This is a genomic window from Aquibaculum arenosum (genome assembly GCF_029222965.1).
In the GTDB taxonomy this organism is placed as follows: domain Bacteria; phylum Pseudomonadota; class Alphaproteobacteria; order Kiloniellales; family DSM-21159; genus Aquibaculum; species Aquibaculum arenosum.
Map to the genome: position 1 here is coordinate 395,903 of NZ_JARHUD010000001.1, position 228,804 is coordinate 624,706.

Below are 228,804 nucleotides of genomic sequence, written 5' to 3' on the forward strand. Positions count from 1 at the left end.
ACGGCTCAGGCGGCACCCCTTTTTGCTCTACTCTGCTCTGCAACCGTGTTTCGGGGGTGCGCCGTGAGTGCGCCAAAAGACGATCTCGCGGCGGTGAAGCAGGCCTTGCGCAAGGAAGCGCAGGCCGCACGCGCCGCTGCTGCGGCTGCCGCACCCCAGGATGCGGCCGAGCGCATGAGGGATTCTCTGCTGCAGAGGGTCACCACCTGGCCCGGTGCCGTGGTCTCGGCCTATTGGCCTATGGGAGATGAACTGGACCCCCTTCCGGCCGTGAAGGCGCTGGCGGCTCAGGGGCATCCCATTTGCCTGCCGGTGGTCATTGGCAACAACCAGCCGCTGGTGTTCCGCGCCTGGAAGCCGGGCAATCCTCTTGTGCCCGCGGCCTTTGGCACGCGCGAGCCGCCTGCGGAGTCGCCGGAAATGGAACCGGACCTGCTGCTGGTGCCGCTGCTTGCCTTTGATCGGCGCGGCTATCGTCTCGGCTACGGCGGTGGCTTCTACGATCGCACCCTGGTGGCAATGCGCGCACGCAAGGCGATCCAGGCGGTCGGCATTGGTTTTGCCGGCCAAGAGCTGCCGGAGGTGCCCCATGACGAACTGGATCAGAAGGTTGATCTGATCGTGACCGAAACCGGGGCCATCACGCCCGAATGACGCAGGCTTGCCGCGCGGGCAGGACAAGGATTTTTCATGCGACTGCTATTCTGCGGTGATCTCGTCGGCCGATCGGGTCGCGAGGTGGTGCTGCAGCATCTTCCTGAGCTGAGACGCTCCTTGAACCTCGATTTCATCGTGGTGAACGGTGAGAACGCCGCGGCGGGATTCGGCATCACCCGAAAGATCAGTGACGAGGTCTTTGCGGCCGGTGCCGATGTGATCAGCGGCGGCAATCACTCCTGGGATCAGCGCGAGGCGCTTACCTTCATCGACGCGGAACCGCGTTTGCTGCGCCCGCTCAACTATCCGCCGGGCACGCCAGGACGCGGCGCGGGCGTCTTCTCCGCCGGCGGTCGCAAGGTGCTGGTGATCAATGTGATGGGCCGGGTCTTCATGGACCCGCTCGACGACCCCTTCCGCGCCGTCGAGCAGGAGTTGTCCCGCCATCGGCTCGGGTCGACGGTGGACGCGATCATCGTTGACGTGCATGCCGAAGCCAGCAGCGAGAAGATGGCCATGGGGCATTTTCTTGATGGACGCGTCAGCCTCGTGGTCGGCACGCACACGCATATTCCCACGGCGGACGCGCAGCTGCTCCCCGGCGGGACGGCTTACCAGACCGACGCCGGCATGTGCGGCGACTACGATTCGGTCATTGGCATGGACAAGCGCGTGCCCCTGGAACGCTTCACCCGCAAGCTGCCCACCGAGCGGATGGCGGCGGCGCAGGGGCCGGGAACGCTCTGTGCGGTCTTTGTCGAGACCGACGACCGCACCGGCTTGGCACAACGCGTCGAGCCCCTGCGTCTCGGTGGCCGCCTGCACGAACAACGTCCGCAGTAGTCCCGGCAGAAGCTCGAAGCGCCCGGGGCCGCATCAGACCGCAGATCGCGTGGCGCTTTTCGCCGGCCGGTGAAACCTGATAGAAGGCATCATCGCTGCCTCGCCGCGCTGTGCGGCCGGGGATGAAACGCGAGCCTTCTTGCCGGACGCATCTGCTTCGGTCCTGCCCCAAGGGACCGGGCGCTGTGCGCCGCTGGGCTTTAATCGGGTAGCCGAACAATCGGGATCGAATGAACCATGGCGGGTCATAGCCAATTCAAGAACATCATGTATCGCAAAGGGGCGCAGGATAAAAAGCGCGCCCAGCAGTTTGCAAAGCTCGGCCGCGAGATCATCGTTGCGGCCAAGAGCGGCGGGGGAGACCCGGAGGGCAATCCCCGCCTGCGCGCAGCCATCCAGGCGGCTCGCGCCGCCAACATGCCGAAGGACAACGTGGAGCGCGCGATCAAGCGCGCCACCGGCGAAGGAGCCGACGTCAACTACGAGGAGATCCGCTATGAGGGCTATGGCCCTGGCGGTGTGGCGGTGATGGTCGAGGCGCTGACCGACAACCGCAACCGCACCGCGGCGGAGGTCCGCACGATCTTTTCCAAGAACGGCGGCTCGCTGGGCGAGACCAACTCGGTCTCCTTCCAGTTCGAGCGCGTGGGCGAGATCGTTCTGCCTGCCGAGGCGGGAGATGCGGACAGCCTCTTCGAGGCAGCGGCGGAAGCCGGGGCGCAAGACGTGCAATCAAGTGAAGAGGAGCACGTCATCACCTGCGCGGCGGACGACTTCTCGGACGTGCGCGATCGGATCAGTGAGCGTTTTGGCGATCCGCGGAGCGCCTCGCTCGTCTGGCGGCCGCTGAACACCACCCCGGTCAACGAGGAGCAGGCCCAGACTCTGTTCAAGCTGATCGATGCGCTCGACGACAACGACGACGTGCAGCAGGTCTCGGCCAACTACGACATTGCCGACGACGTGCTGGCGCGTCTGACTGCCTGAGGCCATTCCATGTCCGCGCCGCTCGCCGCCCGAAGAGCGCAAGCGAGTTGCGTCTGATGCGCGTGCTTGGGCTCGATCCCGGCCTGCGGCGGACCGGCTGGGGCATCATCGATCAGCAGGGCAGCCGCCTGAGCCATGTCGCCAACGGTACGCTGTTGAGCGACAACAGCCTCAGTCTTGCCGAACGCCTGATGCAGCTTGCCCGCGCCTTGGAAAAGGTCCTGGAAGAGCATCGGCCGGAAACGGCGGCGGTGGAAGAGACCCTTGCCAATCGCAATCCCTCCTCAACGCTCAAGCTCGGGATGGCTCGGGGCGTCGCGCTGCTGGTGCCGGCTTCGGCCGGTTTGCCTGTCAGCGAATATTTGCCGATGATCGTCAAGAAGTCGGTTGTAGGGACCGGTCATGCCGGCAAGGAGCAAGTACAAATGATGGTGGAACGTTTGCTGCCGGGCTGCGCGCTCGCCTCGGCCGATGCGGCGGATGCCCTGGCGGTGGCGATCTGCCACGCCCATCACATGGGCAGCCTGCGCAGTTGGGCGCCGGCGGCGGGCAGGGCGCGATGATCGGCAAGTTAAAGGGCTTGCTGGAAGAGGTCGACGAGGATCGCCTGCTCATTGATGTCGGTGGCGTCGGCTATCTTGTCTTTGCCTCCGCGCGCACGCTGGGGCGCCTGCCGGGGAAGGGCGAGGCCTTTGCGCTGCTGATCGACACGCATGTGCGCGAAGACCACATCCATCTCTACGGTTTTCTCGAGCGCGCCGAACGCGAATGGTTCCGCCTGCTGCTGACCGTGCAGGGGGTGGGCGCGCGCCATGCTCTGGCCATTCTGTCCGTGCTGGATCCCGCCGAACTCTCCACGGCCATCATGGCCCAGGACAAGGCAGCGGTGAGCCGGGCCAATGGTGTGGGGCCGAAGCTGGCGCAGCGCGTGGTGCATGAGTTGAAGGAGAAGGCAGGGCGCCTGGCTGTGATTTCCGAGTTCAGTCCGCCAGCGACAGGTGGCGGCGCCGGCCGGGCACCCGCGGCAAGCGGTGATGCGGTCGACGCCCTGGTGGCTCTGGGCTATCGCCGTAGCGAGGCCTTCACCGCTGTCGGCAAGGCAGCGGCTGAACTGGGTGAGGCGGCCGGTGTCGAGGCCCTCATCAAGTCCGGATTGCAGGAGCTGGCACGATGAGCCAGGCAGGTTCCGACGAGCGGGTGGTGGCGCCCGAGCTTTCCGCGGAGGATGCGGAGCAGGGCTTGCGGCCGCTCATCCTGGACGACTTCATCGGGCAAAGGCAGCTTCGCGCCAATCTGCGCGTCTTCGTTGAGGCGGCAAAGGCGCGCGACGAACACCTCGACCACGTGCTGTTCCATGGCCCGCCGGGGCTGGGCAAGACCACCCTGGCGCAGATCGTGGCGCGGGAACTGGGTGTCGGCTTTCGGGCGACCTCGGGTCCGGTCATCGCCCGGGCCGGCGACCTTGCAGCCATCTTGACCAACCTGCAGCCGCGCGACGTCCTCTTCATCGACGAGATTCATCGTTTGTCGCCGGCGGTGGAGGAAATCCTCTATCCCGCCATGGAGGATTTCCAACTCGACATCATCATCGGCGAGGGGCCGGCAGCGCGCTCGGTCAAGATCGACCTGCCGCCCTTCACGCTGGTGGCCGCAACCACACGCAGCGGCCTCATCACCCGTCCCCTGCGCGAGCGCTTCGGCATTCCCCAAAGGCTGCAGTTCTACGAGCCCGATGAACTGCAGGAGATCGTGAGTCGCGGGGCGCGGGTCCTGAAGTTCGACATGACTCCCGAAGGGGCCGCCGAGGTGGCGCGCCGCAGCCGGGGAACGCCACGCGTGGCCGCACGACTGCTGCGCCGGGTGCGTGATTTCGCCGCAGTGGACGGCAATGGCGTCGTCGATGCGGCGGTGGCCGATCGAGCCCTGCGCCGTCTGGAGGTTGACGAGCGCGGCCTCGACGCCATGGATCGGCGCTACCTCGCCTGCATTGCCGAGCACTACGGGGGCGGTCCGGTGGGGGCGGAGACCATCGCGGCTGCGCTCTCGGAACAGCGCGACGTGATCGAGGAGGTCATCGAGCCCTATCTGCTGCAGCAGGGCTTCATCCAGCGTACCCCGCGCGGGCGACTGCTCACCCGGACCGCCTACGCCCACATGGGCCTGGAAGCGCCGCGCACCGTCGTTGAGCAGCTCGAACTTCTCGGTGCCGGTGAAGGAGAGGGTGAAAGTGAATGACTTCTCAAGGACCCGCCAAGGGAAGCGTCGGGTACTTGCGTGGCTGTGTCCATGTAATGCCACTTCGTGTCTATTACGAAGACACAGACGCCCAAGGAATAGTCTACCATGCCAATTATCTGCGCTTTGTCGAACGGGCGCGCAGCGAGTTGGTAAGACTTTTGAGTATTGACCAGAGGCGGCTGAAGGACGAGGAAGGTCTCGGGTTTGCGGTGAGGCGAGTCAATCTGGATTATCGCTTGCCGGCCCGGTTTGACGACCTTTTGGAGGTACACACCTGTGTGACAGGGGCGCGTCCCGCCAGCATCGACGTGCATCAGCGTGTCCTGAGAGACGGCCATCTTCTCGTCGATATTCGTTTGCAGCTTGCAATGATTCGGTTGGCGACCAGGCGTCCGGTTCGGATGCCGGCTGAGGTCAGGCGCCATCTCCAAGAGTTTTGCCAACCCGAAAGGGGGAGTGAGCAGGAAAATGGAAACGGCTGCGGTTGATGCCGCTCAGCTGGCCGGCGATGCCGGCGGAATGACGATCTGGAGTCTGTTTCTCCAGGCAGATCTTGTAGTTAAGGCAGTGATGTTCATCCTGATCGGGGCTTCGATTTGGAGTTGGACCATCATCTTCGAGAAGTCGGCGCGCTTGCGTCGCCTGCGCCGTCATGCAGAGCAATTCGAGGAAGCCTTCTGGTCGGGTCAGCCCCTGGACGAGCTTTACGACGAAATTGGCGCTGAGCCGCAGGGCCCCTTTGAAGCGGTTTTTTCGGCGGCCATGCGCGAATGGCGCCGCTTCGCCCGGCGCGGCAGCACCATTGATGACGAATCGGTGCTCTCCTTGCGCGAACGTGCGGACCGGGTCATGGGCATCACCATCGGCCGCGAGATGGATCTCCTGGAAAAGCAGATGATCTTTCTGGCGTCCGTGGGGTCCTCCGCGCCCTTCATCGGCCTGTTCGGAACCGTCTGGGGTATCATGAACTCCTTCGCCTCGATCGCGGCCACGGCCAACACCTCCCTGGCGGTGGTGGCTCCCGGTATCGCGGAAGCGCTTTTCGCCACCGCCCTGGGGCTGGTCGCGGCGATCCCTGCGACCATCGGCTTCAACAAGCTGAACAACGACATCGGCCGCTACGGCCAGCGCTTGGAAGCCTTCGCAAACGAGTTCTCTGCCATTCTGTCCCGTCAGCTGGAAGAGGCGCGCTGAGCCATGTCCGGGCCCATCATGAGTCGGCGCGGCGAGCGTCACGGTGGCTTCCGGCGCCGGCGCTGGCAGCCCATGAGTGAGATCAATGTGACGCCCTTCGTGGACGTCATGCTCGTGCTGCTGATCGTATTCATGGTGACGGCACCGCTGCTCACTGTGGGGGTTCCGGTGGACCTGCCGAAGGTGTCCGCCCGCGCGGTGACGGACAGCGGCGAGCCGCTGGAACTGACCGTCAACGCCGAGGGCTCGGTTTATCTTCAGGAGACGCCGGTCGAGCTGGATGCCTTGGTGCCCCGTTTGATCGCCATTACCGAGAATGACTTCGAGGCGCGTGTGCATGTGCGCGGCGACCAGTCGGTTTCCTATGGGACAGTGATGCAGGTGATGGGGCGGCTGAACCAGGCCGGCTTCAGTCGTGTGGCCTTGATCGTCGACCGCCCCGAGACTCAGGCGCGCTGAGGAGCGGAATCGCACGCCCATGTCAGCCTATAACCCTTATCCGGGGGAAGAGCCGCGCGGCATGAAGCGCCCGCTGGTGGCGTCTGTGCTGTTGCATCTGGGGGTGTTGGCGATCCTGCTGGTGGGCATCCCGCAGTTCAGTCGCGACCGACAGATGTCCATGTCTGTCCCTGTGGAAATGCTGACTGAGGATGATTTGCTCGACGATGCTCTGACGCAGACCCCGATCGAGCCCGCAGACGAGGCCGAAGTGGAAGCCGCCTCGGAGTCGGACTCGCCTGAGGCCACTGCGGAGAGTGAGGCGGAGAGCATCGAGACGCAGCAGTCCGAAACCGCCGCCCCAAGTGAGGCCCCGGCGCCAACGCAGGAAGCCCCAGCGGAAACAGCGGCCACGGCTCAGCCGACGCCGCCGACGCCCTCTCGGGCGCCGGAAGTTGACACCGCAGCCAACATCGAGGCTGCGCCGGAAATAGCGGCAACCGCCGAGCTGGCCGAAGCGCCCCCGGCGGAGGCCAGTCCCCAGCCGCCGTCCCAGAGCACGGCGGCGCCGGAGCAAAGTGCGGCGCTGGTGCCCGATGCCCCAGAGACTCCGACCGCAGAACTCGCCGCGCCGAGCGAAGAAGCACAGACCTCGGAAGAGCCGGCCCTGACCGCCAGCGAGCCCGAGTCCACTGAGGCGCAGGAAACGGAGACTGCCGAGAGCGCGCCGGCGGAGACGACGGAAATGGCAGAGGCCGTGGATGCACCGCCGGTGCCGCGACCGCGGCCGGCAGAAGTGCCAAGCAGTCTGCAGCAGGCCGAGGCGCCGGATGAGGAGACTCCGGAGGAAACGCCCCAGGAAGAGTCGAGGCCAGTGGAGCCCTCTGTCACCGAAGCAGAATCGGAAAGCGAGGCCGATCCCCTGGCCTCCATCCTGCGCAACGTGGAGGACCTCGAGCCGCAGCGCGAACAGCAGGCCAGTGCACCCACACCGTCTCAGGAGAGTGCAGCACCGCGCAACAGCGCGGCGGTCCAGCGCCGCGCCGCGGAACTCGGCAACATGATCCGTGATCAGGTGGCGAGCTGCTGGCGCATTGACGGTGGCCGGCAGGAAGCGCGTGGTCTGCTCGTGCCCATCCGCGTCCGCCTGGCCTCGGATGGCAGTGTCATCGGCTCGCCGCGCGTCCAGGAGCCGGGACGCTATGCGAGCGACGGATACTATCGATCAGCAGCGGATGCGGCAGTGCGTGCCGTGCTTGCCTGCTCACCGTTCGACTTGCCGCCGCAGGACTACGACCTGTGGCGCGACCTCGTCCTCAACTTCGATCCCAGGGAGATGTTCGGAGGATGACCAGATTCTACAGCCTCTTCGCCGGTGTCCTGCTGCTGGTTCTGTTTGGCGGTTTTCCCGCCGACCAGCGGGCACAGGCCCAGCTAACCGTCGATATCACCCGCGGCTTTGTCGAGCCTTTGCCCGTCGCCGTGGTGAACTTCCACCCCTTGGATGGGGAGACCGCCGAAACCGGTCAGGACATCGCTGAGGTCATAACAGCGAATCTCGAGCGATCCGGCCTCTTCGAGGCGGTCGATCCCCGGGCCTTCATCCAGCAACCGGAATCGCTCCACGCCGGCCCGCGCTTTGCCGACTGGCGGCTGATCAACGCCGAAGCGCTGGTCAGTGGCAGTGTAGACCTGCAGGCCGACGGCCGGCTGCGGGTGGAGTTCCGACTGTGGGACGTGCTCGCGGAGCAACAGATGGTCGGTCTGGCCTACACGACCGCCCCGGCCAACTGGCGACGGATCGCTCACATCATCTCCGACGAGGTCTATGAGCGGTTGACGGGCGAGGAGGGCTATTTCGATACCCGGATCGTCTACGTGGCGGAAAGCGGTCCGCAGAACCGGCGGGTGAAGCGCCTGGCCATTATGGACCAGGACGGCGAGAATCATCGCTACCTCACCGATGGCAGCAACCTGGTTCTCACGCCGCGCTTCTCGCCGACCACCCAGGAGATTACCTTCATGTCTTACGAAGGCGATCGGCCGCGGGTCTATCTATTCAACCTCAACACCGGGCAACAGGAGGTGCTGGGGGAATTCCCGGGCATGACCTTCGCGCCCAACTTCTCGCCCGATGGCGACGAGGTGATCTTCTCCATGTCCTCGGGTGGCAACACTGACATCTATACCCTGGACCTGCGCACCCGCAGCACCGAGCGCCTGACCAACCATCCCTCCATCGACACCTCGCCCTCTTACGCCCCGGATGGACGACGCATCGTCTTCAACTCGGACCGCGGCGGGGGACAGCAGCTCTATGTGATGAATGCCAACGGCAGCAACGCCGAGAGGATTTCCTTCGGCAATGGCCGCTATGCCACGCCGGTCTGGTCGCCGCGGGGCGATCTCATTGCCTTCACGCGCATGCATCAGGGGAACTTCTACGTCGGCGTTATGCGTCCCGATGGTTCGGGCGAGCGCATGATCAGCCGTGGCTATCTGGTGGAAGGTCCGACCTGGGCACCCAATGGCCGGGTTCTGTCCTTCTTCCGGCAGGAGCCGGCGGACAGTGCCGGCCAAGTGCGTAGTCGGCTGGTGACGGTGGACGTCACCGGCTTCAATGAGCGGGAACTGCCGACGCCGATGGATGCATCGGATCCGGCCTGGTCGCCGCTCCAAACCCTGCCGGGAGCCCCTTGATCGTGGACTCCCGTCACTCTATTGTGCACCGCACACGTGCGAAATACGACAGGCCACGGATTGCCTGTGCGGCAGCGGTGACCGCGAACGTGTCAAGCGTCGGTGCGACGTTCACTTCAGTCTCGTCAGGCCGCGCGCCGAGAGACATACAGGGGACCCCGAAAATGCGATATAAGCTTCTGACGATTGCGGCCGCGGCGCTGCTTCTCGCCGCTTGCGAAACCACGCCTCGGGAGAGCGCCGACGCCAGTGCCGGTGCCAACGCCGGCGCTTCCGGGCAGTCGGGCGGACAATTCGGTTTGGCGGCACCGGGCACCCAGGAAGAGCTGCGCCAGACCATCGGCGATCGGGTCTTCTTCGACTATGACAGCTACTCCGTGCGTGGTGATCAGCGCCGGACGGTGGAGCAGGTCGCCCAGTGGATGAATGAGCACCAGAATGTCCAGCTCACAATCGAAGGCCATGCGGATGAGCGCGGCACTCGTGAGTACAACCTGGCGCTGGGTGATCGTCGTGCCAGCTCCGTGCGGGACGTGCTGGTGTCGCAAGGTGTTTCACAATCGCGTCTGAACACCATTTCCTATGGCAAGGAGCGCCCCGAAGTTACGGGGTCGAACGAATATGCCTGGGAACAGAACCGTCGCGCCGTCTTTTCCGTGCGCTGACAAAGTTCTTCGCGATGCGTTGTGCAACCGCCTGCCTCCCCTGGGAGCGCGGGCGGTTGTTTTTTCGGCGTAGCCGCGCCCTAATCGTGCCACGAAGCTGCGGCAAGCAGCCGCAAGCGCGCAATTTTCTACGACCCTGGAGGAGAGTCGCATGACCGCCTCTCGTCGATTGCAGTCCGTTCAGTCCAAAAGCCTGCGTGTCTCTCTGCTGGGAAGCCTGCTCGGCGCCGTGTTGGCGGGTACGGCGTTTGCGGAAGCTCCCGGCTTGCAGCGCGACCTTGTCGAGGTGCGTAGCGAACTGCAGGAACTGGGTGGCCATCTTCAACTGGCTCAGGCCAGCGGCTACAGCGGGGATCGCATTGATGCCTTCGAAAGGGTGGTCCGCGATCTGACCGGCCGCGTCGAAACGATGGAATATCGCCTGCGCCAGCTTTCGGATCGCATGGACCGGCTGGAATCGCGAAGCGAGCAGACGCCCGCACGACCCGATCCCTCCGCCGGCGCCTATTACCAGCCACCGGAATCCGAAACTGAAGGCGCCGGTCCCCGGGTACTGGGAACCGCCAGCGAGAGTTACGGTCAGCCGCCGCAGGATCAGGATAGCCCGGCCGCGCGACCGCTCGTACAGCCGCCGGCCGAAGCCGAACCCGATGAACGGCCGGGCGAGAGCGCCCAGGCAAGCCTGCCCAGCGGCAACGCGGCTGAGCAGTATGACGCCGCCTTCGGCCTGCTGCGCCAGGCGCGCTGGGACGAAGCTGAAACGGCGCTTGAGTCTTTCATCGAGAGCCATCCCGACCACCAGTTGGCCGGCAACGCCAAGTACTGGCTGGGCGAGACCCACTACGTGCGCGGTGACTATGTGTCCGCTGCCCGGGTCTTTGCTGAAGGCTTCCAGCAGTATCCAGATTCGGGCAAAGCTGCGGACAACCTGCTGAAACTTGGCATGTCGCTGGGAGCATTGGACCGCCGGGACGATGCCTGCGGCACGCTGGTAGAGTTGGAACGCCGCTACGCCAATGCGCCCGAGCAGATCCTGCAACGCTCCCGGGCCGAACGTGAGCGGCTGGGCTGCTGACGTCGCTGCACCCGAGCCGCTGAACGATGCGGCTTTTGCGGCCCTCATGGCGCCGTTGGAGCCCTTCGAGCCGGAACCGCTGATTGCCTGCGCCGTGTCCGGCGGCGCGGACAGCTTGGCCTTGCTGTACCTTGCCAGCCGCTGGGCGAAAGCGCGATCGGGCAGGGTGATCGCCTTGACGGTGGATCACGGCCTGCGTCCTGAAGCCGCGGCGGAGGCGCGTCAGGTTGCGGCCTATGCCGCGGCGCTGGGGGCAGGGCACCGCACGCTGCTGTGGCGCGACCCACCGCAAAGCGGCCCGGTCCAGGCGGCGGCCCGCAGGGCGCGGCTTACCCTAATGCAACAGGCCTGCCGCGAGGCCGGCTGCCTGCATCTGCTCCTGGCCCATCATCGCGACGACCAAATCGAGACGCTGCTACTGCGCCTGGCGAAGGGCAGCGATCTCGATGGCCTTGCCGGGATGGCGCCGCAGCGCCGCGGGGCAGGCTTGCGATTGCTTCGGCCGCTTCTGACGGTCGACAAGGAGAGCCTGAAGGCCACGCTGCGCGACGCCGGTCTCGCCTGGTGCGAAGATCCCAGCAACGATGACCTTCGCCACGAGCGCGTGCGGATGCGCCGCCTGGTTCCGGCCACGACCGTGGCGCCGGAGCGATGGCAAGCAGCGGCAGAGACCTTTGCCCGCTTGCGGGGGTGGGCGGACGCGCGTTGCGCCGCTTGGATGGGAGAGTATCTCGCCCTCCATCCCGGGGGCTGTGCCTCCTTGCCGGTCGAGGACTTCGAAGCGCTTCCACACCCGCTCGCCTTAAGAGTGCTGAGGCATGTTGTTCAGGCGGTCGGCGGTCGTCCCTATCCGCCGCGCAGCGCCGTCTTGCGCCGCGCTCTCGGGCGGTTGCGGGAACGCCCGAAAGGCTTGACCCTGGCCGGGTGCAGGCTAATTCGACGCCCCGCGCAGTGGCTTGTCGTTCGCGAGGCTGCAGGGGTGGAAAGCCTGAAACTGGCACCGGGTGAGACTTGCGTATGGGACCGGCGCTACCAGATCCAACTCGATCAAGCGGCGGGCGCAGGATGTGATCCGGAAGCCTTTTACCTGGGTGCCCTGGGCGCTGCAAATCGCAGCGGATTGCAGCCGCCAGCGGGTGAGGCCTGGTGCGAGGCCGTTCCCGGCGCGGCCCGCGCAGCGCTTCCGGCCCTACGATATCTTGAAGCTGTCGTGGCGGTGCCCCACTTGAACCTCTATCAGCCGGGTTTTTCGCCGGGCTTCTTGCGGATTTCCGCTTGCCCGCCGCAGGCGGCGGCCCGGTCGGACTTTACCTTATCCGGGCGGGTAGGCATTCTGCAGGCAGCAGGCTTCGGATGCTCGTAATCGGCGGCAGCCGCCGCGGCAGGTATTGAGGGAACGACCGTCTTGAACTTCAGCCGTAACGCAGCGCTCTGGATCATCATCATCCTGCTGCTCTTTGCCCTGTTCAACCTGTTCCAGGGTAGCGGGTCGCGTTCGCCGCAGACGACGCTGCCCTATTCTCAGTTCATGGACAATGTCGAGAACGGACAGGTTCAGGAAGTCACCATTCAGGGCGAGAACATTACCGGGCGCCTGAGCGACGGCCGGTCGTTCCAAACCTATGCGCCGGACGATCCCTCCCTGGTCGAGCGCTTGCGCGATTCCGGCACGCAGATCAATGCAGAGCCGCAGGAAAGCGTGAATCCGCTGCTCTCCATCCTGATTTCCTGGTTCCCGATGCTGCTGCTCATCGGCGTGTGGATCTTCTTCATGCGCCAGATGCAAGGCGGCGGCGGCAAGGCCATGGGCTTCGGCAAATCCAAGGCCAAGCTGCTGACCGAGAAGACCGGCCGCGTCACCTTCGAGGACGTCGCGGGCATCGAAGAGGCCAAGCAGGAGCTGGAGGAGATTGTCGAGTTCCTGCGCGACCCGCAGAAGTTCCAGCGCCTGGGCGGCAAGATCCCCAAGGGCTGTCTGCTGGTGGGGCCGCCGGGCACAGGTAAGACGCTGCTGGCCCGCTCCATCGCGGGTGAGGCCAATGTTCCCTTCTTCACCATTTCCGGCTCGGATTTCGTGGAGATGTTCGTCGGTGTCGGCGCCAGCCGCGTGCGCGATATGTTCGAGCAGGGTAAGAAGCATGCGCCTTGCATCATCTTCATTGACGAAATCGACGCAGTCGGCCGCCATCGTGGCGCCGGCCTGGGCGGCGGCAACGATGAACGCGAGCAGACGCTGAACCAGCTGCTGGTCGAGATGGACGGCTTTGAGGCGAACGAGGGGGTGATCCTCATCGCCGCGACCAACCGTCCGGACGTTCTCGATCCGGCGCTGCTGCGGCCCGGCCGCTTCGACCGGCAGGTCGTGGTGCCGAATCCCGACGTGAACGGACGCGAGCAGATCCTGCGCGTGCACATGCGCAAGGTGCCCTTGGGACCGGATGTTGACGCACGCGTGATCGCGCGCGGCACTCCGGGCTTCTCCGGCGCCGATCTGGCCAACCTGGTCAACGAGGCCGCGCTGAACGCCGCGCGCAACAGCAAGCGGGTGGTCACGCAACTCGACTTCGAGATGGCCAAGGACAAGGTCCTGATGGGTGCGGAGCGGCGCTCGATGGCCATGACCGACGAGGAAAAGGAGCTGACCGCCTACCACGAGGCCGGTCACGCCCTGGTCGGGATGTTCATCGAGGGCAACGATCCGCTGCACAAGGTCACCATCATCCCGCGCGGGCGGGCTCTGGGTGTGACCATGTCGCTGCCCGAGCGCGATCGCTACGGCTTCAAGAAGAAGGAAATCCACGGCAAGCTCGCCATGATGTTCGGCGGTCGTGTGGCGGAAGAGCTGATCTACGGTGACGAGAACGTTACCACCGGTGCCGGCAACGATATCCAGCAGGCTACCAACCTGGCCCGCCGCATGGTTACCGAGTGGGGCATGTCTGAGAAGCTCGGCCCGCTGCGCTATAACGAGAACCAGGATGAGGTTTTCCTGGGTCACTCGGTTGCGCGGCAGCAGAGCATTTCCGAAGCCACTGCGCGTATGATCGACGAAGAGGTGCGTCGCATCATCGACGAAGCCGAAGGTGTGGCACGCGAGGTGCTGACCGAGCACATGGAGGATCTGCATCGCCTGGCGAAGGGTTTGCTGGAGTACGAGACCCTGTCCTCTGATGAGGTGCAGCGCGTCCTGCGCGGTGAGACCATCGACAAGCAGGAGCGTGAGCCGCAGCCGAAGTCGAACAAGGGCAAGAAGTCCTCTGTGCCGACGAGTGGCAAACCCTCCAAGGAAGGCGGCGGCATCGGCCCGGAGCCGGAACCGGCAGGCTGACGAAGACGCGCCATCAAGCATTATCACCGCCCGCAGGCAGCTGCGGGCGGTTTTGAGTCGAGCCTGGCGCCGGTGGAGGCAGTGACGCGTCCGAATGGGTATGGGGCGGTCCCTTCGTCTCCGAACCTGCCGCGCGACTTTCCCCCGCCGGGCTGCAGGGCTAAAAGCAAAGCATGAGCGAAGAAGTTTATCTGCAACCCCTCACCCCCGCGCGTGAGATCCCCAATGGCGTTCGCCTGGCGGGTGGCCCCTTGCGCTTTGCCTCAGCGCTGCTGGCACACCGGGCTGCCGGGAGCGTCCAGCGCCGGGCCTGCGCGCTGGATGAAATCCCGCCGGATCGCTTGGCCCGCTTCAGTGCCGTACGGCCGCCTTTCGCGGGCGTGGCCATGGATCGGCCCAGCGTGATGGGCATCGTCAATGTCACCCCAGACTCCTTCTCCGATGGTGGCGACCGCTTTGATCAGGCGCGCGCGATAGCCGACGGACTGGCGATGTGGAAGGCGGGGGCAGCCTTTGTCGATGTGGGTGGAGAATCCACCCGTCCAGGCTCCGACCCGCCCACGCTAGACGAGGAACTGGCCCGCGTCATCCCGGTGGTGCGGGCCCTCGTGGATCAGGGCGTGCGTGTGTCCATCGACACGCGGCGGGCCAAGGTGATGGCGGAGGCTGCCGCTGCCGGCGCGGCGGTGATCAACGACACCTCGGCGCTGAGCAGTGACCCTCACGCTCTGCGCGTGGCGGCTGAGAGCGGCCTGCCGGTCATTCTCATGCACATGCTGGGGCAACCGCGCACCATGCAGCAGGCGCCGCACTATGATGACGTCGCGCTCGACATATACGACTATCTGGCATCGCGGGTGCAGGCCTGCTTGGATGCGGGAATTCCGCTGAGCCGTGTCTGCGTCGATCCGGGCATCGGCTTCGGCAAGACGGTGCAGCACAACCTGGAACTCGTCGCGCGCCTGGCTCTCTTCCACGGCCTGGGCTGTCCGGTTCTTCTGGGCGCGAGCCGCAAGTCTTTCATTGGCAAGGTTTCTCGCGGTGAAGCGCCCAAGGAAAGGCTGCCCGGCACTCTGGCCGTCACGCTGGCTGGACTCGACCGTGGCGCACAGATTCACCGGGTGCATGATGTCGCCGAAACGCTGCAAGCCGTGGCGCTTTGGCAAGCGGTGGGTGCGGTGACGGCAAACCATGATACGCTTGAAAGCCAAATTCTAACCGACAGTGAGGCAGGGGCATGACCCGCAAGTTCTTCGGCACCGACGGGGTTCGCGGCAGGGCGAACGAGGAACCGATCACGGCAGCCACGGCGCTCGCCCTGGCCATGGCCGCCGGCGCGCGCTTCCGCCATCCGGGCCGGCATGGCCTTGCGGTGATCGGCAAGGACACGCGGCTGTCCGGCTACATGCTGGAGCCGGCCATGACGGCGGGGTTTCTCTCCGTCGGCATGGACGTGGTGCTGCTCGGCCCGCTGCCGACCCCTGCGGTGGGCATGCTGACCCGCAGCATGCGCGCCGACCTCGGAGTCATGATCTCCGCCTCGCACAACCCCTTTGACGACAACGGCATCAAGCTCTTCGGGCCGGATGGCTTCAAGCTGTCCGACGAGGAGGAAACCGCCATCGAGGCGGCGATGAACACGGTGGCGGATCTGCGGGTTCCGGGAGAAAGCCTGGGTCGCGCCCGGCGCCTCGACGATGCCTATGGCCGCTATCTGGAGTTCATCAAGGGCAGCTTCCCGCGGAACCTGCAGCTCGACGGCCTTAAGATCGTGGTCGATTGTGCCCATGGTGCGGCCTACAAGGTGGCGCCCACGGTGCTGTTCGAATTGGGCGCTGAAGTGATTGCGCTGGGCGTGCAGCCCAACGGCTTCAACATCAACCAGGACTGTGGCGCCACGGCGACGGCCGCTCTGCAGGAGCGGGTGGTGGCAGAGGGTGCCGACCTCGGCATCGCCCTGGACGGTGATGCCGACCGGGTCATCCTGGTGGATGAGCGCGGCCAGCGCATCGACGGCGACCAGGTGATGGCGCTGATCGGCAGCTACTGGCACCGCGCCGAGCGCCTGCACGGCCCTGGCGTGGTGGCCACGGTCATGTCCAATCTCGGTCTCGAACGCCATCTGCAGGGCCTGGGGGTTGAGCTGCTGCGCACGCCAGTGGGTGACCGCTATGTTGTCGAGCGCATGCGCGCCGAGGGCTGCAATCTTGGCGGCGAGCAGTCCGGCCATTTGATCTTCTCCGACTACAGCACCACGGGCGACGGGCTGATCGCGGCGCTGCAGGTGCTTGCGGTTCTGGTGGGCAGCGGCCGACCGGCCAGCGAAGTGCTGGCCGTGTTCGAACCCTATCCCCAACTGCTGCGCAATGTGCGCTTTCGTGCCGGCACCCAGCCGCTGGAGCAGCCGGCAGTCGACGCTGCGATCCAGGCGGCAAAGTCGGCGCTCGGCGAGGGCGGGCGGCTCCTGATCCGCAAGTCGGGAACTGAACCGCTGGTCCGCGTGATGGGCGAGGGCAAGGATGCTGACCTCGTTCGCAAGGTGGTCGAGGAACTGGCCGGCTGCATCGAGGAAGCGGCCGCGGCACCGGCCTGAAGGCTGTTTCTTAGTGGGAGTGGGGTGAGCAGATGCAGGGACGAGTGCTGATCGTCGCCGGCTCGGATTCCGGCGGCGGTGCAGGGATTCAGGCCGATCTCAAGACGGTCACGGCGTTGGGTGGCTTCGGGATGACCGCAATCACGGCCTTGACCGCGCAGAACACGCTGGGCGTTTTCGGGGTCTTGCCGGTGGAGCCGGATTTCGTCGTTCAACAGATGGATGTGGTGCTGGACGACCTCGGCGCCGACGCCGTCAAGACCGGCATGCTGCATTCACCGGAGGTCATCGAGGCGGTTTCGGTTGCCCTGGAGCGGCGCCCCGGCCTGCCCCTGGTGGTCGATCCGGTGATGGTGGCGCAGTCGGGCGCCACGCTCTTGCAGGACGCCGCGGTCGCGGCGCTGAAGCAGCACCTTCTGCCGCAGGCAACGCTGTTGACCCCCAATCTTCCGGAAGCCGAGAAGCTGATCGGGCGCAGCATCGATGGCGCTGCCGGTATGGAAGCGGCGGCGCAGGAGATTCTGGCGATGGGTCCGGAGGCCGTGCTGCTCAAGGGCGGTCATTTGAGCGGCGATTGGCTGATCGACGTGCTGGTGACTGCCGGGGGTGTGGAGCGCTTCGAGGGGCCGCGGATCGACACTGAGCAGACGCACGGCACCGGTTGCACCCTGGCCTCCGCCATAGCCACCGGTCTTGCGCAGGGTCTGTCTCTCGCCGATGCCGTCCGCCGTGCGCGGGCTTATCTGCAGGAAGCGCTGCGGACCGCTCCCGGATTGGGGCGGGGACAGGGGCCGGTCAATCACGGCCATACGGTCGGCCATTTCGACGGATGATGCGCCCGTTACCGCGCCGTGTTGAACGTGGCGCTGGTGTAAACTTCGAAGGCGGTCGAGACACAAAGAACACGAAGGGTTTCACGAGGTTCACCAAGGGCGACTCAAGCCGCCGTTAACCCCTTTCATACAAAAATTCTTTGTGCACTTCATGCAATTCTTCGTGCACTTCGTGTCAACCAGTGCGCAGTGCGACGCCGGCACGGCCCGCAAACACGAAGGGGCCGCATCGCTGCGGCCCCTTCGCTGCTGGTTACCAGTGGAGCGATCAGGCCCCTGCCAGATTCTTGTTCACGAAGTCCCAATTGACCAGGTGATCCAGGAAGGCCTGCACAAAATCCGGACGACGGTTCTGGTAGTCGAGATAGTAGGCATGCTCCCACACATCGACGGTGAGCAGCGGGGTCTTGCCGTCCATCACCAGCGGGGTGTCGGCGTCGTCGGTGTTGACGATCTCCAGGCCGCCGGCGCCCTTGACCAGCCAGGTCCAGCCGCTGCCAAAGTTGCCGACCGCAGACGCCTTGAACTTGGCGGCGAAGTCGTCATAGGAGCCAAAAGCCTGGCTGATGGCGTCGGCCACGGCGCCGTTGGGCTGGCCGCCAGCGTTCGGGGCCATGGAGTTCCAGAAGAAGGTGTGGTTCCAGATCTGGGCCGACTGGTTGAAGAGGCCCTTGTTCCCGGCCTGCCGGGCCGCCGCGATCACGTCTTCGACCGACTTGCCTTCGAGGTCCGTGCCGGCGATCAGCTCGTTGGTCTTGCTGACGTAGGCCTGGTGATGCTTGCCATGGTGGAAGCTGAGTGTCTTCGCCGAGACGTGCGGCTCCAACGCGTCCTGGGCGTAGGGGAGCTGCGGAAGCTCGAATGCCATGAGGTCTCTCCTTCTTTTCTGTCGCAGATGCCGGCCTCATGCCGGAGTGCCTCTTTGGGAGGATCTGTTCGGGACTCACATAGGAAACTGAAAGCGAATGTGAACCGGCCGCCCGGATTTGCGCAAGCCCTTCCACGGGGCGAGCTTCTCCGAGGTCGGTTGAGAGAGCAAGCATGCCGGTCCCGGGCTGGTTCCCTTCGCGCCGACAGCGTATGCACCTCACAGCACAACTAGAAAGGCCAACCTGAAGATGAGTGCATCGCCCCAGCTCAAGACCGCTTCAAACGACGATCACAAGCTGCTGCGCGGGCGCCCCTTGGCGGAGCGGATTCGGGCCGAGGTCGCCACCTCGGTTGCCACACTGGCCGAGCAGGGGTGGCAGCCACGCCTGGTGTCGATCTGCGTGGGCGACGCTCAAGCTGCCGTGCTCTATGTGCGCAATCAGCGGCGGGTGGCCGAGAAGCTGGGGATCGCTTTCGAAGAGCGGGTCTATCCGGACTCCGTGACCCAGGCCGAGATGCTGGCGGTGATCCACGCGCTGAATGCAGATCCGCGGGTCAGCGGCGTGATCATCCAGCGCCCGGTGCCGGCGCACCTTTCGATCAAGCAACTGCAGTCGGCGGTCCATCCCCTGAAGGACGTGGAGGGTATGAACCCGGCGTCCATCGGCAACATCGTCTACAATGAGCTGACCCTTGGCCCCTGTACCTCCGTGGCCTCGGTGGAGCTGCTGAAGGCGACGGGGCTCGACTTGAAGGGGCTCGAGGTGGTGGTGATCGGGCACTCGGAGATCGTCGGCAAGCCCATCGCCTTTCTGCTGATGAACGAAGGGGCCACGGTCACGGTCTGTCATCACATGACCCGCCACCTGGCCATGCATTCACGCAAGGCAGACGCGGTCTTCGTCGCGGTGGGCAAGGCAGGCCTGGTGACCGGCAACATGATCAAGCCCGGCTGTGCGCTGATCGACATCGGTATCAACCAGGTCACCACTCCCGAGGGGGAAACCCGCGTGGTCGGCGATGCCGATTTCGAGAGCTGCTACGATGTGGCCGGATGGATTACCCCGGTGCCCGGCGGCGTGGGACCGGTCACCGTCTCCATCCTCATGCGCAACACCCTGACGGCACTGCAGCTGCAAAAGCGCCACTACGAATCGGCCTTTGCCAGCTCGGCGTGAGGCTCCAGCCAGCCGCCTGTGCTGACTGAAGCCCGCTAGCCTGTCGTTCTTGCCTCAGAAGTCGAAGCCGCCGCCGTCGTCGAAGCCACCGTCCCAACCACTGTCGAAACCGGCATCGCCGCCTGGGTCGGCACCGGGTTCCGGCTGGGCTTCGCCGGGCGCGGTATCGGCGGCCGCTGCTTCGCTTCCGCCGGTGACCATGGAGGCGAGGAAGGAGCCCAGCATCAGGCCGCCGGCAACGCCCATGGCCGTCTGCATGGCGCCGCCCAGAAAGCCGGGACGGTCACGGTAGTTGGCCAGGGGGCTGGCGCTGCGGTTCGCCCCACCCTGGCTGCGCTGGCCGGCAGCCTCGTTGTTGCCGCCGAACAGCCCGGCGAGGAAGCCGCCGCCGGCAGGCCGCTGGGACAATTCGTTCTCCAGGTCCTGGACGCGCTGCTGCGCCTGTTTCAGGGCTTCCTCCTGGAACACGATGGCCTGGGCCATGTAGTAGGGCGCGGCCGGCTGGCGTTCCAGGCGCTCCCGGATCAGGGCTTCGGCCTGTTCGTCGCGCGCGCCGCCCTGGCGTTCGGCCAGTTCCAGCTTGCCGAACAGCTCCTCGATGACCTGGCGTTCGGTTTGATCCATTCTCGTTTCCTTACTCTTCGATTGGTTCCAGGCGCAGCAGCGCGCCTTGCGATGCATCGGTCAAAAGGTAGGGATAGCCGTCGGGGCCCATCCGCACGTCGCGGATTCTTTGTCCCCAGTCACCCAGCAGCGTCTCCTCGCCGGTAATCTCGCTTCCATCCATGATGACACGCCGCAACTGCGGCAGTGCCAAGGCGCCAACGAAGATGTCGCCCTGCCAGGCCGGGAAATCCTCCCCTGTATAGAAGGCCATGCCGGACGGCGCGATGGAGGGCGTCCAGTGCAGCAGCGGCGGCTCCATGCCCGGCGCCTCCGGCCCCACGCCCATGGGCAGGCCCGAGTAGGCTGTGCCATGGGTGGTGATCGGCCAGCCGAAGTTCAGGCCGGCTTCCGGAAGGTTGATCTCATCCCCGCCACGCGGTCCGTGCTCGTGCAGCCAGACGCGGCCCGTGTCCGGATGGAGGGTCATGCCCTGGGCGTTGCGATGGCCGTAGGACCAGATCTCCGGTCGTGCGTCGGGTTCGTCGACGAAGGGATTGTCTGCAGGCACGCTTCCATCATCGTGCAGGCGCAGCAGCGTTCCGTTATGATTGGCGAGATTCTGAGCCTCATCGGCGCTGCCGCGCTCACCGACGGTCATCCAGAGATAGCCCTCGCGATCGAAGACGATTCGGCTGCCGAAGTGTCGTCCGCCCGATCCTTCTGTCTCCGCCGAGAAGAGGATGGTGGTCTCTTGCAATGCCTCGCCGTCGAATCGTGCCCTGGCGAGCTGTGTGGTGACGGATCGACCGTCCTGGCCGGCAAGCGTGAAGTAGACCCAGCCGTTCTCCTCAAAGTCCGGGTGGAGGGCGATGTCCAGGAGGCCGCCCTGACCCTGCACCACCACCTCCGGCACGCCGGGAACGGGGTCTGGGTCCAATCGGTGCTCCTGGTCGATCACCCGCAGGTGCCCGGGGCGCTCGGTGACGAGCATGCGTCCGTCCGGCAGGAAGGCGAATCCCCAGGGGTGGGCGAGCCCCTCCACGAGTGGGACCAGCCTGAATGCGTGGTCCCAGGAATCCTGCTCGGATGGCTGCGCGTCTGCCGGCGTGCTGCAGGCGGTCAGCGCCAGGCCGGCGGCGAGCAGGGAGGCGGCCACAAGCCCTCGGGACGATGAAAAGGAAAGCGAATCGGTCGCGGGCATCGGCCTGGTCTCCTCTGTTCGGCGCGTTCTTGAACATGCATTTAGGAACCGCTGACCCTCGTGCCAGTAAAACCGCGTGCTGAGTGCGTTTGCCCGCGCCGATGAGCACCCGGGCTTGTGGGAGACTGTTCAGCGCGGCATGATCCATAACCTTAATGCAGATCGAAATTCATCAGATTCGCTTGGCAATCCGATCAATTGCATGGATCTGCGTTTCAGGTTTGAATCCAGGCCGGATCAAGCAGATCCGGTTCGGGGGATCACTGCAAAGCCGCCCGGTACGAGGGGGTTTGGGAAAGGTAGCCGATGAAGATCGCCATCTTGAAGGAGCGGCGCCCGGACGAGCCGCGCGTTGCGGCGACGCCGGAAAGCGTCAAGAAGTTCAAGGGTCTCGGTATCGACGTCGCGATCGAGAGCGGGGCTGGGGAGGGGGCGTCCCTGCCTGACCAGGCCTACGCCGACCAGGGCGCCGAGATTGCCAGCGACGCTGCGGCTGCCGTCAGTGGCGCCGATCTTGTGCTCAAGGTCCGCCGGCCCTTGCCGGAGGAATTGCCAAATTTGCCGAAGTCGGCGCTGCTCGCTTGTATCCTCGACCCCTTCCGGGCAGGCGAGGAGTTGAACGCACTGGCGGAGGCCGGTGTCGGCGCCTTTGCCATGGACCTGATGCCGCGTATCACCCGCGCCCAGTCCATGGATGTGCTGTCCAGCCAGGCGAACCTGGCAGGCTATAAGGCGGTGATCGATGCGGCCGCGACCTATGGGCGCGCCTTTCCGATGATGATGACGCCTGCAGGACGCATCAATCCGGCGCAGGTGCTGATCATGGGCGCCGGCGTGGCCGGCCTGCAGGCCATCGCCACTGCCAAGCGCCTGGGGGCCGTGGTCCATGCCACCGATGTGCGCCCGGCGGCCAAGGAGCAGGTGCAGTCTCTTGGCGGCAAGTTCCTGGCCGTGGAGGACGAGGAGTTCAAGCAGGCGGAGACCGCCGGCGGCTATGCCAAGGAAATGAGCGCGGAGTACCTGAAGAAGCAGGCAGCGCTCTTGGCCGAATCGATCCCGAAGATGGACGTGGTCATCACCACGGCGTTGATACCCGGGCGCCCCGCGCCGCGGCTGGTGAGCGAGGAGATGCTGCGCTCCATGAAGCCCGGGTCGGTGGTCGTCGACCTGGCGGTGGAGAACGGCGGCAACGTCGCGCTGTCACAGCCGGGCGAGGTGATTGACGTTGGCGGCGTCAGGATCCTGGGCCACCGTAATGTGCCCGGCCGCCTCGCGGCCGATGCCTCCATGCTCTATGCCAACAACCTCTTCAATTTCGTCTCCCTGCTCTTCGACAAGGAGAGCAAGGCCCTGAAGGTCGATTGGGACGACGAGATCGTGAAGGGCACCCTGGTGACACGGGAGGGCGCAGTGGTCCATCCGGCGCTCACACCGGCGGAAAAGGGGGAGTGAGATGAGCGAGAAGCTGATCGACCAGGCCATCGACCTGGCCAACCAGGCCCGGGCGCTATCGGACGGCGCCGCGGACCTGGCACGCGAAGCGGCGCGGGTGGGGGCCGAGACCGGCGCACCACTGGCCGAAGCCGTGGGACCCTCGCCACTGGTAACCGGACTGACCGTCTTCGTGTTGGCGATCTTCGTGGGCTACCACGTGGTCTGGCGCGTCACCCCGGCGCTGCATTCGCCGCTGATGGGTGTGACCAACGCCATTTCCTCGGTGATCATCGTCGGCGCCCTGATCGCTGCCGGCACCGGCGGCTACGGCTTCAGTGAAATCATGGGTTTCATCGCCGTGACGCTGGCCAGCGTGAACATCTTCGGCGGCTTTCTGGTGACCCACCGGATGCTGTCGATGTTCAAGAAAAAGCAGAGATGAGGCGAGGGAAAGCACAATGAGTCACGATCTCGCCGCCCTGTTCTACCTCGTCGCCTCCATCTGCTTCATCCTGGCGCTGCGCGGACTGTCGCATCCGGAAACGAGCCGCGGAGGTCTGCGCTATGGCATGGCCGGCATGGCCATTGCCGTGTTGACCACGCTGTTCATCCTGCCGGAGGTCAACTTTGTTCTCATCCTCGCCGGCGTCATCGTCGGCGGGTCGATTGGGACCATGATCGCCCTGCGCATCCAGATGACGGCACTGCCGCAGCTGGTGGCGGCCTTCCACTCGCTGGTGGGGCTGGCCGCAGTGCTCGTGGCGGCTGCGGCCTTCTACAATCCGGCCGCCTATGGCATCGGGCTTCCGGGCGACATCAAGGCTGCCTCTTTGATCGAAATGTCGATCGGTGCCGCCATTGGCGCCATTACCTTCACCGGCTCGATCGTTGCCTTTGCCAAGCTTCAGGGCCTCGTCAGTGGCAAGCCGGTGGTCTTCCCGATGCAGCACTGGCTGAACCTGGCGCTGGGCATTCTCACTGTCGTGCTGATCGTCTGGATGGTGGCGGGGCAGTCGGCGACGGCCTTCTGGCTGCTGGTGCTGCTGACCCTGCTGCTGGGGGTATTGATCATCATCCCGATCGGCGGCGCCGACATGCCCGTCGTCATCTCCATGCTCAACTCCTACTCGGGCTGGGCTGCGGCAGGCATCGGCTTCACGCTGGGAAACAACCTTCTGATCATCACCGGCGCGCTGGTGGGATCGGCTGGTGCGATCCTCAGCTACATCATGTGCAAGGGCATGAACCGTTCCTTCTTCTCCGTGATCCTGGGTGGTTTCGGAGGAGAGAGTGCCGCTGCCGGGGGCGGTGGCGATGAGGACCGGACCTATCGTCAGGGGGCGGCCGAGGATGCAGCCTTCCTGATGCGCAATGCCGAGAAGGTGATCATCATCCCCGGCTATGGCATGGCCGTGGCCCAGGCCCAGCATGCGCTGCGTGAGATGGCCGATCTGCTCAAGAAGGAGGGTGTCGAGGTGAAGTACGCCATTCACCCCGTGGCCGGGCGGATGCCGGGACACATGAACGTGCTGCTCGCCGAGGCCAACGTGCCCTACGACGAGGTCTTCGAGATGGACGAGATCAACCGCGAATTCTCGGAAACCGATGTGGCCTTCGTCATCGGCGCCAACGATGTGACCAACCCTTCGGCCAAGACAGACCCGGCCTCGCCCATCTATGGCATGCCGGTGCTGGACGTGGAGAAGGCGCAGAACGTGCTCTTCGTGAAGCGCTCCATGGCCAGCGGCTATGCCGGCGTGGACAACCCGCTGTTCTATATGGATCAGACCATGATGCTCCTCGCCGACGCCAAGAAGATGTGCGAGGACATCGTCAAGTCGCTGGAGGCCTGATCGGCCTGCAGCCCCTGCCTGCCCCGGCGGAGTCATTGACGCCTTCGCCGGGGCCGCTTATCGCTTAGAGCAGATCGTCTCGAATCGGGTTCGAAGCGAAGCGGTTTGAGACGTGAATCTGCTCTACACCTTTTATTCAGAGCGGATTCACGCGTTTGTTCTGAACGCTGCGCGTTACAGATCAAACGCGATCCGCTCTAGTTCAAACGGCCCTCGGCCTGCGGGCCCTGGCGGCCTTTCTCAGTCAATCGCGAGGTCATCGATGCGCATCAGCTTTGCCGCTCCCGAACTTCCCACCGAAGGATCCCTGGCGGTACTCGTGCCGGAGAACGGCAAGCCGGCCGGTATGCTGGCGCAGCTCGACACCGCCATGGACGGCGCCTTGGCCCGTCTGCTGGAGGGCAGCCGCTTCAAGGGCAAGAAGGGGCAGCTCACCGAACTTCTGGCGCCGCGCGGCCTGGAGCTGGACCGGCTGGTGCTGGTGGGTGTGGGCAAGGCAGACAAGGCCTCCGCCCTGGAGTTCGAGGCCGCAGGCGGCACCTTGGCCGCTCATCTGAACGGCGCCGGGGTTAGTGACGCCATGCTGCTGGTGGATATTGCCGGCAGCGAGCTGTCGGCGGCGGCCCAGGCCTCGCATGCCGCCTACGGCGCACTGCTGCGCAACTACCGTTTCGACAAGTACCGCACCAAGGAGGAGAAGGAGAAGAAGCTGAGCCTCTCCGCCCTTGAGGTGCGCTGTGCCGAGCAGGAAGCGGCGACGCAGGCCTTTTCCTCGCTGGAACAGGTGGCTGGCGGCGTCTTCACCACGCGCAATCTGGTCTCCGAGCCGGCGAACGTGCTCTACCCCGAGAGTTTCGTCGAGCGGGCAAAGGAGCTGGAGGCGCTCGGCGTCAAGGTCGAGATCCTCGACGAGGCGGCGATGCAAGAGCGTGGCATGGGCGCGCTGCTCGGCGTCGGCCAGGGCTCGGAGCGCGAATCGCGCATCCTGCTGATGACCTGGAACGGCGCGGGCGAGGGAGGCGACAGCTATCCTGTGGCCTTCGTGGGCAAGGGCGTCTGCTTCGACACTGGCGGCATTTCGCTGAAGCCGGCCGCCGGCATGGAAGACATGAAGTGGGACATGGGCGGCGCCGGTGTGGTCGTCGGCCTGATGCACGCCCTGGCCGCTCGCAAGGCGAAGGTGAATGTCGTGGGCGCGTGCGGTCTGGTGGAAAACATGCCTGACGGCAAGGCCCAGCGCCCGGGCGACGTGGTGACCTCCATGTCCGGGCAGACCATCGAAATCATCAATACGGACGCCGAGGGACGCTTGGTCCTGGCCGACGTGCTGACCTACGTGCAGGAGCGCTACAAGCCGGAGACCATCATCGATCTCGCGACCCTGACCGGTGCGATCATGATCGCGCTCGGCAAGTCCACCGCAGGTCTCTTCAGCAATGATGACGCCCTTTCGGCCGCGCTCACCGAGGCGGGCAAGGCCGTGGGAGAGCCGGTCTGGCGCCTGCCCATGGGCGAAGAGTACGACCGGATGATCGACAGCGACATCGCCGACATGAAGAACACCGGTCAGCGCTGGGGCGGCTCGATCACCGCGGCCCAGTTCCTGCAGCGCTTTGTGAATGAGGGCGTCCATTGGGCCCATATCGACATCGCCGGCACCACCTGGTCCGATAAGGACAAGCCGACGGTGCCCAAGGGCGCCACGGCCTTCGGCGTGCGCCTGCTCGACCGCTATGTGGCCAACCGGCTGGAGAAGTAGCCGCGGGCTGCGGAGGGCAGCGTGACGGAGGTCCGCTTCTATCATTTGACGACGACCGGCCTGGACCGCGCGCTGCCGCAACTGTTGGAGAAGACGCTGGAGCGCGGCAAGCGCGCGGTGGTCATGGCCCGCTCGGAAGAGCGGGTGGAGTGGCTTTGCGGGCTGCTCTGGACCTACGACGACCGCGGCTTCCTGCCGCACGGCAGCGCGCGCGACGGTCACGCCGAGGCGCAGCCGGTCTGGATCACCGAGAAGGACGAGAACCCCAACGGCGCGGCCTATCTCTTCCTGACCGACGGTGCGACCTCAGCGCAGATCGACAACTACGAGCTCTGTGCCCTGCTGTTCGATGGCGGGGACCAAGAGGCGCTTACCGCTGCGCGGGCGCAGTGGAAGGAGCTGAAAGCCGCCGGACACACGCTCAGCTATTGGCAGCAGGACGCGCGCGGGCGCTGGAGCAAGCAGCAAGGCTAGTCAGCCGGTGCGCGGGCTCCGCCGCAGCATGGCTTCACGATAGACGATGTAGAGTCCGCTCAGCACCACCAGGGGCCAACCAAGCCAGATGTGCAGGCCCGGGGTCTCGCCCCAGATCAGCCAGCCGGTGAGCACCGCCCAGAGCATCGAGGTGTACTTAAAGGGCATGATCACGGCCACGGCACCGCGGCTGAAGGCGGCGGTCATGGCGATCTGCGCGCCGCCGCCCAGCAGGCCGACCATGATCAGCAGGCCCCAATCCCATCCCACCGGCATCACCCACTGGAAGGGCATGAACACACCCGAGAGCAGTGTGGTGCTGACGGTGAACCAGAAAATGATGGATGCGTTGGTTTCGGTGCGAGACAGGCTGCGCACGTAGATCATCGCCAGTGCGTTGAAGAGCGCGCCGAGCAGCGGCACCAGGGCGATCACCTGAAAGACCCCTGGGCCGGGCTGGATCATGATCACCACGCCCACGAAGCCGACCAGGCAAGCGAGCCAGCGCCGCATCCCCACCTTCTCGCCCAGCATGGGAACCGAGAGCAGGGTGATGAAGAGCGGCGCGGCAAAGCTGATCGCCACGGCATCGGCCAGCTTCATCTGGCTGTAGGCGTAGAACAGCAGCGACATGGCCGCCGTGCCGCAGAGGCAGCGCAGCAGATGCCCCCCGGGCCGGCGCACCCGCAGGGCGCTGCTCATCCCGCCCATGCGGTGGATGATGAAGGCCAGCGGGATGAAGGCGAAGAGGGAACGGAAGAAGACGATCTGCATCGTCGGGTAGTCATCGCCGAGCCATTTCACGAAGCCGTCCATCAGTGAAAAGAGGCTGACGGCGATCAGCATCATGGCGATGCCGTTAAGTGTGCGATCGCCGCGGCTCTGCTGTTCCGCTTGGACTGTTTGTGGGTCGGCAGCCGCCGCGCGCTGTGCTGGCGTGGCTTCTCCCCTATCGGACACTTGGCTCATGCGATTACTGTAGGTCCCCTGACTGCGGGGGAGGCTACACGCATCGGCCGATCATCTGGGCTGCGAATCCTGCAGGGGAGACCACAGCGATAGTCCGCTCAACTGCGGTGCGGCGGAGAACCCAGGTCGACGACGTAGAGGTTGCGGCAGCCCTCGAGGTCGTAGCGGTGATGACTTTCACGGGAAACCACGCCATCGATCAGCCAGACCAGATGCAGCTTGTCACCGCGCGCAGCATCCGCACCGCTGGCAGGTTCGCAATACTGCCACACCTCGATGTTGCCGTTGCTCTGGCGGGCGTGGGGCTGGCCGTAGACAGCCACAACCTTATCGCGCGGATCGCCGGTGACCTGTGGCGCTGGGGCGCTGTGCAGGCAGCCGGCTGCGACGAACAGCAGCCCGGCAAGCAAAGCGCCTCGTACGGCAATCGCTTGGAACGGAAAGGTCGGACGGTCCGAAGGCGTCACCTGGAATCTCCCAATCGTGCTCTGGCGAAGCGTGGTGAAGCAGCCCCAGTCTGTGGTGCTGGACAGCATGCGGGCTAGAGCGGATCCCGCATGGCAACGCCGGGAACGCTGCCGAGACTTCCCTGTACAGCGAACCTCCACCCCGCTTCAATAGCCGGATCGCCGCAGCTCGAGGGGAGGCACAGGTGAAGCAGGCCGTTTCTGCGGAAGGGGCGAAGAACGAGGCGGTGTTGAGCCCGCGCCGCCGACGCATTCTGGAACTGACGCGGCAGCGGGGTTTCGTCTCGATCGAGGGGCTGGCCGAGCACTTTGCGGTCACCCCCCAGACCATCCGCCGCGACATCAATGCGCTCTGCTCCCAGGACATGCTGCTGCGCTATCACGGCGGTGCAGGCCTGCCATCCAGCGTGGAGAACGAGCCTTATCCCGCCCGCCGGGTGAAACAGCTCGAAGAAAAGCGCCTGATCGCCGAACTGGTTACCGAGGCGGTGCCGGAGCGTGCCTCCCTGTTCCTCAACATCGGCACCACAACCGAAGCCGTTGCGCGCAGCCTGGTGCGACGCGACGGCCTGCGGGTGATCACCAACAATCTCAATGTCGCGGCCACAATGAGCGAGAATCCGGCCATCGAGGTCATCGTCGCCGGTGGCTTGGTGCGCAGCCGCGACCGCGGCATCGTGGGAGAGGCGACCATCGACCTGATCGGGCAGTTCAAGGTCGACATCGGCATCATCGGGATCAGCGGCATCGATCCCGATGGCTCCCTGCTGGATTTCGACTATCGGGAGGTGCGGGTGGCACAGGCCATCATCGCCAACTCCCGACAAGTCTATCTCGTGGCCGATCACAGCAAATTCGGCCGTAACGCGCTGGTGCGACTGGGGCATCTGGACCAGATCGACCGGCTTTTCACCGACCGCCCACCGTCAGCGAACATGCGCGAAAGCCTGCTGGCCGCCGGTGTGAAGGTGGTTTATCCACAGGAGAGGACTGAGGCAGCCTCGTGACACCCTGGTGCCCTGTGGAGCAGACCTGTGACCCACCTGTCCGGAGAAAGACACACGCACAAGCGGTGTCTTTGTGGCATAAGCTCCGCATGAGTGGGAAAATGATTGGTCGTCTGACCGGAGCGTTGCTCTGCCTTCTCGTGTCGCCCGTGTTTGCCCAGGAGTCCGCCGAACCCGAGGCGCCGCGTCAGCCGGTGCGTCCGGAAGACGGCACCTTCTCTCTGAAGCTTGAGAATGATCTGGTCAACGATACGGACCGCGACTACACGCACGGCACCCAATTCTCCTGGCTCTCGCCGGAGATTCAGGGTGAGCATTGGGCGCGCCGGCTGATCGAAACCGTACCGGGCCTGACTTACGGCGATCGCTTGCGCTACAGCCTGTCCGTCGGGCAGAGCATCTTCACCCCGCGGGACACGCAAACCAAACAGCGCCAGAAGGATGATCGGCCCTATGCGGGCTGGCTCTATGTGGGGCTGGCCGCTGTGGCCTACGATTCGCGCTATCAGCTCCTGCAGAGCCTGGCGCTCGATGTTGGAGTGGTCGGACCTCCGGCGATGGGGCGCCAGGTACAGAACTCAGTGCATCGCCTGATCTCGGCGCCGGAAGCTGAGGGCTGGCAGCACCAGTTGCGCAGCGAACCGGGCATCCAGCTCACCTACGAGCGCAAGTGGCGGCAGTTCCATCACCGGCCCTTCGGCGATCGCTTCGGTGTCGATCTGCTGCCGCATGTGGGGGTGGCTCTGGGCAATGTGGCCACCTATGCAGGCGCCGGTGCGTCCTTGCGCGTGGGTTTTGACCTGGAAGAGGACTTCGGGCCGCCGCGCATCCGGCCCAGCCTGCCGGGCAGCACCTTCTTCAAGGTCGGCGGGCTCAGCGGCTACGTTTTCCTCGGCCTCGAAGGCCGCGGGGTGGCGCGGGACATCTTCCTCGACGGGAACACCTTCGGCGGCGGCCACAGCGTCTCGCGCCGCTGGTTCGTGGGCGAGCTTCAAGCCGGCGCCGCCGTGAGCTACGAAAACTTCCGCCTCGCCTACACCCAGGTCTACCGCACGCCGCAGATCCGCAACCGCGACAAGGGCGATCGCTTCGGCGCCCTGACCCTCTCCTGGCGTATGCGCTTCTGATCCCGGCTTTCAGGCGCTGCGGCGGTCTTTGAGGTCGGGCAGGTAGGGGGCCAGGAAGGCGCCGGTGTGGCTTCCGCGGGTTTCGGCCACGGCTTCGGGCGTGCCTTGGGCGACGATCTGACCGCCGCCGTCGCCACCTTCTGGCCCCAGGTCCAGGATCCAGTCCGCCGTCTTGATGACCTCGAGATTGTGCTCGATCACAACCACTGTGTTGCCCTGATCCACCAGCGCGTGCAGCACTTCCAGCAGCTTCTTCACGTCCTCGTAGTGCAGCCCCGTCGTGGGCTCGTCCAGGATGTAGAGGGTGCGGCCCGTGGCGCGGCGGGAGAGCTCCTTGGCCAGCTTCACGCGCTGCGCCTCCCCGCCGGAGAGGGTCGTTGCCGCTTGGCCCACCTGGACGTAGCCGAGGCCGACGCGCTCCAGGGTCTCCATCTTGTTGCGGATGCTGGGGACGGCCTGGAAGAAGAGTGCCGCTTCCTCGACGGTCATGGCCAACACGTCGGCGATGGATTTGCCCTTGAAGGTGACTTCCAGGGTTTCCCGGTTATAGCGCTTGCCCTTGCAGACGTCGCACTCGACGTAGACGTCGGGCAGGAAGTGCATCTCGATCTTGATCACCCCGTCGCCCTGACAGGCCTCACAGCGTCCGCCCTTCACGTTGAAGGAGAAGCGGCCGGGCTTGTAGCCGCGCGCGCTGGCCTCCGGCAGACCGGCGAACCATTCCCGGATCGGGGTGAAAGCGCCGGTGTAGGTGGCGGGGTTGGAGCGCGGGGTGCGGCCAATGGGCGACTGGTCGATGTCGATTACCTTGTCCAGCAACTCCAGGCCCTGGATCGAGTCATGCGGCGCCGGCTGCACCCGGCCGCCGTTTAGCTGCCGCGCGATGGCCTTGTAGAGCGTGTCGATGGTCAGAGTGGACTTGCCGCTGCCGGAAACCCCGGTGACGCAGGTGAAGGTGCCGAGCGGAATGGTGGCGTCAATGCCCTTCAGGTTGTTGCCCCGGGCGTTGCGCAGGGTGAGCTTCTGCTGCTTCCGACCCTTGCGGCGCGTTGTGGGCACGGCGATCTGGCGCCGGCCGGTCAGGTATTGGCCGGTGATGGAGGTGGGGTTGGCCATCACCTCTTCCGGCGTGCCCTCGGCCACGATGCTGCCGCCATGCACCCCGGCGCCGGGGCCCATGTCCACCAGATGATCCGCGGCGCGGATGGCATCCTCGTCATGCTCGACCACGATCACCGTGTTGCCGATGTCGCGCAGCCGGCGCAGCGTGTCCAGCAGGCGGGCGTTGTCGCGCTGGTGCAGGCCGATTGAGGGCTCGTCGAGCACGTAGAGCACGCCAGTTAGACCCGAGCCGATCTGCGAGGCCAGGCGGATGCGCTGGCTTTCTCCGCCCGATAGCGTCGCTGAGGCCCGCGAGAGGGTGAGATAGGTCAGGCCCACGTCGTTCAGGAACCCAAGGCGCTCCCGGATCTCCTTGAGGATGCGCTGGGCGATGTCGCGCTGCTTGGCAGTGAATTTGGGTTCCAGACCCTGAAACCAGGCCAGGGCCTCGGCCACCGACTTCTCGACCACTTCGCCGATGTGCAGGGCGTCGATCTTGACCGCCAGCGCTTCGGGCTTAAGGCGGTGACCGCCGCAGGCCTCGCAGGGGCGGCTGGCGCGGTACTTCTCGATCTCCTCGCGCACCCAGTCGCTGTCGGTTTCCTTCCAGCGGCGCTCCAGGTTGGGGACGATGCCTTCGAAGGCCTTCTTGGTCTCGTAACGCCTGAGGCCGTCGTCGAAGGTCATGGTGACCGGCTTGCCCTTGGTGCCGAAGAGGATGGCGTCGCGTACCTCGTCGGGCAGCTCGCGCCAGGGCGTGGTCATCCTGACCTGGAAGTGCTTCGCCAGGGAGCGCAGCGTCTGAGCGTAGTAGGGCGAGGAGGAGCTTGCCCAGGGCGCGATGGCGCCACGCTCCAGAGTCAGACTGCTGTCCGGCACCACCAGATCGGGGGCGACGAAATAGGTCGCACCCAGTCCATCGCAGGCGGGGCAGGCGCCGAAGGGATTGTTGAAGGAGAAGAGGCGCGGCTCGATCTCGTCGATGGTGAAGCCCGAAACCGGGCAGGCAAAGCGCGCCGAGAAGGTCAGGCGCTCGCCGCTGTCGGCATCCTCAGTGAAGGCCAGGCCGTCCGCCAGCTCCAGCGCGGTCTCGAAGGACTCGGCCAGACGCTGTTCGAGATCGGGGCGGACGATGAGACGGTCCACCACCACTTCGATGTCGTGCTTGCGCTTCTTGTCCAGCGCCGGCGCCTCGTCGATGGCGTAGATCTCGCCGTCGATCTTGACCCGCTGGAAGCCCCGCTTCTGCAGCTCCAGCAGTTCCTTGCGATACTCCCCCTTACGGCCGCGCACGATGGGGGCGAGCAGGTAGAGACGCGTGCGCTCCGGCAGCGTCATGACACGGTCAACCATCTGGCTGACGGTCTGGCTCTCGATGGGCAGGCCGGTGGCCGGGGAATAGGGCACGCCGACCCGGGCGTACAGCAGGCGCAGGTAGTCGTAGATCTCGGTGACTGTGCCGACGGTCGAGCGCGGGTTCTTCGAGGTGGTCTTCTGTTCGATCGAGATCGCCGGGGAGAGGCCCTCAATGGAATCCACATCCGGCTTCTGCATCAGTTCCAGGAACTGCCGTGCGTAGGCCGAAAGCGATTCGACATAACGGCGCTGGCCCTCGGCGTAGATGGTATCAAAGGCGAGGGAGGACTTGCCGCTGCCGGAGAGACCGGTGATCACCACCAGCTTGTCGCGCGGCAGCACGACGTCGACGTTCTTGAGATTATGCTCGCGCGCACCGCGCACGTCGATCTTCGGACCGGTCATTTCCGAGGGCATGGGCAGTTCATCCGGGTCGGGGGAAGGCCGTTACTATGCCGCGCCTGGGCCCCTTTGGCGAGGATCATTTCGTGAACAAATTGGCCTGTGGTTTGGGCCATCGATGCCTAGTCGGCCGGAACAGGCTCAAGCCAGCCGTCCAGGTCCTCCAGGGCGCGCGTGGCCAGCGCGGGCTTGCGATCGCGCTTTTTCAGTTTGCGCTGGCCCGGCGGTGGCGCAATAGGCGGCAGCAGGCCGAAGTTGATGTTCATGGGCTGGAAGGTCTCGGCCTCGGCACCCCCGGTGATATGGGAGAGCAGGGCGCCCAGCGCCGTGGTAGGCGGCGGCGGATTTGCTCCCTCGCCCTTGCGTTCGGCCGCAGCGAAGCGTCCTGCCAACAGGCCCACGGCGGCACTTTCCACATAGCCCTCCACGCCGGTGACCTGGCCGGCGACCCGTAGGCGTGGCGCCGCCTTCATGCGGAGCTGCCCATCCAACAGCTTGGGCGAATTGATGAAGGTGTTGCGGTGCAGGCCGCCGAGCCGAGCGAACTCCGCGTTCTCCAGTCCCGGGATGCTGCGGAAGATGCGCAATTGTTCGCCGTACTTCAGCTTGGTCTGGAAGCCGACCATGTTGAACAGCGTGCCGAGAGCATTGTCCTGGCGGAGCTGGACCACGGCATGCGCTTCCCGCTCGCTGCGCGGGTCGGTCAGGCCGACCGGCTTCATAGGACCGTAGCGCAGGGTCTCGCGTCCGCGTTCGGCCATGACCTCGATGGGCAGGCAGCCCTCGAAGTAGGGCGTGTCCTTCTCCCACTCGCGGAACTCGGTTTTCTCGCCGTTCAGCAGGGCGTCGATGAAGGCCTCGTACTGCTCACGGTCCAGGGGGCAGTTGATGTAGTCCTTGCCTCCCCCCTTGTCGTAGCGGGACTGGAACCAGGCCACGTCGAAGTCGATGCTCTCCCGGTGCACGATGGGAGCGATGGCGTCGAAGAAGGCGAGATGGTCCTCGCCGCCGAGTGCGCCGATCGCCTCCGCCAGCGCTGGCGATGTGAGCGGCCCGGTAGCCAGAATGACGCTGTCCCAGTCCTCCGGTGGCAGACCCGCCACCTCCTCGCGCCGGATCTCCACCAGCGGGTGCTCGGCGAGGTTGGCCGTCACCGCCTCTGAGAAGCCGTCACGGTCCACCGCCAGCGCACCGCCTGCCGGCAGGCGGTGCTCATCGCCGCAGCGCATGATCAGGCTGTCGCAGCGGCGCATTTCCGCGTGCAGCAGGCCGACGGCGTTGTTCATGGCGTCGTCCGAGCGGAAGGAATTGGAGCAAACCAGCTCAGCCAGCCCCTCGGTCTTGTGCGCCGGCGTCTTGCGCTGCGGGCGCATTTCGTGCAGCACGACGGGTACGCCGCTGCGTGCGATCTGCCAGGCTGCTTCGCTGCCGGCCAGGCCGCCGCCGACGACATGGACTGGGGAAAGGCGGGTCTTATCCATGCTGCGAGAGATAGCGGTGCACTCGGGCCGCGACAATGGACCTCCAGTGAGAATGTTTTGCCGGATGCTCCGCATGAGCGCGTTTGGGCTCTTTGCCTGGCTTCTTGCCTTGCCGGTCTTGGCGCAGGATCTGCCCAATCTGGCGGCGCTGCAGGCGCGCGGCGGTGCGGTGTCCGGGCTGGTGGTCGATCTGGACGACGGGCGGATCGTCGCCGAGTTGTCACCCGATCGCCAGGTCACGCCGGCGTCAGTCACCAAGCTCGTCACCGGCGCCTTGGCGCTGGAGACCTGGGGCCCGGATCACAGCTTCACCACCCGGATTGCCGCGACAGCGACACCGCAGGACGGGCGCGTTGCCGGCGATCTGGTGCTGATCGGTGGGGCCGACCCGGCGCTGACCGAGGAAGGGCTTTGGCATCTGGCGCGGGACCTGGCGCAGCAGGGTATCCAGGAGGTCTCGGGCGACCTGATCATCGATGCCTCGCGCTTCGGCCATGTGGAGTGCAGCCTGCGCGATCGTTGCGAGGCCCTGGCGCAATCCCACCACTCTTATGCCGCACCGCTTTCCGCCGCCGCGGTCAATTTCGCCAGCGTGGCTGTGACCCTGCGCCCGGGGGCGGCCGCCGGGCAGGCCGCCCAGGTGCAGCCCGAGCCCTTCCAACTGCCCTCGCTCCAGGTGGTCGCAGACACCAGCACCCGGGCCGGTGGTGGCTTCGATCTGCAGGTGGTGCGCGACAGCCTCAGCGAAGGCGAGCGTCTGCAGGTGGCTGGCAGCGTTCCGGCGGGGCATCAACCGGTGGCGATCCGGCGCTCAGTGGCGCATCCGGAGCGCCACAGCGGCGAGGTCTTGCGCGGCTTCCTGCAGCGCGAAGGCGTGACGCTCCAAGGCGAACTCCGCTTCGCCTACACGCCGCAGCCCTATCAGCTCGTGCTGGCCCAGTATGAAGGGCGCCCCTTGGGCGAAACGCTCAAGAGCATGATGTACTACTCCACTAACTTCACCGCTGACGTCCTGGCCCTGGAGCTGTCGCGCAATGCCGGCCAGGGCGCGCCACTGAACCTCCCTCAGGCAGGCGCCTTTCTCAGCCGCTATCTGCACGAGAGCCTGAGCGGAAGCCGCTTCGGGCAGGGTGTAAGTCCGGTAGCCAACCTGCGCGACGGCAGCGGCCTGGATCCCGAGAACCGGGTGAGCGCGCGCGAGCTGGTGGCCCTGCTCGATCGTATCTACATGCGCCTCGATCTCTTCCAGCCCTTCCTCGGTGCGCTGAGCGTGCCACTGCATGCCCGGGGCACTTTATTGCGGGGGCAGGATCCCGAGTGGGCGACCAACGTGGCCGGTAAGACCGGCGGGCTGAGCGTGCCGGTGTCAGTGACCACCTTTGCCGGCTATCTGCGTTTTCCCGACGGAGGATGGGGCGCCTTCGCCTTCCTCGTCAACGGCGCGCCCGGCCAGCCGATTGCCCGGGCCGATGCCTTCGAGGCCATGCGCCGCGATTTTGCCGTGCTGCGGAGCAGGGGCAGCGAGTGAGGCCTGGCCACGGCCAGGAGCCTGCGCTTGGCGCGACTCGGGGCCGGGAGAAAGAGTGACCCCATGACCTTGAGCCGCTTCGTCCATCTGCGCGTCCATTCGGCCTACTCCCTGTCGGAAGGGGCCATTCGCATCAAGGAGCTGGTACAGCTCTGCAAAGATCGGAACATGCCTGCGGTGGCGGTGTCCGATAGCGGCAATCTTTTCGGCGCGCTGGAGTTCGCGCTGGCGGCCTCCGGGGGTGGGGTTCAGCCCATCATCGGCTGCGTGCTGGCCGTGAAGCGGGAGGTGCAGGAGCCTGCGACAACCCGCACGCCGACACCCGAGCGGGTGCTGATTCTGGTGCAGGACGAGGCCGGCTATCGCAATCTCCTGAAGCTGGTCAGCAAATCCTTCCTGGAAACGCCGGACGATCAGGAGCCGCATGTCACGCTGCTGGATCTGGAGCGCTGGTCGCAGGGTCTGCTTCTGCTCACCGGTGGGAGTGACGGGCCGCTCGCGCGGGCTTTGCTCTCGGGCAATGACGATCTGGCGGAAACGCTGCTGCAGCGCCTGAAGGTGGCCTTTCCGGGCCGCTGTTACATTGAGGTGCAGCGCCATGGACTTCCGGATGAGGAGGCCACGGAAGAGCGCCTGATCGAGCTCGCCTATGCACACGATCTGCCGCTGGTGGCGACCAACGATGCCTACTTCGCCAAGGCGGAACAGTATGAAGCCCACGATGCATTGCTCTGCATCGCCGGGAGCACCTACATCCTTGAAAGCGACCGGCGGCGCCTGACGCCCGAGCATCGCTTCAAGTCATCGGCCGAAATGGAGGCGCTCTTCGAGGACCTGCCGGAAGCCATCGACAACACGCAGGTCATCGCCCGGCGCTGCTCTTACTTCCCGACCTTCGTGAAGCCCATCCTGCCGCCCTTCGAGACGGAAGGCGGGCGCGGCGAGGTGGAAGAGCTGCGCGCTCAGGCTCGCGCCGGCCTGGAGCACCGCCTGGAAGCCCATGTCTATGAGCCTGAAGACGACGAAGCGGCGCGTGAAGCCAAGGCTGCACCCTATCGGCAGCGCCTGGATTACGAACTCGGCATCATCGAGGAGATGGGCTTCCCCGGCTACTTCCTGATCGTCGCGGACTTCATCAAGTGGGCGAAGGCGCAGGAGATCCCGGTGGGGCCGGGCCGCGGCTCGGGTGCCGGCTCGGTGGTCGCCTATGCCCTGACCATCACCGATCTGGACCCGCTGCGCTGGGGACTGCTGTTCGAGCGGTTCCTCAATCCCGAGCGCGTGTCCATGCCGGATTTCGACGTGGACTTCTGTCAGGACCGTCGCGACGAGGTCATTCGCTACGTCCAGGAGCGCTACGGGCGCGACAAGGTCGCGCAGATCATCACCTTCGGAAAGCTCCAGGCGCGCGCGGTGCTGCGCGACGTCGGCCGGGTGCTGCAGTTGCCCTATGGCCAGGTGGACCGCCTCTGCAAGCTGGTGCCCAACAACCCAGCCAACCCGGTGACGCTGCAGCAGGCCCTCGACGGTGAACCGCAGCTGCAGGCAGCGCGCGAAGAGGATGAGACCGTCGGCCGAATGATCGACATCGCGCTCGAGCTTGAAGGGCTCTACCGCCATGCCTCGACCCACGCGGCTGGCGTGGTGATCGGTGATCGACCGCTGGACGAACTGGTGCCGCTCTATCGTGACCCGCGTTCCGACATGCCGGTCACCCAGTTCAATATGAGGTATGTCGAGCAGGCGGGGCTGGTGAAGTTCGACTTCCTGGGCCTGAAGACCCTGACAGTCTTAGCCCGGGCGCGCGATCTCATTCGCGAGCACAGCCCCGACTTCGACCTGGTCAGTTTGCCGCTGGACGACACAGCCTCCTATACGCTCATGGCCCGCGGCGACACGGTCGGGGTGTTCCAGCTGGAATCCACCGGCATGCGCGATGCCCTGAAGCGGCTCAAGCCCGACCGCTTCGAAGACGTGATCGCCATGGTCGCGCTCTATCGGCCGGGGCCGATGGAGAACATCCCCGCCTACATCCGGCGCAAGAAGGGCGAGGAGGAGCCGGACTACCTCTACCCCAGCCTGGAGCCGATCCTGAAGGAGACCTTCGGGATCATGATCTACCAGGAACAGGTGATGCAGATCGCCCAGGAGCTGGCCGGCTACTCGCTGGGAGCGGCCGACCTGCTGCGCCGGGCCATGGGCAAGAAGATCAAGGCGGAGATGGACGCCCAGCGCGAGATCTTCGTGCAGGGCGCCACCGAGCGCGGCGTGCCCGAGGACAAGGCGCGCGCGATCTTCGAGCAGGTGAACAAGTTTGCCGGCTACGGCTTCAACAAGTCGCACGCAGCCGCCTATGCTCTGGTCGCCTATCAAACGGCCTATCTCAAGGCCAACTACCCGGTCGAGTTCATGGCGGCGATCATGACCTACGACATGGGCAACACCGATAAGCTCAATCTTTTCCGCCAGGAACTCGACCGCCTGCGCATCCGCCTGCTGCCGCCCGATGTGAACCACTCCTTTGCCGATTTCGCCGTGGAAGCGCTGCCAGAAGGCGGCAAGGCCATCCGCTATGCCCTGGGGGCGATCAAGAACGTCGGCGCCACGGCCATGAAGCAGCTTGTGGCCGAGCGGGAGGAGAAGGGGGCTTTTGCTTCTCTGGGCGATTTCGCCCGGCGGATCGATGCCCGCTCGATCAACAAGCGTGCCATCGAGAACCTGGTGTGCGCCGGCGCGATGGATTCCCTGGAGCCGAACCGGCAGCGCGCGCATCTGGCGGCCGAGAGCATAGTGCGCCATGCGGCCACCGCGGCCAATGAGCGCGACAGCGGCCAGTTCAGCCTGCTGGGCGGCGCGGCGCAGCCGGAGACGCTGAAGCTGCAGCCGGTCTCCGACTGGCCGGCCATCGACCGCCTGCAGAAGGAGTTCGATGCGCTGGGCTTCTATCTCTCGGCGCATCCGCTCGACAGCTACCGCAACCTCCTCCAGCGCCGGCGCGTGGTCAGCACTGCTGACCTGCCCAAGGCTGTGATCGGTGGGCAGAGCCGGCAAGTGCTGGCCGGCATCGTGGTGGCGAAGCAGGAGCGCACCTCCAAGAAGGGAAGCCGCTTCGCCTTCGTGCAGCTTTCGGACGCCACGGGCGTTTTCGAGGTCACTTGCTTCTCGGAAACGCTGGGGCGCTGCCGCGCTCTGCTGGAGGGAGGCAAGCCGCTGCTAGTCACGGTCAGTGTGGAGCGCCAGGGCGAGGAGGGCGATTTGCGCCTGACCGCCCATGAGTTCGAGGACCTGGATGAGGCGCTGGCCAAGACGGCAGCCGGCCTCAAGCTCTTCGTTCAGGAGCGCGAACCCCTGGTGCAGCTTCAGCAGGTATTGGAGAAGGAGCGTCGCGGGCGCAGCCGGGTGACCGTCGTGCTCGCCCTGGAGGAGGAGCGGGAAGTGGAGATCGACCTTCCCGGTGCCTATGCCCTCTCTCCGGCCTGCCGTCAGGCGATCAAGTCGCTGCCGGGTCTGGTGGTGGAGGATCTGTGAGCGAACTTGCGCTCACACGCTGCAACGCCTTGCAATCTCCAGCGCTCGCAGATATCACAACGCCGCACTGAAACCTCACGCGGATCAGCGCGGCCGTTTGCATGCGGTCGCTCCGGTGTCCGGTGCCCAGCAATGGGAGCCGGATCACTCACTCCGCGGCGGATAAACCGGAGAACGACAATATGGCACTTCCCGAATTCACCATGCGCCAGCTCATGGAAGCCGGCGCCCATTTCGGTCACACTACCCGGCGTTGGAACCCGAAGATGGCTCCTTTCATCTTTGGTGTCCGCAACAACATCCACATCATCGACCTGGAGCAGACTGTACCGCTGCTGCATCAGGCCCTGGTGTTCGCGCGCGAAGTCGCTGCGGGCAACGGACGCGTGCTCTTTGTCGGCACCAAGCGCCAGGCCAGCGACATCGTGGCTGCCGCTGCCGCTCGTTGCGGTCAGTACTACGTGAATGAGCGCTGGCTCGGCGGCATGCTGACCAACTGGAAGACCATCTCCCACTCCATTCGTCGCCTGAAGGAACTGGAGGAGCTGCTCTCCCAGGAGAACACCGGCCTGACGAAGAAGGAAACGCTCAATCGTACGCGCGAGCTGAACAAGCTCGAAGCGGCGCTGGGTGGCATCAAGGACATGGGTGGCCTGCCGGACGCGATCTTCATCATCGACACCAACAAGGAGCACCTGGCGGTCTTCGAGGCCAACAAGCTGGGCATCCCGGTGATGGCGGTCCTCGACTCCAACTCCAGCCCGAGCGGCGTGGCCTATCCGATCCCGGGCAACGACGATGCCGTGCGTGCCATTCAGCTCTACTGCGAACTCCTGGCCGATGCCGTGCTTGACGGCCTGCAGCAGGAGATGTCGTCCAAGGGCGTGGACATCGGTGCTGCCGAGGAAGCGCCGGTGGAAACCCTGAGCGAGCCGGCCCCCGAAGCGCCTGCCGAGGCCGCTGCGACTGAGGCGGCAGCGCCTGAGGCTGCTGCGACCGAGACGCCGGCTGCTCCTGCCGGCGAAGAAGCCCGCAGCGAGAGCTGATTTGGCTGAGCGGGCGAGCCGAAAGGCTCGCTCATGCCGCTCGTAAATCAAACGGCCTGTAAACCAAACGGAATGAGTTGACCCATGGCTGAGATCACCGCTGCACTGGTGAAAGAACTGCGCGACAAGACCGGCGCAGGCATGATGGATTGCAAGAAGGCATTGACCGAGAATGACGGCGATGTCGAAGCGGCCGTAGACTGGCTGCGTAAAAAGGGCCTGGCCGCCGCAGCGAAGAAGGCCGGGCGCACCGCCGCCGAGGGCCTGGTGGCTGTGGTCACCGAAGGAAACCGTGGCGCCGTTGTTGAGGTCAATGCGGAGACTGATTTCGTCGGCCGCAACGAGACCTTCCAGGAGTTTGTTGCCACCGTGGCGCGCCTGGCGCTGGAGCACGGCGACAACATCGAGACGCTCTCTGCCACTGCCTATCCGAACAGCGGCCGCAGCGTGGCCGAGGAACTGACCCAGCTGATCGCCACCATCGGCGAGAACATGTCGCTGCGTCGCGTCCAGGCCCTGTCGGTGGATAAGGGCGTTGTCGCGGGCTATGTGCACAACCAAACCGTCGAGGGTCTGGGCAAGATCGGCGTGCTGGTCGCGCTCGAGTCCGAAGGCGATGCCGGCAAGCTCAACGCATTTGGCCGCCAGATTGCCATGCATGTGGCTGCCGCCAACCCGGTGGCCGTTGATCGCGATGGCGTGGACGCCTCCCTGCTTGATCGCGAACGAGAGGTTCTCGCAGACCAGGCCCGGGCCAGCGGCAAGTCGGAAGAGATCATCGACAAGATGGTCGAGGGCCGCCTGCGCAAGTTCTACGAAGAGGTCTGCCTGCTGGAGCAGCTTTTCGTGATCGACGGCGAGAACAAGGTCTCAAAGGCTGTCGAGTTGACCGCCAAAGACATCGGCAGCCCAATCAAGCTGAAGGACTTCGCCCGCTTCCAGTTGGGCGAGGGAATAGAGAAGGAAGAAGGCGACTTCGCCTCAGAGGTCGCAGCCGCAGCCAAGAGCTGAGGGGTTTCACAGAGGCGGTTCCGGGTCACTCCGAACCGCCTCTTTCTCTGTGCGCTCCAGTGCCAGGAAGGGCAGGGTGATGGATAAGCCGAGGTACCGCCGGGTCCTGCTTAAGATTTCCGGCGAAGCCCTCATGGGAAGCCGCGATTACGGCCTCGATGCTGCTACCGTAGATCGGGTGGCGGCGGACGTTCGGTCCGTGCATGCCATGGGCATCGAGGTCTGTCTCGTGATCGGGGGTGGCAACATCTTTCGCGGATTGAGCGGCGCATCTCAGGGTATGGAGCGGGCAACCGCGGACCACATGGGCATGCTGGCAACAGTCATCAATTCTCTGGCGGTTCAGAACGCGCTGGAGAAGGCAGGCGTTCCTGTGCGGGTGCAGTCGGCCATTCCCATGTCATCCGTCTGCGAGCCCTATATCCGGCGCCGTGCGGTACGGCACATGGAAAAGGGGCGTGTGGTGATCTTCGGTGCCGGAACGGGCAACCCCTTCTTCACCACCGACACGGCCGCTGCCCTGCGTGCCTCGGAAATGCAGGTCGATGCACTGCTCAAGGGTACGAAGGTCGATGGCGTCTACGATGCCGACCCGGTCAAGGTGCCGGATGCCAAGCGCTACGATCGGCTTTCCTACATGGACGTGCTTTCGCACGATCTGGCAGTGATGGACCACGCCGCGATCTCGCTCGCTCGCGAGAATGGCATACCGATCCTGGTTTTCAGTATTGCTCAGCCGGGCACTTTCGCAGAAGTTGTGCAAGGTCACGGCCGCTTCACGATCGTAACGGACGAGGAATAGGACAATGCCCGACGCTTTGATCAAGGAACTGACGCGCCGGATGGATGGGGCGCTGGATGCCCTGAAGCGCGAGTTCGGGGGCCTGCGCACCGGCCGGGCGGCGACCAGTCTGTTGGAGCCGATCACGGTCGAGGCCTATGGCGCGCAGACACCGCTGCCTCAGGTGGGCACCATCGGCGTCCCGGAGTCACGGCTGCTGACCGTCCAGGTCTGGGACCGCAAGCTGGTTTCCGCGGTGGAAAAGGCCATTCGAGAGTCCGGTCTGGGCCTCAATCCCTCGAACGATGGCAATCTCATCCGCATTCCCATCCCGCCCCTGTCGGAGGAGCGGCGCCAAGAGCTGACCAAGGTTGCCGCAAAGTACGCTGAGCAGGCACGCGTCGCTGTGCGCAATGTGCGCCGCGACGGCATGGACCAGCTCAAGAAGATGGAGAAATCGAACGAGATCTCCGAGGACATTCAGCGCCGCAAGGGCGATGACATCCAGAAGCTGACGGACGAGCACATCAAGCTGGTCGACGAGGCGCTCGCCCAAAAGGAAGCGGAAATCATGCAGGTTTGAGGCGTTGGGGGCCGCAGGTCTGACGGGGAGAGGGGCAATGGTGCGTCACGTCGCAATCATCATGGACGGCAATGGCCGTTGGGCCGCCCGCCGTGGTTTGCCCCGCCGCGTGGGACACTGGCGCGGCGCCGAAGCTGCACGCCGTATCGTGCGTGCGGCCGTAGAACTCGAACTCCCCTACCTGACGCTCTTCGCCTTCTCCTCCGAGAACTGGAATCGACCGGTTTCAGAGGTGGTCGACCTTATGGGCCTGTTGCGCCGCTATCTCGGTGACGACTACTCGCAAGAGATGCAGCGGTTGGATGTGCGCGTGCGCATGATCGGCGACCGCTCGCGCCTGCCCGCCGATCTGGTGCGGATCGTCGAGCGGCTGGAGGACGCGAGCGCGGATCACAAGGGCCTGCAGTTGACGGTGGCGCTGTCCTACGGTGGACGGCAGGAGATCGTAGACAGCGCGCGCCGCCTGGCCCAGCGCGTGGCCGCAGGTGAACTCGATCCGACCGCAATCGACGAGGCCGCTGTTGCAGGAAGCCTGGAGACGGCGGACCTGCCCCATCCAGACCTATTGATCCGCACCGGCGGAGAGCAGCGCATCTCGAATTTCCTGCTCTGGCAGCTGGCCTACGCCGAACTCTATTTCAGCGACCGACTCTGGCCGGACTTCAGCCACGCGGACCTGGCTGAAGCACTTTCCGACTATCGCCAGCGGGATCGTCGTTTTGGCGCTCTCTCCTCGACGGCATAGCTTGCGACGTCCCTCCATCGACACGGCTCTCAGCCGAAGGATCGTCTCCGCTGCGGCTCTGGCGCCGCCGGTTTTGTTGGCGGTCTATCTGGGGCCGCCTTTCAGCGACTTGCTTCTCCTACTCCTGGCGGCGGGAATGGCCTGGGAGTGGAGCCGGGTTTGTGGCCGCAGCCGGCCATTTGGCCTGAGCGAAGCTGCGCTGACGCTGCTGGCGCCTGCGGTGCTCCTGGCGGCGATGTGCTCGGGCCTTGCGGCTGTCTTTGTCCTGCTCCTGCTCGCGCCCCTGCTCCTGCTGGCGACGCAGCGCCTTTCGCCCTATGGCGATGCCGAACTGTCCTGGCTGTTGCTCGGTCTGTTCTATGTCGTCGTGCCCCTGCTGGTGCTCCACGGGCTGCGCGGCGCCGATGCCCAGGGCCGTGACCTGGTTCTCTGGCTGCTGCTCGTGATCTGGGCTGCGGACAGTGGTGCCTATGCCTTTGGCAAGACCATCGGCGGTCCCCGACTGGCACCGCGCTGGAGCCCGAAGAAGACCTGGGCCGGGCTTGTTGGAGGCGTCGCCTGTGCCGGTGTGATTGGATCTCTTGCCGCTTCAGCCCTGACCGTGGCCTCACCCTGGGCTATGCTCTTCCTGGGAGCCCTGCTCGCGGCCGTCGGTCAAGGCGGTGACCTGCTTGAATCGGCCTTCAAGCGCCGTTTCGAGGTCAAGGATGCCAGTGGGCTGATTCCCGGGCATGGTGGATTGTTGGACCGGGTTGATGCCCTGCTGGCGGCAGCGGTGGCTTTGGCTCTGCTCATGTGGCTGGGAGTGGTGAGCCTATGACGGTGCGCCGTATCACCCTGTTGGGAGCGACAGGCTCCATCGGACGCAGCACCCTCGATCTGGTGGAGCGCAACCCGGAAGCCTTCGAGATTGAGGCCTTGACCGCCAACCGCTCGGTCACGGTGCTGGCGGAGCAGGCGCGGCGCTTTGGCGCGCGCTTGGCCGTGGTGGCGGATCCCGATTGCTACTCCGACCTCAAGGAAGCGCTGCAAGGCTCGGGGATCGAAGCTGCGGCCGGGGCTGATGCGGTCGCGGAAGCCGCGCGGCGGCCGAGTGACCTCGTGGTGGCCGCCATCGTCGGTTCAGCCGGCCTGCCACCCACTTTGGCGGCCGTGGAGCGCGGGGCGGCGGTGGTGCTGGCCAACAAGGAAGCGCTGGTCTGTGCCGGTCCGCTTATGGTGGCGGCCGTCGCTCGTCATGGTGCCACGCTGCTGCCTGCCGACTCGGAGCACAACGCGATCTTCCAGGTCTTCGAACAGGAAGAGCGTGCGGCGATCGAGCGTATCATCCTCACCGCATCGGGCGGTCCCTTCAGGACCTTCAGTCGCGAGGCGATGGCCGATGTGACGCCTGCGCAAGCCGTGGCCCATCCGAACTGGGATATGGGAGCCAAGATCTCGGTCGATTCGGCGACGATGATGAACAAGGGCCTGGAATTGATCGAGGCCCATTATCTCTTCGCTTTGCCTGAGCAGCAGATCGAGATTCTGGTGCATCCCCAGTCCGTCATCCACTCGCTGGTCGGCTATGCCGACGGCTCGGTTCTGGCGCAGCTTGGGGTGCCGGACATGCGCACGCCATTGGCCTATTGCCTGTCCTGGCCGCGGCGCATGTCGGCTCCGGTGGATCGCCTCGATCTGGCTGGCCTGGGGCAACTCACCTTCGAATCGCCCGATGAAGAGCGCTTTCCCCCCTTGCGCCTGGCCCGGGAAGCTCTGCGTACGGGCGGGGCCGCGCCGGCTGTGCTCAACGCCGCCAACGAAATGGCCGTTGCCGCCTTCCTGGAAGGCCGGCTCGGCTTTCTGGATATCGCTGCCGTCGCCGAATCGGTGCTGGCACAGCAAGTTCCCCGCGCGCCGGCCAGCGTGGCTGAGGTGCTGGAGGTGGACGCGCAGGCCCGCGTTGCTGCGGCGGAGACGATCCGCCAGCGCGCCTCTGCCTGAGTGGGGCGCCACCGGGTTCGCAGCCGCCCGGCCAAGGCGGTTCTCGGGCAAGGTGTTTGGCTGCGGCCCGCGGCTGATGTAAAAGGAAGGCCCCGGGCCCAGATCAACACAGGACCCTCCCGCGCTGCCGGATTGCCGGGCAGACCTCCTGTGTGATGCGATGGCCCCCCGGGCCTGTTGAGAAGAGACTATGGACCTGCTGAACCTTATCGGTGACTACCTGATCCCCTTTCTCGTCATTCTGACGATTCTCGTGTTCATTCACGAGATGGGGCACTACCTCGCGGCCCGGCGCTGCGGCGTGAAGATCGAAGCCTTTTCCATCGGATTCGGCCCGGAACTCTTTGGTTGGTACGACAAGCAGGGCACGCGCTGGAAGGTGAGCGCTGTTCCGCTGGGCGGCTACGTCAAGATGTTCGGCGATGCCGATGTCACCAGCCGGCCCGCGCCGAGCGCCTCGAAAGCGGAGGCGAACTCCGGCGGCCAAGCAGGCGAGGAAACCGGAGGTTGGGCCTCCGGCGTTGAACGACCGCTGACCGATGAAGAGCGGGCGGTCTCTTTTCACCACAAGACGCTCGGGCAGCGTACCTTCATCGTCGCGGCCGGTCCGGCGGCAAACTTCATTTTTGCTGCTGTTCTTCTCACCGGCTTCTTCGCTTTCATCGGCCAGCCGACGACGCCGCCGGTGATCGGTCAGGTCCTGGAGAACAGCGCCGCGGAGGTTGCTGACATCCGGTCAGGGGATCGGATTCTCGAGGTAAACGGCAACCGCATCGAACGATTCGAGCAGATTCAACGCGCGGTGCAGCTCAATCTCGACCAGCCGTTGGAGATCCTGGTCGAGCGCGATGGGCAGCAAGTGCCGCTGACCGCGACGCCCGAGATCGTCGATCAGGAAGACAACTTCGGGAACGTCCATCGCATGGCCCGCCTGGGAGTGGGAGCCAGCGGCACGGAGTATGTGCGCTACGGACCGGGCGAAGCGCTTTGGCGGGCAGGCGAAGAGACCGTCTCCCTAACCGCGGCCACATTGCGCGCGCTTGGACAGATCGTGACGGGCGTGCGCAGCACCGATGAGCTCGGTGGGCCGGTGCGGATCGCAGAGATGTCGGGCCATGTGGCAATGGCAGGCATTATTTCCGTCGCCTGGTTCATGGCGGTCTTGTCGATCAATCTTGGTTTGATCAATCTCTTCCCGGTTCCCATGCTGGACGGCGGCCATCTATTGTTCTACGCCGTGGAGGCGGTCAGGGGCCGGCCTCTGGGGGAACGGGCCCAGGAACTGGGTTTCCGCATCGGATTGGCGCTCGTGGTCATGCTCTTCGTGTTCGTGACCTGGAACGATCTGACGCGGTTGCAGTTCTTCAACTTTTTGGTGGGGTGGATTAGCTGATGCGGCACGGCAGGGGCGATGACACAACCCAGATTCTTTTGGCGGCGGGGGGAGTTTGACGGCGTGCGTGTAGTCCTCGGGTTCGTTGCCAAAGTCTCTCTCGCCCTCGCTTTCGCGCTTGCAGCACCGACTTTGATCGTTGGTGTGTCGCCAGCAGTGGCGCAGAATCAGCCCTTTGCGGAAGGCGAGATCATTCAGGAAATCCGGATCGACGGCACGCAACGCGTCGATCCCGCCACTGTGCTTAGCTACATGCAGGTGCAGCCTGGCGATCCCTTCGACCCCTTTGTGGTCGATGAATCGCTGAAATCCATTTTCGATACGGGCCTCTTCGCCGATGTCACACTGCGTCGGGAAGGCGATGTCCTGATCGTGGCGGTTGACGAGAACCCGATGATCAATCGCATCGCGTTTGAGGGCAATCGCCGGATCGAGAACGACACCCTGCAGTCCGAGATCGAACTTCGTCCGCGCGTGGTTTACACCCAGACGAGGGTCCAGAACGACGTGCAGCGCATGCTCGACCTCTATCAGCGCCGCGGTCGCTTTGCCGCTTCGGTCGAGCCCAAGCTGATCGAGCTTGACCAGAACCGCGTCGACCTCGTGTTCGAGATCGACGAAGGACCGGTCACAGAGATCGACTCCATCAACTTCGTCGGCAACGAGAATTTCTCCGCCGGATCTTTGCGAGAGGTGATCTCCACGCGCGAGAGCGCCTGGTACCGCTTCCTCAGCAGTTCTGATGTCTATGATCCGGATCGCCTGGCATTCGATCGCGAGCTCTTGCGGCGGCACTATCTCGAAGAGGGCTACGCTGATTTCCGGGTTGTCTCCTCGGTTGCGGAACTGAACCTGGATCGCTCCGCCTTCATCATCACCTTCACCGTGGAGGAGGGCGAGCGCTATCGCTTTGGCGAGATTGATCTCGTCAGCCAGCTTCGCGGCGTGGACGCGGAGGAACTGCGTCCACTGCTCCGCATGAGCGAAGGCGACTGGTATGACGCCATCGAGGTGGAGGACAGCGTCGACGATATTTCCGAATATCTGGCGGAGCGGGGCTATCCCTTCGTCGACGTCAATCCGCGGCCGCAGCGCGATCGCGAGGAGCGCACCATCGGCATCACCTTCGAAGTGAGTGAAGGCCCGCGAGTCTATGTCGAGCGCATCGACATCGAAGGCAACGTCCGCACCGTCGACAGCGTCATTCGTCGCGAGTTCCGCCTGGTGGAGGGTGATGCCTTCAATGCCGCGCGCTTGCGCCGGTCGCGAGAGCGCCTCGAGAACCTGACCTACTTCCAAACCATCGACATCGAACAGGAGGAGGGCAGCGCCCCCGACCGCACGATCGTCAACGTGGAGGTGGAGGAACAGTCCACCGGCGAACTCAGCTTCGGTGCCGGCTTTTCCACCAGCGCCGGCCCCCTGGGCCAGGTCGAACTGCGCGAGCGCAATCTCCTTGGCCGCGGCCAGGAAGCGCGTATCGCCTTCATGATGGCCGGTCGCGGTACGGAGTTCGATGTGGGCTTCACAGAACCGCGTTTCCTGGGCCGGGAGCTCTCCGCCGGCATCGATGCCTTCCACGTGACCACGGAGGTGGACGAAAGCGGCTTCGATCAGCGCAGCACCGGCGCCGGTACCCGCCTTGGCTACGATCTGACCGAGTACACCCGTCAGGTGTTGCGATACGAGCTCGAGCGACGTGAAATCAGAGATCCTGACAGCAACGCACCGCTGCAGATCCGCCGCGAGGAAGGTGTCTCCTATCGCTCGATGGTCGGCCAGACCATGACCTGGGATCGCCGGGACAGCATTCTCGATCCCCGCACCGGTTTCCTGGTCGAGTTCGACACCGACGTTGCTGGACTTGGCGGCGACGTGCGCTTTGCCCGTGCCAGCACCGAGGGGCGCTATTACTTGCCGCTGGGTGACGAGGACTACACGCTGGTCGTCGGTGGCAGTGGCGGTGTCATGCAGGGCATCAACCAGTCCACGCGCATCAGCGACCGCTTCATGCTCGGCGGCCAGTCATTTCGCGGCTTCGAGGAAAGTGGCATCGGCCCCCGTGAGGGCCGTTACGCCCTCGGTGGCCGCTATTTCGTGAAAGGTGTCACCGAGTTCCGCTTTCCTCTGGGGCTGCCCGAAGAGTTCGATGTCCGCGGCCGCCTCTTCGCTGATGTGGGCACGCTCTGGGGCGCTGACGGCAACACCAGAAACGCCGTTGGGAATAAGCCGTCGATCCGCGTCTCGGTTGGCCCCGGTGTGACCTGGAACTCTCCGCTCGGACTGATCAGCGTCGACTTGGGTTACGCGCTCCGCAAGGAGAGCCACGACCGCACCGAACTCTTGAACTTCAGCATTGGGACAACGTTCTGATCATGCCTTTCGCAACTCGTTCTTTCTTTGCTGCCTGTGCCGTCGTGTTCGGCTTGGCGGTCGCCATCGCATCGCCAGTGGCCGTGCAGGCGCAGCAACTCCCGACCCCGCAGATCCTCGTGATCGATGTCAACTACGTGATGGCCAATTCCACGGCCATGCAGTCGATCCAGTCCCAGATCGAACAGGATGAAGGCGGCCTGGAGCAGCAGATGCAGGAGCGCGAACGGCAGTTGCGCGAGGAGGACGAGGCCCTGTCGCGCCAGCGCAGCGTTCTGTCCAGCGAAGCCTTCGAGGAACGCCGCCAGCAGCTCGAGCAGCAGTTCGCCGACTATCAGCGCGAATTCTCTCAGCGCCTTGAGGGTATGGATGAGAGCTATGCCCAGGCCGTAGGCGAGGTCGAAATGCAGCTCGTGCGTATTGCCGATGAACTCGCCACCGAGCTCGGCGCCAATATGGTCGTGCCGAAGTCCACGCTGGTGCTTGTGCATGAGGACTTTGACAAGACTGAACAGGCCTTGCAGCGACTGAACGAGCGGCTTCCGTCGGTTTCCGTGAACCGCTGATTGGCGCAAGGGGCGTGCGGCGGACGACGTTTCCGCCGGTCCCAATCTGCCGACACGCTTCGGCGGTGCGTAGGTGAACAAGGATAACAAGGATTTTGTGTTTCCGGTCTTCTGGAGACGAGACGGAAATGGTGGGTCAGGGGAACTCGATGACCGAGAAGAATGAGGGTGCTGCAGCAGCTCAAGAAGGCGTAGGCAAACAGTTCGAAGCCTACGATATCCTCAAAATCATGGAGATGATTCCGCATCGCTACCCGATGCTGATGATCGATCGTGTGCGCGAAATGGAGCCCAATGTCAGCGCCGTGGGGATCAAGAATGTCTCCATCAACGAGGCCTTCTTTCAGGGACACTTCCCTCGCCAGCCTGTCATGCCCGGCGTGCTGATCGTGGAAGCTATGGCTCAGACGGCCGCTGTGCTGGTGGTGGAAACCTTGGGTGAGGGTGTCGCGGGCAAACTGGTCTACTTCATGTCCATCGACTCCTGTCGTTTCCGCCGTCCCGTGGTGCCGGGTGACCAGTTGGAAATCCGGGTCTTGAAGGAACGCAGCCGCGGCCCCTTCTGGAAGTTCAAGGGTGAGGTGTTGGTGGATGGACAGCTCGCCGCTGAATCGACCTTCAGCGCGATGATCCGCGAAGACACCTGAAACCGGCCGCCCCTGGGGGCGCCTGCCAGAAAGGAGAGACGATGAGCGAAGCGAGCACGACACCGGTCGCAGACACGTCCGGTTTCCGCATGTTGCATACCATGATTCGGGTGAAGGACCTGGATAAGTCCCTGGACTTCTATACGCGTCTGCTGGGCATGACTCAGTTGCGCAAGCAGGACTATCCCAGCGGTGAATTCACCCTGGCTTTCGTGGGCTACGGTGACGAAAGCAACAACACAGTGATCGAACTGACCCACAACTGGGGGCAGGAAGAGCCCTATACCCACGGGTCAGGCTTCGGGCACCTGGCCATCGGCGTGCCGGATATCTACGGCACCTGTGAGAAGCTAGAGGCCGAAGGCGTGAAGATTCCTCGCCCGCCCGGACCGATGAAGCACGGCGGCTCCGTGATTGCCTTCATCGAGGACCCCGACGGCTACAAGATCGAGTTGATCGAGCGGAGCTGAATCAGCCTGCCGTTCCGAATCGTCAACGCCCCGGGCTGCCGATCGCACCCCGGGGCGTTTTGCGTTTGGGATTTACCGTTGTGGTGTAGCGCCGGTGTTAGCGCTGTTCGATGGGCGGATAGTCGCGCAGCGTCGAGCCGTTGTAGAGCTGGCGCGGACGGCCAATGCGCTGGCCCGGATCCTCGATCATCTCGTTCCACTGCGCGATCCAGCCCACGGTGCGGGCCAGGGCGAAAAGCGCTGTGAACATCGAGGTCGGGAAACCCAGAGCCTTGAGCACGATGCCGGAATAGAAGTCGACGTTGGGAAAGAGCTTCTTTTCGTTGAAGTAGTCATCCTCCAGCGCGATCCGCTCCAGCTCCATGGCCAGTTCCAGCAGCGGCTCGTTGCGCAGACCCAGTTCGTCCAGCACCTCGTGGCAGGACTTCTGCATCACCTTCGCGCGTGGGTCGTAGTTCTTGTAGACCCGGTGGCCGAAGCCCATGAGACGGAAAGGATCGTCCTTGTCTTTGGCGCGCTCGATGAACTCGGGAATGCGATCCTTATGCCCGATCTCCTCCAGCATCCGCAGAACGGCCTCGTTGGCGCCGCCGTGCGCCGGGCCCCAGAGCGAGGAGATGCCGGCTGCAATGCAGGCGAAGGGGTTTGCACCGGAGGAGCCTGCCAGGCGCACCGTGGAGGTGGAGGCGTTCTGCTCATGGTCCGCATGCAGGATGAAGATTCGATCCATGGCCCGCGAGAGCACGGGATTGATCTTGTACTCCTCCGCCGGCACCGAGAAGGTCATGTGCAGGAAGTTCGAGGCGTAGTCGAGATCGTTGCGCGGATAAACGAAGGGCTGCCCCACCGAGTACTTGTAGGCCATGGCCGCGATGGTTGGCATCTTGGCGATCAAGCGATGCGAGGCGATCAGGCGCTGGTGCGGGTCGGTGATATCGGTGCTGTCGTGGTAGAAGGCTGAAAGCGCCCCGACCACGCCCACCATGACCGCCATGGGATGGCTGTCGCGCCGGAAGCCGCGGAAGAAGTAGTTCATCTGTTCGTGCAGCATCGTGTGATAGGTGATGTTGTGCACGAACTTGTCCTTCTCTTGCTGGTTCGGCAGTTCGCCGTGCAAGAGGAGATAGCAGACTTCCATGAAGTCCGACTTCTCGGCCAGATCCTCGATGCGGTAGCCGCGATGCATCAGGAGGCCTTCGTCACCGTCGATATAGGTGATTGCTGAATCGCAGGAGGCGGTCGAGGTGAAGCCCGGGTCGTAGGTGAACATGCCCGTTTCACCATAAAGCTTGCGGATGTCGATGACCCGAGGCCCGACCTTGCCATCCAGGATCGGGAACTCCCAGCTCTGCCCGGTGTCGTTATCGGTCAGGGTGGCGGTCTTGTTGCCCTGTGACTTTGCGTTACTCATTTACTTCCCTTCCCATAGTGCCTGCCTCGCGCGGTGCACCGCCCTGAGCGGGGGCTCGCCGGGGCGAGCCATGGGTGCAGCGCAGCATAAGGCCGAAATGCCGCTGCGATCAATCGGCTGTAGAGCCCGATTGTCTCGTTGCGGTGATTGCGTCGTCGATGCGGCCCAAAGCTTCTTCCCGCCCAAGCACGGCGGCGACTTCGAAGATACCAGGTGAGACGTTGGAGCCAGCCAAAGCCGCGCGCAACGGCTGCGCCACGGCACCCAGCTTGACCGCTTGGGCCTCTGCTTGTGCGCGCACGGCCTGCTCGATGGCGGCTTCCGACCAGTCCGGCAGCCCCGCGAGGTGGTCGCGCAGGGCGCTCAACAGTTCCGGTGCCCTCTCGGCGCCCAGCAGCTTTTCGGCCTTGGCGTTGTAGGTGAGCGGCCGCTGCGCGACGTAGAAGTGCGCCAGTTCGGCCAACTCGACAAGCGTGCGCGCCCGCGGCTTTAAGCCGGCCATGCCGGCGAGCAGGCGCTGCCGTTCGGTTTCGCCGACCTCTTCCTCAAAGCGCTCCACGATGAGATCGACCAGCCGCGCATCCTCGGCTTCGCGCAGATAGTGGGCGTTCAGATGCTCAAGTTTCTGGAAATCGAAACGCGATGCCGAGCGGCCGACGGCGGGCAGGTCAAACCAGGCGATTGCCTGCTCGGTGGAAATGATTTCCTCGTCGCCATGCCCCCAGCCGAGCCGCAGCAGATAGTTGCGCAGCGCTTCGGGCAGGTAGCCCATGTCGCGATAGGTTTCCACGCCCAGCGCTCCGTGACGCTTGGAAAGTTTGGCACCGTCGGGACCATGAATCAGCGGTATGTGCGCAAAGCGCGGCACCTCCCAGCCCAGCGCCCGATAGAGTTGGGTCTGGCGGAAAGCGTTGGTCAGATGGTCGTCGCCGCGAATGACATGGGTGATGCCCATGTCGTGGTCGTCCACCACCACGGACAGCATGTAGGTGGGCGAGCCGTCAGCGCGCAGCAGCACCATGTCGTCCAGTTGATCGTTGGCGACGCGGACGCTGCCTTGGACTTCGTCCTCGATCACCGTCTCGCCCTCGGTGGGTGCTTTCAGGCGAACGACCGGATCCACACCTTCGGGCGCTTCCGCCGGATCGCGATCGCGCCAACGCCCGTCGTAGCGCATCGGACGGCCTTCCGTGCGCGCGAGCTGACGCATCTGCTCCAGCTCTTCCTGGCTCGCATAGCAGTGGTAGGCGTGGCCGCTCTCCAGCAGGCTGCGCGCCAGTTCCGCATGCCGCTCGGCGCGCGCGGACTGATAGACAACCTCGTCGTCCCACTCCAGCCCCAGCCATTGCAGACCATCGAGGATCGCCTCGATCGCTTCCGGAGTGGAGCGCTTGCGGTCGGTGTCCTCGATGCGCAGACGGAACTGCCCACCGTGGTGCCGGGCGTAGAGCCAATTAAACAGCGCCGTACGGGCGCCGCCTATGTGCAGGAACCCCGTCGGGGAGGGAGCAAAGCGGGTGACGACACTCATGCGCCGGAGTGGCCTCCTGTAAGTTCGAACAAGGAACGCAGCCTGCATGCCGCGGCAGTGTGACCACGCGACGGCGTGTCTAGCACAGGAGAAAGCCGCGCGCACGGGCGACGACAGCTGGGCCCGTTCAGGCCTGCTTGTCGCTTCCGTCGCAAGGAGTGTTCAGGTTAGAAAAACAGGCTAAAATAGCAATCGCCCCTTTCACCGGCCGCACAAGGCGGGTCATGCCGACAGCAGCCCATCTGCGCGCTTTCCTGTTCACCCGCCTGCTGGAGGAGCGGGAGCGCTGGATCCTCTGGCTTGCGCCGCTGCTGGCGCTCGGCATTGCGGTCTATTTCCTGTTGCCGTTCGAGCCAGCGCTGTGGACGACGCTCCCCTTGTGGGTGCCGTTGGCTGCGGCGGCAGTGCGCTGGCGGCGCGACCGCGAGGGGGTGCTGCTGACGCTAGCCTGCGCTGTCTGTCTGCTCGGCTTCCAGGTTGCGCAACTGCGCAGCCACGTCGTTGCGGCACCGGTGCTGACTCGAGAGATCGGGCCACTCAACGTGGAGGGGCGGGTGGTGGTCGCGGAGCCGCTGCTGCGTGGCTATCGCTTTCTGCTCGACGAGGCAGTGCTCGAAGATGTGTCAGCCGATGCCACGCCGGCCTTCCTGCGCATCGCGGCGCGTTCGGCCAGCCGCTCGGTCGCGCCAGGCACCCGGATGCGCTTTCTCGCGCGCTTGCGACCGCCACCGGCACCGGCGGCGCCGGGGGATTATGATTTCGCCCGTGCGGCCTGGTTTCAAAGGTTGGGGGGTGTGGGTTTTGCCTACGGGCCGCCCGAACTGATAGCTGAAGCCCCGCAGACGCAGGGGCTGGCTGCGCGCTGGCAAGGCTTCTGGAGCGGCATGCGCCAAAGCGTGACCGAACGGGTGCTCGCCGTCCTGCCCCAGCCCAGCGCGGGCGTGGCCGTTGCGCTGCTGACGGGACAGCGGGGCGCCATCCAGTCGGAGGCGCTGGACGCCTTCCGTGATTCGGGCCTGGCGCATCTACTAGCCATCTCGGGCCTTCACATTGGGCTCGTGGCCGGGTCGCTCTTCCTCGTGGTCCGCTCAGCATTGGCACTCTGGCCGGCAGTGGCGCTGCGCCATCCCATCAAACGCTATGCCGCCGTAGTGGCTCTGTTCGGAGCCGGCGTCTATTTGCTTTTGGCGGGCGCGCCGGTTCCGACCCAGAGGGCATTCCTGATGACGGCGCTGGTTCTGCTGGGGGTTCTGACCGATCGCACAGCCATCAGCTTGCGTCTGGTCGCCTGGGCGGCGATTGCGGTTCTGCTCCTGACCCCGGAAAGTTTGCTGTCCGCCAGCTTTCAGCTGTCCTTTGCCGCCGTCGTGGCGCTGGTGGCCGGATACGAGTCGCTGCGGTCCTGGCGTGACCGGCGCTGGCGTGATGGCGGCACACGCCGCTATCCCCGGCCCCTGGTCTATCTCGGCGGACTGCTGCTGACCTCACTCATCGCCGGGGTGGCCACAGCACCCTTCACGCTGCACCACTTCGAGACCGTGCCGCTCTACGGCATTCTGGCCAATCTCTTTGCCGTGCCTGTCACCACGATGCTGGTCATGCCACTGGCCATTGCGTCCTTGCTGGTCATGCCGTTGGGTTGGGAGGCGACGCCGCTTTGGCTCATGGGGCAGGGGATCGACGTGGTTCTCGGGGTGGCCGACACGGTCGGCGCGCTCGAAGGCGCGGTCCTGCGCTTGCCGGCCATGGCGTCATGGGGGTTTATCGCCTGTGTGGCTGGCGGTCTCTGGCTGTGCCTTTGGCGCCGGCCATGGCGCGTGGCGGGACTGCTGCCGCTTCTGCTCGGCCTCGGATCCAGCGCCTGGACTTCGCCTCCGGATCTGGTGCTGTCAGGGGACGGGCGGCTGCTGGCGGTCCAGAGCCAGGAAGGGGGGCTGCTGTTCAACTCGCGCCGCGTCAATCGCTTCTCCGCCGAGCAATGGCTCGGACGGGCAGGGCTGGCGGAGGGCGAGGTCTTGCCCCAGGCCGGAGACCTTTCTCATCCTCACATCGCCTGCGACGACCTGGGCTGCGTGCTGACCCGCGGCGGTCTCGAGGTGGCTGTGGTCTTCGAGGGAGACGCTCTGGAGGAGGATTGCCGCCGGGCCGACCTGCTGTTGGCCGCGATTCCCGTACCGCCCGGCTGCGCTGAAGGAGTTGATCGGCCAGAGCAGGTGATCGACCGGCACGACCTTCGACGCCACGGCGGACTCGCGTTGTGGCTGGAAGGTGCGGGGCGCTATCGCTTGCAGCGCGTTTCTGAGCAACGTGGCCGCCGCCCTTGGAGCCGGATCAATGCCGACTAGCTGATGCGGGCACCACTGGTTTGCCGCTCAGTAGCGGCGGATCAGTCCGACCAGGCGTCCTTGCACCTGCACCCGATCCGGCGGGAAAAGCCGTGTTTCGAAGGTGGGATTGGCGGGCTCGAGCGCGATGGCGCCCTTGCGCTTGCGCAGGCGTTTGAGAGTGACCTCTTCGCCGTCCACCAGTGCGACGACAATCTCCCCGTTCTCAGCATCTTCGCAACGCTGGATGATGACCGTGTCGCCGTCGTGAATGCCAGCCTCGATCATCGAATCGCCTTCGACCTCAAGGGCGTAGTGGTCGCCGCGACTCAGCAGGCTACGCGGCACCTGCATGTAGTTCGACTCGTCGCGCAATGCTTCGATCGGCGTACCGGCAGCGATGCGGCCGTAAAGCGGGAGCGCAGCGATTGCGCTTTCACCACCCGGGATTGCTCCTCCTTGCGGCTTGCCCTGGGCGCGCAGCGGGGCGGCCGAAGCACGCGTGCTTTCCACCAGGCTCGGGGTGAAACGCCGTGCTTCGCCAGTGGCGGCAGTGGAACTGTGACCATGCGGTCCTGCCACTTCGTCAGGCAGGCGCAGAATCTCGATGGCGCGGGCGCGGTGCGGCAGGCGGCGAATGAAGCCCCGCTCCTCCAGGCCGGTGATCAATCGGTGGATACCGGACTTGGACTTGAGGGCGAGCGCATCCTTCATTTCGTCGAAGGAAGGGGATACCCCCTCCTCGCTCAGATGGCGATGCAGGAAGAGCAGAAGCTGGTGCTGCTTACGGGTCAGCATGACAGGCGTCTCCTTTGCCGGCCCGCAACGGAACGAAGCGGAAACCTACACTTGTTCTAGTGTTGTTCTGATTCCCGGTCAACCCCACCGTGGTGGCAGCGATACCTCAGCGCAGCGAACGTCTTCAGCGCACGTCCTGACGCTCGGCCTCCGGATCGAAGGTGGACCAGCCCGGCGTCTGGCCCGAGGCCTGCGGCTCGGGTGCAGGGAGCTGCTTGGGATCGACCTGGTTCTCGTGCAAATGCGCTTTGGCGATCACATTGGCGGTCAGCGGTGCTGCGATGAAGAGGAAGAGGGTGATCAGCAGCTCGTGGACGGAGAAGAGGTTTTCGTAGAACAGGAAGTAGGCCATAGAGGCGATGAGGATGCTGCCGACACCCAGAGTGGTGGCCTTGGTCGGGGCGTGCAGGCGCATCATGGTGTCCGGCAGCTTCGCCAGTCCGTAGGATCCGACCAGACCGAAGATGCTGCCAACGACGATCAAGAAGGCGACCACTGCTTCCGCGAGAAAGTCCATGTTCTCTCCTCCCTATTCGATGATGTCGCCGCGCAGGATGAACTTGCAGAAGGCCACGGTTGAGACGAATCCGACCATGGCGAACAGCAGCGCCGCTTCGAAGTAGACCGTGGTCTCCTGGGCAATGCCATAGAGCATGATCAGCGCGATGGCGTTGATGACCATGGTGTCCAGGGCCAGGATCCGGTCCGGCATGCCCGGGCCGAGGACCAGGCGATAGAGATTGAGCAGCACAGCCAGGCCAATGGCGGCAAATCCGAAAGTGACGGCAGCGGCGATCATTCGAAGATCTCCCTGAGGCGCGCTTCGTAGCGCTGCTTGATGTCTCGCACCGTTGCCTCCGGATCGCCGGTATCAAGGCAGTGCACCAAGAGGCTGCGGTTGTCGGCCGAGAGGTCGCTGCTGACCGTGCCTGGCGTCATGGTGATGGTGCCTGCGAGAACGGCAATCGCCTCCGGGGACTTGAGCTCTAGCGGGATGCTCACGAAGACCGGCCGCAGTTCCTCGTTCTTCTTGAAGAGGATCAGGTAAGCCACCTGGACGTTGGCGATTACGATGTCCCAAAGCACCACCAGGCAGTAGCCGGCGATCCGGAAGGGTTTGTAGACCCGTGGCGCATCGGGCCAGAAGCGCCTGGTGAAGTAGGGAATGAGCAGGCCGAGGATCAGTCCGAGCACCAGAGCGCCCACACTGAACTCGTTCAGCAAGAGTAGCCAGACCCCGGTCAGCACGAGGGTCAGAAGGGGGTTCGGAATGACGCGTTTGAGCATCGGCTCGTCCTGCCTCAGAAATCTGACACGGTGAAGGGCGCCTCGGGGCCCAAGACGGCTGCGATGTAACCGCGTGGCTCGAAGAGTTGCGCCGCCGTGCCGTCGAGGAAGTCCATCACCGGGCCGGCAAAGGCCGTCAGCAGCACCGTAGAGAACAGCAGCAGGGCGATGGCCACCAGTGGCATGGCGGCCGGAGGTGCCGCGACTTCGGCCTCACCGGCACCTCCCTCGATCGCCGTGGGCTTCCAGAAGACCCGGCTGCCGGCGCGCGCGAAGCCCAGCAGCATCAGCACCGAGGTGCTAAGCAGCAGCACCCAGGCCCAGCTTCCGAGCGGCACCCCACGCACGCCGTCGAGAATCAGCAGCTTGCCAACGAAGCCACTCAGCGGCGGCATACCCACCATGGCAATGGCGGCAACAAAGAAAAGTGCCGAGAGCAGGCCGATGTGCGGATAGCGCGGTGCGGGCGCCAAGCTGTCGTCATGGCTGCCGCGCCGCTGAGCGACCTGGTCGGCCAGAAGGAACAGGGCCGCTGCCACGAAGGTGGAATGCATGAGATAATACAGCCCGGCAGATGTTGCCGTGACTGTGAAGGCGCCCAAAGCGATCAGCAGGGTGCCCATGGAGCCGATGGTGCCGAAACAGACCATCCAGCGCAGGCTGCGTGCCGCGACAACGCCCACCATGCCCAGCACCAAAGTGACCAGGGCCGCGGGCATCAGCCAGGGTGCGGCCAGCCAGGCCGCCTCGCCGGCCCCCTCGCCAAAGATCAGAGTAAAGACCCGTAGGATGGAATAGGCGCCCACCTTGGTCATGATGGCGAAGAGGGCGGCCACTGGCGCGCTGGCGGCGGCATAGGTTTGCGGCAGCCAGAAGTGCAGCGGGACCAGTGCCGCCTTGATCGCGAACACCACAAGGAGCAGCAGGCCGCCGGTGCGCAACAGTGCTTGATCGGCTTCAGGCACCAGCGGTACGCGCACGGCCAGATCGGCCATGTTGAGTGTACCAGTCACGCCGTAGATCAGGCCGAGCGCGATCAGGAAAAGGGTGGAGCCGGCCAGGTTGACGGCCACGTACTGGAAGCCGGCGCGCAGGCGTTCGGCGCCTGCGCCGTGAAGCATCAGGCCATAGGAGGCGATCAGCAGCACCTCGAAGAAGACGAAGAGGTTGAAGAGGTCACCTGTGAGGAAAGCCCCGGCAACCCCCATCATCTGGAACTGGAAGAGCGCGTGGAAGTGACGTCCCCGGGTGTCCCAGGTCTGCACCGCATACATCAGGACTAGCAGGGCAAGCAGCGAGGCCAGCACCAGCATCAGCGCCGACAGGCGGTCCAGCACCATCACGATGCCGAAGGGCGCCGGCCAGTTACCAAGGTCATAGACCTGCGGCGGCCCGCCGGTTGCCTGGATCAGCAGCCCAATGGACACGGCCAGCATGGCGGTGATGCCGGCGATGGAGAAGCAACGTTGCAGCACGATATCGTGCCGGGCTGCCAGGACGATCAGCGGTGCAACCAGCGACGGCAGAACGATGGGGACGAGGATCCAGTGGTTCATTCGCGCGTTCCACCCTCGGCAGTCTCACCGTCCACATGGTCGCTGCCGCTTTCCAAAAAGGAGCGCAAGGCCAGCACGACGATCAGGGCAGTCATGCCGAAGGAGATGACAATGGCCGTCAGCACCAGGGCTTGGGGCAGTGGGTCTGTATAGTTGTCCAACTCGAGGAGCAGCACCGGCGGGCGGTCGATGGTCAAGCGCCCCATGCTGAACAACAGCACATTCACGGCGTAGGACAGTAGCGCCATGCCGATCACCACCGGGAAACTGCGCCCGCGCAGGATCATGTAGACGCCTGCCGCGGTCAGCACGCCGACACCGCTTGCGAGGAGATACTCCATTGCCCGCTCCCTAGTGTTGCGAGGCGATCGGGTGAGAGCCGCCACCTGTTTCGGCGAGTCTCCCGATCCGCGAAAGATTGGCCAGCGCCAGCATCACCGCGCCCACGACCGTGAGGAACACACCCACGTCAAAGGCCATCGCCGTGGCAACCTCGAAGGTACCGACCACCGGCAGGGACACATAGGTGAAGTCGCTGGTCAGGAAGGGCCGCTCGGCGATCCAGGCGGCAACGCCGGTCAGGCCGGCAACCAGCACGCCCAACCCGATCACCGCGTGGTAGTCGACCCGCACCCGGGCGTGCGCCCATTGGAAGCCGCTGGCCATGTACTGAATGATCAGCGCGATCGAGACGACGAGACCGGCGATGAAGCCACCGCCCGGTTCGTTGTGACCGCGCAGGAAGATGAAGATGCCGACCAGGAGCGCGAACGGCAGCAGCGCGCGGGAGGCCACCACCAACAACAGCGGGTGAGAGTCAAAGGCTCGAGCCGTCTCCGGCACCCAGTTGGCGAGGCGCTTGCTGGCTTTTCCGTGCAGACTGCTTTCCAGTAGGGCGAAGATCGCCAGTGCAGCGATGCCGAGCACGATGATTTCGCCGTAGGTGTCGAAGCCGCGGAAATCCACCAGGATCACGTTCACCACGTTGGTCCCGCCGCCGCCGGGGTAAGAGTTGGCGAGGTGGAATTCCGAGATGCTGCCCGCAAAGAAGTCGCGCGTGGTGATGGCCAAAGTCAGCCCGGCGACGCCGAGACCGGCGAGGCCGGCCAGCACCGCATCGCGCCAGCGCCGTGGCGCAAATTCTGCTACCGGCGTCTGCTTCGGCAGGAAGTTGAGCGCGAGCAGCAGCAAGATCACCGTCACCACCTCCACGGAGATCTGCGTCAGCGCCAGGTCAGGGGCAGCAAAGTAGAAGAAACCGAGTGAGACGATGAGGCCGATAACGCCCACCAGGATCAACGTCAGCAGGCGACGATGGTGGAAGAAGACGAGCGTCAGACAGGCGGCGACGAGCAGCAGCCAGCCGATCAGGCCGAGGGGCGAAATCGGCAGCGTGGCGCGCGTGCCGGCACCGTGGCTGCCGCCGAAGAAGCCGGCGGCTCCGACCAGGATCATCGTCGCCACCATGGTGGCGAGGTAGCGCTGCAGCGAACCGTTCTGCAGGCCATCGGTGACGAAGGTCGCAGCCGCTGCCGTCCGGTCCACCAGACGGTCGAAGATGTCCTTGGCTTCAGGGCGCGGGAAGCGCTGGCGCAGGGCAACGAAGGTGCCGTAGCGCCACAGCAAGAGCAGACCAAGGGCAAGCGCGATCATGCTCATGATCAGGGCAGCGTTTACACCGTGCCAGATCTTGATATCGACGACCGGCGCGGTGCCGTTTGTGACCGCATTGGAAGCCACCTGGACCAACGGACCCGCGATGGCCTGCGGCAGCAGGCCTATGGCCACCACCAGCACCACCAGCAGACCGGCCGGCGCCCACATGCCAAACGGCGGGTCGTGGGGGTGGCTCGGGTAGTCGTGCCGCTCCTTGCCCAAGAACACGTGGATGGCGTAGCGCGCTGAATAGGCGACCGAAAAGACCGCGCCGACCGTGGCTAGAACCGGCAGGATCCACTCTTGCCCCAGGTAGTAAGTGTGGCTTGCCTCGTAGAGCATCATCTCTTTCGAGAGGAAACCGTTGAACAGCGGCAAGCCTGCCGAGGAAGCGGCGGCAATCATGGCGATGGTCGCTGTGATCGGCATCAGGGTAACGAGGCCACCCAGGCGCTTGGCGTCACGGGTCCCAACCTCGTGGTCGACGATGCCCGCGGTCATGAAGAGCGCCGCCTTGAAAGTCGCGTGATTGAGGATGTGGAATACGGCCGCGAGTGCTGCCATGGGCGTGCCGAAGCCCAGCAGCATGGTCATCAGGCCGAGCTGGCTGACTGTGGAAAAGGCAAGCAGGCCCTTCAGGTCGTCCTTGAAGATGGAGATCCAGGCGCCGACGATCATGGTCACCAGGCCGGCGGTCGCGACGATGTAGAACCACTCCGGCGTGCCCGCCAGGGCCGGCCACATCCGCGCCATCAGGAAGACGCCGGCCTTCACCATGGTGGCGCTGTGCAGATAGGCGCTGACCGGGGTGGGGGCGGCCATGGCGTGCGGCAGCCAGAAGTGAAAGGGGAACTGCGCCGACTTGGTAAAGGCGCCGCCAAGGATCAGCAGCAGGGCTGGCAGGTAGAGCGGAGACGCCTTGATCGCCTCGCCGGACTGCAGGATGACCGTGAGGTCGTAGGAACCGGCGATGTTGCCCAGGATCAGCATGCCGGCGATCATTGCCATGCCGCCCGACCCGGTGACCATCAGTGCCATGCGCGCGCCCTGGCGGCCCTCCGGCAGGTGCTTCCAGTAGCCGATCAGCAGGAAGGACGAGAGGCTGGTCAACTCCCAGAAGATCAGCAGCAGCAGGATGTTGTCGGACAGCGTGATGCCCACCATCGCGCCCTGGAAGAGCAACAGATAGACATAAAACAGGCCCATTGGGTCCTGCTTGCTGAGGTAGAAGCGCGCGTAAACGATGATCAGCAGACCAATGCCGAGGATCAGCAGCGCGAAAAAGAAGCCGAGGCCGTCCAGAAAGAAATTGGCATTGAGACCCAAGCCCGGCAGCCATTCGAATCGCGCCTGGATCACCTCGCCCCCGAAAACCGCCGGAGCGTAGCTCAACAGCAGGATGAGGGAAGTCAGCGTTACGGAACCTGCGGTCAGCGCGCAGGCGTTCCGGCCGGCGCGAATCATGAGCGCGGGCAGAATGGCCCCGATGAACGGTAGCAGGGCGATCAGGACGAGACTCATGGCTCTCCCTAGCGTTGGCCTGACGGTTCCGGAACCCCCCGGAAGGTTGGCGCAAGATTAGGGACCGCGCCTTCCGGGTCAAGAAAACCCGGACATGCCCGTGTCGGTTTTTTGTGAAGGTTAGGAGCGCGGCTGTGACTCGGGCAGCCAGGGCAGGAGCCGCCGGCCGAGAAAGTCGACTGCGTAGTAGAGCAGCAGCGCCATGGCGGTGAGGACCAGCAGGGCGGCGAACATCAGGTCGGTTTGCATGCGTGCATTGGCGTTGAGCATCAAGTGGCCCAGGCCCGCGCTAGAGCCCACCCACTCACCCACCACGGCGCCGATGGGGGCGACGGCCGTGGCGACGCGCAGGCCCGAGGTGAAGGCGGGCAGGGCGGCGGGAATCGCGATGTGGCGCAGGATGGCATAACGGGTGCCCCCCATGGTCTGGGCCAGCGCGAGCCAGCCCGGATCGGTGCGCCTCAGCCCGTCATAGAAGGCGGCCGTCACGGGAAAGAAGATGATCAATGTCGCCATGGCCACCTTGCTGGCCATGCCATAGCCCAACCAGAGCACGAGCAGCGGCGCCAGGGCGAAGACGGGGATCGCCTGACTAGCCACCAGCAGCGGCAGGAGCCAGCGGCGCAGGACAGTCGCCGAAGCCAACAGCAGGGCAGCTATGGTCCCAAGCAGCACGCCAAGCAGCAGGCCCAGGAGAATCTCCGCGGCGGTGACGCTGGCATGCCCCAGTAAGAGGGGCCAACGCTGCACAAGTGTTGCGCCAACGGCCTGCGGGCTGGGCAGGATGAAGGGCGGGACGGCCGTCACCCAGACCAGCGCCTGCCAGAGCAGCAGCAGCCCGAGTGTCACCGTCGCGGCGCGCAGCAACCCCATGGCTTATGCCCCTTCTTTGCGGCGAAGGGCGGCAAGGAGGCGCGCCTGCAGCGCCAGAAGGCTGGGGTCGTCTGGCGCGCGCGGCGGCATGCCCGGCGGCGCGAAGGCCTCGCTTATCCGGGCTGGTCGCCCCGTGAGCACCAGCAGGTGATGGCCCAGGCGCAGGGCTTCCAGCGGATCGTGGGTGACCAGCAGCACCGTGCGCCCGGCAAGCAGGCCACCGGCGAGGTCCTGGAGTTCCAGGCGGGTGACAGCGTCCAGCGCCGCAAAGGGCTCGTCCATAAAGATGACGGGCTGGTTCTCGTAGAGGGTGCGAGCCAGGGCGACGCGCTGACGCATGCCACCGGACAGCGCAGCCGGCACACTGTCTGCGCGCTCGGCAAGGCCAACCTGTTCCAGGAGATGCAGGCGGCGTGCGTGCTTTGGGGGCTGCCGGCGCAGGCGGTCGCCGAGCGTGACGTTATCCTGGACGTTCAGCCAGGGGAGCAGCAGGTCCTGCTGCGCCATCCAGGCGACCCGTCCCTGTAGGGCGGCGCCGTCGCTGGCCTCAATCTTGCCTTCGGCGGCGGCGTTCAGCCCCGCAAGCAGGGCGAGGAGGCTGGATTTCCCCACGCCGGAGGGGCCCAGGAGACAGCTCGTGCGTCCGGCCGGCAGGTTTAGCGAGAGGTTGTCGAAAAGCGCCACGCCCTCGTAGTGCAAGCGGGCACCGCTCAACCTGATGCCGGGGGCGGCATCCGGCGTATCGAATCCTACGGAAGACAAGGTCGGCCACGCTCCCTTCGCGGGCATTATCCCGGCAGGTTCAGGGGGTCGCGACCTGTCGTCGCCTCTCAGCCGCGCCTATAGCGGCTCCCCCGGTGCATCGGCAGAGACTATGCCGCGCTCTCGAGACGGGTTCCAGAGGAAAGGCGGTCGGCACAAGAGATTGCAGTCGGGGACTTGGAATGGGCCTGCAGCGTTACGATCTCTCGCGAGCACACTCACGAACAAGGAGCCATCGATGATCAACGCCAAGTCCCTCCTCGACCAGTTCATGGGATCGGGGGGTGCGAGCGGCCTAGGTGAGAAGGCACAAAGCGCCCTGGGTGGCGGCATGTCCGGTGGCATGTCCGGTGCCTTGGGCGGTGCGGCCGCCGGCGGCTTGCTGGCCCTGCTCGTCAGTTCCAAGGGCGCCCGCAAGATCGGCGGCAAGGCGTTGACCTATGGCGGCGCCGCGGCGGTCGGCGCTTTGGCTTTCCGCGCCTGGCAGAACTATCAACAAGGCAAGGCGCCCGGTGCTGCCGACACGCCGACGGAGCCGCTGTTGCCGCCCAAGGACAGCGCCTTCGATGCGGAGAACAGCGCTGCCGCAGACGGCCTGCCATTCCCGCTAACCCTGGTGCGGACGATGATCGCCGCCGCCAAGGCGGACGGGCATGTGGATGCCGAGGAGCAGAAGAAGCTCTTCGATCATGTCGATCGCCAGGGGTTCGACAACGAAACCAAGGCCTGGATGTTCGATGAGCTGCGCAAGGAGCAGGATGTCGCCGAGCTGGCGCGGGCGGCGCAGGGGCCGGAGCAGGCCGCCGAGATCTATCTCGCGGCGCGCATGACCATCGATCCCGACGATCCGCAGGAGCAGCGTTTCCTGCGCGAACTCTCCGCCAGACTCGATTTGCCGGGAGAACTGGTGCAGCACCTGGACGCGGAGGTGGAGGCTCAGGCGCGCGCCTGAGCCTCACTCAGACCCCCGGGAAGGTATCAGGCCGCGTCGGCCTGGACCTTGATGGAAACGATCTTGTCAGGCTTCGGCACGCTACCGGATGGGTCGCTTGCCGGCGCCTTGCTCAGGCCGTCGACCGCCTCCATGCCTTCCACGACCTCGCCCCAGACCGTGTACTGGCCATTCAGCCAGGAGGCATCGCCGAAGCAGATGAACCATTGGCTGTCCGCGCTGTTGGGGTCCTGGGTTCGCGCAGCCCCGATGGTGCCGCGCTTGAAGGGCGTGTTAGAGAATTCGGCCTTCAGCTTCCGCCCGCTGCCGCCGGTGCCGGTGCCCTGGGGACAGCCGGTCTGGGCCATGAAGCCGTCGATGACCCGATGGAAGGCCAGGCCGTCGTAGAAGCCGTCACGCACCAGCTCCTTGACCCGTGCCACGTGGTTGGGCGCCAGGTCGGGGCGCAGAGCGATGATGACGCGCCCGGAGGGCAACTCCATCACCAGTGTGTCTTCGGGCGCAGTCGCCATGTCGCCTAACTCCCTTACAAATCAGTCGATGTCAGCAAGCACGCGCATGCGCTCAATGCGGTCGGGTTCGTCGACCATGCCGTTGTTGGCCCGATCACCCTTCTTGATCGCGTCCACGGCCTCCATGCCAGAGAGCACCTGACCCCAGGCGGTGTACTGCCCGTTCAGGTTGGGGGCGCTGGCCAGCATGATGAAGAACTGACTGTTTGCACTGTCGGGATCCTGTGCCCGGGCCATGCCGAGAATGCCGCGCTGGAAGTGGCGGCGGGAAAACTCGGCTTCCAAGTCGGGCAGGTCCGAGCCGCCCATGCCGGTGCCCGTGGGATCACCGGTCTGGGCCATGAAGCCGTCGATCACGCGATGGAAGACGATCCCGTCGTAGAAGCCGTCGCGCGTCAGGGTGCGGATGCGCTCCACATGTTGCGGGGCGAGCTCCGGCAGCATCTCGATTTCCACGGTGCCGTGGGCGAGTTCCATGACGAGCACGTTCTCGGGGTCGGGCTCCGCCTCGGCCCGGGGCGCGCCCGAGCCGAGGAGGAAGATGGCCGCGGCAGCGGCGGTGAGCAGGCGGCGCATGACCTCAGCTCATCGCCTTCTGCAGGTTCTCGTCCAGCTTGTCGAGGAACTGGTTGGTGGTCAGCCATGTCTGATCGGGGCTGATCAGCAGCGCCAGATCCTTGGTCATGTGACCGCTTTCGACCGTATCGATGCAGACCTTCTCCAGGGTCTGGGCGAAGCGCACCACCTCCGGCGTGTTGTCGAAGGTGCCGCGGTAGAAGAGGCCGCGGGTCCAGGCAAAGATCGAGGCGATCGGGTTGGTCGAGGTCTCCTTGCCCTGCTGGTGCAGGCGGTAGTGGCGCGTCACGGTGCCGTGAGCCGCTTCGGCCTCGATGGTCTTGCCGTCGGGGGTCATCAGCACGGAGGTCATGAGGCCGAGCGAGCCGAAGCCCTGGGCCACGATGTCGGACTGCACGTCGCCGTCATAGTTCTTGCAGGCCCAGACAAAGCCGCCGGACCACTTCAACGCCGCCGCAACCATGTCGTCGATCAGGCGATGCTCGTAGGTGAGGCCCTTTGCGTCGAACTCCTTCTTGAACTCGGCGTCGAAGACCTCCTGGAACAGGTCCTTGAAGCGGCCGTCATAGGCCTTGAGGATCGTGTTTTTGGTCGACATGTAGACAGGATAGCCGCGCTGCAGGCCATAGTTGAAGCAGGCGCGCGCGAAACCACGGATCGATTCGTCGTGGTTGTACATGCCCATGGCGACGCCGGAATCGGGGAAGTCGTGGACTTCGTAGACGGTGGCTTCGCCGCCGTCGGCCGGCTGAAAGGTCATGGTCAGCTTGCCGGGGCCGGGCACCTTGAAGTCGGTGGCGCGGTACTGATCGCCGAAGGCGTGACGGCCGATGATGATCGGCTGGGTCCAGCCCGGCACCAGGCGCGGCACGTTCTCCATGATGATCGGCTCGCGGAAGACGGTGCCACCCAGGATGTTGCGGATGGTGCCGTTGGGCGAACGCCACATCTTCTTGAGATCGAACTCTTCGACGCGCGCCTCGTCTGGGGTGATGGTGGCGCACTTAACGCCGACGCCATGTTCCTTGATGGCATTGGCAGCGTCCACGGTGATCTGGTCGTCGGTGCGGTCACGCTCCTGCACCGAGAGGTCGTAGTACTTCAGGTCGATGTCGAGGTAGGGCAGGATCAGCTTTTGCTTGATGAAGTCCCAGATGATCCGCGTCATCTCGTCGCCGTCGAGTTCGACGACCGGGTTTGCAACCTTGATCTTTGCCATGGCCTCTCTCGTTTCCGCGTTCATCAGAAGGATCGCGCAGCCTCGAGGGCGCGCGGCGGGCGCACAATAACAGGCTTGCGGGAGCGGGCAAGACTCGCTCCGGCCGGTCAGGCCCACTTCCCGGTGATGTCGGCCCGGGCCGCGGGGCGAGCGCGTAAAGCCTCGGCCATCTCTTCCACGCCTGGAACGAAGCGCAAGAGCTCCAAATCAACTTCGCGCAGGAAGCCGCCCGCGAGCTGGGCCTGGAGCAGGTGGGACAGCGGCTGCCAGTAGCCCTGGATGTCGAGGACCACGATGGGCTTGTCGTGCAGGCCGAGCTGGCGCCAGGTCAGGACCTCGAAGAGCTCCTCCAGCGTGCCGAGGCCGCCGGGCAGGATACAGAAAGCCTCGGCCAGTTCCGCCATGCGCATTTTGCGCTCGTGCATGCTGCTGACCACTTCCAGGCGGGTCAGGCCGCGATGGCCGACCTCGTGGCGCATCAGGAAGTCGGGGATGATGCCGACCACCTCGCCGCCGGCCTCCAGACAGGCATCGGCTGCCGCGCCCATCAAGCCCACGCGCCCGCCGCCGTAGACCAGTTGAATACCTGCCTCTGCCACAAAGCGTCCCAGAGCCTGCGCGGCCTCTGCATAGGCGGGATCCTGGCCCGGCTTGGATCCGCAGTAGAGACAGATGGAGACGGGCAGGGGCATGGCAATGGTTCCGCTGTGGGATCGTTGAAAGGGACGTGGAGCAGGAGTGCACGCTACCGCTCCGACCCAAGGTCTTCCAGAGCCAGCCTGCGGCATGGAGCGACAGGTCCTGGTGCTCGTCATCCTTTATGTCACTCCCGCCGTTGCGCGCAGACGAGTTCAGGTACTACCTTCCGTGCGGTCTTTACCTTTTTCTCGTTTCTGCCCCTTGGAGTCGCCTTTCGTGAACCGTGTCGTCCTGGCGATCCTGGCACTGCTCGCAGCCGGTGCCCTTGCTTACTACTATCTGGGTCCGCCGCGCGATGGGCAGACGCCGGCGACCGATGTGGCGCCGGCCGAAACATCCACGCCTGACTTGCAGGGCGACGAGGGCGCTGAGGCACCCATCTCGGACGAGGAGAAGCCGCCGCGCCGGGAAGAGGAAGAGGTTGCCGAACCCCGTGAGGATGACGCGGCCCAGTCACTGCCGGAGCAGGAGCAGGTCGCAGAGGCGCGTCCCACGCAAGAAGGCGAGGCCTTTGACCGAGAGGAGCCCCCGGTCGAAAGGGACGAACGGCCGACCGCAGCCCCCGAAGCTTCAGCAGATGCGACCTCCGACGAGGCGGGCCCAGCCGAGACCTCTGTGACGGAAGAGTCGGCGAACGTTGCGCCCGGTATGGCGGGAACTGAGGTGACGGGAGAGGAAGTCGAAGCCGATCTCGGGCCGCAGTTCGATATCGTCCGGGTCGATCGGGCCGGCAGCGTGGTGGCGGCTGGGCGGGCGAACCCCGGTACAGTGGTGGAACTGCGTCGCGGCACGGAGGTGGTCGACAGCGTCGAGGCCGACAGCCGCGGCGAATGGCTGATGATCCCGCCGGAGACCTTGCCGGAAGGCGATCACGAACTCCAGCTCGTGGCGCGCGAGGCCGACATGGAGCGCCTGGGCGATGATGTGGTCATCGTCTCGGTGCCCTCGCGCAGCCCCGCCACCGGGGACACGGCGAGCGACGCCGGCCCTGTCGAGAAAACGGCTGGCGATGCGGTGTTGGACGAGGCGGAGCAGCCGGAGGCCCTGGCTGTGCTGCTGCCCTCCGATCCCGAAGCGATGCCGCGCATTCTTCAGGGACCACAAGAAGGGCTGGAAACGGGTGATCTGAGCCTGGAAACCCTTCGCTATGACGCGGAGGGGTGGGTCACGATCTCAGGACGCGTCACGCCTGAGGGCACCGTCTTTGTCTATATTGACGACGCCTTCGTCGATGATGTGAGCGGCAATGAAGAGGGACGCTGGCTGTCGCGCCCGGAGATCCAGCTCTCCGAGGGGCTGCATCAGCTGCGTCTCGATCAGGTTGATGCCGAAGGCAAGGTGCTGGCCCGGCTGGAAACCCCCTTCGTGCGCTCCGACTTCGTTGCAGACGCCGGCGCAGGCGAGCGTTTCGTGGTGGTCCAGCCCGGTAACAGCCTGTGGCGCATCGCCCGACGGAGCTACGGCCAGGGGATGCAGTACACACTCATCTTCCAGGCCAACCAGAATCAGATCCGCGACCCTGATCTGATCTACCCAGGACAGATTTTCCTCTTGCCGCAAGATGGCTGAACTCTGCGGTTTTGCTCGCTTGCGTGCCCATCTGTTGCATGAACGCATCACCACTGTGTGAATGAAGTCACGGATGCCGCTATTGTTCTTGCGTGCATCATAGAGCGGGTGTAGGCAGCAAACAGCCTCGTGCACGCTGTTCGCCGTGGACGAGGGAGAGCCATTCCCGGGTCGCGGGGTGTCCGCTTGAGTGGCGGCCCGCTTTCGGGGAGGTGCAATCGGCGCAGTGATTGGGCGCCGGACGCTGGTTAATGGGAGGTTCGAAGGTGACGGGTTTACTGCACTTGTCGCCGCTTTTGCACAGCTTGTTGACCAAGTTTGGCTTCCAATCATTGGTTATACGGTGTTAAATGTTGTCTTGGAACGAACACTGTAACCCTGCTGAACGGGGTTCCTCGTGCCCCGAGGAGCGAGCAGTAACCAAACCAACCCTAGGGGGACCTCTCGAAATGATTTCACTCCGCAAGACCTGCTTTGCAGTGGCTTCGGCCTTTGCGCTGACAATGGCTGTTGAGGCTGCGCCTGCAGCCGCACAGGTCGACTCGCACGGCCACGAAATGTGCAACCCGATCACCAACATCACGCCGCAGAACCCGATCCATTCCTTGAATGGCAATCTGGTGCTGCAGCAGTCGTCCTATCCCTGCCCGGTGGCTGAGGCCCCGGCTCCGGCCCCGGCTCCGGCCCCGGCCGCGCCGCAGACCTACACCGTGTACTTCGACTTCGATCGCTCCAACATCCGCGCCGACGCCGAACCGGTGCTGCGCCAGGCGCTCGAAGCGGCCCAGGCTGGTAATCAGAACTTCGCTCTGACTGGTCACACCGACACCGTCGGTAGCGCCGAGTACAACATGGGTCTGTCCCTGCGTCGCGCCGAGTCGGTCCAGAACTGGCTGGAGCAGCGTGGCGTTCCGGCTAATGCTACCTCGGTTGCCGGCCGCGGCTTCTCCGAGCCGGCCGTTCCGACCGGCCCGCAGGTGCGTGAGCAGCGTAACCGCCGCGTCGAGATCATCTTGCAGTAATTGCGGGATCATCCCTGACCCGATGGGCCGGCCCTTGTGCCGGCCCATCGTTTTTCTGGGCCAATGCATCGGACCGTGGCCACTGACCTTCCGTGAGCCACACCTTCGATTTCACGGTCTCCACGCTGCTCCCCGCCTGCTCCGGTCGCCCCATGGACTTTCTGCAGCTTCTCTTCCTCGCCCTGGTACAGGGCATCACAGAATTCCTGCCGATCTCTTCTTCCGCGCACCTGATCCTGGTGCCGGCGCTGACCGGTTGGTCGGATCAGGGGCTGATGATCGATGTGGCGCTGCATGTGGGCACGCTGGCAGCGGTCATGACCTATTTCTGGCGCGAGACCCTGCGCATGGCGGAGGGGAGCCTGTCGCTGTCCCGCGGTCGGCTCGACAGCGGGGCACGTCTGCTGTTGCTGGTCGTCATCGGAACGCTGCCGGTCGTGGTCGCGGGCTTTTCTTTGCGCGACCTCGTTTCCGGCGAGTTTCGTAACCCCGCCCTGATCGCTGGAACAACGATCGGCTTCGGTCTCGTGCTCTACCTGGCCGACAGGCTGGGGCGACGCCAGGCTGTCATGGAAGGGATGCCCTGGCGCCATGCACTCTTGATCGGGCTTGCACAATGCCTGGCCCTGGTACCAGGCACGAGCCGTTCAGGTATCACCATCACCGCGGCGCTCTTCCTTGGCTATCAGCGGGCGGAGGCGGCGCGTTTTTCCCTCCTGCTTTCAATTCCCACAACCGCAGCCGCCGGCCTGCTCATGGGCCGCGAGCTGTGGAAAAGCGACGACCTTGCCTTACAGGGCGATGCCATCTTCGCGGCCTTCTTTGCTTTCGTGGCGGCATGGCTGGCCATTGGTGGGATGATGGCCTGGCTGCGGCAGGCCAGCTTCACCCCCTTCGTGGTCTACCGCCTGGCGCTGGGGCTGGTGCTGCTGGGTTGGCTCTATCTCTGAGGCGCCCGCCACTTGGGTCGTCATTGCCCCACAGCAGGTGAGTGGCTAAGATTTGCGCGAAAGCGGCGGCCGGCGTGGGCCCGCCCTATTGACGCCATTGCATTAGCAGGAGGGTATGGTGGAAGCGATCATTGCCAAGGCGAAGGAGGATCTGGCAGCGTCGCTGCGCATGGCAGCCTGGTACGGACTGAACGAGGGCGTCTGCAACCACTTCAGCTATGCTCTGCCCGGCATGGACGACCGCTTCCTGCTCAATCCGCACGGCATTCACTGGTCCCGGGTCAAGGCATCGGACATCCTGCTCATCGATTCCGAAGGCCGGACCATCGAGGGCAAGACCGAGGCCGAGCTGACGGCCTTCACCATCCACGGTCGCATCCACGCCAACAATCCGCGCGCGCGCTGTGTCATGCACACGCACATGCCCAACACCACGGCGCTGGCGATGTTGGAGGACCCGACGCTGTTGCCGCTGAGCCAGCAGTCGCTGCGTTTCTGGGGCGATGTGGCCTATGACATGGACTACAACGGTCTTGCCGAGGATCGCGAGGAGGGCGATCGCATCGCCCGCGCGTTGGGCGACAAGAAGGTCCTCTTCATGGCCAATCACGGCGTGACCGTGGTGGGCGAGTCCATCCCCGAGACCTTCGATGCCCTCTACTACCTGGAGCAGGCGGCGCGTCTGCAGGTGCTGGCCTACTCCACCGGCCGCCCGCTGAATGTTGTGGGCGACAACATGGCCGGCAAGACTAAGGGCGAATACGAGAAGGGCGGGGCGCACTACATGCCGCACTTCGAAGGCATGAAGGCGATGATCGGCGACGATTTCCGCGACTAGAGCGGATCGCGTTTGATCTGTAACGCGCAGCGTTCAGAACAAATGCGTGAATCCGCTCTGAAGCAAGGGTGTAGAGCAGATTCACGACTCAAACCGGATCGCTTCGCGAACCCGACTTGAGTCGATCTGCTCTAGCTAGGGGCGCTGAGCCCGGCTTTGCGAGAGATAGACCTCAGCCGGGGGAGGGGGCAGCGCAAACGCGCGGTCGGTCACACTGCCCCTCTGCATGCTGCTATTGAAGCTTTTCTGCAATCCATAGCTTGATCAATGATTGTCGCGTAACGCCCAGGTGGCGAGCCTCTTTGTCCAGCCGGTCCACGACCCAGGCCGGGAAATCCACGTTCACGCGCTTGGGCTGAACATTGCGACGACGCGCCTTGGACCAGTCCACGGCATTGCTGACGTCTTCACCAGCACCGCGTTTCCGCGTGGTGTCCAGATGGCGACCAAATGTTTACTATCGATCTTGCCTTTCGATACAAGCTATTCCCAGCTTGGAGTGACGAAGAGCGCCGGCCCGGGCAGGGAGAGGACTTGGGCGGCGGGCTGTCCGCTGTGCCGCTCGGCAAACCAATGAGCCTCCATTCCGCTGTCCTGGCCCAGATCCTGCTCCACCACAAAGAGGCCTTCCGGGGCGGCAGCCGCCTGCTCACCGACGAGACGTTCCAGCAAATCCAGGGCGGCGGGCGCAGTCAGTCGGCCCTGGTGTTCGGCGTCATACGGTGGATCGAAGGGCAGTTCTTGGAGCGCATGCAGCTCCGGCTCCTGTGACTGGGCGAGACTGGTCGGCAGGCTGGAGTGGCAGGGCTGCAGGCCGCAGTGCTGCTGGTCGGCGTCGCTGACCTCCCGCCGGCCCGCGGCCACCAGATCGGCACGCATTCCCTGCAGCGGGCGCATGACGAAGCGCCACTCCACATGGGGGCCTTCGCCGAACTCTGCGGCAGGGGCCACGACCTCCGCGCCCAGTTCCTCAATGAGGTCCTCCCTGCGCTGCGGCCCGACATTGAAGCGGTCGGCGCGCACCAGGGTTACGGTGCTCGGACCGCCGGCCCCTTCCGGTGCGAGTTGCCGAGTCTCCACCTGGAATTGGGTGCGCGTGAAGGGTAGGGCGGGCTCTTCCTGCTCCAGGAGGAGCGCGGCGCGTGCCAGGGGCGAAAGCTCCGCATCGGGCCAGAAGACGCTGTCCGGGTTGGCTGGGAGAGTTTCTTGCAGCGCCTGGCTCATCGCCGGCACGTCCCGAGGTGTCGTGCCGGCCAGCCAGCCCTCGATGATCTCCTCCATGCTGCCGGCGACTTCGCTCCGCTCGTCGGCTTGACCGGCGGAGCGGTTGTCGCTGGATGCAGTGGGCAGCGGAACGGGCTGGGCGATGACATGCCGCTCCAGGCCCTCGAAGCCGTCGCGCCAGACCGAGATCAGCGCGACTCCCAGATCGCCCTCCTGCGGATAGCCGGCGGACAGCACCGCATCGAGGATGTAGGCTCGCGGACAGCCGCGCGAGGCCGGAATGCGCTCATCGGCATGAATCACCTCGCCCCGTCCGTCGGGATGCTCGAGGCTGAGTTGGTAGCCCCGCAGAGAGTCCGGCTCCCAGCAGTGGTCAGCGCCGCCCGGGCGCGCGACGGAGTCCAGCAGGAGTGTCATGGAAGCCAGTGGCGCCTGAGTGGGGTCGTCGGGATGCGGCGTGGATATGATCGCCTCGGCAGAGGCGTCGTGCACCTCGCCAAGGCCGCGGGCGAAGAGACGGGTGGCCGGGCGCTCGATTGCCAATCGCTCCAGTGTCCCTGCGGCGGCTTGCAGTGCATCGGCGCGCACCTGGCCGAGAGCGGCGTAGGGGGCAGCCTCGACCTCCATCATCTTTCGCTCATCCATGCGCGCGCGATAGGGCGTGCCTTCCACCCAGGCATTGCGGGGGAGGTCGACCACGAAGAGATTCGCGTATGGCAGGCCGGAGCCGCGCTGCAGGCCATAGGTCTCAAACGCGAAGTATCGGCCGTCCTCGGAGAAGCCGATGACATGATCGTGCGTGAAGCTGCCGGCGAGCGCCGGTGGGGCGAAGCACAGTAGGCCGAGGAGGCCGAGGGACTTGAGCTTTGCCATCATGCCTCCGACGGCTGCGGTTGAGCAGTGGGACCCGCCGCTTTGGTCTTCAGCTGGCGGAACTTCTCGGACATTCCTTCGAGACGGCTTTCCCACTGCGGGTCCGGCGACTGCCCCTCGATGGTGCGGAAGTAGGCCTGCAGCAGGCAGGCAACCGCCAGCGGCTCCAGCACCGCCGCCTTGATCGACCAGGCGAAGATGACGGCCAGGACCACACCAAGCGCAGAGAGACCGCCGGGGAAGAAATTTGCCACCAGGGCAGCCGGGGCCAGCATGGCGAAGAAGAGGATGATCGAGAGGCCGTAGACGAAGACCGCGATCCATGCCGCATTCTTGAGCATCGGGCGGTAGTTCTGGCCATAGAGCACCAGGGCGGTGCGTGCCGACGCCCAGGGATCGCTGGCCCTGGTGCGCAGCGCGTAGGCCAGGATCACTTCGTCGATGAAGCCGACGGCCACGCGCAGGAAGGCGTGCAGGATCGAGATCAGCTGCTTTACCCCGGGAATGGGCAGGATGGTGAAGATGCCGCGGACGAGGCCGGTGATGGCACGCAGCACACCCTTGACCAGCTGATCCACGGCAAAGAGGACACTGGCTTCGGCGAAGCGTTCACGCACCATCGCCTGGGCGTGGCCGATCTGGCTGCGTCCCTCCGGCATGGGGCGACGGTCGATCAGCTCGACCAGCACGGCGATATGACCGGCTTTCACCAAGTAGAGAATGTATTCGCGCAGCCAGTACATGACGCCCAGCACGATGAGAAAGCCGATGAAGCCGCCGCCGAAGGTCGCAGTGGCGCGAAAGCCTTCATCGCCCAGCGCCCCGATGCCCCAGCCCAGGCCAGCCCCGGTGCCCGTCACCAGCACATAGGCCAGCGCGGCGCCGAAGTAGACCGCCATGCGCAGCAGTATGAATGGAAGGGTTTGCAGCATCAGCCCGACGCTGCGCCCGAATGAAAAGTCCCACATGCCCGTTCAACCCCGCTTTCGATCTTGTGGCTTTTGTCTCTGACAAACCCGGTCGGATGGGCTCCTGGCCCATTCGGCAGGCACCGCTCTACCAAGACCTCTTGATCGCCGCCCCGTCCAAACGCAGGGGGCGAGCCCGTACCGACAGATTTCAGGCGGCCTGGCGCAGGGGCAGCGATAGCAGAAGGGCAACGAGATCGGCCTGTCGATTGGTATCCGTCTTGCTGAAGATATTGCGCAGGTGGAAGGCAACGGTCGTAGGCGAGACCGCCAGGGTTTCCGCGATCTCATCGGGTCGCTTGCCCTCGGCAAGCTTGATCGCCACCTGCGTCTCGCTGGGCGTGAGCTCGAAGAGTTCGGCCAGACACTGCGGGGAGAGGGGCTGGCGCTGCGCCGGGTTGGTCAGGAAGGCGATCACCGCCGGTTCGCTTTCCGCGGCCCCCGCAAGCGGCCGAGAATAGAGCACGGTGATAAGCTCTTGGTCGTGATCCTCGCAGCCGAGCCGCACCGATATCGAGCGCTCCTGCTCTGCGAGCGCTGCCTGGCAAAGCTCCTTCACGCTTCGCGGCAGCGGCGCCGGGAGCCGCGGAGCGCCACCGCTGGCGCCTGGCACCTCCAGAAGCGTGGCCGCAACGGGATTGGCGTAGCTGAGTGAGCCGGTGCGGTCGAAAACCAATACGCCGATGTTGAGCCGCTCAAGCAGGGTCTGCCCGATGCGCGATGCAGCCGGCAGACCTTCGCGCCAGCGGCGCACCTGGCGCAGGCGGGCATCGATGGTGGCCAGCATTAGGTCATAATCGATCGGCTTGGTCAGATAGTCGTCTGCGCCGGCGCGCTTGCCCTTGACCACCGCATCGCTCGGCGAGAGAGCGGTGAGGAACACGAAGGGCACGTCGGCCAGGAGGGGATGATCGTGCCGCAACCGCTCCAGGACGCAGTATCCATCCAGGCCGGGCATCATGATATCGCAGAGAATCAGGTCCGGATGCAGCGACTGCAGTGCCGCCAGTGCGTTCGGTCCGCTCGCCGCTTCCACCACCCGATAGCCGGCCTCGCGCAGTTCGTCGGCTATGTCGGCGCGCAGGTGCGGCTCATCCTCGCAGCAAAGGATCAAGGGCGCGTTCTCGCTTCCGGACTGCGTCATCGCTTGCTCCTGATTTCTGAGGTGCCTGCCCGTGGCAGCCAGAGGGTAAAAAGCGACCCGCTACCGGGCCAACTTTCCACAGTTACATCTCCGCCTTGCAGCCGGGCGAGGTCTCGGGCGAGTGCCAGTCCCAGGCCGCTACCCGGTTGGCTTGTTGCATTCTCCGCGCGATAGAAGCGCTCAAATATCCGCTCCAGCTCGGCAGGTGGGATCCCTGGACCCCGATCGGCCACAGCCAGGGCTACGTAATTCCCTTGGGTGAAGAGGCGCAGTTCCACCGGCGTGTCCTCGGCGCTGTACTTCAGCGCGTTGGAGAGCAGATTGCCCAGGCTGTGGCCGACAAGGGCGGGGTCGCAATGTGCCCGTGCCTCCGGATTGGCTGCCGACAATTCGATGTGACGATTAGGATGGGCCTGCCGCGCTTCGTCCAGGGTTTGCTCTACCAGCGGGCCCAGCGCCTGGACCGCGGGTTGGGGTTCGATCTGCCGGTTGTCGAGTCGTCCTGTCAACAGCGCGGTGTCCACGAGACGAGTGACCCGTTCGACCGCATTGCGCACAATGGTCTGGCGCTCCGCGACATCAGTGGCGGTGATGCCCTCCCCCTTGCGCACCAGCCGTTGCATTGCACTGTCGATCACTGCCAGCGGCGTGCGAACCTGATGTGAGATCATGGCCGCGAAATCGCGATACCAGGCACTGGTCTGCCGTTCGCGTTCCAGTAGAGACTGCAGGCGGCTCGCCCGCAGCCTGGCCAACTCTCCCGCGTGCAGGCGGCGCTGGTTGCGCATCAGCGCCCATGACATCAACGCCGTGCCCAGCAGCGCGCCCACCACGGCCAGGATGACCGTGCGCTGTATGCGCCGGTAGTCGTCAAGACGCGCGGCAGCAGTACTCCACTCCTGGGTCATGACCTCGCCTGCCAAGCGGTTGATCTCCGGTTGGAGCGCCATGGCTTCCTGGAAGAGCGCGGCGCGCGCCGCCGGGCCGGTGCCCTTCTGCAAGGGGTCCTGCTCCAGCAGGCGGGCGTGCAAGGAGCGGACGTCGCCGGCACGCCCGATCTCCTGCAGGTAGCGCTGCTGCGGCCCCTGGAGCAGGAGATTGAGGCGCGAAATCGCCATGTCATAGCGGTGCTCGACCGTCGTGGCGCTGGTGCCTTCAAGGTCCGCGGCGGCATTGGCCAGCAGCAGCACCTCCATCTGGGTCTGGCTGACCACCCAGAGCATGTTCTCCGTGGCGGAGATGCGCATGTCCCGCTCCAGGCTCGAGGTCTGGGTCAGCGCAAAAATCAACAGACCGAAACTGACCAGAATGAGCGGGATGAGCGACCCATAGGCGACGAGGATCGACCGCCGCTGCGGCAGGAGCGCTCGCAGGCGTGCAATCATCGGACCTCGAGTTCGTGCAGTTGCCAGACCCAGCGCATGTCGAAGCGGATGTCCTCCAGCTCCTCATGCTGGTCGCGTGGGTAGACGACCCAGATGGGCCCCTTGTCTCGGGGACTGAGCGGCTCCCCATCCATGGAGAGCGCGCCGATCACATCGTAGTCCCGGACATCGGACATGGGGATGACGATCTCGTAGTCGTTGAGCGCCCGGGCGACGATCTCTTCCCCCTCGGCACCGAGGCGCTCCAGAAGGTCCCGGAGCAGAAAGCCGCGAAAGGTCTGCTGCCCATGGGTGACGCTGGTGCCGGTTTCCAGCTCGACCTGCTCCAGTGCTTCAAGTTCCGCACGGGTGAACTCTGCCGCTTCCTGCTCAATGGAGCCCTTGACGGTTAGAATAATTGTATCCGCACGCGCGAGTGGCGCCGAGAAACAGGCCCAGGCGCTCATGAGGATTAATAGAACGCCCCACAGCGCTACCGCATTGCAGTGACTGCTGTCCGGGTCATCGCGGGTCATCCGTTTCTCCTGCTTCCGCAGCTTGTGTCCAGTTTTTGCCGCGCATTTGCCACAGCACTTGCTACCAGAGCACGACAAGCCAGAGTCCCCACCCCGCAATCAGGGTTTACACAAGTTTTCTCTCCGAACGAAGGGGGGCGAAGCGGCTTGCATCGTATTAGCGTGGAGAAAGCGGATCCGGAGATTGTATGGGAGGATCCAGCTCTCCCTCTTGTAGAAAATTGGCGGGCTTTGTCGCTGGAGGCCGCTTCGCGATGGCGCATTGGGCAGAGGCCAAACCCGAGTCGCGCTACGGTGGCGCGGGCGCCCGGCAGCGGCCTGGGCGGCTTTACCAAACGCTACGGCCCTTGCTCGACCTGAATGGTCCGGATGTTGCGCATGAGGGTCCTTGCCCTCTGCGGCTGGAACGGCGTTATCAATCGGGTCTGATGAATGCCCATCCCCATAGTGGGGAAGAGCCCAAACCGTTGCCGATGTCTCGGGAATGAACAGGGAACGCGATGGCGGTGAGGGTGGGATTCGAACCCACGAAGGGCTGTTAACCCTTACACGCGTTCCAGGCGTGCGCCTTCAACCACTCGGCCACCTCACCCGCGGGGCCGGAAGTTAGCCAGATGCAGGGGGGGATGCAACGACCTCTTAGCGCTTTTCCTCCCGGAGGAGGAAGAAACACTTGGGCCGCGCCTTTCGGGCCGTTAGCCTCCAGGGAAAGCGGGCAGGGAAGGCAAGAATGCGGGTCGTTAGCGAAATTTTGGGTTACGTCTTTTTGGCGGTGACCGTGCTGCTGTTGGCGCTGGAACTCTGGACTTGGCACAGCACCCAGGCTGACTTCCGCTTCCGGCCAATCGGCCTGTTCTGGTACAGCATCGACCCGGCCAGCCTCAGTTTGACTCAGGCGGGTATCGAGCGACACCTGCTGCCCTGGCTCTGGGATCCACTGCTGCTGACCGTGTTGAATTGGGGCGCAGTGCCGGTCTTCGCCATCCTGGCGGTTTTCTTCTTCGCCATGGGGCGCCGGCGCTGAGTTCGGTGGCGATGCCGGGATTCTTTCGGGCTCGGGTGCCTGGGCGTTGCTCCTTTGAAGCTGGTCCGGACTCGCCCATGAGATCTGAAACCTTGTGGTTCAGATTTACCGCGATCCGGTCTAGAGTCGATTTCTCCGAAACAATGGCGGGGTTGCCCCAGGATGCGAACACCACGTGACGATGGCTTTCGTATGCCGGCCGAGTGGGCGCCGCACGCCCGCTGCTGGATGGCCTGGCCTTGCCGGGAGAGCCTCTGGGGTGATGGCCTGGAGGCCGCGCGGGACGGCTATGCCGCCGTGGCCAAGGCGATCGCGGAGTTCGAGCCGGTGACCATGCTGGCGGAGCCCGACTGCCTGACCGACGCCTCCGTGCGCTGCGGCAGCGGCGTTGCCTGCATGCCCATGGAGATGGACGATTCCTGGATGCGCGACAGTGGCCCGACTTTCCTGCTCGGGCCGGATGGGGCGCTTGCGGCCGTGGACTGGGTGTTCAATGCGTGGGGGCAGCGCTATCGCCCCTATGATCGTGACGCGGCCCTGGCGCGGCAGGTCATCGACTATGTGGGGGCCAAGCGCTATCCGGCGCCTTTGGTGACCGAGGGCGGTGCCCTGCACGTGGACGGGGAGGGCACGCTGCTGGCCGTGGAATCCTCCCTGGTGAACGACAACCGTAACCCCGGCAAGAGCCGTGACGAGATCGAGGCGCTCCTGCTCGCCTACACCGGATGCAGCAAGCTGATCTGGCTGCCGGGCGGCTTGCACGCCGATGAGACGGACGGGCATGTGGACAATGTCGCCTGTTTCACCAGCCCCGGGGTCGTGGCGGCCGTGGTCACCGAGGATCGGGAGGACCCCAACTGGGAGGCACTTCAAGCCAATCTGGAGGTGCTGCGGAGCACGACCGATGCGGTGGGCCGAGAACTCACGCTGGTGCCGCTGCCGCTGCCCAAGGCGGTCGAGGACGGGCAGGGCGGTCGCCTGTCGCTCTCCTACGCCAACTTCTATGTGGCCAATGGGGGTGTCATCCTGCCCGGGTTCGACGATGCGGCGGACGACAAGGCCTTTGATACCGTGGTTGAGCTCTTCCCCGGCCGCCGCGTGGTGCAGGTGCCGGTGCTCGACATCCTGCGTGGCGGCGGCGGCATTCACTGCATCACCCAGCAGCAACCGGCACCGCCTGCCGCGCCGGATGAAACCGCTACGGGTGAGGCAAGCCCTGACGATCGGGCCTAAGGTTCCTCGTCCGACTCGTCTTCCACCAGGGTCCAGATGCGCGTGTGCTCTTCGCTGCGGCTTGGCAGAATGACGCGATAGCGCTCGCGGATGTGGTAGGCGTCGTCCAGATGCCGCTCCATGGCCAGCAGGGTGCCGATCTTGTGGTCCTGGGCGAGAGAAGCGGCATGGTCGATCTCCTCGCGCGCGGCCGGCAAGGCTGCACCAAGATCGGGCGCGCCATAGTGCTCGACGAAGTGGCGGGCCAGGCGTTCGACGGCAGCGAAGTAGTCGGCTTCGGCCACCTCGGCCACTTCCACCAGCGTTGAGCGTCCGAATGACCCGCATCCCAGCCAACCGCTGGAGAAGGCCAGCCGATCCTTGCCCTCATAGACGGCCGGATTGCGTTCCAGGAAGGCGAAGGTTCCCGGCACGGCCCATTCTCCAGGCTCGGCGGCCCGGGGGAAGATGCGCAGATCGCTCTGGTCGAGGCGCAGGGTGCGGGGAAGCTTCAGCATGGTGCCTTCACAATAGACCGGCGGTGCAAGATCAGAAACAGGTGGTTTCCGATCGAAGGAATATGCGCGCGCCAGACTGACCAGCCTCATCTCAATTTGCCGCCCTTTGCTTTGATCCAGCGCAAAGCGCAACGCAGGGAACAGCGCCAGCATGGCTGCGCAAATCTCCTCTCTTCCACCATGTGCAGGAGTGAACCCTATGACAAAACAGAGTGAGCAATCGAAGTCCCCGGCATTGCAGCGCAGTGCCTTGCCGGGTCACCCCCTGACCAGTCTTCGTGAACAGATGGACCGGCTGTTTGATGATTTCCTGTCCGGGGGCGTTGCGCGTCCCGGAAGCTTCTGGGACACGCGCTTTGGCGGTGGGTTGGACCTACAGGTGCCCAGCATCGACCTCGTCGAAGAGGACAAGGAACTGGTGGTCACCGCAGAACTGCCGGGCGTCGACGAGAAGGATGTCGAGATCACGCTCGACCAGGGCATCTTGTCCATCCGCGGTGAGAAGAAGAGCGAAAGCGAACGTGAGGAGGGCCGGACCCGTGTATCCGAACGGCAATACGGCAGCTTCGAGCGCAGCATCGCCTTGCCGGAAGACATCGATGAGGAGCAGGTCAAGGCCCACTATGACAAGGGAGTCCTGACCATCCGCGTCGGTCGCAAGCCGGACGCCGTGCGCAAGGCCAAGCGCATTCCCATCGGCTCCTGAGCCTCCGCCGCAGCGGCTTTACCTATGCCCTGAGGTCTGCGCCAAGCGCGCAGGCCTCAAGGCCGCATTTGGCCGGAGGCCGGCGTCAGCGCTTGCGCGCCAGGGTCAAACCGTCGCCCAGAGGCAAGAGAGATATCTCCACCCGCTCGTCGCCGTGGAGCTTCTCGTTGAAGGCTTGCAGCGCCAAGGTGTCGGCCTCCTGCTTGGCGTCCAACTCATCGGCAGGGCGTAGTACCGCGCCATTCCACAGCACATTGTCCACCAAGATGAGCCCGCCGGGACGCAGCAGCCTCAGGCCCTGCTCGTAATAGCCATCGTAACCCGTCTTATCCGCGTCGAGGAACAGCCAGTCGTAGGCGCCGGCCCCGCCTTCCTTCAAAAGCGCATCCAGGGTATCGCCGGCCGGCCCCAGGCGAAGCTCGATCTTCTGGGCCACGCCGGCGCGCTCCCAATAGCGTCGGGCGATGCCGGTCCACTCCTCGCTGAGGTCGCAGCAGACAAGGCGCCCGTCCGCAGGCAGCGCCTGGGCTGTGCAGAGTGCCGAATAGCCGGTGAAGGTGCCGACCTCGATGCCGCGGCGCACCCCCATAAGACCGGCCAGCAGGCGCATGAACTGGCCTTGGTGCGGGCTGATCTGCATGCCCGAACGGCTGCTAAGCGCCGCCACTGTCTCCTCCCGCAGGTCACGCAGCACCGGATCTTCCCGCAGGGAAACCGAGAGCAGGTAGTCGGTGATCTCATCGGTGATGTTGATCTGCGATGACATGGCAGGTCCTTTCGTTCGAGCCGCTGTGCGATCGGGTCCTGTGCACTCAGGCTGCAGTCACCGGCTCGCGTGTTGCCAGGAAGCGTACGTCCGGTGCGCCGTCCTGACCATCCTGCAGATGCCAGGCGTTGCGCGCCATAAAGACAGGGAAGCCTTCGTGATCCTCGGCCAGATTGGCCTTATTGCGATCGATGAAGGCCTTGAGCTTGGCCGGTTCGTCGGCCTCGACCCAGCGGGCGGTGTAGTACTGCGTCGCCTCGAAGATCACCGGTACGTCGTACTCGGTGCGGATGCGGTCGGCCAGCACGTCGAACTGCAGGCCGCCGACCACGCCGACGATCCAGTCGGCGCCGATCATTGGCTTGAAAACTCGAGCCGCCCCCTCCTGGGCCAGCTGCTCGAGCGCGCGGCCCAGGTGCTTGGCCTTCAGGGGGTCGATGGGGCGCACCTTCTGCAGCAGTTCCGGCGCGAAGGCCGGCAGGCCGCGGAAGTGCAGTTCCTCACCCTCGGTCAGGGTGTCGCCCAAATGCAGGACGCCGTGGTTCGGGATGCCGATGACATCGCCGGCCCAGGCCTCTTCGGCCAGCTCACGGTCGCGGGCCAGGAAGAGCACCGGATTGTGGATCGCCAACTGCTTTCCGGTGCGCACCTGCTTCAGCTTCATGCCGCGCTTGAAGTGGCCGGAGGCAAGCCGCACGAAGGCGATGCGGTCGCGATGCTTCGGATCCATGTTGGCTTGGATCTTGAAGACGAAGCCAGCCACCTTTTTGTCCGACGCGGCCACCTCGCGTTCGGCTGCCGGCTGCGGGCGCGGCGGCGGCGCGAAAGCGGCGATGCCATCCAGCAGTTCGCGCACACCGAAGTTGTTGATGGCCGAGCCGAAATAGACAGGGGTCTGCGTGCCCTCGCGGTAGCGATCGAACTCGAAGGAGGGGCAGAGGCCGCGGGCCATCTCAACCTCTTCGCGCAGCTGCGCCACGGCGTGGTCGGGCAGCAGGGCGTCGAGCTTGGGATCTTCCAGGCCGTCGCAGGCCTCGCCCTCGTCGGGCCGCTCGCCCTTGGAGCGCTCCAGCAGGATCAGCCGGTCGCGCAGCAGGTCGTAGCAGCCGCGGAACTGCCGGCCCATGCCGATGGGCCAGGAGGCCGGGGTGACTTCCAGCGCCAAGGTCTCCTCGATCTCCTGCAGGAGCTCGAAGGAGTCCTGGGCCTCGCGGTCCATCTTGTTGATGAAGGTGATGATCGGCACGTCGCGCAGTCGGCAGACCTCGAAGAGCTTGCGGGTCTGCGCTTCGATGCCCTTGGCGGCGTCGATCACCATCACGGCCGAGTCCACCGCGGTGAGCGTGCGGTAGGTGTCTTCGGAGAAGTCCTCGTGGCCTGGGGTGTCGAGCAGGTTGAAGGTGCAGTCGCCATAGTCAAAGGTCATGACCGAGGTGGCGACGGAGATGCCGCGCTCGCGCTCCACCTTCATCCAGTCGGAATGCGCCCGGCGCTGGTCGCCGCGCGCCTTCACTGCACCGGCGAGCTGAATGGCGCCGCCGAAAAGCAGCAGCTTCTCGGTGAGTGTGGTCTTGCCCGCGTCAGGGTGGGAGATGATCGCGAAGGTGCGCCGCCGCGCCACCGGCGGCGGCAGCTCCGCTGCACCCGTCGATCCGGCGGCACGATCCAATGCCGTGCTCATGAGGCTTCAATCCTGTTTGCTGTTGCACAGGATGTAGCGCATGCGGCGGCGGCGTGAAAGCATCGGCTGCAGGATGGTCGGCTGGGAGAGTTGTGCCGCTGCAAGCCCTCTGCTAAGCCCTTTTTCGCCTTGAGCCACAACGAACAGGAAGCCAAAGCCATGAGCGCCATCCTCGACATCCGCGCGCGCGAGATCCTGGATTCCCGCGGCAACCCCACCGTGGAGGTGGATGTCACGCTGGAAAGCGGCGCCTTCGGGCGCGCCGCAGTGCCCTCCGGTGCCTCAACTGGCGCCTATGAAGCGGTGGAAAAGCGCGACGGCGATGCGAGCCGCTATGGCGGCAAGGGTGTGCAGCAGGCGGTCGAGGCGGTGAACCACGAGATCTTCGACCTGCTGTCCGGCTTCGAGGCCGACGACCAGGTAGCGCTGGATCACGCGATGACCGAGCTGGATGGCACGGAGAACAAGGGCCGGCTGGGTGCCAATGCCATTCTCGGCGTCTCGCTCGCAGTCGCCAAGGCCGCGGCGGAGGAAGCGGGCCTGCCGCTCTACCGCTACATCGGCGGCGCCTATGCCCGCAGCCTGCCGGTGCCGATGATGAACATCGTCAACGGCGGGGCTCATGCGGACAACCCCATCGACGTGCAGGAATTCATGATCATGCCCGTCGGCGCCGAGAGCTTCGCCGAGGCCCTGCGCGCCGGTGCCGAGGTCTTTCAGGCGCTCAAAGGCAAGCTGAAGGCCGCCGGGCACAACACCAACGTGGGCGACGAGGGCGGCTTCGCGCCCAATCTCAAGTCGACCCGCGAGGCCCTGGACTTCATCATGGCCGCCGTGGACGCGGCCGGCTACAAACCGGGTGAGGATGTGGTGCTGGCCCTGGACTGCGCCGCCACCGAGTACTTCAAGGACGGCCGCTACGAGATGACGGGGGAGGGGCTCAGTCTCGACGGTTCGGAGAAGGCGGCATGGCTGCAGGACCTGGCCGGCGCCTACCCGATCGTGTCCATCGAGGACGGAATGGCCGAGGATGACTGGGACGGCTGGCAGGCGCTCACCGCCGCCATCGGCGATAAGGTGCAGTTGGTCGGCGACGACCTCTTCGTGACCAACCCGGTGCGCCTGCGCGACGGCATCGCGCGCCAGGCCGGCAACGCCATTTTGGTCAAGGTCAACCAGATCGGCACCTTGAGCGAGACCCTGGAAGCGGTGGAAACGGCGCTGCGCGCCAGCTTCGGTGCGGTGATGTCGCACCGCTCCGGCGAGACCGAAGATGCCACCATCGCCGACCTCGCCGTGGCCACAAACTGCGGTCAGATCAAGACCGGCTCCCTCTCCCGCTCCGACCGCCTGGCCAAGTACAACCAGCTCCTGCGCATCGAAGAACAGCTCGGCCCGGCTGCCGTTTACGCCGGGCGCAGCATTCTGCGGGGGTGAGTCCGCGGCGGGTGAGTCCGTGGAAAGTGAAAGGCCTTCCGGAGCGTCTTGCGCAGAAGGCCTTCAACTTTATCCGCCCCAGAGTCATCGCGTTTGCTTGAGTTCGCTTTGCGGCCCGTTTTGGGGAGCTGCATGGGCCGGAGGCAGATAGGTAGGCTCCGGCCCCGACCGGGTCACATCAGGATAGCGATGATGATGATGACGATCAGCGGGGCGCCGAGGAGCCAGGCAATGAGCGCGGGCATTGGACTGTCCTTCTAATGATTGGCCTAAATGGTCGGCCCGAGTGGTTGGCCGTAGCGACGGCTTAGCGGGCGAGCGTCAATAGGGACGGCCGTAGTGGCGGAAGGAGATGCGCCGATCGCGGTGCTGGCCGCCGGTGGACGCGCCAAAGTAGGCGGCCGCGGCGCTGACCAGCAGGGTGGCTGCCACGACGAAGGCTCCGATCACGGCGGCGATGCGCACTTGCTCGGCCATCTCCACCGCCTCTGCGCGCAGTTCCTCGGCCTCAGTGGCTACGGTTTCCACCTGTGCCTGAGCCTGTTCGGGCGAGAGCTCGGTCTCTGCCGCGACGATATTGGCGAGGTGGGTCCGATCCTCCTCGCTCACTTCTCCGGCGGCCAGGCTGCGGCTCAGCACGGACGCGATTTCGCTGCGTGCCTCGGCCGAGGGCAGATTGCCGTCGCTGCGCAGCATCCGGCCGGCATACCCCTCGATCTCCTCGGTCGCCATTTCGCTGGCGCTGCCGGCGAGGCTTCCGGCCGCGCTGGACGCGCCGCCCAGCAGGCCGCCGACACCGCTGCTCGCCATGAGCACGGCCAGCAGAGTGCCCAGCGCCCAGACCAGCACGCCATGGGCGCCATCACGCGTCTCGACCTCTTCGGCTGGGGCATCGCCCAGCGGTCGACGCAGCCGTCCGGTGATATAGCCACCGGCGGCGAAGCTTGAGATGGCCACCCAGATGAACCAGATCCCCGCCGCTATGGTGACCCAGCGCAGGGAAACGCCTTCGCCAGGTTCGGCGGACACCATGGTGAGGCCGATGGCGCTGCCGAAGGTGATGAGGACGAAGGAGAGCGCGGCGGCAAAGAGCGCCCCACCGATAATGGAGGCCCAGTCGACATAGGTTGCCGACCCGGACGGCGTGGCCACTGCGGGACCAACGGACGCGGCGGCGGGCTGTGCGCCCGGCGCGGAAGACAGGCTGCTCGGCATCGGAGGCCCTCCCTTGCTTTTTATTGCGATCAGGCCAGGCCGATCACCGACAGAATGAACAGGATGACGACAACAAGGCCCACGAGATAGATGATGCTGTGCATAACCAGTCCCCCTTTCGCAGCAGATAAGACATCGGCGCCCGACAGAAGAGCCGGCCGCTTGGGAGTGTTAACCCGGGCGCCGTTGCTCGGTTCCCGTCACAGCAACACAATTCCTGCTTACAGGCTGTATGATTGCATGATAGCGTGCGGGCACTCGGGGATGGATGGGTCACGAACAATGATCGGCCAGCAGCGGATTCAGCGCCGCAAGCTCTACGAAGAGGTCGAGCATCAGCTCCGCGAACTGATTGTCAGCGGCAGCCTGAAGCCGGGCGACCGCTTACCCTCCGAACATGAACTGATGGAGCGCTACGGCGTCGGCCGACCAGCCGTGCGCGAGGCGCTCTTGACGCTGGAACGTCAGGGCTTCCTGCGCCTACGTAGCGGAAGCCCTGCTGTGGTCACACGGCCGTCACCGGCAATCATTCTCCAGGAACTGACCACCTCGGTCCGGTCATTCATGGCCGACGAGGTGGGGATGCGAAACCTCCAGGCCGCACGGCGCCTGATTGAATGTGCGCTGGCCCGTGAGGTGGCGCAGATCCGGACCCAGGCAGACGTCGAGCGCATCGCGGGGGCCTTGAAGGACCAGGAGGATGCTCTTGGTGATCCCCGCCGCTATGAGGGCGCCGACGTCGCCTTTCACACCGCGATCGTTCGCAGTGTGTCCAATCCGATTTTTGAATCGACGCAAATGGCGCTTGCCTCTTGGCTGCTGGATCAAAGGCACACGACCTTGATGCTGCCAGGCCGGGATGTTTCGACACTCGCGGAGCATAGGGCGATCTTCGACGCCATAGTGGCAGGTGATGCCGACGCCGCGGAACAAGCAATGGCGCGGCACTTGGAACGGACGGTCGAATGCTATTGGGCCGCCGTCAACGGGCGGATGGTTGAGGACGAAACGCCTCCCCAGTCGCCGTAGCGCAGTCTGCAAACAGTGAAATCAGTGGGAGGAAGAAAAATGCGTATTCGCAATTTGGTAATGGCCGCAGCTGCGGCGGCATTCAGTGTCGCAGCCATTCCCGGAGGCGCCCAGGCGCAGGACAAGGAACTGGTGTACCTCACGCCGGGTCTCGATCTGCCGTTCTGGCGCTACCTTTCCAAGGGGGTCGAGGCCGTGGCCGAGGAGAATGGCTACAGCTTCCAGGCCCTGGATTCGCGCAACAGCGCCCAGACACAGCGACAGAATGCACAGGATGCCATTGCGCGCGGTGTGGATGGGATCGTCATTTCGCCAACCGATAGCTCCACAGCCCCGGCTGTCCTGGAGATGGCGCAAGAAGCCGGTATTCCGGTGGTGATTGCCGATATCGGGACGAACAGCGGTGAGTACGTCTCCTTCATCATCTCCGACAACTACGATGGTGCTCACGGCACGGGCGAGGCTCTTGCCGCAGCCATGAAGGACAAGGGATGGGAAGACGGCTCTGTGGGTCTCGTCACCATCTCGCAGGCGCGCAAGAACGGCCAGGCGCGGACCGCCGGCTTCCGTGATGCGATGAAAGAAGCGGGCATCGAAAATGAAGCCGGACTGCAACAGATGCAGTCTTACACCGCAGATGAAACCTTCCGCTTTACCCAGGACATGCTGACCGCAAATCCGGAAATGCGGGCGATGTTCATTCAGACGGACCAGCCGGCAATCGGTGCGCTGCGGGCGATCCGTGCTGCGCGTCGCAGCGGCGAGGTGCTTGTCGCCGCTTTTGACGGCATTCCGGAGTTTGTCGAACTCCTGCAATCCGGCGACATCGTCGCGTCCGGCATGCAGCAGCCCTACCTGATGGGCGTGCGTTCGGGTGAGGCGATGATCGAGCATCTGGACGGTGGCACCCCGGACAAGGAAATCCTCGTGCCGATCCTGGTCGTCACCAGCGAGAACATCGAGGAACTGCTGCCGACGGTGCGGGAGACGGTGTTCGCCAACGAAATCGACTAGAGCTGATCAATAGGATCGCATCAAGGGTTCGGCTGTTGCCGGAACCGTCTTGATTGGTCGTTTTACGGTGATCAGCTGGCGGGCCATAATGCCCGCCAGCTGCCTTCCCGCTCCGAAATGAAGTCGGCGATATTATGGATGACGTCACGAACGATAGCGGAAGCCAAGTAATTCTCCAGGCTTCACAGGTTTGCAAAACATTCGGTCAAACCCGTGCACTGGACAATGCAGAGTTCGAGCTTCGGGTTGGAGAGGTGCATGGCCTGTTGGGAGCAAACGGCGCCGGTAAATCCACCTTGTCGAAGGTCATCGCCGGTCATGTGTTCCCGGATTCGGGAAAGATAATCTACCGAAACCGCGCGTTGAGTCTCAGATCAGCACGCGAGGCGCTCGATTGTGGAATAGCAATCGTGATGCAGGAGACGAGCCTGGCGCCGGATATGTCAGTTCTGGAGAACATTTTTCTCCCGGAACTGGGGAAACCGGGTCGCTTGTCCTACCGAAGGCTGCGTCAGCAAGCGAAACGCATTCTTTCCGACCTTGTTCACGAGCACGCCTTGCCACTGGATACTGAGGTGCGACGCCTCTCTTCGGCACAGCGGCAACTTGTGGAAATAGCCAAGGCCCTGGCGCTTGATGCCGGTTTGATCATATTCGATGAGCCCACGGCCTCCTTGAGCCCCAACGAAGTCGAACAGCTTTTCGGCATCATGGCTAATCTGCGCGCGAACGGAAAAGCGTTGATCTTCGTTTCGCACAGAATGGAGGAAGTCTTCGCGATTACCGACCGGGTTACCGTGATGCGCGAGGGCGCAACGGTTGCCAAGTCGGTTGCAACACGCGAACTGACTCAGACCGACCTGGTCCGACACATGGTGGGGCGTGAGATCGGGTCCATCTATGCGGTGCCCGGCCTGCGTTCGCCGGAGGCAGGGGCGGAGGAAACATTCGCCGTCGAGGGGCTGCGCGCCCTGCCTGCGGTGAAAAACGTGAGCTTTCGCGTTCACCGCGGCGAGATTCTGGGTCTTGGGGGGCTGGTGGGAGCCGGTCGCTCCGAGACGGCAGAGGCGCTGTTTGGCTTGCGGCCCTATCAGGCCGGCACGATCAAACTGAATGGCAAAGCCTTCCGCCCAAGGAAGCCGCGCGATTGCGTAAAGGCCGGCATCGGATTCGTGGCGGAGGATCGCAGGGTCCAGAGCATCGTCCCCGATTTATCGGTGCGCGAGAATCTGCTCCTCGCCCACCTGGGTGCCCATTCTGGCTTCTTGCTCAACTACAGCTCTCGGCGTGAGAAGATTGCGGAGCTGCTTGACCTACTCGACATGCCTGCGAGCAGACTGCTGGATGCCAACATGCTGAACTTCTCCGGCGGCATGCAGCAGAAGATCATCATTGCGCGCTGGCTGATGCTGAATCCCAGTGTTCTGATTCTCGACGAGCCGACCAAGGGCGTTGATATCGGCACCCGGTCATCGATCTACTCCATGCTGCGCAGGATAGCGGAGCGTGGTGTTTCGATCGTGATGATTTCTTCGGATTTCGAGGAGCTTCTCGGCGTCTGTGAGCGGATCATCGTAATGAGTGACGGCCACACGATCGCAGACCTTCCGAGCGCGCACCTCGATGAGGAGAAGCTGACCTTGCTTGCGGCGCCGCGCACGTCGACGGAGCGAAACACGAAACTGCTGCAGGAACTGACCCAACGCTACGGCGGCGCAGGTTTCTGGGCCATTGTCGATGAAGGGCGGGTCATATGCCTGAATGCCGTGGTGGCAGAGGCCAGCGCAGACCCTGGTTTCCAAGCCGGGGAATCGCCCAGTTTCGACCAGACGGCAATCCCGACCGCCTTACAGCACCCGCAGGACGACTTCGTCGCTGAGCCGAACGGAGAGCGCCGCACCTTCCTCATGCCGATCCCCAGCAAACGGGGGCACGATCTCGGCTGGATCGGCCTGGTAACAACCTCACCGACACCACCCTCGGTTCAGAACGTTCGTGATCTGGTCATCGGGTTCTCGGCTTTGGACCATGAGGTGGAAGCAGCATGACACAAGAAACGAGAACTATGCAGTCATCGGTTGATCTAAAACGGCTTTTGGGGCGCGTGGGCAACAGTTTGGAACTGCGCATGCTTGGTTTGGCACTCGCCATAGCCGTCGTTCTTTCAATCATGTCGCCCTACTTCCTCACAGCCAATAACTTGATGAACGTTCTCGACCAATCTGTCGTGATCGGGATCGTCGCCATTGGCATGACCTTTGTCATCCTGACAGGCGGGATCGACCTCTCCGTTGGTTCTGTCGCAGGACTGACCGGGGTCATTCTCGGTTTGGCCTTGCAGGACTTTTCCATTCCGGTGGCAATCGCCATGGCGATTGCTGCAGGCGGGTTAATCGGCCTGTTCTCCGGGGTTCTTATCGGATACTTCGGGCTGGCGGCCTTTGTGGTGACGCTGGGCGTCATGGCCATCGGTCGCAGTCTCGCCTACATTTTCTCCGGGCAGACCTCGATCAGTTCCATTCCCATGGAGCTGTCGGACCTGGTTTACACGACGGTGCTGGGCATTCCGACAAACGTCCTCTGCCTGGGTCTGTTGTACCTCCTGGCCGGCCTCTACTTGAGCTACACCAAAGGCGGGCGGACCATTTATGCCGTTGGCTCGAACAAAGAAGCGGCGCGTGCGGCGGGCTTGAGCGTGCTGTTTTACAGCATACTCCCCTACGTGATCTCGGGCATGTTTGCGGCTGTGGCGGTGACCTTCCTGACGGCGCAGATTCTGTCGGTCGACCCCCTGACGGGCAACCTTTTGGAACTTGATGCCATCGCGGCCGTCGTGATCGGCGGTGCCAGTCTCTATGGCGGACGGGGCTCGATTGCTGGCACGTTGATCGGCGTGGTCATCATGGTGATGATTCGCAACGGCTTGAACCTGCTGGGCGTGTCGCCCTTCTGGCAGGGTTCCGCCATCGGCGCGATCATCATCTTCGCACTCTTGATAGAAAGCCTGCTCAGCCGCCGGTCGCGGGCTTGATTGGCTACCACCGCCGAGTAAACGGAGGTTTTACGATGGGAAATCCGACAACGAACGTTCGACTCTATGGCACGGAAGAGCAGGTGCCTGACCCGATCGTATTGCGGGCCGGTAAATTGACGGCAGAGCTAGACGCCGGAAACCTCCGCTACATTCGACTGGACGGCATCGAGTTGATCCGTGCGGTTTCCTACATCGTCCGGGACAAGGACTGGGGCACCTACAACCCAACCATCTCTAAGCTTGACGTGAAAGAGACGGCAGCGGGTTTCACCGTCCACTACGATGCAGAGGTTGGCGACAGCCAGCAGAGCTTCCGCTACAGCGCGATTATCAAGGGATCGAGCGACGGTCGCCTGTCCTTCGCGGCAACCGGCGAAGCCTTGTCCGACTTTCTGACCAACAGAACCGGGTTTGTCGTCCTGCATCCAATCGACGGCGTGGCAGGTCATCCTGTTCACGTCGAACATGTGGACGGCCGCAAGGTGGACAGCGCCTTTCCGGAGATCATCGACCCCTTGCAGCCCATGATGGATCTGCGCGCACTGACCCACGAGCCGGTTCCCGGGCTGAAGGTCACCTGCCGCATGGAAGGTGATACCTTCGAAATGGAGGACCAGCGCAACTGGACCGATGCCTCCTACAAGACCTATGTCCGCCCCCTGGCTCTGCCCTGGCCCTATAAACTGGAGCAGGGGTCAACATTGGAGCAGCAGGTCACGCTGGAGGTTACCGGAAGCCCCTCGCAGGCGCGCAATCGCAAGCAGGGCACAGCTACCGTTTCGATCGGCGACCCGGTGGGGACAGTTCCGCCGCTCGGGATCGGGCTGGAACCGGAGCTCGTCGCAGCCACCCAGCAGAGGGTCGCCGAACTTTCGACCGCGCGGCCGCATCACCTGGTCTGTCATTTCGATCCACGGCAGGGGCATGGGAAGGCGGAGCTTGCCCGGGCGGCGGACCTCGCACGATCGCTAGGCTGCGAAGCCTGGCTTGAGGCCGTGATTCCCGGCGTCGAGGATTTCGCCTCAGACATTGCGACTCTCGGCCGGATGGCGGCGGAGATCGGAGACCCTTTTGTGGTGGTGTTGCTGTCTCCCGCGCCGGACCTGAAATGCACCCTTCCCGGAAGCCCGTGGCCGCCTTGCCCGCCGCTCGAAGAAGTCTACAAGGCCGGCCGCATAGCCTTCCCGAACGCGAAGCTGGGCGGCGGCATGTTCAGCTATTTCACCGAGCTCAATCGCAAGCGGCCCCCAACGGATCTGCTTGATATCGTGACGTTCACGACCAGCGGCCTCGTGCACGCCGGCGACGACCGTTCGGCGACCGAGGGATTGGAATCGCTGCCCTACATCGCGAAGAGCGTTCGCGAGATCGCCAAGGGAAAGCCCTACCACGTGGGGCCGAGCGCCTTGGGCATGCGCGCCAATCCCTATGGCGAGGCGCCGATGGACAATCCCGACAACATCCGCCAGGCCATGAACAGAATGGACCCGCGCCAGCGCGGCTTACTGGGTGCGGCCTGGAACCTCGGCTACGCTACGCATTTCGCCAAGGGCGGCGCGCAGGCGATCAGCCTTGGTGGCGGAGTGGGGCCCTTCGGTCTGGTTCATGCGCCCATGCCTTATGCACAGCCCTACTTCGATGAAGCCGAAGGATACTATCCGGTCTTCCACGTTTTCCGCGGTCTGGCCGGGAAGCGCGGCGCGGTGCTGCTCGACACGCACTGCGATTCGCAGCGCGATGTGCAGGCCATTGCGCTGGAGGGTGACAACGGCCGGGAACTCTGGGTGGCGAATCTCCTCAGCGAGAGCAGGACCCTTGTCCTGGAAAATGTTGATGAGCTTCGTCGCTGCGTGCGACTGGACGCCGATAGCTTTGTCGAAGCGTCGAAAGATCCAGAATTCATGGATCGCCCTGGCGAAGCCTTCGATGGCAACAGCGCGGAGATCGGGCCCTACGCGGTCCTGCGCTTTACCGCCTGAGGCGCGAACATTCGCCAAGCGACTCCATAGCCCCACCCGCCTGCGACAATCTAGCGCTTCCGCCGGGTGGGGGCATTGTGGTTGCTTGCGGAGACTGGAAACTTGTGGTGGGAGAGAGGCTATGCGTGTCTTGGTGGCGGCTGTGACGCTGGGTGTGCTGTGGGCCGGGGCGGCCGCAGCGCAGGAGGTGCGGGTGGATGATCCCTGGGCGCGGGCGTCCATCGGCATGGTGCCGAACTCCGCGGCATACATGACCATCCACAACCGCGGCAGCGAGCCGGAGCGCCTGGTGGCGGTCAGTGCTTCGGTGGGCGTGCGCGCCGAACTGCACGATCACGTCATGGACGGTGAAGTGGCGCGCATGCAGCAGGTCGGGGCCATTGAGATTCCGGCAGGTGGGAGTGCATCGCTGGCTCCGGGCGGCTTGCATATCATGCTGATGGGGCTTGCCGAACCCCTGGCTGCAGGGGATAGCATTGACCTCACGCTGAGCTTTGAGCGGGCGGGCAATTTGGAGGTCGAGGCCGAGGTGCGCCCGCTGCGCGAGGGAAATGAGGGGGCTGGCCACCAGGGTCACGGCGCCGGGCACGGGCAGGACCCAGTCCAGGACCAAGAGTGACGCAGGCCCTCGGCAGAATCAGCGGTAGCAGGAGCCCAGACAGCAAGAGGGAGCGCGGCATGGATGCGGAGGTCACGGAAATCGATACGCGCGGGCTGCGCTGTCCCTTGCCGGTGCTCCGCGCGCGTAAGGCCATAGCCGCACTGCCGGATGGCGCGCGGCTGCGTGTGCTGGCGACCGACCCCGACTCGCGGCAGGATTTTCGCGCCTGGTGCGAGACCAGCGGCCACGAACTGCTGGAGCAGAGCGAGAACGGCGAGGGCATCCTTGTGCACCTGATCCGCAAGGTCGGGTGAGGGGAGCGGGGCGGCACCTCATCTCGCTGCAGCCGACAGCTTGTTGCGGCCGGCAACATTCTGAGTAATCCTCTTATGCGGGCAGACTGTGGCCCAGGCGAGGGCAGGGGACCGGTCGGGAGACCATGACGAACTCATGAGCATCTGGGGCAAGATCGTCGGCGGTGCCGCCGGCTTCGCACTGGGCGGCCCCCTGGGCGCCTTGCTGGGCGGATTGGCAGGCCATGCGGTGGACCGCATGCGCGACAGCACCGAAGAGGCGCTGATTACCGAGCGGGAAGGGCGGCAGCCGGAAAACGGGCCGGAGAAGTCCATTGCCTTCACCATCGGCGTCATCGTGCTTGGCGCGAAGATGGCCAAGGTGGATGGTGCGGTCACCCGCGACGAGGTGGCGGCCTTCAAGGAGGTCTTTCAGGTTCCGCCCGACGAGATGCGCAACGTCGGTCGGGTCTTCAATCAGGCGCGGCGCGACGCACGCGGCTTCGAACCCTACGCCCGGCAGCTCGGCCGCATGTTCCGCGACAATCCCCGGGTGCTGGAGGAGTTGATCGACGGCCTGTTCCACATCGCCCGAGCAGACGGAGCGGTGCACGACGCGGAGATCGAATATCTGCACCAGGTCGCCCGGCATTTCGGCTTCTCCGAGGCTGAGTGGGAGCGCATTCGTGCCGCCAATGTCGGACCGGCCGAGGACGACCCCTATGTCATCCTGGGTGTCACTCCCGATGCGGACGAGGAGACCCTGCGCCGCACCCATCGCCAATTGGTGCGCGAGCATCATCCCGACCGCCTGATTGCCCAGGGCCTGCCGGAAGAGTTCGTCGATCTCGCCAACGAGAAGCTGGCCCGCATCAACCGCGCCTGGACCGAAGTCAAGAAGCGCCGCGGCCTGCGTTGAACCACCCTGTTGAACCACTGGGTTGAACCGCCGGGCTGGACCGCCGGGCTGGACCGCCATAAGAGGCCGTCTTGTCTCTTGTCCCTTCTGGTTATCCCGGAAAGAATGCAACCCGCTTGGGGGAGCGATGCCGCCCCGCCCGACCACATGCGGTGGGGCGATAAGCGGTGGCAAAGCGCCTTTGACGCAGTCCAATCGCTGGATGGTGTGCTCCTTGCGGACCTGAGGCGGCGGGCTGTTCCTCGTGGCCTGACCGGTGCAGGCGCAACCGACAGCAATTGGAGATCGAGATGAGCAGGGACGTTACAGTGAATCGCCGCGGCTTTCTGGCGGGCTCGGCGGCCGTTGCCGCGGGCGCGGGGCTGGCCACGCCGGCGATCGCGCAGAGCCGGATCGAGTGGGACATGGTGACCGCCTGGCCCACGGGCGCGCCTGGGGTGGACGACAATGCCCGGCGAATCGCACAGCAGATCACCGATCTGTCCGACGGTCGCATCGTGATCAACGTGCACGGCGCCGGTGAGATCGTGCCGGCCTTCGGCGTCTTCGATGCGGTCTCGCAGGATGTGGCGCAGATGTACCACGCGGTGCCTGCCTACTGGACCTCCAAGAACAAGGCCATCGGCCTGTTCGGCTCCTTCCCCTTCGGCTTCACCGCGCCGGAGCAGATGGGCTGGATGTATCACGGCGGTGGCTATGAGCTTTACGACAAGATCTACGACAGCTTCGGGCTGAAGGGCTTCATTGCCGGCAACTCCGGCCCGCAGTTCTTTGGCTGGTTCCGCAACGAAATCAACACGCTGGACGACCTGCACGGTCTGCGTATCCGCACCACCGGCTTCGGCGGCGAAATGCTGCGCAAGGTTGGCGTGGCCGTGGTCAGCCTGCCTGGCGGTGAGATCTTCCAGGCGCTGCAGGCTGGCACCATCGACGCGGGCGAGTTCATTGGCCCCTGGAACGACTTCGCTTTCGGCTTCCACCAGGTGGCTCAGAACTATTACGCGCCGGGTCCGGGCGAACCCTCCTCGGCCGAGGAAATCGGCATCAATGCCGCCGCCTACAACGACCTGCCCGAGGACCTGCGCCAGATCATCACCACAGTGGCGGCCGCCGTCTCCGAGGACATCACCACGGGCTACGATATCAACCACGCCCGGGCGCTGAAGACCATGGTGGAGGAGCATGACGTGCAGGTGCGCATGCTCTCCGACGAGATCGTCGCGGGTCTTGCCGAGGCCACCAAGGAAATCGTGCAGGAACTGCTGGACGATTCCGACGAGACCGTGCGCGAGGTGATGGCGAGCTATGCCAGCTATCGCAACGAAACCGCGACCTTTGCGCGCTACAGCTACGCGGCGCAGATGAACGCGCGCACCTTCGACTTCCCCGAGGCCTGAGGCCGCGGGACCCTTCCGGCGGCCGCGCATCCCGGGAGCCTGACCGCTTCTTTGGGATGTGCGGCCTCACTCTTGTTGTGGCGGAGTGTGGAGCATGACCCATCTGCTTGCCGTCAGCCGTCTGCTCGACTGGCCCTCGCGGGTGATCGGGCGCTGGCTCTATTGGCTGGTGGCCGCCATCGTGCTGCTGAAGTTCTCCACGGTGGCCATGCGCTACCTCTTCTCCTCTACCAGCATCAAGCTGCAGGATTCGGTCACCTACGCCCATGCCACGCTCTTCATGCTGATGGTCGGCTATGCCTACTTGAAGAACGACCATGTGCGCGTTGACATGATCTACGGCCGCCTGTCGCGACGCGGACGGGCGTTGATTGACTTGGGCTGCATCTTCCTCGGCATCCTGCCGCTCTGTGCGCTGCTGCTCTACTTCGGCTGGCCCTACGTGGCCGCCTCTTGGAAGATCCGCGAAGGCGCACTCTTTTTCGGCGGCCTGCCGGGCACCTATTTGCTGAAGACCGTCGTCCTGGGCTTCGTGCTGCTCCTGTTCCTGCAAGCCATGGCCATCACCCTGCGCTGCATCGCGGTGCTGGCCGGTGAGGAGGTGGAGGTCTTCGGCGCGCCCTGGGAGGAGCCGCAGTGACCGGGATGCCGCTTGACCTCCTGATGTTCGCCGGGCTCTTCGTCCTGGTCCTGATCGGTGCACCCATCGCCTTCGTGCTGGTGGCCACGGCCGTGATCTTCGGGCTGATCGGCCTATCGTTGGGCGAACTTAACTTCAACATGATCGGGGCGCTGCCCAGCCGTATCTTCGATACTATGGTGTCGGAGGCCCTGATCGCCATTCCGCTGTTTGTGTTTATGGGCATGGTGCTGGAGCGCTCGCGCATCGCGGAGGATCTGCTGCGCACCATGGGCGCGCTTTTCGGCGATCTGCGCGGTGGGCTGGGCGTATCGGTGACGGTGGTGGGCGCGCTGCTGGCCGCTTCCACCGGCATTGTCGGCGCGACCACGGTGACCATGGGTCTCATGGCCCTGCCGGTGATGCTGCGCTACGGCTACAATGCCTCCTATTCCAGCGGCGTCATCTGCGCTGCGGGCACTCTGGGTCAGATCATCCCGCCGTCGACCGTGCTGATCATCATGGGCGAGGTGCTGGCCTCGGCCTATCAGCGTGCGCAGCACAGCCAGGGGAACTTCGCCGCCAAGACCATGAGCATCGGCGAGCTCTTCGCCGGCTCGCTCCTGCCGGGGCTGATGCTGGTCGGCCTCTACATTGTCTATCAGTTCGTTGCGGCGCGCCTGAAGCCCTCGCTTGCACCGCCCATTCCGCCGCGCGCCATCGAGGAGGCCGGTGGCAAAGCGGGCGCGGCACGGGTCAGCCGCCGTGAGGTTCTGTCCGTTCTGATCCCACCGCTGGTGCTGATCGTGGCGGTCCTAGGCTCGATCCTGGGCGGTATCGCCACCGCGACCGAGGCGGCGGCGGTGGGGGCTGTGGGGGCGACCCTACTCGCCGGCATGCGCACCGGGCGCAACACCTGGGCGCTCTGGGTGGCGGTCCTGGGCCTCGTCATCCTGATGGTGATGGCGGCCAATTTCGACCTGCGCCTGGGCCGGCCCAATCCGCCGACCGCAGATCAGGTGGTGCTGGCGATTGCGGGAGCCATTGCCTTGGCCTGTGCCGTCGCCATCGCGGTGATCTGGCGCGATCTCGGCCGCACGGAGATCCTCCGGCCGGCGATGAGCTCCACGGCGCGCACCACCAGCATGATTTTCACGCTGATCATCGGCGCGCTGCTCTTCTCGCTGGTGTTCCGTGGATTGGGCGGGGAGGAGCGTATTCGCGACCTGCTCGATGCCACGCCCGGCGGGCCGCACACGATGATGTTCTTCGTGCTCTTCATGATGTTTCTCCTCGGTCTCTTCCTGGACTACGTGGAGATCACCATCATCGCGATACCGGTGGTGGGACCGCCGATCCTGGCCGCGGGCATCGACCCGATCTGGTTCGGCGTGCTGATCGCGCTGACACTGCAGACCTCGTTCCTCACTCCGCCGGTGGGCTACACCCTGGCCTATCTGCGCTCGGTGGCGCCGCCCAGCGTGTCGACGCTGCAGATCTGGGGCGGTGCGGTGCCCTTCATCCTGCTGCAGCTGCTGGCGGTGCTGATCGTCTACAGCCTCCCCGGCCTGGCCACCTGGCTGCCGGGACAACTGTTCTGAGAAATGGTTCCCCCTGACCGCTGCTTAAGACAGGCGGCAGTCAGGGGGCAGGCATCAGAGCGGATCGCGTTTGTTCTGTAACGCGCAGCGTTCAGAGCAACCGCGTGAATCCGCTCTGAATCAAGAGTGTAGAGCAGATTCACGACTCAAACCGGGTCGCTTCGCGAACCCGATTTGAGTCGATCTGCTCTATAGCTTGCCGGCAAGGGCGACTTCGAAGAGCTGGCGGCAGTCGGCAGCGGTCAGGGGACGCGGGTTGCCGCCGGCGGTGGGATCCTTCTCGGCCATGACAGAAAGCTCGTCCAGGCGTGCATCGTCCACGCCCAGTTCCGCCAGGGTGTGCGGGATCTGCAGCTCTTGCCGGAAGGAGAGCACCCAATCGAGGAAGCCGGCGTAGTTCTGCTCGCGCAGGCCGAGCCAGGCGGCCAGGCGGCCCAGCTTGTCTTCGATCGCCGGCCGGTTGAAGGTCAGGACGTAGGGCATGAAGACCGCGTTGGTCAGGCCGTGATGGGTGTCATAGACCGCACCCACCGGGTGGGAGAGCGCATGGATGCCGCCCAGGCCCTTCTGGAAGGCGACCGAGCCCATGGAGGCGGCGGCCAGCATGTGGGCGCGGGCCTCCACGTCGCTGCCGTCGGCAAAGGCGCGCGGCAGATAGTCCTTCACCAGCCGCATGCCCTCCACCGCGATGCCTTCGGCCATGGGGTGATAGCCGGGCGCGCAATAGGCTTCCAGGCAGTGGGCCAGGGCGTCCATGCCGGTGGCGGCGGTGATGTGAGCCGGCAGCCCCACCGTCAGTTCCGGGTCGGAGATCACCACACCGGGCAGCATCTTCGGATGGAAAATGATCTTCTTTGTGTGGTCGCTCTCGTCGGTGATCACGCCCGCGCGCCCGGTCTCGGAGCCGGTGCCGGCGGTGGTGGGGACGGCGACGATGGGGGCGATGCCCGCCGGGTCGGCACGCTTCCACTCGTCGGTGCGGTCTTCGAAGTCGGTCCAGGGCAGGCTCTGGCCGCTCATGAAGGCGATCACCTTGCCGGCGTCCAGCGCGCTGCCGCCGCCGAAGGCGATCACGCCGTCGTGGCGGCCGCTGCGGAAGGCCTCGATGCCATCGGCCAGATTGGTGCCCGTGGGGTTGCCCTTGATGTTGGAGAAGAGCCCTGCCTCAAGCCCGGCCGCGCGCAGCGACTGCAGTGCCGCCTCCACGATGGGCAGGGCGGCGAGGCCCGGGTCGGTGACCAGCAGCGGGCGACGCATGCCCTGGCTTTCACAGGCCTGGGGCAGGTTCTTGATGCGTCCCGGACCGAAAAGGATCTGGGTCGGGAAGCTCCAGGTGGCTTTGAGATGGCCGGCGCCGGACATGCGATTCAACTCTCCTGCAGGTGGGCGTGATGATGGTTGCTCTTGGTACGGCCACAGGCCGGCGCATGGCAATGCCCTGCCGGCCTGGCTTGTAACGGAAGCGCCGGCGAGGGGCCAAGGATGGCCCCTCGCCCGATGAAACTCGATCAGATTCGCTCGAAGAGGCGAGTGACCTCCAGGTCGGTGACGCGGCGGTCGAACTCGGCCTGCTCCCAGCGGCCGGTGTGGAGATAGTGCTCCACCACATCGTCGCCCAGGGCCTCGCGCAACACCTCGGAGCGCTCCAGCGCCGACAGGGCGTCGCGCAGGGTGTGCGCCACGTCGGGCACTTCCTTGGACTCGTAGGCATTGCCGGTAATGGGCGGCGGCAGTTCCAGGCCCTTGTCGATGCCGTGCAGGCCGGCGGCGATCATCACCGCAAAGGCGAGGTAGGGATTGCAGTCTGAGCCGGGGATGCGGCACTCGACCCTTTGGCCCTTGCCGTGGCCGACGACGCGGAAACCGGCGGTGCGGTTGTCGAAGGACCAGGCGGCCTTGGTCGGCGCGAAGGAACCGGCCTGGAAGCGCTTGTAGGAGTTGATGTAGGGCGCGAAGAAGTAGGTCATCTCCTCGGCAAGTGCGAGGTTGCCGGCGATGTACTGCTTGAAGAGGTCCGGCATGCCCTCGGGCGAGCCGCCGGGCCCATCGAAGAGTGCGGCCGAGCCGTCAGCCTTCCAGAGCGAGGAGTGGATGTGGCAGGAGCTGCCGGCGAGGTCCGTGCGGTACTTGGCCATGAAGGTGATGGCCCGGTCCCGGGCCCAGGCGATCTCCTTGGCGCCGTTCTTGTAGATCGAATGGTTGTCCGCCATCGCCAGGGCATCGCAGTAGCGGAAATTGATCTCCTCCTGACCCGGGCCCCATTCGCCCTTGGAGACCTCGACAGGGATGCCTGCGCCTTCCATGCCCAGGCGAATGGCACGGATGATCGGCTCTTCCTTGGTGGTCTGGAAGATGTGATAGTCTGAGATGTACCAGCCGGCGTGATCGAGGTTCTTGTAGTCCTTCTCGTGCGCCGTCTTGTAGGTCTCGTCGAAGAGGTAGAATTCCAGCTCCGAGCCTTTCATGGACTTCCAGCCGCGCTCGGCCAGGCGCGCCAGCTGGCGCTTGAGCACCGAGCGCGGCGCGTGCGGCAGCAATTCGCCGTGGTGGTCGCAGACGTCGGCCATCACCAGCGCCGTGCCTTCCAGCCAGGGGACACGCCGCAGCGTGGCGCCGTCTGGTTTGATCACGAAGTCGCCGTAACCCTTTTCCCAGGACGCGGCCTTGTAACCGGGCACCGGCTCCATATCGATGTCGGCAGCGAGCAGATAATCGCAGGCATGGGTCTCTTCATGGACCTGCTCGAGGTAATAGTCTGCCGCCACGCGCTTGCCCAAGAGCCGGCCCTGCAAGTCCGGAAAGCAGACCAGCACCGTGTCGATTTCCCCCTCCCGCACGAGGCGCCGCAGCGCTTCGAGATCCAGCATGCCTTGCATGAACACTCCCCTGGTTTGTCGGCGCCCGTGCGCCTGCTTATCATGTTACTTTCGGGCCCCAAATCGGGGCGGTGCAAGACCATAGTGCGACGGGGCAGGGCTGCAAAGCACCAGCTTGACTGCAGCGCAGGGCTGTGGATGCCTCATCCTAGGAATCACCGTCAAAGTTCTGTCCCATGAGCATTGAAACTTGGCTGGCCTTTGTGGCCGCGGCGGCCGTTCTCGTCGCCATCCCCGGGCCGACGATCACGCTGGTCGTTGCCTATGCCTTGTCGCGCGGCGCGGCGGCAGCGCGCTGGACGATCGCCGGCGTGCTGCTGGGCGACCTCACTGCAATGACCGCCTCGCTGCTGGGTGTGGGCGCACTGCTGGCTGCATCGGCGACCGCCTTCATGGTCGTGAAGTGGCTGGGCGTGCTCTATCTGCTCTGGCTGGGAGTAGCCTTGTGGCGCGCACCGGTGGCGCCGCTGGAAACCGCGATCGATACACCGCTGCGCGGACCGAGAGTCATGGCGCACACCTTTGCCGTGACCGCACTCAATCCGAAGGGAATCGTCTTCTTCGTCGCCTTCCTGCCGCAGTTCGTGACGCCGTCGTCCGCCGTCGTCCCGCAGCTTGTGCTGCTTGGCGCCACCTTCCTGGCGCTGGCCGGACTGAACTGCCTGATCTATGCGCTATTGGCCGGGCGCCTGCGCCGCCGCCTGCGCAGCCCACAAGCGCTGCGCTGGATGAACCGCCTGGGCGGCAGCGTGTTGATCGGTGCGGGTCTGCTCGCCGCCAGCCTGCGTCGGGCTGGCGGCTGAGCTTCAGCGCAGTTTACGCGAGAGCCTGGCGCAGGTCGCCGATCAGATCGTCACTGTCCTCGACACCGACCGAAAGACGCACCAGGCCGTCGACGATGCCCAGGCTCTCCCGGGTTTCGGCGGGAACCGAGGCGTGGGTCATGATCGCCGGATGCTCGATCAGGCTTTCGACCCCGCCCAGGGACTCGGCCAGGGCGAAGACCTCCACCCGCTCCAGAAAGCGCCGCGAAGCCTCGAGGCCGCCGTGCAACACCGCCGTGACCATGCCGCCGCCGGCGCGCATCTGGCGCTGGGCCAGCTCATGCTGTGGGTGGCTTGGCAGGCCGGGGTAGATCACCTTCTCCACCGCCGGATGCTCCTCCAGGAAGCGGGCCACAGCCAGTGCGTTCTCGCAGTGCCGCTGCATGCGCAGGTGCAGTGTCTTAAGGCCGCGCAGCACCAGGAAGGAGTCGAAGGGACCCTGAATGCCGCCGACGGCATTGCTGAGGTAGCCGATCTTCTCCGCAAGTTCGCGGTTCTCGCCGACCGCCAGCACACCGCTGACCACGTCGCTGTGGCCGCTGAGATACTTGGTGGCCGAGTGCATCACCACGTCGATGCCCATTTCCAGCGGGCGTTGTGCCCAGGGGCTGGCGAAGGTGTTGTCGGCGCAGGTGACAATGCCATGCTTCTTGGCGAGCGCGGCGACCGCTTCCAGGTCGACCAGCTTGAGCAGCGGGTTGGTCGGAGTCTCGATCCAGATCAGGCGCGTTTCCGGGCGGATGGCCGCTTCCAGCGCGTCCAGGTCGCTCATGTCCACGAAGCTGAACTCGAGACCGGCCGAACGGCGGCGCACGTTCTCGAACAGACGGTAGGTGCCGCCATAAAGATCATCCATGGCGATGATGTGGCTGCCGCTGTCGAAGCACTCCAGCAGCGTGGCTGCTGCCGCCAGACCTGAGGCAAAAGCAAAGCCTTGCCGGCCGCTTTCCAAGTCGGCGATGCAGCGCTCATAGGCGCCGCGCGTGGGGTTGTGGGAGCGGCTGTACTCGTAGCCCTTATGCACCCCGGGACTTTGTTGCACATAGGTCGAGGTGGCGTAGATCGGCGTCATGATCGCGCCGGTGGTGGGGTCGGGTTCCTGACCGGCGTGGATGGCACGGGTGCCGAAACCGGGGCGGTTGCGGCCAAAGCTCTCGGACATGGACGGGCTCACTTCAGTTTGCGGCGAAGGTGATTGACGAGGTCGATGCGGGTGATGAGACCCAGAAACTGGCCGCCGTCCAGCACGATGGCCACATGGTCGCGCTCGAAGATCGGCAGCAGGTCCTCGACCGGGCGATCCGCCTCGATGGTCTCAAGCTTGCGGGTCATGGCGCTGGACACCGGATCGCGAAAGCGCGCCTCCTCCTCAACCACGGCCAGCAAAAGATCGCTTTCGTCGAGGATGCCGATGGCCTCACCGGCATTGTTCACCACGGGAAGCTGGGAGATGTCGTAGAGCTTCATGCGCCCGTGGGCGGTGAGCAGCGTGTCGTCGGGGGAGAGGGTGACTGTGGCTTGATCCTGGTGCCGGCGGGAGATGAGGTCGCGCAGATCGCCGGCGACGGGGCGCTCCAGGAAGCCCTGATCAAGCATCCAGTAATCGTTGTACATCTTGGAGAGGTACTTGTTGCCGCTGTCGCAGACCAGCGTCACCACCCGCTTCGGCTCGGTCTGTTCCCGGCAGTAGCGCAGTGCAGCAGCGAGCAGCGTGCCGGTGGAGGAGCCGCCTAGGATGCCTTCTTTCGCCAGCAGATCGCGTGCGGTGAGCAGGGCCTCCTTGTCGGGAATGGAGTAGGCCTTTCGCACCGGAGTGAGATCGCAGATCGAAGGCAGGAAGTCCTCACCAATGCCCTCGACGACCCAGGAACCGACATCCTCGGAAATCTCGCCGGTCTCCACGTAGTTGGCGAGGATGGAGCCTTCCGGATCCGCCAGCACCATCTCGACGTTGGCGCCGGTTTTGCCGAAGAAGCGCGCCAGACCTGTGATCGTGCCGCCGGAGCCCACGCCGCAGACCATGGCGTCCATGTCATGGCCCATCTGCTCCCAAATCTCCGGCCCGGTGGTGGACTCATGGGCGTAGGGGTTGGCGGGGTTCTCGAATTGATTGACGAAGAAGGCGCCGCGTTCCTCAGCGATCTTCAGGGCCATGTCCTGATAGTATTCGGGATGACCCTTGCCCACGTCGGAGCGGGTCAGGATCACTTCGACGCCCAGGGCCCGGAGATGAAAGATCTTCTCCTGCGCCATCTTGTCCGGAACCACCAGGACCAGCTTGTAGCCCTTCTGTGCCGCCACCAGTGCCAGGCCCAAGCCGGTGTTGCCGGCAGTCGCCTCGATGATCGTGCCGCCTGGTTGCAGCTTTCCATCGCGCTCCGCGGCCTCGATCATGGACTTGCCGATCCGGTCCTTGATCGAGCCACCAGGGTTCTGGTTCTCCAGCTTCAGGAACAGGCGGCAGGGACCGGTGTCCAGGCGGGTCACCTCAACCAGCGGCGTGTTGCCGATGGTCTCCAGCGTGTCGTGATATGTGGAAAGCGTCATGGGAATCGGCCCCGAATCAGAGGAGTACAGTCTAAAGACCTGTGTCCAAACGCCGGCCGGGGCAAGGCCCGATCACAGATTGGCCTCCATCGAGCGGCTGGAAAGGACCCGACTGGGGAAGCCGCCCTGCTTCAGGCCCTCGATGATCTCGGCGACATGCTCGCTGTCGCGCGTTTCCACCACCACGTCGATGTCGGCGCGTTTCGCCGGCACGTCGGCGAAGAGGCGCTGGTGATAGACCTCAATGATGTTGCCGCCGCTGTCGCCTATCACCTGAGCAAGACGAGCGAGCTGTCGCGGTTGATCGATGATCTCGACCCGCAGCCGCACGACCCGGCCGTCGCGCACCAGTCCGCGAGCCAGCACGCCGGACAGGAGGCGCACGTCGATGTTACCCCCGCCGATCAGCGCTGCCACCTTGCGCCCGGCAAAACGTTCGGGCTGGCTCAGCATCGCGGCAATGGCCGCCGCGCCGGCCCCTTCGGTAACCACCTTCTGGCGCTCCACCAGATAATGCACGCCGGTTTCAAGTGCCGCCTCGTCGGCGAGCAGGATGTCCGCCACCAACTCGCGCACGATCTCACGCGTGATCTCGCCCGGTGACTTGACGGCGATGCCGTCGGCGAGCGTCGTGCCGCCGGCCGTTGGCGTCTGCCCGTGCAGGACCTGGTGCATGGAGGGATAGAGCGCCGCCTCGACACCCAGGATCTCGATCTCCGGCCGCTCGGCCTTGAGGGCAGTGGCAATCCCGGCGATCAGGCCGCCGCCGCCGATGGGCACGATGACGCAGTCCAGGTCCGGCAGGTCCTGTAGCAGTTCCAGGCCGATGGTGCCCTGGCCGGAGATGATAAAGGAGTCGTCATAGGGATGTACGAAGGTCAGGCCGTCGCGTTCGGCGATCTCGCGCGCAGCCACCGCCGAGGCGTCCAGGGTCTCACCCGTGAGCACCACCCGGGCGCCGAAGGAGCGGGTGCGCTCCACTTTGGCGAAGGGCGCGAACTCAGGCATCACGATGGTCGCGGGAATCCCCAGGCGCCGGGCGTGGTAGGCAACGCCTTGCGCATGGTTGCCGGCGCTCATGGCGATGACGCCGCGTCGAGCCTGCTCCTCATCCAGATTCATCAGCTTCCAGCAGGCGCCGCGGTCCTTGAAGGAGCCGGTGAACTGCAGGGACTCAAGTTTCAGGAAGAGTTCGCAGCCCAATGTTTCCGCCAGGCGCGCTGCCGGAACCGTGGGCGTGCGCACCACATGCGCACGGATGCCTTCGGCGGCCTGCCGGATGGACTCGAGTGTGACACTGCTCATGACATACTTACTCTTCACTGCTGCTGTCGGCGGCGGGAGTGAGCACCAGGCGGCGGCGCTCCGCTTGTGCCGGGGCGACCAGTTGCACCGTTTCCCCGTCGCGCCAGGCTGCGGCCAGGTCGTCAAAGTGCCGCGAGAAGGGGTTGCCGCTCTGCCCCGGCAACAAGGAAAAGCGCGAGGCCTCGAGATCGGCGAGATCGAACACCGCCCGCAAGCCGGGGCCGTGGACCTGCCGGAAACGGCTGGCGGGATCACGGCTCGGGCTGGCACGATTGACGGTGTAGTCGTCGCCGCCGGTGGCAAGTTCCAATGCCAGAAGATCGCCCAGCAAGGGGATACGACCCAGGAGGAAGTGGGCGATGCGGACCTGATGGGGATCGCCCCAGCGCAGGGCGCGCAGTTCCTCGCCGTTGGTGACCTCCAGCCCGTCGAGCGCCTGCTGCAGCGTCTGTTCCAGCAGGGCCGAGCAGTCCGTGGCACGTGCCTGGCACCAGCTGCCGTCGTCGCGTTCCAGGATACCTTTCACGGCGCGCGGTTCCAGCCGCCGCAGTTCGCCATAGAGCGGACCGAGCTTGGGCGCGAAGAGGGCCTCGTGCAGGACATCGAGCCAGGCCCAGAGGATCAGGGGCTCCGGGCGACTCCAGTTCATGGTGCCGTCCCACGCGCCGAGCATGGCCCGGGCTTCAGCGCTCAGCGTATCGTCTGCTTCACCCGCCAGCAGGATGGGCAGCAGGTCGCGCGCCATAAGGGACACTTCGTCCATCTGCAAGGCGGCCATTGCTTCGGCATCGGCGTTCTCTGCTTCTTCCAGAACGGACTCTATCCGCTGCGCCCGATAGGGTTCCGGCCAGCGGGTGCCGAGCAGGTAGGGGTAGTCCGGCTCCACCGGCCGATTGTTGGCGTTGACCAGTCGCCCGCCCGGCGGATCGACGGTCTGTGGCAGGTCGGCGCGCGGGATGAAGCCGGTCCAGATCGCCTCGCGCTCGCTGCCCTCGACCGGAAGGGACCCATCGTAGCCGTCACGGATCGGGACGAGCGCCGGCGCAGAGAAGGCGATCTGTCCTTCGGTGGTGGCGAAGAAGATGTTCTGTTGCGGCGCGACGAAGCGGGCTGAGGCGGCTTCAAAGTCGGCCGGGGTGCGGGCCTGGTTCAGGCGCACGAGGCCATCAGCGGAGGTATCCTCCTCCTGTAGTGCGGGCCAGGCGAGGGTCAGGGCGACGTCGCGGCCCAGCACGTCGGCTTCGCCTTGGGAGACCACCGGGCCGAAACGGCCCTTGCGGAAGGTGACGACCTCGGTGTCGCTGCCGCGAACGGCAATCTCCTCCTCCCAGGTGTCGAAGGTCCTGGGGCCGTCCGGGGTCTGGTAGTGATTTGGGTCGCCCTCGACCAGGCGTTCGATCACCAGGTCCTGAGTATCGCTGTGGGTGGTGGTGAAGCCCCAGGCCGCGTGTCCGTTGTGCCCGATGACCACGCCCGGCACGCCGGGGGCGGTGGCGCCGGCCCAAACCCCCTCGGGCGTCTCCAGGCGCGCCAGATACCAGGTGCCGGGGGCGCTCAAACCAAGGTGTGGATCATTCGCCAGCAGGGGTGCGCCCGACTGCGTGTGCTCGCCCGAAAGCGCCCAAGCATTACTGGCGCCGCGGCGCGCCTGCCAGGCCTGCGGCAAGGCTTCGAGCAGGCTGGGTGGTGCGGCGGCGAGGCGCATGGCTTCGGTGAAGGTTGCGGGGGCGTCGGCCGGCTGTTCGGGGAAAAGCTCGGTCATCTCCTGCGCGCTCAGTCGGGTGGCCAGGCGGGCGTTCTGCAGTTCTTCGCGCCAGTTGCCGGAGAGCTGCAGTGCCATGAGCTTGCCCCAGAGCACCGAATGCCAGGGCTCCCAGGGCTCGGGCTTGCCAGCGAGCAGGAACTCGGGGGGCAGGGGGCCTGAGTGGCTGTCCAGGAAGCCGTTGACCCCAGCCGCATAGCTTTCAAGCACCGCAAGCGTCTCGGGCTCGAGGTGCTCTATGGCAGCCTGAGACAGCCGCGCGAATTCGAGCTGCCGGAAGAGCCGGTCGCCGCGCATCCCCATACGGCCCACCACCTCGGCGATGCGGCCGGTGCCCAGGCGGCGCATCAACTCCATCTGGGCCAGGCGGTCTTGAGCGTGGGCATAGCCCAACCCGTAGATCGCATCCGCATGGCTTTCGGCCCGGATGGTCACCAGCCCCTGAGCGTCGCGCAGGATTTCCACATCGCCCACGGGGCTTGCGACCTGCACCTCGCCCTCGGTCTGGGGCAGGGAGCCGCGCAGCCAAAACAGCGTGCCGGCCAACACCAGGAGGCAGATCACCAGGAGCCCGCCCAGACCCAGGGCACTCCACTTCAGCAGGCGCAGAAAGATCATCAGGGCTTCCGGCGAGAGGGATCGGCCAGCAGTCGATGCCGGCAACGGGTATCGCCGCCATGATACAGCAGCCGGGATCCGGTTTCATGCAGAAGCGGCGCCGGTCGCCCGGACGTGGACCTTATGCGCCGCCAACCAGCAGGGACTGAAGGATTTCCCGCACCGCTTCGGGCAGCGGTGTGGAGCGTCCGGACTCCGAGTCGATGTGCACCGTCACCACCTCCGCTGTCGCCGCACAGCGTTCGCCCTGAAAGATGGCCTGGGTCAGTTCGTAGGAGCTGCGGCCCACCCGGGTGACGGCGGTGCCCACCTCCACCTTGCCCGGGTAGTGCAGCGTTGCGTGATAGCTCGCCGAGAACTTGACCAGGGCAAAGCCGGTCAGCACGCCGCTGGGCAGGGCGGTCATGTGGCGCTGACGCAGGTCGACCCGCCCGTCCTCGAAGAACTGGTTTATGGCGCCGTTGTTGACGTGGTTGTTGGGGTCGATGTCCGCATAGCGGATCGTGACCTCGGTCCAGTCCCGGTAGAGGGTGCGATCGGTAGGGTCGAATGCCTTGCCGCTCATGTGGTGCTGCCGGCCCCTCAGGTCATGTTGATGATGGCGGTCTTCTTGTGGGTGAAGTGCTCGAGCATGGCTTCGAGGGATGCCTCCTTGCCCAGCCCGGACTGCTTGATGCCGCCGTAGGAGAGGTTTGGCTGCACCACCAGGTTCTGGTTCACCTGTACGAAGCCGGCCTCCAGGCGGCGCACGCCTTCCATGGCGGTCTTGAGATCGCGCGTCCAGATCGTCGCAGCCAGGCCATACTCGCTGTCATTCGCCTTGTCGATCACCTCGTCCAGGGTCGAGAAGCGTTGGATGGCAGTCACAGGCCCGAAGATCTCTTCGCTGATGACGCGGCTGTCTTCGGGCAGGTCGGTGAAGATCACCGGCCGGACGAAGTAGCCCTTGGCCAGTTTGCCGTCGCCCGGCAGGGAGGAGCCTTCGTGTGCCGTGCCGCCGTCGGCCTTGCCTTGCGTGATGTAGCCCAGCACGCGCTCGTACTGCTGCTCGCTGACGATGGTGCCGATATCCGTCTTCTCGTCCAGCGGATCGCCCATCACCATGGCGTCCACCTTGGCCTTCAGGGCCTCGATGAAGGCGTCGTGCAGGCTCTCATGGACATAGATCCGGCTGGCCGCCGTGCAGGACTGACCCTGCCGGGTGAAGCGCACGCCGGAGACGGCCCCGGCGACGGCGCGCTCCAGGTCGGCATCGCCCATGACGATCATCGGCGACTTGCCGCCGAGCTCCAGCGTGACCGGCATCAGCTTTTCGGCCGCGCCGCGATAGATAATCTTGCCGGTCTCAACCGAACCGGTGAAGGTCACCTTGCCGACGTCGGGATGCTCGACCAGCGGCGCGCCGCACTCCGGGCCGAAACCGGAGAGGATGTTAAACACACCCGGCGGCAGCACCTCGTTCATGATCTCGCAGACGCGCAGCACCGCGAAGGGTGCTTCTTCGGCCGACTTCACCACGACCGTGTTGCCGGCCACCATGGCCGGCGCGATCTTGAAGGCCATGAGCATCATCGGGACGTTCCAGGGGATGATCGCCCCGACCACACCGATGGGCTCGCGCAGGGTCACGGTCAGCATGTCCGGATTGAAAGGCACGCTCTCGCCCTTCAACTCGGAGGCCAGGCCGCCATAGAAGGTGAAGGCGTCGGCCACCACGCTCGCCTCGACCCGGCTTTCGGTGCGCAGCGCTTTGCCGGTTTCCAGGGCCACGAGACGTGCCAGCTCCTCCTTGTGCGCCTCGATGCGCCGGCCACATTCCGTCACCAGCTTGCCGCGCTCGCGCGCGGGCAGGGCGGCCCAGGCCTTCTGGGCCTTCTTCGCTGCCGCCACCGCGGCATCGACGTCCGCCTTCTCGCCGAAGGCAGCCTTTCCGATGACCTCCAGCGTGGCCGGATAGATCACGTCGAAGGTCTTGCCGGACTGCGACGGGACAAAAGCGCCGTCGATCAGATGTTTGCCGGACAGATCTTGTGCCAGCTCGAAAGGATCCTGTTCAGCCATGGCTCGTATCTCCCTGTCACACCGCCCAATCAGGCGGTGAAGCTGTCTTTGTAGGTTTCGCGCAACTGCGCCTTTTGCACCTTGCCCATGGTGTTACGCGGCAGTTCGTCGACGAAGAACACCCGCTTGGGTACCTTGAAGCTGGCGAGGGCTTCCTTTGTGGCCTCGATGATGGCGTTCTCGTCGGTGGAATCGAGCGCGCTGCGCTTGACCACCGCAGTCACGGCCTCGCCGAAATCCGGATGTGCCAGGCCGATGACCGCGCTCTCCACCACGCCGGGCAGCGCGTCGATCACCAGCTCGATCTCTTTGGGATAGACATTATAGCCGCCGGAGATGATCAGATCCTTTGCGCGGCCGACGATGTGCACGTAGCCCTCGGCGTCGATCTTGGAGATGTCGCCGGTGATGAAGAAGCCATCCGCGCGGAACTCTTCAGCCGTTTTCTCGGGCATACGCCAGTAGCCTTTGAAAATGTTGGGACCTTTGGCTTCCAGCACGCCAATCTCATCGCGGCCGAGAATTTTGCCGCTGTCGTCGGCGACACGCACCTCGACCTCGGGCAGGGGAAAACCGACCGTGCCGGCGCGGCGCTCGCCCTCATAGGGGTTGGAGGTGATCATGCCGGCCTCGGTCATGCCATAGCGCTCCAGGATGCGCTGGCCGGTGCGCTCCTCGAAGCTGGTGAAGGTCTCCTCAAGCAGGGGCGCCGAGCCCGAGATGAACAGCCGCATGTGCGCGGCAAGTTCACGGGTGAAACCCGCGTGCTGCAACAGGCGGACGTAGAAGGTTGGAACCCCCATCATCAGCGTCGCCTTGGGTAGCAGGCGCACCACCTCGTCCGCGTCGAAGCGCGGCAGGAAGATCATGGAGCTGCCGTTGGCCAGGGTGGTGTTGGTGGCGACGAAAAGCCCATGCACGTGGAAAATCGGCAAGGCGTGCAGCAGCACGTCTCCCTCGCGGAAGCCCCAGATGTCGTGCAGGGCGAAGGCGTTGGAGGAGAGGTTGCGGTGCGTCAGCATCGCGCCCTTGGATCGCCCGGTGGTGCCGGAGGTGTAGAGAATGGCGGCGAGATCGTCATCGCTGCGCGGCTCGACCTCGGGGTCGGGCGCAAGCGCCATGGCCGCTTCGGTCAAGCTGCCGCCGCCGTCGGAATCGAGGGTGTGAACATGGGCTACGCCGGCGGCCTGTGCGATCTCTCGAATCTCCGCCAGGCTTTCGGGGCGGCAGACTACGAGCGCCGGCTCCGCATCCTTCAGGAAGTAGGAGACCTCTGCCTTCTTATAGGCAGTATTGAGCGGCAGGTAGACCGCGCCCGCCTGGATGCAGCCGAGGTAGAAATAAAGCGCGTTCGGCGACTTTTCGGTCTGGACGGCGACCCGGTCGCCCGGCTTGACGTCCAGCTGGCGCAGAAGTGCGGCATAACGCCCCGCCATGGCTTCCAGATGGGCGTAAGCGTGCTGCTGGCCGTCGGCCAACTCCAGGACCGGAGCGCTGCGATCGGCGGGAAAACGATCCGAAAGAAGGGCATAGAGGTTGCGGTTCATGCTCAAGGGTCCCCAGAACGCGTCTGTTTGCTTTTTTGGTCAGGCCGCCGGATCGGCGAGGCTTCATATCAGTCAGTAAGGAATATGTCACTTTACCTGCATTGCACGTGCCAGCGCGGGCAGGCTATCACCTCTCAGGCGGCGAAAGCGCGCCGCAATCCGGATGTGGGATTGGCATGAGCGAACAGGAGTCTCCTTCACTTTTCGATCGCGCGCTGTCGAATCTTTCGGCCAGTTGGCGCGAGATTTCCGTTTCGGCGGCACGCACGGTCGGTTTTTCGGTCTCCGACGAAGCCGTTGCCGACGCGGGGCGCCTGCAAACGCAGATGCGCGAATGCCTGGAGGCCCGCGGCGGCGAGGTTTCGGCGCGCGTGCGCGCTGCTTCACTTGGCCGAGCCTATCTGCAGCTCGATACGCCGGGCCGGGCGCTGTTCCTGGAGATTTTGGCCCGTGATTTCGCCGTCGAGGAGGCGGCAGTCGCAGAGGCAATTGCCGACTATCAAGCGCAGGAGGACGAGCAGGGTCGCATCGCCGCCGGCTTGCGGTTGCGTGAGGTGTTGGAGCCACCGCGGGTGCGTTTGCTGCGCCAGTTCAATAGCTTGCCCGAGGGCGTGAAGTTTCTGGTAGACATGCGCGCAGACCTGCTGCCCCTGTTGGACCGCAGTCCTCACCTTAGAGCGCTCGATCAGGATCTGCAGGACTTGCTGACCTCTTGGTTCGATACCGGCTTTATCGATCTCAGGCGCATAACCTGGGACTCCAGCGCCGCGCTGCTGGAGAAGCTTATTGCCTATGAGGCGGTGCATGAGATCCGCTCCTGGGACGACCTACGCAATCGGCTGGACTCCGACCGGCGCTGCTATGCTCTGTTCCACCCGCGCATGCCCAACGAGCCCCTGGCCTTCGTCGAGGTGGCGCTGGTGGAGGGCATTGCCGGAAACGTTCAGGATCTGTTGGACGAAAAGGCACCCGCGGCCGATCCGGCCAAAGCTGATAGCGCGATCTTCTATTCCATCTCGAACACGCAACGCGGCCTGCGCGGCATCACCTTCGGCGACTTCCTCATCAAGATGGTGGTGCGCGAACTCAGTCAGGACCTGCCAAGGATCAAGACCTTCGCTACGCTTTCCCCGGTGCCGGGCCTGCGTGTCTGGCTGGAAGGGGTGGACGGTGAGAGCTTAGACCGTTTCCTGGGCAACGATGAGCGATCCACCATCCGGAAGTTGGGGCAGTCCGAAGATACGGCGGAAGCCCTGAAGAACCTGCTTGCCCGCGAGAACTGGCACCGCCACGCAAAGGTGGCCGAAAGCCTCAAGGACCCGCTGCTGCGCTTGGCTGCCCGCTACTTCATGGAAAAGCGCGGCAACGGGCAGCCAATTGATCCCGTGGCGCGCTTCCATCTGCGCAACGGGGCTCGCCTGGAGCGGATCAACTGGCTGGGCGACACCTCGGCCAAGGGATTGAGGCAATCGGCGGGCATCATGGTCAACTACCGCTATTTGCTCGACGACATCGAGAAGAACCACGAGGCCTACATGGCCAAGGGCACGGTCGCTGTGAGTTCGGATGTGCGCAGCCTCATGCGCCGGGTGCGCGACAGTGGTGGCGGCACACTCCGGCGCTTGGGGCTTGGCTGAGTAAGATCTCAGGGCGTGGCTTCGACCTGCGCTTTCATGCTGACCGGGTCGAAGGGCAACGAGAAGTGATCGTGGATGATGCGCCAGCCTGCCGGCGTCCGGCGGGCGGTCAGTGACATGCGCACCCAGCCGGATTGCGGATTTCCTTCGGCATCGGCGCCGACACAGTTTGCGAGGCAGTGCGCCATCAGGAGGTCACCGCTGGCCTGCACGCTGAGAGCATGCGGCTCGAAGGACATGTTGCTGCACATCTCCATGCAAGTCTTCCAATGCGCCAGGTAGGCCTCCCGGCCGGAAATTTGTAACGGACCGATCGCGTCGAAAGCCACGACGGCCTCATCGTAGTGGGCGGCGATGGCATCCAAGTCTGAGCTGTTGATGGCCTGGAGGCAGTCTGCAACGAAACGCTCGGCGTCGCTTTGGAGGTCGAGATTGGTGACGGTTGTATCCATGATGTTTGGCCCTGTTGGTGGATGGCTAATCAAGTTGATATCAACGTATAGAATCCCGGTCAAGAGGGCTCGCGTCGGCAATGGCCATCTGCTAACCGATGGAGCCAGGCGCACAGAAGGAGGAAGCGTGCAGCCATGCAGCAGTCGGCAAAACTCCGCCATTTTCGAGGCTTGTCTCTCAGTGGTTTTCACCGCGTCGCCTATCGGGAATGGGGGGCGGCGGACGCCAAGCGGACGCTGATTTGCGTCCATGGGCTGACCCGAAACGGCCGCGACTTCGATGAACTGGCTGCCGCTGCGGCCGCACGGGGGTGGCGCGTGGTCTGTCCCGATGTGGTGGGCCGCGGTGACAGCGAGCCGCTGGCCGACCCAAGCGGCTATGCCTTCCCGCAGTATCTGCAGGACATGAATGCCCTGCTCGCGCGCCTCGACGTGGAGGAAGTGGACTGGGTGGGGACCTCCATGGGGGGCCTCATCGGCATGTTTCTCGCGGCGATTCCGGGCACGCCGCTGCGCCGCCTGATGATGAACGACATCGGCCCCTTCCTGCCCGCTGAGGCCCTGTCACGGCTTTCGCAGCAAGTCGGGGAGCAGCCGTCCTGGCCTGACTACAAGTCGGCCTATGCCGACCTTCGGGCCGCCTACGTCGGTTTCGGTCCGCTCACCGAGGCGCAGTGGCAGCGGCTGGTGGAAAGATCCCTCACAGCCGAGGGGAAGGGGTGGCGCCGCAACTACGATCCGGCTATCGGCAAGGCCTTTGCCGGTAGCCTGGAGGGTGATGTGGACCTCTGGCCCTTCTGGGATCAGTTGCGCCTGCCCGTTCTGGTCTATCGTGGCGCCCAGTCGGAGTTGCTCACCCCGGAGACCGCCCGGGAGATGAGCGAACGCGGGCCGCGGGCGCAGGTGGTGGAGATTGCCGGAAGCGGCCACGCTCCGGCGCTGATGAGCGACCAGCAGATCAGCCCGATTCTGGACTGGCTGAGTAGCAACTAGTGCATTGGAAGGAAATTCTTCGCTTCTGGTTTCCAGAGGGACGCGCTTTAGAAATCGACATTGATGCCCACCGCACTCACTGGTTCTGGCGGATGCAGGGTGGCGCAGACAACGAAATCCGTGCCCGATTTTCCGGAATCACAGCCCAAGCTGCCACAGGCGCACTCGACCATTGGGCAGACGATCCAGAAGGAAGGCTCGCGCTGATTATCGTGCTCGACCAGTTCTCAAGATCATTGTGGCGAGACACCCCTCTGGCCTTTAAGCAAGACCCGGCGGCCTTGGCACTTGCGATCAAAGGTCTTTCCAACGGCCATTACGCTGCTCTCGCGACGCCCTGGTTCAAGATCGTCTATAGTCAGCCTCTCGGCCACTGCGAAGGGCCGGATCATCTCGAACGTCTCGATCTGCTCATCAGGCTGCGCGAGGGGATTGTTTCCGAAGCACCTGATCACCTGGAGCCAGTCTACCAGTCCTTGGTGACACAAGCCCATGAAGTGCGGAGGGTCATCGCTACCTTTAACCGGCATCCTCACCGCAACAGCGTTCTTGGCCGCCAATCGACGCCGGAGGAGCAGGCTTACATCGCGGAAGCCAGTTTCCCGCACTTGAAGGCGTTTCGTGGCGATAACCTGATGTAGCGAAGCGACAAAGTGCCTGTAGTGTTGATTCGCTTCGCGATTCGCTCCGGTCTAGCCTTGCGGAAGGGTGGCGCCTGCATGTGAGTGCGGCTTGCTAAAGACGCCCATAAAGGCCTTGATTCTTGGCGAATTCTTGCGGTCACGCAGGTAGGCAATGCGAAAATCCATGCACAGCCAATCCTCTTCAATCCGCAAGGCGCGGACGTCCGGATGGGGCACGGTTTCGAAATCCGGAAGCACGCCGATGCCCAGTCCGTTCTCCACCGCCTTGCGTACGCCGTCTGGCGAGGTGATCTCCAGGACGGAACGGGTTGCGATGCCCGCATCCTCCAGCGCCTTCTCCAGGATACGCCGGGAGGTCGAGCCTCTTTCCCGGAGCACAAGCGGCTGATCCGCCAGGTCGGCCAGTCTGACCGACTCGCGTTCGAACCACTCGTGACTGCGATGGACGCTGACCAGAAGGGGGTGCGAGCAGTACTTGCAGCTGACGACGGCCGGATCGCGCACCTCGTGAGCCAGAATGGCGACATCCGCAGTCATGTCCAGCAGGCGGCTCAGGGTTTCCTGCGCTGTGCCCAGGTGGATGCTCATGGCCACATCCGGGTAGCTGCGCTTGAAGGTGCCCAGCATGCGGGTGGCGTGAAAGGCGCCGATGGAGGCCAGGCTCAGTTCGCCATGCCGGAAGCGGCCTTGGTTGGTGAGAAGTTCTTCGGCTTCGGTGTAGAGGCTCATCATGCGCTGCGTGATCTCGAACAGCGACTGACCTGCCTCTGTCAGTTCGATTCTGCGGCCGCGCCTTTGCAGGAGTTCAACCTGGAAACGCTCTTCCAGTTCACGGATCTGGGTGGTGACCGTCGGCTGGCCGATGCCAAGCGCCCGTCCGGCAGCGGTGAAGCCGCGATGGACCGCAACAGCCTGAAACGTGCGCAAATGTACAAAATACGTCGACATTATGAATTGATAAGGCTCTACAATTGATACTGTCAATGATGGTTCGCTGTTCGCGCCACGAGCCCACAGCGGTCGCTTTGGCCCCCTCAGCGGAAAAATCAGACGCAAGGGTATAAGGCGGCACGAGGGGGCATCAGTCTCGAAAGAGCTTTCTCCTAACCTGGATGCCAGCCTGATCGGTGGCGCTTTAAGCACGCCGGGGCTCAGGTGGCAATGCCGGTCCGCAATAGGTGTGCATCGGCGGCAGGGCCACTGGACCGCAATTTGCCATGCCGCAGTGAAGCGGCTGGGTTCAGGGAGGATAGACAGTATGAAGAAACAACTCATCGGTACGGTCGCGACCATCGCCATGTTGGCGCCGGGTCTTGCGATGGCCGAAGACGGGGTCATCAAGATCGGCCTGCTGGCGCCGCAGGAAGGCGTGTTCACCGAAGGCGGGAACGACGGTATTCGCGGCTTCCAGATGGCCTTGAACAACTACGACAGCGAGATCGACGGCAAGACGATCGAATGGGTGCTGGGACCGACCGACGAAACGCCGGACAACGCCGTGCGCCAGGCTCGTCGTCTCATCGAGCAGGAGGAGGTCGACTTCATCATCGGCCCGCTGTCCGGCTCGCAGGGCATCGCGCTGCGCGACTATGCCAAGACCATTCCGAACAAGACCATCATCGACGCGGCCTCCGGCGCCATGGAGACCACCTACGTCGAGCCGGCGGAAAACTACTTCCGCTACAACGCCAATGGCATGCAGTGGGGCTACGGCCTCGGCAGCTACGTCATCGAGGAGAAGGGCTGGACCCGCGTGGCGACCATCGCCGCCGACTACTCCTTCGGCTACACCAACTTCATGGGCTTCGCGGTGGACTTCTGCCAGGCCGGCGGCGAGATCGTCGACCGCTTCTGGCTGCCGCTGGGCAGCGGCGACTTCGCCTCGATCATTGCGGCTCTGCCCTATGACGTGGATGCGATCTACCTCGGTGTCGGCGGCTCGGATGCCATCAACTTCCTCAACCAGTATGAGCAGGCCGGTGGCGACACCAACTTGATCGGCGGCACCATCATGGCCGACCAGACGGTGCTTTCCGCCCGCGGCCGCGCCAAGGAAGCGCTGGTGGGCACCCCGACCTCCGGTCCCATCGCCGATGATTGGGACAACGAGGGCTGGAAGGCCTACGTGGAGAATTATCAGACCACCTTCCCGGAAGGCGAGCGTTTCGCTTCTCCGTCGCTTTTCGCCACCAACTACTACAACGCCACCATGGCGGCGTTGATTGCGCTTGACGAGATCGACGGCGAACTGGACGACGATCACGCGAACTTCCACGCCGCGCTTTCGGCCATCGACATGGAAGCGCCCAACGGGCGGATCACCGTTGACGACAAGCGTCAGGCGATCGCATCGGTCTTCATCACTGAGGTGGTCGAGGGCGATGACGGCAACCTCTACAACACCTTCAAGTCGAGAGTTGAGGATGTCGATCAGATGCTCGGCATGTCCGAGGAAGAGTTCGCTGCTCTGGGCCTGCCGTCCCGCGACACGCCGGACTGTGAGGCGCTGCGCAATCAGTAACCCGCATCTATTGGACCGGCGGTGCAAAGCCGCCGGTCCATTTTTTCTTTCACGTCCTGTCAGAGCGTGAGCCGCCTGCCGGATTGGGCGGGCGGCTGCTTTGAGGAGCCGGCGGACGGGGGCGTTGCGCAAGCCATGTCGCTCATCACCTATGTCACCCGGATCCACTTCGCCGATCATGTGCTGGAGCACGCACTGGAGAGCGAGCTGGAAGCGCTCGGCGCCAAGCGGCCTCTGGTGCTCTGTGACAGGGACGGGGCGCGCGACCTGGTCCTGGGCCGCCTCACGCTTGCCATCCCCCGCAGCGTTCGTGCGCACTACCTCACCCTGACGGAAACCCGTGTCACCCGGGAGGCCTGCGACAAGGCCGCCGAGTTATACCGGGAACAGGCCTGTGACAGTCTGATCGCGTTCGGCAGTGCCACAGCCTGCGACCTGGCCAAGGTGGCAGCCATTCGCATCACACATGAAGGTACGCTCTGCAGCTACCTGGGAAGCGAGGGTGGCATGGCGCGCATCCGCAATGTGCTGCCGCCGCTGCTCGCAATACCGACCGTTGCCGGGGCCGGGGCCGATGTTTCCGGCGTGGCGATGATCGCGATGGAGGAGGGGCCGAACCATGCGGTGATCAGCCCCCACCTGATCCCCCGGGTGGTCATCTGCGATCCCACCTTGACCCTCGATCTTCCCCCGAAGCGGACCGCCAGCACGGGCATGGATGCTCTGACCCATTGCATGGAGACCTTCATCTCCTCGGCTTTCAATCCACCGGCTGACGGCATGGCTCTGGACGGGATGCGCCGTGCCTTCGGAAATCTTGAACGCGCCGTCGCTTACGGCGATGACCTCGAAGCGCGCCGGGAAGTGATGGCCGCCGGGCTCAACGGCGCCTTGGCGCAACAGAAGGGACTTGGCGGGGTGCATGCGATGAGTAACGCGCTTTGCGGGTTGGGGCTGGGCCAGAGTGACCACGGCGCCATCACCGGCGTGCTTCTTCCGCTGGTGCTTGAGTTTAATGCACCCGCTGCCGAGGCACGTTATGAGGATATACGCCGCGAGCTGGCACTCTCCCAGGCGACCGGAGTGGGTCAGGCCATCGTCGGTCTGCGTGAGCGGGTCGGACTGCCTGATTGCCTGTCGGCGTTGGGGGCCGATGCGGCAACCCTTGAGCAGGCGGCCTGCTTTGCCGCGCGTGATCACGCCAATCGCACAAACCCGCGCAAGGCGGACGCGTCCGACTACCTCGCACTGCTGCAGGAGGCGTTGTGACTCCGCGGAGAGCAACGTGATCATGAGTCTCTGGACTCAAGCAAGGCCTGAGATAGACTGCCAAGCAATAAGGAAGCCGTTCGACGGGTGGAGCGTGAGCTTGCGCCAATTCGGCGTTGCTGCCTGGTTCGACGGTGGGGGAGGACGATGAGTACTGCACTGGCAGTGCATCATGGGCCATTTGGGCGCGTGGCGCTCTATAACCTGGACCGCTCGATGACGCTGCATGCGCATCGGGAAGGCCATCTGATATTTCACGTTCAAGGGCCGCCCGGATCCATTGATATCGAAGGCGAACAGTATCCGCTTGAGCCCGGGCAAGGTGTGGCGGTCAGCCCCTGGCAGCCGCACAACTATTGCTGTCTCCACCCCGGCAAGCCGTCACTCTACCTCACACTCTACATTAAGCCGTTCTGGTTCTTGGATGCGAGCCGCCGGGCCAGCGCCTCGCTGCGCTTCGGGCGCAGCCCGATCGACGTGACCGAGACGATCAATCGTCTGGTTTTCAAGATTGCCGGTGCGATGCTGGAGGATGCGGACGACAGTTATGTCGCCGGCTATCTCTACGGATTGACCCAGGAAAGCTTCGATCAGTCCTGGCAGTGGATTGCCGAGGGCGCGTCCTTCACCCGCTGCGCGCCGCCGGTGCGTGATTTCCGTGTGCGCAATGCCATCAAGCTGATGCGCGAAAAGGTGAGCGAGCGGGTGGTGCTGGATCGGATAGCGCGCGGCGCCGGCCTGTCCCGCCCGCATTTCTATAAGCTCTTTCGCCAGCAGGTTGGGATCACGCCCAACATGTATCTCAACACCCTGCGGATGGAGAACGCGATCGATCGCCTGGTGACCAGCATCGATCCGGTCACCGATATCGGCCTCGATCTCGGCTTCTCGTCGCAGGCCAGCTTCACGCGCTTTTTCATCGCCAACGTGGGTATCGCGCCCAGCGACTATCGCCGGATCGTGCACTTCGCTGATGCAGCGTGATGCGCCTGGCGCCGCACTATCGCCGCCGGCGTCGGCTTGTGTTGGGGCAAACTTCATCCGATCGGCGACAGCAAGAGACTGTCGGGTATGCGATTCCGTGCGCTTTGCGATTAGCTTACCGATAGACAGTAGCCGGGCTCGGATTCGGCGCGCATAGACCTGTGCCCGCTCAGGCTGCAACGGGGAGGATAGGATGACAGTGGCGTCCGGAAAGAGGACGGTGGGAGGGGCCGCGTGAACGACCTCATCCGGCGCAATCCGGTCTGGACCGTCGTCATCGCTCTGGCGGCAGCGGTGCTGCTCTATTTCATCGTGGCGCCCTGGTCGTCCGGTATGGAGGAAGTCCTCGGGCGCAAGCAGATTTTCCTCAATGCGGTCTTCAACGGTGTCACCTTGGGGGCGCTCTACTTCCTGGTGGCCAGCGGCTTCACGCTGATTTTCGGCCTGATGAAGAACGTCAATCTGGCCCACGGCTCGCTTTACCTCCTGGGCGGCTATCTCGGTTACGAGGTGTCAGAAGCCACCGGAAGCTGGCTCTTTTCCTTCGTCGTGGTGTTCATTGCCGTCGCTCTGCTGGGCGTGGTGCTGCAGTACACCGTCTTCCGTCGCATGGAAGGCGAGGACCTGCGTCAGACACTGGTGACCATCGGCATTTCCATCGTGCTGGCGGATATCATGCTCTGGCTCTGGGGCGGCTCCTCATACCAGATCCTGTCACCGGACTGGCTGCGCGGCCCGGTGGAGTTGCCGTTGGTGGCGGCAGTGCGCGGCGACGACATCTATTTTCTGCGCTATCCCTCGGTGCGCATCGCCATCCTAGTGGCCTCCATCGTGCTGGGCATCCTCATGTGGCTGGCCTTGAATCGAACCCGCATCGGCATGCTGATCCGCGCCGGCGTCGATGACCGCGATATGCTCGCCGCCTCGGGCGTGCGGGTGCAGATCATCTTCATGGTGGTCTTCGCCTTCGGTGCCGGTCTGGCCGGCGTGGCAGGAATCGTCGGCGGCACCTTCCAGTCAGTGGTGGCCGGAGAGGACATGCGCTTCCTCCTGGCCTCGCTGGTGGTGGTGATCGTGGGCGGCATGGGCTCCATTCTGGGCGCTGCGCTGGGCGCCGTGCTGATCGGTCTGGCTGAGCAGCTTGGCTCGGTCTATGCACCGACCTATTCGGTCGTCTTCACCTTCCTGATCATGGCTGCGGTCCTGGCCTTCCGGCCGCAGGGACTGATGGGGCGGTAGGATCATGGCAGTCAGCGACTCCCCCCTGCAGTCCGAAGCAGAGACCCGGCGCACTCTGGCCACACGGCTGAACGGCTGGGTGCAGAGCATACCGATCGCCTATTGGGTGGTCGGCGCGATCATGCTGCTCATGCCGCTGATCGCGAACGACTTCTTCCTCTACCAGATCTTCGGCTGGGCCTTCATCCTGGGCATGATTGCGCTCAGCCTCATGTTCCTGGCGGGCTATGGCGGCATGGTCAGTCTGGCGCAGATGTCCATCGCTGCTCTGGGCGGCTACATGGTGGCGATCCTAGGTGACAGCGGCGCGACGTCTATCAGTCTGGGCTGGCCCTGGTGGCTCAATGTGCCGGTAGCGATCCTTGTCGCCGCTATCTTTGCCACCCTCATCGGTGCCCTGGCGGTGCGCACCGAGGGCATCTACACCATCATGATCACCCTGGCCTTCGCTGCGGCCTTCTTCTATTTCACGCGTCAGAACTACACGATCTTCAACGGCTATTCCGGCTTCGGCGACGTGGTGCCGCCGCGTCTTTTCGGCGTGAACTGGCGTGACGCAATACCCTTCTATTACCTGACGTTGGGCTGCGCGACGATCTGCTATCTCGCCGTCATCTATGTCTCGCGTGCGCCCTTCGGTCTGGCGCTGCAGGGCATCCGCGACAATCCGCGCCGCATGGCGGCGCTGGGATTCAACGTGGTGGCCCACCGCATCACGGCCTATACCTTTGCGGCCGTGATCGCGGCCATCGGCGGCATCCTGCTCGTCTGGCAGAATGCGCAGATCGCGCCCGGCACCGCGGGGCTGCCGGCGGTGATCGACATCCTGGTGATCGCCATCGTCGGCGGCATCGCCCGGCCGATCGGGCCCTTCATCGGCGCCTTCATCTACGTGCTGCTGCGCACCTTCTCGCCGGACGTGCTGCAGGCGCTCTCGATGGCAGGGGACCGCTATAAGCTTCTGATCGGACTGGGCTTCCTCGTCGTTGTCTATTGGTCGCCCGACGGGGTGCTGGGGCTCTGGGATCGCTGGCGCGCTCGTCGCCGCCGGCGCGATCCCCTCGTCGACAAGCCGGAGGCGTCATGAGCACGGCCACGGTCCGCTCCGTCTCCGAACGTCTCTCCGCGGCCGGCACGGCCAACGCGCTGGAGCTGCGCGGCGTGACCAAGCGCTTCGGCGCGCTGGCGGCGCTGACCGACGTGACCATCACGGTCAAGCCGGGCGAGCGGCGTGCCGTGCTGGGTTCCAACGGCGCCGGCAAGACCACGCTCTTCAACTGCGTGACTGGTGACTTCCTGCCCACTTCCGGCACCATCCGGCTCTTCGGCGAGGATGTGACCAACTTCCCGGCGCACGAGCGTATCCGTCGCGGGCTGCGTCGGACCTATCAGATCTCGCTGCTCTTCACCGGGCTGACGGTCTTCGACAATGTCTACCTGGCCTGTCGCGGCGTCTCCCGCGGGCGCTTTTCCATGCTGCGACCGCGAAAGGGCGATACGCTGGTTCAATCGGCCTATGAACTGATTGAGGCCGTGCACCTGTCGGACATCGCGCAGATCAAGGTTTCCGAACTCTCCTATGGTCAGCAGCGCCAGCTCGAGATCGCGCTAGCACTGGCCGGTGCGCCGCGCTTCGTGCTCTTCGACGAGCCCGCGGCCGGCCTGTCCCCGAAAGAGCGCGCGGAACTGGTGGAGATTCTCACCAACCTTCCCAGCCACATCGGCTACATCATCATCGAGCATGACATGGACGTGGCGCTGCGGGTCGCGGAGACCGTGTCGATGATGCACAACGGCCGCATCTTCAAGGAAGGCCTGCCCAGCGAAATCGAGAGCGATCCTGAGGTGCAGGAACTCTATCTGGGAGGGGGGCATGGCTGAGCGGGCGCGCCAGGGAGCTCCTGCGCTCGAGGTTCACGACCTCAACGTCTACTACGGCTCCTCCCACGCCTTGCAGGGCGTCAATCTGACATTGCAGCAGGGCGTGCTGTCGGTGGTCGGACGCAACGGCATGGGCAAAACGACACTGTGCAAGGCCATCATGGGCCTGGTGCCGGTGTCGAGCGGCTCGATCAGCTTTCACGGCGAGTCCCTGCTCGGCCGCTCCCCGGCGCAGGTTGCCCAGATGGGCGTTGGCTATGTGCCGCAGGGCCGGCGGCTTTGGCGATCGCTCACCGTGGACGAGCATCTGCGCATGGTCTCGGCCGGGAACAAGGGCAGCTGGACGGTGGATCGTATCTACACGACCTTCCCACGGCTGGCCGAGCGGAAGAACAACGGCGGTGGCCAGCTCTCCGGCGGTGAGCAGCAGATGCTGGCCATCGGCCGGGCGCTGCTGCTGAATCCCCGCCTGCTGATTATGGACGAGCCGACCGAAGGTCTGGCGCCGGTCATCGTGCAGCAGGTCGAGGAGATGCTGCTGGAACTGGGCGAGGAAAGCGGCATCGATGTTCTGGTCATCGAGCAGAACATCGGTGTTGCCACCACCGTCGCCGAGAAGGTCGGCATCATGGTCAACGGCCGCATCAATCGCGTGGCAGATGCAGGCCAGTTGGCCGGCGACCGAGAGCTGCAGCAGCGCCTGCTGGGTGTGGGCCGGCACGGCGAGGACGCGGCAGAGGAGCCGGCCAGCGGCAGCGAGGCGTCCGCCGACGGCGCCAAGCCGCAGGCGCCACAGTCCCAGCGTGTCTACCAGTCGAACCCGGTGGTGCCGACCCGCTGGTCCAAGCCGGTGCCGCGGCGCCTGCTGATCCAACAGGCGCGCACGCTCACCGTGGCGCCGACGGGTACGGTTGCCGCAGCCCGGTCGGCCCAGGCAGAGCTGCGTCCCCTGGTCGCGACGGGCGAGCAGGTGGTGCTTGTCGCCGGCACGCTCGACACCAAGGGCGAGGAACTTCGCTTCATTCGTGATCTCGTGCGGGCGGCCGGACTGCCGGTGCGGATGGTGGACCTCTCCACCTCTTCGGGCCATCACTCCGGCGCGGAGGTGCCCGCGCACCAGATTGCCGCCTTCCACCCCCGGGGTGCGAGTGGCGTCTTCGGGAGCGATCGAGGTGAGTCGGTGGCGGGCATGACGCTGGCTTTCGAGCGCTGGATCAAACGCCAGTCCGGGATTGCCGGCATCATCTCTGCCGGGGGTTCGGGGGGAACCGCCATCGTCGCGCCGGCCATGCGCGTGTTGCCGGTGGGCGTGCCCAAGTTGATCATCTCCACCGTGGCCTCCGGTGATGTGGCGCGCTACGTCGGCCCCTCCGATATCGTGATGATGCACTCGGTCGCCGACGTGCAGGGGCTCAATTCCATCACCCGGCAGGTGCTGGCCAACGGCGCCAACGCCATGATCGGCATGGTGCAGGCCCGGCGCGACGCCGACCCGCAGGTCGCGATGCAGGGCGACGGCCTGCCGGCGGTGGCGCTGAGCATGTTCGGGGTCACCACCCCCTGTGTGCGGCAGATTTCAGCCGCACTCGAACAGGACTATGACTGCCTCGTCTTCCATGCCACCGGCATTGGCGGGCAGTCGATGGAAAAGCTGGTGGAAAGCGGCCTGGTGCAAGGCGTGCTCGATGTGACCACCACCGAAGTTTGCGACCTGCTGGTGGGCGGCATCTTCCCGGCCAGCGAGGATCGCTTCGGCGCCATGATCCGACGCAACATGCCCTACATCGGCTCCTGCGGCGCTCTGGACATGGTGAACTTCGCTGCGCCCGAGACGGTCCCGGAGCGCTTTCGCGAACGCAACCTCTATCGCCACAATCCGCAAGTGACGCTGATGCGCACCTCGCCGGAGGAGAACAAGGCGATCGGGCAGTGGATCGGCGAGCGCCTGAACCGCATGGAGGCGCCGGTGCGTTTCTTCCTGCCGGAGGGCGGTGTCTCCGCACTGGATGCGCCCGGGCAGCCCTTTCACGACCCGGCGGCCGACCGGGCGCTCTTTGCCGCGCTGGAGCGTACCGTGCACCAGACGGCCACGCGCCAACTGATCCGCGTGCCGCACAACATCAATGATCCGGCCTTTGCGGCCGAAGTGGTGGCTGCCTTCCGGGCGCTGCACGGCGGCGGGCGGCCAAAGCAGAAGACCAGGAGCAGGTGACGTCATGAGTGAGAGCCGCAGCGCCATTCTCGAACGCTTCCGCGCCATGATCGAGCGCGGCGAACCCATCGTCGGCGGCGGTGCCGGCACCGGCCTGTCCGCCAAGTGCGAAGAAGCCGGCGGCATCGACCTCATTGTGATCTACAATTCGGGGCGCTACCGCATGGCGGGCCGCGGCTCGCTGGCCGGCCTGCTGGCCTATGGCGATGCCAACCAGATCGTGATGGACATGGCGCGCGAGGTCCTGCCGGTGGTGCGCAACACGCCGGTGCTGGCGGGCGTGAACGGAACGGACCCCTTCCGCGACATGGACGTCTTCCTCGACGAGGTGAAGCGTGTTGGCTTCGCGGGTGTGCAGAACTTCCCCACCGTGGGGATCATCGACGGGACCTTCCGGGCCAACCTGGAGGAAACCGGCATGTCCTACGGCCTTGAGGTCGACATGATCGCCAAGGCGCGCGGCAAGGACCTGCTGACCACGCCTTACGTCTTCAACGCGGACGAGGCGGCGGCCATGGCCAAGGCCGGTGCGGACATCGTGGTCTGTCACATGGGCCTGACCACCGGGGGCAGCATCGGGGCGGAGACCGCGCTCAAGCTGGAGGACTGCCCGGCCCTGGTGGACGAATGGGCAGAGGCGGCGCTCAAGGTCAATTCCGAGGTGATCGTTCTGGTGCACGGCGGCCCCGTCGCCAATCCGGAGGACGCTGAGTACGTCTTGAAGAACACCGCTGCCTGTCACGGCTTCTATGGCGCCTCCTCCATGGAGCGTTTGCCAACCGAAGTCGCTTTGACAGAGCAAACGCGCCGGTTCAAGCAAGTTAAGGGCAAATGATATGCAGACGGAAGGTAGAAGAATAATGCCGACGTCGCTGCGGGAGAAAGTACAATGACCGGGGAATTCATTGGCCAGGGCATCTTGTGGCTCATTGCCCTTGTCATCGTCATTGCCATTATCTACTGGGTGATGACGTGGCTCTATCGCCGTTCCACGAAGGAAATCGCCTTCGTTCGGACCGGCTTCCTGGGCGAGAAAGTTGTGATCGACGGCGGCGCCTTCGTTTGGCCGATCATCCACGACACCACGCCGGTCAACCTGAACACGCTGGCGCTCGAAGTGGAGCGCAGCAAGGATCAGGCCCTGATCACCAAGGACCGGATGCGCGTCGACGTGGAGGCGGAGTTCTATGTGCGGGTTCGCCCGACCCGCGAAGCCGTCTCCCTCGCTGCGGCCACCCTGGGCCGTCGCACGCTGGAAGCCCGCAACCTTAACGAACTCCTGGTGGGCAAGTTCGAGTCCGCCATGCGCGCCGTGGCCGCCGAGATGTCCATGGGGGAGATGCACGAGCAGCGCGGCGCCTACGTCTCTCGGGTGCGCGAGGCTGCCCAGGAGGATCTGGAGCGCAACGGCCTGGAACTGGAATCGGTGGCGATCATCGACATCGACCAGACGGCGCTCGAATACTTCAACCCTTCGAACCGCTTTGACGCCGAGGGCTTGACCGCACTGATCCAGGACATTGAGGAGCGGCGCAAGCTGCGCAATGACATCGAGCAGGACTCGATGATCCGCATCCGCACCCGAAACCTGGAAGCGGAGAAGCAGTCCCTGGAGATTGAGCGGGCCAGCGAGGAAGCACGCCTGGAGCAGGAGCGTGACGTCGAGTTCCGCCGCGCCCATCAGCGTGCCCAGTTGGCGCGTGAGCGTGCCGAGCGGGAGACTGAGGCCGAGACCGCGCAGATCACTGCGCGCGAGGCGATTGAAAGGGCGCGCATCGCCAACGAACGCGCCATCTCCGAAAGCCGCATCGCCTCCGAGCGGGAGGTGCGCCAGTGGGAGATCGAGCGCCAGCGCGACATCGAGGCCTGGGAGATCTCCAGCCGCGAGGCGACCGAGAAGGCACGCATTGCACAGGAGCGCGCCGTCCACGAAGCGCGCATCGCCAACGAGCAGGAGACTCAGACCCGGGAGATCATGCGCCAGCGTGAGGTGGAGCAGGCGGAAATTGCCGCCCGCGAAGCCACGGAGAAGGCCCGCCTGGCGCAGGAGCGCGCCTTGGCCGACGCCCGCATCGCCAACGAGGAGGAAATCCGCCGCCGCGAGATCGAGCGGGCGCAGACCATCGAGCAAGCAGAAATCGCGGCCCGCGAGGCCACCGAGAAGCTGCGCATCCTCGAGGCAGCCAACACCAACGAAGAGCGCATCCAGACCGACCGCAAGGTCCGCGAACTGGAGATCGAGCGTCAGCGGATACTGGAAGAGGCGGAGATCGCGGCCAAGCAGGCAACCGAAGCTGCCTCAATCGCCCGCGACAAGCAGCTGGCGGCCGAGCGCATCGCCTCGGAGCAGGAGACCCGCGAACGCGAGATCGCCCGCAACCGCGCGGTGGACGAGGCCGATCTCTCGGCACGCGAGTTGGTGGAATCCCAGCGCATCGAGCTGGAAGCGAAGATCGAGCGCGAGCGCATCGTAGCCGAGCAGGAGACCCGGTCCCGCGACATCGAGCGCAAGAAGATCCTGGAGGAAGCCCAGGTCGCGGCGGACGAGGCCGTCGAGGCGGCGCGGATCGCCCAGCGCAAGATGGTCGACTTTGAGCGCATCGCGGCCGAACAGGAAACCCGTGCCCGCGAGATCGGGCGCGACCAGGAGGTCGAGACCATCGACATCCAGCGCCGTCGTGCGGTGGAGGAAGCCGGCGAGCTGGCGGCCATCGAACTGGCAGCGAAGAAGGGCGAGCGCGCAGAGGCCGAGGCCAAGCTGCGCCAGACCGAAATCGCCGCCCAGCGCGACGTGGAACGCTCCGACGTGGCCCGCGAGCAGGCGCTCGACGCCGCGCAGCTCGAGCGCAAGCGGGCGCTGGAGCAGCTCGAAGTGGCCCGCATGCAGGCCCTGCGCGAGGCGGAGATCGCCTCTTACGAGGACGTGGAGCGCACGCGCATTGCCGCCGAACGCGGCTTGGACGAGGCCCGCATCGGGCAGGAGACCCAGCGTCGCCGCCTGGAGGTGGAAAGCACCCGCGACCTCGAATCGGCGGAGATGGAGAAGGCCATCACCCTCTACAAGAAGTCGCTCGAGCAGTCGGCCGCCCACGCGGAGGCCGAAGTCGCTCGGGCCCGTGCAGCCGAGGCGGAGGAGCGGGTCAAGACCACCCGCGAGACCGAGGAGGCCAATCGCCGCCGCAGCATCGACGTCGTTATGGCGGAGAAGCGGGCGGAAGAGGAGAAGATCGCAGCCGATGCCGAGAAGGTGCGCCGCGCCGTCGAGGCCGAGGCCCAGAAGCTGCTTTACGAGGCCGAGAACGTGCTCACGGATCCGGCACGCCACTCGCTCTTCCGTCGCAAGCTGCTGGAGCATGTCGAGGGCATCGTCTCCGCTTCGGTCAAGCCGCTGGAGAAGATCCAGGACATCCGCATCATGCAGTTGGATGGCGTCACTGGCGGCGGCGGCCAGGGTGGCCCCCGAGCCAACATGACCGACGAGGTCATCAACTCGGCCCTGCGCTACCGCGTGCAGGCGCCGCTGGTGGACAGCCTGCTGGCCGACATCGGCATCGAGGGCGGTGCGCTCACCAAGCAGGGTGGCCTGATTCGTGAGGCGTCCGACATGACCCGCATCGCTGGGGAACTGGAGAAGCAGGCCGGCAGCGCCAAGGGCGGATCTGGTGACGACTCTGGCTCCGGCGGGTCAGGCTCTGGTGGTTCCGGCTCTGGTGGTTCCGGTGACGGCAAGAGCGCCGGCGGCTCCAAGTCCAAGAAATAGGAAGACTGCGTAATGCCGAGAGTTTTCATCTCCAGCGTGATCGATGCCCCGGCCGCAAAGGTCTGGGAGCGGGTGCGCGACTTCAACGGCATGCCGCGCTGGCATCCGCGCATCCGGGAAAGCCGGATCGAGAATGGTGAGCCTTCGGACAAGATCGGCTGCGTGCGGGATTTCAACCTGCAGAACGGCGATCGCATCCGCGAGAAGCTGTTGGGCCTGTCGGACTACGACATGTTCTTCACCTACTCGATCCTGGAAAGCCCCATGCCCTTGACGGATTACATCGCCACCATGCGGCTGACCCCGATCACCGACGGCGACCGCACCTTTGCGGAGTGGACGGCGGAGTTCGAGTGCGACGACGAGGTGGCCGACGATCTGGTCAACGGTGTGGGCACCAATGTCTTCCAGGCCGGCTTCGACGCCCTGAAGCGCCACTTTGCGCGGTAGGCCACCAACATGGTGAAAATCGTCAAGAGCACCATCATGGAAGCGCCGGTCGAGGCGGTCTGGGAGGTGCTGCGCGATTTCAACGGGCATGACCAGTGGCACCCGGCGGTGGCCGACAGCCACATCGAGCGGGGCTTGTCGTCCGACAAGATCGGCTGCGTGCGGCGTTTCCATCTGGCCGACGGGTCGGAACTGCGCGAGCAGTTGCTCATGCTGTCTGATGTCGACATGGCCTTCAGCTACTGCTTGCTGGATACGCCGATCCCACTGCTGAACTATGTGGCGCATGTGCGGCTGATTCCGGTGACGGATGGGGACCTGACCTTCTGGCACTGGGAATCGAGCTTCGATACCCCACCCGGCCGGGAAGCCGAATTGGAGAAGCAGGTGGGCGAGCAGATCTACGAAGGCGGTTTCCGGGCCGTGCGGGCTTACATGGGGCTGGCGCCCCGCGAAGAGGGAGAGGCGTGATGCCGGTGAAAGTGGAGAGCTTCGACAGCCTGGACGGTGCGGCGCGCGCCTTGAGCGCTGCGCGCAGTGCCCGCTTCCTGGGTGGCGGCACGCTGCTGATGCGGGCCGTTAACGATGGAGACCAGTCCTTCGACACCCTGGTTCGGGCCGTCGATCCCGCCAGCCGTCAGGTCCGCAGCGAGGGCGATGGCGTGACCATCGGCGCTGGGGTGACCATGGCAGAGGTGGTGGCGCATCGGGATCTGAGTTTCCTGGCGCCGGTGGCGCGCGTGGTGGGCGGTCCAGCGGTGCGCAACATGGCCACGGTGGGCGGCAACCTCTTCGCCAGTTCACCCTACGGAGACTTTACGGCCGCACTGCTGGCACTCGGTGCGCGTCTTGAGCTGGTCGGGCAGGGCGGTCGCGGCATCGAAATCGACGAGTTCCTGCGCGACCGGGAGCGCTATGTCGGTTCCATTGTGCGCACGATCAGTGTGCCGCGCCCGCGCGATCCCGGTGCCTTCCGCTTCGCGAAGGTGAGCCGAATCAAGCCCAAGGGCATTGCCCTGCTCACCATCGCGGCTTACCTGCCGCAATCGGCGGGACGGATCCGCGGGGCCCGTGTGGCCTACAGTTCCATGGGGCCGCGCCCGCTTCGGGCAACGGCCGTGGAGCGGGCCCTGGATGGGCAGTATCTCGATGCAGCCACCATCGAACAGGCGGCTGCCGTGGCCTGCGACGGCATCGAGCCGCACACCGACGGGCTGGCATCGGCCTGGTACCGGCGAGAAGTGGCGGCAGTGCATCTCAAGCGGCTTCTGACCGGGGAGCGGAGGTAGATCATGGCGCGCAAGCCCTTGCAGTTTCACCTGAACGGCAGCGAGAAGGCCGTTTTTGTTGAGGATGGGCAGAACCTGCTCGACGTCCTGCGCCGTGGTGTTGGGGATCTGACTCCGAAGTACGGCTGTGGGCAGGGGGCCTGCGGCACCTGCACGGTGCTGATCGACGGAGAGCCGCATCTTTCCTGCCTCACGCTGGCGGAAACGGTGGAGGGGCGTCAGATCACCACCACGGCGGGTCTGGCCCAAGGGGCGGACTTGCACCCGCTGCAGAAGGCCTTCATGGACAACTTCGCCGCCCAGTGCGGCTACTGCACGCCTGGCATGCTGTTGGCGGCCAAAGCCCTGCTGGATCGCAATCCCAACCCCTCACGGGAGGACGTGGTCGAGGCCATTTCGGGCAACATCTGTCGCTGTACCGGCTATGAGCCGATCATCGATGCCATCCTTGAGGCCGCGAAGTCCCGCGGTTTCAGGCAGTTCGGGTGAGGAGACAGCCGTGATCGAGTTTCGCAAAGACTACTTCGCGGACGAGCGCGACGACGATCTCAATGAGATCGGCAAGCCCACCCAGCGCCAGGACGCACTTGGGCATGTCACGGGCCGCTCGCCCTACTTCGACGACCATCTCTTCGATGGCCTGTTGCACATTCGCTGTGTGCGCAGTCCGCACCATCATGCCCGGGTCCGTCGCGTCGATATCTCCGAGGCAGAACGCATGCCCGGTGTGGTGCGCATCGTCCTGGGCAAGGATGTCCCGCACAACCTCAACACCCTGCTTTCATTGCTCGATTTTGGCCTCGATGACGAGCCGCTGATCTCCGACAAGAAGGTGTCCTACAAGGGCGAGCCTGTCGCGGCGGTGATCGCCGAGAGCGAGCGGCAGGCGCGCGACGCCGTAGCCAAGGTGCGGGTCGACTGGGAAGAACTGCCGGCAGTGCTCGACGTCGAAGACGCGATCAAGCCGGGCGCTCCCGTGGTCAACGAGGTCTACCCCGGCAACCGCTTCGTCTATCACGGCAAGTACGACCATCAGAAGCTGCGTTTCGGCGACGTCGAGGCTGCTTTCGCCAAGGCTGACCGAGTGATCGAGGGGCGCTACCAGATGTCGCCCATCGAGCAGGCGCCAACCGAGACATGCGGCGCCATCGCGGCACCTGAGACCAACGACCGCTATGTGGTTTACACCTCGACTCAGGCGCTCTTCTTCTCCTTGGACACCACCTCCAAGCTGCTGAAGGTGCCGTCCAACCGGCTGCATTTCATTGGCGGCACGGTCGGCGGCGGTTTCGGCGGCAAGGTGGATTCCCTGCACGAGCCCATGGCGGTGCTGGGCACCATGCTCACGGGGCGGCCCTGCAAGTACACCTTCGACCGGGCCGAGGAGATGCAGGTGGGCGCCCCGCGCGGCGCCGAGCGTTGGTACCTCAAGGATGGGGTTATGAACGACGGGCGGATCGTCGCCCGCAAGTTCATCGGCTACTTCGACAGCGGCGCCTACACCCGCCTGTCGAGCTATGCCATCATCAAGGGCGTAGGCCATCTGCCCGGCCCCTACACCATCCCCAATGTCTATGCCGACGTCTATTGCGTCTTCACCAACCGCACCCCGGCAACTGCCATGCGTGGCTTCGGCATCACCGGCGTCGACTTCGCCATCGAAAGCCACATGGACAAGATCGCCCATGAGTTGGGCATCGACCCCATCGAGTTCCGCATCATCAATGCCTATCGCGACGGCGACATGAAGGCGCACCGCCGTTTGGCGAAGAACACCGCCCTGATTGAATGCTGTCACGTTGCGGCGGAAAAGGCCGGCTGGTCGCTCAGCCCGGCTGCGCGTCAGGCCTCCTCCCTGCGCGATGGCGGCGGTGCGCGTGCGGAGATCCCGCACACCGTGACCGACGAGCATGGCCGGGTCGAAGGCTACACCGCCGGGAGCTACGCCCAGAAAAAGCGCCCGGGCGGCTCGCGACCGCAGGGGACCTCGGGCCCCGCGGGCCCGGTTGCGGCGCAGCGGGACAGCATTGCGGTCACGCCTTCCGCGTCATCCCCGAGTTTCGATGCGCCGCCGCGGCCTGCACCACAGCCGGCCGCCAGCTCGCCGCCACGCCCGGCTGCCGTGTCGCAGCCGGAGCGCCCGGCGGAGCAGCGGCGGGTGACGCGCTTTTCCTCGATCTCTGGCCTCAGGAGGCGTTGAGATGGCATTGCATCGCGGTCGCGGATTTGCCGCTATTAACTATCCCATCGGCATGAACCTGGGCGGCGACCCCTCGCAGGCGCTGGTCCACTCCAACCCCGGCGGCAAGTTCATGGTGGCGCTCTCCTCCATCGACCTGGGGCAGGGCATGAAGTCGGTCACCCGGCAGATTGCCGCTGAGACCTTGGGCGTGCCGGTGGAAGATGTCTATGTGGACACGGCCGATTCCGACACCGGCCCGCACTGCATGGGCTCCTTTGCCTCCCGCGGCACCCACCGTGTCGGCAACGCGGTGATCGAGGCGGCGAAGGAAGCGCGCTCGGTCATGTTGGAAGCTGCGGCCGAGGAATTGGAGGTGGACCCGGCCGACCTCGTCACCGACGGCAAGGGCAATATCCACGTCAAGGGCGCGCCCTCGCGCTCCATCTCAACGGCAGAGGCCTGCGGTGCCGCCCAGTTCAAGCAGGGACGGACCGTCTCGGGGCGCGGCATCTTCCTAATCCCCCTGTCCGAGGTCGACCCTGAAACCGGGGAGCAGACCCCGGTGTCCTGCTTCGCCCACGCGGCGATGATCGTCGACGTCGAGGTGGACGATGAAACGGGAGAGGTCTCGGTGCTGGAGATGAACAGCGCTTACGAACTGGGCCGCGCCCTCAATCCGCGCCTGGTGGAACAGCAGCTGGTGGGCGGTGCCTGGATGGGCATGAGCCACGCGGCCTGGGAGACCACCGAACCCTACTATCCTGACCGCGATCACGGCCCGATCGATTTCAACGGCTATCTCATGCCGGGGCCGGGTGACATCGCCAAGCACAACATCGCCATCCTGGAACGGCCAGCGCCTGACGGGCCATACGGCGGCAAGGGGCCGGGAGAAATGTGCGCCAATCCCGTGCTGCCGGCGGTGGTCAATGCCGTCTTTAATGCCGTTGGCGTGCGCATCGATGAGCTGCCGGTGACGCCAGAGAAGGTGCTGCGCGGCATCCGGGCCAACGGCGGCGCACAGCCGCAAGGGCGGCGCTGAGCGCCATGGCCATCCGGCGCTCCATCGTCGGGATCGACAGCCCTGACCGTCTGGCCGGGGTGCTGCGCGATGCGCAGTATCTCGCTGACGACGAGCTGGCGACGTCCGCCTACTTGGCCTTGGCGCTGGGCAAACCGCTGCTGCTGGAAGGGGCACCGGGCGTCGGCAAGACCGAAGGCGCCAAGGCCATCGCTTCGGTGCTGGGGCGACAGATGGTGCGGCTGCAGTGCTATGAGGGCATCGATTCCGCCCATGCCCTCTACGAGTGGAACTACCCGCGCCAGATGCTGGCGATCCGCCAGGCGGGCAACGAGTACGTCAACATCTATGCCGACGACTTCCTGGTTGCGCGACCCATGCTGGAGGCACTGCAGCATCCAGCCGATACCGTGCTGCTGATCGACGAAATCGACCGGGCCGATCACGAGTTCGAAGCCTTCCTGCTGGAGTTCCTGTCGGACTTTTCCATCTCCATCCCCGAGCGCGGCACCATCCGCGCGCAGCAGCATCCGGTCGTGGTGCTGACGTCCAACCGCACCCGCGAGCTGCATGAGGCGCTGCGGCGGCGTTGTGTCTACCACTGGATCGACTACCCGGCGCCGGAGCGTGAGGCGGAGATCGTGATGATGCGCGCCAGCCAGGTGGCGCATGACACCGCCTGGCGGGTGGTGGCGGCGGTGGGGGCCTTGCGGCGGGAACCTCTGGCCAAGGCGCCGGGGGTGGCTGAAACGGTGGAGTGGGCCGAGGCGGCGACGCTGCTGCACGAGCAGGGCGCGCCCTGGCCAACGGCCTTTAAGCGCGCCATTGGGGTCGTCTTGAAGGATCAGGACGATCTCGCCTTCATCGAGCCGCGCCTGGATCAGATACTGGAGGGCACGGCGGCATGAGCCGGGAGGAACTGCCCCGTCCGGTTGTTCCTTTCGTGGAGTTCGCCACCTTGTTGCGGGCCAACGGCTTTCCTGTGGCGCCGGAACAGACCCAGAGCTTCGTGGCTGCCGTGGGCCTGCTGGGTCCGCGCTCCATGGAGGATATCCATCGCGCCGCGGTGGCGACGCTGGCGCCGCCCATCGAACGGCGCGCGGAGTTCGACGCCCTCTTTCGATTGCTTTTCCTGGGGCAGGGGGCGGTCACATCTGCTGCAGCAGAGGATGACGAAGAGGAGGTTGAAGCCTTCGACGATCGCGACGGTGGCCTCGAGCCACCCGAGCCGGAGGAGGCGGAAGAGTCGGGCGGTACGCCCACAGGTGCCGAGCGTCTCTTCGCACGACAGTTCCCTGAGCTATCTGAGCCGGAAACCTTGCGCCGCTTCCGTCGCCGGGCCCCCCGGGCGCTGCCGCACCGCCGATCCCGGCGATTGGGTCCGGCGAAGGCCGGGCGGCGCCTGGACATGCGCCGCAGCCTGCGCGATGCGGTGCGCCGGGACGGGGAACTGCTGCAGCTTCCAGCACTCGCCCGGCGGCAACGACGTCGGCGCGTGCTGCTGCTGATCGATGTCTCGGGCTCGATGAAGGAGCGCACCGATAGTTCCCTGCGCTTCGCCCACAGCCTCGCGCGTGCCACCGAGCGCCTAGAGGTCTTCACCCTGGGAACCCGCCTGACCCGCATCACCCGCGCCTTGCGCCGACGCAACAGCGATCAGGCCTTGGCATTTGCCGGCAATCTCGTGGCGGATTGGGACGGAGGCACCCGTCTGGGGGATGCGCTGCAGGCCTTCCTGGCCGTGCCGCGCTTTGCCGGCTTTGCGCGGGGGGCGCTGGTCGTGGTGCTGTCCGATGGCCTTGAGCGCGGTGATCCCGCAGCCCTGATCGATGGCATGGAACGCCTCTCGCGCCTGGCCTGGGCCGTGCTCTGGCTCAATCCGCTGGCGAGCGGCCCTGATTACAGTCCCGAGACCGCCGCTTTGCGCGAGGTTCTGCCCTATATCGACCGCCTGGGCGACGGCTCCAGCACAGCGCATGTCTGTGAGGAGGTGCTCGGCTTCCAAAGGAGAGCGGCATGAAGATCATCGATGCCCACCATCATATCTGGCGCCAGTCCGATCTGACCTGGCTGCAGGGTCCCACCCAGCCGCGCATCTTCGGCCCCTACGATGCGATCAAGCGCGACTATCCGATCGAGGAGTTTGTAGAGGATGTCAGCGGCACCGGCGTGACCCAGTCGGTCTATGTCCAGACCAACTGGCCGCCCGGCGGCGAGGAGGACGAGGTGGCCTGGGTCCAGGCCACGGCCGAGCGTGCCGGCTGGCCGCATGCCATCGTCGGCTTTTGCGACATGACGGTGGCCGACGCCCGGCCGATGCTGGAGCGGCTGGCGCGCTACCCGCTGATGCGCGGCATTCGCCAGCAGTATCACTGGCATGAGAACCCGCTCTATCGCTTTGCCGCCCACGCGGATATGTGCCGCGACGACAAAGTAAAACGGAACATCGCCCTGCTGGCCGACTACAACTGGGCCTTCGACCTGCAGGTCTTTGCTGGCCAGATTGACGCTGCCTGCGAGCTGGTGGACGCCTGCCCGAAGGTGACCTTCATCCTGCAGCATGCGGGCATGTTGGAAGATCTCTCCGACGAGGGGCGCGCGTCCTGGAAAGCGCAGATGAAGAAGCTGGCCCAGCGGGAGAACGTGGTTTCTAAGCTTTCCGGCCTGGGCACCTTCATTCACCGCAATGACCCCGTGCACGTGGAGCGCATCCTGCACGATACCGTCGCGCTGTTTGGTGCTGATCGCTGCCTCTTCGGTTCGAATTTTCCCATCGAGAAGCTCTGGACCGACTATGGCGCGCTGGTCGAGGCCTTTCGCCGTGCGGCATCAGACCTCAGCACCGCCCAACAGAAGGCGATCTTTCATGACACGGCAGCCCGGGTTTACCGGCTGTAGCAGGGAGGGGCACCGGATCCCCACAGGACGGGTGGGATCGGGGCATCAAGAAGAGGGAGGCGAGCATGGCACATGAGGCACTGCGGCCGGAGTTCCGCAATCTGATCGACGAGCAGGTGCCGGTGCGCCAAGTCGGCTCCGGCTTCACCTTCACCGAGGGGCCGATCTGGCATCCGGTGGAGCAGTATCTTCTCTTTTCCGACATGCCGGCGGACGTGCGCCGCCGCTGGGATGAGGCGTCGGGGGTCAGTGAGGTCATGCGCCCGTCCAACAAGGGCAACGGCATGACTTATGATGCCGCCCTGAACCTCCTGGTCTGCGAGCACAGCACGTCTAGCGTCGTGCGCTTCGGGCCCGGAGGCCAACGCGAGGTGCTGGCCTCACACTTCGAGGGTAAGGAGCTAAACAGCCCCAACGATCTTTGCGTTCGCTCCGACGGATCGATCTACTTTTCCGATCCCTGGTATGGCCGCATGCCGGGCTTCGGCGTGGAGCGCCCGCGCGAGCTCGGCTGGCAGGGCGTATTCCGCATCCCACCGGGTCAGCGAGGCGGCGAGCCCGAGTTGGTGGTCGAGCGCTACACCTTCTCCCAGCCCAACGGCCTCTGCTTCTCGCCCGACGAAAGCCTGCTCTACATCAACGACACCGAGCAGGCGAATATCCGAGTCTATGAAGTGCGTTCCGACGGCAGCCTGGGTTCGGGGCGAATCTTCGCTTCTGGCATCAAGGACAGCCTGAAAGCCGGTGTGCCCGATGGCATGAAATGCGATGCCGAGGGCAACGTCTGGGTCACGGCGCCCGGCGGCGTCTGGGTATACAACCCCTCCGGACAGCTGATCGGCAAGCTGGCCGTGCCCGAGATGGTGGCGAACATTCATTGGGGTGGGCGCGAGTGGCACACCCTCTTCATGACCGCCTCCACGTCGGTCTACGCCGTGGAGACCCGGGTCGGGCCGCGCAGAGAGCCTTTCATGGCTGCAGGCGGCGGAACGGCTGCTTCATCGAGCCATGCTGCGAGCGCTCCCAGTGGTGACGGCGCTTTCCGGTTGGAGGCCGAGCGCTGTGCCCTGATCATCCAGGACATGCAGAACGACGTGGTGATGGAGGGCGGTGCCTTTGCGGACTCCGGCGCGCCGCAGCACTGCCGCGAACAGAACTGCATCGCCAACATCGCCCGCTTGGCCGAGCGTTGCCGAGCGCTGGGCATTCCGGTGATCCACGTCTGGTTCGAGATCGACAATGACGGCCGCGGTCTGACCCAGAATGCGCCGCTCTTCGAAGGTGCGATGGCGGCCAACGCCCTGCGCAAGGGCACCTGGGGCGCACAGCCGGTTCCGGGGCTGGAGCCGCATCCGGGCGACCACATCGTCTCCAAGATGCGCATGAGTGCCTGGGAAGGCACGAACCTGGAGACGATCCTCAAGGCGGAAGGGCGGGACATCCTGATCGACACCGGCGCCTGGACCAACATGTCCATCGAGCACACGGCGCGCACGGGCGCAGACAAGGGCTATATCATGATCCTGCCGGAGGATAGCTGCTCGACCATGAACGCCGACTGGCACCGGGCCGCCATCGACTACGCGCTGCAGAACGTCTCGGCGGTGACCACGACCGACGAGGTGCTGCGCGCTCTGGACGGCTGAAGCTGGCGGTTATCGCTCTCCGCGGCGATAGGGGCGGGTGAGGGCGGCCGGCAGAGCTGCCCGCCGTCCGAAGAACAGGAGCAGCAGCATAACCGCGGCGAAGGGCAGCATCTGCACCAGGTCCGTAGGCACCCGCAGGCCCGCCACCTGCAGCGCCGTCGTGAGCGAGAGGCACAGCCCGAAGAGCAGCGCGCCCAGCAGGACCCAGAGCGGTCGCCCGCGGCCCAGCATGGCCAGGACGATGGCGATGAAGCCGGCGCCGCTTGTCATGAAGGGGACGAAGAGCCCAGCGCCGACCGTGGCGAGATAGGCCCCACCCAGGCCTGCCATGGCACCGGTGAAGAGCACGGCCAGGCTGCGGGTGGCGATGACGCTGATGCCGGCGGCGTCCAGGGCCGCCGGTCGGTCCCCGGCTGCCTGGAGGTTCAGGCCGAGCAGGCTGCTGCGGTAGAGCCAGGCGAGCAGCGGCACGGCAAGAATGGCCAGATAGACCAGCGGATGACGGTCGAACAGCGCCGTTCCAAGCACGGGAATTTCGGACAGCAGTGGGAGCGGGAGCGTGTCGACCCGGGGCAGGCGCGGATAGCTCTGACTGAACTGCACGTGATGCAGCAGCGCGGTCAGGCCCTCGGCACTCAGGGTGAGGGCAATGCCGACCACGATCTGGTTGAGGCCAAGCCAGACGCACAGCAACATCATGGGAAGTGCCAGCGCCAGACCGCCCAGCATGCCGCAGAGAAATCCAAGCCAGAGCGAGCCGCTGGACCAGGCGCCGAGGAAGCCGCAGTAGGCGCCCAGCAGCATCATGCCCTCGAGACCGATATTCAGCACGCCCGCCTTTTCCGACATCTGCTCCCCCAGCCCGGCGAGGAGCAGCGGCAGGCCGGCGGCGAGGCTGCCGGCCAGTAGGGCGGTAAGGAAGGGGGTAGTGAGCAGGCTCTCCATATCGGCTTTACCCGCGCTTTCGCATCAGCGGCCGCGCCGACAGCCACTCGGTGAGCGCCAGGAAGACCAGGATCAGGGCGACGAGCACCAGCAGAAAGTAGTTGGGCAGGTCCGCGCGTCGTGCCGCCGTTTCACCGCCGATGGAGAGCACGGCGAAGACGAAGACGAAGAAGATGACCGCACCGCCGTGGAAGCGGGCCAGGAAGACCAGTGGGATCACCAGCATGCCATAGGCAGGATTCCAGTCGGCGCGCACCGTGCCCCAGACCCCGAGTATCTCGACCGCACCGGCCAACCCAGCCAAGCCGGCGCTCAGACCAAAGGCGAGGAAGGTCAGGCCGGTCACGGGCAGGCCGACATGGCGCGCGGTCAGCGGATTGGCGCCGAGGATGCGTAACCGCAGGCCCAGGGCCGTGCGGGTCATCGCCCAGTGCACCAGCAGCAGCGCCAGCAGCGCGATCACCAGCCCCAAATGAACGGTGCTTCCCAGGAGGCGCGGCAGGCGGTCGGCGGTGGCGAGCGTCAGGGTCTGTGGCGAAGTGGTAGCGGGGTCGTTGAAGGGCAACTTGATCAAAAGATTGGCCAGGCTGATTCCAAGGAAGGTCATCATCAGCGTGGTGATGATCTCGTTGACGCCGTAGCGCGCTTTCAGGAAGGCCGGCAGCGCCGCCCAGAGTGCCGCCACGGCGAAGGCCGCGAGCATGGCAAGGGGCAGCGCCAACCAGGGCGGCAGCGTAGCAGCCAAACCGGGGGCAAGGGCGGCGGTGATCACCGCCGCCAGCAGGAACTGGCCGTCCACACCCAGGTTCCACAGTCCGGCCCGGAAGGCGACGATCAGGCCAGCGGCCAGCAGCAACAGCGGCGCGCTGCGGGTCAGGCTCTCCTGCAGGCCCAGGCGGCTCAACAGGCCGCGTTCGATGATCGTGGCGTAGAAGCTCACCGGGTCGCGCTCCAGCAGCAGAAGCAGCAGCGCGCCGCAGGCCAGGGCGAGCAGCAACGGCAACAATGCCTGGAGCAGGCGCCCCACGATTTGCGGAATGTCGGTCACGCTGTTCCGCCCACCACTAAACGTCCGACGGTCTGGCGCGCGTCAGGGCCATTGTTGACGATCCCTACGATGCGCCCCTCCGCCATGACGGCCACCCGGTGGCTGAGCGCCAGGATCTCGTCGAGGTCGGGCGAGATTAAAAGGGCGGCCACGCCGCTTGCGGCTTGGCGGCGGATGGCTTCCTGCGCGAGCTGCTGGGTTTGGAAGTCAAGCCCGTAGGTCGGCTTGTTGTAGATCACCACGCGCGGCTGCCCCTCCAGCTCGCGGGCCAACAGCAGTTTCTGCACGTTGCCACCCGAAAGTGAGCCCAGGGGCGTGTGCGGTCCCGGTGCCCGGATGTTGTGCGCAGAGATGGTCTGCTGCGCATAGGCCTCGATCTCGCGCGGTTGCTCGACTCCCTGGCGCCAGAAGGGCGCATCGCCGACGCGTTTGAGCAGCAGATTGAGGCTGATGGGAAAGGCGGGCAGGGAGCCTTCGCCCAGCCGGTCATCGGTCAGGTAGCGCAAACCACGCTTCATGCGCTGAGGTACGCTTTTGGCCTGGACGGCTTCGCCTCCCAGTTCGATCCGTCCGGCCAGAGTCGTTCTCTGACCTGCCAGCGCTTCGGCGAGTTGGCGCTGGCCGTTGCCGTCGATCCCGGCCACGCCAAGGATTTCCCCGGCCGAAAGGCTGAAGTCTATGCCGTCGAGCTGCGGCTCCTGTTCGCCGCACGCCGCCCTCAATCCCTGAACCCGCAGCACGGGGGCCTTTTCCTGAAAGGACGGTGGGGGTGCTGGCGCTGCCGTGGCGGTGCTCGGTGCATCGAACATGAGAGAGATGATCTCGGACTGTGCCTGCTCAGCCCCGCGACGATGAAGGTCTGCGGCTGATCGGCTGGCCACAAGGCGGCCGGCGCGCAGGATGGAAACGCGGTCTCCGAAGGCCAGTGCCTCGGGCAACTTGTGAGTGACGAAGAGGATGGCCATGCCCTTCGCAGCCAGGCGGGTGAGGCTGCGTTGCAGGTCGGACACCGCAGCAGACGTGAGCATGGCGCTGGCCTCGTCGAGGATCAGTAGGCGCCTGCCTTCCCAGAGCGCCTTCACGATCTCGACCATCTGGCGCTCGCCCAGCGATAGGCTCGACAGCAGCGCGTCAGCCGGCAGCCGCACGCCCAAGTCGTTGCAGAGCGCCGTGAAACGCCGGCGCGTGGCGCTCTGCCGGCGGCCCTGCCACCAGCGCCGCCCGAGCATCAGGTTTTCCAGGACCGTCAAGCTCGGGACCAGGGCGCTGTGTTGATAGACCGTGCCGATGCCAGCCTGCAGGGCCGCGCGCGGCGAGGAGAAGCGCACGGCCTGACCGTCGATGAGCAGGCGGCCTGCGTCCGGTTGCTGCATGCCGGACAGCAGCGCGATCAGTGTCGACTTGCCCGCGCCGTTTTCACCCAGCAGGGCATGGATCTCGCCAGCGTGAAGATCGAGCGTAATGGCGTCGTTGGCCAGCACGCCGGGATAGCGCTTCGTGACCTGCTCAAAGCGGATAAGGGGCGGTGCCTTGCCCTGGTGTTGCGCGCTCAAGGTGGATGTCCGGCCCGTTTCTCGTGTTCTTTGCGGCCGCGCTCTCAGTCCGAAACGGCGGTCATCAGGGCACGCACGGCCTCGGCCTCGAACTTCGGTTCCACGGTGATCTCGCCGGCGACGATCTGCTCACGCACCTCCATCACCCTCTCCCAGACCTCTGCGGGAATGTGTTCGCTCTGCAGCAGGTAGAGCGATTCGTCTTCCAGGCGGATGCTATAGCCGCGGGTGCCGAAAGTGCCCTTGCCGAGGTCCTCGATCATGGCCCGATAAACTGGCTCCAGGTTCCAGACCACCGAGGAGAGCAGGTGTCCGCCGTCGATGCTGCTCTTGTCTCCGATCACGTCGATGAACCAGATCTTGCCCCCATCCGGCGCGTCGTTGGTCTCCACCGCCTGCAGGATGCCGAAGGTTGAGCCGTTGCCCTGGCCGAATATCACGTCGGCGCCGGCGGCGATCACTGCATCGGTGACGCGGCGCGCGCCGGCGGCGTCGGCATAGGCGGCCGGACCGATCACGGAATAGCGCAATTCGATGTCCGGATCGCTGGCGCGCGCGCCCTGGGCGAAGGCGGCCGACTGGCTGTTCCAGGATGGCGGTTCGCCCGAGACCACGATGCCGAGCGTGGCGCTGCGCGACATCTGCGTGGCCAAGACGCCGGCCAGATAAGCGCCTTCATGCCCGCTCAACGTATAGTCGGCCACCAGACCCGGCTGCATCAGGTCGGGGCGGTCGACGATGGCGACCGGCACGCCCGTCTCCTCTGCGATCTCCGGCGCCGTCGTGTTGTAGCCACTGGCGTGGGCGATCAGCAGGTCGGCGCCTTCGGCGGCCAGTTCGCGCAAGGTGGGACGCACGTCGCCGTAGCCCAAACCGCTGGCCAGCGTCACATCGATCGAAAGCGCCTCGCCTACCGCTCGCGCCGCCTTGGCGGCTTGCTGATTCCAGCCGAAATCGTTGGGCTGCTCCGGCGTCAGCACCGCGATGTGGTTGACCTCGGAGTCTTGGGCGAAGGCGGGGGCGATTGCCAGGCCGGCGAGAAACAGGGCACCAGTGAGGGCACCAGTTAATGCGGGCAACGGCAAACCGAGTTTCATCTTGCGTATCTCCTTGTCCTGCCTGGGGCCGGCTTGGCAGGTGGCAGGTGGCAGGTGGCAGGTGGCAGGTGGCAGGGCGGCGGGCTCCAAATGTGCGGCGCCAGAATGGACAGAGGCGCCGGCACCTGACGGCATTGCCGGCTGGCTCCGAGAATGGTCCCGAGCGTAGGGCGCTATGCAGCAATGCCCAAGGGCCAATTCCGTTTGTTGATGGGGTTATATGGCGCTATGCGCGCGCAAGGCGCCTGTGCTCGGCCACTGGCTTCATCCGCTTTCAGGGACTGCGCGTTCACCCTTTCGAGTTTGCCCCTATTCTGCTTGTCGGCTAGGATTGGCAGAGCCAACACGCAAAACGATAATAGATGCCAGCTAGAGGTCATAAGCCGGTTGGCCAAAGCCGAATGACAGAAGGGAGTGCTTTATGAAAATCCGTACAATGGGGCGCTTGACGCCCGTTCTTGCCGCCTCGGCGATGCTGGTGACAGCCACCGGTGCGACGGCGCAGGAATACGAGATGACGATCTCCACCATTGTTCCGGAGAATCTCACCAATAACGAGATCTGGCCTGGCTTGGTTCACTTTAAGAGCCTGGTGGAGTCGCGGACCGATGGCGATATTGCCGTCACGCTCTTCGGAAACTCGCAGCTCGGGTCGGAAGTCGAGACCGGCAGCCAGGTACAGGCGGGCGGTGCGGCGCTGCAGTCGACCGTGATGTCTTCCGGCGCGATGTCGTCCTTCTACGAGAAATACCAGGCGGTCACGACGCCGTTCCTCTTCGAAAACTGGCGCCAGGCCTGGACCTTCTTCGACAGTGAATGGTTCGCCGACTTCATGCGCGGCACGATTGAGGAAGCGGACATGCGCTACCTCGGCACCTTCGATGACGGCGGCGGCTTCGTGGCCTTCACCACCCGCGGCAAGATGATCGAGACGGTGGACGATCTCGAGGGCATGAACATCCGCGTGGAGGAGAATCCCTCCCACGTGGCGACAATGCGCGCACTGGGCGCCTCGGCAACGCCGCTGCCCTGGGGTGAGGTGGTCACCGCGCTCGAGACCGGGCTGGCCGATGGGCAGTTCAACGCGCCAGTGGTCAACACCTCCTTCAACCTCTACGAGGTCAGCGACTACACCACCATGACCGGCCATGTTTACAACAGCCAGTCCTGGATGGTGAGCGAGACCTGGTACCAGTCACTGCCGGACGACTATCAGCGCATCATCGTGCAGTCGGCGCGTGAGGCAATCCAGCTGGCGCATGGTGCCTCGGGTGCCCTGGCAACGGCGGCTTGGCAGGAGTCCTGCGAGAAGTTCGACGACTGCTACATCATGCCGGCGGACGAGCGTCAGCGCATGGCGGAAATGGCGCGCCCGGCCTGGAAAGAGTGGATCGTCAATGACTTCGGCATGGATGAAGCCCTGGTCGATGAGCTCTGGGCCGAGGTCGATCGCGTCGGCGAGGAGCTGAACGACACAGACTTCCAGACTTACGGCCAGTAACGGCCGAGAGATCCGGCGGGCGGTATTCTTGCTGCCCGCCGGCCTTTCTCCGCCTCATCGAGCCTCTCTTCAAGGCTGAGCCTGGATCGAGTGAGATGCCGCTTCTAGCTGCAGTCCGGCGTGCCAGCGATATCGTCAACACGCTGGCCATTTGGTTGTGCGTCGCCTGTGTTCTGGGGATGCTTAGCATCTCCTTCATGGGTTTCCTGTACATGGTGGTCACCGGCCGCGCCTTGACCTGGACCTATTCGCTGGCTCGGGTCCTGTTGCCGTGGATTGGTCTCATCTCGGGCACGATCGCGCTGCGATACGGAGAGCACGTGGCCATGACGTTGCTCGCGCAGATGCTGCCGCGTCCCTTGGTGAAAGGCTTGCAGGTGCTCTGCCTCGTCTCGATTGCCATCTTCGGCTTCATGCTGATCTGGTACGGTTGGCCCTTCTTCACAGGTGCGCGCCAGACTTACATGGTGTCCGACCTGATCCGGATCCCTCAGTACTTCACGGCGATTGCGGTCCCGCTCAGCGGTGCGATCATTCTGTTGCACCTCTCCCATGGTTTTGCCTTGCTCGGACATGACGTCTCGGCGCAGGAGGCGGTCAGCGAGGCTATCGGCGAAAAGCCTTCCAAGCAGGTGACGTGATGGGTTTGGCGATACTTGTCTTCGTTGGTCTGTTGCTGATCGGTACACCGATTGCGGTGATCATGGCCTTGTCCGGCGTGGCGGGCAGCTACGCCATCGGCGGCGAACGGATGATGAGCATCCTCGCCGACCGCATGTTCGCCGGCGTGTCCTCCTACATGCTGATCGCCATTCCCTATTTCATCTTCACAGCTGAGTTGATGAATCAGGGTGGGCTGACCCAAAAGCTCATCACTTTCAACAACGCGCTGTTCGGCCGCATCAGGGGCGCCCTCAGCCACGTCAACATCACGGTGTCGGTCTTCTTCGCCGGTCTCACTGGAGCGGCGATCACCGACACCGTGGCCCTGGGCAAGGTCCTGATCCCCTCCATGAAGGAGCAGGGATACGACGCCGAGTATGCCGCTGCGGTGACGGCCTGCTCTTCCATCATCGGCCCGATCATTCCGCCAAGTGTGGTGATGGTGGTCTATGCGACCATGCTGCGCGATGTCTCCGTCATCGACCTCTTCGCGGGCGGCATCCTGCCCGGGCTGGTCATGGCGGGAGCTCTGCTGGTCATCAGTTTCTATCTTTCCTGGCGGCGCAGCTACCCGAAACAGGCCGCCACATCCTTGCGCGCCGGGCTGGTTTCCTTTGTGGCGGCTTTGCCGGCACTCTTCGTCCCAGTGATCATTCTTGGCGGCATCCTTTCCGGTATGACGACCATCACGGAAGCCTCTGGTTTCGCCGCCGTCTACACGCTGCTGATAGGCTTCTTGGTCTATCGCAATCTCAGCTGGCGCAAAGTCTGGGACGCTTTGATCGTGACGGTGCGTTTCTCCGGCGTGGTCTTCCTGCTGCTAGCGGCCTCGGCGGTTCTGGGCTGGTTCGTCACCCGCTCGGGCATCGCACACGAAGCGGCGCAAATGATTGTTACCGTGACCGACAATTCCTTCCTGCAGCTCATGCTGGTCGCCATTTTTCTGCTGCTCATCGGCACGGCGATCGACGTGCTGCCGGCGCTGGTGGTGGTGGCGCCGCTGCTGGTCCCGGCCATGGTGACCTTGGGGTTCGATCCGCTGCACTTTGCGATCTTCATGATCGTGACCCTGAACATCGCGAACATCACGCCGCCGGTGGGGATGACATTGATGGCGGCAGCGCAGATCGCGCGCATTCCTTACGAACGCGCGATCGTGGCGTCGCTGCCCTTCTACCTGTCTTTCATCGCCGTGATCGTGCTGCTGGCCCTGTTCCCGGGCCTGTCCACCTGGATCCCGAGCCTGCTCGGCTGAGTGGGCTCAGGCCCGCTCGGCCAGGGGCAGGTTCATCAGCAGGTTTTGCGGCTTGAGACGAAGCCGGCCCTCCGGTGTCATGCACAACCCCATGTAGACCGGGCGGCCGGCCACGCTGGCCGCCATCACGCTGGGATCGCGGAATTCGAGCCGGAACAGGGAGAGGAGGCGCCTCAGGCGGTCTTCTTCGACATCCTGGCCGTTGTAGAGGTCGTTCAGCAGCTGTGAGGCTTCGCTGTCCAGACCCAGATGCCAGACCCAACGCTCGTCGCTGATCTTTTGCACCGGCTGGATCGAGACATCGATGGCCAAGAAATGTGCCACCCAAGCCTCCAGCACGCGGCAGAGCGCGTCGAGGCCGGGCGAGGAGAAATTGAGATTGAGCACGAGATCGTGGCGGCTGTCCCGCTCCCAATAGACCGCAGCGTTCTCGGCCTGCATCACCTCCAGATCGACGGAACGCAGCGGCGTTTGCGCCTCAGCTACCAGGCGGCCCAATGAGCCAAAACCGCCGGTGGTCGCGTACATCTCCACTGTCTCAGCGTCGGCCAGCATGATGGCGTCGCCCTCGATGGTGACCATCTGTTCCCTGAAGAAGAGCTCACCGGCCCGGGCCCGGAAGGGATCCTCGACGCCGTCGAGAACGTGGCGCAAGATTACATGCGTCAATTGATCCAGGAAGAGCGGTGGGACGGGCATGTCACCCGCCTTCACGTCCGGCGGCGAGAGGAAATAGTAAAGATAGGCTTCTTCCAAGCTAGCGGCCGCCATCAGGCGATCACGAAAGGCGAGCCAGATCTGCCAATTATCGCGCCCGTCGGGGTCAGCCAGACGGGCGAGTCTCGCTTGGCCAACCCGCTCGCGCGGGTTCTTGAGCAGGGTGGCGTGCAGCGCCCGTTCCTCGTCGCAGGCCTCCTCCGGGGGTTGCATCTCGGGGCGCCGCAGGTAGGCGCGCAGGAAGTCGTCCGCAGGCACCAGATGGTCGGCTTCGCTCCGTGTGGTGAAGTGATAGCCACTGTCGCGCCAGAAATCAGGCATTCCGGTCTCCTTTGCTCAGAGCTATGCCAAGCTCCGCCAGCAGCGTCCAGGGCTGAGCCAGCCGCATCATAGATCGGATCACCGCTGTTTGCTCTCCCACTCCGGGTGGATCCAGACCGGCGCGTCGGAAGGCGGAAGCGGATTGCGGCCGCGGATACGGTCGGCCAGCTTCTCGGCCAGCATGATGGTGGGCGCATTCAGGTTGCCGCTGACGATGTCCGGCATGATCGAGGCGTCCACCACTCGCAGGCCTTCCATGCCGTGCACCCGGCCGTCGCCGTCGACCACCGCCATGGCGTCGCTTTCCGGGCCCATGCGGCAGGTACAGGAGGGGTGGTAGGCACTTTCCCCGTGCTGGCGCACGAAGGCATCGATGTCTGCGTCGGTTTTCACTTCCGGGCCGGGCGCCAGTTCCGGACCGCGGTAGGGATCGAAGGCTTTCTGGGCGAAGATCTCGCGCGTCAGGTGGATGGCGTCGCGCATCTCCTGCCGGTCATTCTCGGTGCCCATGTAGTTGAACAGGATCTCCGGTGCCTGGCGCGGGTCGGTCGAGCGAATGCGCACGTGACCGCGCGCGGTGGGGCGCATGGGGCCCACATGCGCCTGGAATCCGTGGCCCTTCACCGGGTTGCTGCCGTCGTAGTTCATGGCGATGGGCAGGAAGTGGTACTGCAGGTTCGGATGCTCGATGCCGGCGCGGCTGCGGATGAAGCCGCCGGCCTCGAACTGGCTGCTGGCGCCGGGGCCGGACTTGAACAGCATCCACTGCAGCCCAACCCAGGGCTTGTTCCACCACTGAGTCGCAGAGTAGAGGCTGATCGGCTGGGTGCAGGCGTGCTGCACGTAGACCTCGAGGTGATCCTGAAGGTTCTCGCCGACACCCGGTAGGTCTTGCACCACCTCGATGCCAAGCTCGCGCAGACGATCGGCCGGGCCGATGCCGGAGAGCTGCAGCAACTGCGGCGAGTTGATCGCACCGCTGCTGACGATCACCTCCCGCTTGGCGCGCAGGGTTTCGCGCTCCTTGCCGCGCGCGATCTCGACACCCACGGCTCGCTGCCCCTCGAACATGACGTTCAGGGTGAGGACGCCACTTTCCACCGTGACGTTCGGACGCTCCATGGCTGGATAGAGATAGGCCATGGCCGCGGACCAGCGCCGGCCCTTGTGCGTGGTCATGTCCATGCGGCCGACGCCTTCCTGACGATGGCCGTTCATATCCTCGGTCACGGCGTAGCCGGCCTGGCGGCCCGCTTCCACCCAGGCCTTGAACAGGGGATTGTCCATCTTGCCGGCGGAGACCTGCAAGGGACCCTCGCCGCCGCGGTAGTCGTCCGGCCCCAGTTCATGGCTCTGCGCGCGCTTGAAGTAGGGCAGGCAGTCCGCATAGCTCCAGCCGGGCAAGCCGTGCTGGCCCCAACGATCGTAGTCGCGGGCGTGGCCGCGGACGTAGGCCATGCCATTGATCGAGGAGGAGCCACCGAGCACGCGCCCGCGCGGGCAGTAGAGCGAGCGGCCGTCCATGAAAGGCTCGGGCTCGCTGTTGTAGTACCAATTGAACTTGTCGTTCGCGAGAGGGTAGGCAAGTGCGGCGGGCATGTGGATGAAGATCGAGCGGTCCTTGGGCCCGGCCTCCAGTACCAGCACACTCACATCGGGATCTTCCGACAGGCGATTGGCGAGCACGCACCCGGCCGAGCCGGCGCCAACAATAATGTAATCGTAGTCCTTGGCGCTCATCAGTAGGGGCACTCCACCTCACCCAGTTCCACATAGACCGACTTGAGCTGGCTGTAGTGCTCGATGGCGGCCTTGCCGTTCTCGCGGCCGATGCCGGAAAGCTTCACGCCGCCGAAGGGCATCTCGATCGGGGTGATGTTGTAGTTGTTGATCCAGCAGGTCCCGGCTTGCAGGTGGGCGACCGTCCGGTGGGCACGGGCGAGGTCGCGGGTAAAAACCCCGGCGGCCAGACCATAGGGCGTGGCGTTGGCGCGCTCGATGACCTCCTCTTCCTCGTCGAAGGCTAGCACTGACATGACCGGACCGAAGATTTCCTCCCGCACAACGCTCATATCGTCCCGGCAGTTGGCAAAGACTGTGGGTTCAACGAAGGCACCCTGTCCCAGCGCACCTTCCGTCACCCGTTTGCCGCCGATCACTGCATCCGCGCCTTCCGCCTTGCCGCGCTCGATGTAGCCCAGAACCTTCTGCAGATGCTCCTCGCCGATCAGGGCGCCGACCTGCGTTGCGGGATCGAGGGGATCGCCGATGACCATGCGACGGGTGCGCTCCACCAAGCGCTCGAGGAAGCTGTCGAGCAGTTTGCGCTGTACGAAGACCCGGGTACCGTTGGAGCAGACTTCGCCGGCGGAATAGAAATTGCCGAGCATGGCGCCGCTGATCGCCCGATCGACCTCGGCGTCATCGAAGACGATGAGCGGCGACTTGCCGCCGAGTTCCAGTGTCACGTGCTTCAGGCTGGCGGCGGCATCGGTCATCACTTTGATGCCGGTGCCCACTTCGCCGGTCAGCGAGACCTTCGCAATACCGGGGTGGCGTGTGAGCAGCTGGCCGGTCTCGGCAAAGCCCTGCACCACGTTGAAGACACCTGGCGGCATGCCGGCTTCGGCGAAGACCTCTGCCAGTTTCACTGCGGTGAGCGGGGTCAGTTCCGCCGGCTTGAAGATCATGGCGTTGCCGCAGGCCAGCGCCGGCGCTGCCTTCCAGCAGGCGATCTGCATGGGATAGTTCCAGGCCCCGATGCCGGCGCAGATGCCCAGCGGTTCGCGCCGGGTGTAGGCAAAGGCGCTGCCCAGGTCGATGTGCTCGCCGGTGAGGCTAGCGGCCAGGCCGCCGAAATACTCCAGGCAGTCAGCGCCAGAGTGGATGTCGATGGCTTCCGTTTCCTGGATCGGCTTGCCGGTGTCCAGGGTTTCCAGCCGTGCCAGTTCGTCGTTGCGGGCCCGCAGCAGTTGGGCCGCGCGGGTCAGGATCCGACCACGTTCCGCACCGGTCATCGCCGACCAGACCGCAAAGCCGCGGCGGGCGGCCGCTACGGCCGCTTCGACCTCGGCCCCTCCGGCGATGCGCACTTGCGCCAAGATTTCGCCGGTCGCGGGGTTTAGGGTTTCGAAACAGTCGGTCGTGGCGGGACGGTAGGCGCCGTCGATCCAGGCTTCGAGAATGCCGGTGTCAGTCATGCTCTTGGTCTCTCTTCGATGTCAGGCGGCGGGGCAGGGCAGTCGCTCGCGCCGCAATAGGGTGTCGACGAACTCTATGCAGAGCCGCTGTGACTGCTCCGCCTGCGGCGTGTCCCGGGAGAGGGCGGCCCGCAACCAGAGGCCGTCGATCATGGCCGCCAGGGCGATGGCCTGGCGCTCCGCTTCCTCGCCGGGCAGAAGCGAGCGCAGGGCATAGCGCAGGTTCGACAGCAGTCGCTGCTCGTAGACATGCTGCACGCGCTTGAGGCCCGGCGAATGGGTGAGCTGGCCCCAGAAAGCCAGCCAGACACGGGCGATGCGCGGCTCGAACTGCTCCGGTGCCAGCAGGCCGGAAATGACGGCTTCCAGGCGTGCCCGTGGCGTCCGCGCATGGCGCAACTTGGTAACGATGCTGGCGCTGAGATCGCTGGCAAGGCTGCGTAGGGTGGCCTCCAGCAGGCCGTTCTTGTCGCGGAAGTAGTGTGCCACCAAGCCCGAGGAGACGCCCGCCCGGCGGCTGATGGACTGCAGCGTGGTCGCGGCAAAGCCGACGTCATGAATGGACTCGATCGTGGCAGCGATCAACTGCCGGCGACGAAGCTCCTCCACTCCCACCTTGGGCATCGTGACCTCGGCTCCCGGATTCCGACGACTGAAGCCAGACACTAGGATATTCTTTATTGATTGTTCAATCAAAAACCCTTTTCATAGGCACTCAGCTCGCCATAAGGCGACAGAGTATGAAAACCAGCGGAGGCACAGAGAATGCTCAAATCCGGACGCTTCGCGGCCGCGCTTATGGCCGCCACCCTGCTTTCTGCCGGGCTTTCTGCCGGCGGTGCCCTGGCTGCCGATCCCGAGAGCTGCCAGACGGTCCGCTTCTCGGACGTCGGCTGGACTGACATCACCGCGACCACGGCCACGGCCACGGTCGTGCTCGAAGGGCTGGGCTATACGCCGCGTACCCAGGTTCTGGCGGTGCCGGTTACCTATGCGTCACTGAGCAACGGAGACATCGACGTCTTCCTCGGCAACTGGATGCCCACCATGGAGGGCGACATCGCGCCCTATCGCGAGGATGGCTCGGTGGAAGTGCTTGGCCCCAATCTCGAGGGCGCCAAGTATACCCTGGCGACCTTGGCGCCGACGGCGGATTCGGGCCTGACGAGCTTTGCCGACATCGCCGAATTCAGCGAGGACCTGGAGGGCCAGATCTATGGCATCGAGCCCGGCAACGATGGCAACCGCTTGATCCTCGAGATGATCGAAGCCGACGCCTTCGGTCTGGGTAACTTTGACCTCGTTGAATCCAGTGAGCAGGGCATGCTGGCGCAGGTGTCGCGTGCGGCGCGCCGGGACCAGGCCGTGGTCTTCCTGGGCTGGGAACCGCATCCCATGAACGCCAACCACGACCTGGTATACCTCGATGGCGGCGATGACTGGTTCGGCCCCGACTATGGCGGCGCCACGGTCTATACCAACGTGCGCGCCGGCTACACCGAGGAATGCCCGAACGTCGGCGCCTTCCTGGAGAACCTCCGCTTTTCGCTCGAGATGGAGAACGAGATCATGGCCGCCATCCTGGATGACGGCCAAGCTCCGGAGCGGGCAGCGCAAGACTGGCTTACCGACAATCCCGACGTGCTGGACGGCTGGCTGGATGGCGTGAGCACGCTCAGCGGTGATGAAGGGCTCCCGGCAGTGCGGGCGCACCTGGGACTGTAAGCGGCACGCAACGGGGACTGGGGCATGGAAAGCTGGATCACCGACCGCAAGATCCCCTTGGGTCGCTGGATTCGCGATTTCGTCGATCTGCTGAACGAGGAGGCGGACTGGGTCTTCCAGCTGATCTCCGACGTGCTGGCCTTTCTGGTCGGCGGGCTGATCGACATCATGGCCTGGTTCCCGCCGCTCGTGCTGATCGCGCTTTTCGCAGCGCTTGCATGGTGGGTACAGCGTTCCCGCAAGCTGGTGGTGCTGCTCGTCCTTTCGCTGCTGCTAATCGTCAATCTCGGCTACTGGGAAGCGACGATCGAGACGCTCTCCCTGGTGCTCTTTGCCACCTTCTTCTGCATGCTGGTCGGCGTGCCTGTGGGCATTGCTTCGGCGCATCGACCGTGGCTGTACACGGCCATCCGGCCGGTGCTCGATCTGATGCAGACGATCCCCACCTTCGTCTACCTGATCCCGACACTGATCCTATTCGGTCTGGGGGTGGTGCCGGGCCTGATTTCGACGATCATTTTCGCCATTCCGGCGCCGATCCGATTGACGCAACTGGGAATCGTCTCGGTGCCCCGACAGCTCCTGGAGGCCGGCGAGGCTTTTGGCGCCACGCCGCGCCAACTGCTCTGGAAGGTCGAACTGCCACACGCACTGCCAACCATCATGGCGGGCCTGACCCAGTGCATTATGCTCAGCCTCTCCATGGTGGTGATTGCCGCCTTGGTGGGCGCGGCGGGACTCGGCCAACCGGTGGTGCGCGCGCTCAACACCGTCAACATCGGCATGGGCTTCGAGGCCGGTCTCGCCATCGTCATCCTCGCTATCCTGCTGGACCGGGTCTGCAAGCGTCGGGAAGAGGACTGAGCCGTGGCCGACTTCCCCGCAATTGCCTTCGACAAGGTCGACATCGTTTTCGGTGAACAACCGCAGACCGCGCTGCCGCTGCTCGACGCCGGCCGAAGCCGGGGCGAGATTCTGGCAGAAACGGAGACTGTGGTCGGGGTGGCAGGCGCCAGCCTTGAGGTGCCGAAAGGCGAGATCTGCGTGCTGATGGGCCTGTCCGGCTCGGGCAAATCCAGCCTGTTGCGCGCGGTCAATCGCCTCAATCCCGTCACCCGCGGCCGGGTGCTGGTCGCACATCAGGGGCGGCAGGTAGACGTCGCCACCTGCGATCGCCGGACCCTGCGCGAGTTGCGCACGCGCAGGATGGGCATGGTCTTTCAGCAGTTCGCATTGCTGCCCTGGCGTACCGTGCGCGAGAATGTGGGCTTCGGCCTCGAACTGCGCGGTATGGACAAGGCCCGGCGCGACGTCGTCGTCGAGGAGAAGCTCCAGCTGGTCGGTCTGCAGGACTGGGGCGACAAGCACGCGCACGAGCTTTCGGGCGGGATGCAGCAGCGCGTGGGCCTGGCCCGCGCCTTTGCCACCGATGCCGACATTCTGTTGATGGACGAGCCCTTTTCGGCGCTCGATCCCCTGATCCGCACCCGATTGCAGGACGAACTGCTCGACCTGCAGCAGAAGCTCCACAAGACCATCGTTTTCGTCAGCCACGATCTCGACGAAGCCATGAAGTTGGGCAATCGCATCGCCATCATGGAAGATGGTCGCATCGTTCAGGCGGGGGCCGCCGAGGAAATCGTGCTCAATCCCGCCAGCGAATACGTGGCGGAGTTCGTGGCGCACATGAACCCGCTCAACGTGCTCCGTGGCGCATCGCTTATGACTCCGGCGCGTGAGCTGCGCCGGGAGGATGAGGCGGTGCTGCTCGACCGGGAGGGGCGCTTGCGCCTGCATCTCGACCATCGCGGCCGGCCTGCATGGCTTTCCCTGGATGGCGCCGAAGGCAAGTTGCTGACATGGGAACCGGGCCGCGGTCCGGGTTTCCTTGCCGATGCGACCGTCATTCTGGCGCCGCTGGATTTGACCCTGCGCGATGCGCTGGTGCTGCGCCAGGCCAGCGGTCATCCTGTGGTTCTCGTCGACGGTGAGGGCCGCCTGGCCGGTATCTGCGGTGACGAGGAGATCTATCGCGGGCTGCTGGGCCGGGCGGAAACCCGGCTCGCCGGCTGATTCCGACTGTGGCATCGCAGACGTCAATGTGCGGTGGCCGCGCGCGCCACGCGCCAACTTTCGGTTCGGTTGGAACACGATCTGGTTTAGCCTGCTGCTAGCGTTTGCCCGTTTTGAGGAGTCGTCATGCCGGCGCCGTTGTCCGATTCCGCCCGCCTTCAGGCGGCAAGGCGGTTGCTTGCCTTTGTCGCTGCGAAAGTGGAGTTGCCGCTAAGCGTACGCCTTTGGGATGGCAGCACGGTGGCTCTGGGGGCGGAGGCGGCGGGACAGGGGCACATTCTTGTGACGGGTCCCGAGGTGCTTGGTGCGCTGCTGCGCCGGCCCTCGTTGGACACACTCTTCCGAGTCTATGCCAAGGGCGGCCTGGAAGCGGAAGGCCTCAACCTGATCCAGCTCTTCACCCTGCTCCGGCAGGGGCGCAAGCGCGCGCGGCCCAGCCTGGGTGCACTGCTGCGGGGGCTGCCCTGGTCGGCCATGCTGCCGCTGCTGACGGCGCGCGGGCCCGTTGGGCAGATGCAGCACGCCTATGGCGGCGACGAGGAGGCGAAGGATCGGGCGCGTCGCGACGACAAGCGGCTGGTGCAGTTCCACTACGATGTCAGCAATGACTTCTATGCGCTCTTTCTCGATCCCGAGATGGTCTACTCCTGTGCCTACTTTCAGAGCTGGGAGACACCGCTCGAGCAGGCCCAGCGCGACAAACTTGACCTCATCTGCCGCAAGCTGCGCCTGCAGCCCGGCGATCGCTTCCTCGACATCGGTTGCGGCTGGGGCGCGCTGTTGTGCCACGCGGCGCAGCACTACGGCGTGGAAGCCCACGGTGTGACCCTGTCCCAGGAGCAGTTCGAGTTTGCAGAGCACAAGGTTGCAGCGCTCGGACTGCAGGACCGTGTGACCATCCAACTGGAGGACTACCGTAATCTGGAGGGCCGCTGGGACAAGATCGCCAGCATCGGCATGTACGAGCATGTCGGCATCCCCGGTTATCCCGCCTATTTCCGCAAGATCCGCGATCTGCTGGCGGATGGCGGCGTTTTTCTCAATCACGGCATCACCCGCCGTGCCAAGGGCAAGCAGCGCAAGTTCGGCCGTATCAGCGGCGGCAAGCGCGTGATTCTGAAGTACATCTTTCCCGGCTCCGAGCTCGATCACATCGGGCATACGGCCCAGCAGATGGAGGCGGCCGGCTTCGAGGTGCATGACGTGGAGGGACTGCGCCGGCATTACGCGCGCACTTGCGCTCTTTGGTATGAGCGGCTGGCGGCGCAGCGGGCAGAGGCGGTCGCACTGGTGGGGGAGGAGCGCTATCGCATGTGGCTGGCCTATCTGGCCGGCGTTGCGCTCGGCTTCGACCAGGGCCCCTTGCGCCTTTTTCAGATCGTGGCGACGCGCCTTGCCGCCGATGGTACCGCGCCACTCCCGCCCACGCGGGCCGATCTTTACGAGGAGCGCGGGCTGCACGCTCCCTGATGCACCCTTGCAGGGGATCGGCAGCCGTCGTACCGCTAGGGCCTGCCGCGATTGGAAATGAACCAGACCGGTTCCCACTTGATCGCGCCCAACTCCAGTGCTCGTTTGGAGAATGGGCCGCTGTTACCGGAGAGACTATGTCTAACCTGCTGCAACGCCTGCTCGCCGAGCGCTCCTGGCTGCTGGCCGATGGGGCCACCGGCACCAATCTCTTCGCCATGGGCCTCCAGCACGGCGACGCGCCGGAGCTGTGGAACCTGCAGGAGCCCGAGAAGGTCCGCGCACACTATCGCGGCTTCATCGAGGCCGGCTCGGACATTGTGCTGACCAACAGCTTCGGCGGGACCGCCAACCGCCTGAAGCTGCACGGCGCCGAAGGACAGGTGCGCGAGATCAATGCGGCGGCCGCGCGGTTGCTGAAGCAGGAGATCGAGGCCAGCGGGCGCGAAGTGGTTTGCGCCGGCTCGGTGGGACCGACGGGCGACCTCTTCGTGCCGCTGGGGCCACTGACTCATGAGGAGGGCGTGGCGGCCTTTCAGGCGCAGTGCGAGGGTCTGGCCGAGGGTGGAGCTGACGTGGCCTGGATCGAGACCATGAGCGCGCCGGAAGAAATGGCCGCGGCCCTGGAAGGAGCGGCGGCTGCGGGACTGCCGGCCGTCTGCACCGTCTCCTTCGACACCAATGGCCGGACCATGATGGGGGTCGCGCCGGCGCAGTTGCCGGACCTGCTGCGCGCGAATGCCTATCCGCCACTGGCCCTTGGCGGCAACTGCGGCACGGGCGCAGCCGAGTTGGTGGCGGCACTCTTGGCCATGGCCGAGGCGGCAAAGCCGGAGGATGTGCTGGTTGCCAAGGCAAACTGCGGCATTCCTGAGTTCGTCGACGGGGAGGTGCGCTACAACGGCACACCGGAGCTCATGGCACGCTACGCCGTGCTGGCCCGCGACGCCGGCGCGCGCATCATCGGGGGCTGCTGCGGCACCACGCCGTTGCATGTGATGGCGATGCGGCGGGCCCTTGAGGAAGCGCCGCGCGGAGACCGTCCCGAACTGGCGGAGATCGAGTCCAGCCTGGGAACAATCAGCGCCGGCGGGCGCGGCGAGGGCCCGGACCCGGACAGCCGGCGTCGCGAAGGCCGTCGCCGGCGAGGATAGCCAGGCCGCGCCCGTGATCAGGATCACAGACAGCCTGTCCATCGACGAGGCGGAGATCGAAGAGAGCTTTGTGCGCTCCTCGGGCCCCGGCGGGCAGAACGTCAACAAGGTGGCCACTGCGGTGCAACTGCGCTTCGATGCTGGCGGCTCCCCGAGCCTGCCTGAGGCGGTGCGTGCACGCCTACGGCGCCTGGCCGGGCAACGCATGACCAAGGATGGCGTCCTGGTGATCACCGCGCAGCGCTTTCGCAGTCAGGAGCGCAATCGCGAAGACGCGCTGGAGCGGCTGGTTGCGCTCTTGCGCCGGGCGGCTGTGACGCCACGGACGCGCCGGCCGACGCGCCCGACGCTGGCATCAAAACGGCGGCGCCTTGAGAGCAAGCGCAAGCGCTCGACGGTCAAGCGCCTGCGTCAGCGCTCCGGGGACGAGTAGCGAAGGTCGCTCGCGTCAGCCCAGGTTCTTTTCCGACGTTAGCACCGTCTCCACGCCATAGATCTGGCGCAGGCAGCGGGCCATGTAGTCGCAGGTGTGCGCGTCCAGGCCGGACACCTGCATGTCGATGGCAAGTTCGCTGCCCTGGGCGTCGATCCGGTCGGCGTGCCAGCGCAGAGGCACGAGTCCGCGCTTGGCCAGCAGTTCCAGCACGCGGGACATCACGCCCGGCTCGGCTGCGGCCTGAATGGCAAAACAGAAGACCTGCTCCTGCGACGCAGGCGCGCGTCGGGCGCCAGTGTGCTGGGCTGAGAGGGAATGCGCGGGGAAGGGGAGGGGGGAGGTGGTAAGGCCGCTAGTGGCGGACATGATGCGTCGTCTCCATACACAACGAAAAACTGGAATCGGCAGAGCCCGGTCGCCCAAAGGGCGCCGGGTCGCTAATTCGCAGAATCGCTGAGTAGGCGACGTTTCGCATGTCCATGAGGCTAGGCCGGCTTCTGCCGCCCGTCAATGCCTGCTCCGATCGTTCCGGTTCTCGCCTGGGAGTACGCTCCAGGAAAAGTGAGGCTAGGGTTGCCATAGCGACCCTCTCGCTTCCAAGGAAAGCTAAACTGCGTCCAGGCGCAACTCAAGGCTTTACGCGCAGGATAGGGGCCGCTTATGCGCAACGATAGTTGCGCGTAGACTTGAAAGCTGCGCATAGATGTCGGATTTTCTTTAGAATATTGGGCCGATCGTCGCGCTCCTTGGAGCGGTTCTCAATCTGAACTGGCCGGCGCATGCGTTTGCCGGACCAACATCATGTAAGAGATGCGCCTGCTCCTATTCCTGCGCCGGGCTTCTCCAGCACCTTGCAGAGGTAGCAGACCTTCCCGGCCTTGAGCGAGGCATAGAGGGCGGAGTCCTTGGTGGCGGAGAATTGCCGCGCCACGGCACGCCCCAGGCGCAGGGAATCGATGAGCTTGCTCTTGCGCTCGTGCATCGCGTCCAAGGCGCGCAGCACGTCTGGCGTGATGTCTTTCTCCACCAGGGGGTCCAAGCGGCTGTTGGCAAAGGCTTCACGGGTCGCCGGCATCATGCCCTTGCCCCGGATGTCGACCCAGCCGAAGCGCCCTCCCGGCCGCAGCACACGTTCCACCTCGCGGAGAAAGGCCGGCACGTCGCCATAGCAGTGCGATGATTCCACATTGACCACCGCGTCGAAACTACCGTCGGCAAAAGGGAGCTTTTCCGCATCGCCTTGCTGGAAGTTCAGTCCTGGAACCTCCCTGTTCAAGCGACGAGCCAGGCGCACTGTTGCGGCGGAGAAATCGATGCCAATGACCTCATCCGGCCGGTGGTAGCGGGCGAGATAGGAACTGCCACCTCCGCGCCCTGAGCCCACCTCCAGCACCCGCTTGCCCTCCAGGTCGAGGGAACTTGCTAACAGGTGATAGAGCCCGATGAAGCAGCGATCGGGCTCATCTGCGGGCTCGAGGGGAAAGGGCGGGACGTCTTCGGGCGGCAGCCAGCCGTAGTTCATGAAAGTCCATTGCCGGTCGCGCCAGCCAACGGCGAGGCCCTGGTACCACCAGCGCCACACGCGCTTCTGCAGTCCCGACGGTAGGTTGCCGCGGTTGATGGCACCGAGGAACGACTTGTAGGCGCGCGAGAGCATCAGGCTGAGTTTTCGCTGTAGCCGCTGAAATAGGCCCGCCAGGGCTCCGCTGCACTGCCGTCATCGCCCTTCCAGGGATGGAAGCCAGGGCGGTAGTAGCGAAGATAGTAGCCCAGGGCGCGACGATAATAGCCGGGGAAGCAGAAGAGGACCCAGAAGGCGTGCGCGCTGTGCTTCCAGCCGGTGGCAATGCCGCGACTGCGCAGTATGTCCTTGAGGTTGGTCAGGAGAATACGGTGCAGGTTCTTGGTGACGATGGCCAGGGGAATGCAGCGCAGAAGGTAGCGCTTGTAGGCTGGCATGTCCTTGGTGACCTGCATCAGCACGTCATAGGCCACTGCCTTGTGTTCCATCTCCTCGAGGCAATGCCATGTCCAAAGATCGTGGTAGGCCTTTGGGGTGTTCGCGAGGATTCGGGGGTCGTTCAGCACGAGGTGGGCGAGGGTAGCGGTCAGGTGCTCGATGGCGGCGGTTAGCGCCAGACGCTTAAGCGGATTGGTGACCTTGGCGAGGGCGACTTTGACGCGCTCCTCCATCAGGTCCACGGGATAGCCCAGCTTACGCAGTCCCTCATTGTAAGCCCGGTGCTCGCGTGTGTGCATCGCTTCCTGGATGCAGAACTGCTTGGCCTGCGCCTGCAGTGTCGGATCTTTGATCTTGGGCAGGTAATGCTGCACCGACGTGATGAAGAAGCGCTCACCTTCCGGGAAAAAGATCGACAGCGCATCGCAATAGGCGGAGCGCTTCGGATCCTTCTCGAACCAGTCCGGATCAGGCGCCGCCTCGATACCGAATCTGAGATTGCGCGCCTCGATCGTCAAAACCTCGGCCTCGTCGGCCATTGTCCCATCCCCTCAGGTAACTGAGGAACGAGACTAGCGTTGTGATGGGCAATGGAAAAGGTCGCGATAAGTCCCGCGACACGATAACTCACCCTCTGAGCCGCTTTTCCACGAAATCGAGACGATCCTGTCCCCAGAAGAGTTCGCCGTCGATCAGGTAGCTGGGCACGCCGAACACGCCGTCCTCCAACGCCTGCGCGGTGTAGGCGCTGCGCCGCTCGGCGATCTCGGGCTCCTTCGCCTGGGCCAGAAGGTTGGTGCCGTCCAGGCCCTGCTCATCGGCAATGGCCCGAAGGGTGTCCTCATCGTCGATGTTGCGCTCCTCGGCCCAGACGGCGCGCAGCATGGCATGAGCCAGACCCAGGGCGTTGGCACCGGCCATGTCGGCGGCGATGACCATGTGTGCCGCGGTCTGCTCCGGTGAGGGGAAGTGGCGCGGATGCAGGGTGAGCGGCAGGCCGCATTCTTCCCGCCAGCGCTCAAGTTCCTGCAGCCGATAGGCCTGGCGCGCCGGGGCACGCTTCGCCAGGGGCAGGCCGCCGGACTTCGGGAAGACCTCACTCAGGTCGATGGGGCGGAGTTGCACCTGGGCGTCGTAGCGTGTCACCAGATCGGTGAAACGCTGCGAACCGAGATAGGCCCAGGGCGAGACCAGGGCGAGATAGTAGGTAACCGTTTTGCGCATCGCGCTGTACTTTCTGCTGTTGGCTAGCTGTCGGCGCTGTCGTAGTCCACGGGCGTTGTCCAGGCCGGGTCCTCGTGCTTGCTCCAATAGAGCTGGCTCAGCGCGCTGGTGATGGGACCGGGGCAGGGCTGCGTGTAGGCTTTGCCGTCCAGCTGGCCCACCGGCATGATCCCGCCGGCGGTGGAGGTGATGAAGGCCTCATCGGCGCTGCGCAGCGTCTCCAGCGGCAGCGGTGCCACCTGCGTCTCCAGGCCCAGTTCCGCACAGAGTTCCAGGGCCGTGCGGCGGGTGATGCCTTCCAGCACGCCCCGGTCAGTGGTGTAGACCCGACCGTCTTTTACCGCGAAGAGATTGAATCCCGGCCCTTCCGTGATGTGCCCCGCGCCATCGCTGAGAACGACGCTTTCCGCGTTGTTGTCGTAGGCCTCGAACATGCCCTGCACGAGGTCGAGCCAGTGATAGTTCTTCACGGTCGGATCCACCGACGCGGGCGGGATGCGCGGGATCGAGGCCACCCAAAGCGAGAGGCCGCGACGACGCTGCTCCTCGGTGGCGATCCAGCCGAAGGGGATGGCGAAGGCGATGAAGCGATTGATGGCCTTGCGCGGGTCACGGCTGAAGTCGGGAGAGTGACCGCGGGTGCAGATCATTTCCACATAGGCATCGCGCAAGCCAGCGCGCCGGACGCAGGCGTGCAGGATGGCTTCGAGTTCCGCACGCTCGAAGGGAAGCTTCATGCGCAGCTTCTCCACCGAGCGCTGGAAGCGCTCAACGTGGGCGTCCAGGCGGAAGAACTTCCCCTGCCAGACATGAACCACGTCGTAAGTGGCGTCCGAGCGGAGGAAGCCCCAGTCCAGGACCGGAATACGTGCCTCCTCCATCGAAACGAACCGCCCGTCGATCCAGGCAACCCCCGGGGGGAAGGCGGAGGCTCGGGTCTGACCTGCGGCAGAGGCGGAAGTCTCGGCGATGTGATCGAGCACCTTGGTCTCCTGGTTGCGGTCGCCTGGCTGCGGGACCCAAAGAATCGGGACCGACGCAGTCTATCCCCACCCCGCGGCGGCCGAAAGACCGCTGTTGCGAGCCCATTGGGATCGGTCCGCAGTGACATTTGCAGGGCAGGCATGAGGCAGGGAGATGCTAAATGCCTCCAACTTCAGAAATTCTTCCCGAGGCCAGGAGAAGACCTGCGCGCCCTTGCGGCGGTCTTGTCTTGCTTTCGCCTCAATCGGGAACAACCTGGGAAGCGTTACACCGCTGTGGTCATGGTTAAAGCCAAGGTCAAAGTCCTGCCAAGCGCCTTGGATAACTTGAGGCAGCGATACCATAACTGGAGGAGTAGAGTACAATGAAGCGCATTGCCTTGGTCGTCGTCGCTGTTGCAGGCCTGGGTTTGGCCGGATGCAGCAATATGAACAGGACCGAGCAGAGCATGCTCAGTGGTGGTGCCATGGGTGCTGCCGGCGGTGCCGCAATTGGTGCCCTGACCGGTGGCAGCACTGTCGCGGGAGCGCTGATCGGTGGTGCGGCTGGCACGGCCGGTGGCTATGTCTTCGACCGCTCGCGCTGACGTTTCTTGGCCGGGTTGATGCCGGTACAGCGCCCTTTCTAGAAAGGCTGTTTCTTCATCACTCCTTCCACTTCTGTCCCTTGCCTCCTGGGCCGGTTCTGCTTCAGAACCGGCCTCTTTTTTGGCTGAAAGGCTGTGGCATCCCTGTGACAGGGATCCCTGAGCGGAACCGTTAACATGTTGTAATAAAGCGGAAAAGATCCATGTCACAGCTCGGCTCCCCGGAAATGGGGTTGCACTTCGAGCATGAATGCCAAGATTTGGAGGGAACGCGGCGCAGCTAAACACAGTAGAGCTTCGCCACATGACAAGTAAGAGCAGAAAGGAAGGCTCGCTATGAACAAGACCGCTCTCGCCCTTGTCGCCGTTGCCGGTTTGACCCTTGGTGCTTGCTCGGGCATGAGCAACACCGAGCAGCGGATGTTGAGCGGTGGTGCCGGTGGCGCCGCAGCTGGTGCCGGCGTTGGCGCCATCACGGGCGGCGACCCGGTGACCGGTGCCATCATCGGTGGCGCGGCTGGTACGGCCGGCGGCTATCTTTGGGATCAACACAAGCGCTGACGCGCAACACAAAAGTCGTCAGCCACGGCAAAGGCCGCCTCGCTCCGGTGTGGCGGCCTTTTGCTTGTGTGCCGACAGCGAGCGGTGCTTCGCGCCGAAGTGCAGAAAGCCGGTGGAATGCAGGTCTCGCGCTGTCTTTCCCGCTCCCGCGTAGCAGCCTATCATCAGATCAGCCACAAGAATCAGTCTCAAGAATCAGCCACTGCGGGCATGCGCCCCGCGACAACGAAAACAGGCATCGGAGGAACCCCATGGCCGCTCGCTTCACCCTCAAGCCCTTGGACGACGCGCTGGGCGCCGAGATCACCGGCCTCGATCTCAGCCGGCCGCTTGACGACGCACTGGTCGGCGAACTGCGCGAGGCCTTGCAGGAGCATCATGTGCTCTGCTTCCGTCGCCAAGAGCTGACCGAGGAGCAGCAGGTCGAGATGTCGACCCGCTTCGGCCCCCTGGAGGCCTTTCCCGAGGCCGACAAGACCAAGAAGGCGCCGACGATCTACAATGTCGCCAACGTCGCGGCCACCGGCGAAAGCCTGCCGGAGACCGACCACCGCGTGGTGTTCCAGAAGGTCAATGCCCGCTGGCACACCGACAGCTCCTACCGCTACATCCCCTCCTATGCCTCGCTGCTCTACGGCATCGAGGTGCTGCCCGACGAGGCCGAGGGCGGGCGCACCGGCTTTGCCAACATGCTGGCGGCTTACGATGCGCTGCCGGAGGAAACCAAGGAGCTCATCGAGCCGCTGCAGATGGTGCACTACTACGAGTTCGGCCGCCGGCTCTTCCCCTCGCTGCCCCCGATCACGCAGCACGAGAAGGAGCAGATCCCGCCGGTCAGCCACCCGCTGGTGCGCATCCACCCGGACCGTGGCAATCGCCGCTCGCTGTTCATGACGGCCAACTCCGGCAACGAGATCAGCGGCATGACCTTGGAAGAGGGCCAGGCGCTGCACCGCCAGCTCGTGGAGCACCTCTCACAGCCGCAGTTCTGCTACTTCCACAAGTGGCAGCAGGGCGACCTCGTAATGTGGGACAACCGCGTCACCCTGCACCGCGCCGAGGCCTACGACATGGGCCGCTACCGCCGCGTCTTCCGCCGCACCACCCTGGCCGGCGACGGCCCGATCCTGGGCCCCTTCTCCAACGCGGTGCGAAAGAAGTTGCGCAGCGCGGCGTGAGGGGAACGGCCGGGAAACCAAGGTGAGTCACTCCGCTGATAATTTCGGCCGGTGACTCACCTGGCGCCGGTAAAGCGCCTGAAATCAATGGCGTTTTTCGCTGCTGGTGGCCCCTCCCGGACTCGAACCGGGACGGCCTGTCGGCCTCAAGATTTTAAGTCTTGTGCGTCTACCTATTCCGCCAAGGGGCCAGCGCGGGTGAGAGATAGCAGGCGCAGCGGTGGGCCGCCAAGCCTGCTTGTTGTCTCTAGATCTCCTCCTCGGCCTTCTTGCCGGTCAGCCATTGGAAGGCTGGGGTGGCCACGACCACGATGAGGATGATGCGCACGATGTGGTGAGTGGCGACCAGGGCGGCGTCGGAGCCCAGCGCAATGGCGATCAGGCTCATTTCCGCGAGCCCGCCCGGCGCATAAGCCAGCACCAGGGGGCCGAAGCCGATGCCGAGCCAAGCCTCCAGGACGGCAGCGAATGCCAAGGTGATGATTACCAGAACAATGGTGACGCCCAGGGAGTCGCGCAGGGCTCGCAGCACAAAGGCGAGGCTGGTGTTGGCGAAGCGGGCACCGATCGCTGCGCCCACGGCCACCTGCGCTGCGGCGACGATCTCGGCCGGCGGTGGTTCGCTGGTCCAGCCGGCCAGGTGCACGCCGGCGCTGGCCAGCATGGGGCCGACGATGGAGGCTGCCGGGAGCTTAACCGCCCGGGCGGCCAGCCAGCCCACAAGGCCGGTGGCGGCCAGGATGGCGAGGTCGACGCTTGCCACCTCGGAGAGGCTGGGGCCCGGGACGCCCAGGCCGCCGGTCGGCGCCACGTCGAGAAACCAGCGAAAGCCGAAGGGAATGGTCAGCACCACCACGAGGATGCGCGCGGAGTGCACCAGGGAGATGCGCCGCCCGTCGCCCCCATAGGCCGTGCCCATGATCACCATTTCATTGAGCCCGCCCGGCGTGGCGGAGAAGTAGGCGGTGACCGGGTCGTAGCCGCAGAGCCGGCGGAAGAAGACATAGCCGGTAGCGGTGCTGATCACGATATAGACGGCCATGGCGGCCAGGCTCAGGGTCCACTCGCCCAGCACCGCCATAATCTCCGGCGTGAAGCCGCTGCCCAGCATCACGCCCAGGACGATGATCATTGCCGTACGCAGCCCCGCTGCCATGGCGATGGGGGCCCCGGCCATGGAGGCCAGGGTGGTGACCACCATGGCGCCGATCATCCAGGGCAGCGGCAGGCCCACCGACGCTGCGGCCCAGCCCCCAGCGCTGCCGAGCACGAGCGCCAAGCCAATGGCCGGCCAGCGCCGCAGCGGCGCCATCACGCTGCGGCGGTCGCTGCGGTCAGGGCGTTTGATCTCTGCTTTAGCCACGCCGGCGGCCCGTCACTCCTTGGCGAGTCGTTCGCAGAGGCGGTCCATGAAGGCTTCGCAGAGCGCAACCTGGTCAAGGGCGATGAACTCGTCGGGCTTATGCGCCTGCTCGATGCCCCCGGGGCCGCAGACCACGGCCGGGATTCCGGCATCGGATATCAGCCCCGCTTCGGTGCCGAAGGCCACCTTGGTGGTGCTGTTGGCGCCGGTCAGCGCCTTGGCCAACTGCACCACCTCGTGATCGTCGGGAATGTCGAGGCCGGAAAAGGAGGAGATCTCCTCAAAGTCGATGCCGGCCTGGGGGTAGACCGCTTGCATCGCCGGCAGCAGCTCCTTGCGAGCGTAGTCGACCACCTCCTGCAGCAGCGCCTGCGGGTCCTCACTGGGCAGGTAGCGGAACTCGAACTCGAAGCTGCAGTCCTTCGGCACGATGTTGAGCGCGGTTCCGCCCTCAATGGTGCCGCTGTGCGCGGTGGTGTAGGGCACGTCGTAAGCATGGTCGTAGGGCCCTTCCGCGGCCTTGCGCCGGGCCATGTCGCTCAGCATGACGACAATGCGTGCGGCATACTCGATGGCGTTCACGCCATGAGGCGCCAGCGAGGAGTGGCATTCGAAGCCGTGGACGTGGCAGCGGTGGCTCAGCTTGCCTTTGTGGGCATTGACCACGCGCATGCCGGTGGGCTCACCGATGATGGCCATGCGCGGGCGCACCGGCTTCTGGGCCAGATGGGCGAGCAGCGGCCGCACGCCCAGGCACCCCACTTCCTCGTCGTAGGAGAAGCAGAAATGAACCGGCGTTGCCTTGGCCCGCTGCAGGAAGCGCGGCGCGTAGGCCAGGCAGACCGCAATGAAGGATTTCATGTCGCAGGTGCCGCGGCCGAAGAGCTTGCCGTCTTCTTCGGAGATACGCCAGGGGTCGCGGGTCCAGGCCTGGCCGTCGATCGGCACCACGTCGGTGTGGCCTGAGAGCGCGATGCCGGGACGGTCGGCCGGGCCCAGAGTTGCGTAGAGGTTCGCCTTGGCCCCGCTGTCGTCATGGACCAGCTCGGACTCGATACCGAGTCCCGCCAAGTAGTCACGAATGAAGTGGATCAGCTCCAGGTTGGAGTTGCGGCTGGTGGTGTCGAAGGCAATGAGCCGTTCGATCATTTCCCGACTGGCGGCGGAAGGCTGTGCCATGGTGTTGTTGTTCCCGGCGTGGCGTCATGATGCCCCTCTCCTATAGCATTGCGCCCAGAAGGGGGCACGCCTGCAGTGCCGGGACGGGGCCCTTGGCCAGGTATCAGTCTCCCACCTGCGCGTTGCCCTGCTCGGCAGCAAGCGCCTCCATCCGCGCCTCGGTGTCGGCAACCTCTGCCATCATCCACGCGCGGAAGGCCTTGACCTTTGCCTGTGCCGCCGCTCGTGGGGTGGTGACAAACCAGTAGTCATAGCGCGTGCGCACTGACGGCCCGAAGGGCAGGATCAGAAGGCCGGCGGCGATGTCGTCGATAGCAAGACTGGCTCGTGTCAGGGCAACCCCTTGGCCGGCGATGGCGGCGGAAAGCACCATGGCCGAGTCGCTGAATCCGGGTCCGCGTTGCGGATCAATGCCCTTCAGTCCCACCAGCCGTATCCAGGTCTGCCAGTCGGCCTCGATCCCGCCGCCGAAAACTTCATCGTGCAGCAAGACATGGTGGCGCAGGTCGTCGGGCTTTCTGAGTGGTTTCGGCCCCTGGAGCAGGGCGGGGCTGCAGACCGGCAGGCGCTGGTCACCCATCAGCCGCTCGACGGTCAGGCCGGGATAGCGCCCGCTGCCGAAGCGCAGGCCGACGTCGATGCCTTCCGCCTCGAGATCAGAGAGCTCCTGGTTGGCGGAGACCAGCACGTCGATATCCGGATGCTGCTCTCGGAATCGGGTGAGGCGGGGCAGCAGCCAGCGCGCGGCGAAGGAGGGCAGGGCGCTGACCTTCAAGGAGCCTTCCTCCTCGCGCAGGGACAGGCGGCGGGTGGCCTTGTCCATGAGGTCGAAGGCCTCGGTCAGGGCGGGCAGGTAGCTGCGACCGCCGTCCGTCAAGGCAAGCCCGCGGTTGCGCCGGTGGAAGAGGGGTTGGCCCAGCCGAGCTTCCAGGCCGCGGATCTGATGGCTGACGGCGGCCTGGGTCACGTTCAATTCCCGAGCGGCCTCGGTGAAGGAGAGGTGGCGGGCGGCAGCCTCGAAGGCACGAAGGGCGTTGAGGGGCGGCAGGCGGCGGCTCATGACGATCCATTAGAAAATCTAAGATCAAAGATGAGTTTATTCCGTTTGTGGCGTTGCGCAAGATGGCGCATCTTCACCGCAGTAGAGAACAGGGTGCGCAGGAATTCACCGGCGCGCACCAGGTTTCAGTCCATGAGGAGAATTCGTCATGTCGCGTCATGTTTCGCGGCCGATGTCCGCGCTCGCCCATAAGGCATTCGGCACCACACTGATCCTTCCCTCGCCGTTGGAAGCCCTGCTGCGCTTCTACCGCCTGACAGGCATTTGGACCCGTCGTTCGCAGGAGCGCCTGCATCTGAAGGAGTTGGATGATCACCTTTTGCAAGATCTCGGGTTGAGTCGCGAACAGGTGGAGCGAGAAATCTCCAAACCCTTCTGGCGTGGCTGAGAGCTGCGGTGCGTTGGGCGCCTTCAGCCTTCGCTCCTTCCAGCAGGAGTTGTTAGTACCCAATCTGTCACACGGCAGCAACCTTGCGCCCGCGCGAAGATGGCCCCATCTTGAGCGCCACAAACCGAACCAGGGCGGGAGAAACAGTCATGTGCGGCAGTTCCGGAGGCCTCCTCTCACGGCGGGCCGTCTTGAGTGGGCTCGCGGCGGGAAGCCTTGTGGTGGTGACGGGCTGTGCGGACAACCCGCAATTGGGGCGCCAGCAGTTGATCCTGGTCGACGATGGCCAGCTTTCGGAAATGGGGGTGGCGACTTGGCGAAGCATCCGGCAGCAGGAACGGGTTTCGCGTGATGGCGGCCTCAACCGGCGCATCGAACGGATCGGTTCGCGCATCGTTTCGGCCGCCGGACTGCAGGATGCCTATGACTGGGAATATGCGGTCTTTGAGAACGAGCAGGCCAACGCGTTCGCCTTGCCGGGCGGCAAAATCGGTATCAACACGGGCCTGATCGATATCGCCAGCAGCGACGACGAGATCGCTGCCGTGGTCGGTCACGAGGTGGCCCATGTCACCAGCCGCCATTCCGCTGAGCGCGTGAGCCAGTCGATGCTGTCAGAAATGGGCGTTTCCCTGGCCCAGGTCGGCCTGGGCAGCGCCGGTGTGTCGCCCGACCTTGCCGGGGTGCTGGGTGCCGGTGTTCAGATGGGTGTGCTGCTGCCCTACTCACGCCGTCACGAATACGAAGCCGATCGCCTTGGCCTGCGCTATGCGGCACGCGCCGGCTATGATCCCCGCGCGGCCCTCAGTTTTTGGGAAGCCATGGCGCGGCAGAGCCAGGGCGGCAAGCCGCCCGAATTCCTCTCGACCCACCCGGCAGACGCCAATCGTATCGCGGCCCTGCGCGAGGAACTGCAGGCTCTGGGTTACTGAGAGGCTGAGGCAGTTCATCCCCTCTGTCAGGGGATGAACTGCTCCTTGAGGATGCGTTCTTCGAGGTTGTGCTCGGGGTCGAAAAGCAGGCGGAGGCTCGTCTCCCGATCCTCCCGGACCGTGACCTCGACCACGTCCCGCACTTCGGTGAAATCCGCTGTTGCGGAGACGGGCCGTTTCAGATGCTCCAGCACTTCGAAAGTCACCTTCGCGCCTTGCGGCAGCAGTGCTCCGCGCCAACGCCGGGGGCGAAAGGCGCTGATCGGCGTAAGCGCCAGGAGCGGTGTGCCCAAGGGCAGGATCGGGCCGTGGGCTGAGAGGTTGTAGGCGGTGCTGCCGGCCGGTGTTGCCACCAGCACACCGTCGCACACCAGTTCCTCCAGCCGGATCACGCTGTCGATGCGGATGCGAATCTTCGCTGCCTGCCGGCTTTCCCGGAAGAGCGCGACCTCATTCAGCGCCAGCGCCTCGGAATGACCGCCCTCGCGCGTGCGCGCCACCATGCGCAGGGGATGCAGTCGCACCTCCTGGGCCTGCGCGAGGCGATCGATCAGCCCATCGCTTTCAAACTCGTTCATCAAGAAGCCGACGGTGCCGCGGTTCATGCCGTAGATGGGCACAGAGCGCCCCACCGTTTGATGCAGGGTCTCCAGCATGAAGCCGTCACCGCCGAGCGCGACAATGACCTCGGCCTCGTCCACGTCGCAGGAGGCATAGCGCGCAAGCAGGTCATCGCGCGCCTGATTTGCCTCCGGGGTCGAGGCAGCAACGAAGGCGATTTTCGGGCGGAGGCTGGCGGTCCCGGAAGCGCCCGTTTTGTCGCTCAAGTTGAACGATCCTTTTTGGTCGGGGCAGTGTCAGTCCGGACGGAAGGCGCCGCGGGCGACCTGCTCCTCGAGTCGCGTCACCAGGCCGGCGAGTCCGCCTTCCTGACGCATGACCGACGCATACTCCTCGCGGAGCGTGAGAGCGAGGCTCGCGCCTTCGGCACGCACGTCGAGAATCTTGTAGCTGCCGTTGACGCGGCGCAGCCGCCAGTCAGTGTTCACTGGTTGCCCATTGGGTGACTGGAAGGAGATGCGAACCCAGGACAGGTCCTCATTGTCGCTGTCCGGCCGCACGCCATTCGTGGCGAAGGACTCACCGCTGTACTCCTCGAACAGCGGCAGGAAGCGCTGCGAGAGATAGTCCTTGAAGACTGCGATAAAGGCCTGTTGATCCTCTTCGGAAGCGCCCCGCCATTGCCGGGCAATGATGAAGCGCGAGATGGCTTCCAGATCGAAGCCCTCGTCGAGCATGGCCTTGAACTCGGCTTCACGTTGCTCGAAGGGCACCGAGTCGTTGGAGAGCTGCTCCACCGCCCGCTGACCGAAGTCGCGCAGGAAGGCGTCCGGACCCTCGTTGGCCTGGGCGGAAAGGGGCACGGCCGTGAACAAAAGCAGCGTCAGGGAAAGAAACAGGCGGGGGATCATGAGACCTCCTTGGAAACCTTGTGTGCCTTTCCGATCGCTCAGAGATCGGGGAAGGGACTTGTTCCGAATTCGAGCTCCGCGTCCCGCGGCGCCCGCTTTTCTATCTGGTCCTCGCGGGCCTGCCGCCACAAGGACCGGATGCGCGTATAGTCGTCGAGCGAGTCGGCCAGCGCCTGGTCCAGCATGTCCAGCGAGCGTGCGCGGGCGTCCACGCCGCTGATGATGGATCGGGGCAGGGTGAAGTTCTGTGTTTCATCGCCGTGGGTGATGCTGAGGTAGGTCAAGGGATCAAAGGCGCGATCAACCACGCGCCCGGTCGCATCGCGCAGGCTGGAGGGACCAAAGACCGGCAGCACGAGGTAGAAGCCCTCCCCGGCGCCGTAGGTTCCCAGGGTCTGGCCGAAATCCGCGTCCTGATAGGGCAGCCCAAGTTCGCCCGCGTAATCGTAGAAGCCGAGCGAGAAGGCGGTGTTGACGAAAAAGCGCTTGCTGGTGTTGAGCGCACGGTCGCCATCGCCCTGTAGCAGGTCGTTGGCCAGGATCACCGGCGTGGAAAGGTTGCGCAGGAAGTTGCGCAGCGCGTCGCGGATGCCCGAGGGCACCAGTTCGCGATAGGTGAAGGCCACGGGCCGCAGGAACAGGGTGTCCAGCATGTCGTTGAAGGCGAAGGTGAAGCGATTGAGGGTCTCCAGCGGATCGCCGTCATCCTCACTGTCCGACCCGCTTACACCGAAAAGGGCGTCCTCATCGTAGTCGTAGGCATCGTCGAGCTCTTCGTCGGACAGATCGGATTGTGCCAGGGCTGCGCGTTGCAGCAAGGGCGACTGGAGCGCGGTTTCACCCTGCTCGACGTTGCTGCGGGAAGCAGAATAGGATCCGCCGGAGCCTGGCGGCGTCGCGCAGGCGCTGACGAAAAGACAAGCGCCGAGACCCAGAGCTCCCAACAATCTGCGACCGGAAACCATTGTGGCCCCGCTTAGTGAACTGGCTTCCTGCGGCATGAACTACCCCTGATTTCCAACGTGCGGGAGTCGTCCAGGCCTCCGCGGCGTCATCCCCCTGCGGTCAGCCAGGACCTCCCCCGTTTATGCGTTACCACAGGCCTGGAAGGCGCGCTAGCAAGCAACGTGGCTTTCATCACTCTGTCCTGTTCATGGAACCGGGGGGCCGATCTGAGTCGGCCGGAGAAAGCTGAAGTCGCATCCCTCAGGCGCCTGTGTGACTTCCTTCAAATAGAGGTACTTGAAGCCACGATCTGAACCGGCATGCGAAACGCTGGGCGACAGCGTTTTTTGCCGGCTGGCGAGTTCTTTTTCCTCGACCACGAGCTGAAGGCGACCGGCCGCAGCGTCGAGGCGAATCCGGTCGCCATCTTGTACCAAGGCAAGCGGACCGCCTTCAGCGGCCTCCGGCGCGATGTGCAACACGATGGTGCCGAAGGCCGTTCCGCTCATTCGCGCGTCGGAGAGGCGCACCATATCCTTCACGCCTTGCCGGGCCAGCTTCTTTGGAATGGGCAGGTAGCCGGCCTCCGGCATGCCCGGTGCCCCCTTGGGACCGGCGTTCTTCAGCACGAGAACGCTGTCGGCCGTGACTGGGAGCTCTGGATCGTCGATCCGCTCCGCCAGGTCCTGTAGGTTCTTGAAGACCACGGCCGGCCCCTCGTGTTGCAGGAGCATTGGGCTTGCCGCCGACTGTTTGATCACCGCACCGTCCGGCGCCAGGTTCCCCCGCAGCAGGCGCAGCGCGCCGCCGCTGTGGATCGGGTTGTCGAAGGCACGGACCACCTCCTGCGGCCAGGCAGCAGGCGCGGCATCGAGCTCTTCGCCCAGGCTGCGCCCGCTGACGGTCAGGCAGTCGAGCTCGAGCTGGTGGCGCAGTTCGCGCAGTATGGGCGTCAGGCCGCCGGCCTTGTGCAGGTCCTCCATGTAGTGCTGGCCGGAGGGCTTGAGATCGACGAGAACCGGTGTCTCCTGGCCCAGCTTGTCGAAAGCTTCCAGGTCCAGGGGATACCCCAGGCGCCCGGCGACCGCGGCCAGATGGACCAGGGCGTTCGTCGATCCACCAACGGCGTGGAGAATGCGGAAGGCATTACGGAAGGCCGGCGGCGTCATGATGCGATCGGGCGTGAGGCGCTCTGCCGCCATGGCAACGGCGCGCGCCCCGCTGGCCTCACAGTGGCGCAGACGATCGGCATGGACGGCGGGGATGGCCGCCCCGCCGGGCAGCATCATGCCCAGTGCCTCGGCGGTCAGCGCCATGGTGCTGGCAGTCCCCATAACCATGCAGGTGCCGGCGGTGGGAGCCAGCTTGCCGGAGATCTCGTCGATCTCGGCGGCGTCGATCTCGCCGGCGCGAAAGCGTGCCCAGAAGCGCCGGCAGTCGGTGCAGGCGCCCAGGCGCTCCCCGCGATGGTCCCCGGTCATCATGGGACCGGTGACGGTCAGGATGGCCGGCACGCCGGCGCTGGCAGCGCCCATAAGCAGGGCGGGCACGGTCTTGTCGCAGCCGCCGATCAGGACCACCGAGTCCATGGGCTGGGCGCGGATCATCTCCTCCGTGTCCATGGCCATGAGGTTTCGCAGGTACATGGAGGTCGGGTTGGAAAAGGACTCGTGCATCGAGGTTACCGGGAAGCGCACCGGCAGGCCTCCGGCAAGCAGGACCCCGCGCTCGATGGCGTCGATCATCTCCGGCACCGTGCGATGGCAAGCGTTGTAGCCGCTGAAGGTGTCGGTGATGCCGACGATGGGCCGGGAGAGAGCATCGTCGCTGTAGCCCATGGCCTTGATGAAGGCCCGGCGCAGGAAGAGCGAAAAGCCCGAATCGCCATAGTGGGTCAGTCCCGCCGCCATACCGCGTGGGCTGTCGTCCTGATCTGTCGTCATGTCTTCTCCACCAGCGATACTCTGATGAGCCTTGTGCGCGCGCGGCGCTGCGTCAAGTCGACGCCTGTTGCGGGGCCAACAGGCGTCGATAAAGCGGTCGCATCATGGCCGGGAGCATGAACATCGGCAGCTGGGCTATGGCAAAGAAGAGCACCACGTCGAAGTTCTCGTCCGGTGACAGCGTCGCCAGCAGCAGGCCCATGTTGCAGTTGCCGGCCAGCAGGCCCGCACTCATGGCCAAACGCCGCCCGAAACCCCAAAAGGCCAGCATGGTGATGGCTTGCAGCGCCGGATTGGCGAGAAAGGCGGCCAGGAGCCAGAGTAGGACCTGGGCCGGCTGCGCCAACAAAGTCTCGGTCACGCCGTCCATGATGGCCACGGCAAACAGCAGCATGATGACCACGATCATGCCATCGAGCGCGACGCCATTGCGTCGCAGCCAGGCCGAGCCGAGCCAGGCGCGGATGGCGAGCGCGCCCAACAGCGCCAAAAGAACGACGCCGCCAAGCCGCAGCATCAGTTCTCCGGTTCCAATCGCAAGGTCGAGGCCCAGCAGCCAAAGGCTGAGCGGCGGAATGGTCACCGGTGCCAGCAGCGTGCTGATCAGACCCACCACCAGCGTCAGCGCGCCGTCGAGCCCGAGCAGCAGCGCGATGGCCGTTGCTCCCAGGATTGGCGGGGCCGCCGCCATCAAAATCACGGCGGTCTCCAGACCCGAGGGCAGGGGAACGCCAGCCAGGGCGGCCCAGGTGAGCACGGGCGAGGCCAGCAGCATCCAGGCCACCAGACCGCCGGTCAGTAAGGGGCGCCGCAGGTAGGTGCCGACCTGCTGCCAATCGACTCGCAGGAGAGAAAAGAGGAGAAGCAACACCACGCTCGGCGCCAGCAGCGGCCGGAGCAGGTTTGCGAGTCCAGGCAGCAGCAGGCCGATGAACACACCCACGAACAGCAGAGGCACGCCCTTGCCGCCCAGCAGGCTCAGCAGTCTCAACACCGTATCTGTCCCCCGAATGATCGCCGGTTAAGCTAAACCCTTTCGCCGTTTCCGGCCAATCGACTAAGCTCCGGCCCGGCCCCGCGTCGGGGGTTTGGATGAAAGGGCTGGAGCAGCATGAGCGGAGCGCCGCTGGAACTTTATCGCACTGAGGTTCCGCAGGAGTGGATCGATATCAACGGCCACATGAATGTGGCCTACTACCTCTATGCCTTTGATCGCGGAATGGACGGCCTCATGCAACGGGTCGGACTGACCGCTGAGCATCGCGAGACGACAGGTGGCAGCATCTTCGCAGTTGAAGGACACCTGACCTATCAGCGCGAACTCAAGCTGGGAGAGCCCTTGGTGATCTCCCTTCAGTTGCTGGGATGGGACAGGAAGAAGTTCCACACCTTTTGGCGGATGCACCACGCGGAGGCTGGCTTCCTGGCGGCCACCGGCGAGTTCCTCAGTCTCTACGTCAATCTGGAGAGCCGACGCAGCGCCGAGATGCCGGAGTCCATTCAAGCCGCGCTCGCTGAAATCGCCGAGATCCAACGTGATCTGCCCTGGCCGAAAGAGGCGGGCAGGGCGGTGCAGCTGCGGAGATCTGCCGCGGCATGAAGTGGGCAAGCGCCGCAGCTATTGCTCTTCGGGGCCTCAGCGCCGATCTTGCTGGTATGCGCAAACCTTTACTCACTTCCCTGTTGTTGCTCGTCTTCCTGGTCGTCACGGCCGGCCCGGCGGCCGCGGCCTGCACCGATCCGCCCGGGGCCGAGGCTGACTGGCAACGCTGCAACTTTGACGGCGTCGACTTGACCGACGTGAACCTGGCGGGCGCTCGCTTGCGGGAAGCGAGTTTCCTGCGTGCCGATCTCTCCGGGGCCGACCTGTCGGGAATCGAGGGGCATCGTGCGAAGTTCATCAACACCAAGCTGCATGGTGTGGACCTGAGCGAAGCCCAACTCTTCCAGGCGGACATGACGAAAGCCGACCTGACCGATGCAAATCTGTCGAACGCCAACCTGCGGGAAGCCAGGCTGTTTCAGGCAAATCTGCGCGGGGCGAACCTGACCGGCGCACAGATCAACAATGCCGATCTGACCTTTGCCGATCTCTCGGGAGCCACCTGGATCAATGGCGAACATGTCTGCCGGGAAGGCTCGCGCGGGCGCTGCAACTGACAGAAAATGCCCAGCCTTCAGGCGCAGAACTGCTGAATGGCTTCGGCGTACTCCTGCTTGAGGCGCGCGCAGAGTTCGGCCACCGCGGGGACATCTTCGATCGTGGCAGCTCCCTGGCCGGCCGACCAGACATCGCGCCAGGCCTTGGAGTGATCCAATGACAGCTTCTTGTCCGCCTTGAGGTCTTCCGGGTTCATTCCCGCCGCCTCCAGCGAGGCGCGCAGGAAGTTGGCAGGGATGCCGCTGACTGCCGGCGTGTAGACGATGTCCTTGGTCCCGGCCTCCAAGATCATCTGCTTGTAGGCCTCATCGGCGCGGCTCTCACGAGTGGCGATGAAGCGGGTGCCGAGATAGGACAGATCGGCACCCAGCATCCGGGAGGCGGCGATCTGACCCCCGTTGTTGATGGCTCCGGAGAGCACGATGGTCCCGCCGAAAAATCGTCGGATTTCCGGCAGGAAGGCGAAGGGGCTCAAGGTTCCGGCGTGGCCACCGGCGCCGGCGCAGACCGCGATGAGGCCGTCCACGCCGGCCTCGGCCGCCTTTTCTGCATGGCGACGGTTGATCACGTCGTGGAACACCAGTCCGCCGTAGCTCTGCACTGCCTGTACCACTTCCGGGACCGCACCCAGCGAGGTGATCACCAGCGGCACCTTGCGTTCGACCGTGACCTCGAGGTCGGCGTCGAGGCGCTTGTTGCTGCGGTGGACGATGAGATTGACCCCATAGGGGGCCGCCTGCGGTGCCTCGGCCAGCCGTCCCTCGATCTCGTCCAGCCAATCGATGTAGCCCTCGGTGCTGCGCTGATTGAGGCTGGGAAAGGTGCCGATCAGCCCGGCGCGGCAGGTCTCCACCACAAGGTCCGGACCGGAAACCAGGAACATCGGCGCGGCGATGGCGGGCAGGGCGAGGCGGCCGTCAAAAGCGGTGGGCAGAGGCAAGGGGAGGCTCCGAATTGGTGAAGGTGTGGCAAAGGGATAGCCCGCGCTCCCACGCGCGGGCAAGGCTTCACCCACGTGCCCGCAACTCCCGGCGCATGATCTTGCCGGTGGCGGTCATGGGCAGGCTGTCCACGAAAGCAACCTCGCGCGGGTACTCATGTGCCGCCAGCCGTTGCTTCACGAAGTCCTTGATCTCCTGCGCCAGGGCGGAGTCGGCTCGGTGGCCCGCGGCCGGCACGATGAAGGCCTTGACCCGCTCCGTGCGCAGAGTGTCCGGCACGCCGACCACCGCGGCGAGCGACACCGCCGGGTGCTTGAGCAGGCAGTCCTCCACCTCGCCCGGGCCGATGCGATAGCCGGCCGAGGTGATCACGTCATCATCGCGGCCGACGAAGTGGAAGTAGCCCTCCACGTCCGCATAGCCCTGGTCGCCGGTCAGCATCCAGTCGCCGAGGAACTTCTCCGCCGTGGCGTCGGGCCTGTTCCAGTAGCCAAGGAACATCACCGGGTCGGGGCGGTGCACGGCAATGGTGCCAACGTCGCCAGCCGGGAGTTCCTCGCCTTCGTCACTCACCACGGCCACCCGATGACCGAAGACCGGGCGGCCCATGGAGCCGGGTTTGAGCGGCAAGATGGCGGAGCAGTTGGAAACAATCAGGTTGCACTCGGTCTGGCCATAGAACTCATTGGCATTGATGCCGAAGGTGGCCTGCGTCCAGTCGAGCAGTTCCGTGCCCAGGGTTTCGCCGCCGCTGCCCATAGAACGGAGCCGGTAGTCCCAACGGTCCTGCGGCCGCGAAACGCCGCGCATCATCTTGAGGGCCGTCGGCGGCATGAAGACATTGCGGATCTCCTGCTCGGCCAGGAGCGCAAAGGCCTCCTCCGGATCGAAACGCGCCATGCGATGGGCCACGACCGGCACGCCATGGTGCAGGCTCGGCAGCAGCACGTCGAAGAGCCCCCCGATCCAGGCCCAGTCGGCGGGTGTCCAGAAGCGGTCGCCGGGGTGCGGGAAGAGTTCCTGCGGCATCTCCACGCCCGGCAGATGGCCGAGCAGAACCCGGTGTGCGTGCAGCGCGCCCTTGGGCGGGCCAGTGGTGCCGCTGGTGTAGATGATGATGGCGGGATCGTTGGCTGCGGTGGCCCGCGGCGTAAAGCTGTCGGACGCTGAGGCCAGGGCGCCGTGCAGGTCGAGGGCGCCGCCCTCGCCGGGGCCGTCGGTGCAAAGCAGCAATCGCAGTTCCGGCAGGTCCGCGCGCAGGGCTGCGACCTTCTCCAGCCCCGCCGCGTTCGTCACCAGGGCCCAGGCGCCGCTGTCGGCCAAGCGATAGCGCAGTGCCTCCTCCCCGAAGAGCGTGAAGAGCGGGACCGAGATGGCGCCCAGCTTGAAGGTGGCGATGTGGGCGATCGCGGTTTCCGGCGTCTGCGGCAGGAGCACCGCCACGCGATCGCCAGACGTCACCCCTCGTGCCTGCAGCAGGTTGGCCAAGCGGTTCGACAGGCGTTTGAGGAGGTCGAAGCTGTAGCGGTCGGTCCTGCCGTCGGCGTGGCGGTGCAGCAATGCGAGGCGCCCACTACCGTCGGCCCAGCGATCGCAGACATCGACGCCTATGTTGTAGTGCTGCGGCACATTCCAGGAGAAGCGAGCGGCGATCTGGGCGTAGCTATCGCCTCTGGGCAGCATGGCGCCTCATTCCAGCCTTGCCGGTTTCATGACGCCTGCACGGTAGCGCTTCTACGCAGGTTTGGCAGCAAGCCCTTGCGTCAGTCGTTGTATTCCTCGGGGATACGCTCGGGCGGCAGGTCGATGCCCTGCTCCAGGAGATAGCGCACCGCACCCGCGTGGAAGGGCAGGACGCTGTTGCCGCTCCAGTTCTCGATGCGCGACTGCGCGGCCGAAGCGTGAATCGCGCGCATGCGCTCGTTGTCTTCCAGGACCAATTTGGTGATCTCGTATGCCAGGCTGTCGGGTAGGTCCTTGTCAGCGACGAGAAAGCTCCACATCGAGACCGTGGGCAGATCCTGTTCGAGCGCCTCGTAAGTGCCGGCGGTCAGCGTGTAGGGAGCGAGCGACGGGTTGTCGTTCAAAAGCTGCTCTCGCTGCTCAGCATCGAAAGCGAAGAATGTTACCGGCTGCTCGGCCTCGAACTGCGCAAATGCGGCGATGGGAGCCCCGATGGCCAACGCAATGGCGTCGATGCTGCCAGCCTCCAGCTCCTGGGCCAGGTCGTCGACCACGCCAAAGCGTGACTCGACATCGAGTTCCAGCTGCTGGAAATAGCGAGGGAAGTAGGTCCCCGGCGTACCCTCTTCCGGGCCCACACCAACGCGCCGACCGTCAAGCTGACTCGCTGTCGAGAGCCCCGTGCTTTCCAGCGCCATGATGTGGAAAGGCGACTCGTACATGGGGAAGAGCGCGCGCAGATCATGCATCTTAGAGCCGGGCGCCAGTTCGTTCTCACCCTGCCAAGCGTCGTGGGCGGGACCCATCGTGACCATGGCTAGCGCGATGTCGCCGGACTGCAGCAGTGCCAGGTTCTCCACCGGTCCAGCGGTTGCCTGGGCAGTGGCGGGCACGTTCAACTGATCCTGGATGAGTCCCGCCAGACCTGTGCCATAGACGAGATAGGTCCCACCCTGGCTGGCCGTGCCTATGCTGATCGAGTCTGGCCAGTCGCTCGACGTCTGCTCTGCCGTTGCCATGCCTGGAAGCAGAAAGAGCGCTGCTATCGCTGGCGCTGCCATCCACTGCTTGAGTGCCTTCGCATTCATTGGCCCCTCCCTCCTTGCTTTGGGGGCTCGTCTAGCAATGTTTGCGGGAGGTGTCACCCAGGTAATCGCAAAAGTGCAGGCGCGGGCAGAGCTGACGGCTCTTAACCCACCAAGTCGCTGTAGTAGTCCGCAGAGAGGCCGGCCTTGCTGCGGCCGGGTTCGTTGAAGGGCGGCTTCAGCGGGCCGCGAAAGCGCTCCCGAACCAGTCGCTGCCAGGTGCTTACCGGCTCGAGCTGGCGCTTGGCGCACAGCCACTGGAACCAGCGCCGGCCGATGGCGACATGGCCGATTTCCTCATCGTATATGACCTGCAGCACGGAAGCGGACTCCTCATCGCCTGCATCCTGCAGCTTCTTGATCATCGCCGGCGTGACGTCGAGCCCACGGGCCTCCAGGACCATCGGCACCACTGCGAGCCGGGCGAGGAGGTCGTCCGCAGTCGCCTCGGCGGCCTGCCAGAGGCCATCGTGGGCGGGCAAGTCACCGTAGCGGCCCCCCAACGCCGCCAATCGGTCCGACAGGAGGGAGAAGTGCTTGGCTTCCTCATCAGCGACGCGCACCCAGTCATCGTAGAAGTCTCGCGGCAGCTCCTCGTGCGTGAAGCGCGCAATGATGTCCCAGGCGAGGTCGATGGCGTTAAGCTCGATGTGAGCCAGGGCGTGCAGCAGGGCGAAGCGGCCGGCCGTGCCCGGGCCGATCTTGCGCTTCTTCACGCGGTTCGGCGGCAGGAGTTCCGGGCTTTCGGGGCGCGCCGGCCTGTCCGGCGGCTGTCCTTCGCCAATCGCCGTGATCCTCAACCCTCGCCAGTCGGAGGCCGCTGCCCGGCTGCGGCGCGCCTTGCGCTCGGGGTCCGGGACGTCCAGGACCGCCAGGGCCGCACCGGCCAAGGAGAACTGCATCAGAGCTCCTGGACGGCCTTCAGCACGGCATCAACATGGCCCGGCACCTTCACCTTGCGCCAGACCTGACGGACCACGCCCTGTTCGTCGATCAGGAAGGTGGCACGCTCGATGCCCATGTACTTGCGCCCGTACATGGATTTCTCGACCCAGGTGCCATAGGCCGCGCACACCTCACCCTCCTCGTCGGACAGGAGGGTGAAGGGCAGTTCGTACTTCTCTTTGAATTTGTCGTGCTTTTTCACGCTGTCCTTGGAGAGGCCGAGAATGACCGCATCGACCTTGCTGAAATCGGGCAGAGCGTCGCGAAATCCGCAGGCCTCAGCGGTACAGCCCGATGTATCGTCCTTCGGATAGAAGTAGAGGACGACCTTCTTTCCCCGCAGCTCGCTCAGCGACAGCGTCTTGCCGCCGTCGGTGGGAAGGGTGAAGTCGGGAGCGGTTTGTCCGGGCTCGACCGTCATGGGCGTGTCTCTCCTCATTCGTTCTGGCTGGCGGCCGCGCGCAAGGTGGCAGCCGGCTCGCCGATGAGCTCGTCGTAGGCCTGCGCTACGGCTTCAGTTTGTGCTTGCAGAGTGCGTTCCAGGGTCTCGAAGTCAAGCACGCCTGCTGTCCGAGCAAGTGCGGCGCGCAGACCCGACGGCGTGTTCTCTGGCTCGAACGTCTCGCCCACGGTCAGGCGCAGGTAATTCTGCACCCGGCGCAGGAGTTTGATTGCCTCTTGCAATTGCTCGGCAGTCTCCTGATCCAAGGCACGGACGCGGGCCAGGGCGTCGAAGGCGGCTTCGCTCGTTCCGCACAGCACCTCGGGATGAGCGGCGGCATGGCGCAGCTGCAGGTACTGGGCGATGAAGTCCAAATCGTAGAGGCCGCCGCGCTTGTACTTGATGTCCCATGGCGAGCGGCCAGGATGCTGCTTGGCAATCCGCTGGCGCATGTTGTCCACGTCGAGCAACAGTCGTTCTGGGTCTCGCGTGCGGGTCAGGATCGCGGTGAGCGTCGAACGAATCCGGTTGGCGAAGTCCGGCACGGCGGCGGCGACGCGAAAGCGGGTGAGTGCCATCAGCTCCCAGGTCCAGGCATCCTGTTCCAGGTAGCGTTGATAGCCCGGAAGGGAGAGCGCGATGGGACCTGAGGCACCCGAGGGCCGCAGGCGGGGATCCACCTCGTAAAGCAACCCCTCGCCGGTCGGCGCCGAGAGCGCTGCGATCAGGCGCTGGGCGAGACGGCCATAGTAAACGCTGGCGGACAGCGGTTTGCGTCCGTCGGATTCCTGGGCAGGATCGTCACAATCGTAGACGAAGACCAGGTCCAGGTCCGAGGAGAGGGTCATCTCCCGTGCACCCAGCCGTCCCAGAGCGATCACGGCTAGTCCCGCGCCTGGCACCCTGCCGTGGGACGCCGCCATCTCTTCCTCGACCGCGGCCAGAAGGGCGGCGATGGCAACATCGGCCAGATCGGAGAGCCCGCGCGCGGCAATGGCCGGATCGATCTTGCCCAGCAGAATCTGCACACCGACCTGGAAGCGATGGTCGGCCGACCAGCGCCGGGCTTCGTCGAGTTGATCCTGGAAGTCGCGGCAATGGCGGAAGGCTTCCTCCAGTTCGTCCCGGAGCGTTTGGGCGTCCGGCAAGGGTGCATAGAACTCCGTGTCGATCACCGCTTCCAGCAGCGCCGGCCGGCGGCCAAGACGTTCGGCAAGCGCCGGCGCATGGCCGAGAACTTCCGCCAATATCTCCAGCAACGGGGGGTTTTGGTACAGCAGCGAGAAGAGTTGCACACCGGCCGGTAGACGCGAGAGGAAGGTGTCGAAACGGACCAGGGCGGCATCGGGGTCGCTGCCTTGGCCAAGCGCCTGCAGCAGCGCCGGCATCAATTCGGTCAGGATCTGCCGAGCGCGCACCGAGCGGGTGGCGCGGTAGCGCCCGTGGTGCCAGGCGCGCACGAGGTTGAACACGCGTTCGCCGTCCTTGAACCCCATTTCCTGAAGGGTGGCCAGTGTGCCGGGTTCGGGCTCTCCGCCGGTGAACACCAGATTGCCGGGCCCGGCCAGCGAAGGGGCTTCCTCGAAGAGTTCGGCATAGTGCGCTTCCACCGCGCGCAGGTGGCGCAAAAGCACCTCCCGGAATGCCGCTTCATCGGGGAAACCCATGAAGGCCGCTATGCGGCCCACCCCTTCGGCGGTGGCCGGCAGGCTGTGGGTCTGCTTGTCGTCCACCATCTGGAGGCGATGCTCCAGGGTACGCAGGAAAAGGTAAGCCGCGTGCATGTCGGCGGCTGCCTCCGGTGTCACCCGGCCGGCCTCGGTCAGGGCTTGCAGGGCGTCCAGCGTGCGCGGAGTCCGAAGCTCCGGGTCGCGTCCGCCGTAGATGAGCTGTTGCGTCTGGACGAAGAACTCGATTTCACGAATCCCGCCGCGGCCCAGCTTGATGTTATGGCCCTCCACCGCAACATCGGCGCCGCCCTTGTGTGCGTGGATCTGGCGCTTGATGGAATGGATGTCCTGGATCGCCCAGAAATCGAGATGCTTACGCCAGATGAAAGGTGTGAGCTCGCGCAGGAAGGATGTCCCCAGATCCTCGTCACCTGCTGCTGCTCGGGCCTTGATCATGGCCGCCCGCTCCCAGTTCTGGCCCTGGGATTCGTAGTAGGTGAGGGCACCGTTCACCGACAGGCAGAGCGGTGTGGCACCCGGATCGGGACGCAGGCGCAGGTCCGTGCGGAAGACGTATCCATCGGCCGTCCGCTCATCCATCAGGCGGGACAGTTCCCGCGCCATTCGGACCATACCTTCCTGCACACCGCGCGCACGGCGGTAGTCGATGCGGTCCGGGTCGAACAGCAGGATCAGGTCAATATCGGAGGAATAGTTGAGTTCCCTGGCACCGTATTTTCCCATCGCCAGAACGCTGAAGCCACAGCGGTCCAGTGGGCGCTCCGGGTCGGCCAGAATAAGCTCCTCGCGTTCGTGCGCGTCGAGCAGCAGATGGGCGAGTGCCGTGTCCAGTGCTGCATCCGCAAAGTCTGACAGGGCCTGCGTCACCTGCAGCAGTGGCCAGGCGTCGGTCATGTCAGCGATGGCCGTCACAAGGGCAACGCGTCGCTTGGCTCGCCTCAAACCGCTCTCGACCTCTGCCCGGCTTTTCCGCGCCAGTTTCGGGTCCCTGCTGTCCGCCAGCGTCTGCTCCAGGCAAGCCTCTGGACCCAGCCGGCCCAGGTCGACAAGGAAAGTGGGATCAGACAAAAGACATTGGCCAAGGAACGGTGAGTGACCGAAGATGCACCGCAACAGCGCTTTGCCGGTATCGCTTTCGGCCAAGGCCGCCGGTGCGGCGCGCACCGCAGGGTCGAGGCGTTCAAGCCTTTCATGCCAGTGTGTCAGGCCAATGTCCGCACGTTCGCTGTTCACCGGCAGGGGAAGCCTGTCGGGCGGTGGCAGTTGGTCGGAATCCATGGGGCGGTGCCTGTACGTGAGAAAAATGAAGCCTGCGCGAGCCAGCCTTGAATGGTCAAGCCGGTGCGGAAGCTGTGCCCGGACAGCGATCCGGATTAGGATCGCCACATGAGGGTCAATCGGTTCGGACGTGTGCTGTTGGAGGTCATGGGCGGAGCGGTCGCCTTGCTGGTGGTCGTCCTGCTGATTGTCTTCTGGCGATTAACCGCCGGCCCTGTGCCCATGGATTTCCTCGCCCCGCGGATCGAACAGGCCTTTGCCGGCGAAGGGGTGGTGGCCGAGGTAGGCTCCACCGCCTTGATCTGGGACGGCAGCAGCCGAGAAATTCAGGTGGAGGCGCGCAACTGGCGTCTGCGCGACAGCGAGGGGCAGCCGCTGGCCTACCTTCCGCGGGTCGAGTTGACCCTCAGTCTCGAAGCACTGTTGCACGGCACCTTCGGTGCCACCCGCATCGAGTTGGATCGGGCCCGCCTGCGTGTGCTGCGCGATGAAGAGGGCGCCTTTGCCTTCGGTGCACCGCCGGCGGACAGCGACGAAGTGCCCGATCTCTCGGGGGTGGCGGACGACGTGCTGGCCCAGCTCCTGGAGCCGCGCGACCCGGACAAGGCGATCACCTATCTGCAGCATATCGACATTCGCAATGCCCGGCTGCTCTTCGATGACCGTCGCGTCGGCCGACGGATCGAGCTGCGCCAAGGCGGAATACAGATCTGGCGCGAGGTGGGTGGCATTGGTGCCCAGGTCCAGGGAGAAGCAGCATTTGGCCAGGCACGCGCCGCTCTGCGCTCTTCACTCTGGTTCCGCAGCGATCAGCAGGTGGTTGAAAGCCAGACGCAGTTCGAGGACCTGCGCGTCAACGAGTTTGCTCCCTGGTCCGGTTTCGCGGAACTCGACGGGATCGAGTTGGGTCTCAGCGGCCAGTTGCAGGCGAATGTGCCGATTGATGGGCGCTTGCCCAGCGGCACCTTCGAGATCGCCAGCGATGGCGGCCGGATTGATCTGACGGAGGTTTTCGCGCGCCCCTTCGACCTCCTTTCGCTGAGCGCCCGGGGAGCCTTTGATGGCGCCGGCGGCACCTTCGGACTTGAACAACTCGATCTGCATCTGGGCAACGAACTGGAGCCTGGCCCACGTCTCAGTGCCTCCGCGGATGTACGCGAAGGGACGAATGGGCTTCGCGTGACCACCGAGGCCTCGGTCGAACATGTGTTGGTGCCGGACTTGCATCTTTACTGGCCCACAATACTGCGCGATGGCGGCCGCCCCTGGGTGGTGGAGAACATCCCTGTGGGCGAAGCACCGGAAGGGCGGGTGGCGGCGGATGTGACCCTCCCCAAAGATCCGACGGCGGAACCTCTGGTGCATCGGCTCGACGGATCTTTCAGTTTTCGCGACCTGGAGGTTCACTATCTGCGGCCACTGCCGCCGGCGGTGGGTCTTCACGGCACGGCCACCTTCGATGCCGATTCCTTCAACTTCGTCGTTGAGAACGGCGGCATGCAGGAGTTGGCGGTTTCCGGCGGCGACGTGGTCATCTCCGGCCTGCAGGAGCCGGACCAGTGGCTGGACGTGAGCTTCGACGCCGTTGGTCCCTTGCGGACGGTTCTGGAAACGCTGGAACATCCGCGGCTCGACCTGCTTGCGGAACTGGGCTTCACCTCCGAAGGCTCGGCCGGGCAAGCTAATGCCCGGCTTCGCTTCGTCCTGCCGCTCGAAGACGAGGTCACCTTTGATGACATAGACCTTGGGGTGGACGGGACCGTGAGTGAGGTCCTGTTGCGCCAAGCCGTGCTGGGAGAGGACCTCTCCGGCGGGCCGCTGTCTCTCTCACTGACCCAGCATGGCATGCAGGTCAGTGGTGATCTGGCCTTGGGTGATACCCAGGCCTATGCAGTGAACTGGAGCGAAGCCTTCGAAGGCGGCGGGGAGCGCACGCAGGTCACGGCCTCAATTCCCCACCTCGGACAGCCGGCGCGCGAGCGGCTGGGCGTGGATTTGGCGCCCTATCTGACCGGCCCGGTGGCGGCGGAAATAGATCTTGGTATCCCGGTGCAGGGAGACAGCCGTCTGGATCTGAATGTCGATCTTGCCGAAGCCGCCGTTCAAATCGAGGAACTTGACTGGGACAAGCCTTCGGGCGTTCCGGGACGTTTTACAGGACGGCTGCTTCTTCGGGATGAGCTACCCACGGCAATCGAGGACATGAGCTTCGATGCTGAGGGTTTGACCATGAGCGCTGGGCTGATGACCTTCGATGAACTCGGGGAGCCCAACACACTCAACCTGGGCAATGCCAACTTCGGCAACAGCAGTCTGCAGGCCCTTACACTGCGCTTCCTGTCGGACGGCGGCCTGGAGGCCGAGATCGGAAGCGGACAGCTCGACGTCGAGGACTTCCTGGGAGACGAGGAGGCCGAGACTCAAGCTGGGACGGACGTGCAGGAGCCGGAGGTTCCGGATTCGACGCTGCGCATCGTCGCGCCGAACGTCTCACAGCTACGCTTTGCGGAAAATCGTTTCCTAGAAGCGGCGGAACTGCGCCTCTTTCGCGACGCGGCCGGTTGGCAGGAGGCCGTGCTGCGGGGTCAGGTCCCCCGGCATCTCTGGCGCCGTGGCGGTGGCGCGGCGGATGAGGGGGGCCCGAAGACCGTGTCCCTGATCTACGGGGACGCGGCAGGTCGCGTCGGCAAGGCCTTACAGCTCCAAGCCGACGATTTCGGCGCGATGCTTCGGGCGATCGATCTCTTCGACACGCTGGAAGGCGGCAGTCTGTCCGTGGTGGGAAGCGGGGAGGGTCCTTTGCCGGATCATCCCATGACCTTCGAACTCTGGGCTGACGACTACACGCTGGTGGAAGCACCGGCCATGGCCCGCCTGCTGACCATTGCCTCTCTGACCGGCATTGGCGAACTGCTTGGCGGTGATGGGATCACTTTCCAGCGCTTGACGGGCGAGGTGGTTTTGGCTGATGGCCGTTTGAGCAGCGATCTGGTGCGGGCTTACGGACCGGCGCTCGGCATCACCGCGCGCGGACATCTGGATCTGGAAGGGGCGAACTCGGACGTGCGGGGCACCCTGGTGCCTGCCTATTCGCTCAACCAGGTGCTGGGCGCCATTCCGCTCCTAGGATTCCTGCTCACCGGTGGCGAGGGGGAAGGCATTCTCGGCGTGAACTATCGTCTCAGCGGATCGCTGGAGGATCCCCAGTTCTCGGTCAATCCGCTGTCGGCTCTGGCGCCCGGTTTCCTGCGCAATCTCTTCAATCTTCCGGCAGCCAGCAGCGATAGTGAGGAGGAAGAGGATAACCGCGGTTTCGATCCCTTCCCGCCGGAAAGCATGCGCGGCCCATAGAGCACATTGCGTTCAATTGAAATCGCTTTGCTCGGAGCCGCGCTTGCTGTCGGTTCAGTTGATCAAAACCTCAAAGCTTCTCGGTGCTTCTTCCAATTCGATGAAGGCGTCGCGCTGCAACTCATAGACAGCAAGGCCGCGCTCCACCTGGCCATTCGATTGCAGGCGGAACAAGCCGTCTACACCGGCGAAGCCGTTGGGGTTCTCCAGCGACCCGCGGTCATAGGGTTGATCGTTGCCGTTCTGCGCCGCGTCCTGGGCCAGAGCGGCGGCCATCGCCGTAGAATCGTAGGCCACGGAGGCGATGCGCGGCGGCCGGGCATCGTAGATCTCGCGGTAGCGTTCGGCAAAACGCTCCCAGGAGCCGCGCGCCGGTGAGGCGAACCAGCCGCCGGCCAGGGCCGGTTCGGCGCCCAGAGCACGATTCTCCCACAGACGGGTGCCGAGATACTGAATCTGGCTGGGGTCCACATTGTAGTTGGCAAGCTGCGCGGCAAGCGACAGAAGCTCCCGGCCGCCGGCCGGCACGAGAACGGCATCGTAGCGACTGGTGGCGCTCTGCGCGAACTGGCGAACCGGTTGTGAGAAGTCCGGCGAGCGGGGATCGTAGGTCACCACCTCGACCAAGTCTCCTCCGAATCGCTGAGTGGCCTCCCGGAGCGCGGAGCGGATTGCATCGCCGTAGGCTGAATCGGGCATCAGCAGCCCGATGCGCCGCAGGCCATTGCGCTGCGCATAGTCGACCACCCGTTCGACCTCGGCCTGAGGCGTGAGCCCCATGACGTAGACGCCGTTGCCGGCAAGGGTGCGATCGTTGGAGAAGACCAGAAGCGGCAGGCCGGAGCCCATGGCAGTGCCGCGCACAGCCCGGACGTCGGAGGCGAAGAGCGGGCCAAGCACCAGCTGGGCGCCTTCCTCGATGGATTCCTCCAGGGCCAGATTGACGCTGCTGCCGCTGGCAGCGGTGTCCTTTACTGCGAGGGCGAAGTCATCTTCTCCAATGTCGAAGAGTGCCATCTGCGCGGCGTTCACCAGGGCCTGGCCCACCGGTGCGTGCTCGCCGCTCAGTGGGGCCAGCAAGGCCACCCGGGTTCGGCCGTCGTCATAGAAAGGCCGGGCCATCTCCTCTTCGGGCAGCGCCACCTCCTCGGGTGGCTGTTGCGGCTGTTCCGCCTGGCGCGTAGCCTGCGGGCTGGCGCAAGCGCCTACCAGAAAGAGGAGGATGGCAGCTGCAGCGCTTCCGGCAATCCGCGAGGCAGTCATCGGCGGCTCCTTGAACTGGGGACAAGAAAACGGTTCGAAGTGGAGTAACAACTCTGACGATCAAGGCGCTTACGCAGCCTCTGGAGCCGGCGCTTTACCTGGTCGCCACCCCTATTGGCAACCTGGCGGACATTGGGCTGCGTGCGCTCGATGTACTGCGCCGAGCCGATCTCGTAGCCTGCGAGGATACGCGGGTCACGAGTCGTTTGTTGCACGCTCATGGTATCGAAAGATCCCTGCTTGCCTACCATGACCATAACGCCGAACGCGTCAGACCGAGACTGATTGAAGCCCTGCGGGATGGCAAGACCGTGGCGCTGGTCAGCGATGCCGGCACGCCGCTGGTGTCTGACCCCGGCTACAAACTCGTACAAGCCCTGCTGGATGAAGGCCTGGCCGTGACCGCGGTTCCCGGGGCTTCCGCGGTGCTGATGGCGCTCAGCCTGTCCGGCCTGCCCAGCGATCGCTTCTTCTTTGGCGGTTTTCTGCCGGCCAAGACTGCGGCGCGTCGCAAGACACTGGGGGAAGTCAGCGCTGTACCGGGCACGTTGATCTTTTTTGAATCCCCGCGGCGTCTGGCTGAAGCCCTCGTCGATGCTGAAGCTGTTCTGGGCGGGGCGCGCCCCGCCGCCGTTGCGCGCGAGCTGACCAAGCTGCACGAGGAAGTGCAGCGCGGCCCCCTGTGCGATCTGGTTGCTCACTACCGCGATGTGCCGCCGCCGCGGGGCGAAATTGTGCTGCTGATCGGGCCGTTGCCGGAGGCTGTGCAGGAACAGAGCGCGGAGGAGCAGCTCGACGGGCGCCTGATTGCCGCCCTGAAAGCAGAGACTCTGCGCGATGCCGTTGATCGTGTGGCAGCGGAAAGTGGTTTGCCGCGCCGGAGGGTCTATCGCCGCGCGCTGGAGTTGGAGCGGGGCGATGAGCGATGACGCCAGCCTACGGCGCGAAGCCTATAGCCGGGGCCGCCGGGCCGAACGTCTCGCGGCTTGGTGGCTGCGGCTGAAGGGTTATCGCATCCTTGCCCGCGGTTGGCGCTCGCGCCTGGGCGAGATCGATCTGATCGCAAAGCGTGGGTCTGTGCTGGTTTTCGTGGAGGTGAAGCGGCGCAACGAGGAGGCCGCCGCCATGCGGGCGATCTCGCTGCGCCAGCGCCAACGTATTGCCCGCGCCGCCCGGCTTTTTCTGCAACAGAATCCGCAGTTCTCTCTTTGCGCCTGTCGTTTTGATGCGCTGCTGCTCTATCCTGGCCGCCTCCCGCTCCACTTGCCGGATGTCTGGCGCGAAGGGGGGTAAAGATGTTCAGGATACTGCCCCATCACTGGAAGGACGTTGACCGCGGTGCATCCGCCCTTGAGGCTGAACGCTACGCACCAGACAGGAGGACAAGCTTGCGGTGATAGGCGGGACAGGATCGGATCGTAATCAGATTGCCACGATACTGCGCGACCAGGCGAGTAAAGCCGATGCGCAGCTGGACCTCGCGCGGCTGGCAATCTTGCTGGCGGTTTTCCAAAGCTCGGGCGACGAACCACTCGACCGCTATTTTCATCACCTCACGCTGCTGGAACGCGATGCGGCGGACCTGGCCCGGCGGTGCAGCACTCCGCCAAAGCTGGAGGAGCAGGTTGCGATCATCAACCACCTGCTCTTCGAGCGTTACGGCTACGCTGGCGACGAGGAGACCTACGACGACCTGCAGAATGCCGACATGATGCGGGTGATCGACCGCCGGCGCGGGTTGCCGGTGGCGCTTGGCATTCTCTATCTGCGGATCGCCCAAAGCTGCGGCTGGTCCGCCGAGGGCTTGGGTTTTCCGGGACATTTCCTCATCCGGATGGAAGCCGAGGGGCGCCGGGCGATCATCGACCCCTTTAATGGCGGGGCGGTACGCACCGCGGATGAGCTGCGTGAGTTGCTCAAGGTCCTCTCTGGCGTCGATGCCGAACTGCAGCCCGAGCACCATGCCGGGGTGAGCAATCGTGAGGTGCTGCTGCGCCTGCAGAACAATCGCAAGCTCCGACTGTTGCGCGATCAAAAGCGGGTCGAGGCGCTGCGTGTGATCGAAGGTATGCTGCTGTTCGCGCCGGCCACGCCGGCTCTGTGGCGGGAAGCGGGGCTGCTCTACATGCACGAAGAGAATCTCGGCGCAGCCATCCAGGCCTTGCAGCACTATCTTTCCCTTGAGGGAGATGACGGTCACCGGACGGAAGTGCGTGAGATCCTTGCGCGTCTTCGCACGCGGCTGAACTGAACTGGCTTAACCGAGTCAGCTTAGCTGAGACTGTGACTTTGCAGGTCGGGCGGGTGGTGCTAACCCTTCCGCTTTCCGAACTAGGGGATTGTTCATGAGCCTCGCTGTTGCCATCCAGATGGACCCCATCGAGGGGGTCGACATCAACGCGGACAGCACTTTTGCGCTGGCGCTGGAAGCTCAGGCGCGTGGCCATGCGCTCTTCCACTATCAGCCACAGGACCTGGCCTTTCGCGATGGCCGCTTGTTCGCCCGCGCCCGGCCGCTGCGCGTCGAGCGCAAGCTGGGAGAGCATGCGGAACTGGGGGCGCCGGAGTCGCTGGATCTCGGCGGCCTCGACGTGGTGCTGATGCGCCAGGACCCGCCCTTCGATATGGCTTACATCACCGCCACTCACCTGCTGGAGCACGTGCACCCCAGCACGCTGGTGGTCAACGACCCCATGCACGTGCGCAATGCGCCGGAAAAGCTCTTTGTCACCCAATTTCCGGATCTCATGCCGCCGACGCTGATCACCAGCGATCACGCTGAGGTCGTGGATTTTCGCGTCCAGCACGAGGACATCATCGTCAAGCCGTTGTTCGGCAACGGCGGCGCCGGCGTGTTCCACATCGCACCGGGCGACGAGAACCTGAATGCTCTGCTCGAGCTCTTCACTCAGCTCTATCGCGAACCGATCATCGTCCAGAAGTACCTTCCGGAGGTGCGCCAGGGCGACAAGCGGATCATCCTGGTTGATGGCGAGGCGGTGGGGGCGATCAACCGCATCCCCGCCGAGGGGGAGGCGCGCTCCAACATGCACGTGGGCGGACGTGCCGTGGCCTGCGATTTGTCCGCGCGCGACCGGGAGATCTGTGAAGCCATCGGACCCGCGCTGAAGGAGCGGGGCTTGATCTTCGTCGGCATCGACGTGATCGGCCGCTACCTAACGGAGATCAATGTCACCTCGCCAACGGGCCTGCAGGAGATCGAGCGTTTCACCGGAGACAACCTTTCGGGCATGATCTGGGATGCGATCGAAGGCCGCCTGGATGATCGGCCGGACCGTCGGCTGCCCGAATAGTGCTCCACATCGGCGCCGCTCCTCGACTGGCGTAATCTAAACTATTTCAATTTAACCGCGTTCTCTGCATAGTCGTGCTCGACTGAACAGAGCGGGGAACGGGAATGGTCGCGCGCGTGGCGACGGTCGCGTTTCAGGGGATCGAGGTCGTGGAGGTCGATGTCCAGGTCCGGCTGCATCCGGGGCTGGCAAACTTCCTGATCGTCGGTCTGGCTGACAAGGCGGTGGGGGAAAGCCGCGAGCGCGTGAGCGGTGCGCTCGCCTCCCTGGGTCTTTCGCTGCCGCAGAAGCGCATCGTCGTGAACCTGGCGCCCGCCGATCTCGCCAAGGAAGGCAGCCACTTCGACCTGCCGATCGCCGTCGGGCTGCTCGCCGCCATGGGCGTGCTGCCGCCGGACGAGATGGCGGGCTTTCTGGCGCTGGGCGAGCTCTCATTGGACGGCCGCATGAATCCCGTCGCCGGTGTGCTTCCCGCCGCACTGCATGCCTCGGCACAGGGGCGCGGACTGATCTGCCCCCAGGCGCAAGGCGGCGAGGCGGCTTGGGCACAAGGCATTGAGGTTCTGGCGCCCAATGATCTTCTGGCACTGGTAAATCACGTGAAGGGCAGCCAGGTGCTCACCCCGCCAGAGCCCGCCGTGGCCCCGCCGCGGGATGAAGGTGCTGATCTCGCCGACATCAAGGGTCAGGAAAGTGCCAAGCGCGCCGCAGAAATTGCGGCTGCTGGCAGCCACAACCTTCTCATGACCGGACCGCCCGGCAGCGGCAAGTCCATGCTGGCGGCACGCTTGCCCGGCCTGCTGCCATCTCTGTCGCCGGCGGAGGCGCTGGAGGTGTCGATGATCCATTCCGTGGCCGGCACGCTGGAGGAGGGCAAGTTGCTGCGTCAGCGGCCCTTTCGCGACCCGCACCACTCGGCCTCGCTGCCGTCGTTGGTGGGTGGCGGCCATCGGGCAAAACCGGGCGAGGTGTCGCTGGCCCACAACGGCGTGCTCTTTCTCGACGAGCTGCCGGAGTTCGCACGCGCCACCCTGGAGGCCCTGCGCCAGCCCCTGGAGACCGGGCGCGTCTCCATCGCGCGGGCCAACGCGCATGTGACCTATCCCGCGCGGGTTCAACTGGTCGCTGCAATGAACCCCTGCCGCTGCGGCCATCTGGACGATGCCGCCCAGGCCTGCGCCCGCGCGCCGCGCTGCGCTTTGGACTATCAGGCAAAGATTTCCGGCCCGCTGTTCGATCGCATCGATCTGCATGTCGACGTGCCGGCGGTCTCCCTCGCGGACCTCGCCCTGCCGGAGCCGAGGGAGGGCAGTGCCCAGGTCGCGGAGCGGGTAGCGGCTGCCCGGGCGATCCAGGCCCGGCGTTTCGCCGCCCTCCCGGAAGACCGCCGGCCGCGCAGCAACGCGGAGCTGGAGGGGCGCCTGCTGGAGGAGGCGGCTGAGCTCGACGGCGATGCCCGCGGACTGCTCACCGGTGCCGCCGAGAAACTGCGCCTCACCGCCCGCAGCTATCACCGGGTGCTGCGGGTCGCTCGTACGCTGGCCGATCTGGCCGGCGAGGAGAGGGTGGGCCGCCCTCAACTTGCCGAAGCGCTCACCTATCGCCGCATGGCGCTCAGCCGCACCTAAGGCACGCCGCGCGATTCCAAAAGCCGGCCAACTGCATTAGGTTCGCCTCCCATGAGGCAGACCCAATCATCGAACATCGAGCAACTGGCTGAACAGGTGGTGGCGGGTGACCGGCGGGCGCTTGCCCGGGCCATCACGCTGGTGGAGTCCACCCGGCCCGACCATCGCGCTTCGGCCGATGCTCTGCTGGCCCAACTGCTGCCGGAAACCGGCAAGGCCGTGCGCCTGGGCATATCCGGCGTACCGGGTGTGGGTAAGTCCACCTTCATCGAGGCCTTCGGGCTCTACCTGATCGAGCAGGGGCGCCGGGTGGCGGTGCTCGCGGTCGATCCCTCCTCGCGGCGCGCCGGTGGGTCGATCCTCGGCGACAAGACGCGCATGGAGCTGCTTTCGCGCTCGCCGGATGCCTTTATCCGGCCCTCCCCGGCGGGGCGGTCTCTGGGCGGTGTGGCGCGGCGGACCCGCGAAGTCCTGCTGCTGTGCGAAGCGGCCGGTTACGACGTGGGTATCGTGGAGACGGTGGGCGTTGGCCAGTCGGAAACCGCCGTGGCCGAGATGGTCGATCTCTTCGCGCTGTTGCTTCTGCCCGGAGGCGGCGACGAGCTGCAGGGCATCAAGAAGGGCATTGTCGAACTGGCCGAACTGGTGGTGGTCAACAAGGCCGATGGGGACATGCAAGCCGCTGCTCGCCGCGCCGCGGCCGAGTACCGCAGCGCGCTGCGCATGCTGCGCCCGCTTTCGGCGGATTGGCAGGTGCCGGTCCTGCAGGTCTCCTCCACTGAGCATCGCGGTTTTGCCGAAGTCTGGGCCGCGGTCCAGCGTCACCGCGAGGTGTTGGGCGAGGCGGGCTTGGCAAGCCGGCGCGCTGCCCAGGCCAAGGCCTGGATGTGGTCGGAGATCGAGGAGGAGTTGCGCAGCCGCTTTGCCGCCGCGCCCGCTGTGGCCGCACGCCTGGCCGAAGCGGAAGCGGCGGTTGCCGCGGGCCGCACCACACCAGCAGCGGCTGCCCAGGAGCTGCTGGGCCGCTTTCTCGGCGAGGCGCCTTCGCGCGACTAAGCCGTGGCGCTATCTCTTGTCTGGGTTCGGCTCTTCCAGCAGGTCGATCAGGCGGGACAGCATGCGATCGCGTATCCCCATGTCACGCAGGTGGCGTTCAGTGTTTATTAAGTAGTCGCGGCAGGGGCCTCGCAGGCCCACGCCCTGGCGAATGAGCGCGGCGGTGTTCTCCGCATTGAGGCGGCAGTACTGGCCGTGCCCAGGATCGGCAACAAAGGACAGGGCATGCGCCGGACCTTGCGGTGTGTCGACGCGTAGCCAACGGGGTCGATAGACCCCCGTAATCATTTCCCGCTCCCAGAGATAGTCGAGCACCTCCTCGCCCTCGGAGGCCGGCACCCGGAAGGCCATCCCGCGGCAGGCCCCGCCCGGCGCCAGGCCGAGCACCAGACCCGGTCGTTCCGGGGTGCCCCGATAGCGCAGGGAAAAGACACAAAAGCGCCGGTGGTAGCCGCGCAGCAGGGCGCTGCGGCCCTCGTGGTGAGGGAAGCCTGGGTTCCACATCAGTGAGCCATAGCCGAAGACCCACCAGTCACGATCCTTGGGTAGAACGGGCCGCGCACGCGCCACTGGTTCCTCTACGGCGCGCAGGAGAGTATCGGGGTCGGGAAGAACAAGGTCTGCTGTCATAACCGCCGGACACTTTAACGATTGTACCGCGTCGCGGCAAAGCTTCATCCTGGACTGAATGGACTAGGCCTGTTCCGAATTGGGCGGGATCGGAGTATGGACGTGAACCCGCCCCGCTCTGCTGTAGGATTCCACCTCATGCGTCGATTGATTGTTTCCCTGCTGTTCCTGCTCGTGCTGCTCGGCGTGGCGTGGAGCGCCTTTTGGTGGTGGTCAGCCGGGGAGTTGAAGCAGCAGCTCACCCGCTGGCAGACGGTGCAGCGCGAGCAGGGCCGAGACTTCGGTTTTGCGTCCGCCACCGTTTCCGGCTACCCAGCGCATTTGCGGCTGAGGCTGGAGCAGCCGCATCTGACAGGGCGGGGCGGTTGGCGGTGGGAGGCACCGGCGGTCCACGCGGAAGCCGCCTTCCTTGATCTCCGGACCATCACTGCGACGTTCAGCGGCACCCATGAACTGTATCCGCCTGAGTCCAGCGGTGCGGCTGAGCTTCAACTGGCTGTGGGTGCGGGACAGGGGCGCTTCCTGCTTGATGATCGGGGTGCCGTGGCGAGCGGTCGCCTGCAGCTCCAGCGGTTGGCATTGGCCGGACACCCCGACGGTCCCAGTTCGCTCCGAAGGCTGGACCTCGCCTGGGGAACGCTGGCGGGCGAGGAGGAGCCTCCGGCGCGGGAGGCGCTGCTGCCATTTTTTCTGGCGATGGAGGACTGGGATCTGCCCGGCGCACTGGCGCCGCCCCTGGGCCGGCGGATCGATCTATTGGAAGCCCAAGGCCGGGTAGAGGGGACTGTCCCCTTGGCGCCGCCGGAGGAAGCGCTGCCTGCCTGGGCAGCGGAGGGCGGCACGACGGAGCTGGAGCACATGGCGCTGCAGTGGGGGCCCTTGTCCCTGGCGGGCGATGCCAGCGTCACGCTGGACGAGCGCAATCGTGTGCTGGGGGCCGGTACGGCACGCATTCGCGGCTTCGAACGCACCCTTGATGCGCTTCACGACGGTGATGTTATTGCCGAGGACATTGCCCGGCTCGGTGCCATGGGCCTGCGCGCGCTGTCCCAGGAAGATTCGGACGGCCACCGCGTCATCGAGGTGCCGCTCTCGGCGCAGGACGGCCTGCTCTACGTGGGGCCGCTGCCGCTCATGCCCTTGCTGCCGCTGTTCTGAGACAGCGCCGGGCAAGAAAAAGGCCGGACGGCCCGAGAAGGCCGCCCAGCCTGTAACTGCCTCTTTGGCCTACCGGATCAGGAAACGGGCGTTTCCGCCACCGGGGTCAAGGGCTTGCCCTTCTCGAAGAAGCTGGTGATGTTGTCGACCACCAACTGACCCATGAGGTTCCGGGTGTGGATGGAGGCGGAGCCCACGTGGGGCAACAGCACCACACGCTCCATGGCCATCAGTTCCGCCGGCACCTTGGGCTCGTGCTCGAAGACATCGAGTCCGGCCGAGAAGAGCCGCTCCTCCTTGAGGGCCGCGATCAGGGCCTGCTCGTCCACCACCGAGCCGCGCCCGACATTGATGAGGACGCCCTGCGGTCCGAGTGCGTTGAACACGTCGGTGGAGATCAGGTGGTGCGTCGAGGCGCCACCGGGTGCCACGGAGATGAGGATGTCCACGTCGCGCGCCATCTCCACGAGATTGTCGTAGTAGCGATAAGGCACATCGGACTGCTTGTTGCGGCCGTGATAGGCGATGGGGCTGCCGAAGGCCTCCAGGCGGTGGGCAATCGCCTTGCCGATGCGGCCGAGGCCCAGGATGCCGACCTTGCGTTCGCGCAGCGTGTTCTGGGTCAGCGGGAAGGCACCTTCCTTCTCCCAACGGCCCGCGCGCAGGTAGCGCTCGGTTTCCGAAAGCTGACGCACGGTCATCAGCAGCAGGCCGAGGGTGGTGTCCGCCACCTCGTCGGTGAGGACGTCCGGCGTGTTGGTGACATAGATGCCGTGCTTGCCGGCCCAGGCCGCATCCACCGTGTCATAGCCGACGCCGAAGTTGGACACGATCTTCAGATTGGGAAAGCGGCTCATGAAATCGCCGTCGACGCGGCGGTGCCCGCCGGTTGCGATGCCTTCCACCTTGTCGGCTACGGCGGCGATGGCCGCCTCCTGGTCCTCTGCCTCCCACAGCTTGTGCAGGGTGAAGGCGTCATCCAGTCGCTGCACGACCAGATCCATCATGCGCCCGGGCATCAGGATGTGGGGTTTGCTCATGCTCTCGTTCCTCTGTTTTTGCGATTTGAAGGGCGTTGCGGAGACCCGCGTCACAGACTGGCTAGCACAGATGTCCTGACGAGGCAGCAGCATCCCGCCATGCAGATCGCATCTATCAGAACCGTTTGTTGACCCGCATCATGCGGTCCGGGGTCGCTTGAGGCTTATCTGGAGCTTAAGACAGAGGCGCCGAGGTGAATAAAGGTGGCGAGAGCGACACGACCCGTGGCCGCCTCATGTGTCCACAGGTAGTTATGGTGCATGACAAAGCCTGGCTTGGGTTCGGGAAGCACCACGACGTCTACCTTACTTCAGCAGATCGTCGAGATGGCTGTGTTCTGGGTCCATCTCCGCGCGCGCCACCGCGTCGATGACCACATCGACGGCGTCTGCTATGCGGTGGCTGCGCTGCGCAGCGGCCCTGAGCCAGTCATAGTGGTCGGCCGACATCAGCACGAATTCCCGCCGCCCGTGCCGGGTGATCTCGACCGGCTCGCATTGTGCTTTGTGCTGGAACTCTCCGAACTCGCGCTGGAACTCGAGCAAATCGACGGTTGTCATGAAAGGCATCCTTTGAGAGCGAACATCTGAAATACACCGACAACTCGTCTTTATATAAAGCCCGCGGCTGTGCCGTTAATGGCGCGCGTCTCAGTAGGATCGCGGCAGTCCGAGCACGTGCTCGGCCAGATAGGAGAGGATCAGGTTGGTGGAGATGGGGGCGACCTGGTAGAGCCGCGTTTCGCGGAATTTGCGCTCTACGTCGAATTCTTCTGCGAAACCGAAACCGCCGTGGGTCTGGATGCAGACGTTCGCCGCCTCGTTGGAGGCATCGGCCGCCAGCATCTTGGCCATGTTGGCCTCGGCGCCGCAATCGGCCCCGGCCTCGTAGAGGCGCAGGGCCTCGAGCACCATCAAGTCGGCCGCGCGCGTGTTGGCGAAGGCCTTGGCGATGGGGAACTGAATGCCCTGGTTCTGCCCGATGGGCTTGCCGAAGACGCTGCGTTCCCGGGCGTAGTCGCTGGCCTTGTCGAGAAACCAGCGGGCGTCGCCGATGCATTCCGCGGCGATGAGAATGCGCTCAGCATTCATGCCCGAGAGGATGTAGCGGAAACCCTTGCCCTCCTCGCCGATGCGGTTCTCCGCCGGCACCTCCACGTTGTCGAAGAAGACCTCCGTGGTGGCGTGGTTCATCATGGTGCGGATCGGCCGGATGGTCAGACCGGCCTCGCGTGCCTCGCGCATGTCCAGAAGGAAAACGGAAAGGCCGTCGGTTCGCTTGGCAGCCTCTTCCTTCGGCGTGGTGCGGGCGAGCAGCAGCATGAGGTCGGAATGCTCGGCCCGCGAGGTCCAGATCTTCTGGCCGTTGACGATGTAGCGCTCGCCGTCGCGTTTCGCGGTGGTGCGGATCGAGGTGGTGTCGGTGCCGCTGCCTGGCTCGGTGACGCCGAAGGCCTGGAGCCGCAGGCGGCCGCTGGCGATCTCCGGCAGCCAACGCTGCTTCTGGGCTTCGGAGCCATGACGCAGCAGGGTGCCCATGACGTACATTTGGGCGTGGCAGGCCGAGCCGTTGCAGCCGGCGAACTGGACCTCCTCCAGGATGGCGGCGGCGGCCGACAGCGGCAGCCCGGAGCCGCCATATTCTTCGGGAATCAGTGCCGCCAGGTATCCCGAGTGGGTCAGCGCGTCGACGAAGGCGGTGGGGTAGGCGCGATCGCGGTCGAGAGCCTGCCAGTAATCACCCGGAAAGTCGGCGCAAAGCCGGCGCACCGCTTCGCGGATCTCCTGGTGGTCGTCGCCGAAGCTGCTGCCGTTCATCGCGCTCATCCTCTGCCTTTGCGCCCCGGCGCTTGGTTAGCAAGCGCCGGCGGCTGAGGAAACGCCCAAAGCACCGCGGCAGGCGAGCCTAACGATAGACCGGGGTGTCTTCCGACAGGACATGAGGGTCCTGGTGAATGATGACGTTGGCGCCGGGGAAGTGGGTCTGCAGGTCGGCCTCGACCGTGTCGGCGATCACGTGGGCGCGGTAGAGGCTCATGCCGCCGTCAAGTTCCAGATGAAGCTGGATGAAGGTGTTCTGACCGGATTCCCGAGTTTTCAGTTCATGCACGCCGAGTACGTCCGGGTGGGCCCGGACCACCTCCAGGATTTGCTTTCGCTGGTCGTCCGGCAACTCCCGGTCCATCAGCATGTCGAGCGCTGAGCGCCCGATCTTCAGCGCACTCCAGAAGATGTAGCCGGCGATCACGAGGGCGATGATCGGATCGGCCAGGATCAGGTTGAACTGCGTGGCGAGGATCAGTGCCACGATGACACCGGCATTGGTCAGCAGGTCGGCAAAGTAGTGCAAGGCATCCGCGCTGATCGCCGTCGAGCCGGTGCGCCGCACCACATAGTGCTGGAAGCGGGTGAGGGCGAAGGTGGCCAGGATCGAGAAGACCATAACAGCCAGGCCCACGCTGCCGGATTCGATGGGTTGCGGATTGAGCAGCCGCGGCAGTGCCTCGAACACGAGGAAAAGCGCGGAGCCGGTGATCAAGCCAGCCTGCACCAGCGCCGCGAGGGGCTCCGCCTTGCCATGGCCGAAGCGATGCTCGGCATCGGCCGGTGCCAGCGCATGCCCGACGGCGAAGAGGGTCACGAGCGAGGCGGCGGCATCCAACATCGAATCGATGAGGCTGGAGAGAAGCGCGACCGACCCGGTCAGCCACCAGGCGCCCAGTTTGGTCGCGATCAGCACCAGAGCGGTGGTCACCGAGGCATAGGTGGCCAGCCGCATCAGTCGCCCATTCTGCTTGGCCGTGCTCATGGCAGGTCTCTCGTGCTGCGGGCGGTCAGGGGTAGAGTCGCTGCTTCTGCCAGGGCTGGTCTTCCGCATCACGGCTGTAAAGGGCGCGGTCGTGAAGGCGGAAAGCACCGTCTTGCCAGAACTCGATGCGCAAGGGCGCCACACGGAATCCGGTCCAGTAAGCCGGGCGGGGGACGGTGCCCGTGGCATACTTGGCCGCATAGCGCGCCACGCGCTTCTCCAAGGCAAAGCGGCTTTCCAGCGGCCGCGACTGCTGCGAAGCCCAGGCGCCGATGCGGCTTTGCCGGGGTCGGCTTTCGAAGTAGGTGTCGGCCTGCTCCGGTGTCACCACTGAAACGGGACCTTCCACGCGTACCTGGCGGCGCAGCGACTTCCAGTGGAAGAGCAAAGCTGCATTGGGATTCGCCGTCAGCTGCTCGCCTTTGCGGCTTTCCACATTGGTGTAGAAGGTGAAGCCGCCATCATCCGCGCCCTTCAGCAGAACCATGCGCAAGGAGGGGCGGCCCTGGGCATCGGCAGTGGCCAGGGCCATGCCCGTCGGGTCGTTGATCTCCTTTTCCTCGGCCTCGGCAAGCCAGCCGTGGAAAAGGGCGAGCGGATCGTCGGCGGGGCTGTCGGGATTGAAGATCGCGGGCATCGGCTGCATCATTCCACTGTCGAGAGCAATTGGCCGCTTTTCGTATGAGGGATGTCCGGGCGGCGGCCTTTCGTCCGGCACAATGCCATGCTGATGCCAAAATGCCAGCGTTGCTATCAGCCGGGGCGCGCTTCAATCGGGAGAGCGCCAAGTGCGCCAAGAATAAGGGGCGATATACAATGACCAAGAAATTCATCACGATCGCGGTTCTGGCCGGGGGGCTGGCGTTGGCCGGCTGCGCAGAGCAGGGCGGTCCCGGCACGAAGCAGACCATTGGTGCTGGAACGGGCGCCGTGCTTGGCGGCCTGGCCGGTGCCGCCGTTGGCAAAAGCGGCTCCTCCGCGACTCGCGCCGCCGCCACCGGCATTGGTGCAGTCGCTGGACTGCTGCTTGGCAGCGAGATCGGCAAGCACATGGATCAGGCCGACAGGGACCGCGCCAACCAGGCCGTGTCGCGGGCGCACACCGCGCCGCTTGGTGAAGAGATCACCTGGAACAATCCGGACAGCGGCAACTACGGCACCGTGGTGCCGACTCGCGACGGGACGAACCAGAGCGGCCAATACTGCCGCGAGTATCGTACGACTGTGAATGTGGGCGGCGATGTCGAGGAAGCCTATGGCACTGCCTGTCAGCAGTCCGACGGCAGTTGGAAGATCGTCTCCTGATTTACGATACAGAAGTGTAAAAAACACTGCTGGCAATCTGGTCATGGCGTCTTGCCGTGACCAGATTGTTTCGTGACACCGGCGCGATGCTGCGATGCTATGGCCGCAGCGGGCATTGGTGCTCTCTGCTTGATGGAGTCACGCCTGCATGAAGGATCTCTATAGCGTCCTGGGGGTCGCCAAGTCGGCCAAGGCCGATGAGATCAAGGCGGCCTACCGCCGTCTGGCCAAAAAGCTGCACCCCGACCTCAATCCGGGCGACACGAAGGTGGAGCAGCAGTTCAAGGACGTCAGCCACGCCTACGCCATACTGTCAGATCCCGAAAAGCGCCGGCGCTACGATGTCGGCGAGATTGACGCCAGTGGTCAGGAAACGGCCCGAGGCGGCTTTTACCGCAGTGCGCATGGCCGAGGCGGAGAGAAGTACGCTCACTATGAGACGGCGGGCGGAGGTTTCGAGGATATCTTTTCAGATCTGTTCGGTGGCGGTTTTGGAGCACGGGGCGGCGGCGGCCCCAAGCAGAAGGGGGCGGATGTCTCCTATAGCCTGAAGGTCAGCTTCACCGATGCGGCATCAGGGGCGCGCAAGCGTGTGCAGATTGGCGATGGACGTACCCTGGACCTGACCATTCCCCCTGGCACTGAGGACGGACAGACGCTGCGGCTCAAAGGGCAGGGGCTGCCGGGATTCGGCGGGGCGCCCGCTGGCGATGCCTACGTCGAGGTGAAGGTTGAGCCTCATCCATTCTTCGGCCGGGAAGGCAAGAATCTGCATCTGGAACTGCCCATTTCCCTGGTCGAGGCGGTGCTGGGCGGCACGGTCCAGGTCCCAACCCTGGCCGGCAAGGTGGCCATGAAGGTGCCGCCGGGCTCTAACAGCGGGAACACCCTGCGTTTGAAGGGCAAGGGCGTGCCGGACCGCCGTGGCGGTGAGCCGGGAGATCTCTATGTCACCCTGCGGGTGGTACTGCCGGAGAAGCCGGATGAGGAACTCCAGGCCTTCGCTAAGGACTGGGCCACGCGCCACAGCTACAATCCTCGCGTGAAGGCGGGGATGGATTGATTGCCGTTGAAGAAGGGGAGGTCAGGATGCCATTCAGCCTCGCCGAGGTGATCGACCGGACTCGGTCCGCCGGACTGGAGGTGGAAGAGCAGGAGGTCGTTGCCTTCGTTCGCCAGTCCTGGGTCCTGGCGCGCCGGTCGGGGAGCGACTGGCATTTCGATGAGGCCGACGCGGCGCGGGTCAAGCTGATCGTCGAACTCAAGCGTGACCTGGACGTCAATGACGAGGCCATTCCGCTGGTTCTCAATCTGCTGGACCAACTCTACGGCGTGCGGCAGGTTCTGGACGATGTCCGCGTCGCCGTCGAAGCGCTGCCGCCGTCACTCCGTCGGGAACTCGAGCAGCATCTGGCGCGCGTTCCCCGCCAGTAGCTTCACCGCCATTTGGATTCTTCGTGATACAAACCAACGACGACAGCCCGCTGGACCCGGATCGGGTTCCCGGGCGCTTTGGCGATATTGTGGGCTATCGCCTGCTGGACTGGCAGGAAGGAACGGCTCTGCTCGAACTCTGGCTGGACGAGCGGCACCGAAACCGCAGTGGGGTGATGCACGGCGGTGTGCTGGCGACGCTGATCGACGCGGCCTGCGGCTACGCCGGCACCTATTGCAGCGTGCCCGGCAACGTCCGGCGGGCCATGACGCTGCAACTCTCCACTCAGTTCATCGCTGCCGGCCGCGCGGGGCAGCGCCTGCTCGCGCGCAGCCGCTGCACTGGTGGCGGTCGCTCGGTCTTTTTTGCGAGCGCTGAAGTGAGTGCGGACAGCGGTCCGGGAAGCGAGGCGAAGCTGATCGGCCGCGGGGAAGGGGTCTTTCGCTACCGCCGCGGCGCTCATGCCCTCGAGGGCGTGCCGGCGGAAACCTACGCTACCAACCGCCGCGGCTGAGCCAGCGGTCCACCATCTCCAGGCGGTCGGAGCCCCAGAAGGGCTCATCGTCCACGAAGATGAAAGGTGAGCCGAAGACGCCGCGCGCGAGGGCGGCCTCGACCTCCTGCTTGAAGCGTTGCTTGATCGCCGGCTCCTGCAGCGCCTGGCTGAGGGCGGCGCGGTCAATGCCCAAGCCTTCGGCCACGGCCAGAACCCCCTCCGCCGAGCTGATATCGCCGCCTTCAGCGAAGGCCTTGCGATAGAGCGCGGTCACTAGATCGCCGGCTGCCGTCGGGTCATCGCCTTGCTGCCAATAGACCGCGCGACAGGCCGCCACCGAGGCGAAAGGGAAGGCCGGCGGGAAGGTCAGCGGCACGCCGATCTCGCGCGCGCAGCGCTCCATGTCGCGGCGCGAGTACTCGCCCTTCATCGGCACGTTCACCAGCGGCTCCCCGCCGATTTTCTGGTAGACCGCGCCGAGGAGGTAGGGTTTCCAGGCCACCTTGCGGTCATGCTTTGCTGCCAGCTTTTCAATCTGCATGGCGGCGAGATAGCCGTAGGGGCTGGAGAAGTCGAAGTAGAAGTCGAGTGTTGCGGAGGCCATGATCTCTCCTCTTGCCTTGGTTCAGGCTCGGCGCTTTTGCGCGCGGCTTTGCAGGCTGCGGAAAAGCGCGGTCATGCCGAAGGTCCAGGGTTCCGCCTCATCGCAGGGCACAACCCGGTTTACCAGCTGTCCGAGCTCGGGGGCGCCGATGGTGACGATGTCACCGCTCTTGTGGGTGAAACCCTGGCCCGGGGCGTCGCGATCCTCCACCGGTGCGAACATGGTGCCGAGATAGAGCACAAAGCCGTCCGGGTACTGGTGATGCGGGCCGATGGTCTGGGCCACGATATCCGCGGGGTCGCGCGCAATCTTGCGCATCTCGCTCTCGCCCTCCAGGCGGAAGCCGTCCTCGCCTTCCACTGTCAGCGAGACCTTGGTGCTGCGCACGCTGTCGAGATCGAAACCGCCATCGAAAAGCCGCAGGAAGGGGCCGAGCGAGGCACTGGCATTGTTGTCCTTGGCCTTGCCCAGCAGCAGGGCCGAGCGGCCCTCCACGTCGCGCAGGTTGACGTCGTTGCCCAGGGTCGCGCCGACAATGCGGCCATCGGGTGCCACCGCCAGCACGACCTCCGGTTCCGGGTTGTTCCAGGCAGACGCTGGGTGCACGCCCACCTCGGCCAGATGCCCGACCGAGGACAGCGGCTGTGCCTTGGTAAAGACCTCGACGTCGGGCCCGATGCCCACCTCCAGGTACTGCGACCAGACACCCTTTTGGATCAGCAGTTCCTTGAGCGCCATGGCCTCCTCGGAGCCGGGCTTCAGGCTGGCGAGATCCTGGCCGATCGCCGCCTGGATCTCCTTGCGCGCCGTTTCGGCCTGCGCGGGGTTGCCGCGGGCCTGTTCCTCGATCACCCGTTCCAGCAGGCTGATCACGAAGGTGACGCCGGAAGCCTTCACAGCCTGCAGGTCGATGGGGCTGAGCAGCCAGGGATGGTTGCTGTCACGGCCCTGGCGCGGCGTGTTCGCCAGAATGGCTTGCAGATCCCCCAGAGATTCGCCCGAAAGGTTCCTGGCGAAACTTGCTGGATCGGCTTCGGCGCAAAGCGCACTGACCGTGGCGATGCTGTCGGTGACGTCCAGCAGTTCGTTCCCGCGTACCACCACCACGGCCGGGCCCTGCAGATCCGGACGCCAGACGCGGCCCACCAGCACGGCCTCGGCGGCGTCCTCAGGCAGGCACCAGGCAGCCTCGCTTCTCAGTTCCATCGGGCATTCCTCCTTGTTCTTCGAGCGCGACCTTAGACCGACCGAGCCCGGCACGAAAAGTTGTTCGGCTTGATTCAGCTGGGGATGTCGGCCTTGCGTTGGTGCAAGTGCACATCACGCGCGCCGTGACGCAGCAGGATATCTCGGGCCTGCGCTTCGGCGGCAGCATCAGCGCAGGCGACCCAGAGCAGCACGGCGCCTTGCTCCAGGGCGCGGGCGAAGGTTTCGCTGTGCGGGGTTGCTTCCACCTGGTCGAGGGCTTCGCGCAGCGCCATGGCCGCGACGCCGGCCCCCACGGCCACGGAGATGGCCGCACCTACCGGGCCCGTTGCCACCGCAAGAAAGCCGGCGGTGGTGAGCGGCCCGATGTACTTCACTTCGCCTACCATTCCGGACAGGCGTTCGTGCCATGGCTCGTCTTGTGCCGCTTCCAGGGCTTCGTGGCTATCCAGGACGGAGAGGTCGGCGTGCGCGAAGCCGTTGGCGAGAAGTGCTGCGATCGCCGCCTCGAACTCCTCGCGCGTGCCGAATTGGCCGACGATCTCCGGCAGCGGGATATGGGACGATTGGGTGTCTGTCACTCAGGCTTCTCCTTCGATGCCAGTACGCAGGCGCGGCGCTGCCAGGGCCCGGCGCTTATGCTAGGGTCCCGCGCCTTCATTCACCAGAGCGAACGAGTCTCGAGAACCGTGCCCGACGCGCAGCCTAGCGAAAGCCCCGCCGGCAAGGCGGTGACCCCCATGATGGAGCAATACCTGGCGATCAAGGAGGCGCATGCCGATTGCCTGTTGTTTTATCGCATGGGCGATTTCTACGAGCTCTTCTTCCAGGATGCGGTGGAGGCGGCGACAGCGCTGGATATCACCCTGACCAAACGCGGCCAGCATGACGGGGAGGAGATTCCCATGTGCGGCGTGCCGGTGCATGCCCACGAGGCCTATCTCTCCCGCCTTATCCGCAAGGGCTTCCGGGTCGCCGTTTGCGAGCAGATGGAGGATCCCGCCGAGGCCAAGCGCCGCGGCTCCAAGGCGGTGGTCAAGCGCGAGGTTATCCGCATCGTCACGCCGGGCACCCTGACCGAGGACCAGCTGCTCGATTCGCGCACCAACAACTATCTGGCCGCTCTGGCTGATGCAGCCGGTGGCCTGGGGCTGGCCTGGCTGGATGTCTCGACCGGCGACTTCCAGGTAGAGTCGCTACAGGTGGATCGTCTGTCGGCGGCGCTCGGCCGGGTGGAGCCCAGCGAACTGCTCCTGCCGGATCGCCTGCTGGCGCGTTCAGAGATTGCCGAGGCACTGGCCGACTGGAAGGCGCGCCTGGCGCCGTTGCCCGGGACTCGTTTCGACAGCGAGAACGCCCGCACCCGCCTGGAGGGGCTCTACGAGGTTGGGACGCTGTCCGGCTTCGGCGACTTCGACCGGGCCGAGCTTTCCGCCGCCGGCGCCCTGGTCGACTATCTCGAACTGACCCAGAAGGGGCGCCTGCCGCGACTCGCGCCGCCGCGTCGACCGGGGGAAGGCGGGCGCGCGGTCATGGAGATCGATGCCGCGACCCGGCGCAACCTTGAACTGACCCGCGCCATGGATGGCGGCCGGCGCGGCAGCCTGCTTGCGACCATCGACCGTACGGTCACCGGGGCCGGCGCACGCCTGCTGGCGAGCCGACTCTCGGCGCCCCTGACCGATCCTCAGGCGCTCACGGCGCGCTTGGATGCCGTGGCCTTCCTGCTGGCGGAGGAAGGCTTGCGCCAGGATCTGCGTGCCTCGTTGAAGGCCTGCCCCGACATGGAGCGCGCCCTGTCGCGTCTTTCCTTGGGCCGCGGGTCCGCGCGCGACCTGGCCGCCGTGCGGGCCGGTTTGGCGGTGGCGTCGGAACTCCAGCGCCTGCTCACCGATCCGGCCGTGCAACCCTGCCCCGCTGAGGTGCGTGCCTGTGCCGAACGGCTGGGCGGATTGCAGGAGCTGCGCAGCGAATTGGAGCGGGCCCTGGTGGCCGACCCGCCGGGGCTGTTGCGCGATGGCGGCTTCGTCGCTGCGGGCTACTCAGGCGATCTCGACGAATTGAAGGGATTGCGCGACGAAAGCCGCCGCCTAATAGCCGGCCTGCAGGCCAGATACGTTGAGGCGACGGGTATTGCTTCCTTAAAAGTGAAGCACAACAACGTGTTGGGCTACTTCATCGAGGTGTCGGCCAGCAACGCGGGCAAGGTACCGACCGGACCCGACTCGCCCTTCGTCCACCGCCAGACCCTGGCAAGCGCCACGCGTTTCAGCACGGTGGAGCTGTCCGAGCTCGAACAGAAGATCCTCTCGGCCGCCGACAGGGCCTTGGCGCTGGAGGTGGAGATCTTCGAGGCGCTCTGTGCCAGGGTGCTGCAGGAGGGAGACCAGGTGGCGGGTGCCGCTCGGGCACTGGCTGAAATCGACGTCACCGCAAGCTTGGCCAGCCTTGCCCGCAGTGAGGACTGGTGCCGACCGCAGGTGGAGGATTCCGACCGTTTCGTCATCGAGGGTGGCCGGCACCCTGTGGTGGAAGCCGCCCTCAGGGCAGAGCAGGGTGGGCCCTTTGTCGCCAACGACTGTGACCTCTCGGACGAACAGCGCCTTTGGCTGGTGACCGGCCCCAACATGGCGGGCAAGTCGACCTTCTTGCGCCAGAATGCCTTGATCGCGCTCTTGGCGCAGATTGGCTCCTTCGTCCCGGCGCGCCAGGCCGTGATCGGTACGGTGGACCGGCTGTTCAGCCGGGTGGGCGCGGCCGACGATCTGGCGCGCGGGCGCTCGACCTTCATGGTGGAGATGGTGGAGACGGCTGCGATCCTGAACCAGGCCGGGCCGCGCGCGCTGGTGATTCTCGACGAGATCGGCCGGGGCACCGCCACCTTCGACGGGCTCTCGATTGCCTGGGCCTGCGTCGAGCATCTGCACGAGGTCAACCGCAGCCGCGCGCTCTTCGCCACCCACTACCATGAACTCACCCGCCTCTCGGCGACCCTGCCGGCGCTGACCTGCCATGCCATGCGCGTGAAGGAATGGCAGGGCGAGGTGGTCTTTCTGCACGAAGTCGGCCCGGGCGCTGCCGATCGCTCCTATGGCATCCATGTGGCCAAGCTGGCCGGACTGCCCGCAGCCGCCGTGGCCCGTGCCGAGGCCGTGCTGGAGAAGCTGGAGCAGGGGGAGCAGGCCGGGGCCCTGTCACGTCTGGCCGATGACCTGCCGCTGTTCAGCGCCGCCGCCCGCCAGGTCGCACCAGCGGGCGAAGCCAGAGGCCCCGACCCGCTTGAGGAGGTCTTGGAGGCGGTCAATCCAGACGAACTGACTCCGAAGGAGGCGCTGGACCTGCTCTACCGACTGCGCGCGCTGCTCTCCGAAGCCGCCCGGGCTTAGCCGCATCGGCAAGACGGGGCCGTCGAACGGTCAATATTGATCTCCACTTTTGAGCAAACCTGCCTATTCTGGTCATGCGAATCGGAACTTCGGGGGGACAGGGTCGTGGAAAGAAAGGGGTGGACCGGCTTGCGGTCCGGTCTGGCGCGGAGCGTTTGCTTTACCGGCGCACTGACTTTCGTGTGGCTCCAGGCGGCAGCGGCCTGGGCACAGGATGACGCGGCGGGGCCAGCGCCGGAAAGCGAAACGGCTGCAAGCGAGGCGACCGCACCGGAAGAAGCAGACGCCTTCAATGCCGAGGTACTGGTGCCGGTCGGGCTGGGCTTGGCCCTCGGCGGCTCGGCGGTGTTGCTCGCGACCGGCGGAGACGATGGCGGGGAGCGGGCACCGCGCTGGGCGCGCTCGGCCACGAGCCTGCCCTATGATGCGAGCAGGACGGCAGAGTTCCGCCCCGGGGGCCTCTATCGTGATGAGATGATGGCGCTGAGCGGGACGCGCAGAGACGATCTCGTCGGCTACAACCCCTATGAACTGGTCAATGCACCGGAAGCCTACGGCTATGGCGCGACCGGCAAAGGCCAGACTATCGCTATTCTCGACGACGGTTTCCAGCTCGACCATCCGGAAATCGCCCCGAAGATCGAGAGCGTCTACCAGCGGAATACAATGCCGGTGGAGGAGCATGGCACGCATGTTGCAGGCTTGGCCGCCGGCGCACGCAACGGCCGCGGCAGTTTCGGCATGGCCTTCGACGCTCGCCTTCATCTCGGCAGCAACGAGGACTTCGTCGGTGATCTGGGTTTTTCTCCGGCGCATTGGGCCAACGCGACCGATGTGGCACGTCAAGCCGGGGCGGGGGTGCAGAGCAACTCCTGGGGCTTCGAAGGCCAGGGTATGGAGCGGGTGCGCACCCAGGACGTCAATCGCGTGGTGGCGGACCCGGACGCAATCGACGATCTGGCGCCTGATGTTAGGCGGGATATCAATGCGTTCCTGAGGAATGTTGAAGTCGATCGAGAGGAATTGCGCGGCGATCCAGCCGCCGCCTTCACGGTTTTCGTGCAGTCGCTCGTTCTAGCCGATGATGCCGAAACCTTCGAAGGCGTTGCCGATTGGCTCCCGGAGGACTGGTCCGCCTATGTCTCGGCCCTGGATGCCTTCCAGAAGCAGGGTGTAGTGGTCTTCGCCCTTTCCAACAACGCCGCTCTTTCCTTCGCCGACTCCAGTGCAGCCTTGCCGGAAGTTTTCCCCGAGCTGAAGGAAGCCTGGATCACCGTCGCCAATGTGGATTTCACCTACGACGATCCGGACGACCGCAGTGGCAGCGCCTTGCGTGCCGAGCGCTGGTCGGCGCCTTGCGCTGGGACTGCTGCATACTGCATTTCGCACGATGGCACGGAAGTCCTGAGCTCCGTTCCCATCGATGATTACGCCGCCTTCATCGGTACCTCCATGGCGACGCCCCAGGTGTCTGGGGCCGTCGCCATCCTGGCGCAGGCCTTCCCGGACCACACGCCGGCCCAACTGGTCGCCAGGCTGCTGGCTTCAGCTGAGAACTTCGGTGGCTGGAAGGATCTGAAGCGGGTCGACGGCCAGTTGGTGGGGCGGATCGGCAAGCGGGATATCATCCTCGCGGAAGCGCCTGGCGAGATTGGCAAGAGCGAGTTTGCCGAAGGTGTGACCCACGCCCACTCCAGCGTTTACGGCCATGGCTTCATGAACCTTGCCGCGGCCATGCAGCCCATCGGCGGCCCGCCCTTGGTCTATGTGGGCGGTGATCTGCAGACGGCGAAGCGCTTCGACATCGCCGCCAGCCGCGTTCGTCTGGGGCCGGCCTTCGGTGATGGCCTGGCGCGCTCGCTCGCCAACCTCGACATCATGACCTTCGACCGGCTGGGCGGCGGCTTCAACCTGCCGGTCGAGTCCATGGTCCAGGTGAACACCCAGGTGACCGAGGCGCGGGACCTGCTCAGCGCCTTTGCCCGCAAGCCCGAACGGCACAGCATCGCGCTCGGCGGCGGTGCCGCACTCGAGGTTGCCTTCCGGCCCCAGCCCCAGGCGAGCCTCACGCCCATTTCACGTTCGGTGCCTGCCCTGGAGGCCGAGGCGCTGATCACCCTGCCGCTGAGCGACAGCGTAGCCGTCAGCGGCTGGAGCAACCGCAGTCCCATGCGCAGCTTCGGCCTGCAGGCCGAGGAGCGGGTGCAGGAGGAGATGGTGCTGGGGCGCGAGGCCTTCACCAACCCCTATCTCGGCTTTGTCAGCCGCGGGCACGGCGGCGCCGTCGAACTGGGCAGCGGTAGCCTGGGCGCCCTGCGGCTGGGCATGTTCGAGGGGCTGCACCGTGACACCTGGAACTGGCGCCAGGAGGAGCGCAACGAGGACCGGGTCTGGGGTGGCGCGGCGGAGGTGAGCCTGCCCTTCGGCAAGGCCGGCGCGTTCGGCAGCCTTGCGCTGACCGGCGGCTTGCTGAACGAAAGCGGCACCATCCTGGGCGCCAAGACCAGCGGTGCCTTCGAGACCAAGGGCGACACGCCGACCTGGTTCACCGGCCTCTCCGGGGCGCTGGCGCTGGACCGCCTGGGCTTCAAGAATGTCAGCCTGGTGGGCAGCGCTTACTGGGGCTGGACCCAGGCGCGGACCTCCTCGACCTCGCTGTTCAGCGATGTCTCCACCATCGCCAGCGAGTCCTACAGCATCGGCCTGCAGGGGCAGGAACTGTTCGATGCGCGCGACCGCTTCGCACTCACCCTGAACCAGCCCTTGCGGGTGCGCAGCGGCTCGGCGCGCATGGACCTGCCGGTGGGGCGCACCACGGACCTGGGCTTGCGCCATCGCAGCATGAACCTCAACCTCACGCCCAGTGGCCGCGAGGTCTCGCTGGAGGCCTCCTACGGCTTCGCCTTGAACGAGGCCATCGACCTGTCCGGCGCGGTGATGCTGCGGCGCCAGCCGGGCCATCAGCGCGACGCCGGCCGCGAAGGCATCGGCCTCGCCAAGCTGCGGATCAACTTCTAAGCCGGAGCGGCAGCCATGACATTCCGAGCGCGCCGCAAGGCTCTGGCACTGCTCGCCGGAATGCCCTTCCTGGTCGGCTGCGCGGCAGGACGTTCCGGCGCTGCCAGGAGGGCGGAAAGCGTGCAGCTTGAGGGTCTTGCCAGCTATCGCCAGCGCATGCTGCTGCCGCCCGATGCCAGTTTCTCCGCGCGGCTTTGCGCGGCCGGGGGCGAGCGCCTGCTGGCCGAGACGCTGCTGCCGGAAGCGGGGCAGCCGCCGATTGCCTTCGCGCTGAACCTCCCGGCGGAAGAGCTGGGGCCGGCACGCCTGGAGCTCTCCATCACCTATCCTGCCGAGACCGGGGAGCGGCGCCTCTTTCATCTCGAAGAGGAGGTGGAAACGGCCGACTGGGCGGAGCAGGGGCAGCGGCGCTTCATCCTGCGATGACGATCTCCGGCCGAATGCCGCCCTTGCGGCATCGACTGACAGCGCCGATCTTTCCCGCATGAGCAGTGTGCAACAGACAAAGCCCAAAGACGCCATCCTCCGGCGGCGCGCCATCATCGACCGCGCCCAGGTGCAGGAGAAGCTCGCCCGGGCTTTCCTGCGCTCCTCGAGCCCACAGCGCGCGCGCGCCGAGATCCTGGAGATCCTGAAGGAGAGCCAGGCGCAGGGCCGTGCCGAGATCCAGCGCCGCTTCGAAGGCGGCGCCAGTGGCCGCGCCACGGCGCAGTCGCTTTGTTTTCTTGCCGACCAACTGCTGCGCTTGGTCTATGACCATGTGACCAAGGACCTCTTTCCCCTGCACAACCCCTCCATGGCCGAGCGCCTGGCCCTGGTGGCGGTGGGGGGCTATGGACGCGGCGAGCTGGCGCCCTATTCCGACATCGATATCCTCTTCCTGCACAGCTACAAGCCGGCGCCGCGCAGCGAGCAGGTGGTCGAGGCCACGCTCTATTTTCTCTGGGACCTGGGCTTCAAGGTCGGTCATGCCACGCGCTCGATCGATGAGTGTCTGCGCCAGGCCCGGGCCGACACCACCATCGCCACCAGCCTCCTGGAAAGCCGCTACCTCTGGGGCGAGCAGAAGCTCTTTCTCGAACTGCGCCAGCGTTATGGCAGCGAGGTGCGCGAGGGCCGTTCCGCCACCTTCATCGAGGACAAGCTGGCCGAGCGCGACCGGCGGCATCAGCGCCACGGCGAAGGCTCGCGCTACGTGCTGGAGCCCAACATCAAGGAGAGCAAAGGCGGCTTGCGCGACCTGCACACGCTCTTCTGGCTCGCGAAGTTCGTCTATGGCGTTGACGAGGTGTCCCGCCTCATGGCCCTGGGCGTTTTCTCAAAGGCGGAGGTCAGGCGCTTTGCCAAGGCGCTGGACTTCTTCTGGACCCTGCGCTGTCAGCTCCACTACCTCACCGGGCGGGCCGAGGAGCGCCTGACCTTTGATCTGCAGCAGCAGATCGCGCCGCTCATGGGCTACACCGACCACGGCGGCGCGTCGGCCGTCGAGCGTTTCATGAAGCACTACTTCCTGATGGCCAAGGAGGTGGGCGCGCTCACGCGCATCTTCTGTGCCCAGCTCGAAGCCGAACACGCACGCCGTTCGCGATTCCGCCTGCTGTCCGCCAACGGCCGGCGGCGACAAGTTTCCGGATTCCGCCTCGACGGCGATCGCCTTTCTGTAAAAGGGCCTGAGGTTTTTCATGCCAAGCCCTTGGAGCTGCTGCGCATCTTCCGCGTAGCACAGCAGCGTGAACTGGATATCCACCCCCAGACTCTGCGCTGGATCACACGCTCGCTGCGCCTGGTGGACAAGGAGTTGCGCCAGGAGCCCAAGGCCAACGCCGTCTTCCTCGACATCCTGGCTGGGCGCGACGATCCGGAGCCGGCGCTGCGCCGCATGAACGAGGCTGGGGTCTTTGGGCGCTTCGTGCCTGAGTTCGGGCGCGTGGTCAGCCAGATGCAGTTTAATATGTATCACCACTACACGGTGGACGAGCATACGATCTTCGCGTTGGGCATCCTTTACGACATCGAGCAGGGACAACTGGCCGAGGAGCTGCCCATCGTCTCCGAGATTGTCGGCAAAGTGCTTTCGCGCCGGGTGCTCTACATGGCGGTGTTGCTGCACGACATTGCCAAGGGCCGCCGCGCCGACCACTCCGTGGAGGGTGCCAAGATCGCCCACAAGCTCTGCCCGCGCTTCGGCTTCAGCGAGGAGGAGACGGAGACGGTCGCTTGGCTCGTGCTGCAGCACCTGCGCATGAGCGACACCGCCTTCAAGCGGGACATCGAGGACCCGCAGACCATCCAGGACTTTGCCGAGCTGGTTCAGTCGGTGGAGCGGCTGCGCCTGCTGCTGGTGTTGACCGTGGTCGATATCCGCGCGGTGGGGCCGCGCACCTGGTCGGCCTGGAAAGCGGCGTTGCTGCGCGAACTCTATTGGCGCACCGAGGAGGTGCTGACCGGCGGGCTGGTGACCGAGGGCCGCGACCGCCGGGTCGAGCAGGCGAAGCAGGCGCTGGCCGAGCGACTGGGCCATTGGCCCGCCGAGGAGGTGACGCAGCATCTGGCCCGCGGCTATCCCAATTACTGGCTCTCGCTCGACCTGGAGACCCATGTCCGCCATGCGGAACTGGTGCGCGAGGCGGAGGCGGCGGGGCGCAGTCTCACCGTCGACACCCGTGTGGACAGCTACCGTGGCGTCACCGAGGTCACGATCTACACCCCGGACCATGCGGGCCTGTTCAGCCGGATGGCCGGTGCGCTGGCGGTGGCCGGCACCAGTGTCGAGGGCGCGCGCATTATCACCCTGTCCAACGGCATGGCGCTCGACATCTTCTACGTCCACGACGCGGCCGGCGGGCCTCTGCGCGACCCGCAACGCCTGGAGCGCCTGCGCGAAACCGTGGCTCGCACCCTGACCGGCAGCCTCAAGCCGGCGCAGGAGCTGCGCAAGTTGGCCTCGCCCATTCCCTCGCGCCTCGATGTCTTTAAGGTTTCGCCGCGGGTGCTGATCGACAACAAGGCCAGCCGGCGCCACACGGTGGTCGAGGTCAACGGCCGCGACCGCCCGGGGCTGCTCTACAGCGTCACCCAGGTGCTCACGCGCCAGAACCTCATCATCGACAGCGCCAAGATCACCACCTTCGGCGAGCGCGCGGTGGACAGCTTCTACGTGCACGATGTGCTGGGCTCGAAGATCGAGGACGAGGCCAAGCTGAAGCGCCTGCGCCAGCGGTTGCTGGAGGCCCTGGAAACGCCGGCCGGCACCGGGGATGCCTTGGTCCGACGTCGGGTGACGCCGCGCGGGCGCGCGGTGCGCCGGGCCGAGTCGCGCCGCCGGTTGGCTGACGCCGGGCAGGCATGAGTGGCAGGCATGATTGGCGCGACCTTGACCCTTTGCCCCGGCCAACCGACTTTCATCGTCATATCATCTTCTGACGAGGGCTTTTTCCATGTCTGACAGCGCTGCATCGGCCACTGCGATGCCCCCCTTCCACATGGCCTTCCCGGTCGCCGATCTAGAGGCGACGCGGAGCTTCTATCTCGATGTCCTGGGCTGCGGACTGGGGCGCGAGGCGGAGCGCTGGATCGACTTCGATTTCTTCGGCCACCAGATCTCGGCCCACCTGCGGCCCGACGAGGTGGCCCGGGCTCAGACCAACGAGGTCGACGGCGACCAGGTCCCGGTGCGCCACTTCGGTGCGATCCTGGAGTGGGACGCCTGGCATGCCTTGGCCGAGCGCCTCAAGGCTGCAGAGACGGCCTTCATCATTGAGCCGCACATCCGCTTCAAGGGTCAGGTGGGCGAGCAGGCCACCATGTTTTTCACCGACCCCAGCGGCAACGCACTGGAATTCAAGGCCTTCAAGGACCCGGCGCGCGTCTTCGCGCGCTGATCCAGGCTTTCGGGCCAGCCTGTCGGGGAACCGAACCTATCCAGCGACCCGCTCGTCCAGCGCGGCGGCGATTGCTTCCGGAGCCGTGCCGTGGGTGAAGTGGGTGACGTACTTGCCGTCGGGGCCCATCAGGAACACGAAGGTCGAGTGGTCCATCAGGTAGTCGTTGTAGGAGTCCTCCTCGACCTTCCGGTAGAAGACGCGATAGGCGCGCGCTGTTTCCGCGATCTGTTCTTCTGAGCCCGTGAGTGCGACGAGGCTTTCGTGGAAGTGCTGGGCATAGGCGTTCATCGCCTCCACGGTGTCGCGCTCCGGATCCACGGTGATGAAGACCGGCACGACCGCGTCGGCCTTTTCCGGCTCCTCTTCCGCCAGCTGGTCCAGCGCTTCAGTGACGGTCAGCAGGGTCTGCGGGCAGAAGTCCGGGCAGTAGGTGTAGCCGAAGAAGACCAGCGAATAGTGCCCTTCCAAGTCCTGATCGGTGAAAGGTTCGCCGTTCTGATCCACCAGCTCGAAGGGGCCGCCGATGGCCGCTTCGCCCATCATTCCGTCGCGGTGATCCGGGGATTGGCGCAGCCAGAGCGCGCCCGCCAGGGCGCCACCCAGCAGGACCAGCCCGGCCAGAAGGATGATGATTGCGCGTCGGAACAGGGGATTATGCATCGGTGATTCCTTCTCCTCGACCCAGGATGTAACCCAGACAGCCCTTCAGTGCCACCGGGCGCCGCTGCGGCCTTGCGGCGCAGGGGGGCAGATCGCCATTCTGTCAGTCCTTTTCCGCTTCGGGGGCTTCCTATGCCCGGCGCCTATGGCTACGCCGATCCGCTCTTTCTGTTGCTCGCCGCCCTGGCCCTGGAGGTCTATCTCGGGCGTCTCGGCTGGTTCGGCGGGCTGCTGTCGCGCCCGCGCGCTGCGGTGGTGCGGCTGGCCCGCGCCCTGGAACGACGGCTGAACCGGCCGGAGCGTTCACTGGCTGCGCGTCGGCTGCGTGGCTGGCTCGTCACGGTCTTTTTGCTGCTGGCGGCCGGTGCGGCCGGATGGCTGCTGGCGCTGTTCACGCGCTTCTACCCCTTCGCCTGGTCCTTGGAACTGCTGCTCCTGATCCTGCTGCTGCGCCAGCGTCGCACCTGGCAGGAGGCGGCTGCGGTGATCGCGGCACTGGGGCGTGGCGATCTGCAGACGGCGCGCGCGGCACTGCTGCGGCTTGCAGCCGGCGACATCGCACCCCTGCACGCCGAGCGTCTCGACGCGCCGGCCGTGCTGCCGGCAAGCCTGACGGCCCTGGGTCGGCGCCTGGCGGACAGCCTGATCTCTCCGGTCCTCTGGTACGTCCTGCTCGGCCCTGGCGGGTTGGCGCTGCAGCAGGCCAGCCTGCTGCTTGCCCGCCTCTATGGCGGTGTCGCGCTCTATGAGCCGGGGCGGGCGCCCGAGGCGGGCGCGTTCGGCGAAGCGGCGCTGCGCCTGGCGCGGGCGGTGGAATGGCTGCCGAGTCGGTTGGCGGGGCTGCTGCTGGCCCTGGCCCTGCGTCTCTCGCCGGCCTGGCGCAGCGGAGACGAAAGTGCACTGCGCCGGCCTTGGGGACGGCGGCCGGAGTCGATCCTGGCCCCCCTGGCAAGCGCCCTGCCGGCGAACGCAGCCTTGCCGGCCGGCCTGTCGCTCTTCACCCAGGCCTGTCTGCTGCACGGCGGTGCGCTGCTGGGCCTCTTGCTCCTGCGCCTTTTGCTTGCAGGGTAAGGGGCCCTACGGCAGCACTTCGATCAGCGGCTCGGCCTGCGGATTGCGGTAGCGACGCTCCACCGTGATCTCGAAGGAGGTGGCGTCGGGCGCGTCGTAATAGGCGGCGTTCAGGGAGTCCCGCGGCGTCAAAGCCGCGCCCTCCAGCGAGCCGCCGCCGAAGAGTCCCTGGTTGCGCGAGAAGGCGACGATGTCACCGCCGAAGTTGGCGGTCGAGCTGGCGCGCACCCCCTGGCCCACCGGGCCCACGGCGATGGAGAGGTCGCCGCCGAAGCTGAATTTGCGGGCGAGCACGGCGTCCAGGGCGCCGTCATTCATGATCACCAGCACGGTCTCCGAGACCTGCCCGCCGATCTGCAGTCCGATGGAGCCAGCGGTCAGGCGCACGAAGGCGGGCGGGCCCCAGACGTTGTCGGCACCGCGGGCCAGCAGCACGCCGCTGCCGCCCTCGGCCCCGATGATGAAGCCGCCGCGCACGAGCTGTGGGAAGATGATGACGCCGCTGGCCGCTTCTAGATAGGGCTGGAGCTGCTCATACTGCGGGTCGCGCAGCAGGGAGGTCAGGGTCAGCCGCGAACGTTCCACCAGATCGGCGGCGTCGTCGCGGTCGTCGGCCGCCGCCGGTTGCTGCAGTCCGAGAAGCATCGCCGCCGCCAGCAGCAGCATGAGCAGGCGGGGCAGGGCCGGGCGGAGGATGGAACTGTGCATAACTGTTTCCTCGCTGCGAATCGATTCGCCGGGATGTGGCAGGACATTCAAGCTGCGTTTCGTGGCGGAAAGGTGGCTGCGACACTACGCCTAGCGAAGAGGTGCGCTGACGCTGCCTGTCTTTTCCACTCTCCTGTCCCTCATAGACAGGCGGCGCGCCTGCGGCAAGGCGCCCTGGAAAAGCCGGCCGGTCTGTAGGAGCATCGGCGCCAGAGCCGCTGGACGCTTGCAGATATGACGACGAGGAGCCGCCTTTCATGGCCCAGGACGAACCCCGCCTCGATGAGATTCGCGCGTTGCTGCGCGAGCTACCGGGGCCCGACGAGGCGGCCGCGGCCGCAGCCCAGGCACGCCAGTCTGCGCTGGCCTTGCCATCGGGCGGTCTCGGGCGCCTGGGTGAACTCGCGCTCTGGCTTGCGGCCTGGCAGAATGCGGGCCCGCGTTTGGAGCGTCCGCGCGTTGCACTATTTGCGGCCAATCACGGCATCGCCGAACGCGCCGACGCCGATATGAACGAGACCGCACGGCAGGTGCAGGCGGCGGTCGGTGGCCGGGCGGCGATCAACCAGGTCGCCGGTGCCTGGGACAGCGACCTGCGCGTCTACGAGATGGCGCTGGAGCAGCCCAGCGCCGACTTCACCGCCGGTCCGGCGTTGAGCGAGGCCGACTGCGCGCGCGCCCTTTCCTACGGCATGATGGCGGTGGAGCAGGGCTTTGACGTCATGGGCCTGGGCGCGATCGCGCAGGGCGGTGATCTCTCGGCCGCGGCTCTCTGTCTTGCGCTCTTCGGCGGTGAAGCGAGTGATTGGTTGCCTGAGGGCGCACCGTCGGAGGCCGCTGCCTGGCTTGCCGCAGCGCTCGAGGCCAACCGCGCGGCGCTGGGCGATCCGCTGGAGGTGCTCCGCTGCTTCGGTGGGCTGGAGACGGCGGCCGTCGTCGGCGCGATCCTGGCCTGTCGCCTGGCGCGCACCCCGGTGCTGCTCGACGGCGTGCCCGCTCTTGCCGCTGCGGCCGTGCTCCACGCCCGGGAGCCGGCGCTGCTGGACCACTGCCAGGTGGCCCAGCTCGGCAATGACCCAGCGGCCGAACGCCTGGCCCGCCGCCTGAACCGCCGCCCGCTGCTCGACCTTGGGCTCACCGACGGAGACGGCTTCGGCGCCGCGCTGGCCATCCCCCTTCTCCAGGCTGCCGTCGCCTGCCACACTGGCATGGCCAGCCGGGAGGGGTGAGAGGGGGATGCGGTGAGAACCCAGCCAACCACGCCGCCACACCATGAGTAACTTCCTGCGTACTGTGGCGCGCGTGCGTCTCTTGCTGACGGTCGTGGCGGCGTTGCTGGTGCTGGGACTCATTGCCGGAATGTCGCTCGGGCTGATCGACTGGTCCGAGGACCGGCGCTTTGCCCGTGGCATTGCGCTCACACTGCTGGTCTTCATCCCGGCGATCGCCATGGCCCTGGGCCAGGCGAAGGCGCGCCGTGGCGGCGTCGACCGGCGGCGCGGGCGCTAGCCGGGAAGGGGCGAAAAGCCCCCTGTGGCCCGTTTCTGTGACTGGAATGCAACAGTCCGGCATTTTGGCAACGATCCGGGTCGTGATCCAATTGACCGCGGCTCCCGCGGAGGGGTAAGGGAACTCTCGACGGAGCGCAGGCCAGTTCGCGTCCGTTGTACAGAACTCTTTCAAGGGGACCACAAGACATGAAGAAGATGCTTCTCGCGGCAACCGCCGCGGCCGTGGTCGGGGGCGTTGCCGTCGCCGGCAGCCCGGTCCAGGCCCAGGAAGCCGAAGGCTTCCAGCTCCAGATCGGCGGCTTCTACAACGCGCTCGCCATCGTGCGTGACAACGATGATGTCGGCGGCGACAAGATCCGCTCCTACGACTTCAACCAGCGTGGCCGTTACACCATTCAGGGTTCTCAGACCCTGGACAACGGCATGACCATCGGCTTTCATACCCAGTATGAAATGCAGGCCGGCATGAACAACAACCGCTCCTACGTCTATGCGGACGGCGGTTTCGGTCGGGTGCAGTTCGGCACCATGTACTCGGCGCCCTACCTGATGCATGTTTCGCCGCCGACGGCCGGCTGGGGCATTGATGACACGGGTCACTCACAGGGCATGGTTCCGACCAATGGTGTTGGGTTCGCGGCGACGCCGACCTACTACATCAACCGCTCCATGAACTTCACTTATATGACGCCGCGGTTCGCCGGCTTCCAGGCGGGCTTCACCTTCGCGCCCGATCAGCGCAACCGTGAAAATATGAATAACCGCGTCGCCACCAACCTCTCGGCGCAGAACCGGAGCGCTGGTCTCGGTTTGGGCGATCTGCAGAATATTGTTGGTCTGTCAGCCAACTATCAGCAGAGCTTTGACGAGGTAAGCGTCGGGCTGTCGGCTGGTTTCGAGACCGGCGAATGGAATCAGGGTGCGAAGAACATCATTCAGGCGGCCGGCATCAATGACAAGCGTGCTTGGACCTACGCTCTCGGTGGTAGCGTTGGCTTTGGCGGATTGAACGCCGGCGTGGCTTACAACTTCGATAATAATGGCATTGCTAGTTATCGAACGCATCAGGTTACCGCAGGTCTGACCTACACCGTCGATGGCTTCACCTTTGGTCCTTCGTTTGGTGCAAATTGGTCCAAGGGTAGAAATCAGGCGGGTGGTAATCCGCGTTCCTACATCTATGATTTTGGTGCTCGCTACGCCTTTGCGCCGGGTGTGAACTTGGTCGGTTCCATCCAGCACGGCGATTTCAAGAGCAACATCAACGCCAACGACGGCAAGGCCACTGCCGGTCTCTTCGGTGTGCAGATGAACTTCTGATCGCATCGCCGATCGCACTGCTTCGGCAGCGCAAAGAAAGGGGCGCCCTCGGGCGCCCCTTTCGCGTTGGGGGCAGGGCATAGGTTTTCGCTGCCTGCGCTCAGATGTGTCCTTACCGCCAAGTCCCAGAGACAAGGCAGGGGGCTAAGTTTTTGGATGACAAGGGAGAGTTGGTGCCGGCTGCAGGAGTCGAACCCGCGACCTACCGCTTACAAGGCGGTTGCTCTACCAGCTGAGCTAAGCCGGCGCCACAGGACCAGATCGCATCGAACTTGCTGCGTGAACCCGGTCCGGTGCCCAAGGTGTTGCGCAGCTATAGGCGATTCAGGGCGCTTTGGCCAGAGGCAGCAGGCGTTCCGCTATGTAAGACGGGCCATCATGACTTGACGTGATACTTCAGAGTTCCCTAGCCTACTGACTGGTATTCCTAATTCGAGCCAGCCATCAGGGAAGGGCAGCCTCTTGAGCATCAGCATTTATCCCGTGACCGAAGATTTCGCTGCCGAGATTGGGGACGTGGATCTTTCGCAACCCTTGGCGCCGGAGGTGGTCGAGGAGATCAAGCAGGCCTTCTGGCAGTATGCGGTCCTGATCTTCCCGGCCCAGGAACTGACCCATGAGCAGCACCTGGACTTCGCGCGCCACATCGGGCCGCTGGAGACGGCGATCCCCGTCTACAGCAGCGAGAAGAAGCTGCGCCTGGGCATGGAGTTCTCCGACGTCTCCAATCTCAACGGAGAGGATGAGGTCTGGGAGAAGAACAGCCGGATGCGCATGTTCCAGTTGGGCAATCGCCTCTGGCATACCGACAGTTCCTTCCGCCACGTGCCGGCGCGCGCGTCGCTGCTCTACGGGCGCGAGGTGGCGCCGATCGGCGGGCACACGCAGTTCGCCGATGAGCGTGCGGCCTACGATGCGCTTCCCCAGGCGACCAAACAGCGCATCGACGACCTGATCGCCGAACACTCGATCATGAACTCGCGGGCGAAGCTGGGCTTCACGAACTTTTCCGAGGAGGAGAAGGCGGGAATGCCGACCGTGCGGCAGGTCTTGGTCCGCACTATCCCGGAAAGCGGCCGGAAGTCACTCTACCTCGCCTCTCATATCGGGGGCATCGTCGGGCTGCCCGAGAGCGAGAGCAAGGCGCTGCTCGAGGAGCTGATGGACCACGCGACCCAGCGGCAGTTCGTCTACACCCACCGCTGGCGCCAGAACGACCTGGTGATGTGGGACAACCGCTGCACCATGCACCGCGGCACCGAGTTCGACGATCTGCGCTGGCGCCGCGATATGCAGCGCGCGACCGTCTCAGATACCGCCAACTCCTGTGAACTCAACAGCGCCCGGATGGTCGAGGCCTGAGCGCTTCCTTGCACCTCAATGGTCGTCGCCCCTCAATGGTCGTCGCCAAGGTCCCAGGGCTCCTGTGCGGCGGCGTCGGCCCAGGCGCGGTAGGGGGACCAGTCCTGGATGCGGCGGGCGTAGTCGGCCGCAACGCTGCTGAGCGGCAGGTCGTAGGTGATAAAGCGGCTGACCACCGGGGCGTAGAAGCAGTCGGCGATGCCGGGTCGGCCGAAGAGGAAGCCTTCGCTGCCGCCGAAGCGCGCCAGGCAGTCTTCCCAGAGCGTGACGATGCGCTCCGCGTCGGGCCGCCAGTTCGGGCCGCGCGGACTGCGGCCGCGCCGGCGCAGGTCCATGGAGCATTCCGTGCGCAGCGCCTCGAAGCCGCTGTGCATCTCCGCACACACGGCGCGGGCCACCGCCCGGGCTTGGGTGTGTTCCGGCCAGAGGCCGGCTCCGGGGAAGCGCTCGGCGAGATATTCGCAGATCGCCAAGCTGTCCCAGACGGTCACGGGGCCGTCCACCAGGGCGGGCACCCGCCCACTCGGCGAATGGGCCAGGATTGCGGCGCGGGTGTCCGGCTCGTCCAGCGGCACCACCACCTCGCGCACCTCCACCGGCGTCAAGGCCACCGCCAGGCCCGCCCGCATGGACCAGGAGGAATAGTTCTTGTTGGCGATCACCAGTGTCATGCCGTTTGCGGTCATGTTCTTTCCCTTGTGCGAAGCCTTGTCGCCCGTGATTGGAGACTTCATACAGCAGGTGTTTCCATCAAGGCTACACGTTGCTCCGGAGGCGACCCATGACCGAGACCCGCGCGCTCACTGCGCTGCTTGATACCGTGCCCGGCGAAAGCCGCGCCTTGCGCCGGCTGCAGATCGTGACGGCCGACGGTTGGGAGCACTTCCTGGAGGCCGCGTCGCCGGCGCAGCGGGCCTGGCTCGAGGCCGCGGGCTTTCAGGCGAAACGCGGCCGCTGGACGTTGCTGCCCGAAAATGACGGCACACCCGGCACTCTGCTTGCGGCGGTCGAGTCGCTGGAGGACCTGGACTCCTGGTCGGCGCTGGCGGCCAGCCTGCCGGCGGGAGACTATGCCCTGTTCGAAGCTCTGCCCGCCGCCGCAGCCACCCGGGCCGCTCTGGGCTGGGCGCTGGGAGGCTATGCCTTCACGCGCTACCGCAAGGCCAGCCATGCGCGGCCGCGCCTGCTCTGGCCCGAGGGCGCCGACCGCGCGGCGGTGGCGCGGGCGGCGGAAGCGACCTACCTGGTGCGCGACCTCATCAACACCCCGGCCGGGGACCTGGGTCCGGCCGAGTTGGCCGAGGCGGCGCAGGGCCTGGCAAGGCGCTACGAGGCCACCTGCCGGGTCATTGTCGGTGAGACACTGCTGGAGGAGAACTGGCCGGCGGTGCATGCCGTGGGCCGCGCGGCAAGCCCGGCGCGCGCGCCGCGCCTCATCGACCTGCGCTGGGGCACGCAAGGCCCGAAGGTGACCCTGGTGGGTAAGGGGGTATGCTTCGACACCGGCGGCCTCGACCTCAAGCCCTCCAGCGGCATGCTGCTGATGAAGAAGGACATGGGCGGCGCGGCCCACGCCCTGGGGCTGGCGCAGATGATCATGGCGGCCGAGCTGCCGCTGCAACTGCGCGTGCTGGTCCCGGCGGTGGAGAATGCCGTGTCGGGCGATTCCTTTCGGCCGATGGATGTGTTGGCGACCCGCAAGGGGCTGAGCGTCGAGGTCGGCAACACCGACGCCGAGGGCCGGCTCATCCTCTGCGATGCCCTGGCCGAGGCCAGCGAGGAGGCGCCTGACCTGCTGGTCGACATGGCGACGCTGACCGGCGCGGCGCGGGTGGCACTTGGCCCCGATCTGCCGGCACTCTTCTGCAACGACGAGGGTCTGGCTGCCGAGCTGCTGCAGGCCGGCGAGGCGGAGGCCGACCCCCTATGGCGCCTGCCGCTCCACAAGCCCTATGCCGCCTGGCTGGACTCGAAGGTGGCCGATCTCAACAACGTTTCAAGCGGGCCCTTTGCCGGCGCCATCACGGCCGCGCTCTTCCTGGAGCGCTTCGTTGCCCCCGGCGTCCCCTGGGTGCATCTGGACCTTTTCGGCTGGAATCCGAACGACAAGCCTGGGCGGCCAAAGGGCGGCGCCGATTTCGCGCTCCGGGCGCTCTATCGCGTCATCGCCGCACGCTGCGGCGGGTAGGGCTGGTCAGACCGCCACGCGCCGGCGCCGCCTGCGGCCCTCGCCTTCGCCGGCCGGCTCCGGATAGCGTGGGGCCGGCAACGGCAGTACCTTGCCCAGTTCCGGGTAGGGCGCGTTGCGGTGGGGGATCGCCATGGCGGCGACGAAGTGCTCCTGGAAGCGAGGCTCCACCGCTGTCTCCACCTTCTCGACCCGCTTGACCACCTGCTCGATCTCGTCGCGGGCCTTCTGGTTCAGCAAGGCGATGCGCGCGCCGGTCCCGGCGGCGTTGCCGGCGGAGCTCACCTGCTCCAGGTCGCAGTCCGGCAGCATGCCCAGCGCCATGGCGTACTTCACGTCGATATGGCTGCCGAAGGCGCCGGCGAGCTGGATGCGGTCCACCTTTTCCACGCCGAAGCGATCCATCAGCAGCTGAATACCGGCATAAAGCGCCGCCTTGGCGAGCTGTATGGCGCGCACGTCGGTCTGGGTGATGACCACCCGCGGTTCCTCCGGATGCGCCGGCTCGTGCAGCAGGTAGGCATAGGTGCGCCCGTCGAGCTGGATGCGTGGGCTGCGCGCCGCGGCGGCGCCGTCGATGGTACCATCGGAAAGAATCACGCCAGCCAGGAAGAGCTCGGCCAGCACCTCGATGATGCCCGAGCCGCAGATGCCGGTGATCCCGATGCGCTTGATCGAGTCGGCGAAACCGGCCTCGTCGGACCAGAAGTCGCTGCCGATCACCTTGAAGCGAGGCTCCAGGGTGACCGGATCTATGCGCACCCGCTCGATGGCGCCGGGGGCGGCGCGCTGTCCGCTGGAGATCTGTGCGCCTTCGAATGCGGGGCCGGTGGGCGACGAGCAGGCCAGGAGGCGGTGGCGATTGCCCAGGATTATCTCGGCGTTGGTGCCCACGTCGACCACCAGGCTCACCTCCTCGCGCAGGTGCGGCTGCTCGGAGAGGATGACGCCGGCGGCATCGGCGCCCACATGCCCGGCGATGCAGGGCAGCACATATACCCGCGCGTCAGGCGCGAGCTGCAGGTCGAGCTGCTCGGCCCAGAGCGTGATGCCGGAGTTGAAGGTGAGCGCGAAGGGTGCGCCGCCCAGTTCGGTCGGATCGATGCCCAGCAGCAGGTGATGCATGATGGGATTGCCGACGAAGGTGGCGTTGAGGATGTCGGTGGGCGCGATCCCGGCTTCGCTGCAGACCTCGGCGATCAGGCGGTTCAGGCCCTCGCGCAGGGCCTGGGTCATCTCCTTGTCGCCGCCGGGGTTCATCATGACGTAGGACACACGGCTCATCAGATCTTCGCCGAAGCGGATCTGCGGGTTCATGATGCCGCTGGAGGCCAGGACCTCGCCGCTCGCCAGATCGCAAAGATGAGCGGCGACGGTGGTGGAGCCGATGTCGATGGCCACGCCATAGGCCTTGTCGCGGAAACCGGGCCAAATCGTGGTCAGCACCTGGCCGCGGTGCACCGCCACCGTAACCTTCCAGTCGGCCTCGCGCAGCGCCTGCTGCAGGCCCTGCAGCACCCGCAGGTCGACGTTGAGGCCTTGGATGTTGATACCGGTCACGCCCCATTGCCGCTCCAGGGCCTGCAGCAGGCGCTCCAGGTCACCGCTGGGATTGTGCATGTCCGGCTGCTCCACTTCGACGTAGTGGAGGCGGATGGCCGGGTCGAGCTCGATGTTGCGCACCTCGGCACGCTTGCGCACGACCTGCTTGTGCACCTGGCTGTCGGCCGGCACGTCGACCAGCAGATCACCCAGGAGCTGTACCTGGCAGGACAGGCGGCGGCCCGGCTTGATCCCCTTGCGGGCATGGTAGCGTGCTTCAGACTCGTTCCAGGCACTGGCGTTGCCCGCGCGACTGGAGATGGCGTGCTTTGCGAAATCGCCTTCGCCGATCTGCACCTGACAGCGGCCGCAGAGGCCCCGG

Annotated in this window: 207 protein-coding genes, 3 tRNA genes, 1 other RNA gene and 1 riboswitch (2 of these 212 only partly in view); of the genes, 124 read left to right on the forward strand and 87 right to left on the reverse strand. The window is 65.1% G+C overall.

The window, feature by feature from the left end; translation table 11 throughout:
- The 19 genes from ssrS to thiD form a co-directional block, all read left to right on the forward strand.
- A non-coding RNA gene (gene ssrS, locus P2G67_RS01820) (6S RNA) lies at positions 1-20 on the forward strand; it begins 140 nt to the left of the window's first position.
- 43 nt (positions 21-63) lie between these two features.
- A complete protein-coding gene (locus P2G67_RS01825) occupies positions 64-654 on the forward strand; it encodes a 5-formyltetrahydrofolate cyclo-ligase (RefSeq protein ID WP_275819433.1) in 591 nt (196 codons plus the stop codon).
- Positions 655-690: 36 nt separating this feature from the next.
- Positions 691-1,500 (forward strand): TIGR00282 family metallophosphoesterase, encoded by an 810-nt coding sequence (locus P2G67_RS01830; RefSeq protein WP_275819435.1) that lies wholly within the window; start codon positions 691-693, stop codon positions 1,498-1,500.
- 237 nt (positions 1,501-1,737) lie between these two features.
- The gene (locus tag P2G67_RS01835; protein WP_275819437.1) at positions 1,738-2,487 is read left to right on the forward strand and encodes a YebC/PmpR family DNA-binding transcriptional regulator; all 750 of its coding nucleotides are present in this window, start codon (positions 1,738-1,740) and stop codon (positions 2,485-2,487) included.
- 56 nt (positions 2,488-2,543) lie between these two features.
- Positions 2,544-3,050 carry a crossover junction endodeoxyribonuclease RuvC gene (ruvC, locus tag P2G67_RS01840; protein ID WP_275819439.1) on the forward strand — a complete coding sequence of 169 codons (507 nt, stop codon included), beginning with the start codon at positions 2,544-2,546 and terminating at the stop codon, positions 3,048-3,050.
- The gene (gene ruvA / locus P2G67_RS01845) at positions 3,047-3,661 is read left to right on the forward strand and encodes a Holliday junction branch migration protein RuvA (protein WP_275819441.1); all 615 of its coding nucleotides are present in this window, start codon (positions 3,047-3,049) and stop codon (positions 3,659-3,661) included. The genes ruvC and ruvA overlap by 4 nt, the downstream gene beginning before the upstream one ends.
- Positions 3,658-4,722 (forward strand): Holliday junction branch migration DNA helicase RuvB, encoded by a 1,065-nt coding sequence (ruvB, locus tag P2G67_RS01850; RefSeq protein WP_275819443.1) that lies wholly within the window; start codon positions 3,658-3,660, stop codon positions 4,720-4,722. Before ruvA ends, ruvB begins: the two co-directional genes overlap by 4 nt.
- Positions 4,719-5,213, forward strand: a complete 495-nt coding sequence (ybgC, locus tag P2G67_RS01855; RefSeq protein ID WP_275819445.1) for a tol-pal system-associated acyl-CoA thioesterase — start codon at positions 4,719-4,721, stop codon at positions 5,211-5,213. Before ruvB ends, ybgC begins: the two co-directional genes overlap by 4 nt.
- Positions 5,194-5,919, forward strand: coding sequence for a protein TolQ (gene tolQ, locus P2G67_RS01860; RefSeq protein WP_275819447.1), 726 nt, complete (start codon positions 5,194-5,196; stop codon positions 5,917-5,919). Before ybgC ends, tolQ begins: the two co-directional genes overlap by 20 nt.
- Positions 5,920-5,922: 3 nt before the next feature.
- Complete coding sequence (tolR, locus tag P2G67_RS01865; protein ID WP_275819448.1) at positions 5,923-6,378, forward strand: protein TolR; 456 nt, start codon at positions 5,923-5,925, stop codon at positions 6,376-6,378.
- A gap of 19 nt (positions 6,379-6,397) precedes the next feature.
- Positions 6,398-7,708 carry a cell envelope integrity protein TolA gene (gene tolA, locus P2G67_RS01870; RefSeq protein WP_275819449.1) on the forward strand — a complete coding sequence of 437 codons (1,311 nt, stop codon included), beginning with the start codon at positions 6,398-6,400 and terminating at the stop codon, positions 7,706-7,708.
- Positions 7,705-9,057, forward strand: a complete 1,353-nt coding sequence (gene tolB / locus P2G67_RS01875) for a Tol-Pal system beta propeller repeat protein TolB (RefSeq protein WP_275819450.1) — start codon at positions 7,705-7,707, stop codon at positions 9,055-9,057. Before tolA ends, tolB begins: the two co-directional genes overlap by 4 nt.
- A gap of 164 nt (positions 9,058-9,221) precedes the next feature.
- On the forward strand, positions 9,222-9,722 hold the full coding sequence (gene pal, locus P2G67_RS01880) for a peptidoglycan-associated lipoprotein Pal (protein ID WP_275819452.1): 501 nt from the start codon (positions 9,222-9,224) through the stop codon (positions 9,720-9,722).
- A gap of 151 nt (positions 9,723-9,873) precedes the next feature.
- On the forward strand, positions 9,874-10,797 hold the full coding sequence (gene ybgF / locus P2G67_RS01885) for a tol-pal system protein YbgF (protein WP_275819453.1): 924 nt from the start codon (positions 9,874-9,876) through the stop codon (positions 10,795-10,797).
- Positions 10,778-12,160 carry a tRNA lysidine(34) synthetase TilS gene (gene tilS, locus P2G67_RS01890; protein WP_275819455.1) on the forward strand — a complete coding sequence of 461 codons (1,383 nt, stop codon included), beginning with the start codon at positions 10,778-10,780 and terminating at the stop codon, positions 12,158-12,160. The genes ybgF and tilS overlap by 20 nt, the downstream gene beginning before the upstream one ends.
- A 42-nt stretch (positions 12,161-12,202) precedes the next feature.
- Positions 12,203-14,125, forward strand: coding sequence for an ATP-dependent zinc metalloprotease FtsH (gene ftsH, locus P2G67_RS01895; RefSeq protein WP_275819457.1), 1,923 nt, complete (start codon positions 12,203-12,205; stop codon positions 14,123-14,125).
- Between the two features lie 173 nt (positions 14,126-14,298).
- On the forward strand, positions 14,299-15,366 hold the full coding sequence (gene folP / locus P2G67_RS01900) for a dihydropteroate synthase (RefSeq protein ID WP_275819459.1): 1,068 nt from the start codon (positions 14,299-14,301) through the stop codon (positions 15,364-15,366).
- Complete coding sequence (gene glmM / locus P2G67_RS01905; protein WP_275819461.1) at positions 15,363-16,718, forward strand: phosphoglucosamine mutase; 1,356 nt, start codon at positions 15,363-15,365, stop codon at positions 16,716-16,718. The genes folP and glmM overlap by 4 nt, the downstream gene beginning before the upstream one ends.
- A gap of 32 nt (positions 16,719-16,750) precedes the next feature.
- Positions 16,751-17,551: a bifunctional hydroxymethylpyrimidine kinase/phosphomethylpyrimidine kinase gene (thiD, locus tag P2G67_RS01910; RefSeq protein ID WP_275819463.1), complete on the forward strand. Its 801-nt coding sequence runs from the start codon at positions 16,751-16,753 to the stop codon at positions 17,549-17,551.
- 268 nt (positions 17,552-17,819) lie between these two features.
- On the opposite strand, the gene P2G67_RS01915 is transcribed toward thiD, so the two are convergent.
- Positions 17,820-18,419 (reverse strand): superoxide dismutase, encoded by a 600-nt coding sequence (locus tag P2G67_RS01915; protein WP_275819464.1) that lies wholly within the window; start codon positions 18,417-18,419, stop codon positions 17,820-17,822.
- A 250-nt stretch (positions 18,420-18,669) separates the two neighbouring features.
- Between P2G67_RS01915 and P2G67_RS01920 the strand changes: the two genes are divergently transcribed.
- Complete coding sequence (locus P2G67_RS01920; RefSeq protein WP_275819466.1) at positions 18,670-19,599, forward strand: bifunctional 5,10-methylenetetrahydrofolate dehydrogenase/5,10-methenyltetrahydrofolate cyclohydrolase; 930 nt, start codon at positions 18,670-18,672, stop codon at positions 19,597-19,599.
- Positions 19,600-19,653: 54 nt separating this feature from the next.
- Here P2G67_RS01920 and P2G67_RS01925 read toward each other — a convergent pair whose 3' ends face one another.
- Positions 19,654-20,223: a DUF2076 domain-containing protein gene (locus P2G67_RS01925; protein ID WP_275819468.1), complete on the reverse strand. Its 570-nt coding sequence runs from the start codon at positions 20,221-20,223 to the stop codon at positions 19,654-19,656.
- 10 nt (positions 20,224-20,233) lie between these two features.
- Positions 20,234-21,406: a PQQ-dependent sugar dehydrogenase gene (locus P2G67_RS01930; RefSeq protein ID WP_275819471.1), complete on the reverse strand. Its 1,173-nt coding sequence runs from the start codon at positions 21,404-21,406 to the stop codon at positions 20,234-20,236.
- Positions 21,407-21,712: 306 nt separating this feature from the next.
- On the opposite strand from P2G67_RS01930, the gene P2G67_RS01935 reads away from it, so the two are divergent.
- From P2G67_RS01935 to P2G67_RS01955, 5 genes are all read left to right on the forward strand, one after another.
- Positions 21,713-22,858: a Re/Si-specific NAD(P)(+) transhydrogenase subunit alpha gene (locus tag P2G67_RS01935; RefSeq protein ID WP_275819473.1), complete on the forward strand. Its 1,146-nt coding sequence runs from the start codon at positions 21,713-21,715 to the stop codon at positions 22,856-22,858.
- 1 nt (position 22,859) lies between these two features.
- Positions 22,860-23,282, forward strand: coding sequence for an NAD(P) transhydrogenase subunit alpha part 2 (locus P2G67_RS01940; RefSeq protein ID WP_275819476.1), 423 nt, complete (start codon positions 22,860-22,862; stop codon positions 23,280-23,282).
- Between the two features lie 16 nt (positions 23,283-23,298).
- Positions 23,299-24,693 (forward strand): NAD(P)(+) transhydrogenase (Re/Si-specific) subunit beta, encoded by a 1,395-nt coding sequence (locus tag P2G67_RS01945; protein WP_275819478.1) that lies wholly within the window; start codon positions 23,299-23,301, stop codon positions 24,691-24,693.
- A 262-nt stretch (positions 24,694-24,955) separates the two neighbouring features.
- Entirely contained in the window at positions 24,956-26,452 is a 1,497-nt protein-coding gene (locus P2G67_RS01950) for a leucyl aminopeptidase (RefSeq protein WP_275819480.1), read from the forward strand.
- Between the two features lie 21 nt (positions 26,453-26,473).
- Positions 26,474-26,926, forward strand: a complete 453-nt coding sequence (locus P2G67_RS01955; RefSeq protein WP_275819482.1) for a DNA polymerase III subunit chi — start codon at positions 26,474-26,476, stop codon at positions 26,924-26,926.
- Here P2G67_RS01955 and P2G67_RS01960 read toward each other — a convergent pair whose 3' ends face one another.
- Together P2G67_RS01960 and P2G67_RS01965 are read right to left on the reverse strand one after the other, a co-directional pair.
- Positions 26,927-27,895 (reverse strand): DMT family transporter, encoded by a 969-nt coding sequence (locus tag P2G67_RS01960; RefSeq protein ID WP_275819484.1) that lies wholly within the window; start codon positions 27,893-27,895, stop codon positions 26,927-26,929.
- A 98-nt stretch (positions 27,896-27,993) separates the two neighbouring features.
- Complete coding sequence (locus P2G67_RS01965; RefSeq protein ID WP_275819486.1) at positions 27,994-28,362, reverse strand: hypothetical protein; 369 nt, start codon at positions 28,360-28,362, stop codon at positions 27,994-27,996.
- Positions 28,363-28,547: 185 nt separating this feature from the next.
- On the opposite strand from P2G67_RS01965, the gene P2G67_RS01970 reads away from it, so the two are divergent.
- Positions 28,548-29,369, forward strand: a complete 822-nt coding sequence (locus P2G67_RS01970; protein ID WP_275819487.1) for a DeoR/GlpR family DNA-binding transcription regulator — start codon at positions 28,548-28,550, stop codon at positions 29,367-29,369.
- A 101-nt stretch (positions 29,370-29,470) separates the two neighbouring features.
- Complete coding sequence (locus P2G67_RS01975; protein WP_275819489.1) at positions 29,471-30,496, forward strand: lipid A deacylase LpxR family protein; 1,026 nt, start codon at positions 29,471-29,473, stop codon at positions 30,494-30,496.
- Between the two features lie 9 nt (positions 30,497-30,505).
- Here P2G67_RS01975 and uvrA read toward each other — a convergent pair whose 3' ends face one another.
- Positions 30,506-33,370 (reverse strand): excinuclease ABC subunit UvrA, encoded by a 2,865-nt coding sequence (uvrA, locus tag P2G67_RS01980; protein ID WP_275819491.1) that lies wholly within the window; start codon positions 33,368-33,370, stop codon positions 30,506-30,508.
- Between the two features lie 107 nt (positions 33,371-33,477).
- A complete protein-coding gene (gene trmFO, locus P2G67_RS01985) occupies positions 33,478-34,836 on the reverse strand; it encodes a methylenetetrahydrofolate--tRNA-(uracil(54)-C(5))-methyltransferase (FADH(2)-oxidizing) TrmFO (protein ID WP_275819493.1) in 1,359 nt (452 codons plus the stop codon).
- Positions 34,837-34,909: 73 nt separating this feature from the next.
- On the opposite strand from trmFO, the gene dacB reads away from it, so the two are divergent.
- The 14 genes from dacB to gloA all read left to right on the forward strand — a co-directional run bounded on the left by dacB (position 34,910) and on the right by gloA (position 51,490).
- On the forward strand, positions 34,910-36,364 hold the full coding sequence (gene dacB, locus P2G67_RS01990) for a D-alanyl-D-alanine carboxypeptidase/D-alanyl-D-alanine endopeptidase (protein ID WP_275819495.1): 1,455 nt from the start codon (positions 34,910-34,912) through the stop codon (positions 36,362-36,364).
- A 63-nt stretch (positions 36,365-36,427) separates the two neighbouring features.
- A complete protein-coding gene (gene dnaE / locus P2G67_RS01995) occupies positions 36,428-39,892 on the forward strand; it encodes a DNA polymerase III subunit alpha (protein WP_275819497.1) in 3,465 nt (1,154 codons plus the stop codon).
- Between the two features lie 182 nt (positions 39,893-40,074).
- Positions 40,075-40,938: a 30S ribosomal protein S2 gene (rpsB, locus tag P2G67_RS02000; RefSeq protein ID WP_275819499.1), complete on the forward strand. Its 864-nt coding sequence runs from the start codon at positions 40,075-40,077 to the stop codon at positions 40,936-40,938.
- 84 nt (positions 40,939-41,022) lie between these two features.
- Positions 41,023-41,949 (forward strand): translation elongation factor Ts, encoded by a 927-nt coding sequence (tsf, locus tag P2G67_RS02005; protein ID WP_275819501.1) that lies wholly within the window; start codon positions 41,023-41,025, stop codon positions 41,947-41,949.
- A 79-nt stretch (positions 41,950-42,028) separates the two neighbouring features.
- On the forward strand, positions 42,029-42,751 hold the full coding sequence (gene pyrH, locus P2G67_RS02010; RefSeq protein ID WP_322099621.1) for a UMP kinase: 723 nt from the start codon (positions 42,029-42,031) through the stop codon (positions 42,749-42,751).
- Positions 42,752-42,755: 4 nt separating this feature from the next.
- Positions 42,756-43,313 (forward strand): ribosome recycling factor, encoded by a 558-nt coding sequence (gene frr / locus P2G67_RS02015; protein ID WP_275819505.1) that lies wholly within the window; start codon positions 42,756-42,758, stop codon positions 43,311-43,313.
- A 37-nt stretch (positions 43,314-43,350) separates the two neighbouring features.
- Positions 43,351-44,058: a polyprenyl diphosphate synthase gene (uppS, locus tag P2G67_RS02020; RefSeq protein WP_275819507.1), complete on the forward strand. Its 708-nt coding sequence runs from the start codon at positions 43,351-43,353 to the stop codon at positions 44,056-44,058.
- Position 44,059: 1 nt separating this feature from the next.
- Positions 44,060-44,878: a phosphatidate cytidylyltransferase gene (locus tag P2G67_RS02025; protein WP_275819509.1), complete on the forward strand. Its 819-nt coding sequence runs from the start codon at positions 44,060-44,062 to the stop codon at positions 44,876-44,878.
- Positions 44,875-46,041, forward strand: a complete 1,167-nt coding sequence (locus P2G67_RS02030) for a 1-deoxy-D-xylulose-5-phosphate reductoisomerase (RefSeq protein WP_275819511.1) — start codon at positions 44,875-44,877, stop codon at positions 46,039-46,041. Before P2G67_RS02025 ends, P2G67_RS02030 begins: the two co-directional genes overlap by 4 nt.
- A 190-nt stretch (positions 46,042-46,231) precedes the next feature.
- Positions 46,232-47,434, forward strand: coding sequence for an RIP metalloprotease RseP (gene rseP, locus P2G67_RS02035; protein ID WP_275819513.1), 1,203 nt, complete (start codon positions 46,232-46,234; stop codon positions 47,432-47,434).
- 63 nt (positions 47,435-47,497) lie between these two features.
- Positions 47,498-49,807 (forward strand): outer membrane protein assembly factor BamA, encoded by a 2,310-nt coding sequence (bamA, locus tag P2G67_RS02040; RefSeq protein ID WP_275819515.1) that lies wholly within the window; start codon positions 47,498-47,500, stop codon positions 49,805-49,807.
- Positions 49,808-49,809: 2 nt separating this feature from the next.
- Positions 49,810-50,373, forward strand: coding sequence for an OmpH/Skp family outer membrane protein (locus P2G67_RS02045; RefSeq protein WP_275819517.1), 564 nt, complete (start codon positions 49,810-49,812; stop codon positions 50,371-50,373).
- 149 nt (positions 50,374-50,522) lie between these two features.
- Positions 50,523-51,020 carry a 3-hydroxyacyl-ACP dehydratase FabZ gene (gene fabZ / locus P2G67_RS02050; RefSeq protein ID WP_275819519.1) on the forward strand — a complete coding sequence of 166 codons (498 nt, stop codon included), beginning with the start codon at positions 50,523-50,525 and terminating at the stop codon, positions 51,018-51,020.
- 41 nt (positions 51,021-51,061) lie between these two features.
- The gene (gene gloA / locus P2G67_RS02055) at positions 51,062-51,490 is read left to right on the forward strand and encodes a lactoylglutathione lyase (RefSeq protein ID WP_275819521.1); all 429 of its coding nucleotides are present in this window, start codon (positions 51,062-51,064) and stop codon (positions 51,488-51,490) included.
- Positions 51,491-51,587: 97 nt separating this feature from the next.
- Here the strand turns inward: gloA and gltA are convergent, their stop codons facing one another.
- Together gltA and gltX are read right to left on the reverse strand one after the other, a co-directional pair.
- Complete coding sequence (gene gltA / locus P2G67_RS02060) at positions 51,588-52,901, reverse strand: citrate synthase (RefSeq protein ID WP_275819523.1); 1,314 nt, start codon at positions 52,899-52,901, stop codon at positions 51,588-51,590.
- A 109-nt stretch (positions 52,902-53,010) separates the two neighbouring features.
- Positions 53,011-54,432, reverse strand: a complete 1,422-nt coding sequence (gene gltX, locus P2G67_RS02065) for a glutamate--tRNA ligase (protein ID WP_275819525.1) — start codon at positions 54,430-54,432, stop codon at positions 53,011-53,013.
- A 224-nt stretch (positions 54,433-54,656) separates the two neighbouring features.
- On the opposite strand from gltX, the gene P2G67_RS02070 reads away from it, so the two are divergent.
- Positions 54,657-56,777 (forward strand): ComEC/Rec2 family competence protein, encoded by a 2,121-nt coding sequence (locus tag P2G67_RS02070; RefSeq protein WP_275819526.1) that lies wholly within the window; start codon positions 54,657-54,659, stop codon positions 56,775-56,777.
- Between the two features lie 27 nt (positions 56,778-56,804).
- Here P2G67_RS02070 and lexA read toward each other — a convergent pair whose 3' ends face one another.
- The 9 genes from lexA to P2G67_RS02115 all read right to left on the reverse strand — a co-directional run bounded on the left by lexA (position 56,805) and on the right by P2G67_RS02115 (position 65,209).
- Positions 56,805-57,554, reverse strand: a complete 750-nt coding sequence (lexA, locus tag P2G67_RS02075) for a transcriptional repressor LexA (protein WP_275819528.1) — start codon at positions 57,552-57,554, stop codon at positions 56,805-56,807.
- A gap of 124 nt (positions 57,555-57,678) precedes the next feature.
- Complete coding sequence (locus tag P2G67_RS02080; RefSeq protein WP_275819530.1) at positions 57,679-58,071, reverse strand: Na+/H+ antiporter subunit G; 393 nt, start codon at positions 58,069-58,071, stop codon at positions 57,679-57,681.
- A gap of 12 nt (positions 58,072-58,083) precedes the next feature.
- A complete protein-coding gene (locus P2G67_RS02085) occupies positions 58,084-58,353 on the reverse strand; it encodes a K+/H+ antiporter subunit F (protein WP_275819532.1) in 270 nt (89 codons plus the stop codon).
- Positions 58,350-58,841, reverse strand: coding sequence for a Na+/H+ antiporter subunit E (locus P2G67_RS02090; RefSeq protein WP_275819534.1), 492 nt, complete (start codon positions 58,839-58,841; stop codon positions 58,350-58,352). The genes P2G67_RS02085 and P2G67_RS02090 overlap by 4 nt, the downstream gene beginning before the upstream one ends.
- A 14-nt stretch (positions 58,842-58,855) precedes the next feature.
- Positions 58,856-60,397, reverse strand: coding sequence for a monovalent cation/H+ antiporter subunit D (locus P2G67_RS02095; RefSeq protein ID WP_275819536.1), 1,542 nt, complete (start codon positions 60,395-60,397; stop codon positions 58,856-58,858).
- Positions 60,394-60,738, reverse strand: coding sequence for a Na+/H+ antiporter subunit C (locus P2G67_RS02100; RefSeq protein WP_275819538.1), 345 nt, complete (start codon positions 60,736-60,738; stop codon positions 60,394-60,396). Before P2G67_RS02100 ends, P2G67_RS02095 begins: the two co-directional genes overlap by 4 nt.
- Before the next feature lie 10 nt (positions 60,739-60,748).
- Entirely contained in the window at positions 60,749-63,574 is a 2,826-nt protein-coding gene (locus P2G67_RS02105; protein ID WP_275819540.1) for a monovalent cation/H+ antiporter subunit A, read from the reverse strand.
- A gap of 120 nt (positions 63,575-63,694) precedes the next feature.
- Complete coding sequence (locus tag P2G67_RS02110; protein ID WP_275819542.1) at positions 63,695-64,447, reverse strand: ABC transporter permease; 753 nt, start codon at positions 64,445-64,447, stop codon at positions 63,695-63,697.
- A gap of 3 nt (positions 64,448-64,450) precedes the next feature.
- Positions 64,451-65,209, reverse strand: coding sequence for an ABC transporter ATP-binding protein (locus P2G67_RS02115; protein WP_275819544.1), 759 nt, complete (start codon positions 65,207-65,209; stop codon positions 64,451-64,453).
- Positions 65,204-65,313: riboswitch (TPP riboswitch) on the reverse strand. (Overlaps the previous gene by 6 nt.)
- A gap of 134 nt (positions 65,314-65,447) precedes the next feature.
- On the opposite strand from P2G67_RS02115, the gene P2G67_RS02120 reads away from it, so the two are divergent.
- On the forward strand, positions 65,448-66,161 hold the full coding sequence (locus P2G67_RS02120) for a tellurite resistance TerB family protein (protein ID WP_275819546.1): 714 nt from the start codon (positions 65,448-65,450) through the stop codon (positions 66,159-66,161).
- Between the two features lie 26 nt (positions 66,162-66,187).
- Here P2G67_RS02120 and P2G67_RS02125 read toward each other — a convergent pair whose 3' ends face one another.
- From P2G67_RS02125 to P2G67_RS02140, 4 genes are all read right to left on the reverse strand, one after another.
- Positions 66,188-66,673, reverse strand: a complete 486-nt coding sequence (locus P2G67_RS02125) for a peptidylprolyl isomerase (RefSeq protein ID WP_275819548.1) — start codon at positions 66,671-66,673, stop codon at positions 66,188-66,190.
- Positions 66,674-66,694: 21 nt separating this feature from the next.
- Positions 66,695-67,249, reverse strand: a complete 555-nt coding sequence (locus P2G67_RS02130) for a peptidylprolyl isomerase (RefSeq protein ID WP_275819550.1) — start codon at positions 67,247-67,249, stop codon at positions 66,695-66,697.
- Between the two features lie 4 nt (positions 67,250-67,253).
- A complete protein-coding gene (locus P2G67_RS02135) occupies positions 67,254-68,468 on the reverse strand; it encodes an NADP-dependent isocitrate dehydrogenase (protein WP_275819552.1) in 1,215 nt (404 codons plus the stop codon).
- Positions 68,469-68,575: 107 nt separating this feature from the next.
- On the reverse strand, positions 68,576-69,160 hold the full coding sequence (locus P2G67_RS02140) for an LOG family protein (RefSeq protein ID WP_275819554.1): 585 nt from the start codon (positions 69,158-69,160) through the stop codon (positions 68,576-68,578).
- A gap of 223 nt (positions 69,161-69,383) precedes the next feature.
- Here P2G67_RS02140 and P2G67_RS02145 point away from each other — a divergent pair, with 223 nt between their 5' ends.
- The 4 genes from P2G67_RS02145 (at position 69,384) to P2G67_RS02160 (ending at position 73,546) form a co-directional block, all read left to right on the forward strand.
- Entirely contained in the window at positions 69,384-70,736 is a 1,353-nt protein-coding gene (locus P2G67_RS02145) for a LysM peptidoglycan-binding domain-containing protein (protein ID WP_275819556.1), read from the forward strand.
- A 449-nt stretch (positions 70,737-71,185) separates the two neighbouring features.
- A complete protein-coding gene (locus P2G67_RS02150; RefSeq protein ID WP_275819558.1) occupies positions 71,186-71,758 on the forward strand; it encodes an OmpA family protein in 573 nt (190 codons plus the stop codon).
- Positions 71,759-71,910: 152 nt separating this feature from the next.
- Complete coding sequence (locus P2G67_RS02155; protein WP_322099627.1) at positions 71,911-72,708, forward strand: undecaprenyl-diphosphate phosphatase; 798 nt, start codon at positions 71,911-71,913, stop codon at positions 72,706-72,708.
- Between the two features lie 118 nt (positions 72,709-72,826).
- Positions 72,827-73,546 (forward strand): aldolase, encoded by a 720-nt coding sequence (locus P2G67_RS02160; RefSeq protein ID WP_275819562.1) that lies wholly within the window; start codon positions 72,827-72,829, stop codon positions 73,544-73,546.
- A 232-nt stretch (positions 73,547-73,778) separates the two neighbouring features.
- On the opposite strand, the gene brnA is transcribed toward P2G67_RS02160, so the two are convergent.
- The 7 genes from brnA to P2G67_RS02195 form a co-directional block, all read right to left on the reverse strand.
- Positions 73,779-73,985, reverse strand: a complete 207-nt coding sequence (brnA, locus tag P2G67_RS16450; protein WP_275819853.1) for a type II toxin-antitoxin system BrnA family antitoxin — start codon at positions 73,983-73,985, stop codon at positions 73,779-73,781.
- 44 nt (positions 73,986-74,029) lie between these two features.
- Positions 74,030-75,643, reverse strand: coding sequence for a DUF2259 domain-containing protein (locus P2G67_RS02170; protein WP_275819564.1), 1,614 nt, complete (start codon positions 75,641-75,643; stop codon positions 74,030-74,032).
- Entirely contained in the window at positions 75,643-76,611 is a 969-nt protein-coding gene (locus P2G67_RS02175) for a hypothetical protein (RefSeq protein WP_275819566.1), read from the reverse strand. Before P2G67_RS02175 ends, P2G67_RS02170 begins: the two co-directional genes overlap by 1 nt.
- A gap of 151 nt (positions 76,612-76,762) precedes the next feature.
- The gene (locus P2G67_RS02180; protein WP_275819568.1) at positions 76,763-77,755 is read right to left on the reverse strand and encodes a response regulator; all 993 of its coding nucleotides are present in this window, start codon (positions 77,753-77,755) and stop codon (positions 76,763-76,765) included.
- The gene (locus P2G67_RS02185; RefSeq protein WP_275819570.1) at positions 77,752-79,140 is read right to left on the reverse strand and encodes a sensor histidine kinase; all 1,389 of its coding nucleotides are present in this window, start codon (positions 79,138-79,140) and stop codon (positions 77,752-77,754) included. The genes P2G67_RS02180 and P2G67_RS02185 overlap by 4 nt, the downstream gene beginning before the upstream one ends.
- On the reverse strand, positions 79,137-79,655 hold the full coding sequence (locus P2G67_RS02190) for a putative pterin-binding protein (RefSeq protein ID WP_275819572.1): 519 nt from the start codon (positions 79,653-79,655) through the stop codon (positions 79,137-79,139). The genes P2G67_RS02185 and P2G67_RS02190 overlap by 4 nt, the downstream gene beginning before the upstream one ends.
- Before the next feature lie 501 nt (positions 79,656-80,156).
- Positions 80,157-80,247, reverse strand: a tRNA-Ser gene (locus P2G67_RS02195).
- A gap of 138 nt (positions 80,248-80,385) precedes the next feature.
- Between P2G67_RS02195 and P2G67_RS02200 the strand changes: the two genes are divergently transcribed.
- Complete coding sequence (locus P2G67_RS02200; protein WP_275819574.1) at positions 80,386-80,679, forward strand: hypothetical protein; 294 nt, start codon at positions 80,386-80,388, stop codon at positions 80,677-80,679.
- A gap of 162 nt (positions 80,680-80,841) precedes the next feature.
- Positions 80,842-81,912, forward strand: coding sequence for an agmatine deiminase family protein (locus P2G67_RS02205; protein WP_275819575.1), 1,071 nt, complete (start codon positions 80,842-80,844; stop codon positions 81,910-81,912).
- Here the strand turns inward: P2G67_RS02205 and P2G67_RS02210 are convergent.
- On the reverse strand, positions 81,909-82,409 hold the full coding sequence (locus P2G67_RS02210; RefSeq protein ID WP_275819577.1) for a DUF6505 family protein: 501 nt from the start codon (positions 82,407-82,409) through the stop codon (positions 81,909-81,911). The genes P2G67_RS02205 and P2G67_RS02210 overlap by 4 nt on opposite strands.
- A gap of 199 nt (positions 82,410-82,608) precedes the next feature.
- Here P2G67_RS02210 and P2G67_RS02215 point away from each other — a divergent pair, with 199 nt between their 5' ends.
- Positions 82,609-83,115: an Hsp20/alpha crystallin family protein gene (locus P2G67_RS02215; protein ID WP_275819579.1), complete on the forward strand. Its 507-nt coding sequence runs from the start codon at positions 82,609-82,611 to the stop codon at positions 83,113-83,115.
- Positions 83,116-83,200: 85 nt separating this feature from the next.
- Here the strand turns inward: P2G67_RS02215 and P2G67_RS02220 are convergent, their stop codons facing one another.
- Both P2G67_RS02220 and P2G67_RS02225 read right to left on the reverse strand, forming a co-directional pair.
- The gene (locus P2G67_RS02220; RefSeq protein ID WP_275819581.1) at positions 83,201-83,881 is read right to left on the reverse strand and encodes a class I SAM-dependent methyltransferase; all 681 of its coding nucleotides are present in this window, start codon (positions 83,879-83,881) and stop codon (positions 83,201-83,203) included.
- Between the two features lie 46 nt (positions 83,882-83,927).
- Positions 83,928-85,562: a peptide chain release factor 3 gene (locus P2G67_RS02225; RefSeq protein ID WP_275819583.1), complete on the reverse strand. Its 1,635-nt coding sequence runs from the start codon at positions 85,560-85,562 to the stop codon at positions 83,928-83,930.
- 159 nt (positions 85,563-85,721) lie between these two features.
- Here P2G67_RS02225 and eno point away from each other — a divergent pair, with 159 nt between their 5' ends.
- Positions 85,722-86,999, forward strand: a complete 1,278-nt coding sequence (gene eno / locus P2G67_RS02230; protein WP_275819585.1) for a phosphopyruvate hydratase — start codon at positions 85,722-85,724, stop codon at positions 86,997-86,999.
- Positions 87,000-87,320: 321 nt separating this feature from the next.
- On the opposite strand, the gene P2G67_RS02235 is transcribed toward eno, so the two are convergent.
- The gene (locus tag P2G67_RS02235; RefSeq protein WP_275819587.1) at positions 87,321-88,214 is read right to left on the reverse strand and encodes a hypothetical protein; all 894 of its coding nucleotides are present in this window, start codon (positions 88,212-88,214) and stop codon (positions 87,321-87,323) included.
- A gap of 282 nt (positions 88,215-88,496) precedes the next feature.
- On the opposite strand from P2G67_RS02235, the gene P2G67_RS02240 reads away from it, so the two are divergent.
- From P2G67_RS02240 to P2G67_RS02290, 11 genes are all read left to right on the forward strand, one after another.
- Entirely contained in the window at positions 88,497-89,243 is a 747-nt protein-coding gene (locus P2G67_RS02240; RefSeq protein ID WP_275819590.1) for an FCD domain-containing protein, read from the forward strand.
- A gap of 39 nt (positions 89,244-89,282) precedes the next feature.
- A complete protein-coding gene (locus P2G67_RS02245) occupies positions 89,283-90,257 on the forward strand; it encodes a substrate-binding domain-containing protein (protein WP_275819592.1) in 975 nt (324 codons plus the stop codon).
- A gap of 134 nt (positions 90,258-90,391) precedes the next feature.
- Entirely contained in the window at positions 90,392-92,305 is a 1,914-nt protein-coding gene (locus P2G67_RS02250) for a sugar ABC transporter ATP-binding protein (RefSeq protein WP_275819594.1), read from the forward strand.
- On the forward strand, positions 92,302-93,288 hold the full coding sequence (locus P2G67_RS02255; protein ID WP_275819596.1) for an ABC transporter permease: 987 nt from the start codon (positions 92,302-92,304) through the stop codon (positions 93,286-93,288). The genes P2G67_RS02250 and P2G67_RS02255 overlap by 4 nt, the downstream gene beginning before the upstream one ends.
- The gene (locus P2G67_RS02260) at positions 93,285-95,270 is read left to right on the forward strand and encodes a D-apionate lactonase family protein (RefSeq protein WP_275819598.1); all 1,986 of its coding nucleotides are present in this window, start codon (positions 93,285-93,287) and stop codon (positions 95,268-95,270) included. The genes P2G67_RS02255 and P2G67_RS02260 overlap by 4 nt, the downstream gene beginning before the upstream one ends.
- 121 nt (positions 95,271-95,391) lie before the next feature.
- Complete coding sequence (locus P2G67_RS02265) at positions 95,392-95,889, forward strand: copper chaperone PCu(A)C (RefSeq protein WP_275819600.1); 498 nt, start codon at positions 95,392-95,394, stop codon at positions 95,887-95,889.
- A 59-nt stretch (positions 95,890-95,948) separates the two neighbouring features.
- Positions 95,949-96,185 (forward strand): sulfurtransferase TusA family protein, encoded by a 237-nt coding sequence (locus P2G67_RS02270; protein WP_275819602.1) that lies wholly within the window; start codon positions 95,949-95,951, stop codon positions 96,183-96,185.
- A gap of 136 nt (positions 96,186-96,321) precedes the next feature.
- Positions 96,322-97,083, forward strand: coding sequence for a TerB family tellurite resistance protein (locus P2G67_RS02275; protein WP_275819605.1), 762 nt, complete (start codon positions 96,322-96,324; stop codon positions 97,081-97,083).
- 290 nt (positions 97,084-97,373) lie between these two features.
- The gene (locus P2G67_RS02280) at positions 97,374-98,480 is read left to right on the forward strand and encodes a TRAP transporter substrate-binding protein (protein WP_275819607.1); all 1,107 of its coding nucleotides are present in this window, start codon (positions 97,374-97,376) and stop codon (positions 98,478-98,480) included.
- A 94-nt stretch (positions 98,481-98,574) separates the two neighbouring features.
- Positions 98,575-99,120 (forward strand): TRAP transporter small permease subunit, encoded by a 546-nt coding sequence (locus P2G67_RS02285; protein WP_275819609.1) that lies wholly within the window; start codon positions 98,575-98,577, stop codon positions 99,118-99,120.
- Positions 99,121-99,125: 5 nt separating this feature from the next.
- On the forward strand, positions 99,126-100,700 hold the full coding sequence (locus P2G67_RS02290) for a TRAP transporter large permease (protein WP_275819855.1): 1,575 nt from the start codon (positions 99,126-99,128) through the stop codon (positions 100,698-100,700).
- Between the two features lie 189 nt (positions 100,701-100,889).
- On the opposite strand, the gene P2G67_RS02295 is transcribed toward P2G67_RS02290, so the two are convergent.
- Both P2G67_RS02295 and P2G67_RS02300 read right to left on the reverse strand, forming a co-directional pair.
- Complete coding sequence (locus P2G67_RS02295; protein WP_275819611.1) at positions 100,890-102,062, reverse strand: iron-containing alcohol dehydrogenase; 1,173 nt, start codon at positions 102,060-102,062, stop codon at positions 100,890-100,892.
- A gap of 146 nt (positions 102,063-102,208) precedes the next feature.
- Positions 102,209-103,576, reverse strand: coding sequence for a glutamine synthetase family protein (locus tag P2G67_RS02300; RefSeq protein WP_275819613.1), 1,368 nt, complete (start codon positions 103,574-103,576; stop codon positions 102,209-102,211).
- Positions 103,577-103,752: 176 nt separating this feature from the next.
- Here P2G67_RS02300 and P2G67_RS02305 point away from each other — a divergent pair, with 176 nt between their 5' ends.
- Positions 103,753-104,379, forward strand: a complete 627-nt coding sequence (locus P2G67_RS02305) for a LysE family translocator (RefSeq protein ID WP_275819615.1) — start codon at positions 103,753-103,755, stop codon at positions 104,377-104,379.
- Positions 104,380-104,392: 13 nt separating this feature from the next.
- On the opposite strand, the gene P2G67_RS02310 is transcribed toward P2G67_RS02305, so the two are convergent.
- The 7 genes from P2G67_RS02310 to P2G67_RS02340 all read right to left on the reverse strand — a co-directional run bounded on the left by P2G67_RS02310 (position 104,393) and on the right by P2G67_RS02340 (position 114,240).
- A complete protein-coding gene (locus tag P2G67_RS02310; protein WP_275819617.1) occupies positions 104,393-105,562 on the reverse strand; it encodes a trans-sulfuration enzyme family protein in 1,170 nt (389 codons plus the stop codon).
- An 8-nt stretch (positions 105,563-105,570) separates the two neighbouring features.
- Positions 105,571-106,947 carry a pyridoxal-phosphate dependent enzyme gene (locus P2G67_RS02315; RefSeq protein ID WP_275819619.1) on the reverse strand — a complete coding sequence of 459 codons (1,377 nt, stop codon included), beginning with the start codon at positions 106,945-106,947 and terminating at the stop codon, positions 105,571-105,573.
- Positions 106,948-107,019: 72 nt separating this feature from the next.
- On the reverse strand, positions 107,020-108,252 hold the full coding sequence (locus tag P2G67_RS02320) for a threonine ammonia-lyase (RefSeq protein ID WP_275819621.1): 1,233 nt from the start codon (positions 108,250-108,252) through the stop codon (positions 107,020-107,022).
- A gap of 7 nt (positions 108,253-108,259) precedes the next feature.
- A complete protein-coding gene (locus P2G67_RS02325) occupies positions 108,260-110,632 on the reverse strand; it encodes a penicillin acylase family protein (RefSeq protein WP_275819622.1) in 2,373 nt (790 codons plus the stop codon).
- A 121-nt stretch (positions 110,633-110,753) separates the two neighbouring features.
- Positions 110,754-111,197, reverse strand: coding sequence for an acyl-CoA thioesterase (locus P2G67_RS02330; protein ID WP_275819624.1), 444 nt, complete (start codon positions 111,195-111,197; stop codon positions 110,754-110,756).
- 17 nt (positions 111,198-111,214) lie between these two features.
- The gene (locus P2G67_RS02335) at positions 111,215-112,693 is read right to left on the reverse strand and encodes an aldehyde dehydrogenase family protein (RefSeq protein ID WP_275819626.1); all 1,479 of its coding nucleotides are present in this window, start codon (positions 112,691-112,693) and stop codon (positions 111,215-111,217) included.
- Positions 112,694-112,722: 29 nt separating this feature from the next.
- Entirely contained in the window at positions 112,723-114,240 is a 1,518-nt protein-coding gene (locus P2G67_RS02340; protein ID WP_275819628.1) for a malonate--CoA ligase, read from the reverse strand.
- 176 nt (positions 114,241-114,416) lie between these two features.
- On the opposite strand from P2G67_RS02340, the gene P2G67_RS02345 reads away from it, so the two are divergent.
- Positions 114,417-115,877: a malonyl-CoA decarboxylase gene (locus P2G67_RS02345; protein WP_275819630.1), complete on the forward strand. Its 1,461-nt coding sequence runs from the start codon at positions 114,417-114,419 to the stop codon at positions 115,875-115,877.
- A gap of 8 nt (positions 115,878-115,885) precedes the next feature.
- Here the strand turns inward: P2G67_RS02345 and P2G67_RS02350 are convergent, their stop codons facing one another.
- Positions 115,886-116,392 (reverse strand): YybH family protein, encoded by a 507-nt coding sequence (locus tag P2G67_RS02350; RefSeq protein ID WP_275819632.1) that lies wholly within the window; start codon positions 116,390-116,392, stop codon positions 115,886-115,888.
- Positions 116,393-116,464: 72 nt separating this feature from the next.
- Between P2G67_RS02350 and P2G67_RS02355 the strand changes: the two genes are divergently transcribed.
- Entirely contained in the window at positions 116,465-117,322 is an 858-nt protein-coding gene (locus P2G67_RS02355) for an alpha/beta fold hydrolase (protein ID WP_275819634.1), read from the forward strand.
- Positions 117,322-117,963 (forward strand): DUF924 family protein, encoded by a 642-nt coding sequence (locus P2G67_RS02360; RefSeq protein ID WP_275819636.1) that lies wholly within the window; start codon positions 117,322-117,324, stop codon positions 117,961-117,963. Before P2G67_RS02355 ends, P2G67_RS02360 begins: the two co-directional genes overlap by 1 nt.
- A 51-nt stretch (positions 117,964-118,014) precedes the next feature.
- Here the strand turns inward: P2G67_RS02360 and P2G67_RS02365 are convergent, their stop codons facing one another.
- A complete protein-coding gene (locus P2G67_RS02365) occupies positions 118,015-118,914 on the reverse strand; it encodes a LysR family transcriptional regulator (RefSeq protein ID WP_275819638.1) in 900 nt (299 codons plus the stop codon).
- A 310-nt stretch (positions 118,915-119,224) separates the two neighbouring features.
- Here P2G67_RS02365 and P2G67_RS02370 point away from each other — a divergent pair, with 310 nt between their 5' ends.
- From P2G67_RS02370 to P2G67_RS02460, 19 genes are all read left to right on the forward strand, one after another.
- Positions 119,225-120,487 carry an ABC transporter substrate-binding protein gene (locus P2G67_RS02370; protein WP_275819640.1) on the forward strand — a complete coding sequence of 421 codons (1,263 nt, stop codon included), beginning with the start codon at positions 119,225-119,227 and terminating at the stop codon, positions 120,485-120,487.
- A gap of 66 nt (positions 120,488-120,553) precedes the next feature.
- Positions 120,554-121,756 (forward strand): iron-containing alcohol dehydrogenase, encoded by a 1,203-nt coding sequence (locus P2G67_RS02375; protein ID WP_275819642.1) that lies wholly within the window; start codon positions 120,554-120,556, stop codon positions 121,754-121,756.
- A 147-nt stretch (positions 121,757-121,903) separates the two neighbouring features.
- Positions 121,904-122,740, forward strand: coding sequence for an AraC family transcriptional regulator (locus tag P2G67_RS02380; RefSeq protein WP_275819644.1), 837 nt, complete (start codon positions 121,904-121,906; stop codon positions 122,738-122,740).
- A gap of 234 nt (positions 122,741-122,974) precedes the next feature.
- Positions 122,975-123,979 (forward strand): branched-chain amino acid ABC transporter permease, encoded by a 1,005-nt coding sequence (locus tag P2G67_RS02385; protein WP_275819646.1) that lies wholly within the window; start codon positions 122,975-122,977, stop codon positions 123,977-123,979.
- Between the two features lie 4 nt (positions 123,980-123,983).
- Entirely contained in the window at positions 123,984-125,066 is a 1,083-nt protein-coding gene (locus P2G67_RS02390) for a branched-chain amino acid ABC transporter permease (RefSeq protein WP_275819648.1), read from the forward strand.
- The gene (locus P2G67_RS02395) at positions 125,063-125,860 is read left to right on the forward strand and encodes an ABC transporter ATP-binding protein (protein WP_275819650.1); all 798 of its coding nucleotides are present in this window, start codon (positions 125,063-125,065) and stop codon (positions 125,858-125,860) included. The genes P2G67_RS02390 and P2G67_RS02395 overlap by 4 nt, the downstream gene beginning before the upstream one ends.
- A complete protein-coding gene (locus P2G67_RS02400) occupies positions 125,853-128,072 on the forward strand; it encodes an ABC transporter permease (protein WP_275819652.1) in 2,220 nt (739 codons plus the stop codon). Before P2G67_RS02395 ends, P2G67_RS02400 begins: the two co-directional genes overlap by 8 nt.
- A gap of 4 nt (positions 128,073-128,076) precedes the next feature.
- On the forward strand, positions 128,077-128,907 hold the full coding sequence (locus tag P2G67_RS02405; RefSeq protein WP_275819654.1) for a phosphoenolpyruvate hydrolase family protein: 831 nt from the start codon (positions 128,077-128,079) through the stop codon (positions 128,905-128,907).
- 54 nt (positions 128,908-128,961) lie between these two features.
- Complete coding sequence (locus P2G67_RS02410; RefSeq protein WP_275819656.1) at positions 128,962-131,832, forward strand: flotillin family protein; 2,871 nt, start codon at positions 128,962-128,964, stop codon at positions 131,830-131,832.
- 12 nt (positions 131,833-131,844) lie between these two features.
- Complete coding sequence (locus P2G67_RS02415; protein ID WP_275819658.1) at positions 131,845-132,282, forward strand: SRPBCC family protein; 438 nt, start codon at positions 131,845-131,847, stop codon at positions 132,280-132,282.
- Between the two features lie 9 nt (positions 132,283-132,291).
- Positions 132,292-132,753: an SRPBCC family protein gene (locus P2G67_RS02420; protein WP_275819660.1), complete on the forward strand. Its 462-nt coding sequence runs from the start codon at positions 132,292-132,294 to the stop codon at positions 132,751-132,753.
- On the forward strand, positions 132,753-133,571 hold the full coding sequence (locus P2G67_RS02425; protein WP_275819662.1) for an FAD binding domain-containing protein: 819 nt from the start codon (positions 132,753-132,755) through the stop codon (positions 133,569-133,571). Before P2G67_RS02420 ends, P2G67_RS02425 begins: the two co-directional genes overlap by 1 nt.
- Before the next feature lie 3 nt (positions 133,572-133,574).
- Positions 133,575-134,060, forward strand: a complete 486-nt coding sequence (locus P2G67_RS02430) for a (2Fe-2S)-binding protein (protein WP_275819664.1) — start codon at positions 133,575-133,577, stop codon at positions 134,058-134,060.
- Positions 134,061-134,070: 10 nt separating this feature from the next.
- Positions 134,071-135,771: a xanthine dehydrogenase family protein molybdopterin-binding subunit gene (locus P2G67_RS02435; protein ID WP_275819666.1), complete on the forward strand. Its 1,701-nt coding sequence runs from the start codon at positions 134,071-134,073 to the stop codon at positions 135,769-135,771.
- Position 135,772: 1 nt separating this feature from the next.
- The gene (locus P2G67_RS02440) at positions 135,773-136,795 is read left to right on the forward strand and encodes a xanthine dehydrogenase family protein molybdopterin-binding subunit (RefSeq protein WP_275819668.1); all 1,023 of its coding nucleotides are present in this window, start codon (positions 135,773-135,775) and stop codon (positions 136,793-136,795) included.
- A gap of 5 nt (positions 136,796-136,800) precedes the next feature.
- A complete protein-coding gene (locus P2G67_RS02445; protein WP_275819669.1) occupies positions 136,801-137,682 on the forward strand; it encodes an AAA family ATPase in 882 nt (293 codons plus the stop codon).
- Positions 137,679-138,794 (forward strand): vWA domain-containing protein, encoded by a 1,116-nt coding sequence (locus tag P2G67_RS02450; RefSeq protein WP_275819672.1) that lies wholly within the window; start codon positions 137,679-137,681, stop codon positions 138,792-138,794. The genes P2G67_RS02445 and P2G67_RS02450 overlap by 4 nt, the downstream gene beginning before the upstream one ends.
- The gene (locus tag P2G67_RS02455) at positions 138,791-139,672 is read left to right on the forward strand and encodes an amidohydrolase family protein (RefSeq protein ID WP_275819674.1); all 882 of its coding nucleotides are present in this window, start codon (positions 138,791-138,793) and stop codon (positions 139,670-139,672) included. Before P2G67_RS02450 ends, P2G67_RS02455 begins: the two co-directional genes overlap by 4 nt.
- A gap of 65 nt (positions 139,673-139,737) precedes the next feature.
- Positions 139,738-141,318, forward strand: coding sequence for an isochorismatase family protein (locus tag P2G67_RS02460; protein WP_275819676.1), 1,581 nt, complete (start codon positions 139,738-139,740; stop codon positions 141,316-141,318).
- A gap of 9 nt (positions 141,319-141,327) precedes the next feature.
- Here P2G67_RS02460 and P2G67_RS02465 read toward each other — a convergent pair whose 3' ends face one another.
- The 4 genes from P2G67_RS02465 to P2G67_RS02480 are packed head-to-tail and all read right to left on the reverse strand — an operon-like array spanning position 141,328 to position 145,961.
- Positions 141,328-142,263, reverse strand: coding sequence for a putative B6 ABC transporter permease subunit 1 (locus P2G67_RS02465; RefSeq protein WP_275819678.1), 936 nt, complete (start codon positions 142,261-142,263; stop codon positions 141,328-141,330).
- Positions 142,264-142,270: 7 nt separating this feature from the next.
- Positions 142,271-143,311: a putative B6 ABC transporter permease subunit 2 gene (locus P2G67_RS02470; RefSeq protein ID WP_275819680.1), complete on the reverse strand. Its 1,041-nt coding sequence runs from the start codon at positions 143,309-143,311 to the stop codon at positions 142,271-142,273.
- Positions 143,308-144,864, reverse strand: a complete 1,557-nt coding sequence (locus tag P2G67_RS02475; RefSeq protein WP_275819682.1) for a putative B6 ABC transporter ATP-binding protein — start codon at positions 144,862-144,864, stop codon at positions 143,308-143,310. The genes P2G67_RS02470 and P2G67_RS02475 overlap by 4 nt, the downstream gene beginning before the upstream one ends.
- A gap of 44 nt (positions 144,865-144,908) precedes the next feature.
- A complete protein-coding gene (locus P2G67_RS02480; protein WP_275819684.1) occupies positions 144,909-145,961 on the reverse strand; it encodes a putative B6 ABC transporter substrate-binding protein in 1,053 nt (350 codons plus the stop codon).
- A gap of 421 nt (positions 145,962-146,382) precedes the next feature.
- Between P2G67_RS02480 and dctP the strand changes: the two genes are divergently transcribed.
- The 3 genes from dctP (at position 146,383) to P2G67_RS02495 (ending at position 149,380) form a co-directional block, all read left to right on the forward strand.
- Entirely contained in the window at positions 146,383-147,462 is a 1,080-nt protein-coding gene (gene dctP / locus P2G67_RS02485; RefSeq protein WP_275819686.1) for a TRAP transporter substrate-binding protein DctP, read from the forward strand.
- 95 nt (positions 147,463-147,557) lie between these two features.
- Positions 147,558-148,103, forward strand: coding sequence for a TRAP transporter small permease (locus P2G67_RS02490; RefSeq protein ID WP_275819688.1), 546 nt, complete (start codon positions 147,558-147,560; stop codon positions 148,101-148,103).
- A complete protein-coding gene (locus P2G67_RS02495; RefSeq protein ID WP_275819690.1) occupies positions 148,103-149,380 on the forward strand; it encodes a TRAP transporter large permease in 1,278 nt (425 codons plus the stop codon). Before P2G67_RS02490 ends, P2G67_RS02495 begins: the two co-directional genes overlap by 1 nt.
- Positions 149,381-149,386: 6 nt before the next feature.
- Here the strand turns inward: P2G67_RS02495 and P2G67_RS02500 are convergent, their stop codons facing one another.
- The 4 genes from P2G67_RS02500 to betI form a co-directional block, all read right to left on the reverse strand.
- Complete coding sequence (locus tag P2G67_RS02500) at positions 149,387-150,418, reverse strand: DUF6352 family protein (RefSeq protein ID WP_275819692.1); 1,032 nt, start codon at positions 150,416-150,418, stop codon at positions 149,387-149,389.
- A gap of 78 nt (positions 150,419-150,496) precedes the next feature.
- Entirely contained in the window at positions 150,497-152,158 is a 1,662-nt protein-coding gene (gene betA, locus P2G67_RS02505; protein ID WP_275819694.1) for a choline dehydrogenase, read from the reverse strand.
- Positions 152,158-153,618, reverse strand: a complete 1,461-nt coding sequence (gene betB / locus P2G67_RS02510; RefSeq protein WP_275819696.1) for a betaine-aldehyde dehydrogenase — start codon at positions 153,616-153,618, stop codon at positions 152,158-152,160. The genes betA and betB overlap by 1 nt, the downstream gene beginning before the upstream one ends.
- 21 nt (positions 153,619-153,639) lie before the next feature.
- Entirely contained in the window at positions 153,640-154,242 is a 603-nt protein-coding gene (betI, locus tag P2G67_RS02515) for a transcriptional regulator BetI (RefSeq protein WP_275819698.1), read from the reverse strand.
- Between the two features lie 141 nt (positions 154,243-154,383).
- On the opposite strand from betI, the gene P2G67_RS02520 reads away from it, so the two are divergent.
- The 6 genes from P2G67_RS02520 (at position 154,384) to arfB (ending at position 160,473) form a co-directional block, all read left to right on the forward strand.
- Positions 154,384-155,343, forward strand: coding sequence for a choline ABC transporter substrate-binding protein (locus tag P2G67_RS02520; RefSeq protein ID WP_275819700.1), 960 nt, complete (start codon positions 154,384-154,386; stop codon positions 155,341-155,343).
- Positions 155,344-155,367: 24 nt separating this feature from the next.
- Positions 155,368-156,207: a choline ABC transporter permease subunit gene (gene choW, locus P2G67_RS02525; RefSeq protein WP_275819702.1), complete on the forward strand. Its 840-nt coding sequence runs from the start codon at positions 155,368-155,370 to the stop codon at positions 156,205-156,207.
- A gap of 3 nt (positions 156,208-156,210) precedes the next feature.
- Complete coding sequence (gene choV, locus P2G67_RS02530; protein ID WP_275819704.1) at positions 156,211-157,416, forward strand: choline ABC transporter ATP-binding protein; 1,206 nt, start codon at positions 156,211-156,213, stop codon at positions 157,414-157,416.
- A 126-nt stretch (positions 157,417-157,542) separates the two neighbouring features.
- A complete protein-coding gene (locus P2G67_RS02535; RefSeq protein ID WP_275819706.1) occupies positions 157,543-158,886 on the forward strand; it encodes a class I SAM-dependent methyltransferase in 1,344 nt (447 codons plus the stop codon).
- A gap of 137 nt (positions 158,887-159,023) precedes the next feature.
- A complete protein-coding gene (bmt, locus tag P2G67_RS02540; protein WP_275819708.1) occupies positions 159,024-160,040 on the forward strand; it encodes a betaine--homocysteine S-methyltransferase in 1,017 nt (338 codons plus the stop codon).
- A 13-nt stretch (positions 160,041-160,053) separates the two neighbouring features.
- Positions 160,054-160,473, forward strand: coding sequence for an alternative ribosome rescue aminoacyl-tRNA hydrolase ArfB (arfB, locus tag P2G67_RS02545; protein ID WP_275819710.1), 420 nt, complete (start codon positions 160,054-160,056; stop codon positions 160,471-160,473).
- 15 nt (positions 160,474-160,488) lie between these two features.
- On the opposite strand, the gene P2G67_RS02550 is transcribed toward arfB, so the two are convergent.
- From P2G67_RS02550 to P2G67_RS02570, 5 genes are all read right to left on the reverse strand, one after another.
- Positions 160,489-160,842: an ACT-like domain-containing protein gene (locus tag P2G67_RS02550; protein WP_275819712.1), complete on the reverse strand. Its 354-nt coding sequence runs from the start codon at positions 160,840-160,842 to the stop codon at positions 160,489-160,491.
- Between the two features lie 433 nt (positions 160,843-161,275).
- Positions 161,276-162,133 (reverse strand): class I SAM-dependent methyltransferase, encoded by an 858-nt coding sequence (locus P2G67_RS02555; protein ID WP_275819714.1) that lies wholly within the window; start codon positions 162,131-162,133, stop codon positions 161,276-161,278.
- Complete coding sequence (locus P2G67_RS02560; protein WP_275819716.1) at positions 162,133-162,975, reverse strand: metal-dependent hydrolase; 843 nt, start codon at positions 162,973-162,975, stop codon at positions 162,133-162,135. Before P2G67_RS02560 ends, P2G67_RS02555 begins: the two co-directional genes overlap by 1 nt.
- 88 nt (positions 162,976-163,063) lie before the next feature.
- The gene (locus P2G67_RS02565) at positions 163,064-163,660 is read right to left on the reverse strand and encodes a 2-hydroxychromene-2-carboxylate isomerase (protein ID WP_275819717.1); all 597 of its coding nucleotides are present in this window, start codon (positions 163,658-163,660) and stop codon (positions 163,064-163,066) included.
- Positions 163,661-163,683: 23 nt separating this feature from the next.
- Positions 163,684-164,643 (reverse strand): aminotransferase class IV, encoded by a 960-nt coding sequence (locus tag P2G67_RS02570; protein ID WP_275819719.1) that lies wholly within the window; start codon positions 164,641-164,643, stop codon positions 163,684-163,686.
- Between the two features lie 365 nt (positions 164,644-165,008).
- On the opposite strand from P2G67_RS02570, the gene P2G67_RS02575 reads away from it, so the two are divergent.
- The 3 genes from P2G67_RS02575 (at position 165,009) to P2G67_RS02585 (ending at position 166,969) form a co-directional block, all read left to right on the forward strand.
- Positions 165,009-165,230 carry a YMGG-like glycine zipper-containing protein gene (locus P2G67_RS02575; RefSeq protein WP_275819721.1) on the forward strand — a complete coding sequence of 74 codons (222 nt, stop codon included), beginning with the start codon at positions 165,009-165,011 and terminating at the stop codon, positions 165,228-165,230.
- A gap of 336 nt (positions 165,231-165,566) precedes the next feature.
- A complete protein-coding gene (locus tag P2G67_RS02580; protein WP_275819722.1) occupies positions 165,567-165,791 on the forward strand; it encodes a YMGG-like glycine zipper-containing protein in 225 nt (74 codons plus the stop codon).
- Between the two features lie 251 nt (positions 165,792-166,042).
- Positions 166,043-166,969 carry a TauD/TfdA dioxygenase family protein gene (locus tag P2G67_RS02585; RefSeq protein ID WP_275819723.1) on the forward strand — a complete coding sequence of 309 codons (927 nt, stop codon included), beginning with the start codon at positions 166,043-166,045 and terminating at the stop codon, positions 166,967-166,969.
- A 104-nt stretch (positions 166,970-167,073) separates the two neighbouring features.
- Here P2G67_RS02585 and P2G67_RS02590 read toward each other — a convergent pair.
- The 4 genes from P2G67_RS02590 to P2G67_RS02605 all read right to left on the reverse strand — a co-directional run bounded on the left by P2G67_RS02590 (position 167,074) and on the right by P2G67_RS02605 (position 170,571).
- Positions 167,074-167,160: transfer RNA gene (locus P2G67_RS02590), tRNA-Leu, on the reverse strand.
- 56 nt (positions 167,161-167,216) lie between these two features.
- Complete coding sequence (locus P2G67_RS02595) at positions 167,217-168,332, reverse strand: AbrB family transcriptional regulator (protein ID WP_275819725.1); 1,116 nt, start codon at positions 168,330-168,332, stop codon at positions 167,217-167,219.
- A gap of 12 nt (positions 168,333-168,344) precedes the next feature.
- Positions 168,345-169,511 carry an acetylornithine deacetylase gene (gene argE, locus P2G67_RS02600; RefSeq protein WP_275819727.1) on the reverse strand — a complete coding sequence of 389 codons (1,167 nt, stop codon included), beginning with the start codon at positions 169,509-169,511 and terminating at the stop codon, positions 168,345-168,347.
- Positions 169,512-169,614: 103 nt separating this feature from the next.
- A complete protein-coding gene (locus tag P2G67_RS02605) occupies positions 169,615-170,571 on the reverse strand; it encodes a transcriptional regulator GcvA (protein WP_275819729.1) in 957 nt (318 codons plus the stop codon).
- A gap of 148 nt (positions 170,572-170,719) precedes the next feature.
- Between P2G67_RS02605 and P2G67_RS02610 the strand changes: the two genes are divergently transcribed.
- Positions 170,720-170,959 carry a DUF1127 domain-containing protein gene (locus tag P2G67_RS02610; protein WP_275819731.1) on the forward strand — a complete coding sequence of 80 codons (240 nt, stop codon included), beginning with the start codon at positions 170,720-170,722 and terminating at the stop codon, positions 170,957-170,959.
- Positions 170,960-171,150: 191 nt separating this feature from the next.
- Positions 171,151-171,891 (forward strand): M48 family metallopeptidase, encoded by a 741-nt coding sequence (locus tag P2G67_RS02615; protein WP_275819733.1) that lies wholly within the window; start codon positions 171,151-171,153, stop codon positions 171,889-171,891.
- Positions 171,892-171,917: 26 nt separating this feature from the next.
- Here P2G67_RS02615 and P2G67_RS02620 read toward each other — a convergent pair whose 3' ends face one another.
- The 5 genes from P2G67_RS02620 to P2G67_RS02640 all read right to left on the reverse strand — a co-directional run bounded on the left by P2G67_RS02620 (position 171,918) and on the right by P2G67_RS02640 (position 177,245).
- On the reverse strand, positions 171,918-172,718 hold the full coding sequence (locus P2G67_RS02620; RefSeq protein WP_275819735.1) for an NAD kinase: 801 nt from the start codon (positions 172,716-172,718) through the stop codon (positions 171,918-171,920).
- 30 nt (positions 172,719-172,748) lie between these two features.
- Entirely contained in the window at positions 172,749-173,363 is a 615-nt protein-coding gene (locus P2G67_RS02625; protein WP_275819737.1) for an MlaC/ttg2D family ABC transporter substrate-binding protein, read from the reverse strand.
- Positions 173,364-173,401: 38 nt separating this feature from the next.
- Positions 173,402-174,328, reverse strand: coding sequence for an MlaA family lipoprotein (locus P2G67_RS02630; protein ID WP_275819739.1), 927 nt, complete (start codon positions 174,326-174,328; stop codon positions 173,402-173,404).
- Positions 174,329-174,514: 186 nt separating this feature from the next.
- Positions 174,515-176,251 carry an IlvD/Edd family dehydratase gene (locus P2G67_RS02635; RefSeq protein WP_275819741.1) on the reverse strand — a complete coding sequence of 579 codons (1,737 nt, stop codon included), beginning with the start codon at positions 176,249-176,251 and terminating at the stop codon, positions 174,515-174,517.
- A gap of 52 nt (positions 176,252-176,303) precedes the next feature.
- The gene (locus P2G67_RS02640; RefSeq protein ID WP_275819743.1) at positions 176,304-177,245 is read right to left on the reverse strand and encodes a hypothetical protein; all 942 of its coding nucleotides are present in this window, start codon (positions 177,243-177,245) and stop codon (positions 176,304-176,306) included.
- Positions 177,246-177,362: 117 nt separating this feature from the next.
- On the opposite strand from P2G67_RS02640, the gene P2G67_RS02645 reads away from it, so the two are divergent.
- A complete protein-coding gene (locus P2G67_RS02645) occupies positions 177,363-177,851 on the forward strand; it encodes a thioesterase family protein (protein ID WP_275819745.1) in 489 nt (162 codons plus the stop codon).
- Between the two features lie 56 nt (positions 177,852-177,907).
- Positions 177,908-178,411: a pentapeptide repeat-containing protein gene (locus tag P2G67_RS02650; protein ID WP_275819747.1), complete on the forward strand. Its 504-nt coding sequence runs from the start codon at positions 177,908-177,910 to the stop codon at positions 178,409-178,411.
- Between the two features lie 17 nt (positions 178,412-178,428).
- Here P2G67_RS02650 and P2G67_RS02655 read toward each other — a convergent pair whose 3' ends face one another.
- The 6 genes from P2G67_RS02655 to P2G67_RS02680 all read right to left on the reverse strand — a co-directional run bounded on the left by P2G67_RS02655 (position 178,429) and on the right by P2G67_RS02680 (position 186,477).
- The gene (locus P2G67_RS02655; protein ID WP_275819749.1) at positions 178,429-179,352 is read right to left on the reverse strand and encodes an NAD(P)H-dependent flavin oxidoreductase; all 924 of its coding nucleotides are present in this window, start codon (positions 179,350-179,352) and stop codon (positions 178,429-178,431) included.
- Between the two features lie 67 nt (positions 179,353-179,419).
- Entirely contained in the window at positions 179,420-181,036 is a 1,617-nt protein-coding gene (locus P2G67_RS02660; RefSeq protein WP_275819751.1) for an acyl-CoA synthetase, read from the reverse strand.
- 80 nt (positions 181,037-181,116) lie between these two features.
- Positions 181,117-182,124 (reverse strand): TAXI family TRAP transporter solute-binding subunit, encoded by a 1,008-nt coding sequence (locus P2G67_RS02665; RefSeq protein WP_275819753.1) that lies wholly within the window; start codon positions 182,122-182,124, stop codon positions 181,117-181,119.
- Between the two features lie 101 nt (positions 182,125-182,225).
- The gene (locus tag P2G67_RS02670) at positions 182,226-183,023 is read right to left on the reverse strand and encodes a ferritin-like domain-containing protein (protein WP_275819755.1); all 798 of its coding nucleotides are present in this window, start codon (positions 183,021-183,023) and stop codon (positions 182,226-182,228) included.
- On the reverse strand, positions 183,023-183,487 hold the full coding sequence (gene bcp / locus P2G67_RS02675) for a thioredoxin-dependent thiol peroxidase (protein ID WP_275819757.1): 465 nt from the start codon (positions 183,485-183,487) through the stop codon (positions 183,023-183,025). Before bcp ends, P2G67_RS02670 begins: the two co-directional genes overlap by 1 nt.
- Before the next feature lie 14 nt (positions 183,488-183,501).
- Positions 183,502-186,477 (reverse strand): bifunctional [glutamine synthetase] adenylyltransferase/[glutamine synthetase]-adenylyl-L-tyrosine phosphorylase, encoded by a 2,976-nt coding sequence (locus P2G67_RS02680; protein ID WP_275819759.1) that lies wholly within the window; start codon positions 186,475-186,477, stop codon positions 183,502-183,504.
- A 108-nt stretch (positions 186,478-186,585) separates the two neighbouring features.
- Between P2G67_RS02680 and P2G67_RS02685 the strand changes: the two genes are divergently transcribed.
- On the forward strand, positions 186,586-189,828 hold the full coding sequence (locus P2G67_RS02685) for a YhdP family protein (RefSeq protein WP_275819761.1): 3,243 nt from the start codon (positions 186,586-186,588) through the stop codon (positions 189,826-189,828).
- Positions 189,829-189,882: 54 nt separating this feature from the next.
- On the opposite strand, the gene P2G67_RS02690 is transcribed toward P2G67_RS02685, so the two are convergent.
- Entirely contained in the window at positions 189,883-191,091 is a 1,209-nt protein-coding gene (locus P2G67_RS02690) for a penicillin-binding protein activator (protein WP_275819764.1), read from the reverse strand.
- A 98-nt stretch (positions 191,092-191,189) separates the two neighbouring features.
- Here P2G67_RS02690 and rsmI point away from each other — a divergent pair, with 98 nt between their 5' ends.
- From rsmI to meaB, 6 genes are all read left to right on the forward strand, one after another.
- Positions 191,190-192,020 (forward strand): 16S rRNA (cytidine(1402)-2'-O)-methyltransferase, encoded by an 831-nt coding sequence (gene rsmI / locus P2G67_RS02695; protein ID WP_275819857.1) that lies wholly within the window; start codon positions 191,190-191,192, stop codon positions 192,018-192,020.
- Positions 192,010-192,384 carry a YraN family protein gene (locus P2G67_RS02700; protein WP_275819766.1) on the forward strand — a complete coding sequence of 125 codons (375 nt, stop codon included), beginning with the start codon at positions 192,010-192,012 and terminating at the stop codon, positions 192,382-192,384. The genes rsmI and P2G67_RS02700 overlap by 11 nt, the downstream gene beginning before the upstream one ends.
- 100 nt (positions 192,385-192,484) lie before the next feature.
- Positions 192,485-193,342 (forward strand): SirB1 family protein, encoded by an 858-nt coding sequence (locus P2G67_RS02705; protein WP_275819768.1) that lies wholly within the window; start codon positions 192,485-192,487, stop codon positions 193,340-193,342.
- 94 nt (positions 193,343-193,436) lie between these two features.
- Positions 193,437-194,405, forward strand: coding sequence for a glutathione synthase (gshB, locus tag P2G67_RS02710; RefSeq protein WP_275819770.1), 969 nt, complete (start codon positions 193,437-193,439; stop codon positions 194,403-194,405).
- A 104-nt stretch (positions 194,406-194,509) separates the two neighbouring features.
- Positions 194,510-196,033: a YifB family Mg chelatase-like AAA ATPase gene (locus P2G67_RS02715; RefSeq protein WP_275819772.1), complete on the forward strand. Its 1,524-nt coding sequence runs from the start codon at positions 194,510-194,512 to the stop codon at positions 196,031-196,033.
- Between the two features lie 51 nt (positions 196,034-196,084).
- Positions 196,085-197,089 (forward strand): methylmalonyl Co-A mutase-associated GTPase MeaB, encoded by a 1,005-nt coding sequence (gene meaB / locus P2G67_RS02720; protein ID WP_275819774.1) that lies wholly within the window; start codon positions 196,085-196,087, stop codon positions 197,087-197,089.
- Positions 197,090-197,098: 9 nt separating this feature from the next.
- Here meaB and P2G67_RS02725 read toward each other — a convergent pair whose 3' ends face one another.
- Positions 197,099-197,719 (reverse strand): gamma-glutamylcyclotransferase, encoded by a 621-nt coding sequence (locus P2G67_RS02725; protein ID WP_275819776.1) that lies wholly within the window; start codon positions 197,717-197,719, stop codon positions 197,099-197,101.
- A gap of 138 nt (positions 197,720-197,857) precedes the next feature.
- Here P2G67_RS02725 and P2G67_RS02730 point away from each other — a divergent pair, with 138 nt between their 5' ends.
- Positions 197,858-198,877 carry a DUF2125 domain-containing protein gene (locus tag P2G67_RS02730; RefSeq protein WP_275819778.1) on the forward strand — a complete coding sequence of 340 codons (1,020 nt, stop codon included), beginning with the start codon at positions 197,858-197,860 and terminating at the stop codon, positions 198,875-198,877.
- Between the two features lie 77 nt (positions 198,878-198,954).
- Here the strand turns inward: P2G67_RS02730 and P2G67_RS02735 are convergent, their stop codons facing one another.
- The 5 genes from P2G67_RS02735 to pdxH all read right to left on the reverse strand — a co-directional run bounded on the left by P2G67_RS02735 (position 198,955) and on the right by pdxH (position 203,363).
- Positions 198,955-199,917: a 2-hydroxyacid dehydrogenase gene (locus P2G67_RS02735; protein ID WP_275819780.1), complete on the reverse strand. Its 963-nt coding sequence runs from the start codon at positions 199,915-199,917 to the stop codon at positions 198,955-198,957.
- Positions 199,918-200,223: 306 nt separating this feature from the next.
- Positions 200,224-200,478, reverse strand: a complete 255-nt coding sequence (locus P2G67_RS02740; RefSeq protein ID WP_275819782.1) for a type II toxin-antitoxin system prevent-host-death family antitoxin — start codon at positions 200,476-200,478, stop codon at positions 200,224-200,226.
- Between the two features lie 90 nt (positions 200,479-200,568).
- Entirely contained in the window at positions 200,569-201,735 is a 1,167-nt protein-coding gene (locus P2G67_RS02745) for an acyl-CoA dehydrogenase family protein (protein ID WP_322099622.1), read from the reverse strand.
- An 88-nt stretch (positions 201,736-201,823) separates the two neighbouring features.
- Positions 201,824-202,726, reverse strand: coding sequence for a cation diffusion facilitator family transporter (locus tag P2G67_RS02750; RefSeq protein WP_275819786.1), 903 nt, complete (start codon positions 202,724-202,726; stop codon positions 201,824-201,826).
- 25 nt (positions 202,727-202,751) lie between these two features.
- A complete protein-coding gene (gene pdxH, locus P2G67_RS02755; protein WP_275819788.1) occupies positions 202,752-203,363 on the reverse strand; it encodes a pyridoxamine 5'-phosphate oxidase in 612 nt (203 codons plus the stop codon).
- 179 nt (positions 203,364-203,542) lie between these two features.
- On the opposite strand from pdxH, the gene P2G67_RS02760 reads away from it, so the two are divergent.
- The 4 genes from P2G67_RS02760 (at position 203,543) to P2G67_RS02775 (ending at position 205,980) form a co-directional block, all read left to right on the forward strand.
- Positions 203,543-204,031, forward strand: coding sequence for an RT0821/Lpp0805 family surface protein (locus tag P2G67_RS02760; protein ID WP_275819790.1), 489 nt, complete (start codon positions 203,543-203,545; stop codon positions 204,029-204,031).
- Positions 204,032-204,179: 148 nt separating this feature from the next.
- Positions 204,180-205,094, forward strand: a complete 915-nt coding sequence (locus P2G67_RS02765; protein ID WP_275819792.1) for a DnaJ C-terminal domain-containing protein — start codon at positions 204,180-204,182, stop codon at positions 205,092-205,094.
- 26 nt (positions 205,095-205,120) lie between these two features.
- Positions 205,121-205,465, forward strand: coding sequence for a chaperone modulator CbpM (locus P2G67_RS02770; protein ID WP_275819794.1), 345 nt, complete (start codon positions 205,121-205,123; stop codon positions 205,463-205,465).
- 23 nt (positions 205,466-205,488) lie between these two features.
- The gene (locus P2G67_RS02775) at positions 205,489-205,980 is read left to right on the forward strand and encodes a PaaI family thioesterase (protein ID WP_275819797.1); all 492 of its coding nucleotides are present in this window, start codon (positions 205,489-205,491) and stop codon (positions 205,978-205,980) included.
- Here the strand turns inward: P2G67_RS02775 and P2G67_RS02780 are convergent.
- From P2G67_RS02780 to P2G67_RS02790, 3 genes are all read right to left on the reverse strand, one after another.
- The gene (locus tag P2G67_RS02780) at positions 205,961-206,566 is read right to left on the reverse strand and encodes a 2-hydroxychromene-2-carboxylate isomerase (protein WP_275819799.1); all 606 of its coding nucleotides are present in this window, start codon (positions 206,564-206,566) and stop codon (positions 205,961-205,963) included. The two genes, P2G67_RS02775 and P2G67_RS02780, sit on opposite strands and share 20 nt — an antisense overlap.
- A 21-nt stretch (positions 206,567-206,587) precedes the next feature.
- The gene (locus P2G67_RS02785; protein WP_275819801.1) at positions 206,588-207,772 is read right to left on the reverse strand and encodes a fumarylacetoacetate hydrolase family protein; all 1,185 of its coding nucleotides are present in this window, start codon (positions 207,770-207,772) and stop codon (positions 206,588-206,590) included.
- Between the two features lie 74 nt (positions 207,773-207,846).
- Positions 207,847-208,353: a hypothetical protein gene (locus P2G67_RS02790; RefSeq protein WP_275819803.1), complete on the reverse strand. Its 507-nt coding sequence runs from the start codon at positions 208,351-208,353 to the stop codon at positions 207,847-207,849.
- 159 nt (positions 208,354-208,512) lie between these two features.
- Here P2G67_RS02790 and mutS point away from each other — a divergent pair, with 159 nt between their 5' ends.
- The 5 genes from mutS (at position 208,513) to P2G67_RS02815 (ending at position 218,057) form a co-directional block, all read left to right on the forward strand.
- Positions 208,513-211,158 (forward strand): DNA mismatch repair protein MutS, encoded by a 2,646-nt coding sequence (gene mutS / locus P2G67_RS02795; RefSeq protein ID WP_275819859.1) that lies wholly within the window; start codon positions 208,513-208,515, stop codon positions 211,156-211,158.
- 105 nt (positions 211,159-211,263) lie between these two features.
- Complete coding sequence (locus P2G67_RS02800; RefSeq protein ID WP_275819805.1) at positions 211,264-214,176, forward strand: S8 family peptidase; 2,913 nt, start codon at positions 211,264-211,266, stop codon at positions 214,174-214,176.
- A 15-nt stretch (positions 214,177-214,191) separates the two neighbouring features.
- A complete protein-coding gene (locus P2G67_RS02805) occupies positions 214,192-214,602 on the forward strand; it encodes a YbaY family lipoprotein (RefSeq protein WP_275819807.1) in 411 nt (136 codons plus the stop codon).
- Between the two features lie 58 nt (positions 214,603-214,660).
- Positions 214,661-217,525, forward strand: a complete 2,865-nt coding sequence (locus P2G67_RS02810) for a [protein-PII] uridylyltransferase (protein WP_275819809.1) — start codon at positions 214,661-214,663, stop codon at positions 217,523-217,525.
- A gap of 88 nt (positions 217,526-217,613) precedes the next feature.
- The gene (locus P2G67_RS02815; protein ID WP_275819811.1) at positions 217,614-218,057 is read left to right on the forward strand and encodes a VOC family protein; all 444 of its coding nucleotides are present in this window, start codon (positions 217,614-217,616) and stop codon (positions 218,055-218,057) included.
- Between the two features lie 36 nt (positions 218,058-218,093).
- Here P2G67_RS02815 and P2G67_RS02820 read toward each other — a convergent pair whose 3' ends face one another.
- Entirely contained in the window at positions 218,094-218,720 is a 627-nt protein-coding gene (locus P2G67_RS02820) for an SCO family protein (protein ID WP_275819813.1), read from the reverse strand.
- 132 nt (positions 218,721-218,852) lie between these two features.
- Between P2G67_RS02820 and P2G67_RS02825 the strand changes: the two genes are divergently transcribed.
- The gene (locus P2G67_RS02825) at positions 218,853-219,791 is read left to right on the forward strand and encodes a cobalamin biosynthesis protein (RefSeq protein ID WP_275819815.1); all 939 of its coding nucleotides are present in this window, start codon (positions 218,853-218,855) and stop codon (positions 219,789-219,791) included.
- Positions 219,792-219,797: 6 nt separating this feature from the next.
- Here the strand turns inward: P2G67_RS02825 and P2G67_RS02830 are convergent, their stop codons facing one another.
- Positions 219,798-220,499 carry a lipid-binding SYLF domain-containing protein gene (locus P2G67_RS02830; protein WP_275819817.1) on the reverse strand — a complete coding sequence of 234 codons (702 nt, stop codon included), beginning with the start codon at positions 220,497-220,499 and terminating at the stop codon, positions 219,798-219,800.
- 257 nt (positions 220,500-220,756) lie between these two features.
- Here P2G67_RS02830 and P2G67_RS02835 point away from each other — a divergent pair, with 257 nt between their 5' ends.
- The 3 genes from P2G67_RS02835 (at position 220,757) to P2G67_RS02845 (ending at position 223,330) form a co-directional block, all read left to right on the forward strand.
- The gene (locus P2G67_RS02835) at positions 220,757-221,728 is read left to right on the forward strand and encodes a nicotinate-nucleotide--dimethylbenzimidazole phosphoribosyltransferase (protein ID WP_275819819.1); all 972 of its coding nucleotides are present in this window, start codon (positions 220,757-220,759) and stop codon (positions 221,726-221,728) included.
- Positions 221,729-221,771: 43 nt separating this feature from the next.
- Positions 221,772-222,008, forward strand: coding sequence for a hypothetical protein (locus P2G67_RS02840; protein ID WP_275819821.1), 237 nt, complete (start codon positions 221,772-221,774; stop codon positions 222,006-222,008).
- 188 nt (positions 222,009-222,196) lie between these two features.
- Positions 222,197-223,330 carry a porin gene (locus P2G67_RS02845; RefSeq protein ID WP_275819823.1) on the forward strand — a complete coding sequence of 378 codons (1,134 nt, stop codon included), beginning with the start codon at positions 222,197-222,199 and terminating at the stop codon, positions 223,328-223,330.
- Between the two features lie 171 nt (positions 223,331-223,501).
- Here the strand turns inward: P2G67_RS02845 and P2G67_RS02850 are convergent.
- Positions 223,502-223,577, reverse strand: a tRNA-Thr gene (locus P2G67_RS02850).
- 215 nt (positions 223,578-223,792) lie between these two features.
- Here P2G67_RS02850 and P2G67_RS02855 point away from each other — a divergent pair.
- Positions 223,793-224,692, forward strand: a complete 900-nt coding sequence (locus P2G67_RS02855; protein WP_275819825.1) for a TauD/TfdA dioxygenase family protein — start codon at positions 223,793-223,795, stop codon at positions 224,690-224,692.
- 32 nt (positions 224,693-224,724) lie between these two features.
- Here P2G67_RS02855 and P2G67_RS02860 read toward each other — a convergent pair whose 3' ends face one another.
- A complete protein-coding gene (locus P2G67_RS02860) occupies positions 224,725-225,378 on the reverse strand; it encodes a glutathione S-transferase family protein (RefSeq protein WP_275819827.1) in 654 nt (217 codons plus the stop codon).
- 95 nt (positions 225,379-225,473) lie between these two features.
- Here P2G67_RS02860 and P2G67_RS02865 point away from each other — a divergent pair, with 95 nt between their 5' ends.
- Complete coding sequence (locus P2G67_RS02865) at positions 225,474-226,880, forward strand: leucyl aminopeptidase family protein (protein ID WP_275819829.1); 1,407 nt, start codon at positions 225,474-225,476, stop codon at positions 226,878-226,880.
- Positions 226,881-226,886: 6 nt separating this feature from the next.
- Here P2G67_RS02865 and P2G67_RS02870 read toward each other — a convergent pair whose 3' ends face one another.
- Positions 226,887-228,804, reverse strand: the 3' portion of a protein-coding gene (locus P2G67_RS02870) for an ASKHA domain-containing protein (protein ID WP_275819831.1). 131 nt of this gene lie beyond the right edge of the window; only the last 1,918 of its 2,049 coding nucleotides appear in the window; its start codon lies beyond the right edge, outside the window — the gene reads right to left on this strand; its stop codon occupies positions 226,887-226,889.

Coding starts and splice junctions, on each gene's coding strand:
- P2G67_RS02345 (WP_275819630.1), top strand. CDS start 114,417: ATGAGCGAACAGGAGTCTCCTTCACTTTTCGATCGCGCGCTGTCGAAT.
- P2G67_RS02630 (WP_275819739.1), bottom strand. CDS start 174,328: ATGGTTTCCGGTCGCAGATTGTTGGGAGCTCTGGGTCTCGGCGCTTGT.
- P2G67_RS02440 (WP_275819668.1), top strand. CDS start 135,773: ATGGCATTGCATCGCGGTCGCGGATTTGCCGCTATTAACTATCCCATC.
- P2G67_RS02520 (WP_275819700.1), top strand. CDS start 154,384: ATGCTCAAATCCGGACGCTTCGCGGCCGCGCTTATGGCCGCCACCCTG.
- P2G67_RS01950 (WP_275819480.1), top strand. CDS start 24,956: ATGCGCATCAGCTTTGCCGCTCCCGAACTTCCCACCGAAGGATCCCTG.
- P2G67_RS02450 (WP_275819672.1), top strand. CDS start 137,679: ATGAGCCGGGAGGAACTGCCCCGTCCGGTTGTTCCTTTCGTGGAGTTC.
- P2G67_RS02430 (WP_275819664.1), top strand. CDS start 133,575: ATGGCGCGCAAGCCCTTGCAGTTTCACCTGAACGGCAGCGAGAAGGCC.
- P2G67_RS02320 (WP_275819621.1), bottom strand. CDS start 108,252: ATGAGCAGTGTCACACTCGAGTCCATCCGGCAGGCCGCCGAAGGCATC.
- dctP (WP_275819686.1), top strand. CDS start 146,383: ATGAAAATCCGTACAATGGGGCGCTTGACGCCCGTTCTTGCCGCCTCG.
- P2G67_RS02305 (WP_275819615.1), top strand. CDS start 103,753: ATGAGCATTGAAACTTGGCTGGCCTTTGTGGCCGCGGCGGCCGTTCTC.
- dnaE (WP_275819497.1), top strand. CDS start 36,428: ATGACCTTGAGCCGCTTCGTCCATCTGCGCGTCCATTCGGCCTACTCC.
- tolA (WP_275819449.1), top strand. CDS start 6,398: ATGTCAGCCTATAACCCTTATCCGGGGGAAGAGCCGCGCGGCATGAAG.
- P2G67_RS01935 (WP_275819473.1), top strand. CDS start 21,713: ATGAAGATCGCCATCTTGAAGGAGCGGCGCCCGGACGAGCCGCGCGTT.
- gltA (WP_275819523.1), bottom strand. CDS start 52,901: ATGAGTAACGCAAAGTCACAGGGCAACAAGACCGCCACCCTGACCGAT.
- P2G67_RS02745 (WP_322099622.1), bottom strand. CDS start 201,735: ATGAACGGCAGCAGCTTCGGCGACGACCACCAGGAGATCCGCGAAGCG.
- P2G67_RS02275 (WP_275819605.1), top strand. CDS start 96,322: ATGAGCATCTGGGGCAAGATCGTCGGCGGTGCCGCCGGCTTCGCACTG.
- P2G67_RS02205 (WP_275819575.1), top strand. CDS start 80,842: ATGCGAACACCACGTGACGATGGCTTTCGTATGCCGGCCGAGTGGGCG.
- P2G67_RS02210 (WP_275819577.1), bottom strand. CDS start 82,409: ATGCTGAAGCTTCCCCGCACCCTGCGCCTCGACCAGAGCGATCTGCGC.
- dacB (WP_275819495.1), top strand. CDS start 34,910: ATGAGCGCGTTTGGGCTCTTTGCCTGGCTTCTTGCCTTGCCGGTCTTG.
- P2G67_RS02730 (WP_275819778.1), top strand. CDS start 197,858: ATGCGTCGATTGATTGTTTCCCTGCTGTTCCTGCTCGTGCTGCTCGGC.
- P2G67_RS02455 (WP_275819674.1), top strand. CDS start 138,791: ATGAAGATCATCGATGCCCACCATCATATCTGGCGCCAGTCCGATCTG.
- P2G67_RS02700 (WP_275819766.1), top strand. CDS start 192,010: ATGAGCGATGACGCCAGCCTACGGCGCGAAGCCTATAGCCGGGGCCGC.
- P2G67_RS02245 (WP_275819592.1), top strand. CDS start 89,283: ATGCGTATTCGCAATTTGGTAATGGCCGCAGCTGCGGCGGCATTCAGT.
- P2G67_RS02140 (WP_275819554.1), bottom strand. CDS start 69,160: ATGCCCCTGCCCGTCTCCATCTGTCTCTACTGCGGATCCAAGCCGGGC.
- P2G67_RS02770 (WP_275819794.1), top strand. CDS start 205,121: ATGCCATTCAGCCTCGCCGAGGTGATCGACCGGACTCGGTCCGCCGGA.
- P2G67_RS01835 (WP_275819437.1), top strand. CDS start 1,738: ATGGCGGGTCATAGCCAATTCAAGAACATCATGTATCGCAAAGGGGCG.
- P2G67_RS02170 (WP_275819564.1), bottom strand. CDS start 75,643: ATGGCAAAGCTCAAGTCCCTCGGCCTCCTCGGCCTACTGTGCTTCGCC.
- P2G67_RS02155 (WP_322099627.1), top strand. CDS start 71,911: ATGGACTTTCTGCAGCTTCTCTTCCTCGCCCTGGTACAGGGCATCACA.
- P2G67_RS02405 (WP_275819654.1), top strand. CDS start 128,077: ATGAGTGAGAGCCGCAGCGCCATTCTCGAACGCTTCCGCGCCATGATC.
- eno (WP_275819585.1), top strand. CDS start 85,722: ATGAGCGCCATCCTCGACATCCGCGCGCGCGAGATCCTGGATTCCCGC.
- P2G67_RS02290 (WP_275819855.1), top strand. CDS start 99,126: ATGCCGCTTGACCTCCTGATGTTCGCCGGGCTCTTCGTCCTGGTCCTG.
- P2G67_RS02645 (WP_275819745.1), top strand. CDS start 177,363: ATGAGCGGAGCGCCGCTGGAACTTTATCGCACTGAGGTTCCGCAGGAG.
- P2G67_RS01915 (WP_275819464.1), bottom strand. CDS start 18,419: ATGGCATTCGAGCTTCCGCAGCTCCCCTACGCCCAGGACGCGTTGGAG.
- P2G67_RS02220 (WP_275819581.1), bottom strand. CDS start 83,881: ATGTCATCGCAGATCAACATCACCGATGAGATCACCGACTACCTGCTC.
- P2G67_RS02680 (WP_275819759.1), bottom strand. CDS start 186,477: ATGGATTCCGACCAACTGCCACCGCCCGACAGGCTTCCCCTGCCGGTG.
- gshB (WP_275819770.1), top strand. CDS start 193,437: ATGAGCCTCGCTGTTGCCATCCAGATGGACCCCATCGAGGGGGTCGAC.
- P2G67_RS02465 (WP_275819678.1), bottom strand. CDS start 142,263: ATGGAGAGCCTGCTCACTACCCCCTTCCTTACCGCCCTACTGGCCGGC.
- P2G67_RS02355 (WP_275819634.1), top strand. CDS start 116,465: ATGCAGCAGTCGGCAAAACTCCGCCATTTTCGAGGCTTGTCTCTCAGT.
- P2G67_RS02560 (WP_275819716.1), bottom strand. CDS start 162,975: ATGGCCGACGAGGCCGAGGTTTTGACGATCGAGGCGCGCAATCTCAGA.
- P2G67_RS02235 (WP_275819587.1), bottom strand. CDS start 88,214: ATGCCGAGCAGCCTGTCTTCCGCGCCGGGCGCACAGCCCGCCGCCGCG.
- P2G67_RS01830 (WP_275819435.1), top strand. CDS start 691: ATGCGACTGCTATTCTGCGGTGATCTCGTCGGCCGATCGGGTCGCGAG.
- P2G67_RS02300 (WP_275819613.1), bottom strand. CDS start 103,576: ATGCAAGGCATGCTGGATCTCGAAGCGCTGCGGCGCCTCGTGCGGGAG.
- P2G67_RS02840 (WP_275819821.1), top strand. CDS start 221,772: ATGAGTAACTTCCTGCGTACTGTGGCGCGCGTGCGTCTCTTGCTGACG.
- betA (WP_275819694.1), bottom strand. CDS start 152,158: ATGAGCGCCAAGGACTACGATTACATTATTGTTGGCGCCGGCTCGGCC.
- frr (WP_275819505.1), top strand. CDS start 42,756: ATGCCCGACGCTTTGATCAAGGAACTGACGCGCCGGATGGATGGGGCG.
- P2G67_RS02270 (WP_275819602.1), top strand. CDS start 95,949: ATGGATGCGGAGGTCACGGAAATCGATACGCGCGGGCTGCGCTGTCCC.
- ruvB (WP_275819443.1), top strand. CDS start 3,658: ATGAGCCAGGCAGGTTCCGACGAGCGGGTGGTGGCGCCCGAGCTTTCC.
- gltX (WP_275819525.1), bottom strand. CDS start 54,432: ATGAGTGTCGTCACCCGCTTTGCTCCCTCCCCGACGGGGTTCCTGCAC.
- P2G67_RS02565 (WP_275819717.1), bottom strand. CDS start 163,660: ATGCGCAAAACGGTTACCTACTATCTCGCCCTGGTCTCGCCCTGGGCC.
- P2G67_RS02780 (WP_275819799.1), bottom strand. CDS start 206,566: ATGGCCTCCGCAACACTCGACTTCTACTTCGACTTCTCCAGCCCCTAC.
- P2G67_RS02535 (WP_275819706.1), top strand. CDS start 157,543: ATGCCGGCGCCGTTGTCCGATTCCGCCCGCCTTCAGGCGGCAAGGCGG.
- P2G67_RS02100 (WP_275819538.1), bottom strand. CDS start 60,738: ATGGAGTATCTCCTCGCAAGCGGTGTCGGCGTGCTGACCGCGGCAGGC.
- P2G67_RS02410 (WP_275819656.1), top strand. CDS start 128,962: ATGACCGGGGAATTCATTGGCCAGGGCATCTTGTGGCTCATTGCCCTT.
- ybgC (WP_275819445.1), top strand. CDS start 4,719: ATGACTTCTCAAGGACCCGCCAAGGGAAGCGTCGGGTACTTGCGTGGC.
- P2G67_RS02715 (WP_275819772.1), top strand. CDS start 194,510: ATGGTCGCGCGCGTGGCGACGGTCGCGTTTCAGGGGATCGAGGTCGTG.
- P2G67_RS02265 (WP_275819600.1), top strand. CDS start 95,392: ATGCGTGTCTTGGTGGCGGCTGTGACGCTGGGTGTGCTGTGGGCCGGG.
- P2G67_RS02425 (WP_275819662.1), top strand. CDS start 132,753: ATGCCGGTGAAAGTGGAGAGCTTCGACAGCCTGGACGGTGCGGCGCGC.
- P2G67_RS01975 (WP_275819489.1), top strand. CDS start 29,471: ATGATTGGTCGTCTGACCGGAGCGTTGCTCTGCCTTCTCGTGTCGCCC.
- P2G67_RS01945 (WP_275819478.1), top strand. CDS start 23,299: ATGAGTCACGATCTCGCCGCCCTGTTCTACCTCGTCGCCTCCATCTGC.
- rpsB (WP_275819499.1), top strand. CDS start 40,075: ATGGCACTTCCCGAATTCACCATGCGCCAGCTCATGGAAGCCGGCGCC.
- P2G67_RS02610 (WP_275819731.1), top strand. CDS start 170,720: ATGTCGCGTCATGTTTCGCGGCCGATGTCCGCGCTCGCCCATAAGGCA.
- P2G67_RS02805 (WP_275819807.1), top strand. CDS start 214,192: ATGACATTCCGAGCGCGCCGCAAGGCTCTGGCACTGCTCGCCGGAATG.
- P2G67_RS02045 (WP_275819517.1), top strand. CDS start 49,810: ATGCCTTTCGCAACTCGTTCTTTCTTTGCTGCCTGTGCCGTCGTGTTC.
- P2G67_RS02315 (WP_275819619.1), bottom strand. CDS start 106,947: ATGACGCTTTCCACATATCACGACACGCTGGAGACCATCGGCAACACG.
- P2G67_RS02180 (WP_275819568.1), bottom strand. CDS start 77,755: ATGACGCAGTCCGGAAGCGAGAACGCGCCCTTGATCCTTTGCTGCGAG.
- trmFO (WP_275819493.1), bottom strand. CDS start 34,836: ATGGATAAGACCCGCCTTTCCCCAGTCCATGTCGTCGGCGGCGGCCTG.
- ybgF (WP_275819453.1), top strand. CDS start 9,874: ATGACCGCCTCTCGTCGATTGCAGTCCGTTCAGTCCAAAAGCCTGCGT.
- lexA (WP_275819528.1), bottom strand. CDS start 57,554: ATGCTGACCCGTAAGCAGCACCAGCTTCTGCTCTTCCTGCATCGCCAT.
- folP (WP_275819459.1), top strand. CDS start 14,299: ATGAGCGAAGAAGTTTATCTGCAACCCCTCACCCCCGCGCGTGAGATC.
- ruvC (WP_275819439.1), top strand. CDS start 2,544: ATGCGCGTGCTTGGGCTCGATCCCGGCCTGCGGCGGACCGGCTGGGGC.
- bcp (WP_275819757.1), bottom strand. CDS start 183,487: ATGACGGTCGAGCCCGGACAAACCGCTCCCGACTTCACCCTTCCCACC.
- tolQ (WP_275819447.1), top strand. CDS start 5,194: ATGGAAACGGCTGCGGTTGATGCCGCTCAGCTGGCCGGCGATGCCGGC.
- P2G67_RS02285 (WP_275819609.1), top strand. CDS start 98,575: ATGACCCATCTGCTTGCCGTCAGCCGTCTGCTCGACTGGCCCTCGCGG.
- P2G67_RS02660 (WP_275819751.1), bottom strand. CDS start 181,036: ATGCTGCCCAGAGGCGATAGCTACGCCCAGATCGCCGCTCGCTTCTCC.
- P2G67_RS02580 (WP_275819722.1), top strand. CDS start 165,567: ATGAACAAGACCGCTCTCGCCCTTGTCGCCGTTGCCGGTTTGACCCTT.
- P2G67_RS02865 (WP_275819829.1), top strand. CDS start 225,474: ATGACCGAGACCCGCGCGCTCACTGCGCTGCTTGATACCGTGCCCGGC.
- P2G67_RS02490 (WP_275819688.1), top strand. CDS start 147,558: ATGCCGCTTCTAGCTGCAGTCCGGCGTGCCAGCGATATCGTCAACACG.
- P2G67_RS02765 (WP_275819792.1), top strand. CDS start 204,180: ATGAAGGATCTCTATAGCGTCCTGGGGGTCGCCAAGTCGGCCAAGGCC.
- P2G67_RS01960 (WP_275819484.1), bottom strand. CDS start 27,895: ATGAGCCAAGTGTCCGATAGGGGAGAAGCCACGCCAGCACAGCGCGCG.
- P2G67_RS02460 (WP_275819676.1), top strand. CDS start 139,738: ATGGCACATGAGGCACTGCGGCCGGAGTTCCGCAATCTGATCGACGAG.
- P2G67_RS02750 (WP_275819786.1), bottom strand. CDS start 202,726: ATGAGCACGGCCAAGCAGAATGGGCGACTGATGCGGCTGGCCACCTAT.
- P2G67_RS02215 (WP_275819579.1), top strand. CDS start 82,609: ATGACAAAACAGAGTGAGCAATCGAAGTCCCCGGCATTGCAGCGCAGT.
- P2G67_RS02135 (WP_275819552.1), bottom strand. CDS start 68,468: ATGGCAAAGATCAAGGTTGCAAACCCGGTCGTCGAACTCGACGGCGAC.
- P2G67_RS02340 (WP_275819628.1), bottom strand. CDS start 114,240: ATGAACCGCAACCTCTATGCCCTTCTTTCGGATCGTTTTCCCGCCGAT.
- P2G67_RS02605 (WP_275819729.1), bottom strand. CDS start 170,571: ATGAGCCGCCGCCTGCCGCCCCTCAACGCCCTTCGTGCCTTCGAGGCT.
- pal (WP_275819452.1), top strand. CDS start 9,222: ATGCGATATAAGCTTCTGACGATTGCGGCCGCGGCGCTGCTTCTCGCC.
- P2G67_RS02445 (WP_275819669.1), top strand. CDS start 136,801: ATGGCCATCCGGCGCTCCATCGTCGGGATCGACAGCCCTGACCGTCTG.
- pdxH (WP_275819788.1), bottom strand. CDS start 203,363: ATGCCCGCGATCTTCAATCCCGACAGCCCCGCCGACGATCCGCTCGCC.
- tolB (WP_275819450.1), top strand. CDS start 7,705: ATGACCAGATTCTACAGCCTCTTCGCCGGTGTCCTGCTGCTGGTTCTG.
- P2G67_RS02110 (WP_275819542.1), bottom strand. CDS start 64,447: ATGGGGTTGCTGCGCGCCGCGACGGTGACACTCGGGCTGCTGCTGCTC.
- P2G67_RS02860 (WP_275819827.1), bottom strand. CDS start 225,378: ATGACCGCAAACGGCATGACACTGGTGATCGCCAACAAGAACTATTCC.
- P2G67_RS02130 (WP_275819550.1), bottom strand. CDS start 67,249: ATGCGCCGCCTGCTCACCGCCGCTGCCGCGGCCATCTTCCTCCTCGGC.
- glmM (WP_275819461.1), top strand. CDS start 15,363: ATGACCCGCAAGTTCTTCGGCACCGACGGGGTTCGCGGCAGGGCGAAC.
- P2G67_RS02395 (WP_275819650.1), top strand. CDS start 125,063: ATGAGCACGGCCACGGTCCGCTCCGTCTCCGAACGTCTCTCCGCGGCC.
- rseP (WP_275819513.1), top strand. CDS start 46,232: ATGGACCTGCTGAACCTTATCGGTGACTACCTGATCCCCTTTCTCGTC.
- P2G67_RS02625 (WP_275819737.1), bottom strand. CDS start 173,363: ATGATCCCCCGCCTGTTTCTTTCCCTGACGCTGCTTTTGTTCACGGCC.
- P2G67_RS02330 (WP_275819624.1), bottom strand. CDS start 111,197: ATGAGCGGCAAGGCATTCGACCCTACCGATCGCACCCTCTACCGGGAC.
- P2G67_RS02555 (WP_275819714.1), bottom strand. CDS start 162,133: ATGCTCTCGCGCGCCTACAAGTCGTTCCTCGGTGCCATCAACCGCGGC.
- tsf (WP_275819501.1), top strand. CDS start 41,023: ATGGCTGAGATCACCGCTGCACTGGTGAAAGAACTGCGCGACAAGACC.
- P2G67_RS02105 (WP_275819540.1), bottom strand. CDS start 63,574: ATGAGTCTCGTCCTGATCGCCCTGCTACCGTTCATCGGGGCCATTCTG.
- P2G67_RS02480 (WP_275819684.1), bottom strand. CDS start 145,961: ATGAAACTCGGTTTGCCGTTGCCCGCATTAACTGGTGCCCTCACTGGT.
- P2G67_RS02085 (WP_275819532.1), bottom strand. CDS start 58,353: ATGATCGCCGCTGCCGTCACTTTCGGATTTGCCGCCATTGGCCTGGCT.
- tolR (WP_275819448.1), top strand. CDS start 5,923: ATGTCCGGGCCCATCATGAGTCGGCGCGGCGAGCGTCACGGTGGCTTC.
- meaB (WP_275819774.1), top strand. CDS start 196,085: ATGAGGCAGACCCAATCATCGAACATCGAGCAACTGGCTGAACAGGTG.
- uvrA (WP_275819491.1), bottom strand. CDS start 33,370: ATGCCCTCGGAAATGACCGGTCCGAAGATCGACGTGCGCGGTGCGCGC.
- P2G67_RS02815 (WP_275819811.1), top strand. CDS start 217,614: ATGTCTGACAGCGCTGCATCGGCCACTGCGATGCCCCCCTTCCACATG.
- P2G67_RS02420 (WP_275819660.1), top strand. CDS start 132,292: ATGGTGAAAATCGTCAAGAGCACCATCATGGAAGCGCCGGTCGAGGCG.
- uppS (WP_275819507.1), top strand. CDS start 43,351: ATGGTGCGTCACGTCGCAATCATCATGGACGGCAATGGCCGTTGGGCC.
- P2G67_RS02325 (WP_275819622.1), bottom strand. CDS start 110,632: ATGATCTTTCTGCGCCTGCTGAAGTGGAGTGCCCTGGGTCTGGGCGGG.
- bmt (WP_275819708.1), top strand. CDS start 159,024: ATGTCTAACCTGCTGCAACGCCTGCTCGCCGAGCGCTCCTGGCTGCTG.
- P2G67_RS02310 (WP_275819617.1), bottom strand. CDS start 105,562: ATGTCCGAGAGCTTTGGCCGCAACCGCCCCGGTTTCGGCACCCGTGCC.
- P2G67_RS02550 (WP_275819712.1), bottom strand. CDS start 160,842: ATGTCCGCCACTAGCGGCCTTACCACCTCCCCCCTCCCCTTCCCCGCG.
- P2G67_RS02665 (WP_275819753.1), bottom strand. CDS start 182,124: ATGAATGCGAAGGCACTCAAGCAGTGGATGGCAGCGCCAGCGATAGCA.
- P2G67_RS02175 (WP_275819566.1), bottom strand. CDS start 76,611: ATGTGGGACTTTTCATTCGGGCGCAGCGTCGGGCTGATGCTGCAAACC.
- argE (WP_275819727.1), bottom strand. CDS start 169,511: ATGGCACAGCCTTCCGCCGCCAGTCGGGAAATGATCGAACGGCTCATT.
- P2G67_RS02825 (WP_275819815.1), top strand. CDS start 218,853: ATGCCCGGCGCCTATGGCTACGCCGATCCGCTCTTTCTGTTGCTCGCC.
- P2G67_RS02030 (WP_275819511.1), top strand. CDS start 44,875: ATGACGGTGCGCCGTATCACCCTGTTGGGAGCGACAGGCTCCATCGGA.
- P2G67_RS02845 (WP_275819823.1), top strand. CDS start 222,197: ATGAAGAAGATGCTTCTCGCGGCAACCGCCGCGGCCGTGGTCGGGGGC.
- P2G67_RS02200 (WP_275819574.1), top strand. CDS start 80,386: ATGCGGGTCGTTAGCGAAATTTTGGGTTACGTCTTTTTGGCGGTGACC.
- P2G67_RS02835 (WP_275819819.1), top strand. CDS start 220,757: ATGGCCCAGGACGAACCCCGCCTCGATGAGATTCGCGCGTTGCTGCGC.
- pyrH (WP_322099621.1), top strand. CDS start 42,029: ATGGATAAGCCGAGGTACCGCCGGGTCCTGCTTAAGATTTCCGGCGAA.
- P2G67_RS02280 (WP_275819607.1), top strand. CDS start 97,374: ATGAGCAGGGACGTTACAGTGAATCGCCGCGGCTTTCTGGCGGGCTCG.
- P2G67_RS02255 (WP_275819596.1), top strand. CDS start 92,302: ATGACACAAGAAACGAGAACTATGCAGTCATCGGTTGATCTAAAACGG.
- P2G67_RS02090 (WP_275819534.1), bottom strand. CDS start 58,841: ATGCTCAAACGCGTCATTCCGAACCCCCTTCTGACCCTCGTGCTGACC.
- P2G67_RS02690 (WP_275819764.1), bottom strand. CDS start 191,091: ATGACTGCCTCGCGGATTGCCGGAAGCGCTGCAGCTGCCATCCTCCTC.
- mutS (WP_275819859.1), top strand. CDS start 208,513: ATGATGGAGCAATACCTGGCGATCAAGGAGGCGCATGCCGATTGCCTG.
- P2G67_RS02500 (WP_275819692.1), bottom strand. CDS start 150,418: ATGCCTGATTTCTGGCGCGACAGTGGCTATCACTTCACCACACGGAGC.
- P2G67_RS01920 (WP_275819466.1), top strand. CDS start 18,670: ATGAGTGCATCGCCCCAGCTCAAGACCGCTTCAAACGACGATCACAAG.
- betI (WP_275819698.1), bottom strand. CDS start 154,242: ATGCCCAAGGTGGGAGTGGAGGAGCTTCGTCGCCGGCAGTTGATCGCT.
- P2G67_RS02495 (WP_275819690.1), top strand. CDS start 148,103: ATGGGTTTGGCGATACTTGTCTTCGTTGGTCTGTTGCTGATCGGTACA.
- fabZ (WP_275819519.1), top strand. CDS start 50,523: ATGACCGAGAAGAATGAGGGTGCTGCAGCAGCTCAAGAAGGCGTAGGC.
- P2G67_RS02810 (WP_275819809.1), top strand. CDS start 214,661: ATGAGCAGTGTGCAACAGACAAAGCCCAAAGACGCCATCCTCCGGCGG.
- P2G67_RS02380 (WP_275819644.1), top strand. CDS start 121,904: ATGAGTACTGCACTGGCAGTGCATCATGGGCCATTTGGGCGCGTGGCG.
- P2G67_RS02190 (WP_275819572.1), bottom strand. CDS start 79,655: ATGACCCGCGATGACCCGGACAGCAGTCACTGCAATGCGGTAGCGCTG.
- P2G67_RS02150 (WP_275819558.1), top strand. CDS start 71,186: ATGATTTCACTCCGCAAGACCTGCTTTGCAGTGGCTTCGGCCTTTGCG.
- P2G67_RS02735 (WP_275819780.1), bottom strand. CDS start 199,917: ATGAGCAAACCCCACATCCTGATGCCCGGGCGCATGATGGATCTGGTC.
- P2G67_RS02070 (WP_275819526.1), top strand. CDS start 54,657: ATGCCGACAGCAGCCCATCTGCGCGCTTTCCTGTTCACCCGCCTGCTG.
- P2G67_RS02080 (WP_275819530.1), bottom strand. CDS start 58,071: ATGGACTTTCTCGCGGAAGCAGTGGTCGCCTTCTTGATCGTCGTTGGC.
- P2G67_RS02415 (WP_275819658.1), top strand. CDS start 131,845: ATGCCGAGAGTTTTCATCTCCAGCGTGATCGATGCCCCGGCCGCAAAG.
- P2G67_RS02240 (WP_275819590.1), top strand. CDS start 88,497: ATGATCGGCCAGCAGCGGATTCAGCGCCGCAAGCTCTACGAAGAGGTC.
- P2G67_RS02820 (WP_275819813.1), bottom strand. CDS start 218,720: ATGCATAATCCCCTGTTCCGACGCGCAATCATCATCCTTCTGGCCGGG.
- P2G67_RS02585 (WP_275819723.1), top strand. CDS start 166,043: ATGGCCGCTCGCTTCACCCTCAAGCCCTTGGACGACGCGCTGGGCGCC.
- P2G67_RS02390 (WP_275819648.1), top strand. CDS start 123,984: ATGGCAGTCAGCGACTCCCCCCTGCAGTCCGAAGCAGAGACCCGGCGC.
- betB (WP_275819696.1), bottom strand. CDS start 153,618: ATGACTGACACCGGCATTCTCGAAGCCTGGATCGACGGCGCCTACCGT.
- P2G67_RS02185 (WP_275819570.1), bottom strand. CDS start 79,140: ATGATTGCACGCCTGCGAGCGCTCCTGCCGCAGCGGCGGTCGATCCTC.
- P2G67_RS01930 (WP_275819471.1), bottom strand. CDS start 21,406: ATGCCCGCGACCGATTCGCTTTCCTTTTCATCGTCCCGAGGGCTTGTG.
- P2G67_RS02760 (WP_275819790.1), top strand. CDS start 203,543: ATGACCAAGAAATTCATCACGATCGCGGTTCTGGCCGGGGGGCTGGCG.
- P2G67_RS02295 (WP_275819611.1), bottom strand. CDS start 102,062: ATGTCCGGCGCCGGCCATCTCAAAGCCACCTGGAGCTTCCCGACCCAG.
- P2G67_RS02120 (WP_275819546.1), top strand. CDS start 65,448: ATGATCAACGCCAAGTCCCTCCTCGACCAGTTCATGGGATCGGGGGGT.
- P2G67_RS02685 (WP_275819761.1), top strand. CDS start 186,586: ATGAGGGTCAATCGGTTCGGACGTGTGCTGTTGGAGGTCATGGGCGGA.
- P2G67_RS02365 (WP_275819638.1), bottom strand. CDS start 118,914: ATGTCGACGTATTTTGTACATTTGCGCACGTTTCAGGCTGTTGCGGTC.
- gloA (WP_275819521.1), top strand. CDS start 51,062: ATGAGCGAAGCGAGCACGACACCGGTCGCAGACACGTCCGGTTTCCGC.
- P2G67_RS01940 (WP_275819476.1), top strand. CDS start 22,860: ATGAGCGAGAAGCTGATCGACCAGGCCATCGACCTGGCCAACCAGGCC.
- P2G67_RS02095 (WP_275819536.1), bottom strand. CDS start 60,397: ATGAACCACTGGATCCTCGTCCCCATCGTTCTGCCGTCGCTGGTTGCA.
- P2G67_RS02785 (WP_275819801.1), bottom strand. CDS start 207,772: ATGGAACTGAGAAGCGAGGCTGCCTGGTGCCTGCCTGAGGACGCCGCC.
- P2G67_RS02225 (WP_275819583.1), bottom strand. CDS start 85,562: ATGAGCACGGCATTGGATCGTGCCGCCGGATCGACGGGTGCAGCGGAG.
- P2G67_RS02125 (WP_275819548.1), bottom strand. CDS start 66,673: ATGGCGACTGCGCCCGAAGACACACTGGTGATGGAGTTGCCCTCCGGG.
- P2G67_RS02740 (WP_275819782.1), bottom strand. CDS start 200,478: ATGACAACCGTCGATTTGCTCGAGTTCCAGCGCGAGTTCGGAGAGTTC.
- P2G67_RS02575 (WP_275819721.1), top strand. CDS start 165,009: ATGAAGCGCATTGCCTTGGTCGTCGTCGCTGTTGCAGGCCTGGGTTTG.
- ruvA (WP_275819441.1), top strand. CDS start 3,047: ATGATCGGCAAGTTAAAGGGCTTGCTGGAAGAGGTCGACGAGGATCGC.
- P2G67_RS02650 (WP_275819747.1), top strand. CDS start 177,908: ATGCGCAAACCTTTACTCACTTCCCTGTTGTTGCTCGTCTTCCTGGTC.
- P2G67_RS02335 (WP_275819626.1), bottom strand. CDS start 112,693: ATGGCTGAACAGGATCCTTTCGAGCTGGCACAAGATCTGTCCGGCAAA.
- P2G67_RS02725 (WP_275819776.1), bottom strand. CDS start 197,719: ATGACAGCAGACCTTGTTCTTCCCGACCCCGATACTCTCCTGCGCGCC.
- P2G67_RS02670 (WP_275819755.1), bottom strand. CDS start 183,023: ATGCAGTTCTCCTTGGCCGGTGCGGCCCTGGCGGTCCTGGACGTCCCG.
- P2G67_RS01925 (WP_275819468.1), bottom strand. CDS start 20,223: ATGGATCAAACCGAACGCCAGGTCATCGAGGAGCTGTTCGGCAAGCTG.
- P2G67_RS02250 (WP_275819594.1), top strand. CDS start 90,392: ATGGATGACGTCACGAACGATAGCGGAAGCCAAGTAATTCTCCAGGCT.
- P2G67_RS02830 (WP_275819817.1), bottom strand. CDS start 220,499: ATGCACAGTTCCATCCTCCGCCCGGCCCTGCCCCGCCTGCTCATGCTG.
- P2G67_RS02370 (WP_275819640.1), top strand. CDS start 119,225: ATGAAGAAACAACTCATCGGTACGGTCGCGACCATCGCCATGTTGGCG.
- P2G67_RS02400 (WP_275819652.1), top strand. CDS start 125,853: ATGGCTGAGCGGGCGCGCCAGGGAGCTCCTGCGCTCGAGGTTCACGAC.
- thiD (WP_275819463.1), top strand. CDS start 16,751: ATGCAGGGACGAGTGCTGATCGTCGCCGGCTCGGATTCCGGCGGCGGT.
- choW (WP_275819702.1), top strand. CDS start 155,368: ATGGAAAGCTGGATCACCGACCGCAAGATCCCCTTGGGTCGCTGGATT.
- P2G67_RS02635 (WP_275819741.1), bottom strand. CDS start 176,251: ATGACGACAGATCAGGACGACAGCCCACGCGGTATGGCGGCGGGACTG.